The 230,686-nt window shown below is 36.3% G+C and carries 191 protein-coding genes, 9 tRNA genes and 1 other RNA gene; 107 read left to right on the top strand and 94 right to left on the bottom strand.

Annotation, left to right across the window (positions count from 1 at the left end; genetic code table 11):
• Positions 1-513: 513 nt before the first annotated feature.
• The 10 genes from LKL37_RS10050 to LKL37_RS10095 form a co-directional block, all read right to left on the bottom strand.
• Positions 514-1,083 carry a hypothetical protein gene (locus tag LKL37_RS10050; protein ID WP_431610452.1) on the bottom strand — a complete coding sequence of 190 codons (570 nt, stop codon included), beginning with the start codon at positions 1,081-1,083 and terminating at the stop codon, positions 514-516.
• 9 nt (positions 1,084-1,092) lie between these two features.
• A complete protein-coding gene (locus LKL37_RS10055) occupies positions 1,093-1,626 on the bottom strand; it encodes a hypothetical protein (protein WP_431610453.1) in 534 nt (177 codons plus the stop codon).
• Positions 1,623-4,376 (bottom strand): hypothetical protein, encoded by a 2,754-nt coding sequence (locus LKL37_RS10060; protein ID WP_431610454.1) that lies wholly within the window; start codon positions 4,374-4,376, stop codon positions 1,623-1,625. Before LKL37_RS10060 ends, LKL37_RS10055 begins: the two co-directional genes overlap by 4 nt.
• Positions 4,369-5,172, bottom strand: coding sequence for a WxL protein host-binding domain-containing protein (locus LKL37_RS10065; RefSeq protein WP_431610455.1), 804 nt, complete (start codon positions 5,170-5,172; stop codon positions 4,369-4,371). Before LKL37_RS10065 ends, LKL37_RS10060 begins: the two co-directional genes overlap by 8 nt.
• 101 nt (positions 5,173-5,273) lie before the next feature.
• The gene (locus LKL37_RS10070; RefSeq protein WP_431610456.1) at positions 5,274-5,852 is read right to left on the bottom strand and encodes a hypothetical protein; all 579 of its coding nucleotides are present in this window, start codon (positions 5,850-5,852) and stop codon (positions 5,274-5,276) included.
• 187 nt (positions 5,853-6,039) lie between these two features.
• Positions 6,040-8,385: a phosphocholine-specific phospholipase C gene (locus tag LKL37_RS10075; RefSeq protein WP_431610458.1), complete on the bottom strand. Its 2,346-nt coding sequence runs from the start codon at positions 8,383-8,385 to the stop codon at positions 6,040-6,042.
• Between the two features lie 82 nt (positions 8,386-8,467).
• Positions 8,468-9,988 carry a SusD/RagB family nutrient-binding outer membrane lipoprotein gene (locus LKL37_RS10080; RefSeq protein ID WP_431610459.1) on the bottom strand — a complete coding sequence of 507 codons (1,521 nt, stop codon included), beginning with the start codon at positions 9,986-9,988 and terminating at the stop codon, positions 8,468-8,470.
• A 20-nt stretch (positions 9,989-10,008) separates the two neighbouring features.
• Positions 10,009-13,149, bottom strand: a complete 3,141-nt coding sequence (locus LKL37_RS10085; protein WP_431610461.1) for a SusC/RagA family TonB-linked outer membrane protein — start codon at positions 13,147-13,149, stop codon at positions 10,009-10,011.
• Positions 13,150-13,446: 297 nt separating this feature from the next.
• Positions 13,447-15,051, bottom strand: a complete 1,605-nt coding sequence (locus tag LKL37_RS10090) for a hypothetical protein (RefSeq protein WP_431610462.1) — start codon at positions 15,049-15,051, stop codon at positions 13,447-13,449.
• Positions 15,052-15,150: 99 nt separating this feature from the next.
• Entirely contained in the window at positions 15,151-15,945 is a 795-nt protein-coding gene (locus LKL37_RS10095) for an SDR family oxidoreductase (RefSeq protein ID WP_431610463.1), read from the bottom strand.
• Positions 15,946-16,342: 397 nt separating this feature from the next.
• Between LKL37_RS10095 and LKL37_RS10100 the strand changes: the two genes are divergently transcribed.
• From LKL37_RS10100 to LKL37_RS10110, 3 genes are all read left to right on the top strand, one after another.
• A complete protein-coding gene (locus tag LKL37_RS10100) occupies positions 16,343-19,231 on the top strand; it encodes a SusC/RagA family TonB-linked outer membrane protein (RefSeq protein ID WP_431610464.1) in 2,889 nt (962 codons plus the stop codon).
• A gap of 24 nt (positions 19,232-19,255) precedes the next feature.
• Positions 19,256-20,764 (top strand): RagB/SusD family nutrient uptake outer membrane protein, encoded by a 1,509-nt coding sequence (locus tag LKL37_RS10105; RefSeq protein WP_431610465.1) that lies wholly within the window; start codon positions 19,256-19,258, stop codon positions 20,762-20,764.
• A gap of 122 nt (positions 20,765-20,886) precedes the next feature.
• A complete protein-coding gene (locus tag LKL37_RS10110) occupies positions 20,887-22,713 on the top strand; it encodes an alkaline phosphatase (protein ID WP_431610466.1) in 1,827 nt (608 codons plus the stop codon).
• Positions 22,714-22,912: 199 nt separating this feature from the next.
• On the opposite strand, the gene LKL37_RS10115 is transcribed toward LKL37_RS10110, so the two are convergent.
• From LKL37_RS10115 to LKL37_RS10135, 5 genes are all read right to left on the bottom strand, one after another.
• Complete coding sequence (locus LKL37_RS10115) at positions 22,913-23,911, bottom strand: phosphatidylinositol-specific phospholipase C (RefSeq protein ID WP_431610467.1); 999 nt, start codon at positions 23,909-23,911, stop codon at positions 22,913-22,915.
• Positions 23,912-24,139: 228 nt separating this feature from the next.
• Entirely contained in the window at positions 24,140-24,823 is a 684-nt protein-coding gene (locus LKL37_RS10120; protein WP_431610468.1) for a hypothetical protein, read from the bottom strand.
• A gap of 75 nt (positions 24,824-24,898) precedes the next feature.
• Complete coding sequence (locus tag LKL37_RS10125; protein WP_431610469.1) at positions 24,899-26,119, bottom strand: 3-phosphoshikimate 1-carboxyvinyltransferase; 1,221 nt, start codon at positions 26,117-26,119, stop codon at positions 24,899-24,901.
• Between the two features lie 63 nt (positions 26,120-26,182).
• A complete protein-coding gene (locus LKL37_RS10130; protein WP_034692883.1) occupies positions 26,183-26,509 on the bottom strand; it encodes a nucleotide pyrophosphohydrolase in 327 nt (108 codons plus the stop codon).
• Positions 26,509-27,918: a hypothetical protein gene (locus LKL37_RS10135; protein ID WP_431610470.1), complete on the bottom strand. Its 1,410-nt coding sequence runs from the start codon at positions 27,916-27,918 to the stop codon at positions 26,509-26,511. Before LKL37_RS10135 ends, LKL37_RS10130 begins: the two co-directional genes overlap by 1 nt.
• A 183-nt stretch (positions 27,919-28,101) precedes the next feature.
• On the opposite strand from LKL37_RS10135, the gene LKL37_RS10140 reads away from it, so the two are divergent.
• The 7 genes from LKL37_RS10140 (at position 28,102) to guaB (ending at position 34,381) form a co-directional block, all read left to right on the top strand.
• Complete coding sequence (locus tag LKL37_RS10140; protein ID WP_027375398.1) at positions 28,102-28,353, top strand: type B 50S ribosomal protein L31; 252 nt, start codon at positions 28,102-28,104, stop codon at positions 28,351-28,353.
• Between the two features lie 105 nt (positions 28,354-28,458).
• Positions 28,459-29,619 (top strand): GlmU family protein, encoded by a 1,161-nt coding sequence (locus tag LKL37_RS10145; protein WP_431610471.1) that lies wholly within the window; start codon positions 28,459-28,461, stop codon positions 29,617-29,619.
• Between the two features lie 99 nt (positions 29,620-29,718).
• The gene (locus tag LKL37_RS10150) at positions 29,719-30,228 is read left to right on the top strand and encodes an RNA polymerase sigma factor (RefSeq protein WP_047373602.1); all 510 of its coding nucleotides are present in this window, start codon (positions 29,719-29,721) and stop codon (positions 30,226-30,228) included.
• Positions 30,203-30,889: a hypothetical protein gene (locus LKL37_RS10155; RefSeq protein ID WP_431610472.1), complete on the top strand. Its 687-nt coding sequence runs from the start codon at positions 30,203-30,205 to the stop codon at positions 30,887-30,889. The genes LKL37_RS10150 and LKL37_RS10155 overlap by 26 nt, the downstream gene beginning before the upstream one ends.
• Positions 30,890-30,905: 16 nt before the next feature.
• A complete protein-coding gene (locus LKL37_RS10160; protein ID WP_431610473.1) occupies positions 30,906-32,192 on the top strand; it encodes a DUF4252 domain-containing protein in 1,287 nt (428 codons plus the stop codon).
• Positions 32,193-32,204: 12 nt separating this feature from the next.
• Positions 32,205-32,708 carry a DUF4252 domain-containing protein gene (locus LKL37_RS10165; protein WP_431610474.1) on the top strand — a complete coding sequence of 168 codons (504 nt, stop codon included), beginning with the start codon at positions 32,205-32,207 and terminating at the stop codon, positions 32,706-32,708.
• Between the two features lie 212 nt (positions 32,709-32,920).
• Positions 32,921-34,381 carry an IMP dehydrogenase gene (guaB, locus tag LKL37_RS10170; protein ID WP_431610475.1) on the top strand — a complete coding sequence of 487 codons (1,461 nt, stop codon included), beginning with the start codon at positions 32,921-32,923 and terminating at the stop codon, positions 34,379-34,381.
• A gap of 102 nt (positions 34,382-34,483) precedes the next feature.
• Here the strand turns inward: guaB and LKL37_RS10175 are convergent, their stop codons facing one another.
• From LKL37_RS10175 to ruvC, 4 genes are all read right to left on the bottom strand, one after another.
• Positions 34,484-35,176 carry a T9SS type A sorting domain-containing protein gene (locus tag LKL37_RS10175; protein WP_431610476.1) on the bottom strand — a complete coding sequence of 231 codons (693 nt, stop codon included), beginning with the start codon at positions 35,174-35,176 and terminating at the stop codon, positions 34,484-34,486.
• 5 nt (positions 35,177-35,181) lie between these two features.
• A complete protein-coding gene (locus LKL37_RS10180) occupies positions 35,182-35,775 on the bottom strand; it encodes a phage tail protein (RefSeq protein WP_431610477.1) in 594 nt (197 codons plus the stop codon).
• 160 nt (positions 35,776-35,935) lie between these two features.
• Positions 35,936-37,006, bottom strand: coding sequence for a DUF4407 domain-containing protein (locus LKL37_RS10185; protein ID WP_431610478.1), 1,071 nt, complete (start codon positions 37,004-37,006; stop codon positions 35,936-35,938).
• Between the two features lie 135 nt (positions 37,007-37,141).
• A complete protein-coding gene (gene ruvC, locus LKL37_RS10190; RefSeq protein ID WP_318846282.1) occupies positions 37,142-37,696 on the bottom strand; it encodes a crossover junction endodeoxyribonuclease RuvC in 555 nt (184 codons plus the stop codon).
• A 109-nt stretch (positions 37,697-37,805) separates the two neighbouring features.
• On the opposite strand from ruvC, the gene LKL37_RS10195 reads away from it, so the two are divergent.
• Both LKL37_RS10195 and LKL37_RS10200 read left to right on the top strand, forming a co-directional pair.
• On the top strand, positions 37,806-38,297 hold the full coding sequence (locus tag LKL37_RS10195) for a hypothetical protein (RefSeq protein ID WP_431610479.1): 492 nt from the start codon (positions 37,806-37,808) through the stop codon (positions 38,295-38,297).
• Between the two features lie 2 nt (positions 38,298-38,299).
• Positions 38,300-39,658 (top strand): M64 family metallopeptidase, encoded by a 1,359-nt coding sequence (locus LKL37_RS10200; protein WP_431610480.1) that lies wholly within the window; start codon positions 38,300-38,302, stop codon positions 39,656-39,658.
• 31 nt (positions 39,659-39,689) lie between these two features.
• Here LKL37_RS10200 and LKL37_RS10205 read toward each other — a convergent pair whose 3' ends face one another.
• Positions 39,690-40,214, bottom strand: coding sequence for a 2'-5' RNA ligase family protein (locus LKL37_RS10205; protein ID WP_431610481.1), 525 nt, complete (start codon positions 40,212-40,214; stop codon positions 39,690-39,692).
• A gap of 81 nt (positions 40,215-40,295) precedes the next feature.
• On the opposite strand from LKL37_RS10205, the gene LKL37_RS10210 reads away from it, so the two are divergent.
• Positions 40,296-40,619: a PadR family transcriptional regulator gene (locus LKL37_RS10210; RefSeq protein WP_431610482.1), complete on the top strand. Its 324-nt coding sequence runs from the start codon at positions 40,296-40,298 to the stop codon at positions 40,617-40,619.
• On the top strand, positions 40,616-41,335 hold the full coding sequence (locus LKL37_RS10215) for a hypothetical protein (protein WP_431610483.1): 720 nt from the start codon (positions 40,616-40,618) through the stop codon (positions 41,333-41,335). The genes LKL37_RS10210 and LKL37_RS10215 overlap by 4 nt, the downstream gene beginning before the upstream one ends.
• Positions 41,336-41,352: 17 nt before the next feature.
• Here the strand turns inward: LKL37_RS10215 and LKL37_RS10220 are convergent, their stop codons facing one another.
• On the bottom strand, positions 41,353-42,462 hold the full coding sequence (locus LKL37_RS10220; protein ID WP_431610484.1) for a serine hydrolase domain-containing protein: 1,110 nt from the start codon (positions 42,460-42,462) through the stop codon (positions 41,353-41,355).
• 174 nt (positions 42,463-42,636) lie between these two features.
• Here LKL37_RS10220 and LKL37_RS10225 point away from each other — a divergent pair, with 174 nt between their 5' ends.
• Positions 42,637-44,040 carry a pyridoxal phosphate-dependent decarboxylase family protein gene (locus LKL37_RS10225; protein ID WP_431610485.1) on the top strand — a complete coding sequence of 468 codons (1,404 nt, stop codon included), beginning with the start codon at positions 42,637-42,639 and terminating at the stop codon, positions 44,038-44,040.
• 41 nt (positions 44,041-44,081) lie between these two features.
• Here LKL37_RS10225 and LKL37_RS10230 read toward each other — a convergent pair whose 3' ends face one another.
• The 6 genes from LKL37_RS10230 to LKL37_RS10255 all read right to left on the bottom strand — a co-directional run bounded on the left by LKL37_RS10230 (position 44,082) and on the right by LKL37_RS10255 (position 51,442).
• Positions 44,082-44,792, bottom strand: a complete 711-nt coding sequence (locus tag LKL37_RS10230; protein ID WP_431610486.1) for a diphthine--ammonia ligase — start codon at positions 44,790-44,792, stop codon at positions 44,082-44,084.
• A gap of 58 nt (positions 44,793-44,850) precedes the next feature.
• Complete coding sequence (locus tag LKL37_RS10235; protein ID WP_431610487.1) at positions 44,851-45,741, bottom strand: hypothetical protein; 891 nt, start codon at positions 45,739-45,741, stop codon at positions 44,851-44,853.
• 81 nt (positions 45,742-45,822) lie between these two features.
• Positions 45,823-46,023 carry a hypothetical protein gene (locus tag LKL37_RS10240; protein WP_431610488.1) on the bottom strand — a complete coding sequence of 67 codons (201 nt, stop codon included), beginning with the start codon at positions 46,021-46,023 and terminating at the stop codon, positions 45,823-45,825.
• A gap of 174 nt (positions 46,024-46,197) precedes the next feature.
• Positions 46,198-49,545 carry a methylmalonyl-CoA mutase family protein gene (locus LKL37_RS10245; RefSeq protein WP_431610489.1) on the bottom strand — a complete coding sequence of 1,116 codons (3,348 nt, stop codon included), beginning with the start codon at positions 49,543-49,545 and terminating at the stop codon, positions 46,198-46,200.
• A 263-nt stretch (positions 49,546-49,808) separates the two neighbouring features.
• The gene (locus tag LKL37_RS10250) at positions 49,809-51,047 is read right to left on the bottom strand and encodes a hypothetical protein (RefSeq protein WP_431610491.1); all 1,239 of its coding nucleotides are present in this window, start codon (positions 51,045-51,047) and stop codon (positions 49,809-49,811) included.
• Positions 51,044-51,442, bottom strand: a complete 399-nt coding sequence (locus tag LKL37_RS10255) for a hypothetical protein (RefSeq protein WP_105701154.1) — start codon at positions 51,440-51,442, stop codon at positions 51,044-51,046. Before LKL37_RS10255 ends, LKL37_RS10250 begins: the two co-directional genes overlap by 4 nt.
• Positions 51,443-51,725: 283 nt before the next feature.
• On the opposite strand from LKL37_RS10255, the gene LKL37_RS10260 reads away from it, so the two are divergent.
• Positions 51,726-52,058, top strand: coding sequence for a hypothetical protein (locus LKL37_RS10260; RefSeq protein WP_431610492.1), 333 nt, complete (start codon positions 51,726-51,728; stop codon positions 52,056-52,058).
• On the opposite strand, the gene LKL37_RS10265 is transcribed toward LKL37_RS10260, so the two are convergent.
• Complete coding sequence (locus tag LKL37_RS10265) at positions 52,055-53,149, bottom strand: DUF3667 domain-containing protein (RefSeq protein WP_431610493.1); 1,095 nt, start codon at positions 53,147-53,149, stop codon at positions 52,055-52,057. The genes LKL37_RS10260 and LKL37_RS10265 overlap by 4 nt on opposite strands.
• Positions 53,150-53,498: 349 nt before the next feature.
• On the opposite strand from LKL37_RS10265, the gene rplM reads away from it, so the two are divergent.
• The 3 genes from rplM to rpsB all read left to right on the top strand — a co-directional run bounded on the left by rplM (position 53,499) and on the right by rpsB (position 55,312).
• Entirely contained in the window at positions 53,499-53,954 is a 456-nt protein-coding gene (rplM, locus tag LKL37_RS10270) for a 50S ribosomal protein L13 (protein WP_027375420.1), read from the top strand.
• 6 nt (positions 53,955-53,960) lie between these two features.
• The gene (gene rpsI, locus LKL37_RS10275) at positions 53,961-54,347 is read left to right on the top strand and encodes a 30S ribosomal protein S9 (protein ID WP_045501218.1); all 387 of its coding nucleotides are present in this window, start codon (positions 53,961-53,963) and stop codon (positions 54,345-54,347) included.
• Positions 54,348-54,550: 203 nt separating this feature from the next.
• Positions 54,551-55,312 carry a 30S ribosomal protein S2 gene (gene rpsB, locus LKL37_RS10280; RefSeq protein ID WP_047373581.1) on the top strand — a complete coding sequence of 254 codons (762 nt, stop codon included), beginning with the start codon at positions 54,551-54,553 and terminating at the stop codon, positions 55,310-55,312.
• A gap of 67 nt (positions 55,313-55,379) precedes the next feature.
• Here the strand turns inward: rpsB and LKL37_RS10285 are convergent, their stop codons facing one another.
• The 11 genes from LKL37_RS10285 to tsf all read right to left on the bottom strand — a co-directional run bounded on the left by LKL37_RS10285 (position 55,380) and on the right by tsf (position 73,536).
• Complete coding sequence (locus LKL37_RS10285) at positions 55,380-55,568, bottom strand: bacteriocin-like protein (protein ID WP_431610494.1); 189 nt, start codon at positions 55,566-55,568, stop codon at positions 55,380-55,382.
• Positions 55,569-55,792: 224 nt separating this feature from the next.
• Entirely contained in the window at positions 55,793-56,233 is a 441-nt protein-coding gene (locus LKL37_RS10290; RefSeq protein WP_431610495.1) for a DUF6759 domain-containing protein, read from the bottom strand.
• Positions 56,230-56,928 carry a DUF6759 domain-containing protein gene (locus LKL37_RS10295; RefSeq protein WP_431610496.1) on the bottom strand — a complete coding sequence of 233 codons (699 nt, stop codon included), beginning with the start codon at positions 56,926-56,928 and terminating at the stop codon, positions 56,230-56,232. Before LKL37_RS10295 ends, LKL37_RS10290 begins: the two co-directional genes overlap by 4 nt.
• 17 nt (positions 56,929-56,945) lie before the next feature.
• A complete protein-coding gene (gene trmB / locus LKL37_RS10300) occupies positions 56,946-57,623 on the bottom strand; it encodes a tRNA (guanosine(46)-N7)-methyltransferase TrmB (RefSeq protein ID WP_431610497.1) in 678 nt (225 codons plus the stop codon).
• Between the two features lie 96 nt (positions 57,624-57,719).
• Positions 57,720-58,484 (bottom strand): DUF6759 domain-containing protein, encoded by a 765-nt coding sequence (locus LKL37_RS10305; protein WP_431610499.1) that lies wholly within the window; start codon positions 58,482-58,484, stop codon positions 57,720-57,722.
• A gap of 264 nt (positions 58,485-58,748) precedes the next feature.
• Positions 58,749-59,543 carry a hypothetical protein gene (locus LKL37_RS10310; RefSeq protein WP_431610501.1) on the bottom strand — a complete coding sequence of 265 codons (795 nt, stop codon included), beginning with the start codon at positions 59,541-59,543 and terminating at the stop codon, positions 58,749-58,751.
• Between the two features lie 203 nt (positions 59,544-59,746).
• Entirely contained in the window at positions 59,747-63,145 is a 3,399-nt protein-coding gene (locus LKL37_RS10315) for a T9SS type B sorting domain-containing protein (protein WP_431610502.1), read from the bottom strand.
• Positions 63,146-63,259: 114 nt separating this feature from the next.
• Positions 63,260-66,112, bottom strand: coding sequence for a T9SS type B sorting domain-containing protein (locus LKL37_RS10320; protein WP_431610503.1), 2,853 nt, complete (start codon positions 66,110-66,112; stop codon positions 63,260-63,262).
• Positions 66,113-66,255: 143 nt separating this feature from the next.
• Positions 66,256-69,078 (bottom strand): gliding motility-associated C-terminal domain-containing protein, encoded by a 2,823-nt coding sequence (locus LKL37_RS10325; protein ID WP_431610504.1) that lies wholly within the window; start codon positions 69,076-69,078, stop codon positions 66,256-66,258.
• A 79-nt stretch (positions 69,079-69,157) separates the two neighbouring features.
• The gene (locus LKL37_RS10330) at positions 69,158-72,508 is read right to left on the bottom strand and encodes a T9SS type B sorting domain-containing protein (protein ID WP_431610505.1); all 3,351 of its coding nucleotides are present in this window, start codon (positions 72,506-72,508) and stop codon (positions 69,158-69,160) included.
• 203 nt (positions 72,509-72,711) lie between these two features.
• Complete coding sequence (tsf, locus tag LKL37_RS10335; RefSeq protein ID WP_047385945.1) at positions 72,712-73,536, bottom strand: translation elongation factor Ts; 825 nt, start codon at positions 73,534-73,536, stop codon at positions 72,712-72,714.
• 144 nt (positions 73,537-73,680) lie between these two features.
• Between tsf and LKL37_RS10340 the strand changes: the two genes are divergently transcribed.
• Complete coding sequence (locus LKL37_RS10340; protein ID WP_431610506.1) at positions 73,681-74,454, top strand: DUF6759 domain-containing protein; 774 nt, start codon at positions 73,681-73,683, stop codon at positions 74,452-74,454.
• A 60-nt stretch (positions 74,455-74,514) separates the two neighbouring features.
• On the opposite strand, the gene LKL37_RS10345 is transcribed toward LKL37_RS10340, so the two are convergent.
• A complete protein-coding gene (locus tag LKL37_RS10345) occupies positions 74,515-75,471 on the bottom strand; it encodes an acetyl-CoA carboxylase carboxyltransferase subunit alpha (RefSeq protein WP_426476196.1) in 957 nt (318 codons plus the stop codon).
• A 49-nt stretch (positions 75,472-75,520) separates the two neighbouring features.
• Complete coding sequence (gene gltX, locus LKL37_RS10350) at positions 75,521-77,029, bottom strand: glutamate--tRNA ligase (protein WP_431610507.1); 1,509 nt, start codon at positions 77,027-77,029, stop codon at positions 75,521-75,523.
• 437 nt (positions 77,030-77,466) lie between these two features.
• Here gltX and LKL37_RS10355 point away from each other — a divergent pair, with 437 nt between their 5' ends.
• Together LKL37_RS10355 and LKL37_RS10360 are read left to right on the top strand one after the other, a co-directional pair.
• Positions 77,467-78,897 carry an MAC/perforin domain-containing protein gene (locus LKL37_RS10355; protein WP_431610508.1) on the top strand — a complete coding sequence of 477 codons (1,431 nt, stop codon included), beginning with the start codon at positions 77,467-77,469 and terminating at the stop codon, positions 78,895-78,897.
• A gap of 280 nt (positions 78,898-79,177) precedes the next feature.
• Entirely contained in the window at positions 79,178-80,566 is a 1,389-nt protein-coding gene (locus LKL37_RS10360) for an MAC/perforin domain-containing protein (protein ID WP_431610509.1), read from the top strand.
• A gap of 154 nt (positions 80,567-80,720) precedes the next feature.
• Here the strand turns inward: LKL37_RS10360 and LKL37_RS10365 are convergent, their stop codons facing one another.
• The 12 genes from LKL37_RS10365 to pdxA all read right to left on the bottom strand — a co-directional run bounded on the left by LKL37_RS10365 (position 80,721) and on the right by pdxA (position 91,673).
• Entirely contained in the window at positions 80,721-81,488 is a 768-nt protein-coding gene (locus LKL37_RS10365) for a glycosyltransferase (protein WP_431610510.1), read from the bottom strand.
• Positions 81,489-81,747: 259 nt separating this feature from the next.
• On the bottom strand, positions 81,748-82,713 hold the full coding sequence (locus tag LKL37_RS10370) for a lipopolysaccharide core biosynthesis protein rfaS (protein ID WP_431610511.1): 966 nt from the start codon (positions 82,711-82,713) through the stop codon (positions 81,748-81,750).
• Positions 82,710-83,696 carry a glycosyltransferase family protein gene (locus tag LKL37_RS10375; RefSeq protein WP_431610513.1) on the bottom strand — a complete coding sequence of 329 codons (987 nt, stop codon included), beginning with the start codon at positions 83,694-83,696 and terminating at the stop codon, positions 82,710-82,712. The genes LKL37_RS10370 and LKL37_RS10375 overlap by 4 nt, the downstream gene beginning before the upstream one ends.
• Before the next feature lie 4 nt (positions 83,697-83,700).
• Positions 83,701-84,447 carry a glycosyltransferase family 2 protein gene (locus LKL37_RS10380; protein WP_431610514.1) on the bottom strand — a complete coding sequence of 249 codons (747 nt, stop codon included), beginning with the start codon at positions 84,445-84,447 and terminating at the stop codon, positions 83,701-83,703.
• Positions 84,448-84,501: 54 nt separating this feature from the next.
• The gene (locus tag LKL37_RS10385) at positions 84,502-85,266 is read right to left on the bottom strand and encodes a polysaccharide deacetylase family protein (protein WP_431610515.1); all 765 of its coding nucleotides are present in this window, start codon (positions 85,264-85,266) and stop codon (positions 84,502-84,504) included.
• 1 nt (position 85,267) lies between these two features.
• Positions 85,268-86,053 (bottom strand): glycosyltransferase family 2 protein, encoded by a 786-nt coding sequence (locus LKL37_RS10390; protein WP_431610516.1) that lies wholly within the window; start codon positions 86,051-86,053, stop codon positions 85,268-85,270.
• A gap of 6 nt (positions 86,054-86,059) precedes the next feature.
• A complete protein-coding gene (gene rocD, locus LKL37_RS10395; RefSeq protein WP_431610517.1) occupies positions 86,060-87,304 on the bottom strand; it encodes an ornithine--oxo-acid transaminase in 1,245 nt (414 codons plus the stop codon).
• Between the two features lie 327 nt (positions 87,305-87,631).
• Positions 87,632-88,987 carry an acetyl-CoA carboxylase biotin carboxylase subunit gene (accC, locus tag LKL37_RS10400; RefSeq protein WP_047385963.1) on the bottom strand — a complete coding sequence of 452 codons (1,356 nt, stop codon included), beginning with the start codon at positions 88,985-88,987 and terminating at the stop codon, positions 87,632-87,634.
• Between the two features lie 98 nt (positions 88,988-89,085).
• Complete coding sequence (accB, locus tag LKL37_RS10405; RefSeq protein ID WP_047385964.1) at positions 89,086-89,568, bottom strand: acetyl-CoA carboxylase biotin carboxyl carrier protein; 483 nt, start codon at positions 89,566-89,568, stop codon at positions 89,086-89,088.
• A gap of 127 nt (positions 89,569-89,695) precedes the next feature.
• The gene (gene rpmF / locus LKL37_RS10410) at positions 89,696-89,899 is read right to left on the bottom strand and encodes a 50S ribosomal protein L32 (protein WP_007843326.1); all 204 of its coding nucleotides are present in this window, start codon (positions 89,897-89,899) and stop codon (positions 89,696-89,698) included.
• 67 nt (positions 89,900-89,966) lie between these two features.
• On the bottom strand, positions 89,967-90,497 hold the full coding sequence (locus LKL37_RS10415; RefSeq protein ID WP_431610519.1) for a YceD family protein: 531 nt from the start codon (positions 90,495-90,497) through the stop codon (positions 89,967-89,969).
• A gap of 84 nt (positions 90,498-90,581) precedes the next feature.
• Entirely contained in the window at positions 90,582-91,673 is a 1,092-nt protein-coding gene (pdxA, locus tag LKL37_RS10420; protein WP_129037608.1) for a 4-hydroxythreonine-4-phosphate dehydrogenase PdxA, read from the bottom strand.
• Positions 91,674-91,721: 48 nt separating this feature from the next.
• On the opposite strand from pdxA, the gene LKL37_RS10425 reads away from it, so the two are divergent.
• The 3 genes from LKL37_RS10425 to LKL37_RS10435 are packed head-to-tail and all read left to right on the top strand — an operon-like array spanning position 91,722 to position 94,454.
• Positions 91,722-92,306: a riboflavin synthase gene (locus LKL37_RS10425; RefSeq protein WP_431610520.1), complete on the top strand. Its 585-nt coding sequence runs from the start codon at positions 91,722-91,724 to the stop codon at positions 92,304-92,306.
• Between the two features lies 1 nt (position 92,307).
• Entirely contained in the window at positions 92,308-93,762 is a 1,455-nt protein-coding gene (locus tag LKL37_RS10430) for a sensor histidine kinase (protein ID WP_431610521.1), read from the top strand.
• The gene (locus LKL37_RS10435; protein ID WP_431610522.1) at positions 93,762-94,454 is read left to right on the top strand and encodes a tRNA1(Val) (adenine(37)-N6)-methyltransferase; all 693 of its coding nucleotides are present in this window, start codon (positions 93,762-93,764) and stop codon (positions 94,452-94,454) included. Before LKL37_RS10430 ends, LKL37_RS10435 begins: the two co-directional genes overlap by 1 nt.
• 39 nt (positions 94,455-94,493) lie before the next feature.
• Here the strand turns inward: LKL37_RS10435 and LKL37_RS10440 are convergent, their stop codons facing one another.
• Entirely contained in the window at positions 94,494-95,204 is a 711-nt protein-coding gene (locus tag LKL37_RS10440; RefSeq protein WP_034692990.1) for a cell division ATP-binding protein FtsE, read from the bottom strand.
• Between the two features lie 154 nt (positions 95,205-95,358).
• Positions 95,359-95,517 carry a 50S ribosomal protein L34 gene (gene rpmH, locus LKL37_RS10445; RefSeq protein ID WP_034701860.1) on the bottom strand — a complete coding sequence of 53 codons (159 nt, stop codon included), beginning with the start codon at positions 95,515-95,517 and terminating at the stop codon, positions 95,359-95,361.
• 236 nt (positions 95,518-95,753) lie between these two features.
• Here rpmH and LKL37_RS10450 point away from each other — a divergent pair, with 236 nt between their 5' ends.
• Complete coding sequence (locus tag LKL37_RS10450) at positions 95,754-96,758, top strand: DHH family phosphoesterase (protein WP_431610523.1); 1,005 nt, start codon at positions 95,754-95,756, stop codon at positions 96,756-96,758.
• Between the two features lie 27 nt (positions 96,759-96,785).
• On the opposite strand, the gene LKL37_RS10455 is transcribed toward LKL37_RS10450, so the two are convergent.
• The 5 genes from LKL37_RS10455 to tilS form a co-directional block, all read right to left on the bottom strand.
• Positions 96,786-97,589 carry a patatin-like phospholipase family protein gene (locus tag LKL37_RS10455; protein ID WP_431610524.1) on the bottom strand — a complete coding sequence of 268 codons (804 nt, stop codon included), beginning with the start codon at positions 97,587-97,589 and terminating at the stop codon, positions 96,786-96,788.
• A gap of 72 nt (positions 97,590-97,661) precedes the next feature.
• Complete coding sequence (locus tag LKL37_RS10460) at positions 97,662-98,444, bottom strand: alpha/beta fold hydrolase (protein WP_431610525.1); 783 nt, start codon at positions 98,442-98,444, stop codon at positions 97,662-97,664.
• Between the two features lie 111 nt (positions 98,445-98,555).
• A complete protein-coding gene (locus tag LKL37_RS10465) occupies positions 98,556-99,083 on the bottom strand; it encodes a biopolymer transporter ExbD (RefSeq protein ID WP_431610526.1) in 528 nt (175 codons plus the stop codon).
• A 273-nt stretch (positions 99,084-99,356) separates the two neighbouring features.
• The gene (locus tag LKL37_RS10470) at positions 99,357-101,426 is read right to left on the bottom strand and encodes a cytochrome c biogenesis protein CcdA (RefSeq protein WP_431610527.1); all 2,070 of its coding nucleotides are present in this window, start codon (positions 101,424-101,426) and stop codon (positions 99,357-99,359) included.
• A complete protein-coding gene (tilS, locus tag LKL37_RS10475) occupies positions 101,416-102,765 on the bottom strand; it encodes a tRNA lysidine(34) synthetase TilS (protein WP_431610529.1) in 1,350 nt (449 codons plus the stop codon). Before tilS ends, LKL37_RS10470 begins: the two co-directional genes overlap by 11 nt.
• A gap of 87 nt (positions 102,766-102,852) precedes the next feature.
• On the opposite strand from tilS, the gene LKL37_RS10480 reads away from it, so the two are divergent.
• A complete protein-coding gene (locus LKL37_RS10480; protein ID WP_431610530.1) occupies positions 102,853-103,686 on the top strand; it encodes an OmpA family protein in 834 nt (277 codons plus the stop codon).
• Between the two features lie 53 nt (positions 103,687-103,739).
• Here LKL37_RS10480 and LKL37_RS10485 read toward each other — a convergent pair whose 3' ends face one another.
• From LKL37_RS10485 to LKL37_RS10495, 3 genes are read right to left on the bottom strand one after another with little or no spacing between them, the layout of a single operon-like run.
• On the bottom strand, positions 103,740-104,702 hold the full coding sequence (locus LKL37_RS10485; protein ID WP_431610531.1) for a hypothetical protein: 963 nt from the start codon (positions 104,700-104,702) through the stop codon (positions 103,740-103,742).
• Positions 104,703-104,706: 4 nt separating this feature from the next.
• Positions 104,707-105,279 carry a hypothetical protein gene (locus tag LKL37_RS10490; RefSeq protein ID WP_431610532.1) on the bottom strand — a complete coding sequence of 191 codons (573 nt, stop codon included), beginning with the start codon at positions 105,277-105,279 and terminating at the stop codon, positions 104,707-104,709.
• A 52-nt stretch (positions 105,280-105,331) separates the two neighbouring features.
• Positions 105,332-105,925, bottom strand: a complete 594-nt coding sequence (locus tag LKL37_RS10495) for a hypothetical protein (protein ID WP_431610533.1) — start codon at positions 105,923-105,925, stop codon at positions 105,332-105,334.
• A gap of 275 nt (positions 105,926-106,200) precedes the next feature.
• On the opposite strand from LKL37_RS10495, the gene LKL37_RS10500 reads away from it, so the two are divergent.
• The 7 genes from LKL37_RS10500 (at position 106,201) to LKL37_RS10530 (ending at position 110,500) form a co-directional block, all read left to right on the top strand.
• Complete coding sequence (locus LKL37_RS10500; protein ID WP_431610534.1) at positions 106,201-106,635, top strand: hypothetical protein; 435 nt, start codon at positions 106,201-106,203, stop codon at positions 106,633-106,635.
• A 64-nt stretch (positions 106,636-106,699) separates the two neighbouring features.
• Positions 106,700-106,855 carry a CCPGW family putative bacteriocin gene (locus LKL37_RS10505; protein WP_410493401.1) on the top strand — a complete coding sequence of 52 codons (156 nt, stop codon included), beginning with the start codon at positions 106,700-106,702 and terminating at the stop codon, positions 106,853-106,855.
• Positions 106,856-106,975: 120 nt separating this feature from the next.
• Positions 106,976-107,623, top strand: coding sequence for an O-methyltransferase (locus tag LKL37_RS10510; protein ID WP_431610535.1), 648 nt, complete (start codon positions 106,976-106,978; stop codon positions 107,621-107,623).
• Positions 107,624-107,708: 85 nt separating this feature from the next.
• Positions 107,709-108,425, top strand: a complete 717-nt coding sequence (locus LKL37_RS10515) for an NlpC/P60 family protein (RefSeq protein ID WP_431610536.1) — start codon at positions 107,709-107,711, stop codon at positions 108,423-108,425.
• A gap of 22 nt (positions 108,426-108,447) precedes the next feature.
• Complete coding sequence (locus LKL37_RS10520) at positions 108,448-108,915, top strand: DUF1648 domain-containing protein (protein ID WP_431610537.1); 468 nt, start codon at positions 108,448-108,450, stop codon at positions 108,913-108,915.
• A complete protein-coding gene (locus tag LKL37_RS10525; protein WP_431610538.1) occupies positions 108,912-109,256 on the top strand; it encodes a cupin domain-containing protein in 345 nt (114 codons plus the stop codon). The genes LKL37_RS10520 and LKL37_RS10525 overlap by 4 nt, the downstream gene beginning before the upstream one ends.
• Positions 109,257-109,261: 5 nt before the next feature.
• On the top strand, positions 109,262-110,500 hold the full coding sequence (locus tag LKL37_RS10530; protein ID WP_431610539.1) for a 3-deoxy-D-manno-octulosonic acid transferase: 1,239 nt from the start codon (positions 109,262-109,264) through the stop codon (positions 110,498-110,500).
• Here the strand turns inward: LKL37_RS10530 and LKL37_RS10535 are convergent.
• The 3 genes from LKL37_RS10535 to LKL37_RS10545 are packed head-to-tail and all read right to left on the bottom strand — an operon-like array spanning position 110,492 to position 112,927.
• Positions 110,492-111,118 (bottom strand): deoxyuridine 5'-triphosphate nucleotidohydrolase, encoded by a 627-nt coding sequence (locus tag LKL37_RS10535; protein WP_431610540.1) that lies wholly within the window; start codon positions 111,116-111,118, stop codon positions 110,492-110,494. The two genes, LKL37_RS10530 and LKL37_RS10535, sit on opposite strands and share 9 nt — an antisense overlap.
• Positions 111,118-111,873 carry a glycosyltransferase family 2 protein gene (locus LKL37_RS10540; RefSeq protein ID WP_431610541.1) on the bottom strand — a complete coding sequence of 252 codons (756 nt, stop codon included), beginning with the start codon at positions 111,871-111,873 and terminating at the stop codon, positions 111,118-111,120. The genes LKL37_RS10535 and LKL37_RS10540 overlap by 1 nt, the downstream gene beginning before the upstream one ends.
• A gap of 22 nt (positions 111,874-111,895) precedes the next feature.
• Positions 111,896-112,927 (bottom strand): acyltransferase family protein, encoded by a 1,032-nt coding sequence (locus LKL37_RS10545; RefSeq protein ID WP_431610542.1) that lies wholly within the window; start codon positions 112,925-112,927, stop codon positions 111,896-111,898.
• Positions 112,928-113,072: 145 nt separating this feature from the next.
• Here LKL37_RS10545 and LKL37_RS10550 point away from each other — a divergent pair, with 145 nt between their 5' ends.
• The 13 genes from LKL37_RS10550 (at position 113,073) to LKL37_RS10610 (ending at position 127,916) form a co-directional block, all read left to right on the top strand.
• Positions 113,073-113,546, top strand: coding sequence for a lipocalin family protein (locus LKL37_RS10550; protein WP_431610543.1), 474 nt, complete (start codon positions 113,073-113,075; stop codon positions 113,544-113,546).
• Between the two features lie 171 nt (positions 113,547-113,717).
• The gene (leuS, locus tag LKL37_RS10555; RefSeq protein WP_431610544.1) at positions 113,718-116,531 is read left to right on the top strand and encodes a leucine--tRNA ligase; all 2,814 of its coding nucleotides are present in this window, start codon (positions 113,718-113,720) and stop codon (positions 116,529-116,531) included.
• 240 nt (positions 116,532-116,771) lie between these two features.
• The gene (locus tag LKL37_RS10560) at positions 116,772-117,635 is read left to right on the top strand and encodes a MotA/TolQ/ExbB proton channel family protein (RefSeq protein ID WP_431610545.1); all 864 of its coding nucleotides are present in this window, start codon (positions 116,772-116,774) and stop codon (positions 117,633-117,635) included.
• Positions 117,636-117,696: 61 nt separating this feature from the next.
• Entirely contained in the window at positions 117,697-118,305 is a 609-nt protein-coding gene (locus LKL37_RS10565; RefSeq protein ID WP_121489308.1) for an ExbD/TolR family protein, read from the top strand.
• Positions 118,306-118,316: 11 nt separating this feature from the next.
• Entirely contained in the window at positions 118,317-118,883 is a 567-nt protein-coding gene (locus tag LKL37_RS10570) for a biopolymer transporter ExbD (RefSeq protein WP_105701203.1), read from the top strand.
• A 28-nt stretch (positions 118,884-118,911) separates the two neighbouring features.
• A complete protein-coding gene (locus tag LKL37_RS10575; protein ID WP_105701204.1) occupies positions 118,912-119,751 on the top strand; it encodes an energy transducer TonB in 840 nt (279 codons plus the stop codon).
• 75 nt (positions 119,752-119,826) lie between these two features.
• The gene (locus LKL37_RS10580) at positions 119,827-120,024 is read left to right on the top strand and encodes a DUF308 domain-containing protein (protein WP_431610546.1); all 198 of its coding nucleotides are present in this window, start codon (positions 119,827-119,829) and stop codon (positions 120,022-120,024) included.
• A complete protein-coding gene (locus LKL37_RS10585; RefSeq protein WP_431610548.1) occupies positions 120,014-120,886 on the top strand; it encodes a PstS family phosphate ABC transporter substrate-binding protein in 873 nt (290 codons plus the stop codon). Before LKL37_RS10580 ends, LKL37_RS10585 begins: the two co-directional genes overlap by 11 nt.
• A 91-nt stretch (positions 120,887-120,977) precedes the next feature.
• Positions 120,978-122,630, top strand: coding sequence for a tetratricopeptide repeat protein (locus tag LKL37_RS10590; RefSeq protein ID WP_431610549.1), 1,653 nt, complete (start codon positions 120,978-120,980; stop codon positions 122,628-122,630).
• 81 nt (positions 122,631-122,711) lie between these two features.
• A complete protein-coding gene (bshB1, locus tag LKL37_RS10595) occupies positions 122,712-123,431 on the top strand; it encodes a bacillithiol biosynthesis deacetylase BshB1 (protein WP_431610551.1) in 720 nt (239 codons plus the stop codon).
• 35 nt (positions 123,432-123,466) lie between these two features.
• Positions 123,467-123,542, top strand: a tRNA-His gene (locus tag LKL37_RS10600).
• A 149-nt stretch (positions 123,543-123,691) separates the two neighbouring features.
• Positions 123,692-125,362: a T9SS type A sorting domain-containing protein gene (locus tag LKL37_RS10605; protein ID WP_431610553.1), complete on the top strand. Its 1,671-nt coding sequence runs from the start codon at positions 123,692-123,694 to the stop codon at positions 125,360-125,362.
• 226 nt (positions 125,363-125,588) lie between these two features.
• Complete coding sequence (locus LKL37_RS10610) at positions 125,589-127,916, top strand: FG-GAP repeat domain-containing protein (protein ID WP_431610554.1); 2,328 nt, start codon at positions 125,589-125,591, stop codon at positions 127,914-127,916.
• Positions 127,917-128,026: 110 nt separating this feature from the next.
• Here LKL37_RS10610 and LKL37_RS10615 read toward each other — a convergent pair whose 3' ends face one another.
• Together LKL37_RS10615 and LKL37_RS10620 are read right to left on the bottom strand one after the other, a co-directional pair.
• Positions 128,027-128,362: a DUF3276 family protein gene (locus tag LKL37_RS10615; protein ID WP_034701927.1), complete on the bottom strand. Its 336-nt coding sequence runs from the start codon at positions 128,360-128,362 to the stop codon at positions 128,027-128,029.
• 99 nt (positions 128,363-128,461) lie between these two features.
• Positions 128,462-130,123: an ABC transporter ATP-binding protein gene (locus LKL37_RS10620; RefSeq protein ID WP_431610555.1), complete on the bottom strand. Its 1,662-nt coding sequence runs from the start codon at positions 130,121-130,123 to the stop codon at positions 128,462-128,464.
• 91 nt (positions 130,124-130,214) lie between these two features.
• Here LKL37_RS10620 and LKL37_RS10625 point away from each other — a divergent pair, with 91 nt between their 5' ends.
• The 5 genes from LKL37_RS10625 (at position 130,215) to LKL37_RS10645 (ending at position 134,042) form a co-directional block, all read left to right on the top strand.
• Positions 130,215-131,120, top strand: a complete 906-nt coding sequence (locus LKL37_RS10625; RefSeq protein WP_431610556.1) for a transcription antitermination protein NusB — start codon at positions 130,215-130,217, stop codon at positions 131,118-131,120.
• Between the two features lies 1 nt (position 131,121).
• On the top strand, positions 131,122-131,628 hold the full coding sequence (locus tag LKL37_RS10630; protein ID WP_431610557.1) for a DUF1573 domain-containing protein: 507 nt from the start codon (positions 131,122-131,124) through the stop codon (positions 131,626-131,628).
• A 10-nt stretch (positions 131,629-131,638) separates the two neighbouring features.
• A complete protein-coding gene (gene yajC / locus LKL37_RS10635; protein WP_431610558.1) occupies positions 131,639-131,992 on the top strand; it encodes a preprotein translocase subunit YajC in 354 nt (117 codons plus the stop codon).
• A gap of 145 nt (positions 131,993-132,137) precedes the next feature.
• Positions 132,138-132,872 carry an SDR family NAD(P)-dependent oxidoreductase gene (locus tag LKL37_RS10640; protein WP_431610559.1) on the top strand — a complete coding sequence of 245 codons (735 nt, stop codon included), beginning with the start codon at positions 132,138-132,140 and terminating at the stop codon, positions 132,870-132,872.
• A gap of 324 nt (positions 132,873-133,196) precedes the next feature.
• A complete protein-coding gene (locus LKL37_RS10645; protein ID WP_431610560.1) occupies positions 133,197-134,042 on the top strand; it encodes a mechanosensitive ion channel family protein in 846 nt (281 codons plus the stop codon).
• A 67-nt stretch (positions 134,043-134,109) separates the two neighbouring features.
• Here LKL37_RS10645 and LKL37_RS10650 read toward each other — a convergent pair whose 3' ends face one another.
• The gene (locus LKL37_RS10650) at positions 134,110-134,652 is read right to left on the bottom strand and encodes a hypothetical protein (RefSeq protein WP_431610561.1); all 543 of its coding nucleotides are present in this window, start codon (positions 134,650-134,652) and stop codon (positions 134,110-134,112) included.
• Positions 134,653-134,832: 180 nt separating this feature from the next.
• Between LKL37_RS10650 and LKL37_RS10655 the strand changes: the two genes are divergently transcribed.
• Complete coding sequence (locus LKL37_RS10655) at positions 134,833-135,402, top strand: Crp/Fnr family transcriptional regulator (protein ID WP_431610562.1); 570 nt, start codon at positions 134,833-134,835, stop codon at positions 135,400-135,402.
• 185 nt (positions 135,403-135,587) lie between these two features.
• Positions 135,588-136,856 carry an adenylosuccinate synthase gene (locus LKL37_RS10660; protein WP_431610563.1) on the top strand — a complete coding sequence of 423 codons (1,269 nt, stop codon included), beginning with the start codon at positions 135,588-135,590 and terminating at the stop codon, positions 136,854-136,856.
• Positions 136,857-136,902: 46 nt separating this feature from the next.
• Here LKL37_RS10660 and LKL37_RS10665 read toward each other — a convergent pair whose 3' ends face one another.
• From LKL37_RS10665 to LKL37_RS10680, 4 genes are all read right to left on the bottom strand, one after another.
• Positions 136,903-137,496: a hypothetical protein gene (locus LKL37_RS10665; protein WP_431610564.1), complete on the bottom strand. Its 594-nt coding sequence runs from the start codon at positions 137,494-137,496 to the stop codon at positions 136,903-136,905.
• 189 nt (positions 137,497-137,685) lie between these two features.
• On the bottom strand, positions 137,686-139,017 hold the full coding sequence (locus LKL37_RS10670; RefSeq protein WP_431610565.1) for a M12 family metallopeptidase: 1,332 nt from the start codon (positions 139,015-139,017) through the stop codon (positions 137,686-137,688).
• Between the two features lie 501 nt (positions 139,018-139,518).
• Positions 139,519-141,273, bottom strand: coding sequence for an aspartate--tRNA ligase (gene aspS / locus LKL37_RS10675; RefSeq protein WP_431610566.1), 1,755 nt, complete (start codon positions 141,271-141,273; stop codon positions 139,519-139,521).
• Between the two features lie 138 nt (positions 141,274-141,411).
• Positions 141,412-141,774 (bottom strand): hypothetical protein, encoded by a 363-nt coding sequence (locus tag LKL37_RS10680; RefSeq protein WP_431610567.1) that lies wholly within the window; start codon positions 141,772-141,774, stop codon positions 141,412-141,414.
• 112 nt (positions 141,775-141,886) lie between these two features.
• Between LKL37_RS10680 and LKL37_RS10685 the strand changes: the two genes are divergently transcribed.
• Positions 141,887-143,281: an MATE family efflux transporter gene (locus tag LKL37_RS10685; RefSeq protein ID WP_431610568.1), complete on the top strand. Its 1,395-nt coding sequence runs from the start codon at positions 141,887-141,889 to the stop codon at positions 143,279-143,281.
• 252 nt (positions 143,282-143,533) lie between these two features.
• Complete coding sequence (locus LKL37_RS10690) at positions 143,534-143,653, top strand: 30S ribosomal protein THX (RefSeq protein ID WP_065119703.1); 120 nt, start codon at positions 143,534-143,536, stop codon at positions 143,651-143,653.
• A gap of 59 nt (positions 143,654-143,712) precedes the next feature.
• Here LKL37_RS10690 and LKL37_RS10695 read toward each other — a convergent pair whose 3' ends face one another.
• Positions 143,713-144,369 carry a DUF937 domain-containing protein gene (locus LKL37_RS10695; protein WP_431610569.1) on the bottom strand — a complete coding sequence of 219 codons (657 nt, stop codon included), beginning with the start codon at positions 144,367-144,369 and terminating at the stop codon, positions 143,713-143,715.
• Between the two features lie 111 nt (positions 144,370-144,480).
• Positions 144,481-144,990 (bottom strand): DUF2480 family protein, encoded by a 510-nt coding sequence (locus LKL37_RS10700; RefSeq protein WP_431610570.1) that lies wholly within the window; start codon positions 144,988-144,990, stop codon positions 144,481-144,483.
• Positions 144,991-145,068: 78 nt separating this feature from the next.
• Between LKL37_RS10700 and lpxB the strand changes: the two genes are divergently transcribed.
• Together lpxB and LKL37_RS10710 are read left to right on the top strand one after the other, a co-directional pair.
• On the top strand, positions 145,069-146,172 hold the full coding sequence (lpxB, locus tag LKL37_RS10705; RefSeq protein ID WP_431610571.1) for a lipid-A-disaccharide synthase: 1,104 nt from the start codon (positions 145,069-145,071) through the stop codon (positions 146,170-146,172).
• 40 nt (positions 146,173-146,212) lie between these two features.
• A complete protein-coding gene (locus tag LKL37_RS10710) occupies positions 146,213-147,298 on the top strand; it encodes a glycoside hydrolase family 99 protein (RefSeq protein ID WP_431610572.1) in 1,086 nt (361 codons plus the stop codon).
• A 27-nt stretch (positions 147,299-147,325) separates the two neighbouring features.
• On the opposite strand, the gene LKL37_RS10715 is transcribed toward LKL37_RS10710, so the two are convergent.
• From LKL37_RS10715 to LKL37_RS10725, 3 genes are read right to left on the bottom strand one after another with little or no spacing between them, the layout of a single operon-like run.
• The gene (locus LKL37_RS10715; protein ID WP_431610573.1) at positions 147,326-147,883 is read right to left on the bottom strand and encodes a DUF6705 family protein; all 558 of its coding nucleotides are present in this window, start codon (positions 147,881-147,883) and stop codon (positions 147,326-147,328) included.
• A 60-nt stretch (positions 147,884-147,943) separates the two neighbouring features.
• Entirely contained in the window at positions 147,944-148,495 is a 552-nt protein-coding gene (locus LKL37_RS10720) for a DUF6705 family protein (protein ID WP_431610574.1), read from the bottom strand.
• Positions 148,496-148,507: 12 nt separating this feature from the next.
• A complete protein-coding gene (locus LKL37_RS10725; RefSeq protein WP_431610575.1) occupies positions 148,508-149,830 on the bottom strand; it encodes a hypothetical protein in 1,323 nt (440 codons plus the stop codon).
• Between the two features lie 128 nt (positions 149,831-149,958).
• Here LKL37_RS10725 and LKL37_RS10730 point away from each other — a divergent pair, with 128 nt between their 5' ends.
• The 12 genes from LKL37_RS10730 (at position 149,959) to LKL37_RS10785 (ending at position 173,438) form a co-directional block, all read left to right on the top strand.
• Complete coding sequence (locus tag LKL37_RS10730; RefSeq protein ID WP_431610576.1) at positions 149,959-150,333, top strand: helix-turn-helix domain-containing protein; 375 nt, start codon at positions 149,959-149,961, stop codon at positions 150,331-150,333.
• Between the two features lie 197 nt (positions 150,334-150,530).
• Positions 150,531-152,303, top strand: a complete 1,773-nt coding sequence (locus LKL37_RS10735) for a ComEC/Rec2 family competence protein (protein ID WP_431610578.1) — start codon at positions 150,531-150,533, stop codon at positions 152,301-152,303.
• 145 nt (positions 152,304-152,448) lie between these two features.
• Positions 152,449-153,111, top strand: coding sequence for a succinate dehydrogenase cytochrome b subunit (locus LKL37_RS10740; RefSeq protein ID WP_047373501.1), 663 nt, complete (start codon positions 152,449-152,451; stop codon positions 153,109-153,111).
• A 15-nt stretch (positions 153,112-153,126) separates the two neighbouring features.
• Positions 153,127-155,139, top strand: coding sequence for a fumarate reductase/succinate dehydrogenase flavoprotein subunit (locus LKL37_RS10745; protein WP_431610580.1), 2,013 nt, complete (start codon positions 153,127-153,129; stop codon positions 155,137-155,139).
• A gap of 23 nt (positions 155,140-155,162) precedes the next feature.
• Complete coding sequence (locus tag LKL37_RS10750) at positions 155,163-155,930, top strand: succinate dehydrogenase/fumarate reductase iron-sulfur subunit (RefSeq protein ID WP_062675785.1); 768 nt, start codon at positions 155,163-155,165, stop codon at positions 155,928-155,930.
• A 308-nt stretch (positions 155,931-156,238) separates the two neighbouring features.
• On the top strand, positions 156,239-157,783 hold the full coding sequence (locus LKL37_RS10755; protein ID WP_431610581.1) for a TlpA family protein disulfide reductase: 1,545 nt from the start codon (positions 156,239-156,241) through the stop codon (positions 157,781-157,783).
• A 107-nt stretch (positions 157,784-157,890) separates the two neighbouring features.
• The gene (gene rlmD / locus LKL37_RS10760; RefSeq protein WP_431610582.1) at positions 157,891-159,303 is read left to right on the top strand and encodes a 23S rRNA (uracil(1939)-C(5))-methyltransferase RlmD; all 1,413 of its coding nucleotides are present in this window, start codon (positions 157,891-157,893) and stop codon (positions 159,301-159,303) included.
• Positions 159,304-159,334: 31 nt separating this feature from the next.
• Positions 159,335-159,811: a DUF6452 family protein gene (locus tag LKL37_RS10765; RefSeq protein ID WP_431610583.1), complete on the top strand. Its 477-nt coding sequence runs from the start codon at positions 159,335-159,337 to the stop codon at positions 159,809-159,811.
• Entirely contained in the window at positions 159,777-160,442 is a 666-nt protein-coding gene (locus tag LKL37_RS10770) for a DUF6048 family protein (RefSeq protein ID WP_431610584.1), read from the top strand. Before LKL37_RS10765 ends, LKL37_RS10770 begins: the two co-directional genes overlap by 35 nt.
• Positions 160,443-160,622: 180 nt before the next feature.
• A complete protein-coding gene (locus LKL37_RS10775; protein ID WP_431610585.1) occupies positions 160,623-163,625 on the top strand; it encodes a reprolysin-like metallopeptidase in 3,003 nt (1,000 codons plus the stop codon).
• Positions 163,626-163,793: 168 nt separating this feature from the next.
• Positions 163,794-168,227 carry a GEVED domain-containing protein gene (locus LKL37_RS10780; RefSeq protein ID WP_431610586.1) on the top strand — a complete coding sequence of 1,478 codons (4,434 nt, stop codon included), beginning with the start codon at positions 163,794-163,796 and terminating at the stop codon, positions 168,225-168,227.
• 231 nt (positions 168,228-168,458) lie between these two features.
• Positions 168,459-173,438, top strand: a complete 4,980-nt coding sequence (locus LKL37_RS10785; protein WP_431610587.1) for a GEVED domain-containing protein — start codon at positions 168,459-168,461, stop codon at positions 173,436-173,438.
• A 139-nt stretch (positions 173,439-173,577) separates the two neighbouring features.
• Here the strand turns inward: LKL37_RS10785 and coaE are convergent, their stop codons facing one another.
• The 4 genes from coaE to ruvB are packed head-to-tail and all read right to left on the bottom strand — an operon-like array spanning position 173,578 to position 176,773.
• On the bottom strand, positions 173,578-174,207 hold the full coding sequence (coaE, locus tag LKL37_RS10790; protein WP_431610588.1) for a dephospho-CoA kinase: 630 nt from the start codon (positions 174,205-174,207) through the stop codon (positions 173,578-173,580).
• A gap of 9 nt (positions 174,208-174,216) precedes the next feature.
• Positions 174,217-175,083, bottom strand: coding sequence for an MBL fold metallo-hydrolase (locus tag LKL37_RS10795; RefSeq protein WP_431610589.1), 867 nt, complete (start codon positions 175,081-175,083; stop codon positions 174,217-174,219).
• A 13-nt stretch (positions 175,084-175,096) separates the two neighbouring features.
• Positions 175,097-175,708, bottom strand: a complete 612-nt coding sequence (locus tag LKL37_RS10800) for an FMN-binding negative transcriptional regulator (RefSeq protein WP_431610591.1) — start codon at positions 175,706-175,708, stop codon at positions 175,097-175,099.
• Between the two features lie 42 nt (positions 175,709-175,750).
• Positions 175,751-176,773 (bottom strand): Holliday junction branch migration DNA helicase RuvB, encoded by a 1,023-nt coding sequence (gene ruvB / locus LKL37_RS10805; RefSeq protein ID WP_431610592.1) that lies wholly within the window; start codon positions 176,771-176,773, stop codon positions 175,751-175,753.
• A 260-nt stretch (positions 176,774-177,033) separates the two neighbouring features.
• On the opposite strand from ruvB, the gene hutI reads away from it, so the two are divergent.
• The 3 genes from hutI (at position 177,034) to LKL37_RS10820 (ending at position 180,697) form a co-directional block, all read left to right on the top strand.
• Positions 177,034-178,257: an imidazolonepropionase gene (gene hutI, locus LKL37_RS10810; protein WP_431610593.1), complete on the top strand. Its 1,224-nt coding sequence runs from the start codon at positions 177,034-177,036 to the stop codon at positions 178,255-178,257.
• A gap of 88 nt (positions 178,258-178,345) precedes the next feature.
• Positions 178,346-179,266: a formimidoylglutamase gene (hutG, locus tag LKL37_RS10815; protein ID WP_431610594.1), complete on the top strand. Its 921-nt coding sequence runs from the start codon at positions 178,346-178,348 to the stop codon at positions 179,264-179,266.
• Between the two features lie 138 nt (positions 179,267-179,404).
• A complete protein-coding gene (locus LKL37_RS10820; protein ID WP_431610595.1) occupies positions 179,405-180,697 on the top strand; it encodes an aldehyde dehydrogenase family protein in 1,293 nt (430 codons plus the stop codon).
• A gap of 128 nt (positions 180,698-180,825) precedes the next feature.
• On the opposite strand, the gene pyk is transcribed toward LKL37_RS10820, so the two are convergent.
• The 5 genes from pyk to LKL37_RS10845 are packed head-to-tail and all read right to left on the bottom strand — an operon-like array spanning position 180,826 to position 185,007.
• Positions 180,826-182,271, bottom strand: coding sequence for a pyruvate kinase (gene pyk / locus LKL37_RS10825; protein ID WP_431610596.1), 1,446 nt, complete (start codon positions 182,269-182,271; stop codon positions 180,826-180,828).
• Positions 182,264-182,737: an IPExxxVDY family protein gene (locus LKL37_RS10830; RefSeq protein WP_431610597.1), complete on the bottom strand. Its 474-nt coding sequence runs from the start codon at positions 182,735-182,737 to the stop codon at positions 182,264-182,266. The genes pyk and LKL37_RS10830 overlap by 8 nt, the downstream gene beginning before the upstream one ends.
• Complete coding sequence (gene rnc, locus LKL37_RS10835; RefSeq protein ID WP_431610598.1) at positions 182,715-183,479, bottom strand: ribonuclease III; 765 nt, start codon at positions 183,477-183,479, stop codon at positions 182,715-182,717. Before rnc ends, LKL37_RS10830 begins: the two co-directional genes overlap by 23 nt.
• A gap of 9 nt (positions 183,480-183,488) precedes the next feature.
• A complete protein-coding gene (gene fabF, locus LKL37_RS10840; protein ID WP_431610599.1) occupies positions 183,489-184,733 on the bottom strand; it encodes a beta-ketoacyl-ACP synthase II in 1,245 nt (414 codons plus the stop codon).
• Positions 184,734-184,767: 34 nt separating this feature from the next.
• The gene (locus LKL37_RS10845; protein WP_002976354.1) at positions 184,768-185,007 is read right to left on the bottom strand and encodes an acyl carrier protein; all 240 of its coding nucleotides are present in this window, start codon (positions 185,005-185,007) and stop codon (positions 184,768-184,770) included.
• Between the two features lie 630 nt (positions 185,008-185,637).
• Between LKL37_RS10845 and LKL37_RS10850 the strand changes: the two genes are divergently transcribed.
• Together LKL37_RS10850 and LKL37_RS10855 are read left to right on the top strand one after the other, a co-directional pair.
• A complete protein-coding gene (locus LKL37_RS10850; RefSeq protein WP_431610600.1) occupies positions 185,638-186,990 on the top strand; it encodes a hypothetical protein in 1,353 nt (450 codons plus the stop codon).
• Positions 186,991-187,658: 668 nt separating this feature from the next.
• A complete protein-coding gene (locus LKL37_RS10855) occupies positions 187,659-189,092 on the top strand; it encodes a transcriptional regulator (RefSeq protein ID WP_431610601.1) in 1,434 nt (477 codons plus the stop codon).
• 72 nt (positions 189,093-189,164) lie between these two features.
• Here the strand turns inward: LKL37_RS10855 and ssrA are convergent.
• Positions 189,165-189,566, bottom strand: a transfer-messenger RNA (tmRNA) gene (gene ssrA, locus LKL37_RS10860).
• A gap of 269 nt (positions 189,567-189,835) precedes the next feature.
• On the opposite strand from ssrA, the gene rpsU reads away from it, so the two are divergent.
• From rpsU to LKL37_RS11020, 32 genes are all read left to right on the top strand, one after another.
• Complete coding sequence (rpsU, locus tag LKL37_RS10865; RefSeq protein WP_047379266.1) at positions 189,836-190,033, top strand: 30S ribosomal protein S21; 198 nt, start codon at positions 189,836-189,838, stop codon at positions 190,031-190,033.
• A 78-nt stretch (positions 190,034-190,111) separates the two neighbouring features.
• Positions 190,112-190,999 (top strand): tyrosine-type recombinase/integrase, encoded by an 888-nt coding sequence (locus LKL37_RS10870; protein WP_431611210.1) that lies wholly within the window; start codon positions 190,112-190,114, stop codon positions 190,997-190,999.
• The gene (locus LKL37_RS10875; protein ID WP_431610602.1) at positions 190,996-191,286 is read left to right on the top strand and encodes an HPF/RaiA family ribosome-associated protein; all 291 of its coding nucleotides are present in this window, start codon (positions 190,996-190,998) and stop codon (positions 191,284-191,286) included. Before LKL37_RS10870 ends, LKL37_RS10875 begins: the two co-directional genes overlap by 4 nt.
• Before the next feature lie 109 nt (positions 191,287-191,395).
• Positions 191,396-191,469: transfer RNA gene (locus tag LKL37_RS10880), tRNA-Thr, on the top strand.
• Positions 191,470-191,489: 20 nt separating this feature from the next.
• Positions 191,490-191,570: transfer RNA gene (locus LKL37_RS10885), tRNA-Tyr, on the top strand.
• Between the two features lie 85 nt (positions 191,571-191,655).
• Positions 191,656-191,728, top strand: a tRNA-Gly gene (locus LKL37_RS10890).
• An 89-nt stretch (positions 191,729-191,817) separates the two neighbouring features.
• Positions 191,818-191,891, top strand: a tRNA-Thr gene (locus tag LKL37_RS10895).
• Between the two features lie 20 nt (positions 191,892-191,911).
• Positions 191,912-191,992, top strand: a tRNA-Tyr gene (locus LKL37_RS10900).
• 85 nt (positions 191,993-192,077) lie between these two features.
• Positions 192,078-192,150: transfer RNA gene (locus LKL37_RS10905), tRNA-Gly, on the top strand.
• Positions 192,151-192,192: 42 nt separating this feature from the next.
• Positions 192,193-192,264 (top strand) — tRNA-Thr (locus LKL37_RS10910).
• A 261-nt stretch (positions 192,265-192,525) separates the two neighbouring features.
• Positions 192,526-193,206 carry a response regulator transcription factor gene (locus LKL37_RS10915; RefSeq protein WP_431610603.1) on the top strand — a complete coding sequence of 227 codons (681 nt, stop codon included), beginning with the start codon at positions 192,526-192,528 and terminating at the stop codon, positions 193,204-193,206.
• Entirely contained in the window at positions 193,207-194,571 is a 1,365-nt protein-coding gene (locus LKL37_RS10920) for an ATP-binding protein (RefSeq protein ID WP_431610604.1), read from the top strand.
• Between the two features lie 202 nt (positions 194,572-194,773).
• The gene (locus LKL37_RS10925) at positions 194,774-196,015 is read left to right on the top strand and encodes a TolC family protein (RefSeq protein ID WP_431610606.1); all 1,242 of its coding nucleotides are present in this window, start codon (positions 194,774-194,776) and stop codon (positions 196,013-196,015) included.
• 4 nt (positions 196,016-196,019) lie between these two features.
• Positions 196,020-197,105, top strand: a complete 1,086-nt coding sequence (locus LKL37_RS10930; protein WP_431611211.1) for an efflux RND transporter periplasmic adaptor subunit — start codon at positions 196,020-196,022, stop codon at positions 197,103-197,105.
• A gap of 69 nt (positions 197,106-197,174) precedes the next feature.
• Positions 197,175-200,273, top strand: a complete 3,099-nt coding sequence (locus LKL37_RS10935; RefSeq protein ID WP_431610607.1) for an efflux RND transporter permease subunit — start codon at positions 197,175-197,177, stop codon at positions 200,271-200,273.
• A gap of 423 nt (positions 200,274-200,696) precedes the next feature.
• Positions 200,697-201,908, top strand: coding sequence for an elongation factor Tu (tuf, locus tag LKL37_RS10940; RefSeq protein WP_318846406.1), 1,212 nt, complete (start codon positions 200,697-200,699; stop codon positions 201,906-201,908).
• A 59-nt stretch (positions 201,909-201,967) separates the two neighbouring features.
• Positions 201,968-202,038 (top strand) — tRNA-Trp (locus tag LKL37_RS10945).
• 12 nt (positions 202,039-202,050) lie between these two features.
• Positions 202,051-202,257, top strand: a complete 207-nt coding sequence (gene secE, locus LKL37_RS10950) for a preprotein translocase subunit SecE (RefSeq protein WP_002976410.1) — start codon at positions 202,051-202,053, stop codon at positions 202,255-202,257.
• A 19-nt stretch (positions 202,258-202,276) separates the two neighbouring features.
• Positions 202,277-202,819, top strand: coding sequence for a transcription termination/antitermination protein NusG (nusG, locus tag LKL37_RS10955; protein WP_123943340.1), 543 nt, complete (start codon positions 202,277-202,279; stop codon positions 202,817-202,819).
• Between the two features lie 404 nt (positions 202,820-203,223).
• The gene (locus LKL37_RS10960) at positions 203,224-203,844 is read left to right on the top strand and encodes a hypothetical protein (RefSeq protein ID WP_431610608.1); all 621 of its coding nucleotides are present in this window, start codon (positions 203,224-203,226) and stop codon (positions 203,842-203,844) included.
• 8 nt (positions 203,845-203,852) lie between these two features.
• Positions 203,853-204,500, top strand: a complete 648-nt coding sequence (locus LKL37_RS10965) for a hypothetical protein (protein WP_431610609.1) — start codon at positions 203,853-203,855, stop codon at positions 204,498-204,500.
• A gap of 6 nt (positions 204,501-204,506) precedes the next feature.
• On the top strand, positions 204,507-205,175 hold the full coding sequence (locus LKL37_RS10970) for a hypothetical protein (protein WP_431610610.1): 669 nt from the start codon (positions 204,507-204,509) through the stop codon (positions 205,173-205,175).
• 270 nt (positions 205,176-205,445) lie between these two features.
• Entirely contained in the window at positions 205,446-205,889 is a 444-nt protein-coding gene (gene rplK, locus LKL37_RS10975; protein ID WP_431610611.1) for a 50S ribosomal protein L11, read from the top strand.
• An 11-nt stretch (positions 205,890-205,900) separates the two neighbouring features.
• Positions 205,901-206,593, top strand: coding sequence for a 50S ribosomal protein L1 (gene rplA / locus LKL37_RS10980; protein ID WP_002976422.1), 693 nt, complete (start codon positions 205,901-205,903; stop codon positions 206,591-206,593).
• Positions 206,594-206,610: 17 nt separating this feature from the next.
• Positions 206,611-207,204: a 50S ribosomal protein L10 gene (gene rplJ, locus LKL37_RS10985; protein WP_431610612.1), complete on the top strand. Its 594-nt coding sequence runs from the start codon at positions 206,611-206,613 to the stop codon at positions 207,202-207,204.
• Positions 207,205-207,250: 46 nt separating this feature from the next.
• Positions 207,251-207,619 (top strand): 50S ribosomal protein L7/L12, encoded by a 369-nt coding sequence (rplL, locus tag LKL37_RS10990; RefSeq protein ID WP_076781873.1) that lies wholly within the window; start codon positions 207,251-207,253, stop codon positions 207,617-207,619.
• 273 nt (positions 207,620-207,892) lie between these two features.
• A complete protein-coding gene (locus tag LKL37_RS10995) occupies positions 207,893-208,390 on the top strand; it encodes a hypothetical protein (RefSeq protein ID WP_431610614.1) in 498 nt (165 codons plus the stop codon).
• A 119-nt stretch (positions 208,391-208,509) separates the two neighbouring features.
• Positions 208,510-209,643, top strand: coding sequence for a hypothetical protein (locus LKL37_RS11000; protein WP_431610615.1), 1,134 nt, complete (start codon positions 208,510-208,512; stop codon positions 209,641-209,643).
• A gap of 37 nt (positions 209,644-209,680) precedes the next feature.
• Complete coding sequence (locus LKL37_RS11005) at positions 209,681-212,275, top strand: T9SS type A sorting domain-containing protein (RefSeq protein WP_431610616.1); 2,595 nt, start codon at positions 209,681-209,683, stop codon at positions 212,273-212,275.
• 441 nt (positions 212,276-212,716) lie between these two features.
• Positions 212,717-216,538 carry a DNA-directed RNA polymerase subunit beta gene (gene rpoB, locus LKL37_RS11010; RefSeq protein ID WP_431610617.1) on the top strand — a complete coding sequence of 1,274 codons (3,822 nt, stop codon included), beginning with the start codon at positions 212,717-212,719 and terminating at the stop codon, positions 216,536-216,538.
• A gap of 106 nt (positions 216,539-216,644) precedes the next feature.
• On the top strand, positions 216,645-220,910 hold the full coding sequence (gene rpoC / locus LKL37_RS11015) for a DNA-directed RNA polymerase subunit beta' (protein ID WP_431610618.1): 4,266 nt from the start codon (positions 216,645-216,647) through the stop codon (positions 220,908-220,910).
• Positions 220,911-220,997: 87 nt separating this feature from the next.
• Positions 220,998-221,303: a DUF3467 domain-containing protein gene (locus LKL37_RS11020; RefSeq protein ID WP_002976436.1), complete on the top strand. Its 306-nt coding sequence runs from the start codon at positions 220,998-221,000 to the stop codon at positions 221,301-221,303.
• 53 nt (positions 221,304-221,356) lie between these two features.
• Here LKL37_RS11020 and LKL37_RS11025 read toward each other — a convergent pair whose 3' ends face one another.
• The 6 genes from LKL37_RS11025 to LKL37_RS11050 form a co-directional block, all read right to left on the bottom strand.
• Positions 221,357-222,523 carry a LuxR C-terminal-related transcriptional regulator gene (locus tag LKL37_RS11025; protein WP_431610619.1) on the bottom strand — a complete coding sequence of 389 codons (1,167 nt, stop codon included), beginning with the start codon at positions 222,521-222,523 and terminating at the stop codon, positions 221,357-221,359.
• 666 nt (positions 222,524-223,189) lie between these two features.
• On the bottom strand, positions 223,190-223,780 hold the full coding sequence (locus LKL37_RS11030) for a hypothetical protein (RefSeq protein WP_431610620.1): 591 nt from the start codon (positions 223,778-223,780) through the stop codon (positions 223,190-223,192).
• 31 nt (positions 223,781-223,811) lie between these two features.
• Positions 223,812-228,311 (bottom strand): thrombospondin type 3 repeat-containing protein, encoded by a 4,500-nt coding sequence (locus tag LKL37_RS11035; protein WP_431610621.1) that lies wholly within the window; start codon positions 228,309-228,311, stop codon positions 223,812-223,814.
• 97 nt (positions 228,312-228,408) lie between these two features.
• Entirely contained in the window at positions 228,409-229,065 is a 657-nt protein-coding gene (locus LKL37_RS11040; RefSeq protein ID WP_431610622.1) for a hypothetical protein, read from the bottom strand.
• Positions 229,066-229,098: 33 nt separating this feature from the next.
• Positions 229,099-229,437: a helix-turn-helix domain-containing protein gene (locus LKL37_RS11045; RefSeq protein WP_431610623.1), complete on the bottom strand. Its 339-nt coding sequence runs from the start codon at positions 229,435-229,437 to the stop codon at positions 229,099-229,101.
• A complete protein-coding gene (locus LKL37_RS11050; protein ID WP_431610624.1) occupies positions 229,413-229,835 on the bottom strand; it encodes a transposase in 423 nt (140 codons plus the stop codon). The genes LKL37_RS11045 and LKL37_RS11050 overlap by 25 nt, the downstream gene beginning before the upstream one ends.
• Between the last annotated feature and the right edge of the window lie 851 nt (positions 229,836-230,686).

Below are 230,686 nucleotides of genomic sequence, written 5' to 3' on the forward strand. Positions count from 1 at the left end.
GCCGCCGCCAGTTTTTATTTTATTTTTAAAAAATCCTTTATCTGATGATAAAGGATTTTTTTTGTTTTATACCTATATCTATATGGTAGGCAGCAGGGATTAGGTGATAGGAAATATTTAATCAATAATCTTTGCTAACAACAAACAAACTTTTATTTTTCTCTCCTCCTTACTTCCGGACTCCATCCTCTATTCTCTATCCCACATCATTGTCACTCCGAAGGAGTCTAAACAAAGCTCTTTCATAAATTAGAATAGCAGAAAAATGATTCTTCTTAATTAAAATGCTTCAACTCAGCTCAACATAACACTGCTAATACTAACAGCTTTATTCTGTCATTTTAAGCCCATAAATCGCTTATCATCTCAAAAACTGACTTAGGTCTGGTAATTAATATCTAATAAGTTATAATCCACTTTATTTTAATCCAAAAAAAAGAAAAAAACCGCTTCTGTATAGAAACGGTTCAAATTTTATGACATTGTGATTGTAAAGCTTATCTAAAGAAAGCTTTAGTTTGCTCCTATGGTAAATACGATCTGTGCACTATAAGTTGTTGCAGGAATCGTTACAGAAACGCCGCCTATCTCCAGTTGCACATTAATTCCCGAATAGTTTACACTGTTTCCAAGACCTAATACCCCAGTAAATGTTATTGTTGATAATGTTGCAGCCGATGCCTGCGGTATTTCTATAAAAGCAGCGTTTCCACCGTTAATTGTAGCAGTACATAGAACACATAGTCCATTAATAGTGGTACTTCCTCCGCTTCTTTTTGCATAGAGATGCAGATTGCTGTTCCAGGTAGTAGGGACATAATGCATACTGATTCTGGCACCGGAACTTGAAAGAAGGTTCAGGAAAGATCCTGGTAAATTACCAGATAGTGTTAGCTGGCTGGGGTTATCATAAGTTCCTGTATAGTTAGTTCCAGCTTCAGTAATAGTAGGTACACTTACAGTCCAATTACTTCCTGCAATATTTATTGTTTGCCCATCAAGAATGCTTCCCATTATTAAAGCAATAATGTATAGATATTTTTTGAAGAGCACTTCTTTTTGAAAGTAGCTGTTGATTTTCATTTTTCAATTTTATTCTGTGATGGTATAGGTAATGACAATAGCAGTATTGGCTTGCGCCTGTAAATTAGCATAGGTGTTTGTAGCCAGTGAAAGCGTAAGTGCATGGCCATTATTAGCGCCATTCCCGGTGTATGCCCCTCCGATACCACTAATAATCGTAGCAGGAGTCGTGGTAAGAATAACCTGTCCAGATGAAGTCCCCAGCGTTCCTCCTCCTGCTCCAGAAGCCGCTGCAGCCTGAACTCTTATATTTACTCCTGCTATAAGTTTATTAACCGAAGCTGTAATTCTTCTGGTAAGTCCTCCGGAAGCAATAGCAGAAGTATAATTGATCCACTTAGATGTATTGGGAGCAGGAGCTGTTAAAGCATTTCCTGCTTCAGTAGGAGCTGTGAAATTGAGCGTAATACTTCCTGCAGGTTCAATATCCATAAGAGTTACTACTGGTAACGTCATCGTAACAGTAGTACTGGCTGTCTGAGAATAAAGAGAACCGGATACAATAAATGCTGCTGCTGATAATATGGAACGGATCAAAATCATTTCTTCTTTTTTATTTCATTATATCCTACTTTTAAGGATTCCTGTTGGTATTTGATTTCTATCTGCTGTTTGACAACATTGATGCTTAATTTCTTTGTTTCTGATGGTTTTAAACTAAACTGAAACTTATCTGTTGAAATTTTATACCTTTTATCAAGTCCATTACGGTAAACTTTCACTATCCAGTCACCAGGACGAAGATAAGTGAAGTCAAAATCTTCTCCTATGAAGCAGATCTTACGATAGGTCTGATCATTATTTGTAGCTTCTATAATAATACTTTCTCTTTTCTTCTTTCCCTTGATAGTTTGCAGCTGTTCAATATCCGTCTGATCCTTTTCTCCAGTTTCAAGAAATTGGATATGCCCTTTAACATTGGATGCTGTTGTTAATCCGAAATTTAAAATATTTTCTTTATTAATAAGAGAAAGTGCCGCTGGAAAAGTCTGTGTGGGAATATCATTGATTTCCGTTGTTGAACGGTCTATTTCCAGGAAATAATTACCGGGAATTACGTTCTTAAATAAATAATTGCCTTCCTTATCTGTTGCTGACAAATAGCTTCCAAGCATCAATCTTATTCCTTCCGTATTTTTTATTCCCAGATTACTGATATTCCCGGCTAAAGTAACATATTCCGCCGTTTTCTGTACCGGAATATTAGAACGCCACGTATATCGCATAGAAAATATAAAATCCTTATCTCCAATTGCTCCTCTTTGTAATGAATACCTGCCGGAAAGATCAAGGTCATTTCCGGGAAATAACTGCTGGTGGAATAGAAGTTCAAATAAATTTCTGTCTTTAAAATACTCCTCAGGCATATAATTATTCTGATAGAAAAGGCTTAGGCTGGTCTTATCAGAAAATCGACTGAAGATTCTTGCTCCGTAATAAAAATTTTTCTGATTTTCGAGCTGATATCTTGAACTGACTGCATAACTTCCAAATAGATTAAATGAGGTTCTGAATTTTTGAAATGAAAGATTAGCAGAATAGAAACTTGAATTACCACTAAACCCCGTCAGATAATTATCTGTTTTACCAAACTGCCCGTCAATGTTTACCTGAAATACTCCGATCTGCTGATTAATACTGATTTTAAAGAACCGCTCATAATAATCAAACTGTTTGGGTTCTAAACGATCTTTATAGGTTTGATAGCCATTATTAAGTATAATAAAGCCGCTTGGCATATATTTGTACTGTACACCGTACTGGAAGTATTTTCTATAAGGCGCTGCCAGCAATAAAGTATCACGCTGGAAGTTTTTGGCATCCTGCATGTAATTGGCAAAAACACTTAGTTTTTTGGAGATATTGTAATAAATATTTCCGTTAAAAGTATTCGTATTGGTAAAATATCCTGCAAAATCTGGGCTTGCTTTCACATACATTAAACTTGCATTAAACTTTTCAAAAATAGCATCAGCCTGGAGCATATAAGCTGTTCCATCAGTTTTTTTTGTTGTGCTGTAAGCAAATTCTCCGGATACATTAATGTTTCTTGAGATCTTAAATTTCCCCTTAGCATACGGAAGATGTGCGTCAGAATCAAGCCTTGCATCACCATATCTGATTTCTTCCTTTCTTGGAGTTTTATAAAGATATCCAACAGAAAGTTCTGATTGTTTCCGTATTTTGAATGTGGAATAAAAATTAAATTCATCTTTAATATCCCGGAAAAACCTTGGATGATTATAAAAACCACCCACACTTACTTTATTGAAATCATACCGGATTTCTGCTCCCCGGCCATATCTTGCAAACTCTGTTAAGTAAGATGAAGAGTAAGTTTTATCACCAAGATGAATGAAAAGCTTATCCCGTTTGTAATTCAGAAAATATTCTTCATATTGGGTAAATGTATTTAATTCTACAGGATTGTGGGTGACAGCCCGAAATTCGATCTGGTTTTTATGGTCTTTATCAAGGGTCCCTTTACCATAAATTTCTCCCTGAAAACCATCATGGTAAACACCCATATTCTGCATTCCGATGAAAGACATTGAAACGGCAACAGGAAGCCTGTGATAGATATCTTCTTCGGAGGGTTTTACCGATATCACCTGAGTGCTTGCATAGAAACTCTGGTTTTCTTCAGGATTGCCATTCGAATATACTGAAAGGTTAATGTTTTGGAATTCATTTTGTCTGAGATCCGGATTGGTAACTTTATGTATCGGAATTATTTTCGACTCACCTGGTTCCAATACTAATAAGGACTGAGAATCAAGAATCGCATTTTTACTTTCCAGAGTAAGATGCTCTGTTATATTACCATTGTTTTTTAAAAGAAAAGTTGCACGGATGGTTTCTCCGGCTCTTATAAACTCTTGTGAATCCAGAGCTGTTACAGAAAGATTCCGGTTTCCTGAAACCGTTATTTTTGAAACTTTTTTAAAGGTTATACCATTATTACGATCCGTAATATTCAGTGTTACAGAATAATTGCCCTGGCTTGTTTCTGCTGCAATACGCAAAGGAGCCAGATAAACCGATGTTTCATAAGGAGCAATCTGAAATTCTCCTTTTGCTAAAATAGGTGTAATAGACGGACTTGATGTGGTAACTGAAATGTTATAGCTTTTGCTTTCAGCCGAATTATTTTCTAATGTAAAAGGAATAGAAGTAGACATTCCCGGCATTAAACTATCTTTTTTACTGGCCAATCGGTTAGATTGCTGTTGTGAAAAAATAAGTACCGGGAATAATAATATAATAATAAATAAAGTCCAAGTTCTAATCATTTTTTACTTCTAATTCCACATTGAGTGCAAATGCATTCTCTTCTTCATCCGTAGCGATAATGGTAGCTCTGTATTTGTCCTGAGGTATTTTACTGATGTCAATGTAAAATGTTTTGGAGGTATCAGGCAGCAGTCCCATTGTTAAACTTGAGTAAGATCCTACTTTTTCACCTGTTTTGCGGTTATAGATTTCAATAGTTGCTGTCGGTTTACAATATAGATTCCCGTTGTTGGCTATTGCAATCATTGCCGTTTGTTTTCCTTCCTGTTTTTCTACTTTTACACTTTCAAACTTAAGGTCTGGTTTAGCCTTTTCTGTTTCAAAATCTGTAATTACCTGAATGGCATATCGTATCACAGAAGTGATGCTCACCCCCGTTTTACTGTCACTAGGTTTTATATCCTCTACCGGCTCTACAATGATGACACTCCAATAGCTTCCGGGATCTGCTACCTGATTAGGAACGGTAATTTCATAAAATACCTCTGTTTTTTCTTTACCTTTCAGAAAAACCAGATTGGTATTGAGTTTTATCCACTCTCCGTTCGTGCGTTTATTGTTACGTACTGCAGTGTAATTGATGGTTCCGTCAGCATGATAACCAAAATCCTGTAAAAATAATTTTACACTCTGAGGATTATTGCTCGTGTTTTCAATGGAAACCTTTCCTTTGTAAACCTTCCCGTTTTCTATTTTGTAAGAATGCGTAAGCCCGTTGAGAATCACAATGCCGGCATGTAAAAAGCTGAACTGCAAAATCAGGGTGATCAAAAGAAGAATACGCTTTATCATCATGTAAAGTTGGGTGTTAAATCATTAATAATACAAAACCAGGAAGAAACTGAATAACAATTTCTTCTTGTTTTTGAAACACAGATTAGAATATTATTTAAATCCTAATTGTCTGATATCGTATAAGTAACGGTAGCTACTACAGTGGCTGTTGCCTGTAAATCTGCGTATGCTGCTACCCCTCCAGGGCCACTTCCTGCAGCAAGTGCATAAGTAAGGTTGTGCCCGTTGTTGGCACCATTACCCGTATAAGCACTTCCTATACCTGAAATGATAGTCTGGTCAGCAGCACTTAAAGTCAATAGACCTGCGGATGTTCCCAATGTTCCTGCGCCGGATCCGGTAGCTGCAGCTGCCGTTACGTGAAGATCAACTCCTGGAATAATAGCGTTCATTTTTACACTTACATTACGTGTTGGATCTGCAACAGATTTGATGGAAGAATAATTAAGCCACAAAGTAGTATTAGAAGCACTTGGTGTAACTGGATTTCCCGCTTCTGTAGGAGCAGTGAACCCAAGTGTAATATTTTTCGTAGCGGCTGGTTCAATATCTACCAAAGCAACTTCGGGAATAGAAATTGTGACTGTATGGTTGTCTGTATTGGTGTCCTGTGCGCTAAGATTCCCGGACAGAGCAAACGCAAATAAAGACATTGCAATAGTTAAATTTAATTTTTTCATGATGCTGATAATTAGTTGAGTGAATATAACAAAATTCAATATAATTTGGAAAAAATATATCATAATTTTTATATTAATGATTATTTCAACTATGTAATACATTATATTTAAAATATACTTTAACAGAATAAGTCAAAAAAATCCTGCACATTTTTGTACAGGATTTTATCAATATTATAAGCGTTTTCTATGCCCAGTGCGGATCAGAAACAGAAACTTTTCCGGTCTCTATTCTTCCTGCAAAATGCCATAGATGATCATTAAGCGTTAATTTCAAATCATACCAACCTTTATTTTTATCAAGATCAATGATGATTTTTTCTTCAGGCTTTTGTACTGCAATTGTCTTTTTAATCTTTCCGTAAAGATCTTCCAGCTGTAGGGAAACAGTATTCTTTTTATGGTTTCTGACAGTCAGCTCAATCTGACTTTTTAAAGCCAAATTCACCAAAATCACCTCCAATTCCGGTATATTCTGGCCTTTAAATTTCCTGAAAAAGCCGTTGGGACCGAAAATTTCATAATCATAAGCTCCGGAATGTACAGCATGGGATAGTTCCTGCTTTGAATATAAAGCATAGGAGAAATGATAATTATTACTGTCAAATTGAGTTCTGTCATACACTAAAAGCGGAACCCCATTTTCTTTTAAATTGGTCATTTTGATCTGTTCACCTTCCAAATTGACATGGAAATTATAGGGAAGCGGATTGGATGGTTTCAAACCTCTTTCCTGAATTTCAAGTAAATTTTCCTGAATTTCATTTTCAGAATACCATTTCAGATTGGGAACAGGTTTATTTTTAGCTGCATTAATAGTTTTAGCATAATCTTTCTGATCCAGATAATCCATCTGTGGAGCTTTTACACTGGAAGAATTAAAGGCAGACGTAAGATCTCCGCATACCGCTCTTCTCCAGTCGCTGATATTATCTACATGCACATTCTTTTTGAATTTCTTCATAATGAATTTCTCCAGAAACTGCAGCACAGAAGTATGATCCGATACTTCGGAATTTACAAAACCTCCTTTTGTCCATGGTGAAGCAATGATCATTGGTACTCTATAGCCTAATCCAACAGTTCCTTCTACTTTTTCATAACTTTTTAAAGAAGGATTGCTCATGTATTCCTGAGATTTATCCACATATTCTACCCCTTCTTTTCCGTTCATATCTACAGGTTGGCTTGGATTCACCGGTGGGGCGAAAGGAAGTACATGATCGAAATATCCGTCGTTTTCATCGTAATTGATGATGAAGATTGTCTTTTTCCATGTTTCAGGATCTTTGGTAAGAATATTTAAGACCTCAGAAATATACCATGCTCCATACCAAGGTGATCCCGGATGATCAGAAAAATGTTCGGGAGCTACGAGCCAGGAAACCAGCGGCAATTTTTTCTCTTCTACATCTTTACGGAACTGGAACAATACATCACCTTCCGGAACAACCAGTCTTTCTCCGTTTTCATCTTTTCCGATTTCCAGTTTCCAATAATCAGGATCATCGGAATTGGTAGTAAAAGCTTTTTCATGAAGGTTTTTTTCTTCTTTTGAAAGTTTGGAATAATTATCCGGATGATACTTTATCTGGTCTTCCTGAACTTCAGCCAGCATAGCTTCCAGCCTTTCTTTCTGATTAGGGTTCTTTTCAATTTCCTGTTTCAGGTAAGCAATGATATTGGGAATATTCTGATAATATCCTTTTGAAAACTTAACGTTGAATTTTGAAAACCATTCAATCGGGTTATCGGTGAAATTACTTAGCCAGGCTTCCTGTTCTCCGGACATTCCTTTTGGAAGACTGATTTCATTCTGATAAATTTTCCACGAAACATTCTGCTGTTCTAAAATTTCCGGGAAACTTTTCCATTTTGCCTGTCTTGCTTTGTCATAATCAATATTTTCATTCACGACATTGGCTTTTACTTTTCCGTTTTGCTGTTCTCTTAATGTTCCAGACCAAAGAAACAGTCTGTTCGGAGTAGTTCCGGTAAGTGAAGAGCAGAAATACTGATCAAATATGGTAAAAGCGTCTGCCAGCTGATAATAGAACGGTAGGTCTTCACGATTATAATAACCAAGTGTAAGCGGAATATTTTTGTAATCTTTATTTCCTGAAGCTTTCGCCTGAAGCCATTGGTCAAATTTCCCTTTGTTCAGTGCTTTCTGTTGATCAGCCCATGAATGCGGCAGTGAGCTCATCCATGTTGATTTGGTATTTCTCAGATCCAGACGGGCAGGAGATGCATATTTTCCCTCATCATTCTTTTGAAAGAAAACAGAATGGCCATCCTGTTTTACAAAGGCTCTTTTATCCAAAAAACCTCTTACTCCTTTAAGAGCACCAAAAGCGTGGTCAAATGAACGATTCTCCTGCATCAGGATTACCACATGTTCTGCATCATAAAATGTAGACTGTGCAGCCGGATCAATGGCTAAAGCTTTTAAAATGGATGGATGAAGAACACTTGAAGTTCCTAATCCAGCTAGTAATAGACTTGATTTTTCTAAAAATTCTCTTCTGTTCATATTCAATCGTAATAAGAAAGAAACCGCAAGTTAATAGGATTTTCCTGCGATTTCTTTGTTTTATATAAAAATAATCAGATTTCTATTGTAACCACCAAGGTTTGGAGTTGATATTGTCATTTCCTCCATACTGAGCAGCCAAAGCAGCTTTTAAATTGTTGCTGTTATAGCTGTATTCCGATTGCGGATATCTGAACCTGAAAGGTGCTGCGACTCCTGCTTTTAGAGGATAGTTTGGATATCCTGTTCTCAGATAATCATAATAAGAGGTCCATTGTGCCTGGTGAAACATCGTCATGTACTTTTGAGTCATGATTTTCTCAAGCTGTGTCTGAAGGGGATCTGCATTATTGTAAACTACCAAAGGAGTTGACAGATATTGGTTCACATCAAAGCCTGAGAAATATTGTCCCGGATTTTTTACATACGTTTGATAAAAACTGAAACTGGCTTTGATGGCATTATCATAATGGGTTTTTGCAGATCCGGAAATCCAGCCCCTTGCTGTAGCTTCAGCCAGAATAAACTCAAGTTCCGAATAACTTAATACAGAAGCAGGTTCATTGGTGGGATCTTTATAAAAACGATCGTTTACTTTAGAGATATTTTTTGCTGTAATCAATGCTGCATTGTCAGAATAAGGAGAGGTCGGGTTTCCTCCGTTGTATCCTGTGTAATCTGTGATGGCTTTTCCCGCTTCCTTAGCTCCTGTAGTCTGTGCTGCAAAGGTGAACAAACGAGGGTCATGCCTGTCTTTGAATAGATTAATGAAATAATCTGCCATATACAAGCTGGAACCATATCCACTGTTGTTAAACATCGTATATCTGCTGTCCGCAGCATCAGCAAATTTTAGCTCACCATTGTCCGCAATAGAAGTCATAAGAGACTGGCTTCCTGCAATAGAAGCAAATTCTGTAGCGATATTATAATTTCCTACAGTTGTTTTTTTGGAAAGCGTGATTAAAATCTTTAAACGGAAAGAATTAATCAGTTTTTTCCATTTCATAGCATCTCCGTTGTACACAATGTCGCCTTCAATTTTATCATTGGTATTAATAAGATCATTGGCTTCTTTTAATTCGGATAAAATTCCGGACATGATGGCTTCCTGGGCATCATATTTAGGCTGTGTAATTCCGGATTCTCCTTTTGCTGCCTCAGAATAAGGAGCGCTTCCCACTTTTAGGCTTATATTGAAAAAATGATAGGCTCTCAGAAATTTACCAATGGCAGCATAGTTTTTATTGTTGATTTTTTCCGCTTCCTGCATCATTTTTCCGGTGTTCAGAAGTCCTTTTGTATAGACTTCAAAAGAGGCATCGTTCCATTTCATATACTGGTATGAATTTTCACCATCAGTACCAATCATCATTCTTGAAGCGTACATATTATCACCGTTTACCTGAAACGTATATTTTTCCACATAGGTCAGAAGAAATTTAGGATCAATGCTTGCCTGATCATTAGGATTTTCATTGATTTTATCAAGGTTGGATTCGCATGAAGCCAATGTCAGAAGTCCGGCAGCAAACATACTCTTCATTAATCCTTTCGTTGTTTTGCCTCTTTGCCCTTTCACTTTGTTTATATTATTTTTCATTGTCTTGACGTACTTTTTAGTTAAAACTTAAGATTAAAACCGATTCCGAACCATCTGCTCGAAGGATCCTGAATATCATTCTCTGTTTTTGCCTGGAAATCAGGGTCAGAATAAAGATTCTTTGATTTCTTCCACATCGCCAGGTTATAAGCAGAAATATTGGCAGTGAAACCTTTTACCATTCCTTTCGGATTCAATAATGAAGAGAAATCGTATTCCAGAACTACAGATCTAAGTTTCACGAAAGTTCTGTCGAAAACGTTGGCAAACTCTTCACTTTCATCCTGTGTTACCCTTGCCTGGTATGGATAATTCTGTGCCCAATCCTGGAAGCTGATTGCTTTTGTGTGTGGAGTATACTGACCTGTTGTCGGATTGTAATTAACCCCATCCGGTACAAAATAGTATGTTCCCGGGTTTGCATACTCAAGATCCCTGTAAGCTACAGAATTAGGATGTTTTCCTCCCCACCACATTTTTTCCACTACCTGCGATCTCATTACCCCACCGATGCTTCCGTCAATTCCGATATTTAAAGTAAATTTCTTGTATTTGAAAGTGTTGTTGAAACCGAAAGTCCAGTCCGGATTGAAATGTCCCAGATTGCTTGGTGCATTGGCTCTTGTCGGCATTCCTGTGTTGGCATCCAGAATAACTTTTCCGTCCGGAGATTTTTGCCATGTATAATCATAATAACTGTCCATTCTTTCGCCTAACTTAATGTTTTTGTAGTTTGGCATATTATCATAAATGGAAGTCAGCTTTTGTTCATAAGTACTCCAGTTGATTAAAGTTTTCCAACTGAAATCAGCGGTTTTTACCGGAACTAAACCAAGGGAAACCTCAAATCCTTTGGTGGTATATTCATTTCCGTTTACATATTGTGAAGTGAAGCCTGATGATTCTGCAGCCGGGAACTGAAGGATATTATTATAATCTAATGTTCTGAAATAAGTGGCATCCAAGGTGATTCTGTTATTCAGAAAACCTGCACTTAATCCTAATTCATAAGATTTTGTCTGCTCCGGTTTTAAAGAGTTTTCTACATTCAGAGTCGTTGGATAATAATAGGTAGGATTTCCGTTGAATGTGATTCCCTGATTATTCAGATAATAATTTCTGATGGAATAAGGCTGGAAGTCATAGGCTACTTTTGCCCATGAAGCAGACAATTTCAGCATATTGATAGACTCCGGTAATTTTACCAGATTTGAAATAACGGCACTGATGGATGCAGAAGGGTAGAAGTAAGATCTATTCGCCTTAGGTAGTGTGGAAGACCAGTCGTTACGTCCTGAAATATTGATGAAGAAAGCATTGTACAACCCGATATCAATCGTAGAATAAGCACTGTAAATCAGCTTTTCCTTCAGATAGGAATAATTTTTCAGCGCTCCGATCGAGTTTTCAAAGGTGTATACTTCAGGAATTTTCAATCCGTCTGTAGATCTTTCATTATTATTGTTTTTATAATAGAAAGCTGAACCTCCGGCATTGATGGTGAAATCAAAATTTTCAGATATTTTTTTCTTGTAAGTGGCAAGGACATCGTAGTTAAGGTTCCACGTTTTGTTATCTTTTAAAATATAACCTCCACTTCTTGGTGCACTATAATTGAAGTAAGAATAAGGACTCAGTACTTCTGTTTTGCTGTGGTTTTCTACAAGGGATATTTTCCCTTTTACCGAAAGATCCTGTGTAGCTTTATACTCTAAACCTGTTTGTGCATTGATGATATTCGTTCTGTTCTGATTCTTATAATATTCAGCTCCGAACCATGGATTATTGTACCATGCATAGTTCCAGTTGGCTTGTGCTCTTCCTTCTCTTCCAGGAATCCACATATGATTTTTAAGGGCTTTTCCATCTACATCGCCTCCCATCCAGATTAGGATTGTGTACATATGCCCGCTTGGGTTATAATCGTAGTTGGGAATATTGGGCGTAAAAGCCTGGTTGAAATTAAATTTTGTATCAAAGATTAATTTATCTCCAAGATGATTTTCAGAAGAGAAGTTGATTCCATATTTCTGAAGATAGGAATTTGGAACCCTGTCATCATAATTCATGAAGTTTCCGGAGAATCTGTATATATCTTTATTATCTCTGTAGCTGATCGCAAAATTATTGTTGTTAATAACAGCGGGCTTTAAGAAAGTACTTAAGTTATCATGATATTTCCAGTCGATCGGAACTCTTTCGTACCTTGCTTTATCATCATACTGAGTTCCTGTCACAGCTCCATACCACGGAACTACCTGTCCGGTTACCTTATCTCTGATAGGGCTGTTCCATTGGGCAATCTGCAAACCGGGAACAAATTTGGGTCCCCAGATCATATCTCCGTCATTCACTCCGCCATCGGCTCCGTCCCAGAATTCATATTTTCCATGTGAACCGTTTCCGTATTCAGTCTGGGTTTTCGGAAGATTGGTAAACCCTCCGGTGATCATGGTATTCTGAGAAAATTCTACAGAAAATCCTTTTTTCTTAGCATTTTTTGTTGTGATTAAAACAGCTCCATAGCGCCCTCTCGAACCATATAAAGCGGAAGCGGTAGCCCCTTTCAATACGTTGATATTTTCAATATTGTTAGGATCTAAATTCTGGAAAACCTCTCTTTCCACAATCACACCATCAATGACAAAAACCAGATTGGAGTTTCCTCTCAGTGTAAACTGTGGAGCCTGCTGCATTCCCGTTGGATTGGAAACATTCAGACCTGCTACCTGTCCGGAGAATAAATTCCCAATACTTGGAGTGGTGATGGTTTCAAACTGTTTTGTTCCCACTTCCTGAGTAGAATATCCAATTTTTTCTTTCTTCTTGGCAATACCTAATGCGGTGATAACAACGCCTTCAATCTGCTTTTCGTTTGGTTTTTTTAAAACAACGGAATACTGTTTTTTTGAAGAGACCTCAACGGTATAAACAGAAAAATCAGGAGCAAAAAACTCAAGAATGTCTTTGGGGTTTGCAGAAATGGTGAAATTACCATTTTGGTCTGTAGTAGCAGTCTTTCCTGTGTTTTTGTCGGTGATGTTCACACCGGAAACACTAGAACCGTTTTCAGATTTTACATTTCCTGTAATGTTGATTTCCTGAGCAGAAAAATAAAGGGGAAGTAAAAAAACGGTAAAAGTGGCTAGAGTCTTCTTCATTTTTTTGAAGGCAAATTTAGCGGAGCACTGTTACCAGTATTTTAATGAAGTATTAAAATAAAAATACGATTTTAATATTTTTTAACAAGAAGAATTAATAGAAAGGTAAAATGGAAAATATCCTTTGTATAGGGACTTTTGCTTTATTATATAGATATTAATATAAGGTAGGAAGCTGGGAGAGGGAGGTTGGAGGTGGCATCGTACTATCAATAAATCCTTATCTATAAAAATACTAGGATAGTAAAACTGGGGTGTCAATAACTTCGGTCTTCCAGCTTCCCTCTTCTTTTCTTTTTAAAACCTACTCAGAATTCCCCAGTGGATTTTGATATCATTAAACTTAAATGGATTTCCAAATTCGTTACCATTAGACAGCTGGAAACTCATCAGGCCGATAGGAATGAAGAAATTGAAACCGAGCCCGACACTATAAAGCTTAGGCTTCACCTGCAAAGATTTATTATTGAGCTGTCCGTATTGTCCGAAGAAATCGAAAAATGCCTGATTACCGATCAGATAACGGTATTCTAAGCTTCCATAATAATAAAAGTCAGCGAGAAGCGAGTTTTCATTGAATCCCCGCATGGAGTTCCAACCTCCGAAACGGTATAACTCATTGGTAGAGAATGCTATTTTAGAATCCATCATAGCCCCTTCTCCTTTAATATTCAAAAAGTGGTTTCCTGAAATATGGTAATTGTGTTCTGCGAAGAAATAGAACTGATTTTGATTAGCTTTGATATTATCTTTGGAATAAGTGGTTGTTAAAAAGTCATATCCGGCATTGATCCTTGTTTTATAAAGGAAAAGATCAATATCTGTAGGTTCTACCATTTCAAACCATACCCCGATTCCTTTCTTGTTATAGTCCTTTCCCTGGGTGTAGAGCTCATCTATAATTGTTGACGTTTCCAAAGTTCCTCTGATACCTATTTTGTTTCGGTTGTTGATATGGTAATAAAAAGCAGGCAGGAATTTTACATTGGCAAACGTAGAATCCTGTCGGTAGATATTAACTTTGGTATCCATCCCGACGTTCGATTTGAACAGGTACGGAATATCCACACGAAGATCAAAAGTCTGTCCCTTATCGGGGTTTCTCTGCCAGTATAAATTGACGGTTTCAAAACCATTGAACATATTCCTGAAATTGACATTCATCGTTCCGTTTAATGTAAACTTGGAGGTTTTATCATTTCCGAAACCGATTACCCCGTCAAAAGTATTCGTCTTTTTCTTTTCCAGAAATAGGTAGATACTCGTGGAGTCTTTTGTGAATAAAGATTGTGGCTGCCGTTCGAGGGTCAGAAAAGGATGACTTTGAAAGGTTTTATTGATGGCTAAAAGGTTTTTATCATCATAGTTTTTGCCTTTAAATTCCTTTTCAAGGTTTTTGATGAATCTCCTTGGAACTTTTTCGTATCCTTTGACTACGAAGCCGTCGATCGTTCTTTTATCATTCTTGTTGATGTCCAGTTCTACAATAGGATAACCGTTTTTCTGTCCTTTATATTTTGATTTGATTCTGCTGAAAGAATAACCTTCATCAATATAAGTCTTGTTGATACTTTTCTTGGTGGAATCTAAATTTTTAGTGAAAAAATCTTTCTGAATCTTCAGTTTCTGAACCAGAGAATCCGTAAGGTTAACATAGGTTTCATTGAAATTTTTCCCTTTATCATAGAAAATTTCAGTGCTGTCCCCTTTTATTTTTACATCTTTCAGTTTGGTAAAGAAATAATTATTCTGGGCCAATGAGTCCAAAAACTTTACGGCAGAAGTGGAATCTTTTACCTTTTTCCTGATTTTGGTTTCCGAATCAATCAGCCAATACTGCTTCTTCTGCGCTTGGGTAAAAACGCAGAACAGTACAAAAAATATTTTTAAAAGTAATTTCAATTTATTCTTCTGAATATGAAGAGGAATCTCTATAAAAATACAAAAGATTCTTCACTGCATTTCATTCCGTTCAGAATGACAATGCGCCTTATCAATCAACTAATTTTTATCCAGTTTATTATACTTCTTCATCAAATTTTCATAAGTTCCCTGTGGAAGAATCCATTTCAAAGGAACTCCAATTTTCTGCCCGAATTTACCAAAATAATAATGAGCTTTCCATTTATTTTTTGCTAAAAGTTTTTCAATGTATTCTGCTACTTCCAATGGCTCAGTTCCGTCATTCACATGAGAATTCATCAGCGCATATACTTTGTTAAAAACATTTTTATAAGGCTGGGAAACCTGTGCTATCATTCTGTTGTCTGCAATATTGGTTTTGATATCTCCCAAATGCAGAGAGCATACGTCAATATTCCATGGGTATACTTCATACCTCATCGCTTCCGTTACTTTATCCAATGCCGATTTTGATGCGGAGTAAAATCCGCGGAAAGGCAGCCCCATTTCACTTCCGATACTGGAAACATTAATGATTTTTCCGAATTTATGTTCACGCATATTCGGAAGCACAGCACTCATCATTTGTACAGGTCCGGCAAGATTCAGGCTGAAAAGTTTCAGAATATCTTCTTTGGTAGAATCTTCTACAGCGCCTACCATTCCCATTCCGGCATTATTGATCAACACATCAATTTTAGTTTCCGTTTTTAAAACCTCAGCTACAGCATTCTGAACAGCGGTGTTATCGGTTACATCAGTGGGTATAGATTTGAAGTACTGGCTTTCTGTATGCTTTCTGCTTAATCCGTATACTTTATGTCCTTTTTTACCAAAATATTCGGCCAATGCAAACCCAATTCCTGATGAGGTTCCTGTAATAATAATGGTCATTGAATTCGTATGATTTTTAATGTTTTTATTTTTCTTCTGATGCAAATCCAAATGTTTTTAAAGGTCTGTATTCAAAAGTAAAATCTATTTTCAGCAAATGTAAAAAAAGAAAAATGAACTCAGTTATTTATTATTCCTGAAATAATTTTTAATGATTTATAATCTTTTGTCCCCAGTTGATGATAAACTTAAAACAAAGTTAATCTCAATTCTGCATGCAGTATCAGGGGAATGATTACTTTTAATTGTTTATGTTCCTGAAAAACAGATGTTTAATTATATTGTGTGGTAAGCGGTGTCTTAAAAAAGCTAAAATTTCTTAATAAAAACATAAGAAAACCTTAATGAGGCATGGGAGCAGACTGATCTAATTTTGCACCTAATCAAAAAGGATATCATGAATGTATTTAAAATCCCTGTCTCCGTAACGTATTTAACGGGAAGGGTATTACTTATTGGTGCAATATCAGCTTCACCGATGTTCCTCGCTCAGAAAAAAGACAGCTTAAAAGAAAAATCCATCGACGAGATTGTTGTTGTAGGATACGGAACACAGAAAAAAAGTAAAGTTTCCGGGGCTGTTTCGGAGGCTTCACTGGATAAGCTTACTTCCAGATCTTTGTCTGGTGTAGGAGAAGTGCTTCAGGGTAAAGCTCCCGGAGTAACTGTAGTGAACGAAGGTGGAGATCCCAACGGAGCACCTAAGGTAAATATTCGTGGTCTGGGAGGAATTAACGGAGAAACTCCCCTTTATGTAGTAGATGGGGTGGTTTTCAATGGAACGCCTTCTATTAATCCCAACGATATTCAGGATATCTCTGTGCTTAAAGACGCTTCTGCTGCTATTTATGGAGCAAGATCTTCCGGAGGAGTTATTCTTATTACCACTAAAAAAGGGAAAAAAGGAAATCTTACTGTAGATTTTGATGTTAAGTATGGTTTAAATGAGGCTTGGAGGCTGAAAGAATCTCTGAATGCAGCCGAATTTCAGGATGTGATGTATAAGGCCTATGAAAATGCCGGAAAACTGGGAAGCTTACCTATAGCTTTTAATCCTACTCAATATCCGGATGGTAGAATCACCAGAACAGACTGGATGAAAGAAATCTTCAGAACCGGAACTATTCAGGAATATAATATTAACCTAAGCGGAGGAAGTGAGAAATCCAGATATTTTGTGGGAATGAACCATAGAAGTTTGGAAGGAATCTTACTGAATACTCAGGCAAAACGGTACAATTTCAGAGTCAATTCTGAACATAAAGTAAAAGATTGGCTGACGATCGGAGAAAATATGTATTATAATTACTCTGATGGAAACACAGCCGATACCAAGAGTGGATATACAGGAGCTTTGGTAGCAGCCATGTATTATCCGCCCAATGTTCCGGTATATACTCCTAACGGTGCATTTTCAGGACTGCCGATTGATGTGGCAGGAGGTTATGGAGATATGATCAACCCGGTTGCTTATCTTAAAAGAATCAGTATCAGAAATCCTACCCACGAAATTTTAATCAATCCTTATGCTGAAATTACGCTGGCAAAAGATTTAAAATTCCGTTCCAACTTCTCGCAGACTTTTAAACTCGGGGATGTGAAGAACTTTACCTACAGAGTTTTGGAAGTAGGGAAAATTTTTGATACCAATAATTTGGAATATCAATCTAATAATTCTTCTACAGCACTTGCTGAGCAGTTGCTGACTTATAAAATTTCAGCAGGACAGCATAATTTTGATTTCCTTGGAGGGTTTACTTTCCAGAAAACAATTGACGATGGGTTTGTAGCAAAATCGTATGACTTCAGAAGTGAAGCTGAGGTTTTCCAACATCTTCAGAATGCTGCTGATACCAATAAAGATGTTTCCAGTTACAGATTCAAACAATCTTTGGTTTCTTATCTGGCAAGAGTAAACTATGATTATGCCGGGAAATATATCGTTAGCTTATTGGGAAGACGTGATGGTTCTTCACTCGTAGCAAAACAGAACAGATTTGCCAATTACTATGCAGTTTCCGGTGCTTGGGTAGTTTCGAAAGAAAATTTCATGCAGGATATTTCATGGTTGTCAAGCTTAAAATTAAGAGGAAGTTATGGTATTCTGGGTAACCTTGGAGGAATTTCACCACAAGCTGTAAATCCACTAATGACCAGAGACAATAATGTTATTTTCGGTCAGGATCCTTCACAGAATATTGCGTATTATGCAACCACACGTCCGAATCCGGATCTGAAATGGGGAAAATCTGAGCAGACCAACTTCGGGGTGGATGCTTCATTTCTTCACAATAGCCTTTCCTTACAGTTCGATTACTTTGTAAAGAATTCCAAAGACCAGATTTTCAATGTAAGCTTACCAAGTACGGCAACGTATAATAATCAGTATGTAAATGCCGGATTATTTCAAGATAAAGGATTTGAATTAGGAATCAATTACAACAAAGTCGTTTCAGGTGATTTTACTTTCTCAGTAGGAGCTACAATGAGTCAACTAAAAAATACGGTGAAGCAGCTTGCCAATGTAGATGAGATCTTTATCAATGATAATGGAGTAAGAGGAGTATTGAAACCAACACGAGTGAAGGTGGGTGATCCTTTATACTCTTTCTATGGCTATAAGACTGGCGGAATTTTCCAGACTCAGGAAGAAATCAATAATTATAAGGATGCCAACGGAAATCTTATCCAGCCGAATGCTAAGCCGGGAGATATCAAATTCCTGAAAAAAGAAGGAAATACAGGAGTGCTTAATAATAATGACTTCGTTAATCTTGGAAGTCCGTACCCTAAGTTCTCTTATGGATTCTCTTACAACATGACCTGGAAAAATTTTGATCTGAATTTATTCTTCCAGGGAGTATACGGAAACAAAATATTCAACGGGATGAAGTTTATTTCTTTGAACCCGGGCGGAACAGGGCAGAACTATAATATGGACAGAGATATCCTGAATGCATGGACTCCTCAAAATACCAATACTGATATTCCAAGACTGGTACATGGCGATCCAAGTGGTAATTATTCCAAAGTGTCAGATTTCTATGTGGAAGACGGATCTTATTTAAGACTGAAGAACCTTACCATCGGTTATTCATTACCGAAAGAATTGTACAGAAAGTTGGATGTAAACAAAGTGAGAATCTATATGACTTCCAACAATCTGTTTACGATTACGAAATATACAGGATTTGATCCTGAAGTAGGAATGAATTCTTACGGAGTAGACACCGGAAGATATCCTCAGGCACGCTCATTCATCTTTGGGGTGGAGATCGGATTATAATTTTAACCAACAAAAAGTAAAAAAATGAAATTTTTCAATAAAATATTTTTAATATCAGGGATATCCGCGATGCTTCTTTCATGTACAGGAGAACTGGATGTTCAGCCGGAAGGAACACCTACTGAAGCCAGTTTCTGGAAAACAGAAAATGATCTTATTACCGGAGCAAATGCCATGTATAAGCCTTTATTCGATGGAGAGTTTTATGGAAGAGGTCTGTTCTGGTTTATCAATGCCAGTGATGATATGGTAACCGGAAGAGCTAAAAGTGAAGCGGATAATGCTAAAAACTTCAGCAGCAATTACATCGCGGCAGGAGATCTTGAAACCCAGTGGAACAAAAGATATAACGTAATCGGGGTTGCCAACCGTGTTATCCGTAATGTTGATAATATTCAGACTTCATCGGCGATTAAAAATAAATATCTTGGAGAAGCTTTGTTCATGAGCAGCAGAATGTATTTTGAACTGGCTTACTCTTACGGAAATGAAAAGGCCGGAGTTCCGATTATTGACCGGGCAAAAGATCCGGATCCCAATCCAATCCCAAGAGCAGCCAACGTAATGGAAAATTACACTTACATCGTGAACGACCTGAAAAGAGCTGCAGAATTATTACCTACACAGGCAGAGCTTCCCGCAAAAGATTACGGAAGACCTCATAAAGCAGCAGCTTGGGCATTGTTAGCAAAAGTATATCTGTTTATGAAAGACTGGAAGAATGCAGAATTCTGGGCTAATGAAGTAATGACCAAAGGAAACAGAGCTTTGTTGGGTAACTTCGCTGATGTTTTCAAAGCGGACAATAATTACAGTTCAGAATACATCTGGTCAATCCCGGGAACGCCTAAGTTTACGGCTTGGGGAAGTATTCTTCCCGGCGTAATGCTTGAAAATAAAGGATGGGGAGAATATAACGGATGGGGGTATTTCCAACCGACTAAGGAATTGTTTGATGAATATGAAACAGGAGACCTTAGAAGAAGTGCTACCATTCTGAAAACCGGAGATCAATTTACATTTAATGGAAAGGTAAGAACATATGCTTCTACCAATTCTCTTACCGGATATCAGTTCAATAAATATATGGATGCCTTTAAATATCAGCTAAACAGCGGCCACGTAAGTGCCAACGGAGATTATCCATGTACAGATCTTGCCGTTCCTATTATGCGTTATGCTGAGGTTATTTTGATCAAAGCAGAAGCTTTACTGATGCAGGGGAAATCTGCAGATCAGGAAATCAATATGATCAGAGTACGTGCAGGATTAACCGCGAAAAATGGATGTACAATGGCCGATCTGAAACACGAAAGACGCTGTGAACTGGCAGGTGAATGGGCAGACAGACACAGAGACCTTGTACGTTGGGGTGATGCACAGGCTGCTTATGCTAAACCTCTGCACGGGATCAATGGACAGGTAGTCTGGGCAGCAAGAAACTTTAATCCAGCTGTACATAATGTTTGGGCAGTTCCTCAGGCTGAAATCGTAAACAGTCATGGAATCATTAAACAAAATGAAGGCTGGTAAAATTTTAATCTTTTATATATAAGTCACTATATCATTGCAGAACCTTCTGTGGTGATATAGTTTTTTCAAAGGTATGGAGATAGGTCGTTTCATTTGACCTATAAAATAATAACGATATACGAATGAAACTATCAAAAATATTAGCGGTATTGGCTCTGGCTGTTTTTTCCAAAAATCAGGCTCAGAATTATTTACATTACAATGTAGGAAATGCGCATTCGCATAATGACTATATGCAGGAGATCCCTTTCTGGCAGGCTTATTATGCCAACTTCGGTTCTATTGAGGCAGATGTTTTTCTGGTAAAAGGAAATCTTTGGGTAGCGCATACCGAAAAAGAACTTTCGTCAGACAGAACACTGGAAAATCTTTATCTCGATAATATTTCAAAACAGATTAAGCTGAACAAGGGAAATATTTATCCTGATGCAGGTAAGAAACTTCAGTTGCTGATTGATATTAAGCAGGATTATAAAACATCACTGGAAGCTTTGGTCAATACTTTAAAGAAATATCCCGAGATCACAGGAAATCCAGGAATTAAAATTGTCATTACCGGGGGAAGACCTCAACCGTCAGATTTTAAGAATTATCCGAACTATCTTTACTTCGATGGAGACCTTGATAAAAACTATTCTCCAGAAGAATTAAAAAGAGTAGGAATGTTCAGTGCAGACCTTCCGGGATTGGTAAAATGGAATGGAAAAGGTATTCCAAGGGATGAAGAAACTCAAAAGATTAAAAGTGCAGTGGACAAAGCTCATGCTCAGCAGAAGCCGGTTCGTTTTTATGGAGCACCTGATTTTCCTAATGCATGGGTAAATCTGATGGATTTGGGAGTGGATTATATCAATACCGATCATATTCCGGATCTTAAAAAATTCATGAACACGATTCCGAAAAACTTTTATAAGAATACAAAAGAATACGCCACTTATACTCCAACTTACCAGTCAGATGGTGTGGAGAAAAAAGTAAAGAACGTTATTCTTCTTATTCCGGACGGAACTTCTTTACCCCAATATTATGCTGCTTTTACCGCAAACAAAGGAAAGCTGAATGTTTTCAACATGAAATCCACAGGGCTTTCCAAAACCAATTCATCCAATGCTTACATTACAGATTCTGCACCGGGCTCTACAGCATTTGCGACTGGTGTGAAAACCAAAAATACATTTGTGGGAGTTGACAATATGGGAAAAGCATTAGCACAAATTCCTGATATTATTGCTGAAAAAGGAATGACTTCCGGGCTTATTTCCACAGGAGATGTTACAGATGCTACTCCTGCAGATTTTTATGCCCATTCGGATAACAGAAACAGCTCAGAACCTATTCTGAAAGATTTTGCTGCTTCGAAAACTAAAATACTGATCGGCGGTCCTACAAGCGGATTGTCTCAGGATAATCTGCAGAAATTCAAAGAAGCAAAAATAGATCTTTACCAGAATTTGAAATCAGTAACTAAAATAAACAACCGTACTCTGATTATTGATCCTCTGGCTTCACAAAGAATAACCAATGGAAGAGGAAACTGGCTGGCTGATGCATTTGATCTTACTTTAAATGATCTAAAAAACAATAAAAAAGGATTCTTCATGATGATTGAAGCTTCCCAGACAGATGGCGGAGGCCATAGCAATAATATAGAACAGCTTGTTACAGAATTACTGGATTTCGATCATGTTGTAGGAAAGGCAATGAAATTTGCTGACGAGAATAAAGAAACCCTGGTAATTGTAGTGGGAGACCATGAAACAGGAGGTTTGACGCTTTTGGATGGAAGTTTAAAGGATGGCTGGATTTTCGGAAATTTCAGTACGAATGATCATACCTCTATTCCGTCAAGTGTTTTTGCTTACGGACCAAATTCAAAAGAATTCACAGGATTGTTTGAAAATACGGAGATCTTCAACAAAATACTGGCCGCTTACGGAATTCAGAAATAGCTTTTTAATTTATACTTTTACTTTTACAAAGAGGGACTGTTTCGTTTTTGAAACAGTCTTTTTTTGTGTATTAATTTAAAGCTCCCACAGATTAAGCAGATGTTTGTGGATAATCCGGGTGAAATAAAAATAAAATAAAATTCAAAAAGGCTGCCTCAACAAGAGAGACAGCCTTTGAGTATATCTAACAAATAATAATTTAGAAGTTGGTCTTAACGATTAATTCAGAAAGTTCAGCATTCACAAAGTCAATCGGCATTACCCCAAATGAACCCTGAGTATTGGTTTGGAAAAATGTTTTAAGTTTTGGATTAATAGCATTGGATACCGTAGGAATGCTAGGAATTCCGAAGATTCCAGGCTTATAACCGCTGGTGAAATTCACGAAAAGTTTCCCATTCGTATCATTTTTAGCTTCATTAAGAAGGCTGGAAATTCCATTCCACTTATCATCATTGTTGGTTACCTTATAATAATCCTGTACTTTCAATTGCACACCGGAATTGTTGATGTCAAAAGTAGTATTGTCTGCCCATGGTGAAGCATTGATTCCCTTAGTTGTTCCTGAAGAGAATCTTCTTAACAACTTGATCTTTCCTCTTACAGATCCCAGCGTAGGAATATTTGCTCCAAGATCCCATTTTGAAGGATTTTTCTGTACATAAGAATCAAATGTCTGTTCAAAGCTTCTGGTGGTATTGGAAGCATCGTATTCTTCTTTTACAGACATAATGATTGTTTCAGATGGATGGCTGCTAAGGAAGGTATAACATGCATTCAATACATCATCAAAATTCAGATTTTGGTAAATCGCTCCGTGATGAATGGCGAAAGAATTGTCAATATGTCTGCAACGGATATCCAGGAAACGAACTCCTGCATTCAGTTGTTCCGCAATGCTGAGGTTTTGAGTTTTAGCTGTACCTGATACAACAGGGGCATCTACACGTGCTCCGGAATCATGAGTTCCGGGAATTGAGATTTTTGATAGGGAAATATTATCCTGAAGACCAGACATCCAGCTATTCATTTCAATGGGTGCTAAAGAAGCTCTGTTGTTAGTCTTTGCAAAAGAAGCTAAATTGTTTTCACTAGAATCCCTTTCGATAAGACTGTCATTGGAACAGGAAAAAAAGATAGATGCAGTAACAACCCCAAGAGTGATGGCTGTCATACGTTTCATGCTTTGTTTGAACATAGTTTTTTTATTTTTTAAGGTAGCTTAAAAATAAGAATATATCAAAGCATAAGGAGTTAATTTAACTTTAAGAGATGATTAAGTTGATTTAAAGTTGGGAAGTTGGGGATGGATGATGGAACAAGAGAAATCATTAATAATTAAATAGTAGTGTATTTACATTAAAACCGGCTATCATAGATTAACAGCTCAGCAGTAACCTCCAGCACCCAGTTTCAACCTTTCATCTTAAAAAACAAAATCCTCCTTCAAACCGGGAAGCCTAAATTTGTGTTCCCCGATTTTGAAATCATCCATTTTGATAAGGTTCTGAAGTTTGTGAGTAAACTCCTTGTGGAAATCCTGAGGTATTTTGGCATCATCATCACAGGATGAATATTCCCTGTCAATAATTACTTTTCCGGTAGAAAAATTGATTTCATTTGTAAAACTGAAATCACAGGTATCTTCAAAATGATCAAGTGATCCTATCAGATAGAAATCTCCGTTTTGAAACCTGAAAGTATGTTTGTATTGCTGAGTATGCCTGGAATTGGTAAAAAATGATTGTCCAATGTGAAGGCTGTTATTTTTTATGCTGACTTCAAGTGTATTGTCAGAAGGGTAAAATCCGGTACCGCTTGAAAAAAGAATAGTCGAATTCTCTTTCCAGATTTTTAGTCTGCCGTCTTCGTTTTTCAGAATGTAGAAAACTCTTTTGTAGTCTGTAGTGTCTTCCAGATTACGGTCGTCTGATGCTTTTATATTGATGTCAAATACCAATACCACCTCATCTTTTCCATCTTTGTCAAGATCGCCTTTGGCTTCTGCAATTCGGGTGTATCCTTTTGGAACCGAAAAATTTTTCAGATTCTGAGCTGATAAATTGATTACAGACAAAACAATCAAAAAGGAAAAGAAGGTTTTCATCATTATTATATAGAATTAAAATGTGGTAATCTGAAATAAAAAATCATTTTCAAATTACCACACTTTTATATTGTCAAATTAATGAATTATTATACTTTCAAGATCTTCCCAAAACAATGGATAAGACTTTTCTACTACATCCTCATCCTCTATATTAAGTTCTTTAATCAGACAGAACGGAGCAAAGCTCATTGCCATTCTGTGATCCTGATACGTTTTGATCGAAATATCATCTTGTGGCTCTCCGAAACTGGTCGATTGAATAGTCAAATCCGTGATTTCTGTTTCAGTACCCAGTTTTTTAAGCTCATTATATAAGGCAAGAAGTCTGTCGGTTTCCTTTACTCTTAATGTTCCCAATCCGGAAATGTCAAAAGGAATTTTTAAGGCTGCGGCTGTTACACATAGAGTTTGTGCAATATCCGGGCAGTCGTTCATATCCAGAACAATTTTGTCCGGGAAAGAAAAATCAGGCTGAGGTTCCAGAGTGAGTTGATGCTCATCCTCAGAGAATGTAGTTTTGATTCCGAAGAACTTCTCGTAGATATCAGCAATTGCGGAATCTCCTTGCGTTGATTCTTTGTAAAAACTTTTCAGGTGAATGGTTTTTCTTCCCAATGCACAGATAGAGTAGAAGTATGAAGCAGAGCTCCAGTCGCTTTCCACTTCATAATGTACCACCTTGGAATGATCAGGAGTAAAAGGTTCTACTTTGATGGTATTTCCTTCAAAGCTGCTTTGAATACCAAATCTGGTCAGGATATCCAGTGTCATTTCAATATAAGATCTTGAAGTAACATCGCCTACAAGATTAATGACCAAACCGTTTTCTAGCTTTCCCGCAATAAGAAGTAAAGATGTGATAAACTGGCTTGAAATATTGGCCGGAACATTCACAAAAGTTTGAGTGATCTTTCTTCCTGTAATTTTTAAAGGAGGAAATCCTTCGTTTTCCATATATTCAATTTCTACTCCAAGATCTCTCAAAGCAGTTACCAGATTTTTGATAGGTCTTTCCTTCATTCTTCCGGAACCGGTAAGAATCGTTGTCTTTCCTTCCTGAATAGAATAATAAGAAGTCAAAAAACGCATTGCCGTTCCCGCATGATGGATATCTACCACTTCCGTATCCTCAGATAGTGCCTTTTTCAGCAACTGGGTATCCTGAGAATTGGATAGATTTCCGATTTTTATATTGCTAAACAGACTTTCCAGAATCAATAAACGATTCGAAATACTTTTCGAACCGCTGATCTGTACTGTTTTATCATTTAATAATTTTGATTTTTCTAGCTTCATTATGATCTACATTATCTTTAAAAATGATGAGTTAAAAATTCGTTTGTAACTCATCATTCATTATTATTTCAATTTTTCGTTATTCTGATGCCGGTCTTTATCGCGGTCAGTTTTGATTTTCATTTTTCTGTCGAAGGCGTCCTGCAGATTCACTCCGGTCTGATTGGCCAGACATAGTGTTACAAAAAGCACATCTGCCAGTTCTTCACCAAGATCTTTGTTCTTGTCGCTTTCCTTTTCGCTTTGTTCACCATACCTTCTGGCAATGATTCTGGCTACTTCGCCTACTTCCTCTGTCAGCATCGCCATATTGGTAAGTTCATTAAAGTATCTTACCCCAATGGTTTTGATCCATTCATCTACCTGCTGTTGTAACTGGGTAATCTCCATTATTGATAAGCTCCTAAAGTTGGATTGGTCGTTCTGGATACATTCACAATATCAAAAGGTACCGTTGCTGCTACAGCTGTATTTCCTTTTCCAATAGCCGGAGAAGTGGATTTTACTCTTAAATTCATTTTAGCCATAAAATAATTGACAAACTGAGGATCAGTATTTTTAGTGGTTTGCACTACACGCGGATTGTTATCAAAAGTGAAGCCTGCTCCCGTTGCACTGGTATATTTGATTAATGAATTTTGAAGTAAGAATTCAAACTGCTGTCCCGGGGTTTGCTCAAAATGAACAGCATCATCCCTGTCAGAATATACAATACTGTTTTTGATATCAAGTAATTGCAAGGCTCCCTGTTGTGTTTGTCCTGCATCATTTTTCCATTCATTGGCCGCAAAAATTCCGGTTCTGTCGAAAGAACTCATGGTCTTAGAGTAATTCGCAATAGTAGCATGAGTATAGCTGTGTTTTCCTCCAAGGAATACACCGATACATGATAAACCACAATTGTTCATCACAAGATTATTGGCATTCACCGTAGAACCTACTGCATAAATTCCATATTCAAAGAAAGTATGGATGAAAGAATTAGTAATAGTAGCATTGGTTTGTCTCATATCAAGACCCCTTGTTCCTCCGAAAAGTCTGGCATGATTCATATTAAGAGTAGAATTGGCTTCCATTCTGATAGAATTCCAGTTTTTAGGAACCGTATCATAGCTAGGATCATTTCTGTCACCACGAAGAATAACCTGATCAGTCTGAGTTCCGTTGATATTTAAAACCGCTCCGGAAGAAACTTTCATTCCGCTGTTTTTGTGGAAGTAAACTTTAGTTCCTGCATTGATATCAAGAGTTACATTCGGATTGATGGTAAGATTTCCGTAGATGATCTTTGCTTTATTGTTATTCCATGTGGTGGAACTGGTAATTACATTTGGATTGCCAGGCGTCTGGATAAAAAACTCAGCATCCTGTACCACAGAAAATAATGTTACATGCTGCTGTCCTGCAGGGCTGGTGAAAAGAACTTTGTCCTCAGCAATTGCTTCGGGTCCGGTAGCTTGTGGGGCAATTTCAACAAAAATATAAAGACTGTCTTTTTTTCTTAAAGGAACATTCTGAAAGTCATAACCCGGCTTCCCATCCACATTGATTCTATATAATGATGCAGCTCCCTTTTCAAGATTCACTCTTGGGATCAGGATATCTTTATCTTCATTATTATATACCTTTACAACATAGGTTTCTGAGCGTACCTGATGATATACCGTATCACAGAACACCGTGTCTCTTGAAAAACGTAATGATTGTGTAGGACTGTCAAACGTAATATCATCCTTATTACATGATACTGCTACAAGTAACATCCAGAAGGAAAAAGCCAGTAATAATTTGAATTTCATTGAAATTAAAGTTTAAGTAAGTTCCAAATTTAACGAAAATACTTTAAATTTCTTATCTATAAAAAAAATTGAATCGAGTATTTGGAAATTTAAAAAAATGTTGTATTTTTGCAACCTAAAATTTAGCAGAGAAATATCCATTACTATTTCGAAAGCAAACTTAATTTTTTTAAAAATAGTATTATGAAAAACGGAATCCACCCAGAAAATTATAGACTTGTTGTTTTCAAAGATATGAGTAACGACGAGGTGTTTCTTTGCAAGTCTACTGCAGAAACAAAAGACACTATCGAGTTCGAAGGACAAGAGTATCCACTAATCAAAATGGAAATCTCTTCAACTTCTCACCCTTTCTACACTGGTAAAGTAAAATTAGTTGACACTGCAGGTAGAGTTGATAAGTTCATGAACAAATACAAAAAATTCGCTAAGTAATTTTTGTATACTTAAAAATATAGAAGTCTTCCAATTTTTTGGAAGACTTTTTTTATTGTAAATTTGCTAACCTTAGAATTTTAAACTTAAACCAAAAACTGAACGATGCAATTAGTATTTTCAGATGCTCAATATTGGGAAGACTTTCTTCCGCTTACTTTTACCCGTCCGGTTGCTGCGATGCGATGCGGAATTCTGACTTTTGCTGAAAGATGGCAGAAAATTCTTGAAAACACTGAGGTTTCATATTTCACAGAAATGTATCTTCAGGATAAATTTAAAAGCCCGGAGGAAAAAGAAAGTCTTTTTCTAGTGCCAAATTTTCTTCCTACAGAAACTGTAATTCAACAGATTAAAGATCTTAAGCAAGGAGAAGCTCTGGTTTATGAAGACGAATTGATCGCGGCTAAAATCAATATGAAAGGTTTTTCTCTTAATCAGATTGAAAAAATGACTGATATTAAGGAAGATCTTATTTTCTTCAAAAGACCAAAAGATCTGTTTTCTTATAACCATCACGCCATTGATTTCGATTTTGAATTGCTTACCAAAGGAAGAACTTCACAGGAACTATCTTCCACAAACGGTTTTTTAGGAGATAAAAAAGATTTATTTATTGAAGAAGGTGCTGAAATTGAATTTTCTACTCTGAATACTAAAACCGGTAAAATTTATATCGGTAAAAATGCTGAAGTAATGGAAGGCTGCCATCTGCGCGGACCTATCACATTAGGAGAAGCTTCTAAATTTAATCTTGGTGCTAAAATTTATGGAGCTACCACTATCGGACCTTACTGTAAAGTAGGCGGAGAAGTGAATAACATTATCATTTTCGGATACACGAGTAAAGGACATGATGGTTTCATTGGAAACTCAGTGATTGGTGAATGGTGTAATTTTGGAGCTGATACCAATTCTTCAAATATGAAGAACAATTATGGAAATGTAAAACTGTGGAATTACAGAACAAAAGCATTTGAAGATACAGGCTTACAGTTTGCCGGCCTTATCATGGGAGATCATTCCAAAGCAGCCATCAATACCCAGTTTAATACAGGAACGGTAGTTGGAGTTGCTTCCAATATTTTCAAACCTGGCTTTCCTCCTAACCTTATAGAGAGCTTTTCATGGGGCGGACTGAAAGATGATGAAAGATTCAAGCTTGATAAAGTATATGAAGTAGCAGAAAGAGCCATGGCGAGAAGGAAAGTTGCTTTAACAGAAGAAGATAAAGCGATTCTGAAACATATTTTTGATGCGTATTAATTCGATTATAATAAAAAACTTCAATTTTTTTGAAGTTTTTTTATTTTTGATGTAATAGATCTGTAACGGCAATTGTCTTACCTATAAGAAACAAAACTCATGACCCAAGAAACTTTCAAGAATACGGTGTTTATTCTCAAAGACGAGATGTATCGTTTTGCGAAGCGGTTTGTCATGAGCAGTGATGAAGCGGAAGATGTAGTACAGGATCTCATGATGAAGTTTTGGCAGAAGAGGGATGAACTGGGGCAATTCGGGAATTTTAAATCCTATGCGCTGAAGTCTGTCCGGAACGAATGCCTGAACCGCCTGAAGCATCACGATGTAAAGATTGGCTTTGCGGATATGCAGCTTCATCGCTCGGAGCTTTACAGTATGGAAGTTGATAACCTTAAGGAACATATTGTAGGATTTATCAATCAGCTCCCCGAAAAACAAAAGATGGTCATCCACTTGAAAGATGTAGAAGAATACGAAGTTTCCGAAATTTCCGAAATGCTGGAAATGGAGGAAAATGCAGTAAGGGTAAACCTGATGCGTGCGAGACAAAAAGTAAAAGAACAAATCTCACAACTGATGAGCTATGAAAAAAGATCAATTACAAGATAAATACAACGAAGTCTTCCAGAATATCAAGGAAGAAAAAATGGACTGGAGTTTTGAAGATTTTCTTCAAACTGCAGAAGGTGCGGAACCTACGCAGGATATGGCACCTGTTATTCCATTGGAAGAAAAGAAAAAGCCCTCTTTTCCTAAATGGTTCTGGATGGCTGCCAGTGTAATATTGATTTTCGGGATCGGTTTATTTCTCAACTCTAATAATTCCGGTACAGCAGATGTACAAGACAGAGAAAAACTGGTAAAAGACGAAATCTTAAAACAGAAGTCTGGATTCATTGAAGAAAACAGTGATCATCAGGAACAGGTTGCGGTGAATCATACCGATTCTATTTCCGGAGTGAAAAAAGATTCTGTTTTTCAGGATAATCAGGTAGCGGAAAAAGATGTAATGGATGAAATCCTGCCAAAAAGAGGAAGACTTAAAAAGGAAACAAGACCAAGATATGTCAGCAATACCTCAAACAACAAAAATATAAATGATTCTGCATCGGCTTACAATGATTCTTATGTGATTGTAAACGGTAAAAGAATCAGTAGTGAAAAAGAAGCCCTGGATGTTACCAGATATTCCTTTATGAAATTAGGAAGTGAGTTTAAAAAAACAGTAGCATCTTCTCAAAAAAATGAAAATCTTGACAGCGAATACTAAAAATCAGAACAATCCCATGAAAAAAATATTTTTTATAATAGCCATAATGCTAAGCAGCTTTGCAACTTCTTCTGCTCAAACTGAGAAATTAGACAAGCTTTTTCAGGATTTTGAAAAAAATGGAAGAGTAACCTCTATCAACATCAAAAAACCAATGTTCAAGCTATTGAATACCATTGATGTTGATGATGCCTATATCGGAAAAATAAAACCGATTCTGAATGAGGTAGAAGGTCTTAAAATTCTGATTATCCCCAAAATAACGTTTCCGGATCGTCTAAAAGATGAAAATCTTGCCAATATAAAAATGAATGAAGATAAGACGGCCAGAGTAAACAATGCTTTGAAATCCCTTAACTTCAATGAGCTGATGTCTATGAGCAGTGACGGAACCTCCATGAAATTCCTGGCTGAAGATGAAAAAGACAACTACCTGGAAAATCTTGTTTTCAATGTGGATTCCAAAGAAGAAAATATTATTTTTATTCTTAACGGAAAAATGAAATTATCAGATGTGAATAAGATCATTAATTCTGGGGAAACAACCACTTCTTCTGTGACGACTTCTGTGAGAAATGATCTTACCTCTGGTAATACCTCTTCCTATCTGAATGGAGATAACAGAAACGTAGGAGAATTCTCAAAGATAGATGCCAGTGTAGGAGTAAATGTTACTTTCAAACAAGAAAATACAAGAAGTGTAAAAGTAATTGCAGATGCGGATAAACTTCAATATGTCATCACTAAGGTGGAAAACGGAGTTTTAAAGATATATGTAGATAATAAAGGGGTTCGAAATCTGAGATTTAAAAATCTGAACGTAAATGTTTCTGCTCCTAATATCAATGCTATAAAAACATCATCAGGAAGTATCTTTACAGCAGTGAATCCTGTTACAGAAAGCAGTTTGGCAATTGAAGCAGAATCTGGCTCTATTATTAAAGGAACATTCAATGTGAAGCAGACAGCAGCAGTTACTGTGAGTTCAGGTTCGGTACTGGATGTTGATATTAAAACACCCAACCTGGCATTGGATACTTCCAGTGGTGCAAGCGTTAGCTTATCCGGAGAGGCAGCTTCTGCTGTAATTGATATCAGCAGCGGAGCATCTTGTAAAGCAGATGATCTTAAAATCGCTACAGCGGTCGTAGAATCTACTTCAGGAGCAAGTCTTTCCTTACTGGTTACAGATAAGCTGAAAGTAAGCGTTTCATCAGGTGCTGCTGTAAAACTGAGAGGAAATCCTGAACTGGATGCCAAAGTAGACAAAGTATCTGGAGGAAGCTTCAGACAAATCAAATAAAAAAACTAACCTATGAAGACTCTTAAACACATTTTTCTGACCATTCTGACGATCGGTACGCTTCAATCGTGTATCGTTTCAGGAAAACCGAACATAGATTTTTTCCAGAATTCAAAATATGATTTCAAGGGAGCTCAGTTTGCAAGTATTAATGTACCGATGGTTCTGGCAAAATCTTATATTAAGAAGGCATTGAGAGAAGAAGGAGAAAGTGAAGAGACCATTGATCTTGTAAAAAAGGCTTCTAAAATAAAAGTGCTTACCGTAACAAACGGAAGCAGTGAAATGCTAAACGACTATGCCCAGTTTTTAAATAATAACCATTATGAAGAATGGGCTACCATAAAACATGAAGGGGATAATATCAACATTCGGGTAAAGCAGGATGGAGAAATTATAAAAAATATGCTGATAACAGTAGGATCCAAGAAAAATGATATCGTGTTTGTAGATGTGAAGGGAAACTTTACAGCTAATGATATCTCAAAAATGATTAATGCTGTTTCAGATAAATAACCCCGAACCTTCGCAACATAATAACCTTTAATGTTCATTATTTAACATATAACTAAAGTAGTTTCATACTTATTCAATTATTTTGTACCGTAACCGTTCTGACAAAAGGACGGTTTTTTGATTTAAGTTATTGATTATTAAATTTTATTTAAACTATTAAAAAGGATTTTCATATCTCACTAAAATAACCTAATTTTGCAAAGAAAGTAAAGATGTCTATTCATAACAAAATTGTAGAGACAGCCATCACTTTCGATGACGTTCTTCTAGTCCCTTCTTATTCAGAAGTTTTACCTAACCAGGTTTCATTAAAATCAAGACTTACCGACAAAATCACGCTGAATGTTCCGATAGTTTCCGCTGCGATGGACACTGTTACTGAAGCTGATCTGGCTATTGCTCTGGCAAGAGTTGGAGGGTTAGGCTTTATCCACAAAAACATGACGATCGCTGAGCAGGCTGCTCAGGTAAACCGTGTAAAACGTTCCGAAAACGGAATGATCTCAGATCCGGTTACATTATCTAAAGATCATACTTTAGGTGAAGCTAGAGATCTTATGTCACGATATAAGATTTCAGGTCTTCCCGTGGTAGATCCTAATAATGTTCTGATCGGAATTATTACCAACAGAGATGTAAAATATCAGGAAAATCTTGATATGAAAGTTGAAGAGATCATGACCAAAGAAAATCTGATCACTTCCGACAAAAATACCAACCTTGAAAAGGCAAAAGAAATCCTTCTTAAAAACAGAGTTGAAAAACTTCCTATCGTAGATAAAGATAATAAACTTGTAGGTTTAATTACCATCAAGGATATCGATAATCAATTGGAATACCCGAATGCTAATAAAGATGAGGGTGGCCGTCTTATTGTAGGAGCAGGAGTAGGAGTAGGAGAAGATACATTGACGAGAATTGAGGCTTTGGTAAAAGCTGGAGTTGATATCGTTGCCATAGACTCTGCACACGGGCATTCTAAAGGAGTTTTAGATAAAATTTCTGAAATCAGAAAAGCATACCCGAACCTTGATATTGTAGGAGGAAATATTGTAACTGCAGATGCGGCAAAAGACCTTATTGCAGCAGGAGCAAATGTATTAAAAGTAGGAGTAGGACCTGGATCTATCTGTACAACCAGAGTAGTTGCCGGAGTAGGAGTTCCTCAGCTTTCCGCAATCTATAATGTTTACGAATATGCTAAATCTCAAAATGTAGCTGTAATTGGTGATGGAGGTATCAAACTTTCAGGAGATATCGTTAAAGCTATTGCCAGTGGAGCTGGTGCAGTAATGCTTGGTTCACTTTTAGCTGGTACAGACGAAGCTCCGGGAGAAGAAATTATCTTCCAGGGAAGAAAATTCAAATCTTACCAGGGAATGGGAAGCCTTTCAGCTATGAAGAGAGGAGGTAAAGAAAGATATTTCCAGAGTGAAGCTAAAAAATTCGTTCCGGAAGGAATTGAAGGAAGAGTTCCACACAAAGGAAAACTGGAAGATGTGATTTTCCAATTGACCGGAGGTCTGAGAGCTGGTATGGGATACTGTGGAGCGAAAGATATTGAAACGCTTCAGAGAGATTCCAAACTGGTAATGATTACTGGAAGCGGATTGAAAGAATCTCACCCGCACGATGTAATTATCACACAGGAAGCTCCGAATTATTCTTTATAAAAATTAAGAAATATTCAATATAAAATGTCCCCAATCGAATGGGGACATTTTTTTGTATTCTATTCTGAAAGCTTTAATGATTGATTCCTTTTGAGAAAAGATTTATTTTTTAACGAATTTAAACTGATGAGTCTGAAAATTTCTGGTATTTATTTTCAATACATATCCACCGGGAACGAGTTGAGAAACATCAATCTTTGAATCAAACGCTTCAGATTTTACAACACGTCCGTCTATATTATAAATTTGAATAGACAATCCATCGTCAATGCCGGAAATACGGATAAAGTCAGTCACAGGATTAGGAAAAATCTGAATTTTATTTTTAGAAAACTCTGAAGTTCCTAATGTTGAACTTTGCACGTCACCCGTCATGGTAGAATTTACTGCAGTAAGGTTACCACCGCATTGTCCGCTTGTAACTGTTGTATTCTCTGTCCATGTTCCGATAGTGTTACCCGGAGGGATTGGAATTGAGTTATTTCCAGTTGAATTATAATAGATTAAAGCCGGATTGGCAAAAGTTCCATTTCCATCATCTGCAATAAATTCCCATCTCGTAAGAGTGTTGTTCCACTGAATTTTAAATTCGCAGGTTCCTAATCCGCCACAATCCTGCCCGCCGTCAATAGGAGTAGTCATATAGATATTCTTATTAAAGGCATCTACCCCTGTTTTGTTAAATACATAAGTATTAGGAGGGCTGCTAAACAGATTAGGACATCCGGTAAAAGTTATTGTCTGCGCAAAAGCTGAGCTTCCCAGGGCAAGACATACTAAGTAAAGAATTTTCATAACTGTTAGTTTTGTGATGGAAAGATTCCTACTAATGAAATAATACATTTCAGGGTTATAAACGGAGGTCTGTTTTCATGGGGCTGGCTTCCGCCGGTGTTGTTTACCATTGTGCTCTTCATCGTGGTATTGGCTGTTGCATCAGAATACTCTTTGTCAAGAATTTTGGTATCTGCCGGAAGACTGTTGGTGGGAGAATTTTGATTTCCCTCGGCTGTTACGGCATTTACTGTATGGCTATGTGCCGGCATTTGTGTTATCAATAACGTCACGCTCTCAGTTCCTCCGGTTTGTCCCATGGTATAGGTAGTAGGGCCTCCAGGAGCCTGTCCGTTATGAACAAGTACTCTTCCCCTCATATCCGGCAGAGCAAAAGTGGTTGTTCCATTTCCTCCATAAGTAGTTCCAAGAAGAGAAAAAAGGGCTGTGTTTTGTGCAATAGACAGGAGTTGTCCGTCACATGATGCCCAGTTTTTAGGAACAAAATTATAAGGAACAAAAGCAATTTGTCCCAAATAGGGATCCGATGCCTGAGCTTGTAAAGAAGGGGCGAATGCACCGCTGATCAGCAGTGTACATGCAATAAATAAGTTTTTCATGATAATAAAGATTTTGGTAGTATAAATTTAGAAAATATTTTATATAAAATACTTTATTAAAAGAAAAACCTTTTGCTATAATGCAAAAGGTTAGATTTTATTTATTGAAAATTATATTATTATAGATTTTTTCTTTAATGTTTTAGGGTGCTTGCTCCATCTAATTTTTCAAATTATCCTTAAAATCCTCGATCCTGAAATCAGTCAAAGCATTTCCTTTTTCAATTTTCTCTTTAGAGTAAAGCCTGAAATCATTTTCTGTTTTTTCTAAGAGATAGTCATAAGGTCCTATGTGAGAAATCAGTTTTACCAGTACCGGAGAAATTTCAAGACAAATAAATAATCCCATGATAAAAGATGCTGCAAGTCCTATGATCGCAGAATTCTTGCCCAATTCATCCAATGCCTGAAGCCTTGCCGCAAACCCATTGAACTTATCTTCAAAAGTTTCCGTAGACTTCCTTTCTGTTTCCAGATTGGTGTATACCTTAGAAATTTCTTTATCCAGATACTCCAGTCTTGGAGCTGCTTGTTTCTGATAATTTTCCAGATCCACTCTGCGCTGCTCCTTCAATTCCTGTTTACGTTTTGCATTGGGGCCGTATCCTTCTTTTCCACTGGTTAATCCAGATTGTTTTCCCAGAATTTCCTTTTCAAGCTCTACTGAAGCAGAGTCATATGCTTTCTGGTACTGAGCAATTTTTCCTGAGATTTGCTGTTTTTCTGTTTCAAAAGGGCCGCTCTGTTGAAGAATTCTTCCGTTCATTTCACCCTGAAGCTGCTTTTTGTTTCTTTGGATAATGGTATTCAGCTGCTTGTTTACCTCTTTCTCGAAAATTTTAAGCTCTAATGGTTTCGAAATGATAATTCCCAGAAACGTAGCAAGTATAAGACGGGGGATAGCCATCAGAATCTGATTCCACCAGGTCCCTGTTTTTTTGATCGAAGAAACAATATAACGGTCAAGATTAAAAATCATCAACCCCCATAGAATTCCAAATCCTATTGAAGCCCAGATATTATCGAATACCGTATACATGGCATAGCCGGCAGATAAAGTAGCAAATACCGCAGTAAAAAGTACAATTCCTCCAATTCCGGCAAATTTATTCCATTCACTCGGAGTCTTTCTTAAAATATGGATGTTCCCTCCGGAACATACCATCAGAAACTTTTGGAACCAGTTTATTGTATGAGTTCCTTGATTTATAGTTTGTTGGTTTGTTTTCATAACTGAAAATTTATACAAAGGTAATACTAAAAATCATACCAATGTAAAAGATAGTATTATGTTTTACCAAGTAACTATGTGTTTTGTTGTTTTTATTGTGAATCAGTCTTTTAAGAATAAGCGGAGAAGGTAGAATTACTTCAATCTGTCGGGGTTCTGCTTCAGGAAGCTTTCCCAACCGGAATATGATTTAGTATCCGTGATAGTTCCGGAATTAAAATGATGACATACTGCAACAGCAAGACCATCGGAGGCATCCAGATACTTTGTAGGAAATTCTTTTAGATTAAGTAGATTTTGAAGCATTCCTGCAACCTGTTCTTTACTGGCATTTCCGTTTCCGGTGATGGCCATTTTGATTTTTTTGGGAGAATATTCAGTAATAGGAATATTTCTGTAAAGGCTGGCAGCCATAGCAACTCCCTGTGCGCGTCCAAGTTTCAGCATACTTTGTACATTCTTCCCAAAAAAAGGAGCTTCCAGAGCTACTTCATCAGGATGAAACTCGTCGATAAGAGATAATGTTCTTTCAAAAATATATTTGAGTTTCGTTTCGTGGTTGGGGTATTTCTTTAAAATCAGTTCATGGATAGAAACCATCTCCATTTTTCCTTTTTTTACGGAGATAATACCAAAACCCATTATCGCTGTTCCCGGGTCAATACCTAAAATTATTTTCTCTGAAATCATTGCCTCAAAGATAGGGCTTTCTAAGTTTTGAGCATGAAAAAGTATTTGAACAGAATTTTATTTATATTTAATATATTTGAAACTTTAAAACCTTTAAACAAAAATGATTATGAAAAAAGTATTTAATATACTCATTGTCCCTGTTTTTGTGCTTTGTAGCTTTCAGAAAGAGAATGAGCAGCCTCAAAACAAGAAATTGCATTCAGAAGCAATAACAGCTAAAAGTGACAGGATTATTTATTTGTTTTTCAAGGCGGATAAAGATCAGTCAGGAAACGCGAAAGTTACTCTCCAGAGCAGTAAAATTGCAGATGGCAGATTGAAACATACTTCTTCTTTTGAAAGAAATGAAGTTCGTAAGGGAGACCTTATCATTAGTTTGACAGGGGCAGGTGGAAAAGAAGTTGCTCAGCAGCTTGTGAGAGATCCTTTTAATCCTGAACTGGAAGTTTACGAAAAAGAAGGCATTACCAGACATAAAGCTTCCCTTCAAAATACTGAGTTCAGTGCAAGATTTTCCTTTTCTGAAAATGTTCAGATGGTGAAAGTTGAAAAAGCAACTGAGGATGGAGTACAACTATTATTCACACAAAAACTATAAATATGAAAAAAGTTTTATTTTCCCTTCTGATAGGAAGCAGCTGCTTTGCCCAGACATTTGATACAGTTCCGCTTTTGCAGAACGGAGACAACAGTAAACGCGTTATCATTGCTATTTTAGGAGACGGTTTTACGGCTGCAGAGCAAACAGCTTTTACTACATCAGCTCAAAATACGGTCAATTATCTTTTTACAAAAAGTCCTTATACTGAATATAAAAATTACTTTAATGCTTATGCCGTAAAAGTGATTTCCACAGAATCCGGAGTGAAGCATCCCGGGACAGCAACAGATGTTGTGGAGCCCGTAATCCCTGTATCTAATCCTAATAACTATCTGGGGTCTACTTTCGACGTAGGTGTTCACAGATGTTTATACAGTAATACATCTAATACAGTAGGGCAGGTGCTGGCAGCCAATGTTCCTGATTATGATATCACTTATGTGTTGGGCAACTCTACAGAATATGGAGGTTGTGGCGGAACATATGCGTTTGCTTCATTAAATGGTTCATCCAATGAAATTGTAGTACATGAACTCGGGCATTCATTTGGAAAATTAGCTGATGAATATTGGTTTGCAGGATCACTTGAATCACCAAATAAAACACAGAACTCTAATCCTGCTACCATAAAATGGAAAAACTGGGTAGGATTGAATGGAGTAGGAGTATATCCTCATGCCGAAAGTCCTACATGGTTCAGACCGCATCAGAGTTGTGAGATGAGGTATCTTAATCAGCAGTTTTGTTCTGTATGTAAAGAGGCGATCATTGAAAGAATCCACTCTTTGGTATCTCCCGTAGATTCCTATACACCGGCAAACAATACTACAGTAGATGCTACCTCCAGTGTTACTTTCACGGCTACTGAAATTCTTCCTAATCCCAATACATTAGTTAATACCTGGACTTTAAATGGAACGGTTCTGGGGTCTACAGGAAGTTCTATTACAATTACTCCCGGACAGCTTAATGGAGGAAATAATACCTTGACTTTATCTGTAGTAGATAACAATCCACTTTTGAAAGTGGATAATCACAGTACACTTCATGTTACCAATGTAACCTGGACGTTGAGCAAAGCTACTCTTAACCTTTCAGAAGTGAAAGCAGAAGAGAGACGCTTCAGTATCTACCCGAATCCTACAGACGGAGAATTCTTTATTAAAGTAAAACAAGGATTTTCAAAAGACGTAAAAGTAGAAGTGTATGATGCTTCAGGAAAAATGATTCCATCCAGATTTGAATTAAATGATTCCGGAATAAAGGTTGATATTAAAAACTATCCGGCAGGCACTTACCTGTTGAATGTAAAAGACAATAAAAACCTGATTCTTTCTCAGAAAGTCATTAAAGAATAAATATAACGAAACCGGCTACTACAGCCGGTTTTTATTTTGTTAGTTTCTTTTCAGCTATAGGAATCCAATTTTCTTCGTGACGCAAAAGTAAAATCTCATCAACTAAGAATTTAGTTTTGTATTCCTTTGCTTTGTATTTATCCCAGGCTTTGAGGTAATTCTCCCAGGTCAGATTTCTATATCCTACAGTCATGTGAGGATGAAAAGAATATTTACCAAAATTAAACTGCTGCTTTACTCTTTGATAAAGCTCTGTTAAATATAAGTTTTCTGTTGGCTGCACATAAAGCACTGGATTTTTAGGATTAGGAAAGCTTCCAAATCCATTCAGTTCGATCTCAAAAGGAGTCATTTCTGTATTGATTTTCTGAAAAGCAGTATGAATGTCACTTTCCAGTTCCAATTCTCTGGAAAATGGAGGGAAAAGAGTAATGTGGGCTTCATTCTTTAGAGCTTTGGAATTAGCATAATAAATGGCTAAATCTTTTTTAAAGACTTTTACTTCTTCAATAATCTCCTGAGGAGGGTAGATGGCTATGAAGTACATTTTTTTCATAAGGCAAATAAAAGATTTTTATATTAAATTCTTATGCATAAGAAAATTATGCATAAGTTTGTAATGTATATAAAGTATTCTATGAAAAAAAGCAGCCTCTATAAAGGTACCCTGCAGAATATTATTTTGAAGCTCCTTTCAAAAGAAGTTAAAATGTATGGATATCAGATTACCCAAAAAACCAAGGAACTTACTCAGGGTGAGCTTGAAATGACGGAAGGTGCACTTTATCCATTACTCCACAAACTAGAAAGCGATGGAATGTTCATTTCCGAAATTCAAAAGATCAATGGAAGAGACCGGAAATATTATTTGCTGACCGAAAAAGGGAAAAAACAGCAGGCAGAACAAGAAAATGAGATGAAAAGTTATTTACTCAACCTACAGACAATATTCAATATATGATCACAGAGGAACAGGAAAATAAAATTACAGATTATCTGGTAGCTCAGGAGCTTTCACTGGATATTCTGGTGGAAATCAGAGATCATATGATCAGTCAGATTTCTGATATTCAGTTTAATGAAAATATCAATTTTGAGGAAGCTTTTTTAAAGGTAAAAGAATCCTGGAATGGAGAGTTTATAATGGTTAATTACCTGTTTTTTTATCCCACTAAGATTCCTTTGATTGCTAAGGGAATTATACAGGAGAAGTACAGTGTTCTTTTCAAAAAATCTTTGATAGTAGGTGTTTTGGCTTTCGCTGTTAACCTATTGCTGATTTTTATATCAGGAAATCAAAAGCAATATGATCTGTTTTTTAAACTGTTGAATGGCTCATTTGTATTGGCAACGATATTGATCTGGATTTTAAATTATAAAATCTGGAAGTATATCAAAGCTGACTTTAAATATAAGGGCAAATCTCTTTACACCATGTATCAGCAGAATCTTGGATTAATGGTTGTTTGTGCCAGCTCCATGACGCAGGTGGTAATAAGGAGCGGACACTATGCTTACGAGTTTTTCAGGGAACAGAATTATACAGATGTTCCGGGAGTTCTGGTGACTTTGATTCTTCCTTTTGTATTACAGGTAGCTCTTGTTTTTGTTGTATTCAATTTTATCGAACATAAAAAGAACTTAGTGAAAATGCAGGAGTTCCTGAAGTCGGCTTAAGTAAAACTCCACTACAATTAATTTTTTGATCTAAGCTGTGCAACCGTATTTTCAAGGTTATCCGTGATCTTTTTTACTTCAATATGAGGTCTGAAGATCACTCCTTTTCCTTTTTCCTCATCAGCAATATTTGAAAGAATGATGACAGATGTTTTTGTTTCCGGATAATAGATATTTAAAGAAGGAGAGCCTTTTATATAACCACTGTGAAAATAAGAATTAGGCTGCCCGATATTAAGCATGATTCCGTAGGCATAACCCATCTTTCCAAAGGTCGCATGGTGTCTTTCTGAGCTTTTTGCCATAAACAGCTTCAGGGTTTCAGGTTTTAAAATTTTCCCACCGTACAAAGCACTGTTCCACGAATGAAGATCATGAATGGTAGATAATATTCCGCCAGCTGGAGTTCCTATTTCTTTTCCGCCTAATCTTTGCGGCATATTGGGAACCTCTGAGAACTTGGCAGGTGTGCCGACATAGGCACTTGCAAAATTGTTTCCTTTAAAAACATTTCCTGTTGAAGAATGAGCCATTCCCGCTTTTTTAAACAGTTCCAGCGCATTCTGGTCATAGGACTTTCCGGATACTTTTTCTACAATTTTTCCAAGCGTATTAAATCCGTCGTTGGAGTAGAAAAAATCTGAACCACTTTTAAACATCAGCTTTCCACCCATCAGATTCAATCCTGAAGTATGATTGAGTAACTGATGAATTGTAATATTTTCATATTCTTTGGTCTGGAATTCCTTCAGGTATTTTGAAGCTTTGTCGGCTACATTAAGTTTCCCCTGTTCCATCTGTAGAAGGATCATAACAGCTGTGAACTGCTTGCTTACAGATCCTATCGCAAAAATAGTATTGCTGTCAATTTTGGTTTTTCTTTTAAAATCCGAATATCCGTTTTCTCTTCTGTAAAGAGGTATGGAATCTTTAAAAACAGCAATGCTTCCATTAAAATGATATTTTTTGAAAGTGGAATCAATCTGTTGTTCTAAAAGTGTTTTCTGAAAAGCAGCAATAGTAGAATCAACAATAGCTTTCTTGTCAACAGGAGCAATTTTAGGAGCTTCAGTGGTGCAGGAAAACAAAAAACAGAAAAGGGACAGGATAATAAAATTTTTGATCACAGGTGTTGTATTTTTTTAATGATGATTGATACTCTTAAAGATACTAGAATATCCAAAAGAGTAGTAAGGGAAGCAAATTGCGTGCTAGGATGAGGTATCGGAGCAATTTAATAAGGATTTAATCAATCTTTGAAGAGTATTTAATATTTTTGATATAGACTATTGATCACAATTATGAATGAACATTTGAAAAACGATTCAGCAAGCATAAACCATCTGCTGAATATCGTTAAAGAACAGGGGACAGAATATCTGAATTCTATTGAAGAAAGACCTACATCCGTAGTCAGTCAGCAGGTTTCAGAAAAGCAGGAACTTCCCGAATCCGGATATGGAACAGAAGAGGCTCTACAGATTTTCAACAGGAAATTCGAACCCATCATGGTAGGATCCGGAGGACCGAGATATTGGGGATTTGTGACAGGAGGTTCTACTCCGGCGTCGGTAGCCGGTGACTGGCTGGCGACAATTTATGATCAGAATGTACAGTCTGTAAAAGGACAGGGAGATATTTCCGCAAGTATAGAAATAGAAACCATACAGCTTTTGCTGAAGCTTCTTCATCTTCCGGAAAAATTTCTGGGAGGGTTTGTATCGGGAGCTACCATGTCTAATTTTACCTGTTTGGCTGTTGCCCGTCAATGGCTGGGAAAAGAGCAGGGAAGAGATATGGCGAAAGAAGGTGTTTCCGGAATGATAAAGATATTAACCGCTACCCCTCATTCGTCATCCATCAAATCATTGTCATTATTGGGACTGGGAAGCAGTAATATTGTTAAAATTAAAACCGAGGAAGGAAACCGCGAAGCCATCAATATCAAAGATCTGGAAGAACATATTCTGAAACTTGACGGAGAACCGTTTATTCTGATTTCAAGTGGGGGAACAGTAAATACTGTAGATTTTGATGATTTTAAAGCAATCAGAAAATTAAAAGAGAAATACGATTTCTGGTGGCATATTGATGCAGCTTTTGGAGGATTTGCGGCTTGCTCGGAAACGCACCAACACCTTGTTGAAGACTGGGAATATGCAGACAGTATCACTGTAGATTGTCACAAATGGCTGAACGTGCCTTATGAAAGTGCCGTGTTTCTTATTAAAGAACAATATAAAATTTTACAGGTAGAAACTTTTCAGAATTCAAATGCTCCTTATCTGGGAGATCCGCTGGAGAATTTCAGCTATCTAAACTTTCTTCCTGAGAATTCAAGAAGACTGAAGGCTCTTCCGGCATGGTTCTCTCTCATGGCCTATGGGAAAAGCGGGTATCAGGAGATTGTGGATAAAAATATCTCATGGGCAAAACAACTTGGAGAGCTGATTGAAAACAGTAATGATTTCAAACTGCTCGCTCCGGTAAGATTGAATACAGTCTGTTTTACGCTAAAGGACGATGCACGGCAGGATGAGGTAGGATTATTCCTTGAAAAATTGAATGATACCGGAAAAGTCTTTATGACTCCTACTTTTTATAATCAGCATAAAGGAATAAGAGCCGCTTTTGTTAACTGGATGACTGACGAAAAAGATATTCAGCTGGTATTTGATCTCATGAATAAAGTTATTGCTGAATAAAATAATATATGGAAAAAGCCTGTGGATGAATATTCACAGGCTTATTTTAATAACAGATCACTGAACCAGAAAACATATTCTCCGTCCTCTTCTTCAGGAGATGTTTTGGGTTTAGGATACGTTTTCTTTACCGTTTCTCCCATTTCAAACTGAACCGGATTTTTGAAAATAGGTCCGTCAAAAGTAAAGGTATGAAACTCTCCGTTTTCTCCGCAAGGATCTACATTTTCAGGAAGATCATCAATGAATTTCTGATCAATAATTCGTCCGGCAAAGCTTTTGTCAAGGTAAGATCCGTTGACGCAGGTTACAATTGTTTTAAAGCCAAGCTCTAAAAATTCATGGATGAGGTTGGAAGTGTTTTGCTTCCAAAGAGGAAATACAGCTTTCATCCCGATGGCGTTTAATTGATCTTCCCTGTATTTTCGAAGATCTTCCAGGAAGATATCCCCAAAAACAGAATGAGCAATCCCCTGAGCTTTAATTTCTGCCATTGTTTTACTCATAATTTGCTGATATTCTTCCATGGACGGCTCTTTGGGAAGCTCCATCTTAATTAAGGGAATTCCAAGGCTTTCCGCTTGTTTTTCTAAAAGAGAAACAGGGACACCATGCATAGAGATCCTTTGAAACTCATGATTAATGCTGGTAAGCAGGGTCGTAATCTCATATTGATCTTCCTGCAGTATTTTATAAAGAGCAAGAGCAGAATCCTTTCCGCTGCTCCAGTTGAATAAAGCTTTTGGTTTCATTTAAAAATAAAAATCTCTCAAAAATAAGGAGATTTTATGGTTAATGCTATATGAAATGCTATTGCCGATAGGATACAATCACTCCGTTTTCCACATCATATTCTTCAAAGAGTTCTTTGGCATAGGCTTCCGTAAGAAAATAAGACTGGATATTGTTTTTCTTTTTGTTTTCTTCATATTCTTCCTTAGAGATCAACATACCATCAAGAAAATACAGGAAGTCTTTATTCTTAGGATTGGGGTGTAATTCTTTTGCTTTATTCAGATCCAGATTTATAGAGGAATCATCTTTAATTTGCCTGTCTTCAACAAAAAGAAAATATTTGTTTTTGTTCCATTCATCATCCTGATTTTTCGAATTTTCAACTACAAAGATGTTTTTAAATTTGATATTATCGGAAGGAATGTTCAGGTAATTCTCATAACCAGAACTGAACTTTTGGGTGGGAGTAAGAATGGTAATAAAATAATTTTGACTTAAGATTTTTTCATTTCCCAAAAGCTTAATTTTCAGATTTCTGGTAACATTACCTTTAGGATAATATCCTTTTGATCCATAAGGAGGTTCATCTACTGGCTTGACGGCGTAAACAATAAGTCCGTCCAAATTATCATATCTTCGGAGAGTATCCATTTTTGTTTTTTGTGCCTCGATATTAGACATGAATAGTACGGAAAGGAAAATTCCTCCGGCCAATTTATTCAAAGGAATATCAGACAAACTATAACTGATGATTGGCTTTTTATCAGGAGAAGATATTCTGCCAGCCTGAATTCTTCCACAAATGGATTCATTGGATTGCAATAATATTTTGATTTCTTCATCCGTTTTCTGCGTAAGATCATGGACTTTCTTTGAGCAAAAATCACAAAAACTTCCGCCGGGAATATCCTGCATGTTTTCTCTGCCAACGTGGCATGGCTCATTGATTCGAAATTCCTTTTCCATGATATTAGTTTTGTTTAGATTAAAAATACAAAAAAACTCCTGAACATATCAGGAGCTTTTTTTATTACAAAGGAAATTTTCTTATTTTGAAGCTGGCTTTCCGTAATTGTTGATAGGGCTTGTAACATCAACTTTATCTTTCTCTGCCTGCTCTCTTTTTTGTAATTCTTCCACATTTCTAACCATGTCGCTTTTATGAGAGTTGTCTACAGTAGAGGTTTTACACGAGCCTAATGCCACAAAAAGACTCAATACCGAAATAATTTTAATACATGTTTTCATTTGAATTTTTTTTTGGTGGCAAATATATAGGATCGGGTCAGTTTATTTTTAATTTTTAACAAACATTATAAACAAAGCTGCCAAAATTTAGAATTTTTTCACATTAAAAATAGAAAAACCTCAAGGAATTTCTTTGAGGTTTTGTTTATAAAAAATGTCTGTCCAATGATGGGCTTACATATTTCTTCTGTATTTACCACCTACTTCAAATAAAGCATTGGTAATCTGTCCCAGAGAGCAGTATTTCACAGCATTCATCATTACTTCAAATAAGTTTTGCTGATTGATGGCTGCGTGCTGAAGTTCTTTCAGTGCTTCTTCAGATCTGTTGTCGTTCGCTTGCTGGAAGTTGTGTAGGGACACAATCTGTGCCTGTTTCTCCTCTTCTGTAGAACGGATAACTTCTCCCGGTAAAACGGTTGGTGAGCCGTCTTTTCCTAAGAATGTATTTACTCCGATGATCGGATATTCACCTGTGTGTTTCAGCCATTCGTAATGCATAGATTCTTCCTGGATTTTTGAACGCTGGTACATCGTTTCCATCGCTCCAAGAACACCGCCTCTTTCTGTGATTCTGTCGAATTCTGCATATACAGCTTCTTCTACAAGATCCGTTAATTCTTCAATGATGAATGATCCCTGAAGAGGATTCTCATTTTTAGCCAATCCTAATTCTTTATTAATGATCAGCTGAATAGCCATTGCTCTTCTTACAGATTGCTCGGTAGGCGTTGTAATCGCTTCATCGTAAGCATTGGTGTGAAGTGAATTACAGTTATCGTAGATTGCATAAAGTGCCTGAAGAGTGGTTCTGATGTCGTTGAAATCAATTTCCTGAGCATGCAGAGAACGTCCTGAAGTCTGGATGTGGTATTTCAACATCTGGCTTCTTTCGTCTGCTCCATATTTTAATTTCATCGCTTTTGCCCAGATTCTTCTTGCTACACGTCCGATTACTGAATATTCAGGGTCGATACCATTAGAGAAGAAGAAAGATAAGTTCGGTGCAAAATCATTGATGTCCATTCCGCGGCTTAAGTAATATTCCACATAGGTGAAACCGTTTGCCAGTGTGAATGCCAATTGGGAAACGGGATTGGCTCCTGCTTCAGCAATATGGTATCCTGAAATAGAAACAGAGTAGAAGTTTCTCACTTTTTCTGTAATGAAATATTCCTGAACATCACCCATTAATCTCAAGGCAAATTCTGTAGAGAAGATACATGTATTCTGAGCCTGGTCTTCTTTTAAGATGTCAGCCTGAACGGTACCACGAACCGTGGCAATCGTTTTTGCTTTGATTTCTGCATATACATCAGCAGGGATTATTTCATCACCTGTTAATCCCAAAAGCTGTAATCCTAAACCATTGTTGGATGGAGGAAGTTCACCGTTGTATTTTGGTCTTTCTAAACCTTTATTGTCAAATTTCTCTTTAAGTTTAGCTTCTACTTTAGATTCTAAACCGTTTTCTTTGATATATTTTTCAACATTTTGATCGATGGCAGCATTCATGAAGAAAGCTAACAGCATCGGTGCAGGGCCGTTGATTGTCATTGAAACCGAAGTCAATGCATTTACCAGATCAAATCCGGAGTATAATTTCTTAGCATCATCCAATGTTGCAATAGAAACTCCCGCATTTCCGATTTTACCATAAATATCTGGAGGTAAAGCCGGATCCTGACCATACAAAGTTACAGAGTCAAAAGCTGTAGACAGACGTTTTGCAGGCATTTCTGCAGAAACATAATGGAATCTTCTGTTGGTTCTTTCAGGGCCTCCTTCCCCTGCAAACATCCTTGTAGGATCTTCCCCTGTTCTCTTGAACGGATAAATACCTGCAGTATAAGGGAAACTTCCCGGAAGATTTTCCTGCCCTTTCCATTGGATCAGATCACCCCAGTCATTGTATTTTGGTAATGCAATTTTTGGAATTCTCAAGTGGGATAAAGATTCTGTAGAGGTTTCAACCTTGATTTCTTTTCCTCTTACGAAATAAGAATAAAATTCTGCGTGGAAAGCTTTTTTCGTATCATCCCAGGTTTTCAGGAAATCGATATTATCCTGTTGAAGCTCTTTTTCTGCTTTTTGATATTCAGTATCCAAAACTTCATTGGAAATGATATTTTTTACGCCTTCAATATGATACATTTTTCTGGCTAATTCTGCCTGCTTTTCAATATTGATGTCGTATTGTTTGTTGTTTTCGACAATTTCAGAAAGGTAACGAACTCTTTTCGGAGGGATAATGGTTACTTCTTCCGTAACTTCCTGCTCAATAAATGTTTTAAGATTTAATTCAGAGAATTTATCGTTAACTTTTGAAACTAATCTGTTGTATAATTCTGTTGTCCCATGGTCATTAAACTGAGATGCTTTTGTTGCATACACCGGCATATCGTCTAATGGACTTTCCCATAGCAAATGGTTTCTCTGGAACTGTTTTCTTACCGCCTGAAGCGCATCCAATGCGCCACGTTTGTCAGATTTGTTCAATGCTACCAGATCCGCATAGTCTAGCATGTCAATCTTTTCCAACTGTGTAGAAGCTCCATATTCAGGAGTCATTACATACATAGAAACATCTGCAAAATCAGAAACTTCTGAACCAGACTGCCCAATTCCTGAAGTTTCAAGAATGATTACATCCGGATGAGCCAGTTTCAGTACATTCAGTGCAGAGTGAATAAACGGAGAAACAGAAACGTTGTTTTCTCTGGTAGCCATAGAACGCATATAAACTCTTGGATCATTGATCGCGTTCATACGGATTCTGTCTCCCAATAAAGCACCTCCGGTTTTCTTTTTCGAAGGGTCAATGGAAATAATGGCAATTTTTTTATCAGTATTTGAACGTAGGAAACGTCTTACTAATTCATCTGTTAAAGAAGATTTACCTGCTCCTCCGGTACCTGTAATACCAATAATCGGAATGGTTAAATCTTTAGATTTTTCATCGATAGCCTTTACAAGCTCAGGTTTTTCTTCTGAGAAGTTTTCAACGGCAGAGATGATTTGTGCAATGCTTGATGGGTTTTCAAAACTGATATCATCAAGATCTTTGGCTGTAACGTCTTTTCCTGTAGCGAAATCTGATCGGTGTACCAGATCATCAATCATTCCCTGAAGTCCAAGTTCACGGCCGTCATCCGGAGAATAAATTCTGTCGATTCCGTAAGACATTAAATCTTTGATCTCTTCGGGAAGGATTACACCACCACCACCGCCAAAAATTTTGATTTGCGGTGAATTTTTTTCTCTCAAAAGGTCGTAGATATATTTGAAATATTCATTGTGACCTCCCTGATATGAAGTTAATGCAATAGCATTGGCATCTTCCTGGATGGCTGTGTTTACAACTTCCTCTGCTGATTTATCGTGTCCTAAGTGGATCACTTCGCATCCTGTTCCCTGAATAACACGACGCATAATATTGATCGCAGCATCATGCCCATCAAATAATGAGGCAGCAGTTACGATTCTTACCTTGTTGGTTGGAGTATATTTTTGGGTTTCCATAAAAATTCTAGACAGTTTCTAAGTTCTCAAATATAGTAATAAAATGAAAACCCTGACTTGTGTGTTAATTCTTTGATTTTTAAATATTTATAATAATTATTTTTTTAACCTTGCAGACTTTGTTAGAGGCTAGGTCTGTATTTTACAGATTATTACGCTGTTCTGTAAAAATATAAATGTCGGCACATATTTATATGCCGACATTTTTCTATTAATTTAACCAGAAGTTTGGTTTTTAATTTCAGGAAAAAGGTTCTGTTGTACTATTTTTCTGAAAAAAGTGTTTTTCTTTTGCTGTCCAATCCCCAGTTCAGCCCTAAAAATGAAATAAGATTGTCCTTATCACCGTAATTCTTTCCGAAAGCTGCATTAATGTACACACTGTCAGATACTTTATAATTAATGATTCCATTGGAACGGTAAGTGTTATCCAAATCACTGCTTCTGTAAATGAATTCATAGCCAATAGAGAATTTATTGTAAACGAGCTCTATTTTTCCACCAAAATCATAATTGTTGGTTTTGCTGAATCCGTTGGCAACATCATAAACCGTTTTGTCCTGCATATATCTTGCAACGGCATAGAAATTCAATCTTTTTTCTGTTTTTGAAGGGTCTGCAGAGGTTTCTTTGATCATTACCTTTGATTTTTCCTTCTTTTGATCTTCAACTGGCTTTGGGTTCTTCCTTTCCAGATTGATTCCTGAACTCATTGTCATCCAAACTCCGAATTTCCCGAATTGATTATTTTTAAACTGGTTATCTAAAAAGAAAGTACTGTAGGCCGAAGCGACATCTAGTTGGAAAGCAGGTTTTTCGTCAAGATACTTTTTATAATTTTCGGTTTCAGTTTTGTAATAATCTGGGACAAACTTTTCTAATGCTTTTGCCTTCATCTCATTTTTTTCATCTGGGCTGGCATTGGATGCTTCTATATCATTATATTCCTTTGATTTTCTAAACTCTTCCTGGATATCGGTTAATTCCTTTGAAATATTTTTATTTGATGCCGTAATAGCCTCTATATTTTTTTTATTTCTTACTTTAAATACTGTGGTTCGCAAAGAAAAGGATACCGATGGATTTTCTGTGTCAAGATTTTCAATTTTATAATTTCTCAGAAAAGCAAAGGAGAATGAAACGTTTTTGGCTTCACTGAAAATGTTATTCTTATACTCCTCTTTATTATCCGCATTTTTAATAGTTTTAATACCGGCATATTTCAAAGCATCCATGTCCGTCAAAGGAAATAGATGGGTGGGGGTAAGTTCTACTGCATAGGCATTAGGAAGACCTTCATTTTCGCTGAATGAATTGACAATACTGGTCATGAAAGCCTTTTTCGATTTTGGGGTTTCCAAATCAGAACTCGCCAAGCCAAGAAGCATTACACTTGGAGCATTGGAAAGCTCCAGTTTGTTTAACTCTGCACTAATTTCTTTGCCTTGAGAAAATAGTAATGCCGATACAACCGTCATAGTTGTCATTAATATCTTTTTCATAGCTCAATTTTTATGTACTTATAGACTCCGTAGATGAACCTGCCGGCTAAATCTTCAGTTGTTTTGCCTTTAAAGGGGTTGAAATTAAAATTCTTACTAGGGATTTGAGGGAATTCGAATTTTATTTTACATGTATTAATTAAAATCTGCAAATGGTTCACTTGCATATTAATATTGAAAGATGTCGCAAAAAGCAAATTATCAGACTTTAAATCTGCTTTTGGAATGGTAAAAGAAAATCCATCATCTTTTAAATTGTTGTCATCTATCCGCGTTCCATTGATAATAAAATGGGGATCACCAAATTGTGTATTGGCACTAATTATTACATTCACTTCAACATTGTCTTCGTTAAAGTCCGTAATTTCTACTGTTTTTTGGGGAATCTTTTTCATGTCTATTGTTTTTTTTGTTTGTGAATTTTTTCTCAAAACCTGATCTCTCGTTTTCAATACCTTTAAAATAAGTATGATGATTTTCCAGTTTTGATTGTACTTCAAATTTATGATTTGTAATAATAGAGCTCAATTACCTTTTCGGGTGATATTGTATTGTTTTAATCATACGATCAAATTTCTCTGAAATGAAAAAAAACAACCTTTAATTCAATAATTAAATGTTTACAAGGATTCTGCACCCCAATTTAATTCTCTATTTTTGCAGCATATTTTTACAGACATGCAAAAAGCTTTGATGTATTTCGCCTTGGGAACTGTAGTAAGCTTCCTGATCAATTATTTCTTTTTAAGTTCACAAAATCTAGGACTGGATATTTATTATGCCTTTGCCTTCGGTTCTGCCTGGGGAATTGCTTATTATTTGGATACTCCCGATTTTTCATTGCCTAAAAAATTAATTTTTTCATTTGTTGCGATGGGAATTCTGGTGCTTATAGGTGCTTTGATTTTTAAACTTGAGCTGGCGATTCCGTCTATCCTGAAATTTTCAACAGTTTTTGTTGCCTATTATTTGTTTGCAAGCTTCAGAGGGAATAAATCCCTTAGAAATTAATGAAGCATAATAAAGCTCAGATACATCAGTACCAGAAACATCAGAAGCAGTCCGATATAGTTAACAATAAATAATACGGAGCCTTTCAGAATACTGATCCTTTTTTTGGTTTCATACACCCTGTGGTGCGCTACAAAGAAATAGATGGTCATGTAAAGGCCAAGTCCCAAACAGGCCAGAATATACAATAAGGTAAGTAAACTATTGGCCGGCAGAAAGCTTGCAATTTTTTCTCCCACTATAAATACCAGTATTGCTAATAGGAGGAATGAGAAATAGTGAAGGGTAAATATACCATGATCGAAGTACCACCATTTTTTCTTGTTATGGAACAGCCATAGAAAGAATGCAAATATCGGGAGATATACGAAGAGTGCTTTCGGGATTGTGTGAATAAAGTTTTCTTTATACTTTTCCCAAATCTGATTCTTGCTGTATCCGTCTTCTTTCAATTCAAATACTTTTCCTGCAATGGGTCTCATTAAGGTATAAATCCCTGTGTCATCCTTGGCAAGAATAGAGTCATATTGTTTCATAGAGTAAGCATGCATGATGGATGCTTCTTTAGGATCAAACGTACTGTCAAAAAGCTCAGTTTTTTCTTTACCATCTTCTATCTTTAAGGTATCCAGTGCTTTTTGAGTAGCGTTTGCCGTTTCGTTTGACATAACACCTCCTTTTTGTAAGTCTTTTACAATGTCTTTGGAAATATCTTTCTGATTTTTTGCCTTAGTTTCTTTTTTTATGTGGCTGGGTTTTTCAGCTTCTTCTTTGGCGTGAGGAAGGATGTTGGGAAGGAAAAATGTAAGGAAACTTATAAATATATACAGTTTTACAGGAGCCACATATAATTGTCTTTTGCCCGCAAGGTATTCTTTGGTAAGTATTCCGGGGCGGGTAAAGAGATAATGTATAGTTCTCCAGAACTGTCCGTCATAATGGGTAAAATCCTCAATGAAATGCGTAAAGAGAAAATAGAATGGCTGTCTGCTTTCAATATTTTCTTGTCCGCAGTGTGGGCAAAACCTTTCTTCAACGTAATGTCCGCAGTTCAGGCAGGTTTTTTCTTCTCTTAGTTTTCCGTGGCTCATGGATTTTAGAATATGATTGACGCAAATATAATTATTTCATTGAAATTATAATTATATCGATGTGTTTTACGGAAATCTTTAAAGTAAATTTAATAAAAGAAAGAGTTGAGGGAAAAAACTCTTTGCTGTTTCATTGGTGTTTTTAGAATCTTCGAAGTGTTTTTTTTCATCGGCACATTAGTTCGCAAGATTTGTGCCAAATTGTAATTAGTGTTAAAATCTATTGATAGAGGGGTGTAGGATGAAGATTATATAGATAAAATAAAATATGTTTTTGGGTTACAAAAATAATTTGTACCTTTGCACACCCTTTTAGGGGTAAATTATGTTTAATCTTTAACTAAAACGTGTGAATACATTAAGTTACAAAACTGTTTCAGCGAACAAAGCTACTGCTAATAAAGAATGGGTTGTGGTAGACGCTGAAGGACAGCCGTTAGGAAGACTAGCTTCTACGGTTGCAAAGATTTTGAGAGGTAAGCACAAAACGAACTTTACACCTCACGTAGATTGTGGTGATAACGTGATCGTTTTGAATGCTGGGAAAATTACGCTTTCCGGAAATAAGTGGGCTGATAAGACTTACATCTGGCATACAGGTTATCCTGGTGGACAGAAGTCTATGACTGCGGCTGAACTTCAAAAGAAAGATTCTTTAAAGGTATTAGAGAAGTCTGTAAAAGGTATGTTGCCTAAAAACAGACTAGGAGCTGCTATCCTTAAGAACCTTTATTTATATGAAGGAACTGAGCACAAACATGAAGCTCAACAGCCTAAAACAATTAATGTTAACGAATTTAAATAATTAATTATGTCTATAGTTCACAAAATCGGAAGAAGAAAAACTTCTGTAGCAAGAGTTTATGTAAGACCAGGTTCTGGTGTTATTACAGTAAACGGTAAAGATGCTGCAACTTATTTCTCTACAGACGTGATGGTTTACAAATTAAACCAACCGTTTATCCTTTCTGAGACTGTTGGTCAGTATGACGTTACCGTAAATGTTTTCGGTGGTGGAAATACAGGTCAGGCAGAAGCTATCAGATTAGGTATTTCAAGAGCTTTATGCGAGATCAACGCTGAGTTCAGATTAGCATTAAAGCCTGCTGGTTTACTTACAAGAGACGCAAGAATGGTGGAAAGAAAGAAGCCAGGTCAGAAAAAAGCAAGAAAGAGATTCCAATTCTCAAAACGTTAAGAATTGCGGTAAGCTTAAAGCAATATGCAATAAGCTTTTTGAAAAACTTATTAAAATTTTTAATTCGCTTCAAAGCCTACGGCTTACTGCCTGAAGCTTAAAGCAAAAATTGCCCGTTACGTTTAGCATCCAAACGCTTCTCCCATCTAAAGAAGTTGTTGATTGTTTAAAAGACGGAAAGTAAACTAACAAAAACAGAAAACATGGCAAAAGCAAATGTAAAAGACCTTTTAGAGGCTGGCGTACACTTCGGTCACATGACTAGAAAGTGGAATCCAAATATGGCTCCATACATTTTTATGGAGAAAAACGGTATTCACATTGTAGACTTACATAAAACAGCAGTTAAATTGGATGAAGCGTGCAGCGCTTTAGAAAAATTAACTTCTGCAGGTAAAAAAGTTCTTTTCGTAGCTACTAAGAAGCAAGCGAAAGAAGTTGTTGCAAAACACGCTTCAGAACTTAATATGCCTTATATTACAGAAAGATGGCCAGGAGGTATGTTAACGAACTTCGTTACTATCAGAAAGGCTGTAAAGAAGATGAATGCTATCGACAAAATGAAAAAAGACGGTACGTTCGAAACTTTATCTAAAAAAGAAAGATTACAAGTTGACAGACAAAGAGCTAACTTAGAAAAGAACTTAGGTTCTATCTCTGACATGGTTCGTCTTCCTTCTGCAATCTTCGTTGTAGATATCTTGAGAGAACACATCGCTGTAACTGAAGCTAAGAAATTAGGTATTCCAGTTTTCGGTATTGTTGATACAAACTCTGACCCTAGAAAAGTTGACTTCGTTATCCCAGGAAACGATGATGCTTCTAAATCTATCGATATGATCTTGAGCATTGTTTCAGAATCTATCAAAGAAGGTCAGTCTCAAAGAAAAGCTGATAAGGAAAAATCTAAAGAAGAAGGAGAAGTAGTATCTGCTGATAAAGATGCTGACTTCGATGCAGAATAATTAAAGATTTTCTTTACTATAGGAAAAACGCTGGATTTAGGTCCAGCGTTTTTTCATTATATATATACTAAGGCTTCTTAGGGCATACTGTAAATTCCGGGAAATCAGGATCTGTAGTTGGAACAACTACACCGATTCTGCATACTCCGCTGCAGCACATTTCTCCAATTTCGAAATTACAGCCGTCTATGCAGCTTCTGTATCCTCCTTTGATTGTTCTTAGCTCACTTCTTGAGACTTTTTTTAAATTTTTCATGGTTTTAGTTTTAGTTTTTTTCCTACTCTATGTGCTTTTCGGAATCCGCAATTATATTTCTAAATATATGGAAATATTTGTTATATGTATGATTTTCAGAATAATATTTTGATTTTACATTGTTTAAGCTTTTATTAGGAGATTTTTGTACAGTTGTTTATGATTATAATATAGTAGATTTATTCCTTAAAAATAAAAACCCACAGAGTTCTGCGGGTTATATTTTAATTTGAAAGTTTTATAGAATAAGAGGTTGTGATAAACTTGGTAGATTGATACATTGAGTTACAAACGGCTCCGGATAATCTGTAATTCTGATTTTTTGGAACCATCGTATATCCTATCTTTCCGGCACCAATTGGAATTTTTTTGAAGAAACTGCCTCCGCTTACCGTAAGTACCATATTGCATGGAGATTTATTTTCTACCGAAACAGAGGTCTTAGGATTCTTAGGATCATCGCTGTTAAGAAGATCATTGAGAACATCAGCTGTTTCCGGTTTATAGGTCTTTATAAGCTCATTATATTCACTTTCTGTATTTGCTCTGTTACCGGCATTGCTTGTAGGGTAAGGGTAGGAGGTTCTTCCGGGATAGCTGCCATAATTTACATTACAGCTGGCAAGAATCAATGAAATTCCGGTAAAAACTATTAGTTTTTTCATCCTATTTTACTTTTTGATTTTTGTTTTTTCGAAGGTTTTTCCGGAACCGGTTCTTTTTGGGCAGATTTCAGTTCAGTCCCGGCTTGTTTCGGATTGTCTATCGTTACAAATATACTTTTTTTAATGTTTTTCTGTGAGGAATATTTCATATCACAAATATTGCTGCTGAGTGCATATGAATCCTTTTTGAGGACAATAAAGTTTTCAGCATGCGCAGGAACAGCAAGGTTGTAAAAGTCCTTTCCTTCAATCCGTAATACGATATTGCAGTCCGAATTATTTTTGAATAATAGGATAGCTTCATTGCGATTGATATCCTCATTAAACATCGCATTCAGAAGCTTTACTGTTTTCTCCTTATGTTCAGCTGATGTTTCTGCAATGAGTTTTTTAAATTCTTCCGCATCGTCAGAATTAGGATTTCTCATAGCGCTTTTCGGGATATCCGCAATCACCGGCCTTGCTTCCATAGGTTTGGCTGTACGGGCACCTTTAGTCCATTCAGAGTTTTTTAGAGCAATAAGCTTTGGTTTGAGCACACTTTTTTTGGGATCGTCAGGGTGTGCGTTCTTCAGGTATTCTTCAATTTCTTTGATATTTGTGCTTTTTAGAATGTCTTTACTGCTTTTTTGGGCGTTTGTAAAGGTTGGAATAAGAAATGTGAAGAATAGAATCGTTAAAAATTTTTTTTTCATCAAGTTTTTCTATTTCATCAGCTGATCCGGAATTTAATGTAAGTAATTGTTTTTCCTTTCGCCGAGAATAGCTCTTCGTAATACGTTTTAATATCTCTCAAATGTTCCGTATTAGGATCGTATTCAGGAGCACCATAGATATCGTGGTGGGCAGAAATGATTTCATAGCCTGCTCCCTGCAAATACCCAAGTGTATATCCATGCAGAAATTCTGAATCGGTTTTCAGGTGGATAATACCTCCTGGCTTCAGGAATTTTTTATAACGGTCTAAAAAGTCCGGATGTGTTAATCTGTGTTTTGTTCTTTTATATTTTATTTGTGGATCCGGGAAAGTAATCCATATTTCATCTACCTCATTTTCAGCAAAGAAATAATCTACAAGTTCAATCTGTGTTCTCAGAAAAGCTACATTAGTCATATTACTATCTACAGCTTCTTTAGCACCAAACCAAAATCTTGCGCCTTTAATATCAACTCCGATAAAGTTTTTTTCAGGAAATGTTTTGGCAAGTCCTACAGAATATTCTCCTTTTCCACAACCTAATTCCAATACAATTGGATTGTCATTTTTAAAGAAGTTTTCTCTCCATTTTCCCTTAAGTTCGAAACCGTTTAAAGTATCTTCTCTTGTTGGTTGGATTACATTTGGTAATATTTTGTTTTCTGCGAATCTTGCTAATTTATTCTTGCCCATTGAGTTATAAAATGAGTGCAAAAATAGTGAAAATTTATGGAGTATCTTTGTCTTTTTGGGGTAAAAGACATAGAGATAATTCGTTTTTGATCGAAATTATTGGCCTCCTAAAGCGACCATAATTGCCCTTTCAATTGTTTTTTGTGAAGCATATTGAGCTCCGCAAACAAGGCTGGTGAAAAGATACTGTCCTTTTTCTATAACAATTGAACCTTCACCATGAGCAGGAACGGCCAGCCTATATTTCGTAGTGCCTACGCCTTCCATTCTTACAATGATATTACAGTCTGACTTATTTTGAATCAATATAATAGCTTCTTTAGCATTAGGGTCATTATCAAATAAAGAGTTAAGGATTTTTACCGTTTTGTTTTTATGCTCTACAGGGGAGACAGCCATAAGCATGTTGAATTCCTCAGCTTCAGCATTAGGAATTGCTGTATTAGCAGTAGTATTTACAACATAAGTATTCTGGGCGTTACTTGGTGTATAAACATCGGTAGGTTGTTTGGCAGCCAATTCGGCCTTATATTTTGCAATCTGCTTTTGTTTGATGATGGCATTCATTTCATCGAAGGTGATCTTCGTAGAAGGTCTTCTCCTCAGCATAGCCAGCATTTCCTGCATATCTTTTACTTTCTGGTCAGCAGGATGTGCATTTTTGATGTATTCTTTCATCATTTCCATTACCCTTGGCTTCAGAACAGATCTTTTGGGGTCATCAGGATGGGCGTCTCTTAAAAAGGCATTGATTTCGTATATATTCTTACTTTTTAAAATATTACTGTAGTCCTTCCCCTTTTTTTGAGAAGATATCGTAACAAAAAACATACAACAAAGAAGTAAAAGTACTTTTTTCATTAATTAATATTAAATTAAAAATTCGGCGCATCTCTTTTAATTTGCTTTCTGGGTTAGTTTTTATCTGAATAACGAAATATGAGTGTTTTTATTTTTAAACACTTGTTTGGGAGATAAAATTAAACATATTTTTGAATATCAAAGAAGAATATGCTGTTAAAATTGAATAATTTATAGTAAACACATAAAATGATAGTGCAGTTTATATAGTCACAAAAAAAATCCATGTAGAAGCACATGGATTTATATATAGGAATTATTTTTCTAGTTACTGCTTACAACCTCCTGAAGGTGAGAACTTTTAAGTCTTTTCTGATAGATAGGCATATATTTTTCAATAGGAACCTTTATCGCTTCAAAATTTCCGGCCAAAACATAAGCTTGAATATTTTCAGAACTGTAAACAAATTGAAGGAAATTATCAATCAGATTCTCAGGAATTTTAAACTTCGTAAAATAATCTTTCCCCAAATAATTCTTGATCTGGGCAACGGAGGTGTTCATCCTTTCATAAGCCTGATAACGCTGTTTTTTCTTTCTCTCACCAGAAAGAATATCATAGATGCTTTCAAGGCTGAAAGTAAGCCCGCCATCCCGTAAACCGGCAACAGGAAGTTCCGGAGGAGTTCCGTCACCTTTTGGCTCCGGAAGACCAATTACTTTCTTAAGAGCATAGGCTTTATCTTCTTTTCTTAAAGAATTTACATCATACCGAAGGTTTCCGGTAGGCTTGAACCTGCTGAGTACAATTTCCTGAATTTCATAATAAGCAATTTTCAGCTCAACCAGATTTTTTTGAACCATGGATTGAGGAGTTAGCTTGATATCTTTTCTTTCGGTAACAATAGAGGTAAACCGGATTACATCTCCAGGATTGGCCGGGATATTATAATTACCATTGTAGTCCGTAAGAACGGTCTTTTGAGTATTCAGGTTCGTAACATATACCTGATTGAGATATAAAATAGAGTTGTCTCTCAGAAATACCTCTCCGGAATATATTTGTGCATTAATTTTTGCCAGAAAAACCAATAGCAGCAGAGTAAACAGTTTCTTCATATAATGCGCAAAATTACGTAGAAATAAAGCAATTTTGCCTAATTAGATGATGAATAGTGGTTAAAGTTATATTAAACTTTAAGATTTAATTGTTAAGGAGTGTTAGAAATTTATCAACAACCTAAAAAAGAGTGAATATAAGTAAAGAAGCCGGAAGAAAGAGATACTGAACTTTAAGTATCCTTTCTTCCGGCTTTATTTGTTTATCTATGTTTTACAAGCAGCCAGCTGGAATATTTTACAGTGAGTGTAGAGCCGTATTCTGTCCAGGTGATAAAATACCAGTACGTTGCTGTGGGAACATATCTTCCACCGATTCTTCCGTCCCATGTGAATCTGTTTTCCGGGGTTCCTCTGAAGACTTCAGCACCATATCTGTCAAAGATTCTGAATACAAGATTATCATTGGCCATTAATGCGGAATAATCTATTCCTTCATTATAACCATCTCCATTTGGAGTAATAGTATTTATCAGATTGATAATGGCAAACGGTTTTTTAACTTCTTCACACATTTTAGAGTCTCTTACAAATACATTATGTGCTCCTCTTGGTACATTTGTGAAGACGTTTGAACTCTGCCACAGCACTCCGTCTAAAGAATATTCATAAGGAGGTGTGCCGCCACTTACGCCAACTTTTACCGTTGTTCCATCTATTTCAATAGAAGTAATTATAGGAAGTGGCAATTCTGTAACGTTTACATATTGTTTGTAAACGCAGCCGTTGAAGGTAAGTTCTACCCAATAACTTCCCGGCGCAACATTAGTGATGGAAGGGGTAGTAGCTCCAGTGCTCCATAAATATCTTTCAAAGCCCGGCCCTGCATCCAATGTGGTGGTAGTTTTCGGACAAATAGCTTTGTCTACTAATACATCAGATTTTTTTGGAACTTTAATATTGATTTTAAGGGTACCTACTTCCGGACATACGCCATTTTTTTGAAAACGGATATAATAAGTCTGGGAAGTGGTAATATTAATAGGGGATGAAACTATATTGACATTGTTCTGCGCATCTGCTAAAGTTGCATGGAAGGTATATGTCACATTCGGATCCAGTGTAAACTGAGGAATAAACTGGGTTAAGTTGACGCTTTTTGTTCCATCCAGATCATCATCACAAACGCTTTCTGTAACGGTTTTGGTAATCAAAGTTACTTTAGCCCCGATACTGAACTGTAAAGGTTTGATGACACTGGCACAGCCATCCGGAGAATCTACTCTGATGTAAATAGTGGTTGTAGCGGTATAGCTCCAGTTGTTCGGAAGAGTATTGGTGTTTCCCGCGTTCGCATCTGAAAGGCTTGCATAATACCTTACGTTGGTAAAATAATTTGGGTTATTCAAGACAATAGGAGTGATATTGGAAAGGACTACAGTGACTGTCCCGTCCAGATTATCATCACAGAAAACCCCATTGTAGTTATCCAGAACGATTGCTTTATTGAAAAGAGATAATGTTATTTGTGCAATACTTTTACAGCCGATATTGTTTTTTACAACGGCGTATACAATGGTAGCATTCGGTGCGGTATAAGCTGTTGTATTGGTTATCAGGGCTGCTGCATTTTCATTCTGAGCATCCAAAAGGGTTGGATAATAAGTAATGGTGACAGGTGAATTACTTGTAATGTTGGCTGTAGTAAGGTTGAATGTCCCTTGCCCATTGGTATCACAGGCGAATAATGTGGCGTTCATTACCGTAAGCGCCTGAATATTGATGGTAACCGTTACTGTTTCACAATCCGGAAAGTCCGGATCATTTCCACAAAACGTATAAGTGAATGTATCCGTTCCTGATGTACCGGGAGTATTTACAGTATAAGTAATCACTCCGGTTGCAGCGTTTATCGTTGCTGTACCCAATGTAGGTGCTGTTGTAATCGCTACAGTATTAGGAGCGGTTGTTTGTGTAGAACTGCTTAGTGCAGGAGTTATGATCTGCGAAGTACAGACATTGTAGGTTTTTGTACTAAGTTTTGTACAGTTCAGTACTTTAATTTGTTCGGTGACTAAAGGAGCACAGCTTCCCATTGTTACAGAACACGTATAATATCCGGGTAGGGTAGGTGTGATTGTGGAGGTTGTAGCTCCAGGAACAATTGTTCCGTTTCTGTACCATTGATAGGTATCATAGATAAGAGGGTCTACTGTAAGAACAATCCCCGGAATACATCCGGTACCTGATTTTAAAATAACAGGCTGTGTAGGAAAACCGGCGAAAAATCCTCCGTATCCTACAGCATCACTTCCTGCCGTAATTCCTGCCATAATAGCTTTATCTGAAACCACCGTAATGGTTCCCGTCACATTGGGAATTCCATAAGTAACCCAATTAGTGGTTCCCGTCATGTTATAAGGTCCTGTTATAGCGAGAGGAGTTGCACTGTTCACTGTAACGTTGGCTCCTCTTTCTGTAATAAGATTCAATTTTGTTGGAATGTTCAGAACTCCTCCGACATTCCCATTGGAATGAACAAAGTTTTCGTTAATCAATCCCAATTCATTAATCTGCTTTGGAAGGTAGCAGTTCAATGCAGGAATAAAGTTGAATCCTCCGGTAGCCGTTTCATTCCCTGAGTTGGAATCTCCGGCCAATATCTGATAGACATAAGCATTTTTTGATGTTTTGACATATAAATTATAATGTCCGTTTCCCTGAAGGATGTATTTTGAATCAGGAATCACATAATATTTTCCTGCATTAATGGTTGCGATTGGAGGAATTTCATTGTTGACAAAGATCTGGGTATTATCCTCAGTAGCAATGACAACAGCTCCTTCCATATTAGAACCGATAGGTCCGTTGCCTTTTACCAGAGCAAATTCATTCCCAAGTCTGTTGACCGGCACTGCCTGATCCATTAAAATATCTGAACTTGAAGGAAAGTTCCCGGCATATTGTCCGTTGAAATTTCCGTTGGTAACATTGACGGGTTTATTGGCGATAATTTTTGAACCAATGAATCCGTCAAAATTTCCTGTAATATCTCCAATTCCGTCAAGAATGTAAGATTGTCCTTTGTTTAAAGTGAAAGTCATTGTCGGGTTGGTAGCTCCCGTCATTCCGTTAGAAAACTGAACGGTAGGGCTGTATCCGGAAATGGTAACAGTGGTATTGTCTTCAGTGGCAAGAACACTGGTCATGAAGTTCAGGATATTATTGCTCACAGTAATGGGAGCAGAGGCAGCGTAAAATGTATTTCCTGTGGAAGGAATTCCTTTGGAAGTAATAATTTCCGCATGGTTGAATACCGAAAATCTTAGGTTGGCATAAAAAGGAAATTCTGCTTTAAGATATAGTCCTTTGGTAGTAGGGGTAAACAGATCTGTCTGTTGCGTGGTAATAATATAATTTCTTAAAACGTCGAATTTCTGTGGATTATTTTTGCTGATGTTCACCGTTCCGATCAGAACATTATTGTTATAAATATTTACCGGAAAAGGAGTTGTTCTGCTGGTAGATAAATACAATTTCTGGTAGGGATTGGGAGCGCCTGTCCTGTCTACCATCGGAGCAAACCAGTGCTCTCTGTCCAATTGGGCAAAAGCAGAGGTGAAAATATAAAATATAAATAGAAAAGATAGAATTTTCTTCATTCAGTATTAGTATTTATCACAAATTTAATAATAAAAAGTATTAAATACTTGAAAACATAATAAAAAAGCCTCGATTTCAAAATCGGGGCTTTTAAAAACTTTATGTCTGTATAATTACTCTCTGTTCTTCACCATAATCCAACCTGTGAATTTTATCGGTGTTTGCTTGCCATTAGGCTCATTCCAGCTTACTTCATACCAATAATTTCCTGTAGGAACTCTCTTACTTCCATCAGCAGTTCCGTTCCATTTGTATCCGTTGGTTTTGTCAGCCTGGAAAATCTTGCTTCCATAACGATCAAAAATATTGAATACAAGATTGTTTTTAACGGCCAGTGAGGAATAATCTATGGCATCATTTATTCCGTCATTATTAGGTGTGATCACATTAATCAGATTAGGAATAGTGATATTCACCTGGATTGGTTCACAATTATAATCATCTTTTACATAGATGATGGCATTTCCTCTGCTGATATTGGTGAATACATTAGAATCCTGCCAGTTGATATTATCCATTGAGTATTTGTAGGGTGGAGTGCCTCCTACAACATGTACTGTTACGGTATTAGTTAAGATATCAATATGGGAAATAACCGGCTGCTCTGATGCATAAACTTTCACTGCCTGCATTGTAACACAATCTCCTGTTTTTAGTTTTACCCAATATACGCCAACTCCTACATTTTTGATGGTTTGAGTGGTTGCTCCCGTGCTCCATTCATAGCTTTTGAATCCTGGTCCTGCATCCAATGTAGTTTTTCCTTCCATACAGATGATTTTATCTGTCAATACATCTGATTTTACCGGAGCTAAAACTACAAGAGTTACCACGGCTACTCTGTAACATCCGTTCGCATTGATCACTTTTATGTATACAACACCATTCGGGGCAATGTAATTATTAGGAGTCAAAATTTCATTCGTTCCTGCATGGGCGTCTGCAAGAGAAGGGTAGTATTTCTTGGTGATTCCGGTAGCTAATGTTACGCTGACATTGGTAAGATTAAATAATCCGGTAGCTGGATTGGCTTCCAGGAAACATGTTCTTATTAAAGCGTCATTTACTACGGGACTTTCAGAAACAGTGAGGTTTAAAGTGACTTCTTCACAGTCTGTAAAATCAGGATTGTTTCCGCAGAATTTATAAACGATTTTATCCGGACCAATATAGGCATAAGCTGGTGCATAGCTTATAACACCTGTAACCGGATCAATAACTGCATTTCCTTTAGTCGGAGCTGTAATGATTGTTACAGTTCCTGGCACTACGGTCTGTGTAGAGCTTGAGAATGTAGGTACAATCTGTTTTACTCCATCACATACAGTGTCATTTATAATGGTTTTTTTAAGACAGGTATACACTTTATACACAGGGGTGATCACTGGCGGACATGAGCCTACCGTAATTTTTACGGTATAATTTCCTGATTGTGTAGGAGTATAAGAATGACTTGTTGCTCCGGGTATAGGATTGTTTTCTTTGTACCATTGGTAAGTGTCAAAGCTGTCGTCTACTTCAAGAACAATTCCCGGAATACATTCACCATTTTGTTTTGCAATAACGGGAATGGAAGAGAATCCTGCAAAATAGCCACCATATCCTACCACACCACTTCCTCCGGAAATACCTGCTGTAACAGCTTTTGTAGAGTTAATGGTGACATTTCCTGTAATATCCGGTATAGAATAAGATACCCAATTGGGAGTTCCTGTTACCGGATAAGGCCCTTGAGCAGCAGTCAATGGTCCTCCGTTTACCGTAACTACTGCGCCTGCTTCTGTCAGGATGTTCAATTTCACAATATGTCCTGAAAGGGCTGTGGAATAAGGAAGGTCTTTAATTTTTCCAATCTCATCAATTTTTCTTGGAAGATAACAGTTCAATGGAGGTATATAATTAAACCCAAGTGTTGCATTACTGGCTCCAACGCCTGCCATAAGTTGATACACGTATACATTTTTTGTAGTTCTGATGTACATGTTATAGTGATTATTTCCCTGATTGATATAGTTGGTATTATTGATTTTGTTTACTCTGTAGCTTTCACCCTCAGCTAATGTTGCAGCGGGTGTTGTTGCATTGTTGATATATATTTGAGTTCCGCCTTCTGTTGCAACAATTAGGGCATCTTCCATATTCCTGCTGATATCTCCATTTCCTTTTACTACTACAAATTCATTTCCTAGCCTGTCTACAGGTACAGATTGATCCATGATAATATCAGAACCCTGATAGGATCCGCCCGCTGCCATGGCAAACTGGCCGTTAAAATTTCCGTTGGTTACTGAAATAGGTTTATCAGCTTCTATTTTAGCACCAATGAATGCTTCTTTATTTACGGTTTTATCACCTATTCCTTCGATGATATAAGATTGCCCTTTGTTTAAGGTAAAAGTAAGGGTGGGATTAGTAACTCCCGTCCATCCATTGGTAAATACAATGTTGGGAGAATAGTTTGAAACCGTAACGGTAGTATTATCTTCTGTTGCCAGAATTCCGGTGGTGAAATTATATTCACTATTCAGTTCCTCAATGGGAGCAGTAACAGCATAGAATTTTGTGCCTATTCCGGCTTTTCCTTTTGACGTTAATATTTCTCCATGCTGGCTTACCGAGAATCTGTAAGTTACAAAATAGGGTTTTGAACCTTTTGTGTAAAGACCTTTATTTCCTACAGTGAATAGCTCTCCATTGATGGTGGCAACCATTCTGTTCAATGGAATATCAAATGTCTGTGGTGATCCTTTGCTTATAGTGACTGTTCCCAATACTGTATTATTACTATAGATATCTACAGTAAATGGAGTGGCAGAATCTGTAGAAAAATACAGTGCCTGCATGGGGGTGACTACTTTTGGAGATCTGGCTGCCATGGGAGCAAACCAATGTTCTGTATCTCTTTGGGCAAAAAGCAGGTGAATGGGCACCAGTAAGAACAGGAAAATTAATAGAATCTTCTTCATGTATTATAGTTAATTAGGTTTTTTACAAAAATAGAAGAATAATTCATTGATTATGAAAATATTTCACTATATCATTATTTAATTAACAAAATAAGCCACGATAATACAATCGTGGCTTATAAAATATAGTTTTAAACTAATTATTACTCTCTGTTTTTAACAAGAATCCAACCTGTATATTTTATTGGAGTCTTTTCTTTATTGGATTCATTCCAGGTGATATGGTACCAATAAGTTCCTGTTCCCAGTTTCTTATCAAAGTGTTTTCCGTCCCATCTGTAGTTGTTGAATTTATTTCCGGTAAATACCATATTTCCATATCTGTCATATACTACGAAGCTTAGGTTTTCTTTGTAAGCAAGTTCACTGTAATCTATATAATCATTTACATTATCTCCGTTAGGCGTAATAGCATTTAATAGATTCGGAATTGTAATTTCTACAGAAGTAGGGGTACAATTATAGAAATCTTTAACATAGAAAGTATGCTGTCCTCTGCTTAAACCTGTGAAGACATTTGAATCCTGCCAGTTAGCTGTTCCGTCAACCGCATATTTGAAAGGTGCTTTACCACCGCTTACAATTACTGTCGCTGTATTGTTGTTGATCTCAATCGTTTGGATTACCGGATCCTCAACTTTTTTCACTTTTACGGTCTGAGTAAGGAAACATCCGTTTTTACCTAGTATTACAGTGTATTCTCCAACGCCTACATCTCTGATACCTGAAGTAGTAGCCCCTGTGCTCCATTGGTATGAATCATATCCGGAACCTGCATCCAGATTTGTTTTTGCATCCATACAGATATACTGATCTACAAGGATCGGAGATTTTTTGATTGGAAGTACAATTAATTCAATTTTTGCATTGGCTGTACATCCTTCAGCAGTTGTTACTTTCACATATACAAACCCTCCTGTTGAAGGGAAGTTTTCTGGTGTTGTAATTTCATTGATGCCTGCAGTAAGATCATTCAGAGTACGGTAGTATTTTTTTGTAACGGCATTATAGTCTGTTACTTTTGCTTTCGTAAGGTCAAAATAAGCATAAGGTGCTACATCATACCAACATGCTTTGATAGAAGTATCAGTTACAATGAACGGTACTACAGTAAGATTTAATGTCACCTGCTCACAATCTGTAAACTCCACTGAGTTTCCACAGAATTTATAAACAATTTTATCAGCTCCTAAATATCCGGGATTTGGAGTATAAGTAATTGTTCCGTTTGGATTTACTACTGCTGTTCCTTTTGTAGGAGGCGTTAAAATTACTACTGTACTTGGAACCACAGTCTGAGTGGAAGAAGTAAATGTAGGCGTAATAATTTTAGTAGAACAAGCATTAAGAGCCTGTGTTGTTTCCTTTAAACACATTTGTACTTTATAGATAGGTGTTGTAACAGGAGGGCATGTTCCCATTGTTACTTTTACCGTATAATTTCCAGATTGTGTAGGAGTATAAGTAAAAGAGGTTGCCCCTGCAATAGCTACTCCATCACGATACCACTGGTAGGTTTCGTATCCGTCATCTAATTCAAGAATAATTCCCGGTACACATTCACCTGTTTTTTTAGCAATTACAGGGATAGAAGAGAATCCTGCAAAATAACCTCCGTATCCTGCAGAACTAAATCCTCCGTTGATACCAGCCGTTACAGCTTTTGTAGAAGTAATATTAATATTTCCAGTTACCCCGGTAATTCCATAGGTAACCCAGTTAGAATTTCCTGCCACCGGATATGGTCCGTCTGTTGCAGCTATAGGCATGCCATTTAGCAATACAGTAGATCCTGTTTCTGTTAAGATATTTAGTTTTACAATGATATCCTGAACTGCACTCGCTCCTCCGGTACCAATAGGCATCTCATTGATTTTTCCGATTTCGTCAATTTTTCTTGGAAGGAAACAGTTCAATGGCGGAATATAGTTGAATCCATTGGTTGCATCACTTCCCAAAATTCCAATAAATTGGTATAAGTATACATTTTTAGTTGTAGAAATGAACATATTTGAATGTCCTGAAGTCCCTTGAGCCACATAGCTGGTTTCATTAATTCTGTACCATTCTCCGGCAGCAAGTGTTGCAACAGAAGTACCGCCGCCATTTAAAAATACCTGAGTGTTATCTTCAGTAGCAACAATAAGACCTCCCTCCATATTCAAGTTAGGAGCAGTAGATCTTGTTTTTACCATTGCAAAAGTATTTCCAAGTCTGTCAACCGGTACAGATTGATCCAGAACCGGATCACTTCCTGATGGTGCAGTAGAGAAGTTGGCATTACAGCTTCCGTTGGTAAGTGTTATAGGTTTATCAGCAACTATTTTTGCGCCAATAAAACCAGTCTTGTTTCCAGACTGACTTCCTGATCCCGCAAGAATGAAAGATTGGCCTTTCTGTAATGTAAAAGATTGAGTATTACCTGTAGGTGTTCCGTTAATAAAAACTACTCCGGCAGCTGCATTCCAAGATACTGTTACATTCGTGTTGTCTTCAGTAGCCAGTACACCTGCTGTAAAGTTTTGAATACTGCTGGTATTGGTATTGGGAGCAGTAGCAACGAAAAATGTTTTTCCAATCCCAGCTTTTCCCTTACTGGTAATTACTTCCCCGTGAACACTTTGGGCAAGTCTTAAACTACAGTAAAAAGGTTTGGCTGCTTTTAAATACAGTCCTTTATTACCAACATTGAACGCTTCAGTAGTGGTACCTGTAGAAATAAGGCTATTGGTAACCTTGTAAGTTTGCGGGCTACCTTTACTGATGGTAACCGTAGTAACTACAGCATTATTGTTATAAATGGTTACATCAATGGGAGTTAATGAATCAGTGGAAAGGTATAACATATTGGTATACCCTCCAACACTGTCGTAATAAGGAGCAATCCAATGCTCGGTATCCCTTTGTGCAAAGAGTGGATTAATTGTCAAAAAAATTAATACCAAACTGAGTAGAAATCTTTTCATGTGTATGGAATTAGGATTTCTACAAAATTAAAATAAAAAATGAAATACTTTTAATAAAATTTAAATAAATGTTAAAAAATTATTCCCGATTTTTAATTAAAAGCCATCCTGAATACGAAACTGGTAATTGAGTATCGGGCTCAGTCCATCTGATAATATACCAATATGTTCCCGTAGGAAGATTTCTTCCATTGGCTTTTCCGTCCCAGGTATAATTCTTATCGGATGACTTATAAACAGAGGCTCCGTAGCGATCTGCCACCTCAATAGTGACATTTTTCTTGATTCTTAATTCTGAATAATTCAGGACATCATTGATCCCGTCTCCATTTGGAGTAATCGTATTGATTAAATTGAGTACCAAAAACTCTTTGGTTACATGGCTGCATCTGTCAGAACCTAATACGTATACTGTATGAAGGCCTCTTGATAATCCTGTGAAGACATTAGAGGTCTGATAATCGAAACCATTTAATGAATACTTATAAGGAGCGGTTCCTCCGGTTACAAAGACTGTAGCTGTAGATCCTGTTACCTCTATTTTAGTAATAGCAGGTGCCTGTGATGTTGTAACATTTACATACTGACGGTATATACATCCGTTGAATCCAAGATCTACATAATAAGTTCCGGGTCCTACAGAGATACTTGAAGAATTAGCACCGGTATTCCATAAGTATGAAGTGAATCCGGGGCCTGCATCCAGCATTATTTTTTCATCAGAACAGATTACCTGATCATGCAGTTTGTCTGATTTTTTAGGCGTTTTCAGATTAAGAGTTAAAACAGCTGTATTCGGGCATGCCGTACTGCTTTGGAGTCTTACATAGAAAACAGTGGTAAACGAAGTAAGTGTCTGTGATGCAGAAACTGGGTTCAATCCCGCTTGTGCATTTGCCAGTGAAGTGTAGAATGATAGGGTAACTCCTGGATCTGTAGTGAATAAAGCTTTATAATCATTAAGATTTACAGCTTCGGAACCGCTAAGATCATTGTCACAGATATCTGTCTGACCATTATTGGTGATCAAAGGAATTTTATTTCCAATGGTGAAGTTGATTTGACCTAAAGCCGGAGGACATTCTCCAAGAACACCGGATACTCTTACATACACAGTTGTATTGGCTGTGAAAGTCCAGTTGGCTGGAAGAGTATTGTTGTTTCCTGCATTGGCATCAGCCTGGCTAAGGTAATATTTTACGGTGAAGCTGGCAGGGTTGTTTACAATTTGTGGAGTAACATTCGTAAAGTTAACACTTACAACTCCGTCAAAATTATCATCACAAATATTGGCATTAAAGTTACTTGTGTTAATATTCGGGGTTGGGTATGTATTTAATGTAATGGTTGCTAGTTTAGAACATCCATATATCGAAGTTACATTGGCATATATTGTTCCTGCCTGCCCCGAATACGTTGCGGGATTAGTAATCTGCCCTGTCAAATTGGCATTGGTAAAGTAAGTGACTGTTGCGCCAGGTTCCGAAGTTACATTAGCTGTAGTAAGGTTGAATGTTCCGTTTCCGTTAGATGCTGCACAAGAAGTAAGAGAGGCGTTATTCACCTGAAAAACATGGGTGTTGATTACAATTTTAAAATATTCAAAAGCAGCCGGATTTCCGTTCCCCTGAATATAATAAGTGAATGTATCGGTAGTATTGGCTGTAATACCAGCATTAGGAGTATATATGAGTTGTCCTGTTGTCGGATTTATGCTTACGTTTCCGTTCGTGGGTGGCACAATAATATTTGTATAAGAAGGATCAATAATTTGGGTTGAATTACTAAATACCGGATTGATGATTTTGGTATTACAAGATCCAATATCATAAGTCGTTGTAGTGATAGGCGGACATGCAGTATAATCAAATTCTGCAGTAAGTCTGGATTCGCAGTTTGTTCTGGTGATATAGCAGGTATATATTCCTGTACCATATAAATCAGGATTAATGGATGGGGTAGTAGCTCCGGTAATAGGATTTCCATTCAGATACCATTGGTAAGCATCATAACCTGTTTCTACAGAAAGCTGAACTCCATTGTAGCAGTCTCCCGTTTTTGTAATCACCGGAACAGAAGAGAATCCTGCGAAATACCCTCCATATCCTACGGCTCCATTTCCTGCAGCGATACCTGCAGTAACAGGTTTTGTAGAACCTACGGTAATATTTCCTGTCACACTCGGAATAGAATAAGTTACCCAGTTTGGATTTCCAGTCACTGGTGCCGGACCTGTACCTGCTGCAATAGGGCTTCCATTGATGGTAACTGCAGCACCAGCCTGAGTAATAATATTAAGTCTTGTATTAAAGGTGTCATTGCCTATTTTATTAATAAATCCGATTTCGTTAATTTCTTTAGGTAAAAAACAGCTTAAAGGTGGGATGAAATTCATTCCTCCCGTAGCATAAACTGTACCTGTAGAAGTTCCTGCCAAAAGCTGATATACATATACATTATTATTGGCGGAAATACTCATATTGTAATTTCCGTTCACCTGGTTGATATAGTTTGTTCCCTGAACAACATAATATTGTCCTGCATTCAGCGTGACACTGTTCAAAAGATTTCCGTTTACAGTAAGCTTTGTATTATTTACTGTTGCAATCACTACGGCTACTTCCATTCCAGAATTAGCTGGGCCATTTCCTTTCATCATCACAAAATCTTTTCCCAATCTTTCTACAGGAACAGCCTGATCCATCAGAACGTCTACATTGGTATTGTTTTGAGTGGTATAAATACTGTTGAAATTTCCATTGGTTACAGAGATTGGTTTATTGGCAACAATTTTTGCTCCTACCAGTCCCGTTAAATTATTAGGATTAAGATTGCTCTGTGCTTCAATGATATATGATTTTCCTTTATTGATTGTAAAAGTTCTCGAAGGAGCTGAAATACCATCAGAGAAAACAACAGCAGGATTATATCCGGATAAAGTTACAGTGGTATTGTCTTCCGTTGCAGTTACCCCAATAGTAGAATTAACATAAGGTTTGGCAGTCGTGTTGGGAGCCATTCCTACGAAGAACGTTTTTCCGAGTCCGGCTAATCCTTTTGATGTAATAAATTCAGCCTGATCCTGAACAGTAAATCTATAACTGGCAAAGAATTTTTTGCTTCCTTTTACATACAGTCCCATTGAAGTGGAAGTGAACAGTCCGGATGGAGCAGAAGAAATCATCATATTGTTCGGGATGGTTACCTGAACCGGGTTTCCTTTGCTTACCTGAACAGTGGAAATAACATTGTTATTGTTAAATACCTGTACAGAGAAAGGATTTGTTTCATTGGTTGAAAGATAAAGATAACCTTTCGGAGTTCCGAGGAGACTGCTTGCAGACATAGGAGCAATCCAATGCTCAGAATCCAATTGTGCATTCACAAATAAACAAAGAAAAGTGCAAAAAGCTAGTAGAAGTTTTTTCATGCGTTATTATAAGGGGCCGCAAATTTAAACATTAATAATCAATTTTTTATGCAAAAAAAGTTTTAAAATAACGTTTATTCTGTATTTGTCGAATATTTAAAATTCCCGTCATATTGTGTTAATAATCGCATGCTTTTCCGGGATAAAAAAAATCCCGGTGAAATTATTTCACCGGGATTCTATATTTTTTTTGAAAGATCAGCTTATAGGCTTACTCTTACAAATCCTGTTACTTTTAGATCTGCGTTTACAGATTTTACATAGTCAGCAACTGAGATACTTCCGTCTTTAATGAAATCCTGGTGTACCAAAGTGTTGTCTTTGTAGAATCTCTGCATTTTACCTTTAAGAATGTTATCGATAATGTTTGCAGGCTTACCTTCTTCAGTAAGTTTGTGTCTTTCGATCTCTAATTCTTTATCAATAGTTTCCTGAGAAACTCTGGTTTCGTCCAAAGCGATTGGGTTCATAGCAGCAACCTGCATAGAAACAGCTTTAGCAGCTTCGTCAGCTCCGTCTACTTTAGCAGAAAGAGAAGAGATTGCAGCAATTTTGTTTCCAGCGTGGATGTAAGCTCCTAAGAAATCTCCCTGGATTCTTTCGAAAGATCCGATTTCGATTTTCTCACCGATAACTCCTGTTTGCTCAACTAATTTTTCAGCAACAGTCATTCCGTGGAAGTCAGTAGCTAAAAGCTCTTCTTTAGTAGCAGCAAAAATTGCCATTTCAGCTAATTCGTAAGCTAGTTCGATGAATGCTTCATTTTTAGCAACGAAGTCAGTTTCGCAGTTTAGAGAGATTACTACACCTAAAGTGTTGTCCTCGTTTACTCTTGCGATTACTGCACCTTCAGCAGATTCTCTGTCAGCTCTGTTAGCAGCAACTTTCTGTCCTTTTTTTCTAAGGATGTCTACCGCTTTTTCGAAGTCTCCTTCAGCTTCAACTAGAGCTTTCTTGCAGTCCATCATACCTGCACCTGTTTGGTTTCTTAATTTTGCTACGTCTGCAGCAGCTGGTGTATAAGACATAATATGTATTATTTTTTTATTTAAGATTAGTATTAATTTTTAGCTTAATTTTAGAGCAGTGCAAAGATAATGATTTTAATGATAAACTAAAAAATGACTTTTCACGTTATTAATATATTTAATACTATTTTAAAGATTTGATTAATGAAAAAAATCTTCTTTCTCCTATTTATATGCATTTTCTCCCTTGGATTTTCCCAAAAAAAGAAAAAAACAAAATCTAAAGCTGTTGTTGAAAAAGAAACTGTAATCATCTATACAGAGCAGGAAGCTGAAATTTCAAAAGAAGCGAGAGTGATTGCCGGTTTCCTGAAGCAGAATCCCGGACATGCGAAAACAGACTATTTTAAAAGAAAATTGATTGATATTATCATGGCAGGTAATTCTCCCGAAGCAAAGCCAACCATTAAGCCAATCAGTAAAGAAAAAATTGAAAATATTGTAAAAAATAATGAACTTAATAGCGGCAAAACAATTGCAACGAATGCAGTAAAGACAGTTAATGGTAAACCTGTCTCTGATAATGCAGCAGCAGCTATTGAAGCTTTAAAAGAAGAAAGAAGAACAACAACGTATGCATCGGTAGGTTCTGCAGGCTCAGCAAAAAGTGCAGGAAGTTCTAAATCTGGACCGAGTGAGGAAAATAAAAGAACAGCAGCTATGCTTACCCATCTTTTTAATAATGATTTGAATAAGAATGAAGCGTACGTGAATATTAAAAACAGATCTGCCTGTAATCTTATCGTAAAGATAAGTGGTAAAAAATATTATAATCTAACGGTTCCTGCAAAAGGAGAAAATTTTATTCTTGTTGATAAAGGAGAATATGTAATGACAACCTCAGTATGTGATGCAAAATATTCTGCTTTAAAGAAAATTACTCAGGATATTGAAATTGCACTTAATGTTGCAGAATAGATAAATAGAAGAAAGCTAAATAAAAAAGGTTAAGAAGAAATTCTTAACCTTTTTTATTTTTTATCCTTTAAACTGACCCATTGCAATGAATTTGTCCTGTCTTTGGGTTTCAAGCTCCTGTCCCGTAAATTTGGAGAAAGCTTTGATATTTTGTAAAATTGAATTTTTCAGGTTCAAATAAGTTGTCTCCTGATCATAGTGAGCACCTCCAAGTGGTTCCTCAATAATTCCGTCTATGAACTTTTCTCTTAAAGCATCTGCCGGGGTAAGATTCAATGCATTGGCTGCATCTTCTTTGTGATCCCAGTTTCTCCATAAGATAGAAGAACAGCTTTCCGGAGCAATTACTGTATACCATGTGTTTTCCAACATATATACTTTGTTTCCTACACCGATTCCTAATGCTCCACCACTGGCTCCTTCTCCGATGATGTAAGTGAAGATTGGAGTTTTTAGCTGAACCATTTCAAAAATATTTCTTGCAATAGCTTCACCTTGTCCTCTTTCTTCAGCTTCCAATCCTGGATAAGCTCCCGGTGTATCTACTAAAGTTACTACAGGAATGTTGAATTTTTCAGCAAGCTTCATTAATCTTAAAGCTTTTCTGTATCCCTCAGGATTTGGCATTCCAAATCTTCTGTGCTGTCTTTCTTTGGTCGTTCTTCCTTTTTGAGTCCCTATGATCATAACTTTTTGACCATCCAGGGTAATCAATCCTCCAATCATTGCCGGATCATCAGCGAAATTTCTGTCTCCATGAAGTTCTAAGAAACTGCCTTTGTCTGCCATTCCGTGGATATAATCCAATGTATAAGGACGATCCGGGTGGCGGGACAGTTGTACTCTTTGCCAAGGTGTAAGATTTGAATAGATTTCTTTTTTCTTTTCTAAGATCTTATCCTCAATCTGGCTGCATGCTAATTTTACATCAACACCACTTTCTTCTCCTACTAAAGAACACGTCTGGTATTGATCCATCAATTCTTTGATAGGAAGTTCGAAACTTAAATATTCCATTTCTTGAAGTAAATTAAATCTTTCAAATGTATGAAAAATTATGGTTATTTTAGTTAAAATTATTTATAGCATTCTTTATTCTGGCGATACTTTCTTCTTTACCAAGCGTTTCCAGAATGTCCGGTACGTCTGGTCCTTTCAGTTCTCCTACTAAAGACAAACGTAAAGGCATCATTACTTTACCCATGCCTAATCCCTTGCTTTCCGCGAAATCATGCATCTTTTGCTTTAATGTTTCAGCAATGAAGTCTGTAGATTCAAAAGCATTCGCCAATTCTCCTAAAATTGCGGATGTTTCATCATTCCATGCCTTTTTCGATGCTTTTTCGTCATAAGAAATAGGAGCTTCGAAGAAAAATTTTCCGTTTTCATAGATGTCTTTCGGAAAAGTAGCTCTTTCTTTCATCAGCTGAATTACTTTCAACAGCTTTTCATCAGAAGCACCGGAAAGATCAAGATCTGTATTTTTTAGGATCTGAAGAAGCTCTTCATCCGATTTCATCTGGATATACTGATGGTTGAACCACTCAGATTTTTCTTTACTGAATCTTGCCCCCGCTTTGTGTACTTTATGAAGATCAAATTCTTTAATCATTTCTTCTAAAGGAAGGATTTCTTTATCATCAGCAGGAGACCAACCCAGTAATGCTACCATATTGATGAAAGCATCAGGAAGATAACCGTTTTCTCTATATCCTTTAGACACTATTCCTGTAGCAGGATCTTTGAAATCTAGCGGGAATACAGGGAATCCAAATTTATCTCCGTCTCTTTTGCTTAATTTTCCTTTTCCTTCAGGTTTTAAAATTAAAGAAAGGTGTGCAAACTGTGGCGCTTCCCACTGCATGGCTTCGTATAATAAAGTATGAAGTCCTAAAGATGGCAGCCACTCTTCTCCACGGATTACGTGAGAAATTTCCATTTCATGATCATCAATGATGTTGGCAAAATGATAAGTTGGCATTCCGTCATTCTTTACCAGAACTTTATCATCTAAAGTATTGGTATTCACTGAGAATTTTCCACGAATGATATCTTCAAGATTTAATACTCTGTCAACAGGCATTTTAAAGCGTACTACATAAGGAGTCTTTTCATCCAATAATCTTTGAACTTCCTCTTCTGAAAGGGTAAGGCTGTTTCTAAGGCCGTTTCTTGTTTTGTTGTCGTATGAGAAAACATCACCTTTGGCTTCGTACTGTGCACGAATTGCATCTAATTCTACTGCAGTATCAAAAGCGATATAAGCATAATCTGTTTTTAAGATCTGTTCTGTATATCTATCGTAAATGTCTCTTCTTTCAGATTGTCTGTAAGGAGCAAATTTGCCTCCTTTTTTAGGACTTTCATCTGGGATGATTCCGCACCATTCCAAAGCTTCTTCGATATATTCTTCAGCTCCTTCCACATATCTCGCAGTATCTGTATCTTCAATTCTTAATACAAATTCTCCTCCCTGGTTTTTAGCAAAAAGATAATCATATAATGCGGTTCTTACGCCTCCCAAATGTAAAGGTCCTGTAGGACTTGGAGCAAAACGTACTCTTACTTTCTCCATTTCAATTTTAATTTTTGCAAATTTACTTAAAATTATGCGTTTACGGGATGATTTCTGACCAGGTATTCGCTTTTTGATTCTAACTTTTGTATTTATTTATTTAAATTTTCTTCAATTGCTGTTTTATTCTATCTCATATTCTATTTTCTGATCATGTTTTTAATGTGATCGTTGTAATTCGTGAAAATTATGTTGTGAAAATTGAGTCCATAAATAAAAATTATTGAATTGATTTTAATATTCTTTTTTTAATCTGTTCAAATTTATTTCAGAGACTATTTTTATTTATTAAATCACTTATTTATGATTGCTTGTTCCTTTATTAATGGTTGTTTAATTTACTATTAAATTCACTGATAAATGATATATGTCATTTGTAATATTGTATTTCACTCATTGATGAAGTTTATATTTGCTGTGAATTTTAAAACAATACTATGAAAAAACAAATTTTATTTTGCTTCAGTACAGCACTGATGCTTTTCATGGGGTCTTGTTCTACCGAGGAACTGAACAATGAAACTACGACCCCTGACAACCCTGCAAAAGCTAATCGTTTATCTGCAGCAAGATTTGCAGGAGATGGGGTTTATGATGTCTTAGGGCACGGTTTTGATGCGGCAGGAGAATATGCCAATGCTAATTCTGCCGGTTTTAAAGTAATTGATATCGATAGATTCAAAACAGAGCAAGCGGCGAGATTGATTTCAGAAAATGCAAATACGCAGCAATATGTTGAAGAATACGGTGAGAATGCACAGACGTATTCCAAAATGGTATCCACAAAGGTAGATGCTACTGCCGGAATTCCTTTATTCAAAAAAACATTATCAGTAGGATTCAATTCTGCGGTTACTACCAATCATAAATTTGACGCAAAATACATCTATGGCAGCTACAATCTTTTAATTAAACAGAAAAGGCTGAGATTTAATGCTACGACAGATATGCTGGCTGATTATGTCACTCCTGAATTCACACAGGATCTGCAAACTAAATCACCGCAGCAGATTGTACAGGATTATGGTACCCACGTAATGGTTGATATCTATACAGGAGCTAAAATGGATATCATGTTCCAGTCTGAAACTTCTAACGAGAGTCGTGAACGTGCTGCAAGAATCGGAGTAAAGATCGGGATGCTTAAAGCTTTTGATGTTGATGTACAGAATGATGTGAATACTTCAGAATCTTCAATGAATTATTCTAAAAAATTATCATATAGAACGAGAGGAGGAGATCCTTCAAAAGGTTTGGTAGGAGAGTTGAACCTGGATCAGGCTACTCCGAAAGTGAATATAGCAAACTGGCAAAACAGTTCTACAGTGAACAATTCTGTTTTGGTAGAATTTGGAAATAACGGATTGATTCTTATTTACAACCTGGTAAAAGATCCTGCTAAAAAAGCTCAGCTTAAAGCTTATGTAGATCAATATCTGATTGATAATCAGATTTCTTTGGAGTATAATACAACGATGTTATATGGTTACCAAAATCAAGCCGACAGTAACCATTATTTTACTTTTAATACCAACCTTCAACCATCTTCTTACTGGACTAATGAAGGGCCTACTTTTAAAGTTTTCCAGTACAAAGCACCGAATACAGTTCCTATTTACTGTTTTAAAAGCAATTCAGGGGCTCATCATTATTATACACAGTCAAGTACATTACAACCGTCTTCTTATTGGGACGTGTATATGGGAGTAGCATTTTACGCGTATAAAGATCCGGCAGGTGACAGAGTTCCGGTTTACAATTATAAAGCAAGAAATCAGTCAGATCATTATCTGACAGTGAATCCTAACCTTGGACCAACAAGTTATTGGGTAAAAGAAGGAATTGCTTTCTATATTCCTGCTAACTAAATTTCAGAAATATAATTCGATTTGTGGTCATTATAAAGTGGAGTCAGTAATTCTGGCTTCACTTTTTATTTGAAATCATGCAAAGGTTATAAAATGGAGTGAAAAATCTATTAAAATCTGTTTATGGTTATTTTAATTGCTTTAATATGGCTGTTTAAATAGTTTGTTAATAGGGTTTTAATTGATCATTAAATTCACCAAATAATGATATATATCATTATACAATTGCTTTTGTCACTCATTGTTGAATATTATATTTGCACAAACTTTTAAATAATCTATGAAAAAACAAATTTTATTTTGCTTCAGCTCTCTGCTGATGCTTTTGATGAGTTCTTGTTCTACAGAAGAACTAAACAGTGAGGTAGCGCCTGAAAGCCCAGCGGCAAAGGCTAATAATCGATTGTCAGCTGCCAAATTTGCTGGAGATGGGATTTATGATGTCTTAGGACATGGCTATAATGTTGCCGGTGAATATGCCAATGCAACTGCAGCCGGTTTTAAAGTGATTGATATTGACCGTTTTAAAGCGGAGCAGACAAACAGATTAATCAGCGAAAACACATTCTCACAGGAATATACTGAAGAATATGGTGAAAATGCTGAATCTTACTCCAAAATGGTTTCTACCAAAGTAAATGCTACTGCCGGTATTCCTCTGTTTAAGAAAACACTTTCAGTAGGATTTAATTCTGCCGTAACTACCAACAATAAGTTTGAAGGAAAATATATCTACGGAAGCTATAATCTTACCATTAAGCAAAAAAGAGTAAGATTCAATGCAACTACAGATATGCTTGGAGATTATCTTACTCCGGAATTTGTTCAGGATTTGCAGACAAAAACTCCGCAGCAAATTGTACAGGACTATGGAACTCACGTAACGCTTGACATCTATACAGGAGCAAAGCTTGATGTTTTATTCCAGGCGGAAACAAGAAGCCAAAGCCGTGACCGTGCAGCAAGAATTGGAGTGAAAGTAGGGATGAAAGACATCTTTGATGTAGATGTAACCAATGATGTGAATATTTCAGAATCATCGATGAACTACTCTAAAAAATTAGCTTTTAAAACAAGAGGAGGGGATCCTTCAAAAGGTTTAATAGGAGAATTGAATCTTGATCAGACGAACCCTAAAGTGAACTTTTCAAACTGGCAGAATAGCTCAAATACAAGCAATTCAGTTTTGGTAGATTTTGGAAACAACGGATTGGTTATTATCTATGATCTAGTGAAAGATGCAGCTAAAAAAGCGCAGCTTAAAGCATATGTAGATCAATATCTGATCGATAACAAAGTGTATATGGAGTTCAATACAATCCCTGTTTACAGATATTATAACGGAGTAGATCATTATTACACAAAAACTCCGGGAAGCTACAGCGGATATTCTTATGAAGGAACAGAATTCAATGCATTCTTATATAAAGCACCGAACACAGTTCCAATCTACAGATATTATAATGGTAAAGATCATTATTATACAAAAACTCCGGGATATTATCAGGGATATGTAGACGAAGGAATAGAGTTTAATGCTTTTGCAACTCAGCAGCCTAATACAGTTCCTATCTACAGATATTGGAATGGTAAAGATCACTATTATTCAAGATCCAGCGTAAGACCATCAGGTTATGTGGCTGAAGGAATTGAATTCTATGCCTATTAATTAAAAAATATTGATATTTTACAGCAAGGAAGCCGTCTCAATTTTGAGGCGGTTTTTTTCATAAAGAAGTATATCTTTCAGATTTTGTTTTTGAACAGGTGATTTTAGAAAAGGAAATTAAAAAAAGGATAATCGTTAAATTATCCTTTTGTATTTATTGTATGATATTATTCCAAATATTTACAGTGTCGTTGATTTCATTTTTTAAACTATAGTTTTCTAAAATAAAATGAGAAGAAAGTTTTCCTTTACTGAGTATTTCCTGAGGTTTCTCTTCGTAAATTTTTATCGTCTCTTCTATTTTTTGAACAAACTCTATAATATTTCCATCTTCTATTGGCATAGAAAACTCCGGCTTTAGATATTCTTTTCCACCTTGCCCCGAATATCCTATTACATAGCAGCCACACGCCATGGCTTCTGCAGGGGGAAGTCCAAAACCTTCTTTATGATTAAAGCTTAGAAAAACAGCACTTTCCTTCATTATTTCTGCCACTTCCTGCTCTGTTTTATTATCTATGGCAGCAAGATTCCAGTCTTTTAGTGTGCCTCTTTGTTTAAGTATAGAAATGACCTGGGTTACATCATCACCAAGTTTCCTTGGCATAAAAGAGATTTGCTTTTTTTTATTTTCACCATAATTGAATACCTGATTGTCAATTCCTAAACGCATTTTGAAAACCTTCGAACCGGTGAAAGTATATTTTAAATATTTTTCAGCATCATCAGAAGCAACAATTGTAGCTAGCGTTTTTGGGTGATTGTAAGGATTTACCTCATAGTTTTCATAGATTGAAAAGTAACCAAATGTATAATAACAGTTTTGATTAAAAATCACTTTAGGATTTTCCGGCGCCAGTTTATAAATATTGGGACCATAAATTTCAGGAAAAACCAGAACAGCATCTTTCTCAATCTCCATACTTTGAGTTTTTAAAAAACTTAAGACTAATTTTTTAGAGAAATTGATTTTTTTTCCTTTATAGAGATATTTTAATTCCTTGAATAGATATGGACTGTACTTTATAGGAACATTACTATTAAACCAATTTTCCTTTTTCCCCTTTTTTTTAAGCAGCAAATAAGCTTCGAACCCATTTTTATTTAATGTTTCGACCTGTCGATAGATTTGTTTTACACCTCCGCTCGCAAATTTATTAGTGGGGCATACAAAATAAATTTTAGTTTTCATGAAATGAGAGTATTGTTTTTATCCAGTTCTTAATATAGTACTTTTCTTTGATCCAGTTTTCAGGCTGTTCATATTCCTCCGTTAAAAAACTCTTGGGAATGGTGAAATTTGAAATATCTTTAATCACAAAAATATTGTTTGGATTGTAAAAATCATAGTTAATGATTTCCTGATTAGTTGTGATCAGTTTTTTGTTTAATCCAATAGCTTCATAAGGTCTGAATGATAACCCTTTTTGATGAGGATGTGCAATATCAAGAATAATCTTACTGTCCAGGTAATATTTATATGAACTGGAAAAAGGAATGATTTCGTGAACTACCTCAATCGTCTTAGGAAGCTTTTCTTTAATAGGAATTGATTTGTAAGTGAATAATTTTCCTTTTGCTGAGATATTATTGTTGTTAAAATATTCAAACAAAATTTGTGTTTCTGTGATTCTCTTGTCATAGGTTGCCAAATAAGAAATGTCAAAATTGGCAGTCGTTTTTTGCTCTTTGATAAAGTAAAAATTGGTTACATAATTTAAATTATAATTTTTACAGTCATCCGTATCAAAGCTGCAGCAGATATCAAATTTTTTAATATACTCTTTTTGAGAAGGTATTTTCTGAATGCTGTCCCAAAAGAGAACAATAGATTTTTTGGATTTATTAAGAGCAGAATTCATATCCTCCTCACTCAAAACATCAGGTCTGTTTACGAGCACAATATCATAATCATGAAGATTAATGATACGTTGGATGTGTTCGCCTCTTTTTATATTTTTGAGATTTTTTTTAAGGAAGGTTTTTAAAAAAAAATTATATATTTTTTCTAAAATATTTTTGTATTGGTAGTTTAAAGTTGAATTTATATGTACTACATCATAACCACTATATTTTTTTAAACCATCAAAAACTACTTCATTAAACCCATAATAACCAGGAGCTATAAATAAAAGTTTTTTTTTCATAAATTATTATCTATTTCAAAAACCTTGTTCACCCAACTGTCCAGAGTGTATCTGGAATAGATTTCCTCCGGAATTTTTTCATAGGGTTTTTCAAAGAAAGATTTGTCAAGATTACTAATATTTTTGTTTAAAATCAAAATATTATTAGGGTTGTAAAAATCATAGGTTTTAATGGCTTCATTATCAGTAATGATTTTCTTTTCCAGAGACATGGCTTCAAATACTCTGAAACTAAGCCCATACTGCCCTTCGCGCATTAAATCCAATAAAACTCTTGAATTCTTATAATATTTAGGAAGATCATCATGAGGAATCTTTTTGATACTGAAAACCAGAAACAGATTTTTAGGTACCGTTATGAACATATTCGTCAGCTGATGTTTCCATGATTTCTTTCCGATGATCATAATCTGAAATTTCAGTCCCTGTTCAATCAGTTTTTTGGCAAGTAATTTTATCAGAGTAACTCTTCTGTTATCATATGATGTGATATAGAAAAGATCCATTTCCGGATGCTGGGTCTCTTTTGTGCAGTGAGGCAGATAAATATAATTCGTTAATTTTTCAAATCCGTGCTTTTTGACATCTATATAATCAAAAGAAAATACCTTGTCAAAAAGATACAGCTTATCTTCTACAGGCACTCTTTCAAGATTATCATAAAGATAAGTAACTAGGCGGTCTGTATTTTTTCGGATTTTTTTTAGCGTGGAAAGATCAAATGTATCCGGATTCATCACCAGAATCTGATCCTGATGACCTAGTGTTTCCAGTGAATCCAGAACGTATTTCTGTCTTTTTTCAGTCTTAAGATTTTTATTTAAAAAAGTTTTGCTTAAGGCATTTACAGCTCTTTCATTGAAATTGGAATGAGTAACAGTACTGATCTTTATATGATGGGCATCAATACCTCTTTTGCATAATGTTTCAACAATATACTTATCATAATCCCAAAAATCATAACTAATGATACAAATCTTCATTCAACTAATTTTGCTCTTTTTTTAATGATTCATAGGTTTCATAAACGCTTAAAGATTGCAGGTAAGATAATTGATACCCTTCTTTTCCGTCTAAAACACCTAATCTCATTATGTAGGCTTTAAAGAATTTAAAAGCTGTTTTAAGATATTGAACTAAAACACTGTACTTTTTCCCTTTTGCAGCCAGTTCTTTCCCCTTTAAAACTCCGTAATGAATCATTTTTTTTCTATAAGATTCATAATCTGAAACGGAGTAATGTAGTAATTTATTTTTTAAACTCCCAATGGTTCCGTTAACTTCCAGAGTTTCGTGTACTTTTTTTTCTGCCATGTATCTGGCCTTCGATTTTCTGAACAACCTGAAGTTTTTATCTCCTTGTGTTCCTGAAAAGTGAAGCGGTTTCTGAGCAAAAAAGAACTTCCTGTAAAAATAGTAGGCATCCTTTTGCCCGGGTTTATTAAGCTCATCAATGATTTCCTGCTTCAGGGCGGGGGTAATTCTTTCGTCACCGTCCAGGAATAAAACCCAGTCATTTTTCGCAGCATCCAGAGCCAAATTTCTTTGCTTTGTAAAATCTTCAAATTTATTCTGAATCACCTTTACATTAGGGAATTCTTTTGCAATTTCTACAGTTTTATCCGTACTAAAAGAGTCTACTACTATTATTTCATCACAGAAATCAAAAGACTCCAGTACTTCCTGTATATTTTTTTCTTCGTTATATGTTATGATTAAACCACTTATATTCATCACAACGGGTTATTAGATAAGGAAGTACGTAAAATGCCTCCTTAAAATTGTTTTTTAAAATAGTTTTAATCTGCCAAAGATAAGTTTTAATTTGAACTTTATTATCGAATCTTTGCCTTTTATATCAACTCTGCACAGTTCGTATGGATGCTGGGTTGGGTAGTAATTAACTCTATTTCCGATTCTTACTGCAAAATCAATTCCTATTTTTTTTAAAACAGAAAAAAAAGCAGATTTTTCCTCTTCTTTATTGGGATATTTACCATATGGATATGCTAAAACCTTTGAATAGGTTATGTGATGGGCATCGAGAATCTGCATATTCTTTTCTAGATCTTTTTCTATAAGATCAAAAGATATGGTTTTCAGGTTTTCATGAGCGTGGGTATGAAGAGCAATCTCAAAATAATTTTTATCCAGACTTCTGATTTCATCAAAGGTCATCATCTGATAATTTTTATATCCTTTTTCTATGAATCCTGTGGGAATAAAAATAGTTGCCTTCAGATTGTATTTTTTCAGTAGAGATGGCAGGTATTCCAGATTGTTTCTATAACCATCATCAAAGGTGATGATAATATTTCTTTTAGTTGAAACGGTAAGTTCTGAAAAAAAATGAGGGGTATATTTTTTTCGGCTTAGATATGAAAACTGTTGTTCAAGGTTTTTTAAACTGACCGTAAGATCTTCACAGCTTTCCTTTTCAATCTGATGATACATGAGAATAACCAGTCTGTTGTGCGGAAAAGCAAAAAGATACAGACGGAAATATAGGGCAGTAAATACCGCCAGTATAAGAAGAATTATATACAGAATCATACTATTTTACTGTATTTTTTCCAATTTCAATTTCTAATAGTCTTATTTTTTCACGCAATTTTATATATTTCAAGAAAGTATAATAAGACATGGTTTTGGCAATATAAAATCCGGGAAATCCATCCAGAAAGCCCAGTTTGAAAATAAATACTTTGATAAATTCAAAAATAGGACTTACAATGATTTTAAATCTGTTGATTTTTTGCCCTCTCTCAAGCATTTTTTCAGCCATCATATCAGAATACTTATTGATTTTCGAGACATGATGGTGAATACTTTTATAAGTATAGTGGTTCAGCTTTCCTTCCAAAAGACCGGATTTCTGATCGGTGATCAGAAATTCATGAACTTTATCATTGGAATACCGGGCACATTCTTTTCTGAAAAACCTTTCACGGCACACATCTCCCCATCCTCCGTGTCTGATCAGGTGGGTCCCAAGATGATTGTTGAATTTTGCTTTATATACATTGAATTCCGTATTTCCCGAAGAAATAATCTTCTTTATGGATTTTTTCATTTCCTCATCGGGAACTTCATCGGCATCCAGAAACAGAACCCATTCATGGGAGCATAAATTAAGGGCATGGTTTTTTTGTTCACCATACCCATTAAATTTTTTCTCAAAGAATTTTATCTGAGGATATTGAGCGCAAATCTCTTTAGTCTTATCTGTAGAAAAGCTATCAACAATAATAATCTCATCAGCAGTATCTGCTAATGAACTTAAAAGTCTTACGATATTCTCTTCTTCATTATAAGTAATGACTGCAAGGGAAAGTGGCATTTATATTTAAAATTCTAATATTGTTTTCTCAATAATTCTGACGCAATCTAACAATTGCTCTTCAGTAATTATCAAAGGTGGTGCCAACCTGATAATATTACCATGAGTAGGCTTTGCCAGCAATCCGTTTTCTTTTAGCTGTAGGCAAAGATTCCATGCAGTAGAACTGTCTGGAGTATCGTTGATCAGAATAGCATTTAAAAGTCCTTTTCCTCTTACTTTGGTAATAAGGTCTGTCTTTTCGATTAACTTGTCAATTTCAGCTCTAAAAAGCTGTCCTAGTTCTTCAGCTCTTTCAGATAATTTTTCATCTGCTACTACGTCCAATGCTGCTATGGCTACTGCACACGCAATCGGGTTTCCTCCGAATGTAGAACCATGCTGCCCCGGTTTGATAACATTCATGATGCTGTCATTTGCTAAAACAGCTGATACCGGGTACATCCCTCCGGAAAGCGCTTTACCTAAAATTAAGATATCAGGCTGCACATCTTCATGATGACATGCAATCAGTTTTCCTGTTCTTGCAATACCAGTTTGAACTTCATCAGCTATAAAAAGAACGTTGTATTTTTTACACAACTCAGAAGCATTTTTAAGGAAATTTTCATCCGGAACATATACTCCTGCTTCTCCCTGAATGGGTTCTACAAGGAATGCTGCAATATTGGCAGCTTCTCTGCTAAGAACTTCTTCTAAAGCAGCAATATCGTTATAAGGAATTTTGATAAATCCTGGGGTAAAAGGTCCGTAGTTTTGGTTGGCATCCGGATCATTAGAGAAAGAAACAATGGTTGTTGTTCTTCCGTGGAAATTGTTTTCGCAAACGATAATTTTTGCTGCGTTTTCCGAAATTCCTTTTACTTCATAACTCCACTTTCTGGCTAATTTTACGGCAGTTTCCACAGCTTCAGCTCCGGAGTTCATCGGTAAAACTTTATCAAATCCGAAAAGAGTAGTTATTTTCTGTTCGTATTCTCCTAATTTAGAATTGTAGAAGGCTCTTGAAGTTAAGGCCAGCTTTTGAGCCTGCTCTACCAATGCTGCAACAATCTTAGGGTGAGAGTGTCCCTGGTTCACAGCAGAATATGCTGAAAGAAAATCATAGTATCTTTTGCCCTCTACATCCCAAACAAAAACTCCTTCTCCACGATCCAGAACTACTGGAAGAGGGTGATAATTGTGTGCTCCGTGTTTGTCTTCAAGGTCAATAAAATACTGTGAGTTTTTTGTTTGTTCTGCTGTTGACATATTTTTGATTTTCAACAAAATTACGCAATATTAATGATATGGATGAACAAATGTACAGTATGGTTTGGTGATATAATTGAAGTAGATTTTAAGGTGGAACAATGTCGTATTAGAAAATATTTTCTTTGTTGGCAGATAGTTTTAGGTATTATATCTTTCTTATGGAGGAATTTTAATTTTTCGCTTCTCTATTAATTTTTATTAATGAAAGGTGAAATAATCCTCCGGTTGTTTTTATAATATTTAATTTGAAAGGTTCTGAATCAATGGTTTAAAATAAAAACTGCCTCAAAAAGAGGCAGTTTTATTGTATATTTTTAAATAATCTTAGTGATTATCATATTTTCTATCCATTACAAAATCTTCCATGAATTTTGTAGTATAGTTTCCTGCAAGATAATCTTCATTATCCATCAATTGTCTGTGGAAAGGAATGGTAGTTTTTACTCCTTCAATATAGAATTCCTCAAGAGCACGTCTCATTTTTGCAATAGCTTCCTCACGGGTTTGAGCCGTAGTGATAAGCTTAGCAATCATAGAGTCATAGTTAGAAGGGATGCTGTATCCTGAGTATACGTGAGTATCTACTCTGATTCCGTGTCCGCCAGGGATGTTTAATCCTGTGATTTTTCCCGGAGATGGTCTGAAGTCTGCGTAAGGATCTTCTGCGTTGATTCTACATTCAATTGAATGTAATTTTGGGTAATAGTTGATTCCTGAGATAGGAGTTCCCGCAGCAAGAAGAATTTGTTCTCTGATCAGGTCATAATCAATTACCTGCTCAGTAATAGGGTGCTCTACCTGGATTCTTGTATTCATTTCCATGAAATAGAAATTTCTGTGTTTGTCTACAAGGAATTCGATAGTTCCCACACCTTCGTATCCAATAAATTCAGCAGCTTTTACAGCAGCGTCACCCATTTTCTCACGAAGTTCATCTGTCATGAACGGAGAAGGCGTTTCTTCAGTTAATTTCTGATTTCTTCTCTGTACAGAACAGTCTCTTTCTGAAAGGTGGCAAGCTTTACCGAATTGGTCACCAGCAACCTGGATTTCAATGTGTCTAGGCTCTTCAATCAATTTTTCCATATACATACCTCCGTTTCCAAAGGCAGCTACAGCTTCCTGAATTGCGGATTCCCAGTGGTCTTTAAGGTCTTCAGCTTTCCAAACAGCTCTCATCCCTTTTCCACCACCACCGGCAGTAGCCTTGATCATTACGGGATAACCTGTTTCTTCAGCTACTTTTACAGCGTGCTCGTAAGATTCGATCAATCCGTCAGAACCTGGTACACATGGTACACCTGCTGCTTTCATGGTAGCTTTGGCGTTCGCTTTATCTCCCATTTTCTCAATCTGTTCAGGAGAAGCACCAATAAATTTGATACCGTTCTTCTGGCAAATTCTTGAAAAGTTAGCGTTTTCAGATAAGAATCCGTAACCTGGGTGAATTGCATCAGCATTGGTAATTTCTGCAGCAGCAATAATGTTAGGGATTTTAAGATAGGAGTCTTTACTCATTGCAGGGCCAATACATACCGCTTCATCAGCAAATCTTACGTGAAGACTGTCTTTATCAGCAGTAGAGTATACTGCAACGGTTTTGATCCCCATTTCTTTACAAGTACGTAAAATACGCATTGCAATTTCGCCACGATTGGCTATTAATATTTTTTTGAACATCTTCTTCAATTTGAAAATTAGATAATTTGAAAATTAGATAATGTTATTTTAATGTAGAATTTAATCTAACATCTAATGTCTAACATCTAACTTCGAAATTAAGATGGATCTACTAAGAATAAAGGTTGGTCATACTCTACAGGAGTAGCATCATCAACTAAAATTTTAACAATTTTTCCGCTGATTTCAGATTCAATCTGGTTGAATAGTTTCATTGCTTCAATAACGCAAACTACTTTACCAACAGAAACTTCGTCACCTACATTTACAAATACATCTTTATCAGGAGATGGCTTTCTATAGAAAGTACCGATCATTGGAGACTTGATTGTTACATATTTGCTGTCATCAGATGCAGCTTCAGCTTTCTCTGCAGCAGGAGCAGCAGGAGTAGCAACAGGTGCCGGAGCCGCTACTGCTTGTGGTGCAGTGTGGTATACTGCAGGTTGTGCGTAAACAGCATCGCTTCCAGCTAATGGAGTTTTAATAGTGATTTCGAAATCTTTAGTTTTGTATTTCACTTCTGAAACTTCAGCTTTAGATACAAACTTAATAAGATTTTGTATGTCTTTAATGTCCATAAATTTGATATTTGATTTTGGTTCAAAGATACCAAAAAAACGTAAAAAACAACAAAAAACCGCCAAATTTTATCAAAATTGGGCGGTTTTTGTATTAAAATGAGGCTTTTTCAATGAAAAGCGACTCTTAGTTTTCTTCAGTAGTAGCTACTTCTTTTTCCAATACTACTTTACCTCTGTAGTAAAGTTTCCCTTCATGCCAGTGAGCTCTGTGGTATAGGTGAAGCTCTCCTGTTGTTGCATCTTTAGCTAATTGAGGAACTACAGCTTTATAATGAGTTCTTCTCTTATCTCTTCTTGTGGACGATTGTCTTCTCTTTGGATGTGCCATTTTCTAATAACTTTTTTAATTGATGAGCGATGAGATTCATCATCTCATCATATTTAAATTATTCTATTTAATTATTGTCTTTTAACTTTCTTAAAGCATCCCACCGGGGATCACTTTCATGTTCTTCCTCTTCATTTTCCTCAATATCTTTAGGACTGAACTGATCAAGAATCTGAAGATCTTCATCATTTACATTCGGTGAAATCTTTTTCATCGGGATAGAAAGCATTACGTTTTCGTAGATCAAATGGGCTACGTTGAAAGCGTGCTCTGTGCTGGGAATGGTAATGACATCTTCATTGCTGTCATCATATTCTTCCCCGAAATTCACCAAAATTTTGATTTCATTCTCAATAGGATAGTCGAAATCTTCGTTTGTGATATCACAAACCAACTCTACCAATCCATTAATTTTTATCTCAAATTCTAAAAAAGTAGTATGCTTATCAAGTGATACATGTACTTCTATTCTAGGATTTGTAAATTCCTGTTCAGTGTCAAATAATTGAAAGAACGTTTTATCTATCTCAAACCTGAACTCGTGTTTCCCGTTTTTCAGTCCGGAAAAGCTTACATCATAGTTTCTTAACTTGTCCATAAAATGAGTGTGCAAAAATATGCATTTTTTTTATAATAACAAATAAAATCTGAAACAAATTAATTTAAAATTTGTTTTAAAGATTTATGCTTCAGTTTCCTCCGGTAGATCCTCATCTATTCCGTTGTCTACAACCATTTTTCTTGGCTGAAGGCGGTCGTTCATCAGTTCACTGTATTCACTTCTGTTCTTGAAAACCTTGATCGCTGTGAAGATAGCTTCTGTAAAACTCTGCTCATCGGCCACATTTTTTCCCGCAATATCATATGCTACTCCGTGATCCGGAGAGGTTCTGATAAAAGGAAGTCCTGCTGTGTAATTTACTCCTTCTTCATAAGCCAGTGTTTTGAAAGGAGCTAATCCCTGATCATGATACATTGCTAAAACTGCATCGAAATTTTTGTATTTGCTGGGTTGGAAGAAGCTGTCTGCCGGGAAAGGGCCAAATGCCAGTATCCCATTATCAGAAAGTTCTTTGATAGCCGGGGAGATAATTTCAATTTCTTCGTTTCCGATCACGCCGCCATCTCCTGCATGAGGATTTAATCCCAACACCGCAATTTTAGGTTTTTGAATACAAAAATCTTCTATCAATGTTTGGTTTAATACTCTGATCTGTTTCTTGATTTTTTCCTTGGAAATATTTTCAGCGATCTGTGCAATAGGAATATGATGCGTAGAAACGGCTACTTTAAGATCTTCAGTAACAAGGAACATCAGCCCCTTTTTGTTGAATTTCTCTTCAAAATACCCTGTGTGTCCGGCATGCTTAAAGCCCATTTTTACCATTTCATCTTTGTTGATGGGAGCAGTTACCAGAACGTCAATATCTCCTTTCATCAAAGCTTCAGTAGCTGCTTCCAGAGAATCTATCGCCATTTTCGTGGATTCTTCCGTAGGAACTCCCAATTCTACATTAACGTTTTCCTTGGTTAGGTTAACCATATTAAGCTTCCCGGCTTGAGCCTGCGAAGCTTCATTAACATAGTTGAAATTAAGATTCAGCTTAAAAATATTTTTCTGATAAGTGAATAATTTTCCCGAACCAAAAATCACAGGCGTGAAAAAATCCGTAATGGTTTTGTCTTTCAGAGACTTCATGATGATCTCCGGGCCGATGCCGTTGAAATCACCGATTGAAATTCCTACTCGTACTTTATGGTTTTTTGGGCTCATTTTGATTATCTTTGAAGATTATAATTTACAAATTTAGCAAAAAATAATATGTTCACAGGAATTATTGAAGCAGTTGGTGTTATTGAGAAGATTGAAGAAAAAGGAAGCAATATAGATTTTACCCTGACATGCCCTTTTACAAACGAACTGAAAATTGATCAGAGCCTTGCGCATAATGGCTGTTGTCTTACAGTTGTTGAAATAAAAGGTGATCAATATGTGGTAACCGCTATCAACGAAACACTGGAAAAAACAAATCTTGGAAAATGGGAATTGGGTACCGTTGTAAATCTTGAGCGTTGCATGAAGATGGATGGAAGACTGGATGGACACATCGTTCAGGGACACGTTGATAAAACCGGTGAAGTAGTGGGGATTGAAAATAAAGACGGAAGTTATTTTATTACGATGAAGTATGAAAATGACGGAACTTTTGTAACCGTACCTCAGGGATCAATCACGGTAAACGGAATCAGTCTTACAGTTGCTAAAAGTGAGGATGCACAGTTCTCAGTAGCTATTATTCCTTATACATGGGAATTTACCAATATGCAGCATTTGAAAATTGGTGATAAAGTAAACCTGGAATTTGATATCATTGGTAAGTATATTGCTAGGTTAATTAAAAAGTAGAATGTCAATTAATAAATATAAAGGATATAGCTTAAGGAACCGTGTGTTTTTTGGTTTCCTCCTGGTATGTTTTTTAAGTGTTGTAGCTACTTCACTTGTTCCGTACTTTGTGCTGAGGAATAACTCTATGCAGCAAAGTACTATTGACATGCAGGAGAAAACCAATGCTGTCATGCGGTATCTGGACTATGCAGTAAGCCAGACTCTTGTAGAAACACAGGATCTTCCGAAAGTTTTAGGAAACAAAATTTTTGAAATTGCGGATATCAATCAGCATGATATTGTTATTTATGATTTGAAAGGGGGATATCTGCTTTCCAGCAAGGATGAAGCTTTGGTAGATCAGAAAACGATTCCCATAGAAATTGTAAATAGAATTCTGGCAACTGATGCAAGAGTAGATATGGTGAGATATGATGCAACCAAAGACGCTAAGCTGACCTCTTCCTATCTTTTGCTGAAAAATAATGAACTGGAACCGATAGGTATTGTTTATATTCCTTTATATCATAATGAATCTGCCTATCTGGAGGTTCTTCACCAGTATGTAAAATATATTCTTTTAGTCGATATATTTCTTATTTTGTTTAGTGTGTGGATAAGCTGGGTGACCTCTAACAGTCTTGCAAAAACCATTACAAAATTCTCTGATATGATTACCCGTATTACATTGTTTGAAAATGAAATGCGCCCTATCAGATATTATAAAAATGATGAGCTTAATGCTTTGGCGAGAGCTTATAACAGGATGATTCTGCAGATCCAGGATCAGAAAGAAAGACTTAGGTTTAAAGCCTCTGAAGAAGCATGGCGAGAAATGGCCAAGCAGGTTGCGCATGAGGTAAAAAATCCGCTGACACCGATGAAGCTTACGATTCAGAATTTTGAAAGAAAATTTGATCCCGAAGATCCGAATATCAAAGAACGAGTAAAACAGATGAGCAAAACTATTGTTGATCAAATTGATCTGATTGCGACAGTGGCCTCAGCTTTCTCAGAATTTGCAAAGCTTCCTGAAAAAAATAATGAAGTGATCAATCTGAATACAGAGGTTGAGGATATTCTCCGTGTATTCAATGATGACAGTATCTTTATGCATGCCAATAAGAATAATATTATGATTAATATGGACAGGATTTATCTTTCCAGGATTATAACAAACCTTGTGACCAATGCAAAACAGGCAGAAAGTGATGAAAGAAAACTGATCATCAATGTAGACGTGGAACAGCATCAGAGAAGAGTGATTATCTCTGTTCAGGACAACGGAGTCGGGATTCCTGAAAATATGTATGAAAGAATCTTTGAACCGAATTTCACTTCTAAAAGCAGTGGAATGGGGCTTGGTTTGTCTATGGTGAGAAAGATGATCGAGGATTATAAAGGTGAGATCTCTGTGAAATCAGAAGTAGGGAAGGGATCCACATTCATAATTACACTGCCTACCAATTTATAGTGAAACCCTTTACATTTAAGCAATTTCAAATTCAGCAGTCTAAAGACGTCTTTCGTGTAGGAACAGACGGTGTTCTGCTTGGTGCTTTGGCTGATGTTGAACATGCTGCCAAGGTTTTAGAGGTGGGAACGGGCACCGGGCTGATTTCTTTAATGCTTGCACAAAGAAATGCAGAGGCTCATTTTTTAGGATTGGATATTAATGAAGAGGCTGCTGCAATTACTCAACTTAATTTTGAAAATTCACCTTTCTATACAAGGCTGAAAAATAAATTTCAGGATTTTAAAACTTTCGAAACCGAAGAGCGTTTTGACTTGATTGTTTCCAATCCTCCTTATTTTGAGGAATCAGGATCCGGAAAAGATAAAATTGCCCGCCAGACTGTGGAATTAAACTTTATGCAGTTAATATCCAAGGCTTCTAAACTTTTGTCTGAATGTGGAATTTTTTCAGTCATTATTCCTATAGAGGCGGGGGAAGTTTTTATTTCAATTGCAAAAGAAAACGAATTGTTTCTGAGCCGTAGAGTCAATATCAAAGGAATTGAAAATTCGAAGACTAAAAGACTGGTTCTTGAATTTTCATCAGAACAAAAGAAAACCTACGAATCAGACTTTATAATAGAGAAAAGTCCGAGACAATACTCGGACCAATATCTTGAACTCACCAAAGAGTTTCATGTTTTTAAATAGGGAAGTTAGAAATTTCTGACTCCTGAATCATTCAAATCCTTATTCAAATAATTCTGAAGTATCCAATACAGAAACTTTTCCGTCTTCACATCTGATGGCTTCACCAGGGAAATTTTGGATCATGTGGTAATCGTGTGTAGCCATTACTACGGCAGCGCCATTTTCAAGGGCAACCTGCTTTAATAAAGTCATGATTTCGTTGGACGTTTCAGGGTCAAGGTTTCCTGTCGGTTCATCCGCTAGAATAAGATCCGGGTGGTTAAGAAGGGCTCTTGCAATGGCAATACGCTGCTGCTCACCTCCGGAAAGTTCGTGAGGCATTTTGTGCTTTTTGCTTTTCATGTTCACGCTTCCTAGAACCTCGTTGATACGGTCTTCTATTTTTACTTTATCATTCCAGCCTGTTGCTTCAAGAACAAATTTTAAGTTTTTCTCAACCGTCCTGTCAGAAAGTAATTGGAAATCCTGGAATACGATTCCTAGTTTTCTTCTTAAGTTAGGAATATCAGATGGTTTTAGTTTTGCCAGATCAAATCCTACAACAGCTCCATGTCCTGATGCTAATGGAATGTGTCCGTAAAGCGTTTTCAGAAGGGAACTTTTTCCGGAACCTGTTTTTCCGATAAGATAGCAGAATCTACCTTTCTTTATATTAAGATTTACATCAGAAAGTACAGTAAAGTTTTTTTGCGCAATCTTTGCGTTTTGTAAACTTATGATATTGTCTCCGGCGATATTTGTATGTGGCATAATTTAATTTTAAAGACTGTTTCTAACAAAAATATTTGAACTTTTAAAAATAGAAAAAAGATGTTGATATAGCCTAAATTTTAGTAAATTTTAACAACAAAAAATGCCTGAAAAGAGACTTCTCAAGCATGATTTGTATATGATAATAAAAAGATTATCTCTTAGCGCGTGCAGCACTTACAGTTAAACTCTTTCTGCCTTTAGCTCTTCTCGCAGCCAAAACTCTTCTTCCATTTGGCGTAGACATTCTTTCTCTGAAACCGTGTTTGTTTCTCTTTTTTCTTTCTGATGGCTGGAATGTTCTTTTACTCATTACTATATGTTTAAATCGTAATTAATCTATTAATTTTCAGGTTGCAAAGATATATAAAATTTTATAAGTTGCAAACTTTAATTATCTTTTTTTAAAATTAAATTGAATGTTTTTCGGCCGGGTATTTTATAAACCCTCATGGGAAAACCATTTTCCGGTGCAAAAATAATATTTAAATGATTTATATAAAAGCTCTATCTTTGAAAACTTTAATTTTAACGAAAAATAAACACCGGATGTTTACACCAGCAGAACTTTTAGATATTAATACATTACTTACGCAAGATAGCAAAATAGTTATCCTTACCCACTATAATCCGGATGGAGATGCTATTGGTTCAAGCCTGGGATTGAAACATTATCTGAAAGCAAAAGGAATTTTGGCAGAGGTAATCGTACCTAATGATTTTCCGAAATTTCTGAAATGGATGCCGGAGGCTAAAAAAGTGATTATTGCTGAATATAAAAGAAAGCTGGCTTCTGATATGATTGCAGGAGCAGATGTTATTTTCTGCCTGGATTTTAATTCTCCGTCGAGAATCGGTTTATTAGGAGAATGGTTGGTAAAAGCTCCGGGAAAGAAAATTCTTATTGACCATCACCAGCAGCCGGAACAATTTGATTTTGTTTATTCTGATACGGTAATTCCCGCAACTTCACAGATGATTTATCATTTCATTGAAGCAATGAATGATGAAAAACTGGTCAACCAGGATATGGCAGAATGTCTTTATACAGGAATTATGACTGATACGGGTGGTTTCCGTTTTCGTTCCACCAGTGCCACTACGCACAGAATTATTGCAAATCTTATCGAACATGGTGCAGATCCTGCGATGATCACATCCAATACATGGGATACCAACACCGTTTCCCGCCTGCATTTGCTTGCTTTGGTTCTGGGAAGAATAGAAGTGGTAAACGATGGGACAGTGGCTGTTTTGAGCCTTACAAGAAATGAATTAAAAGAATTTGGTTTCCAGAAAGGAGATACAGAAGGTTTTGTAAATTATGGTTTAAGCATTGCCGGAGTGAAAATGTCTGCATTCTTTATGGAAGATTTGTATGAAGACTTCGTTAAAATTTCTTTCAGAAGTAAAGATGATGTAGATGTGAATCAATTCTCAAGAAAGTATTTCAACGGTGGAGGGCACATTAATGCAGCCGGAGGAAAATCTTTAGATTCTTTAGCCGGAACGATAGTCAACTTTAAAGAGAAAGTAAAAGAGGAAGGCTTTTAAAAGATTAATGACTGAGTTTCAAAATCATCAGTTTTTACGAAATCCTTTTTCTTCAAGTTCCTGACAGGTATAGTCATAGACTTGCTGAAACATTTCATCCATATATCGTTTGTTGAAAAGACTGTATTTCGTCATTTTGGGCGGATCTAAAAATATATTACAGTATTTCGCTTTAGAATACACCGACTTTGCGATGGCTAAGTGAAGGATTCTGTCAAATTCTTTCATCAGACTCATTTTCTTTAACTCATCATAACTGATCGAGTTCACATGAGATGCAATAAGGAAGTTGCATTTATCCATAATGGGTTCAATCGGAAGATTGTCCAGAACACCCCCGTCTACATAGATTTTTTCACCTATTCTTACCGGAGGAAGGATGAAAGGAACACTGGAAGAAGCCAGTAACGGACCGAAAAGTTCTCCCTCGGAAAAAAAGTCTACAATGCCATGAGTCATTTCTGTGGCAGCAACGCACATAGGAATTTCCAGAATACTGAAATTGTCTTCCGGGAAATAATCTTTGAACAGTTTTAAAATAAAATTGGAACTGAAAATCCCGTTTTTTGATAATTTTAAAGAAGATCTTGAGAAAAAAGAGGTTTGCCTTACAATTTCCATCATCTCATCCGGCGTTTTTCCAAAAGAATAGAATGCACCAATAATAGAACCAGCGCTTGTTCCGGAGATAATGTGCGGTTTCAGGTTGTATTCTTCCAAAGCTTTCAATACGGCAATATGGGCAATCCCACGCATTCCTCCGCCTGAAAGTGTAAGCCCGATAACCGGTAGTGCCGGTGATTTCTTTTTTTTGAATGAGAATAAAGCCATTGCAAAAATTATCCTCTACTAATATACAGGATTTTTTATTAAACACAGCTTTAATCTGTTATGAAAGCGAGGTTATAAAACCAGCTTTTTAGGAAGATTGTGAAGAAGTTCCGTATTGAGGATTTCTGCACAGATACCAGGTTTTTCCCAGTGACCGTTGTGGCCGCAATCCAGGATATAAGATTTGATATTCGTTCTGTCCGGAAGATGCTTTATCATCATATCGGTTTTTACAGCATTATCGTGTTTTCCGGCCAATACTAAAATTTTAGCTTCCAGACTTTCCAGAATATGTTTTTTATCGGTTCTTTCTACCATACCTTTTACGCAGGCTAGTGCGCCCATATTGTTGGTGGAAAGTGCAGTCTCAAGAGCGATTTCTATTTTGCCTTCAAGGATGTCTCTTTCATTCGGATTGAATAAATTGGGAACTCCGGCTCTTGCATAATGGGCAAATGCATCTTTTATGATTCTATAGCTTTTGATTCTCTGTTGTTTTTTCTCTTCGTCATCCGGAAAATAAGTAGAGAAAAATAAAGTCAGACTTTTTAAAGAGTTGGGGTATTTTTCAGCAAAGGCGAGCGAAGTATATCCTCCCATCGAATGTCCCAGAAGGTGAACTTTTTCTAATTTTTGTTGATCTAAAACTTTTTTTACCTCTTCAGCCATCAGTTCCATGGTGTGAACTTCTGCAAGAATTTCAGACTGTCCGTGGCCGGGAAGGTCAATTTTGAGCAGTGAAAAATCTTTGGAAAGATGAGATTCCATATCGCTCCAGATGGATAGATTTTCCATAAATCCGTGAAGAAGTACCAACGTTTCTTTTCCGTTTCCTTTTCTCTCAAAGTTCAGCATGATTCCAAAATTATAAAAGATTAAAAATAATGCAGCCGTCTATATGCTGCAGGCTCATTTCTTCTTTCAAATGTAAACAAAAAAGAGCATTTTTAAAATGCTCTTCGTGTTTTATTGAGTTAATTCCTTGTAAATCTTTGTTTCCCAAGGTTTGATATCTGTTACTCCATATCTTTCCTTTTTAGAGATAGCAAGGTTGTCCAGCATGTCTACAAAATTCTTGTAATTGGCGTCATCCGTAGGTTTTACAATTACAGTGAATTTTTTCTGATCAGGAGCTTTTTGATAAGCTTCCGCAATGATTTTTGAGATCTTTATTCCACTGAAATCTGTTTCATTAAAGTTTCCTGTATTCAAATCTTTTGCATTGCTCTGATGATAAAATACACGGTTGTCTTTTCCTAAAATAAAGGTAATCTGGTTTTGATCTCCGATTACATTATCAGTTGGGAGCGGGTTTGGATTATGATCTTTTGCCGGCAGCCCCAGATCCATTACATTAGGTTTTGTAAAATTAGTGGTGAACATAAAGAATGTGATGAGTAAAAATCCCAGATCTACCATTGGAGTCATGTCTACTCTGATCATTTTTTTCTTTTGTCTGCCGCCTTGTTTCTCTTGTGCGATTACTTCTGCCATGATTAAAAATTTTTAAATGTTAAACGGTGTTTGTTGATTAATTCTTACAAAACACATGCCTTGTTTGCGAAGTAGTCAATAGATTCATGAATCTATTGATGGTTTTTGTAATAAGTTTTAATTTTCCCGTTTCTTTTAATCTGTTTTAAAAAAATATATAATTATGACATTGTTGGTTTGTGGATTGTTGAATTTTCAGGATCACCTTTGTCAGGATCAGCACAAAAAAACTCACACGATAAAGTGTGAGTTTTTAAACGATATATAAATGATTTATTTGTTCTTTTTATAGAAATTAACGCCACATTCCAGGAATTTTTTGAAATCCTCTTTTGGCATATATCCTGAAACGGGAGTGTTGATTACTTTCCCGTCTGGAGTAATTAAAACATAGTGAGGCTGAGAGTTATTGTTGAAGTTAACCTGTTGGAATAAGCTCCATCTGTCACCAATTGTTTTTACTTTTTTGATCTGTCCGTCACCAAGATCGATTTTTGTTTTTTGATCCTCAGGAAGCTCTTCTTTGTCATCTACGTATAGAGAAGCTAATACTACGTCATTCTGTAAGATAGGTAAAATGTCTGGTTCGCTCCATACAAATTCTTCCATTTTTCTACAGTTTTCACATCCGTACCCGGTAAAGTCAATCAGGATGGGTTTATCTTCTTTTTTAGCCAGTTCTATTGCTTTGAAGAAGTCGTGTTCCGGATGCATACCAAGAATGCCGTCTTTTTCATCATGGAAATAACTTACGTTCAGTGGAGGTAATATTCCGCTTAATAACTGAAGTTTCGGACGGTCGGATGGGATTAATCCCTGAATTAAGTAAATCACGAAACCGATTCCCAATGCCCCTAATATTTTTCTTGTGATAGATATTTTAGGTTTTTTATCATCATGCGGGAATCTGATAAATCCTAATAAATATAATGCTAATCCTAATGCAACAATGATCCAGATCGCGATGAAAAGTTCTCTTTTTAAGAAAAATGTTTTAGATACAAGATCTGCTTTAGATAAGAATTTCAGTGCTAAAGCCAATTCTACGAAACCTAAAACTACTTTTACCGTATTCATCCATCCTCCGGATTTCGGAAGACTTTGTAATGCCTGCGGGAATAAAGCCAGTAATCCGAAAATAATAGCCCATGCCAGTCCGAATCCTGCCAATGCAAATGTCAGCAGCATAGGAACGTTTGTAGAACCCGTTACTGCACTTCCTAATAAACTTCCCAAAATAGGTCCTGTACAAGAGAAAGAAACAATCACCAATGTCAATGCCATGAAGAAGATTCCGATAATACCTCCCGCTTCTTCAGCTTTAGAAGATTTGTTGGCGATAGAACTTGGTAACGTGATATCATAATACCCGAAGAAACTTCCGGCAAAGAAGATGAATATGATAAAGAAGGCTATATTCAGGCACACACTGGTAGAAATCTCATTGAAGATATTTCCTGCAATTCCGTCGATAATATGGAAAGGAATACTCAATAAAACAAAGATAAGAAGGATGAAAAATCCATAGATAAGAGCATCTCTTTTCCCTTTTGCTTTGTTTTTACTTCCTTTCGTAAAGAATGAAACCGTCAGCGGGATCATTGGGAAAACGCAAGGAGTAAGTAATGCGATTAATCCTCCGATAAATCCTAGGAATAGGTAAGTCCAATAGTTTTCATCTACCTTGGTAGATGCTGTACCGCAATCCGTCAATGGCTTTTTGAAATCAATCGTTTCAATTTTCAGCTGTTTAGGATCCAGTTTTGAAGTTTCTGTTATCGTAGCTTCAGTTTTTGCAGGATTTTCAGTAACAGTCTCAATTGTTTTCGCCGAATCTTTTACAGGGTCTGCTGTTTCCTCAGTTACAGCCTCTTCCGTTGCACCTTTTGGTGTAACTTTCTGGTTGAATTCTAATGTATTGGGAGCCAGACAAACTCTGTCGTCACAGGTCTGATACGTAATCTCAGAAGTGACATCCGCAGGTTTTGTCGGATCTTTTAATTTAAATTTTTGTTTAAATCCAGCTGAATTGGAGTAGAAAACAATAGTTCCTCCAAATGCTTCAGAAAATTCTTCATGTTTTTTACCCACTTCGGTAAACTTCCCGATCAGTTCGATATTCTTTCCTGTCACTTTATACTCAGTAGGAATTCCGGTGTCTTCCGGTAAATCTTTTGAGTAAATATGCCATCCGCTCTCCATTGTAGCATTCAATACCGCTTCGTACTGATTGTTCCCAAGATCGTTGATGGTAAATTTAAATTTTACAGGATTTTTGATCTGCGCATTAATTCCTGTCGCTAAAAATAGTAGAATTAATAAAAACCAATTTCTAAATTTCATTGTTCCTTTCATTAAAAATTTTGAGACTCCACTTTGTCTTCTCATTCTTTGTATATCTTCTATCCTGCCTGAAAGGGATGATCCCAAGTACAGAATCATTACTGTCAGTCAGTATCCAGATTTTTTGCCTCGCTAAAATAGATAATTTTTCGTCCCTAAAAAACTTAGAAACTTTCTTTTTCCCCGAAAAATCGGTCGGATAAAACTCGTCTCCCTCTTTTTGTTTTCTCAAACACAGCGGAAAATGGAGTTTTTCAGCATCAAAATGCCATTCAAATCCTTTATTGATTTCATCAATGCTTTCAATGTAATCTACGATATTAATGTGAATTTGGTTTTCGGAAAAATCAAAATGATCGATCAGCAGTATTTCTTCTTTAGTTTCCTTTTCTTCACCTTTCTTCATGAAAATCAACTCATCACGGTTGATAATCAACTGATATTCTTTTGAGAAAAAAGAACGGTTGTTTTCGGCTTTGAAAATTTTGGGAATTTCTTCTTCCTGATTGAAACCGTATTTTTTTAAGATTTCAAATTTCACGAAATCACTTTCCTGATCAAGCTTTTTCTTTGATAAAACTTTATGGTCTTTGTTAAATATCGTAAGATAATTTTCTATTTCCTGAATCTTTTTCTGAACAAAATCTTTGGTTTGATTCAGAAGCAAAGAACTTTTTCTGAAGTTTTCCAGAAAGTGGTCATTGGTCTCCATAAGCATTGGAACAATCTCATTTCTAATCTTATTCCTCAGATAATCATTCTTTTTATTAGAGAGGTCTTCCCGGAATTCAATAGTATTCTGCTCGGCAAACTCATATATTTCTTTTTTTGAAAAGTCTAAGAGAGGACGAAGTATATGATTATCATTCGATGGGATTCCGCTCAGCCCATTGATGCCGGCAGCTTTGGAAAGATTGATAATGAAAGTTTCCAGCTGATCATTCAAATGATGAGCTGTAACCAGAAATTCCAGACTTTCTTTTTCCTGAATTTCTTTGAAAAAAGCATACCGGAGTTCTCTCGCCCATAGTTGAATAGAGTTTTCAGGTTTCTGATCTTTCTCCGAAACTTGATACAGATGAAATTTTATATGATTTTTCTCACAAAAATCCTGCACCGTTTTCTGATCCAGATCCGAATCATTTCCACGAAGTTTATAATTGATATGTGCTACCTGAAACCGGAACTTTGAATTCTGAATTTCATGCCCGAAATCCCTGAACAAAGAGGCTAAGACCATAGAGTCGGCACCTCCGCTTACCGCCAGAAGATACGTGCGGTTTTCCGGTTCGTGAACGAGATTTTTTAATTGATTGGTAAAGGTTAATTTTTTCAACATATATGTTGATAATTTCTTTTATGCAAAGATAACCGATATAATTCAATTGAATTTCCCTAACTTTGAGTTGTCTAAAAATGATTATTTATGAAGATTTTAAAAGTTTTAGCAGTTTCTGCAATGGCGCTGGGAATGACATCTTGTGTCAGCAAAAAGCAGTATGATGCTTTGAGCACCAACTATAAGCAGTGTATTGAAAACATTGGAGAAAGACAGAGAGAAATTCAGGATTTGAAATCTCAAAACTCTGCATTGACAGGTGAAAACAACTTGCTGAAAAGCCAGCATGATGCTTTAAAATCATCACTTGATGCATGTCTTTCCAATACAGGAAAAAGTTCTGCTAATATTGATAAACTGGTAGGAGAAATCAATGCTTCCAATTCTTATATCAAGCAATTGATCTCCAATAATGCTAAGAATGACAGCTTGAACCTTGCATTGTCTAACAAACTGAAGAGATCTTTGGATAATGTATCTGATGAAGATGTACAGGTGAAAGTATTGAAAGGAGTAGTGATGATCTCTCTTTCTGATAAAATGTTATACAAAACAGGAGATTATAATATTCTTCCTGCAGCTCAGGAGGTGTTAGGTAAAGTAGCAAAAGTGATCAATGATTACGATAAATATTCAGTATTAATTGAAGGTAATACAGATAATGCTCCGTTGAATTCTCCAAATTTACCAAGAGATAACTGGGATCTTTCTGCATTAAGAGGTACCTCTGTTGCTAAAGTTCTTCAGACTCAGTTTGGAGTAGATCCGGCAAGAATGACAGCTGGCGGACGTTCTGAATACAACCCGAAAGCAACAAACATGAGCGTTTCAGGAAGAGGAGAAAACAGAAGAACGGAAATCATCATTATGCCTAAACTGGACGAGTTTATGAAACTGATGGATATCGCTCCTAAGAAATAATCACTAAAAACATATATCATAATAAATCCCGAAGCAATTCGGGATTTGTTTTTTTATGAGCCGACCTGTTTCGGTATATATTGTGTGGATAGTTTTTTCTTTGATGAGATAACAGCTTTTTTAACAGGTTGTTCAAAATAGAAATTAGTGATATTCCATACAATCATAATGGCTGAAAAGTAATATAAATTCAGAACGAGTGCAATTCCTATATGCATGGAAACCGTTAAGAAAAGCCATGTCTTCTGTGTTGGTTTGTACCAGATGAAAAACGGATAGCACATTTCGATGATAATTGTACTCCATCCGATGAAGCTTAAGAGATAAGAATGTTCTATCAGCCAGCTGAAATCGATGTTCAAATCTCTGTTAGAGTAAGGAAGGTGAATTGCTTTCCATATGGATTCCCCGTTCCACCAGTTAAAACCTAGTGCTTTATCCAGTCCGGAAAAGAAATACGCAATGGAAATGTGAATCTGAAATAATCTTTTAACCGGAATACTATTAGTTTGCCCGGGTTTTCTGCTGAAAATAAAATTTCTCAGTGAAAAATGCTGGTCTGCTGGAAAAAGAATCAGATAAAATAAAGACATACTCGTAAAGAAATCTGCACCATAAGCAAAGAAAGAACTTCCCTTAAGCAGTGCTATCTGCAGGATAAGCAAAAAAACAGCAGAAATTCTGGAATAAAATCCGGTGATAATACTAATACACAGCGTGATGAATGATACTTTGGTTATCAAAATCGTGGTACCTTCTTCAATACCGAAGTTTTGCAAAAAGCTGACTATTTTTGAGAACGTTATCAGCCAGTCAGGAGTGAAAACACTCATAATATCCTGTGGAATAATACTGCTGCTCGAAAATAGTTTGTCAAAGTCCGGCAATACTGCTGTGAACTGTAATAGGATAACGATTCCTATAGCAACCCGGAAGAAGCTTAAAAATTCCGTTTGATGATCCTGTTTGAAAAAAAAGTTTTCAATTTTGGTGTAAAGTACATTCAGTTTTTTCATCGCTTTAGTGTTTGAATTCATCAATTAAGATAAGATTTTCATTCGTTTTTCCCTGTTTGAAATTGTTAATCGTAGGGTAATCGTACAGATAAAGTTTGGTGGTAACACTCGCTGCTTTTGGATTCTCTTTCATGACATGGGCTGCGATCTGTCTGATAATAATATCCAGATATTGATAATATTTTTTATCGTATTTATTTTTGTCAGAAAGTTTATCAAGAAACATATTAAAGACAGTGGTATATCTTACTCTACTTTCTTTGTTTTTAAAGTATGGCAGATTTTTCTGTTCCAGGATATTTCCATTTTTATCTTTTAATTCAAAGCTCATAACAAAGTCGCTGGCAACATTCGGTGCGTAGAAACCGTATCCTGTATCAAAACCAGTGTAAGAAGTAAATATATTGATGGGTTTTGACTCTGCGATATTTTCTGAAATCCTATAAAGCAGTGGTTTTTTATAGTCTTTGTTTTCATAATAAAAACCGTAGTAGCCGTCAAATGTCCCTTTCAGACCAATGGTGAATACCACCAGCAGGATTATGAAAATTCCGGATAACTGAAGCTTTCTTTTCATGGCAGAATATTTAAGAAAAGGCTGTCTTCGGACTAAAAACAGCCTTTTTAGGTTATTTGTAATTCACCAATACATTGTTTAGTTTTACATTGATTTTTGGATCGATAGCTGTATTGACTTTATACGATTTTATGATCACGTTGGTAAGGTTCTTTCTTCCCATAGTTGGCGGGCAGATGGTGTATTCTTCAGCTCCTCTTATCGTTAATTTGCTTAAAGAGGCAATGTCCTTCTGGCTCAATAATGCTGCATTAGTAGCAACCTGATTGTTTTGAATAGCATAATAATCTGTTCCCAATTCTTTAGCTCCGTATTTTTTCAGTATTTCATCAACTTTTAGTCTCAGATCTCCGTATTTTTTCCAATCAATATTAGCTTTCATAAGACATCCGCGGATTATATACTGTCTGTTAATTTTGTAAATAATAAAATTCGTACCCAAACTGTTCTGATGAAGTTTCTGTAAGCTTAATAAATTCTTTATGTCTTCATCAGAAATTTTTTTCACATCTTTAAGAATGTAATTATTGTCTACAATGTAATTGCCTTTCTCTTTAAAAAAAGACATTTCCTGAGGTTTTAGCTGGGAAAAAATCATAACAAGTCCCACTATTGCTCCAATTAATAATAAAGTCTTTGTTTTCATGTGGTTGTTTTTAAAATATCCCTACTCTATTTTAGGATTTTCGGGTTTCTCCTTTATTTGAATGTTTCATGGTTGAAAAACTTATATCAAAGGTAGGAGCACATGAATGGATATACATAAGTGTTTTTCCTGTTTTTTGTGAGGATTTTGACTTTTGGAAATGAGGTTGAAGTAAAGATTTTCCGGATAGAATGCCTGTTCATAGTAATTTTAAGCGATGGTGAATTGCTTAAATCATGAATTTAGATAAAGGCTTGTAGAATGAATGTTTTAAAATGACAATTCCGGAACAGAATGTAGTGATTGGGTTTAAAGCAAAAATAAATCCCGAAGGTGGCCGGGATTTATTTTTTAATCAAATTAATTCTTCCTTTTTCAGGAGCGAAATAATTCGTTGCAAAAATGAAGTGGATATTTCTTTCTTAGTTTTTGCTGCAGAAGCATCAGCTCTACCTCTCGGTATAACTGTTTTGCGATTCTCATGGTTAGTTTGTGTCTCTCCTGCAATCATCTTGTTTCTCTTAGTGTTTTTACCCCTTATTCTTATTGCAAACTTATCATTAATACCATTACAATACCACCCGTATTTTCACGGTATTTCATATGGGGTTTTCACTGGTGTAAATAAGATTTTGAATTTCATAAATAAATTATATGATTGCAATATGTTGATTAATAAAAGAATATGTATATTTAAATCTCCATTATAGGAAATAATAAAAGAGGTGTCCGAAAATCTAAAGAGTAGGAAATTAATACTAAACTAAAATTATTATGAAAAATTTAAAAAAACTTTCAAGAGAAGCAATGAAAACTGTACAAGGTGCTATAAATGGGTGTAATCCACAGATATTTTGTACTAGCCCACAAACAAAGTGTTGCCCAGGATGGGTTTGTGCTGGTATAAGACAATATTGTATAGCCGTATAATAATTTTTTTAGAGCCAATACACACATATGGAAGAGAGATTAATTTCTCTCTTTTTTGTATCTTCTTTTGAATTTAAAAAGTAGCTTTAAAATCCTTAAATTTGCTTAAATTAAAATGGTATGAGTTTTTTTGAAGAAAAGAATCCTGAAATGGACAGATATTTGGAAGCACACGCTTCTTCGGAATCCGAAATTCTGAAAAAACTGAGAAGAGAGACTTACCAGAAGACGACGCAGCCTCACATGATTTCAGGTTATCAACAGGGAAGGTTATTAACTATTATTTCCCAGATGATGCAGCCGAAAAGTATTCTTGAAATAGGAACATTCACCGGATATGCAACCTTATGTCTTGCGTCAGGATTGGCAAAAGACGGTAAAATTACGACTCTTGATGTGAATGAAGATCTTGCCTATCTCCCCAAAAAATATTTTGAGTCAAGTGAATATGCTGACCAGATTGATTTTAAACTTCAAGATGCTAAAGAATATTTAAAAGAAACAGATGAGTTTTTCGATCTTATTTTTGTAGACGCCGATAAAGAAAATTATGCCGAATATTTCAGGCTGATTAAACCGCATACAAAATCGGGTACAGTAATCCTGTTTGATAATGTTTTATGGTACGGAAAGGTGTTGGAAGAAAATCCAAAGCTGAAATCTACACAGTCTATCCAGGAACTAAATGATTTAGCAGCAAAAGACGAAGATTTTGAAAATCTTATTTTACCTTTGCGCGATGGAGTCAACTTTCTTCGCAGAAAGTAATTAAAATATCCAAAGATTATAAGATTTAAAGGGTGTACAATTCGTATTTTTTCTTTAAATTATTCAATCTTTAAATTGAGAGTTAATGAATAAAGGAATTTGTATTGTTACAGTAGCGCCGGTTCGTGCAGAAAATTCTGACAGAGCTGAAATTGTTACGGAAATATTGTTTGGAGAAAGTGCCGATATTTTGGAAGTAGATAAAAACTGGACCAAAATAAAAATGCACTATGATGGTTATGAAGGATGGATGGATACCAAACAGTTGAGGCCGGTAACAGAAGAAGAGCTGGTCAAAAGAAAAGTTACTGTTGTTACTGAAGACTTCTCTTCCGTATTAATGAACGATGGAAAGACTTTACTTTCTATGGGTTCCGAAGTGGAGTTTCCGGTGGTAGCTTCCAGACGAAGTCATGATGTACGAGAAAGTATCGCACTGACAGCAAAAGAATTCCTTAACGTACCTTATCTGTGGGGTGGTAAAAGCTTTTTTGCGGTAGACTGCTCCGGATTTACCCAATTGGTCTATAAAATCCACAATATTAAAATACCAAGAGATGCTTCACAGCAGGCTGAGGTAGGAGAAGCTCTTACTTTTGTAGAAGAGACACGGCCGGGAGATCTTGCTTTCTTCGAAAATGCGGAAGGAAAAATTATCCACGTAGGAATTATGCTGGACAATCAAAAGATCATCCATGCTTCCGGAAAAGTAAGAATAGATACGCTGGATTCCACTGGAATTTTCAATAAAGAAATGAATAAACACACTCATAAACTGAGAGTGCTGAAAAGTGTAATTTAATTCTCATTAAATCTCCTCTGAAATGGAAAATATTCTCTTTACAATTTTTGATATTTTTAATTTTGGATGGGTGGTTTTTCTGTGGTGGTTTACCTTAAAAAACTATAACACCCTGCCAGAGAGAATTCCTGTGCATTTTGATATGGAAGGAAAAGCTGATGGATTTGGTGGAAGAATGTATGCCTTTCTGATGCCTGTATTGGCTTTGGGGTTATATGCTCTATTCGTTTATGGTATGAGACATCCTGAAGATACTAATTTCCCCGTAGAAATTACAGAACAGAATATGAATGCTCAGTTTTTAGTTATGAAAATCGGATTGAGAATTCTTTTTGTGGTACTGGCAGTCATTTTTACCAATATCCAGGACTATATGTTTAGATATGCTGTAGATGATAAGGCTAAACCAAGGATTTCATTCGCTACTATCTTTTTATCAGTTGTGTTATTTACTCCTGCATTACTTTTTATTGCCTATCTATTTAAATGATACATTCTAAAGAAAATTCAGAACATTATATGTGGGGAAACCAGTGTGAAAGCTGGATCCTTAAAAATACACATAACCTATCCATAAAGCAGGAAAAGATGCCTTCGGGAACTTCAGAAAAATTACACTATCATAATGTGGCAGAACAGTTTTTTTATATGCTGAAAGGAGTTGCAGTATTCTACATGAATGAAAAGAAATTTTTTGTTAACCAGGGAGAATCTATTTCTATAGAGCCCGGATCAAAACATTTTATCTCTAATGAATCTACTGAAGAAATCGAGTTTTTAGTCATATCCAATCCTTCTACGGATGATGACAGAATTGAAATTAAAGAATAATTAAAATGGCTTTTCTCTACAATATATTTATCAGTCTTCTTACTTTCGGAATGAAAGTTTTTGCATTGATTCATGATAAAACTAAAAAAGGCGTTGAAGGAAGAGCGCAGTCTTTAGATAAAGTAAAAACTGCTTTTTCAAAAACAGACAAAATAATCTGGATGCACGCAGCCAGCCTTGGTGAATATGAGCAGGGCTTACCTGTTCTGGAAAAGCTTAAAGAGAAATTTCCTCAACATAAAATACTTGTAACATTCTTTTCCCCGTCAGGATATGAAAATGTGGTTAAAAAGAAACATATTGCAGATGTTATCTGTTACTTACCCTTCGATAAAAAAAGCACTGTAAAAGAATTTATAGCTCAATTCAATACTGAACTATTTTTTACGGTTAAATACGATTATTGGTATAATCTTCTTATCGAATTAAAAAATCAAGGAACAAAAATCTATGTGATTTCTGCGCTTTTTTATGAAAGACAATCTTTCTTTACCTCCTATGGGAAATGGTTTGTAAAACAGCTTCAGAAAAATGTAGATTGGTTCTTTCATCAGACTCAGTTTTCATTGGCTTTGGCGAAAAGCGTTGGGTTAACAAAGTCTTCCGTAACAGGAGATACAAGATTTGACAGAGTAAAACAGCTTCGCGAACGAGATAATCACGTAGACTTCATTGCAGAATTCATCGGAGAAAATAAAGCACTTGTTTTCGGAAGTTCCTGGCAGGCTGAAGAGAAAATAGCAGAAGTAGTTTCCCGCAAAAACAATACGGTGAAACTCATCATAGCACCTCATGATCTGAAAAGAGTAGGGCATTTGAAAAACATATTTCCGGACGCGTTATTATACAGCGAAATACAAAATACTCAACCTTCAATTTTCAATTCTCAAATTCTGATCATAGACAGTATCGGATTACTGTCAAAACTATATTCTTATGCAGATATAGCTGTTATAGGTGGTGGGTTTCATGATGCCGGGCTTCACAATATTCTGGAAGCTGCAACTTTTGGTGTTCCTGTAATCTTTGGAAATCACTACAAAAAGAATCCGGAAGCAGACGATCTGATTGCTGCCAATGGTGGAAAATCTTTCCCCGACGAATATACAGCCTCAGAATTCGTTTTATTTCTCCTGAATGAAGAGAATAGAGAAGAACTTGCTGAAATGTCTCAAAATGCCGGAAAATTTGTAGATGAGAAACCGGATTCTACCAATATGATTCTTCAGAAAATTTTATCTTAAGAATCCCTGGCTTTTAACCTCTTTCATGATCTGGTCAATGTTTTCAGGAATCCTGTCACATTCCAGCCAGCTAATATCAAGACCATTGTTGGTGCATAGTTTTTGAAGATAATGATTCTCTGAGATTTTCTTTTGAGTATCACGAAGATATTCATCGATCTCCATCCAGTAATCTTCATCCAGCTTTTTAATCAGAACCAAAGATTTGAAGACTTTATTGATGATGTAAATATAAAGTTTGTAAACATTGTCAAACCTTTGTCTGCTGAGATCGCTATTGTTTTCCAAAACCTTGTTCACGAGAAGAAGATTCAGTGAAACTTCTCCAAATTTATCAGTGGTGATTTTGACGTGCTCTGTGATTTCAGCACTTATTTTTCGGACAACGGTCAGAAAGTATTTGGCATTTCCCACATATTTTGAGGCCAGAAGAACCTGTTCCTCCACATGTTCTTCCATGGAATTTCTTTTGTCATCTGTGGTTTCCGGATCAATCAGTTCAAAGTAAAGTTTTTTAGATAATAATTTATCCTTTCTCAGAAGTCTGAAAATAAGTTTGTCTTTATCGGAACCGGAAAAAGCACTCAGAGCAGCTTTGAACTCTTTAGAATATTCCATTAATTAAAAATTTTCGAGTATTTCAGGAATCCGTTTAGCGCCCAGTTAGCCGTATAATACAACGATTTTACTGTGGAGAATCCCATGAAATCTTTATAGACAAGGTATTGATCTTTGATGATATTTTTTTTATTTCTTGAAACACTGTTTTCACGCATTCTGTATTTGGCCATCGTCTTTTTTACGGGAATCCCTTCAGGAATTACTTTTAAAAGATTCAGCCACATCACATGATCTTCACGTTTACTTTTTACAGGAAACAGAAATTTTCCTACTCTTTTGGTATCATACATTGTAGAAACCGGTGCAAGACGGCATGTCTTCAGCAGATTGGAGAATGTAACCACCTTATCCGCCAGAAAATCTTTCAGGATAGGCTGAAGCTGTTCATTACATCTTGAATAGTTACAATATACCAGTTCCACATTATGTTCCTGCATATAATCCGTCATCGTTTCCAGATATTCAGGATACCAATAGTCATCAGAATCAAGAAAGGCAATATATCTTCCCTGAGCTCTTTCCAGGCTGTTGTTCCTTGCATTTCCGGCACCGCCGTTTTTTTCCAGTACCTGCAGTTTTATTCTTGGATCATTATATTTTCTAATGATTTCAACAGTATTGTCTTTGGAAAGGTCATCAGTGATCAGCCATTCCCAGTTTTCATAGGTTTGGTTCAGGACAGACTGTATGGTTTCCTCGATAAATTCCGCTGAATTGTAGCAAGGTGTTATAATAGAGACAAGATCTTTCATTTATGTTTTGTAAACTGCAAAATTATAAAAATCTTTTTTCATAAAGATGCCAGGAGCTTACGCCTACCGCAATAACCACCAGCATACATACCAAAGCCATTACAAATGGATTGTAATCTTCGAATAATCCTAAAGTCTGGAAAGTTCTGATAATAGGAAAATGGAAAATGTAGATTCCATAGGTGAAATCACCATATTTTCCGAAATTATTTAAGAATTTGAATGAATAGGCAATATACATGACGATAACACCAATCATCATTGGAGAAAAAAGCTGAATGTTTAAAAATAAATCTATCCACACAGTGGCAATAGCAATGATGAAAATGATATTTTTATGTTGGATGAATTTATCAAAATTAAAGTAAATCAGCATTCCTGGGATAAAATAGGATAGTGTTCCGGGAAGCTGTTTGGCGACTGAAATTTTATTTAAAGATTCAAAATAATTGAGATAAATAAGCGATAAAAAATATAAGATAACTAAACTTATATTCCTGTATTTATTATTCTTTCCGAAAAGCAAAAACAACAAAGGAACTGCAAAATAGTAGCACATTTCTATTTTGAGCGTCCATAAAGCGCCATTCACAGCTTGATTCCCAAAAACTCCCGGAAGCCAGGGTGCTTTAAAATTTAAAAATAATGAATTCCAAAAAAGGTATTTGTAAACCTGTGTATTACTGAAATATTCTGTGAAAGAATATGTACTTACCAAGCTTAATAAAATTGCACATAAAAAAATAACCAATAAGTAAGCGGGAACAATTCTTTTGATTCTCTTTTTTAAATAACTTTTCAGGCTTGAAGATCTGTCATAGCTCCTTGCAATAAGAAATCCGCTCACTGCAAAGAAACCGAAAACAGCAATTTCTATAGGGCTGTGCTCAAAAATTTTGAGATCAGGAGATGCGCTGAGGGTGCCAAGATGTCCAAGAAAGACAATAAAGGCGAGGAGAACACGTATAAAATCAAAATTGTTTTTCGTTATATCCTGCATTTGTATTTTGTTTCCTGCAAAAATAACCTTTTTAATAAAATGAATGATGCTCATGTATTCATTATTTGTTAAATAAAGGGAAAATGAGGTCTGAGTATTTAAAAATATATATAAATAAAGGTTGATGAAATAATTTTTCATAAAAAATAGTAATATAAATCAAAAAAATTATAATTTTAGCGCTTGAAAAAATTGATCTATGAAGAAATTAGCATTACTATTTGCAGGTTTGTCATTGTTTGCTGCTACAGGATGTAGTGATAGCAATGATACTGTTTTGGAAGCTCCTCTAGTTGGGACCTGGCAACCATTGAAAGAAGTGGTTACTACTGTTAAGACTGGTGAAGATCCGGTTTCTAACACGATTACTTATACGGACTGCCAGAAACAGACCAGATGGTGGTTCAGTGTTGATTCCAAAGGAGGAAAAACAAACTGGGGAGATACCGCTACACCAGGTCAGTGTGCTATTCTTTCAGATATAAAATTCAACTATACCTATAATAAGGAAGGGAAAGACGTTCAGATGAAAATTCAGGGAGTAGTAGAGCCTCAGAATGCAAAGATTATTACGTTGGATAATACAACACTCAATCTTGCTGTAAGAGAAGAGACTCAGGATCCTAAGATATTTCAGACCAGAACTTATACTTTCAAAAGAGTTCCACAATAATAATATACTTCAGGACATAAAAATAGATCTCATCCCCGGATGGGATTTTTTTGTTGAGCAGAGAATGGCAATTCATTATAAATTAAATTTCTATTTACTTTAAAATCATTATTTTTGTGAATCTTGTCAAAAAGATAAATAATTCAGTCTAACATATAACATATATATAAAGTGTTTTACGATCATCAGCAGATAGAAAAAAAGTGGCAGAAATACTGGGAGGAAAATCAAACCTATAAAACCTCTAATAACACAGACAAACCTAAGTTTTATGTACTCGATATGTTTCCGTACCCATCAGGAGCAGGACTTCACGTAGGTCACCCGCTGGGATATATTGCATCGGATATCTATGCGAGATATAAAAGACATCAAGGGTTTAATGTACTCCACCCGGTAGGATATGACAGCTTTGGATTGCCTGCTGAACAATATGCTATTCAGACTGGACAGCATCCTGCTATTACTACAGAAGAGAATATCAACAGATACGAAGAGCAGCTGAAAAAAATCGGATTTTCATTCGACTGGAGCAGAGAAGTAAGAACTTCAGACGCTTCTTATTATAAATGGACGCAATGGATTTTCATCCAGTTGTACCACTCCTGGTATAATAAAAATACCGACAAGGCTGAATCTATTGATTCATTAATTCAGTATTTTGAAGAAAAAGGAACAGAAGGATTAAGTGCCAATCAGAATGACGAATTAAACTTTACTGCAGAAGAGTGGAAGAACGCTTCCGATATTGATAAAGAAGATATTCTTTTAAACTATCGTCTTTCTTACAGAGCAGAAACAACTGTAAACTGGTGTCCTGCATTAGGAACCGTATTGGCAAACGATGAGGTGAAGGATGGAAAATCCGAAAGAGGAGGATTTCCTGTATTCCAAAAGAAAATGATGCAGTGGAGTATGAGAATTTCTGCCTACTCTGAAAGATTATTGCAGGGATTAAATACATTAGACTGGCCACAGCCTTTGAAAGACTCTCAGGAATACTGGATCGGAAAATCTCAGGGAGCACAGGTTCAGTTCAAAGTAGAAGGTCATGACGAAACCGTTGAGGTATTCACCACAAGACCTGATACCATCTTTGGAGCTACCTTTATGGTGTTGGCTCCAGAAAATCCATTAGTGGAAACCATTACTACAGATGCTCAAAAAGTAGAAGTAGATACTTATATTGAAGAGACTTCCAAAAAAACAGAAAGAGACAGAATGTCTGACGTGAAAAACGTGAGCGGTGCTTTCACCGGAAGTTATGCAGTCAACCCGTTCAGCAACGAAAAAATGGAGATCTATATTTCAGACTATGTATTGATGGGATATGGAACAGGAGCTGTGATGGCAGTTCCGGCACATGATGAACGTGACCACAGATTTGCAAAGAAATTTAATCTTGAAATCAAGAAAGTGGTAGAAACAGAAGAAGACGTTCAGGAAAAATCTTTTGATTCTAAAGATTCGGTTTGTGTAAATTCTGATTTCTTAAACGGATTACATTATAATGAAGCGAAAGTAAAAATGATTTCCGAAATCGAAACGAAAGGAATTGGTCATGGAACAACAAACTACAGACAGCGTGACGCTATTTTCTCAAGACAACGTTATTGGGGAGAACCGGTTCCTATATATTATAAGGATGGAATGCCTTACACGTTGCCTACTTCTGCTTTACCATTGGAACTTCCTGAAGTTGAAAAATATTTACCTACAGAAGACGGAGATCCGCCACTAGGAAACGCAAAAGACTTTGCATGGGATGAAGCCAACCAAAAAGTAGTGGCTACAGATCTTATTGATGATAAAACAATTTTCCCGTTAGAATTATCTACAATGCCAGGTTGGGCAGGAAGCTCATGGTATTTCCTTAGATATATGGATCCTAACGATGAAGAAGCTTTTGTTAAAAAAGAACTGGCAGATTACTGGGGACAGGTAGATTTATATATAGGAGGAAGCGAGCACGCAACAGGCCACTTATTGTATTCCCGTTTCTGGAACATGTTCTTAAAAGACAGAGGATATATCAGTCATGATGAGCCATTCCAAAAACTGATCAACCAGGGGATGATCTTAGGGATGAGTGCATTTGTATACAGAATTGATGGTACTAATCAATATGTATCTAAAAATTTAGCTAAAGATTACCAGACTCAGCAGATCCACGTAGACGTATCCTTATTAAAAGGAACCTCTGACGAATTGGATACTGAAGCCTTCAAAGCATGGAGGCCGGATTATGCAGAGGCAGAATTTATTTTGGAAGACGGAAAATACATCACAGACCGTGAAGTAGAAAAAATGTCTAAGTCAAAATATAACGTAGTAAATCCTGATGACATCTGTGAAGAGTATGGAGCAGACGGATTAAGATTATATGAAATGTTCCTGGGGCCGCTAGAACAATCCAAACCTTGGAATACTCAAGGACTAAGCGGAGTATATGGTTTCCTTAAAAAATTCTGGAACCTGTATTTCAATGGGGAAGTATTTGAAGTTTCTGACGAAGAACCTACAAAAGCAGAATATAAAGTTTTACATACCTTAATAAAGAAGGTAGTATATGATATTGAAAACTTCTCATTCAATACATCCGTATCATCATTTATGATTGCTGTGAATGAGCTGCAGAAAATAAAATGCAACAAGCGCAATATTTTAGAACCGCTTGCCGTTATCATTTCTCCGTATGCGCCTCATATCTGTGAAGAACTGTGGAGTTTACTGGGACACGGTACATCTATTGAGTTTGAAAAATTCCCGGCATTGAATGAGGATTATCTGGTTGAAGACGAAATTGAGTATCCGGTAAGTGTAAACGGTAAAATGAAGTTCAAAATTTCACTTTCTGCTCAATTATCTGCTAAGGAAGTAGAAGATTTGGTGATTTCGAACGAGAAAATGCAACAGATTTTGGAGGGTAAAACCCCTAAAAAAATCATTGTAGTCCATCACCGTATTGTGAATATCGTAATTTAAAAAAAAATTAACATTGGGAAATTAAAAAAAATGGGTGTCTTATTTTTTTGATTTTTTAACTGAAATGTTAAATTTGGAAAAAATAAATAAAATAATTTAAAATAATTATTATTTCGAAATCGTATTAAAATTTCTTTATCAAAAAAAAGCAAAATGTTTAATTAAGACTCTTGCATTTTAATTAATTTTGCCTTTAATTTACACCCTGTAAAATTTTAAAACAATATAATTTAGTTAAATATGGAAATGAATGTTTCAAAAAATGATGAGCAAGTAGTTGCTAGAAAGGCAGGAGGTTTAAATCCAGCTGTTATTATTCCTATTCTATTTGTTATAGGGGTATGTATTTATTTATTCGTTCTTGGGAGCCCAGGAAACTTTAAAGATGCAGAAAAACTAGGAAGTGGTTCTGTAGCTTTTTCAAGTGTTGAAGGAAAAGACATTCACCCAGAATCGTTCTTAGGTATTATCTACAAAGGAGGGGTTATCGTACCAATCTTGATTACTTTCATGATTACTGTAATCGTTTTCTCTTTTGAAAGATATTTCGTTCTTGGTAAAGCTGCTGGAAAAGGAAACTTAGACAACTTCGTTGTACAAGTAAGAAGCTTACTTAACCAAAACAAAATTGACGAAGCTATCGAAGAGTGTGACAGACAACAAGGTTCTGTAGGTAACGTAGTGAAAGAAGGTCTTACTACTTACAAAGCACTTTCTCACGATAACACATTAAATAAGGAGCAGAAAATGGTAGCACTTAACAAAGCTATCGAAGAAGCTACAACTCTTGAGATGCCAATGCTTGAGAAAAACATGATGATCCTTTCTACTCTAGGTACAGTTGCAACCCTAATCGCACTACTTGGAACTGTAATCGGGATGATCAAGGCGTTCTTTGCATTAGGTTCAGGAGGTGGTACTCCAGATGCTGCTGCTCTATCTACAGGTATCTCTGAAGCATTGATCAACACAGCTTTAGGTATTGGTACTTCAGCAATCGCTATTATCCTTTATAACTTCTTTACATCTAAAATTGATGGATTAACTTACAAGATCGACGAGATCTCTATGAGTATCCAACAATCTTTTGCTGAATTCAACTAAGAATTAGCAAGATATTTGCATTAGCAATTAAAAGAAGTTTAATTAAAAATATTTTATAATAATGGCGAGAGTCAAACCTAAAAGACATGGAGTCGTAACGGACATGACCGCAATGTGTGACGTTGCGTTCCTACTTCTTACGTTCTTTATCTTGACCACTCAGTTTAAAAAACCTGACGTGGAGCAGATTAAACCGCCATCTTCAATTTCGGAAAAATTACTTCCTGATGCTAGTTTAATGACTATCAACGCTACTCCGGACGGAAAATTCTATTTCCAGCCGGTAGAAAATGCATCAGAAAGAATAGCTCTTTTGGATAAAATGGGACAAAAGTATGGGATTACTTTTGACAACAACCAAAAAGCTGCTTTCCAGAAAGTTCAGGCAATTGGAGTTCCAATGAACCAGCTTAAAGGTTATTTGGATATGCCTGCAGATGAGCAGAAAAATTATAAGAGTCCTACAGGAATTCCTATGGACAGTACAAATAAGCAATTAATTGACTGGGTAAAAGAAAGTTTGAGCGTTAACCCTGACTACAAGTTAGCTATTAAAGGTGACGTTACAACGCAATACCCTAAAGTGAAAAGCCTATTTGAAGGTTTAAGAGATATTGATTTTCTTAAATTTTGGTTGATTACATCACAAGAAGGTAAACCTAACGAATAATATCGATAGAAATGGCAGAAGTACAAGTACAGGAAAAAGGCGGCAAGGGCGGCAAGGTCCGTTCCAAGAAGCAAAACACCAGAGTCGATATGACTCCGATGGTGGACTTGGGTTTTCTATTGATTACCTTCTTTATGTTCACAACTACGTTCAGTAAACCGAACGTTATGGATTTGGGTCTTCCGGCTAAACCGAAAGATGAAACAAAAAAACCACCTCCAACAGAAATTAAACTTTCAAACTCAATTTCTATCTTATTAGGAAAAAACAATAGAGTTTTTTGGCACCAGCAGGATGCTACATCCTTGAATGACCAAACTCTTATGGAAACTACCCTTGATAGAGAAGGAATTAGAAAAGTAATTCAGCAGGCAAAATCTAGAGCTGCAGATCAAACGAAATTTACCGTGATCATTAAGCCAACTGACGATGCTATATATAAGAACTTTGTTGATATTCTTGATGAAATGGCAATTACCAAAAGTGAGCAGTACGGAGTTACTGATATCAAACCTTGGGAAAAAGCCATTTATGAGAAGAAAGTAGGAGGTGCTGCTGCACCGGCTGCTACAAAGTAATTTAACCATAAAATTGTATATCTAATCTATGGCAGATGAAAATGTATACGGTCAGAATCTTACTTTAGACGAAATCGTATTTGAAAATAGAAACAAGGAATATGGTGCCTATGATCTTAGACATCAGTATCCGAGACTTTTAACTAAGTCTTTTATCATCGGAACAGCATTATTCCTTTTGGCAGCTTTGTCTCCGTTCATCTATCTTACGATTAAAAATCTTACAGCTCCGCCTAAGCAAGAAGTAAAGGCAGATCTAGTAGATATTATCGAGGAAGAACCGATTATCGAGCAGCCTAAAGAAGAAGAACCACCACCACCACCGCCTCCAAAAGAGGAAGAGAAAATTGAGGTGATTCAGAACGTGGTTCCAGAGCCTGTAAAAGCTCCGAAAATTGAAACACCACCGCCGCCGATTTCTAAGCAGTTGGAAACTACAACTGGTTTACAGAATCAGGAGGGGGTAAAGGCTCCGGCTTATACGCCACCGCCACCACCACCATCTACAGGTACTAAAGCTAGTACTGTGGAAGTAAAAGCGAATAACCCGAACGAGATCTATAAAGATGTTGACCAGTCTGCAGAATATCCTGGAGGTATGGGAGCATTAAGAAAGTTCTTGGGAGATAACTTCGATACTTCTCTAATGGAAGGAGGTGAAGGAACGCTTAAAGCTAAGCTTAAGTTCGTTGTAGAAAAAGACGGAACAGTTTCTGCAGTTACTATTGAAGAGAAATCTCCAAATGGCGACTTCAACAATGAAGCTATACGTGTAGTTAAGAAACTTAAAAAATGGACTCCTGCGAAGAGAAACGGGGAGAGCGTTAGATCTTACTATAGTGTTCCATTTACTATGAACTTTGAATAAGACTTATTTATTCGAAATATAAATAAAAAGAGAAGCTTATGCTTCTCTTTTTATTTTTTTTGGTATTTTTGTTACATGATGTTCAATTGGTTATCCCTGGTTACGGGATTGTTTTATATCGTTTTAGGAATTGTAGTGATTGTCTACAAATTCTTCTTTACCACCTTAGAACCTGCCATTGCCTATGCATTAGGTGTGGTATTGGTTATTTATGGTATTTTCAGAATTTACAGGGCGATCTCAAGAATTAAAAAATCGAGAAATGAAGAATAGTTTTAAGCTTGTAATAATTTTTGCTTTGAGCATGATGCTTGCAAGCTGCAAAAAGGAGAGAAACGCTCCTTCATATCACAAAGGTGATCTTACAATTTTTACTGACGAATCCTTTCAAAGCGTCACAGAAGCATTAGCTGAAGGCTATATGATCAATTACCCCGACACCCATATCAAAGTAGAAACTAAAAAAGAAGACTTAGGACTTCTTGATCTTTTGAAGGGGAGTGCTAAGGTGGTAGTAATGTCCAGAAATCTTACTCCTGAAGAAATAAAAACATACGAAGAAAGAACAGATTTAAAGTTTCTTCCTGCTAAATTTGCTGCAGATGCAGTCGTATTCGTAGTCCCTAAAGACTCGCCGAAAGAAAGTATCTCTATGGAGGAAATCAACACCGGGCTGATGTCTGATAAAAAAGAATTTATCTTTGATGGAACGAACTCAAGTAATCTGAATTTTGTTGCTGAAAAATTTAAAAAACAGCCAAAAGACCTCCAATTTTCCATTATTCCGGGAAATCAGAAGATTATTGAGGAATTAGGAAAATATCCTAATAAAATAGGGGTTGTAGGGCTCAATACTTTTAGCCGTCCTTATGATAAAGCTTCAGAGAAATTGAGAGAAATGGTTAAAGTTCTTCCTGTTGTAAATAAAGGGAAACTTTACAATGCAGATTTTGAAGGACTTCGTACCATGGAATATCCATTTACAAGGGTGCTTTATTTTCTTATTAATGAAGGTAATTTTAATATTGCCAATGGATTTATAAGATTTTCATGTACCCATTTAGGTCAGAAAGTAGTACAGAAAGAAGGGCTGCAACCTTATAACATTTATAAGAGAGAGGTGCAGATGCGTTAAAAAATATTAAATTCACAATTTATCCTTATTAAAAATTTTGATTTGGTCTGAAAATTGTGTAGAATAAAACTCAATTATTAGAAAATATAAAATGAAAGATATAATGAATATGAATGTAAAGAAGATTGCTTTTGGAGCAGCCGTGGTATTTTTTACCGGTTTTGCCTCTGCACAAACACTGCAGGATGGTATCAACAGTATAGACAGTGATAAATTTGCTCAGGCAAAAACAAATTTCACTGAAATGATCGCTAAAGAGCCTACAGCTGACAACTACTTCTATTTGGGAAATACTTTCTTAAGACAAGGAGAGCCTGATTATGCTAAAGCAACTGAAAGTTTCAACAAAGGATTAGCTGCTGATGCAAAAAGCTATCTTAACAAAATCGGTTTAGCTGCTGTTAAATTAGGTAAAGGCGATAAAAATGCTGTATCCGAAATTCAGAAAGTAGTAACTGATTCAAGAGAAAAAGATGCTGAAGTTCTGTTCAGAGCTGCAGAAGCTTTAACTTTATTTGAAAAGAACAGTTCACCTGATCTTGCGATCCAGTTTTTGACCAAAGCTATTGAAAAAGCTGAGAAAAAAGGTGTTCCTGCACATTACTATTATACATTAGGAGATGCTTACAGATTAAAAAGAATGCCGGGAGAGGCTATGTCTGCTTATGATAAAGCACTACCTACTGCTAAGAATAAAGCTTCCGTTTATACAAGAATGGCAACTTTATGGATGGCAGCACAACAATGGCAGCAAGCTAAACAAAACATTGATAAAGCTATCGGTGTAGATGCTACTTATGCTCCGGCATATAAAGCATTGGCTGGTTATGATATCAGATATCAGCAGAATGCAAAAGCAACTCAAGACCTTATCAACTATACAAAATATGCTGATGAGGATCCTTATACTCAATTAGAAATTGCAAAATTATACTTCACAAACGAAGATTATGCAAACTCTAAAACTGTTTTAGATAAAATCTTTGACAAAATAGATGACCCTATCAAGTTCAAATTAAGAGCTTACCAGTCATATGCAGATAAAAATTATGCAGATGCAAAGCAAAATATGGATACGTTTGTTTCTCAAGCTGAGAAAACAAGAGTACAGCCAGCTGACCAGGGATTACAAGGACTTATCGCAGCTGGTTTAGCAAAAGATGAAAAGGATGCTGCTAAAAAAACAGCTTTAATGACAGAAGCTCAGCAAAAAGTAGGTATTGCAAAAGCGGCTAAAGATGAAACCATGAAGTGGGATCTTGAATTAGCTAACATCGCTGGAGGTGGTGGTGTGTCTCAGTCAGAAGTTGACAAAGGGCCTACTAACCCTGCTATTGAAGCATTGAAACAGAAGGTTGCTGCTAATAATCAGGATTCTGATTCACTATTTAAGTTAGCTACAGCTTACCAGGATGTTAAAAACTGGAACGGAGCAATTGCAACATGGCAAAAAATGTCAGCTCTACTTCCTGATTGGGCTCCGGCTTATTACAGCCAAGGATATTCTTACCAACAGGCAGGAAATAATGATGCAGCAAAAATGGCTTATGAGAAATTCATCAGTACAGTAAAACCTGCTGATCAGGAAGCAAACAAACAGACTCTTGCTTATGCTTACTTCGCAGTAGCTTATATGAACAAAGACTCTGATGTTGCTAAAGCAAAAGATTATGTTGCTAAATCTTTACAGTTGGATCCTACTTACCAGGACGCTGTAAAATTAAATGCAGAGATCAATAAATAATTTAAAATTTGAATTATAGATATTAAAACTTCCCATTCGTAATGTTTGGGAAGTTTTTATTTTAAACTTATCTTTGATTATATGAAAATTGATATACTTGCTTTTGGAGCACATCCTGATGATGTAGAATTAGGGTGTGGGGGAACTATTGCCAAAATGGTTTCAGAAGGGAAAAAATGTGCAGTTGTAGATCTTACCAGAGGAGAACTGGGAACAAGAGGAACTGACGAAACAAGAAAGGCTGAAGCTGCAGATGCCGCTAAAATTTTAGGACTGTCTGCAAGAGAGAATCTGGGAATGAAAGATGGCTTTCTTACCAATTCTGAAGAATATCAAATGAGGATCGTAAAAATGATTCGCAAATACCGTCCTGAAATCGTCTTGGCTAATGCAATTGATGATAGACATCCGGATCATGCAAAAGGAGCGAAATTAGTGTCGGATGCGTGCTTCTTGTCAGGATTGAGAAAAATCGAGACTGTACTGGAGGGAGAGACTCAGGAAGTGTGGAGACCAAAGCATGTTTTTCATTATATTCAGTGGAAAGATATCAAGCCGGAATTTGTCATTGATATCTCGGAACATCTTAATATAAAATTGGAAGCTTGTATGGCTTATAAAACCCAGTTTTATGATCCAACTTCTAAGGAACCCGAGACTCCGATTACCACAAAAGACTTTTATGAGAGTTTGACGTACCGTGCACAGGATTTAGGGCGATTATCGGGAGTTGCTTACGCTGAGGGTTTTACCTCTGAAAAGTTAATTTCTTTGAAAAATTTTGATGGAATTGTTTGGTAGTTGAGGAAAATGTCCTATATTTGCACTCACAAAACGGTGATTGTAGCTCAGTTGGTTAGAGCGTCGGATTGTGGTTCCGAAGGTCGGGGGTTCGAGACCCCTCATTCACCCTAAATCAGCACATTTTCTTATGAAAATGTGCTTTTTTATTTGATATCAAAATAGACAAATAAGAATGTTATCCCACTTTTTAGTGTGTTAATTTTTTTATAATGTCTTTTAAAAGTATATTTGCACGCTAATAATCAACATAATCGGGGATGAAAAATATATACTTTTTACTTTTTTTACTTAATTCTATACTCATTTCTTCAACGGTAAGGTATGTGAATGCTAATTCTAATGCGGGCATTGCTCCTTATACTTCATGGTCTACAGCAAGCAATGATTTACAGACAGTAATAAACAGCAGCCAGATTGGAGATGAAATCTGGGTGGCCAGTGGAACTTATTTTCCTACCAGAGATCCTTTGGGAAATACTTCTCCTTCAGATAGTCGGGATAAAACATTTTATCTGAAAGATGGCATCTCTGTATATGGTGGTTTCAGTGGAACAGAAACATCACTAACTGACCGAAACATAAGCAGTAATATAACACTCCTGAGTGGTGATTTAGGTGTTTTAGGAACAGTCAATGATAATTGCTATCATGTTGTGCTGTTTTCCGGAAACAGTACCAGTGCAATTGGTGTAAAATTAGATGGATTTTCTATTGCCAGTGGTTTTGCAATGGGTACTGTTAATAATAATGTAAACGGAAATGTTGCTTCGAGACTGGCAGGCCCGGCCATCTATTTTATTAATGGAAATAATATTATTTCCAATAATAAAATTTATATGAACACTGGTTATTCAGGCGGAGGGATCTATACTTCAACCGGCAATAATATTATTTCTAACAATGAAATCTATAATAATAAAGCGCATTATGATGGAGGAGGCGTGAGTGTCTTTAAGGGAACAAATACCATTACCAATAACTATATTCATGATAACACTGCTACTGGCGATGGAGGAGGTATATATGCCGTTTTGGGAGTAGACAATATTATCAGTAAAAATGTGATCGGCAAAAATAAAGGGGGTATCAATCAGATTGATACTTATTACTACGGTGGTGGTGGAATTTATACTGAAAAAGGTTCAAATCTTATTACAAACAATGTACTTTACGAAAATATTTCAAACTACATGGGAGGAGGGATTTTTCTGTACTATGGAAATAATAAAGTCATCAACAATACCATTTACAAAAATACAGGAACAAGAGGTGGAGGATTTTTTACTTATTTGGGAAATAATTTTGTGAAAAATAATATATTCTGGGGTAATATTAATGGGACGGATAGCCAGCCTGGAGCAGATTATAAAAATCATAACGATTGGCCGGCAGAAAATTATTTCTATAATAACCTATTTCAGCTGCCACAAGGCTTTTATACTTCGGCAAACCAAAATTCTTTATACGGCTATCCTAATAATACATTCCAGATTAATCCAAATTTTAAAGATGAGACAAATATTTTTGGAGCAGATGGTATTTTAAAAACTTCAGATGATGGGTTGTCATTACAGCCCAATAGTGTTGCTATCAATTATGGTCAGCTGACAGATGCCCCAACAGATGATATTACGGGACTGGTTCGTATGGGGAATCCAGATGTTGGAGCTTATGAATTGATGGGAAATCTTAGCATAGCAGAACTGAAAATTAATGATTTTAGAATTTACCCTAATCCGGCTAAAGATATTTTAAATATAAAAACCAATGATAAAATTTTAAAGGTTGAAATCTTTAATACATCAGGACAACTCATAAAAATAACAAAAGAGTCAAAAATAGATATTTCAACATTTCCATCAGGAATCTATATTTTAAATGTAATGACGGAATATAAAGTAATTACGGAGAAATTTATTAAGAAATAATTTACGTATAAATCTTACCATATTTTAGCCTTTCAAATTTTGAAAGGCTTTATTTTTTTTCAAAAATTTTTCCTCCTAGTACTTGTCATTTTTTTTTCAACAGACAGAATGTTATTTAAAAGTTCGTTAAAAAAATTCTATGATTGGTGATTAAAACTTTTATATTTGTTCAACCAGAATCGTGAGAAAGAATCTCATTGAAATTACCTTAATTAAAGCTATTAACATGAAAAAACTCTTTACAATTCTTATTGCACTTTTTGCAATAAAATCTTATTCTCAATCAAGTTCCCAATCTTATTATAAGCGTCTTTTTGATACCAGAGGTCTTGACCAGTGGGATGGCAATTCAACAAGCCAGGATCAACTTGAGTTTGCCTGGGGGGTGCCTGCTCATATGGAAGCATTGGTTTTAATGTATGAAAAAACACTTGAAAAAAAATATGCAGAAACCTTAATTAAATGCATCGGAAATACTATTGACAGAAGAGATGACCTGAGAAATCCGACACTGGGATATCCAATAATTTATGATTATCGCCATATTTCTGGTGCTGCCTGGTCTACTAATCATTACAATGCAACAACAGATACAGGATTGCCTTATTCTCATCTGGTACATAGTGCTAATATTACCTATCCTATGGCTAAGTTTGCTGCAATAGTTAAAAATAACAGTGCTATTCAAAATTTAACATATGATTCACCAACAGGTCGTTATGCGGGGCAAAACTATATCACAATTGCTAATGATCTTATCCAAAAAATAAAAGAAACACTTAATTACCATGCAGATCAATGGTATACAGAACCAGGATCTACTACTATAGGTTATTATAAAGAGCGAAGTGATAATAATCCGCCAATAGGATTTCCCGGGGTAATTTTACCTTATAATATGCAAAGTTCTGTTGGGAGGGTGTTGGTGCAGATGTACAGAGCAACGAGTGAAAACAATTATCTTATCCAGATTAATCAAATCGCTAATTTTATTAAATCAAATACCCAACTTAATTCTACTTTGGGATCAAATGTCTGGACCTATTGGAAACATGATGATCTGCGTGAAGATATTTCCCATGCTGATTTAACAGCTGCTTTTCCTTATGAATGCAACAAGTATGGTATTTCAATCAATGGAAGCCTTATTTATACCACTGCAGATATCAATGCTTATACTAAAACGTTGACAAAAGATATTTATATCTCTCCTTTACATATAAAAAATGGGGTTAATTATAATGGTGAGAATTGGAATATCAAGTATAATATTAATACCTCTGATCCTGCTGTAACTCCTCGATACGGTACTTATACTGCATATTTGTGGCTATATTTATCGCAATATGATGATAAAACGTTATATCAGATAGTTTCAGATTTACAGGCTGCCAAGAATTATTATAGTAACATAACGGTATTTGATTCTTCTATAACATGGGCACTTTTATCAAATTTTGAAAACTTAGTTGTACCTGTCAATACAGATCATGAGTATGGAGAAGATTCTGATTGGAGAGGAATTGCAAGCGGTAATTTTGATGGAGATAACGACGATGAATTTGTTGTTATTAGAAATTTTGATGGGTTGATGCAGGCTTTGGAACCACATGACAGAGGTTTTCGCCAGGTGGCTACCAGTAAAGTATATGGTGGTTCCAATAACTGGAAAGGATTGGCTGCAGGTGATTTTTTTGGAGATAATAAAAGTGAGATCATAGCTTTAAATGATCATGCAGATGCCAACGAAAATGGTATTTATGTATTGAAAATTGAAAATGGCAGCATCGTGGAACATGCAAGATATACCGGATGGGGAGCTCAATCAGAGTGGGTAGGTGTTGCTGCAGGAAACTTTATCAGCGGTGGAAAAGATGATGTTATCACAGTAAGAAATTTTAATAAAGAAGCTAGAGTGAGCAAATTTGTTGGAACAGATATGCAATCAGTGTATGTAAATACACTTAATCTACCTGCAAGTTCTAAAATCAAAGCAGTGGCATCAGGCGATCTTGATAAAGATGGTAAGGATGAATTGGTACTGCTTGTGGATGCGGATGATAATAATGCCATCTATAATGGTATCCATGTTTATCGTGTAAGTGATAGTGGAGTTCTTACAAAAATTACTGAATTTACAAACTGGGGTTCAGCCTCAGACTGGAAGGGTCTTGCTGTTGGTGATATTGATGCTGATGGTGCTGCTGAAATTATCGCTCACAGAAACTTTGACGGAGATTATAAATTATTTAAACTGAACGGAAATGTGTTATCAGGGATTACTGCTGAAAAGTTTCCGGTTTTGCAAACCCGAAATAATGTAATGTGTTTCGGAAATTTTGATCCAAGCACTAAGAATGAAGAATTGGCTACGCTTAGAAAAGATGGAGGTATTGTAATGTTTTCTTCGGCCAATGTTACCAATAATGTAATTAACATGAATAACAGAAATGCTGATCCTTGTAAAAATGAGCTGCCGGAAGTATTATTCAGTTTCCTGAAATCACCTTCTTTACATAAAGAGGAATCTAAAGAAATAGTATCTGTAAAATAAGAAATTATAATATTCAATAGAAACGGGCTTTAGCCCGTTTTTTTATGTTTTGATTGTAAGGCATAAAAAAAGCATCTTTTTCAGATGCTTGTGTTTTTAGATATTCTTTTTTAAACTTCGTCGTCAGAATCAATTGTGAAAGATTTGCTTTTGAAGTCTTTGTCATGTTTTTCTGAAATTACATCCTCACCCTTTTCATTAATGATGAAATCTGTGGACTCATTAAACATCTCCTGGAAACTCTTAAAATCTTCCTTGTAAAGGTAAATTTTATGCTTCTCGAATGTAGCTTCCCCATTCTCTCCGAAATTCTTCTTACTCTCAGTGATTGTAAGATAATAATCTCCTGCTTTCGTCTCGCGCACATCAAAGAAATAAGTTCTTCTCCCTGCTTTTAACACCTTAGTGAAAATTTCATTTTCATGGCGTTCCTTGTATTCACTCATTGTTAGATATTTTTTAATCTTGTTAAGAACAAATATAAAAGAATTCTTTTAATCACAAAATTTTTTTTATGATTTATTTAACAATTGAGAACGAAATGGCTAAGCAGTTACAGAATTGGTAATTTCCGTAAGGTTGAGAATTTGATCCGCTTTTTGAGCGCTAGACTCTCTGTGTGTGATAATTATGGACGTTGCGTTACTTATTTTTTTATCAATATTTTCCAGAATATTCTGCTCTGTTTCGGTATCTAAAGCAGATAGAGAATCGTCAAAAATGATGATATTAGGGTCTTTAATTAAGGCTCTTGCAATACATATTCTTTGTTTTTGGCCTCCCGAAAGCATTACTCCGCGTTCACCAACAAGTGTTTTATATTGCTCTTTAAACTCAACAATATTTTTATGAACATCTGCTATATTTGCATATTCTACTACTTTCTCATGAGATGGATGATCAATGGCAAAACCAATGTTATTTTCTATAGAATCAGAGAATAAATAACTCTCCTGAGGAATATACCCGATAAAGTTTCTGTAGTTGTTCAGATTATGTTCTTTAAGGTTTTTACCGTCTATTAAAATTTCCCCTTCGGTAGGATCTATTAATCGGCACAACAGTAAGGCAATTGTGGATTTTCCACTTCCGGTTTTCCCCATAATAGCTAACGATTCTCCGGCTTTTACTTTAAAGCTTAAATTATCCAGCGCTTTGATTCCCGTATTAGGATACACATAAGAAACATTCCTGAACTCGATGTCACCTTTGATAGGGTAATTTTCAAAATGAGTATTAATGATCTCTGATTTTTTATCCATGAATTCATTGATCCTTTGCATTGATGCTTCAGCTCTCTGGTTCACAGAAGTTACCCATCCTACCATAGAGAAAGGGAAAATCAAAGTGTTGATGTACATGAAGAAATCTGCAATTTTACCAATACTCAATTCTCCGGCAATATATTTGGTACCTCCGATCCAGATGATCGCTACATTCAATAATCCGATAACAAAAAGAATAATCGTAAAGAAATAAGCCTCTGTTTTGGCCAGATCCAAAGCCTTGTTCTGATAATCCGTTACCTTAATTCCGTAGTTTTTTTCAATATATTTCTCCCTGGCGAAGAATTTTACCACACGAATTCCCGAAAAGCTGTCCTGAACGAAAGTTGAAATCGCAGACTGGCTTTTCTGCATAATCTTCGATTTTTTATTGATAATTGAACTTACCTTATAAATAGCAAAAGATAAAATGGGAAGCGGAAGTAAAGTCCATAACGTCATCGAAGCATCCGTTTTCACCATATAAATAGCCGTGATCACTACAAGAACAATCAAGTTGGCCACATACATAACTCCCGGACCAAGATACATTCTTACTGCCACAACATCTTCACTTAATCTGTTCATTAAATCTCCGATGGTTGTCTGCTTATAGTCCGTTAAAGATAAATCCTGATAATGTCTGTAGATTTTATTTTTAAGCTCGTATTCTATCCTTCTGGAAGCAACAATAATCGTTTGTCTCATCATAAAGGTGAAAATTCCGGTGAGAAGTGAACATCCTACAATAATTCCAACATAAATCAGAACCTGATTATTAAAACCAAGGTTTCCACTTTTTGTAAGTTCATCCACAGATTTTCCTACAAACTGGACCTTATATATATTGAAGAAATTACTGGCAATGATAAATAGTACCCCCCAAAACAACAGCATTTTGTGTTTCCAAAAATAGGGGTTTAAGGTTTTTAGCGCTTTCATATAGTTTCACAAAATTACAAAAATGTCATCACACTACGAATTTCATCAATTTTAAATTTTGTATCTTTGCACCCATAAAAAAGCTCTTTGAATGTTAGGAAGACGACAAATCCGTGAAAAAGTAGTACAGACAGTGTATTCTTACTACCAAAATCCTGTAAAATTTGATGTTTTAGAGAAAAACATGTTTGCCGGGATAGAGAAAATCTATTATCTATACATCTATCAGCTCAACTTTTTGGTGGGTCTGAAAGATTTGGCAGAGAACCAGATCGAAATTGGTAAGAATAAGTTTCTTAAAACTGATGCTGACATTAATCCTAACCAAAAATTCATCAACAACCAGGTATTGCTTAAACTTGAAGAAAATCCTGAAAGATTATTCTTTACAGGCCAGCACAAGCAATTGAAATGGGATATGCATGATGATTTATTGGTGAAGACTTTCCAGAGAATAACGGCTGGAAAACGTTATCAGGATTTCATGAAAGAAGAAGGATACTCTTTTGAAGAAGATCAGAAATTTATTGGTAAGCTATTCTTAAGATATATTGCTGAAAATGAAGATTTTCATGACTACTTAGGAGATAAGGAACTTTCATGGTATGATGATATCCATATCGCCAATTCAATGGTACAAAAAACAATCGGTTTCCTGAGAGAAGATGAAGAAAGCAGAACTTTGATCAAAATGATTAAAGATGAAGAAGACAAAACATTCGCTGCAAAATTGTTGAGAGATACCCTGAATAACTGGGAAAACAATGAAAAAAAACTGGAAGAAAGATTAGAAAACTGGGATCTGGAAAGAGTTTCTCTAATGGACAAAGTAATTTTGTCTACATCAATTGCAGAGCTTGATAACTTTGCTTTCACCCCTTCAAGAGTAATCATTAATGAATATATTGAAATTGCAAAAGTATTTGCTACAGACCGTTCCAATATCTTCATCAATGGTATTTTAGATAAATATTGTAAAGATCAAAATAGAATATAAAATGAAAAAGACGTTATCAATTATCGCCTTGTCTATTATAGGCTTTGGGTTAGTTTCATGTAAAAAAGAAAACAAAGAAACTCAAAGTACTGAAACTGCAACTACAGATTCAGCATCTGTTGCAGCTCCGGTAACCACTGATTCTGCAGCAGCACCTGTAACTGGTGAAGCAGCTGCTCCGGTTTCTAACGAACCATCTACTTCTGTTGCTTTATCTGAAAACAGCTTCGATTTTGGAAAAATCAAAAAAGGAGATAAAGTACAGCATGTATACGAAATTACCAACACGGGTAAAAATCCATTGATCATTTCTGAAGTGAAGCCAGGGTGCGGATGTACAGCTCCTGATTTTACAAAAGAGCCAATTATGCCTGGTAAAAAAGGAAAAGTTACATTGCATTTTGATTCTTCAAGCTTTGACGGAAACGTGCAGAAGTATGCAGACGTTTTTGCAAACGTAGAAAAAGCTCCAATCAGATTAACGTTCACGGCGAACATTCAACCATAATATTTAAAATATGTTGACACTATTTTTACAGGCAGCAGGTGGATCTTCACCTATGATGCTGATCATGATGGGAGTAATGTTTGTTGGGTTTTATTTCCTGATGATCAGACCTCAGATGAGAAAACAAAAGCAGGAGAAAACCTTTCAGGAAAACCTTAAAGTAGGAACTAGAGTAGTTCTTACATCTGGTCTTCACGGAAGAATTGCTCAGGTTCAGGATGACGGTTTTGTGATCGAAACATTATCCGGAAAACTGAAATTCGAAAAAGCAGCGGTTTCCAGAGAAATGACAGAATCCCGTTTTGGAGATAAAGCAAAATCTACTGATGACAAAAAAGAAACAGCAACTGAAGAAAAGAAATAATTCAGTCTGAAGATATTGAGATGCGGCGGGTGAACAAAGTTCACCCGCCGCAATTTTTTATATAGAATAAGTTGAGAAGTCTTTGTTTCCACTTGTCAAAACAATTAGTGAAAAGAGTGTTTAATAAAAAAATTATCTTTGCTATATGAATCAAAACACAAATAAAACAGTTCTTATTCTGGGTGCCAATTCGGATGTGGCAAAACAATGTATTAAGCAATATGTAGAAAAGGGGTTTGCAGTAATTGCAGCCTCCAGAAATACGGCCTCTCTGGAAGATTTCATTCATTCAAATCATCTTGACCGTTCAAAAATTACTGTTTTATATTTTGATGCAGCAGATTTTGATTCTCATCATAAATTTTATTCTGATCTTTCCATAAAACCTCATATCGTGGTATATGCTGCAGGGTTCTTAGTAGATAATCAAAAAGCTTTGACTGATTTCAGAGGAGCAAAGCAAATGATGGAAGTCAATTATATGGGAGGAGTTTCTATCTTAAGCATTATTGCTATGGATACAAACAATAAAAACCTTGAAAGAATTATAGGTCTCTCTTCCTTGTCCGGAGTGAGAGGACGAAAAAGTAATTTTGTCTATGGAAGTACTAAGGCTGCGTTTACACAGTTTCTTGCCGGGTTGAGACAAGAGTTGGCTTCCCGTAATATTATTGTAAATGCTTTAGTCATCGGTTATATCAGAACAAAGATCAATGAAGGGCTTGAGTTGAACGAATCGTTGATTATGGAGCCTGATTATGTGGCAAAATTCATTGTAAATGCCGGAAATTCTTTTACCATTGTTCCGAATTTTAAGTGGAAAATCATTTATTGTATTTTAAAAATGCTTCCGGAAAGTCTGGCCGCAAAACTTCCTTAATGGGATAGTAAATAATTAATCAATAAAAAGTTTACACAATATTAATTTCCGAATAATGGACTTCGGTATCGTTTTTGTAATTCTATGACCGAAAAATTATTTCTTCCTGTAAGATTCAATTTCTGAATGATTATTGAGTAAAGCTGAAACAATCTGTTCTGCTTTCAATCTATTTTAATCTATAATATTATTTACTTTCACTCAAACAGTGTAAGGTGAATTTCTTTTTTGAAGCGGATTATACTTTTGTTCAATTTCATTTTAAATCTGGCAGGAGATATCAATACATCATTGATATTAAGAGTAAAAAAATACAATACAAAAATGGACGATTTAGAACTGAACAAGATTCAACAGCACTGGGACACATTAATTTCTTCAGCAATTTCATGGGCACCAAGAATTTTTACTGCAATTATTTCTGCATTATTAATTTACCTGATTGGGTCCTGGATGATAGGAATGATCAAAAAACTGGTGGAAAAGGCATTCAAAAAACGTAATATGGATGCTTCCCTTCAGCATTTTCTTTTAAATATTGTCAGCTGGGGACTTAATATTCTATTGTTTATTGTTGTGGTAACTCAGCTGGGAGTTCAGACTTCAGCATTTGTTGCAATGATTGGTGCCGCCAGTTTAGCATTAGGTTTAGCTTTGCAGGGATCACTGACCAATTTTGCAGGTGGAATATTGATTTTATTATTAAAACCTTTTAAAATAGGCGATTTTATTTCCACCAATTCAGGAGTTTCCGGGACTGTAGATGCAATAGATATCTTTCAGACAAAACTGATCACGCCGCAAAATCAATTGATCGTTATTCCAAACGGAGTGGTTTCAAACAATAGTATTACCAATTTTACCCAATTAGGAACAAGAAGAACATCATTGGATATTGGAGTTGCTTATGATGCAGATCTTAGGAGGACAAAAGAGATTTTGATGAACGTTATCAGGAATAATCAATATGCTCTTGCAACACCTGCTCCACAGGTAGTGGTGACGGAATTGGGTGAAAGTGCCGTGAATGTATCGGTAAGAGTAAGTGCTTCTACTGAAAACTTCTGGGCCATGAATGAAGAACTAATCATCGGTTGTAAAGAAGCTCTCGATAAAGCGGGAATAGGAATTCCTTTTCCACAACGGGATATTCATGTTTATAATCAATAATTATATTTAATTTTTTAATAAACTCCTGCATTGCAATAATGTGGGAGTTTTTTTAATCCAATCATCCTTAATTTTCTTTTTTAGAATACTGCTGAAGAAAATCTAATAAAATGGTATAATCTTGCCCCTTAAATTCAGACTCTGTAAAAACGAAATTGATTTTATCATTGAGCATACTCAAAATAAGATATTGATCAACAATTTTATACGTGACTTTACTCCAGACACAATTTATAGTGGTAAATGGATTTTTAATGGTAATGCTATTCTGATAAAGTGTTATAAAGCTGACTTCATCTTCTCTTCTAAGATTTTCAATGAGCTCTTCTATCAGGCTAAATGTTTTGATTTTAGCGTTGAAATACTGATAAATAAGTAAAATAATGTAGCCGATAAATAGAAAACTGCCATATTTAAAAATGATAGAAACTGGTCCCAGTGCAATAGCCTTTAAAGGTAAAAAGCCCAATACAAGACATACTACGGTATAAATAATAGCCTTTTTAAGTTCAGTAAGATGCTTCTTCCATGTGTATCGAAAGAAAAATTTTTGATTTTCCCATTCTATATTTTCTTTAAAATAGAGCTGTAGCTTGACTGATTCGTCCATGATAATAGTTTTGCGTGCAAAAATATTGAAATTATTCAGTGTTTAAAGCCGTTTTAACCATATACTTTTTATTAAAAAAACTTCCGGTTCCTTTTTTAATGCTTTTTGCCAAATGACAATTGTTTTTATCAGTTAGTTTTATACCTTTATCTTACTGCAATCCGTGGTTACAACATAAATATGGAAGAGCTTTTTACTTATATCAAAAAATTTGGAACACTGAATCCTCAGGATGAGCTTCTGATTGCTGAAGGCATTCAGGAAATCACTGTAAAGAAAGGAGAACCTTTTGTAGAAGCAGGAAAGGTGAGCCAAAGAATTGCTTTTGTAAAAAAAGGTGTTTTCCGATCTTTGTATTATAACAAGCTGGGTGATGATTTTACCCGGTATTTCATCTATGAAGGGAGATTTATCGGAGATTTTCAGGGGTTTAGAGATCAGCTTCCTGCACATGAAGATATTGAAGCTATTACCGATGCTGTTTTGTTGGTGATAGATCTTAAACATTTTAAAATTCTGGAAGAGAAAATTGCTGTATGGCCGGTTTTATTTGCCAGAATCCATGCTTTTGTTGTGGAGAATAAACTGAAGGTAGCCAGTATCATGCTGAATCAGGATGCGAAAGCACGCTATATTCATTTTTTAAATCATTATCCGGGTCTTGCCAATAGAGTTCCACAATCTATGCTGGCTTCTTATCTTGGCGTTACACCCTCTTCTTTAAGTAGGATCAGAAGAAATATAGTTTAGAATTATCAGTGATAAATGATAATTGATAGATGATATTATTTTGAGTGGGAGAGTAATAGAGTTTGTAAGTTTACTAACTTCTAAAATCTGGCTTCTAGTTTCTCAATAAATCTCTTTTTGTCAAATGGCAATGGTCTTTCTATCTGACTGTCATAGCTTTGCTTCATAAAATTTAAAGTACGAATATGGATATTGTATTAGGATTACAATGGGGTGATGAAGGAAAAGGAAAGTTCATTGATCTGATCAGTGAAAATTATGACATTACAGCACGTTTTAATGGCGGATCTAACGCTGGGCACAGCATAGAAAGAAATGGGCGCAGAATTACGCTTAAAATGATTCCTTCGGGGATCTTTATGAAAGGAGTGCAGAATGTGATTGGTACGGGAACGGTTCTGGATCCTGTAAGTTTTAAAAAAGAAATTCTGAATCTCCAGACCTTTGATGAAACGGTTCAACCGGAAAACAATATTATTATTTCGCTGAAAGCTCATTTTGTATTACCTACTCATAAACTTTTGGATGTTTTTATGGAAGAGAGTTCTGATTATACCACAATCGGAACCACCAAAAATGGGATTGCACAGGCCTATTCCAATAAAATTTTAAGACAGAATGTAAGAGTAGGAGATATGTTTGCTCCGGACTTTAAAAACAGGGTACAGCATATTTTGGAAAGAGATTATAAAATGTTGACCGCAGGAGGAATGACGCTTCCTTCTCTGGAGGAAATAAGCGATGAATTTTTTGCAGCGGTAGATTTCCTGAAGAGATTCAGATGTACTGAAACCGAAATATATCTGAACAATGCTTTGGCAGAAGGGAAAACAATATTAGCCGAAGGTTCTCAGGCTGCGATGCTGGATATTGACCATGGAACCTATCCTTATGTAACTTCTTCTTCAACCACTGCTTCAGGAGCAAGCAGCGGATTAGGTGTTTCACCGAAAAAGATCGGTGAAATCTTTGGGATTGCTAAAGCTTACTGTACAAGAGTAGGAAACGGAGTTTTCCCTACGGAACTGTTTGATGAATTAGGGGAGGAAATCAGAACAAAAGGAAATGAGTTTGGTTCTAATACAGGACGTCCGAGAAGAACAGGCTGGCTGGATTTACCTGCTTTAAAATATGCAGTAATGATCAACGGTGTAACTCAGCTGGTTTTAACTAAAGCTGATGTGTTAAGTGGCTTGAAATCCGTAGCAGTTTGTACCCATTATGAGCTGGAAAATGGAGAGATCGTAAATGTTTCAGGTTTGCTTCCGGAAAACGGAAAGCCAATATTGAAATGGATGAACGGATGGGATGCCGATTTTTCTAGCATGAAAAGCCCTTCAGAACTGCCAAAAGAAGTCATGGAATTTCTGACATTCTTAGAAGCAGAATTGAGAATTCCGGTGGTCTATCTTTCGACCGGGCCAGGAAGAGAGCAGATGATAAAAATGAAATGATTTTTACAAATAAAGAAAGCGGGATTGAGTTCCGCTTTTATTTTTTTCAGTTTTGAATAAACTCAAGATCAAGATAGTAATTTCCGGGAATATATTTATCAAAGTAGACCGTTGTTGAAAGGTACTGATTCTTAAAAATTTCTTTTAAAGTTAGCTTATCAACATTGGTAAATGCTGTAAGCAAGCGGGTAGAGTTCTCTTCCGTATATTCTACGGTGATTTTGGTTTTTACAAATTCAATACCTGTTTTGTTGTAAAAAATATTAACATAATCATTTTGGTCTTTTCCTACACCAAAAACAAAATTTTCTATCATAGCATTTCTCAAATCTACATGGCCACATATTTTGTACCTTTTTATATCCTGAATGATAAGGTCTTTATTGAAATTTTCTAGTGGAAATCCTTTTTCACTTTCAATAATCGAATGAATATAATAATAAACAGGAGCAAGAATAAGAATTCCGATTACAAAATAACCCCCTTTAAAATCTAAACTATCATTATATTTTGAATAGCCGATTCCGTGAAATAAGAAAAAAAGACCAACCAAACAGATGATGGCGATGGCGATGTTCCACGGTGTCCATTTTTTGTTTTTCAGGAGTGGGTTACTTGTCTTTTCCTCTGATTTATTCATCTGTAATTTTCTATTGAGATATAAAAAACGGGGCAAATACCCCGCTTTAAATTTATGCTTTTAAATTTAATTGTAATTACAGTTCGTCAAGCTGTGCATCTGGAATAGAAACAGGTGCGTCGATCATTACATTTCGTCCCGAATTATTCCGAAATTTATTTCTAACCTCTTTATTGGTATGAAAAAAGTTTAGTTAACTTTTGTAAGTATAAAACGCTGCTTTGTAGAAGGCTGAACTGTCTGGTCCGTAGTGCCGATTACAATAGGAGTAAGATTGGTTGTAGTACCATTTTTTACCTCTAATCTCAATGCCGGTGCATTCTTGGGAGCGAATCCAAAACCATTATTTCCTAAATTGAATAATAACCATTTCTGAGCATCTGTATTGGAATTGGTTCTTAATTCAACAGCGGTTCCATTTGTTGTTCCGTTACTTTTTACGGTTAATACTTTTGTAGGATCCAATATGGATTTGATGATATAATATCCATGATCAGACTTACTGAAAGTAAATTTCTGGTTATTCCCTGTAGACGCTGAATACAGAATGATGCTGGTACCATCTGTAGTGGAACTTCCGGAAATATCTAAATTTTTATCATTCGCTAAAGCTGTTGTCATGGTATAAGTTCCATTGATTGCAGAAGTGGCATTAACTGGTCCATACAAATAATTGATTCCGGCATAATCACCAGCAGACAATCCTGTTCGTTGCTTGGTAAATGTTGATCCGTCCAGCTTAGTCATTACCGGTTGGCTTGCGTTTATAGCAAAGTCTGTAGACTGGTACATCATGACTGATCCGAAATCAAACGCACCATGTCCTGCATAATCATTGTAAAGATTGAAGTTGTGACGACTTCCTTCTACGGCTTTGTTAACATCTACAATAATGTACTGATCTCTGTCCGGGCGGCACTGCTCATGCATGATTCCCATTGAGTGCATTATTTCGTGAGCAATAATTGCGGGATACGTGGTATTATAAATTTTAATACCGTTAACTCTGTTTTTCTGCCATCCAAGTGGAGAACTGTTGGTGGTTGTATAAGTAAAGGTGATATATTCTGTCTGATTGGTACGTTCAACAAACTGCATACTGGTTTGAGAAGAAATCATATCAAACGCCTTGTTGATATTGGTGAGGAACGTATTGTAATTCTGTGTGCTCAGACTTCCCTGGCTGGGTAATGTATAATAGACGGTTGCATTCGGCCATGTCTTTATAAAAGAGCTTACAATGGTGCTTTTCTCTGCTGTAGATGTTTCAGGATTGGCCTGCTTTTGTAATGTATTAAACTGTTCTGGGCTAATCGTAATATCTTCTGCATAAAAATATTCTCCATTGATTTCATTGACATAGGTGTATTTTCCGTCAATTAATAACTTGTGAATTTTTGTGTTGGCTAAGTTCTCTGTTGTTGGCTCCATTGAATCTGTCTGTGCATTTTCAATATCCGACCTGCATGAATTCAGTGCCAAAACAAGGCATCCTGATAATAGTAATAGTTTGCTTTTCATATTATTTAATTTTGGTTTGGTGATCAGGTTGTAAAATATGAACAGCTATAGTATTACCCTACGCAAAAGATTACAAAATAAGTTAAGTCCTAATTTTGATTAAATCATCATTATAACCCAGCTGTATGTTGTAAATATATTGATAATATATTATACTTGAATACAACATAATATATTGATTGTTTTATTGTGTTTTTATTCTATTTGTGTATTAATTTCGTTTATTGTCTTGTAACGTTTTATTTTTTACTATTAAATTTAAAATTAAGTTATTTCACGAATATTTGATATAGAATGTAAAATTGCATATTATACTAATATTACGTCTGTTTTGTTGATAAATTAATAAATTTTGCTGAATTTTATAATAATATGAACCTTGAATAATGTTATTTCATGAATATTGTTTGGAGAATAATGTTGTCAGTGTAAAGCTTTGACACATTAAAGGTTACTGAAATTTGAATATAAAAAAAGCGGGGCAAATACCCCGCTTTACATTTATGCTTTTAAATTTAATTGTAATTCTAATTCGTCGAGCTGTGCATCAGCAATCGAAGCAGGTGCATCAATCATTACATCTCGTCCTGAATTGTTCTTAGGGAAAGCGATATAATCTCTGATCACTTCGTTACCGTCAAGAATAGCTACCAAACGGTCAAATCCGAATGCCAAACCACCGTGTGGCGGAGCTCCGTATTTGAATGCATTCATCAGGAATCCAAACTGAGCTTCTGCTTCTTCTCTGGTAAATCCTAATAAATCGAACATTTTAGACTGAAGATCTCTGTCAAAAATTCTGATAGATCCACCTCCGATTTCGTTTCCGTTCAAAACCATATCATAAGCGTTGGCTCTTGCTTTTCCTGGATCGGTTTCCAGCAGGTGGATATCTTCCGGCTTTGGAGATGTGAAAGGGTGGTGCATTGCATGGTAACGTCCACTTTCTTCATCAAATTCCAATAGAGGGAAATCAACTACCCAAAGTGGCGCAAATTCGTTTCCTTTTCTTAGTCCCAAACGGTTTCCAAGTTCCATTCTCAACGCTGAAAGCTGAGCTCTTACTTTATTTTCGTTTCCGGAAAGAATCAACATTAAGTCTCCTTCTTTTGCTCCGAATTTTTCAATAATTTTTGCTAAATCTTCTTCGTTATAGAATTTGTTTACCGATGAGGTTTTCACTCCGTCATTCTGGAATTTTGCCCAAACCATTCCTGAAGCCCCGATCTGAGGACGTTTTACCCAATCAACAAGCTCGTCGATTTGTTTTCTCGTATATTCTGCACATCCTTCTACATTGATTCCGACAACCAATTCTGCATCATCAAATATCTTAAAGTCTTTTCCTTTTACCAGTTCATTCAATTCTACGAACTCCATTCCGAAACGGATATCCGGTTTGTCATTTCCGTATTTTTGCATCGCATCTGCGAAAGTCATTCTTGGGAAAGCTCCGAATTCCTGACCAGTAATATCTTTTATCAGCGTTTTAGTCATTCCTTCGAATACGTTCATGACATCTTCCTGCTCTACAAAAGCCATCTCACAGTCGATCTGTGTAAATTCCGGCTGTCTGTCGGCTCTTAAATCCTCGTCACGGAAACATTTTACAATCTGGAAATATTTATCCATTCCACCTACCATCAAAAGCTGTTTGAAAGTCTGTGGAGACTGTGGTAATGCATAAAACTGTCCCGGATTCATTCTGCTTGGTACTACGAAGTCTCTTGCGCCTTCCGGAGTAGACTTGATCAAAACAGGAGTTTCTACTTCAATGAAACCTTCCTCAGATAAGTAATTTCTTACTTTCTGTGCCATCTTGTGACGGAAAATCAGTTTATCTTTTACCGGATTTCTTCTGATGTCCAGGTAACGGTATTTCATTCTTAATTCTTCACCGCCGTCTGTTTCATCCTCAATAGTGAAAGGAGGAAGCTGAGAGTCGTTCAGAATAGTCAGTTTTTCTACCAGAATTTCAATTTCCCCTGTTGGGATATTAGGGTTCTTGCTTACTCTTTCAATAACTTTTCCGGTAGCCTGAATCACAAATTCACGGCCCAGTTTTTTTGCTTCTTCCATCAATTGTGCAGAAGAGCGGTCCTGGTCAAAAACCAGCTGGGTAATTCCGTAACGATCTCGAAGATCTACCCAAATCATAAATCCTTTATCACGGATAGTCTGTACCCATCCTGATAGTGTAACTTCTTCATTCAGATTTTTCAGAGATAGCTCTCCGTTGGTGTGTGATCGAAACATAATTATTTGTTTAAAGTTCAATGTTTAAGGTTCAATTCCGAACCTTGAATTTTTCGTTGGCAAAGATAAGATTTTTGCAGGTTTTATAAATAAAAAAAACTTCCTTTCGGAAGTTTCATATATTGTTTTTAGGTTTTTTTAATTTCTATTGCCTCCTTTTGCAATCAGAATTTTCTTTACTTCTTCGCTGCCCTTAGTTTCATCAGCTACTTCAAGAGGGGTTCTGTTCTGACATTTTTTGTTTACACTCGCCTTGTTGTCCAGAAGAAAATTAATAATGTTCTTTCTGTCGGACATTACACTAAAACCAAGAGGTGAATAAAGGATATCTCCCACGAGGAAGCATTTGTTGTAATCTCCCGGTGTAAACTGTTTTTTAAATGTTGCTACATCATCAGAATAAATGGCTTTCATCTTTTCCTGACTCATCTTCTGAGCAGATAGCATGCTGCCAGACAGTAACATTCCCAATAGAAAAGTAGTAGAGATTATTTTTTTCATAAGGATAATTTTTAAGAATATACAAATCTAAATTAAATTTTATTACCAATTGCTAAGTTTTTCTAATAATTGGATTTGTAATTTTGGGATTATCTAAATTATTAATTACGAAATGACAAAATATATTGAATTTTTGAAAAAAGCATTCAGTGGTGAGGAAACTGATTTTACGAAAGTGAATATCAGAAGTGCTGTGCTGCTCTTAGCTATTCCTATGATGCTGGAAATGGCTATGGAATCCGTATTTGCCCTTGTTGATCTCTATTTTGTCGGTCATCTGAAAGAAAGTGGTTTTGCTATTCAGACGGTGGGACTTACAGAATCTGTACTGTCGGTGATGTATTCTATTGCGATTGGGATGAGTATGGCGGCAACAGCTTTGGTAGCAAGACGAATTGGTGAGAAAAATCCGGAACAGGCTTCCAGAAGTGCTGCACAGGTATTGCTCGTTTCCTTTGTTATAACTTTTATTTTAAGCTTACTGGGAGTAATATTTGCTGAAGAAATTCTTATTCTGATGGGCTCAAAGCCGGAAGCAGCAGCCTATGGAAAGGATTTTATCAGAATTATGATGGGGAGCAGTACGATTATCATGCTTTTATTTTTAATTAATGGTATTTTCAGGGGAGCCGGAAATGCGATGATTGCTATGAAAAGTTTATGGATAGCGAATATTGCCAATATCATTCTCTGTCCGATTCTGATAAAAGGGTTAGGCCCTGTTCCTGCTTTGGGATTAACAGGAGCTGCTTTGGCAACAACAATAGGGCGCAGCATAGGAGTTATTTATCAGTTGTATCATCTTTTAGTTACCGATACACAAATTCGTATAAGGATTCCTTATTTTAAACCTAATTATGGATTAATCAAATCCATAATAAAAATTGCAACTCCCGGAATTTTTCAGTTTGTCATCGCTTCATGCAGCTGGATTTTTCTTGCAGAATTGGTAGCGACAACCGGGGGAGAAAACGCATCGGCAGGTTATCAGACAGCCTTAAGACTGATGATGTTTTTTATGCTTCCGGCATGGGGACTGAGTAATGCTGCATCTACGCTGGTAGGACAAAACATGGGAGCCAATGAAATGCTGAGAGCAGAACAGTCGGTGATGAAAACCGTGAAATATAACGTCATCTTTATGTTGACTGTAAGCTTGATCTTTCTTTTTATGGGGAATTTTTTAGTAGGCTTTTTCACTCAGGAAGCCGCCATTAAAGATTTTGCTAAAAATGCCCTTCAGATTATGAGTGTAGGTTTTATTTTCTATGGAATCGGGATGGTGATGATCAATGCATTCAATGGAGCGGGGGATACCTGGACGCCTACATGGGTTAATCTTTTTGGATTCTGGCTGTTTCAGATTCCTCTGGCTTATTTTTTATCCAAATACCTTGACATGGGTCCAAAAGGAGTTTTTATTTCAATACCTGCTGCAGAAACCCTGATCACCATTGTTGCCTTTATTTTGTTTAAAAAAGGAAAATGGAAGACGATAAAAGTTTAGGAGAGATGGAGGATGGAAGCTGGAAGAAGGGAATACCAGCAGTCTGAAGTATTTAAGCTAGTCTTTATTTAACAAGCATTAAAGTAAAGATAATTGATATGATAATAGAGAATTGAAAATGGTAACCTAATAGTAACTTCCAACATCCCTCCTCCAGCTTCCCTTGTTAATTTATAAAACTTTAACAGCTTCATTAATTGGATTTTACATCTGTTTTTTTTAAATTCGTAATACCAACAAATACATGTTACTATGGGAAAAGGAGACAAAAAATCAAGAAGAGGGAAAATTAATTCCGGAAGTTACGGGAAAAGAAGGCCTAAGAAGGCATCAAAATCTTTTGCAGCTTCTGAAGAAAAATCTAAAAAGTAATCCAAATAAAAAAGACCGAAGATCATATCTCCGGTCTTTTTTTATGAAAATTAAATTAATTATTTACCTCCAAGAATGTTTCCAAGGATGCTGCCTAATCCGCCGCCGCCTTGTTGTTGGTTTCCACCACCGCCCAATACACTTCCCAGTATATCGTTCAGAGGATTTCCTGATGATTGAGATTGGCCTCCTCCTAAAACACTTCCAAGAATGTCATTCAAAGGATTAGACTGTTGTGCTTGTGCCTGATTAGAAGCATTCCCAAGGATTCCTCCTAAAAGATCTCCTAAGCCGCCAGCTCCTACATTACTCTGCTGTTTCTGCTGCCCGATATAACCCATTACTACAGGTGCAAGCATTGCAAGGATAGGTCCTATTTTGTCTATTGAAATCCCGGTATTCTGTGATAACTGATTTTCAACATTGCTTTTCTGATCACCAAAAATATGACCAAGAATAGATCCGCCTTCAGCTTGTCTTGATTCGATTTGAGAAGCGTCATCTAAAATACTTCCGTTGTGGTCTTTATCTAAAGCACTATTTAAAGCTTCTGCTTCTTTAGCATCCTGGGATTTATTTCTAAGATAAGAAATAATAAGGGGAGTAGCTACAGCTAATAAAGCGATAACCTGATTTTTGCTGATCCCGAATTTGTTTTCAGCCTGCTCAGCAACCTGGTTGCTGGTGTTCCCTGTAAGTAGGTCAATTAAACTCATTGTTTGTGTTTATTAAGTATTAAGTGAACCAAAGTTATCAAAAAATATGCCTCACAAAATGACCGCCTCTCATAATTATTGTTAAAGTTTCTGAAGGAGTTTCAGAAGGACTTAGTTTTTAATGATAGGAACGTTGGAACATGCTTCTCCAAACATCAGAGATTTTACAATAGGTTTTAGCTGTTCAACCAGTTCTATGTAAGCATTTTCCGGAATGTCTTTATCAGAGCAGCCTTTTACCAGAACTCTTTTTCCTCTCATTTCTTCAAAATCGTGAGTTTGAATAGCATTATGCATTAAAATAACATCAAGATCCTCACGACTTCCGAAGACTATTTTTTTAGCCACATCTGTAAGTTTTGCTGTCAATACAAAATAAGCCCAAAGTGGGATAATCGTATCAACAGAGTTATAGATGTATATGTATGAATCTTTATATTGTTCAGTGTCTATAGCCTCTACCTTTTCGCGGAAATCTTTTTCTTTCAGGATCATTTCCTGGAAAAGAAAATCTTTCAGGTCAATTCCCTTTCTTTCCCCTTTTGGAAGTAAAGTGGCAAGGTCAAAATTGATAAGGCCGCTTTCTGCAACTTTATTCCGTATTTCAAATTCTTCTGACATTTTTTATCATTATCTTTGAACAAATTTACGAATTAAGATCATATCTATTTTAATTTGTTCTCTATCCTTACTATAGAAATGAAGTATTACATTATTGCAGGAGAAGCTTCAGGCGATCTGCACGGAAGCAACTTGATGAAAGCCTTAAAACAAAAAGATCCGAATGCAGAGTTCAGATTTTGGGGCGGTGATCTGATGAAAGCTCAGGGCGGAACACTAGTAAAACATTACCGTGATCTGGCTTTTATGGGTTTTCTGGAAGTGGTGATGAATCTAAGAACTATTCTGAATAATATCAAATTCTGCAAAGAGGATATTCAGAAGAACAGACCTGATGTTTTAATTTTGGTAGATTATCCGGGGTTCAACCTGAGGATTGCAAGATTTGCCAAAGAACTTGGGATCAAAGTCGTTTATTATATTTCTCCACAGCTTTGGGCATGGAAAGAAGGCAGGGTAGAGACTATCAAAAAATATGTGGATGAAATGATGGTCATTCTTCCTTTTGAAGAAGATTTTTACAGAAAACACGGAGTTCATTCCCATTTTGTAGGCCATCCTTTGCTGGATGCTATTTCGGATCTTCAGGAAATCAGTATTGAAAATTTCAAATCGGAGCATGGACTGAACGAAAAAGAAATCATTGCACTGCTGCCGGGTTCCAGAGAACAGGAAGTAGAAAAGATGCTTGAAATAATGCTCTCCGTAAGACCGCATTTTAAAAACTACCAGTTTGTGATTGCCGGAGCACCAAGTCTTCCTAAAGAGTTTTATCAAAAATATGTAGATGATAACGTTCATTTTGTATCCAATAAAACTTATGATTTGCTGAGATGTTCCAAAGCCGCTCTGGTTACCTCAGGAACAGCTACCCTGGAAACCGCTTTACTGAATATTCCTGAAGTGGTTTGCTATCGCGGAAGCAAAATTTCTTATGCTATTGCTAAAAGATTAGTGAAAAATATCAATTATATTTCTCTGGTTAACCTGATTATGGATAGAGAAGTGGTAAAAGAACTTATTCAGAATGATCTGAATACTAAAAACCTTGTAGAAGAGCTCAATAAGATTTTAGCAGGAGAAAAGAGAGAACAGGTTCTGAATGATTACAATCTTCTGAGAGAAAAATTAGGTGGCAAAGGCGCCAGTGATCATGCTGCTGAGGTGATCTTGAAAGTGTAGTTTCTTACAAAGCATCCGAGATTTAATCTACTATTTAACTATGAATTACTATACCCGTTTCTTATTATTACTGACATTCACATTGTTTTTCTCAAATAGTTCTGCCCAGCAAGGCAATTCAAGAGAGAAAGTTCAGATATTCTATTATGGCTGGTATGGAAATCCGGCAACCGACGGAAGTTATCAACATTGGAACCATGAAATCCTTCCTCACTGGAGTAATCCGAAATGGAACAATCTGGGACATCACCAAGGAGGAGATGATATTGGAGCTAATTTTTATCCGTCACTTGGAAATTATAGTTCCAATGATGCAGAGATCATTGAAAAACATATGAAAATGATCAAAGACTCTGGAGTAGGAGTAGTGGTTGTGAGCTGGTTGGGAAAAGATTCATTTACAGATAAAAGTCTTATCAAATATTTGGATATTGCAGATCGTTTTGATTTAAAAATTGCATTTCACATTGAGCCGTTTTATAAAAATACTACAGAATTAAAGGAACAGCTTTCTTATCTTATAAAAACATATTCTCATCACCATGCTTTCTACAAAAAAGAAGGAAAGCCTCTGTTTTATGTATATGACAGCTATAAAATTCCTAAAGAAGAATGGGCTAAAATACTATCCAAAAATGGAGAAAAAACAGTTAGAAATACAAATCTAGATGCGCTTTATATCGGGCTTTGGGTTGAAAAAGATGATGCGAAATTCTTTGATTCAGCAGGTTTTGACGGTTTCTATACTTATTTTGCCAGCGAAGGTTTTGTATATGGAAGTACAACTGCTAACTGGGATTTCATGGCCAGCTATGCTAAAGATCATCATCTGATTTTTATTCCTTGTGTAGGGCCGGGGTATTCCGATACAAGAATACGCCCATGGAACGAAGCAAATTTCAAAAGCAGAGATAATGGAAAATATTATGAAAAGATGTTTGATGCTGCCATTAAAGTAAATCCGGATTTCATCGGAATCACATCATTCAATGAATGGCATGAAGGAACCCAGATAGAGCCTGCGATCCCTAAAAGATCAGGTGATTTCAAATATGAAGATTATGGGAAAGATCCTTTATTTTATATCAAAGAAACGAAGCGTTTGACGGATAAATTTCTGAAATAAATAAACCACTGAAAAGCGGTTTATTTATTATTGCCTTGTTAAATGTATAATCTTATTGTCTGGAAGAGTAGTTTTAAAATTATTACAGTCCTGAGTTACGATGTCATTATCTGGATGAAAATTAACTCCCATTTGATTTGGAGTTTCTGGCTTTATCCACATATAAAGATATCCATAGTCAATACATCCCGATTTATCACCAAAGAAGTTCATTAAATAAACTTTTAAATCTTTCTGAAAATTAAAACCAGTAAACTTGGTTTCAGTATCAGGTTTATTAAAATTATCATATTCTACGACACCATTTGTATTGGTTATTTTTACCCTTCCAATAAGCATGTCCCATTTTTGATTTTGGCCCACATTTTCTTTTTTGATAAAATTAAATTCATAATTTTTACCATCCCTGTTTCCTTTCCATGTTCCAACATATTTATTCAGGGAATTATTAATATCCTTTACATAAGAGGCATTTGGACATGTTTGGGATGATAAGGTGCATTGTGCCATTGTTTCAAGAGAGACAGTTTGACCTATACAGCCTGTAAAAACGGTAAGACAAATAATACTTAAAATATTTTTCATAATTTTATATGAATTTTAGCAATATAAGTAACTCCACAAGATGTTTAATTGTCCATTGTTTTATTGTTTTGTGAGAACAATTTCTTTTGGAAGAGCTTGTGGAATACTTGTATTGTAATATTGGCAACTTGAGCTAATTATTTCATTACGGTAAAAATATTGCCAATTTAATTTTGTTTTACTTGCGTCAGTAAAGTTTATTCTAATACTTCCGGTAGCTCCACACAGGTCTTTATCAATATAGAATAATGAATATCTATCATCTTCTTTTCTAAACCTTGTTCCTTGAATTTTAGCTTGTTCATCAGGTAAAGTTGTATTATCAAACAAGACATTACCATTATTACTATCAATAACTTTAAATTTCCCAATTAAATAGTCTCTATTACGTTTCAATATATTGTCATACTTATTATTGATTTTTTTGAATGTAATCAGAATAGTTTTATTTTCCCATATTCCCTTCCATATTCCTTCATAGTTTGGAAGTTCATTATTAGTATCTTTTAAATATGAGTTTTCGGGAATATCTGTAAATGTTCTTAATGGATATACTTGGGCTGAGCAAGATATTGTGATACTTAATAGTATAAATAAAAAAAAATTTTTCATAATTAATAAATTTTATGGGCATGATTGTGTTACAACAGCACTTTTGTCACTATTAAGTGTAAGTTGTGCAGCTGCACCAGTTGTTTTTTCTGTTTTATATATTTCTAAACCATTGATATTTACTATTTCCAGTAAAAATTTGGCAAATATTTTTTCTACATTAGGTTGAGTTAATTTTTTTGTTTCTTCCAATTCTGAATATTCTCTTATATACCATTCATTCCAGTTGTCTATTTTATCTTGAGTTAATCCAATGCTTCCGTTCCCCGTGTACTTCAGTATATAATTTCCTTCAGAAGTAATGACCATAGCATACGCTTGAGAAACATCTCCTTTTTGTATAGCATTAGGAACACAACTAGTTAAAAAAGTGGAAATATCATAAGGTGAAAATATTTTTACAATCCCTTCCAAGTCTAAATGATTATGAATATAGCCAAAATATTTATTTCCAATAGGGAGTTTTACGTTTCCATTAGGAGTGTTTTGTAATTGTTCATAAGAGGTTTGAGGCCCATATGCAGCTGCATATCCTGTTTCCTTTTGCATTTTGAACATTTCAGGTTTGTCAATATTTGCAACTTTTTGTTGAAAATTTGTATTCTGGGCTTGTTCCTTTAAGGTAGTGCAGTTTTTAATAAAATCAGTGTATTGATTGTCTACAGGGTAAGAATAGCCACCGCCACCACTTCCTCCTCCGCCGCCGCCACTGTCGCCGCCGCTTCCGCCACCACATTGTGAATCGGGAGACATATCCATACATTCTAAATAAGGCCCGGCTGGTGAGCAATGCATTTCTACAAAATGATCAACCTGTAGGATTGCTCCTGATACAGTATCTGTCCAGGTTACTGTTTTATAAATAGTTACACAGCTGTTCTTACTTTGTGCATTTCCTGAGTTTTCTTTAAACGTTCCGGAAAGATTTTCCCTATTTTTAAAAACCAATAGGTCAAAAAACTTTTTAGACTTTTCATTTGGATCCATTTTGAAAAAGACTCTGTCTCCTTCTCTTTTTACTACGAGAGTAAAATTAATTTTTCCATCTTTTAAAACGGGAACTTCAAGGAAGCTTTCGTCCCCCGCTGTTGTTGCATAATTCCAGGCAACTTCACCATGTTTGATTTTGACATAATTGGGATCTGAATAGGTCTCAAATATTTTCTTTACATTTTTAATGTATTTTTCGTCTTCTTTCCAAAGACTTTTTGAGGTGTATTCTTTTGATAGAATAGAGGCCTCAGAAGCAGATGAGGTTTCTTCATGAATACAGGAGGAAAGAGAAGAGGTTATGATTGCCAGTAGCAGCAACCAATGGGTTGTTTTTTTCATCATACGATTTCTGTTTTTTGGATTTTAAATATACAAATTTTATCACATCGGTGTGATTTCGTACAAAAATATATTTTTCCATCTTCCTACATCATAAGAATTTTTATATTTTTGATAAAAATTCTTTTAAAATGAGTATAGGTACAAGAGTAAAACAATACAGGGAAGCCAGAAACTGGTCTCAGGAAGATCTGGCAGTACGTTTAGATACTACACAGACTACTATTTCCAATATAGAGTCTGATAAAAATATTCCCAACTCTTTACTGCTGAACAAAATAGCAAAAGAACTAGAGGTTGATATTAATGACTTACTTAATGATCATACAACTATTATTCATGATAATGAATTTAGTGATCAATCAATTGCAAATGTCAATCAATATAACCCTGTTTTCAATATGCAGTCACCAGAATTATTAGAGAGTATTCTGAAAAATCAGGAACAGCTTGCTAAGCTTATGGAAATACAAAGTAAGCTGATAGAAAGCCTTCTTAAGAAATAAAATAGCTTAAATAGAAATACAAGAAAGTCTGGAACTATTGTTTCAGACTTTTACTTTTTAATATAAATAGATTTTTAGTAGTAAAAAATCAGGTTCTCTATTAATTCCTTTGATGGTTTTTTAATTTGTTATTTGGTTGTTGAAGAGAAGGTTAGTTAAGTAATAATTATCTATTTTCCCTTGATAATTAATTGAAATTGAAAAAGCAGCCTCTTCTTATTCTGGTCGTATTTTTTATTCTTGGAATTCTTTTTCAGGATAAAATGGTGTTGGCTGGTGTTGCATTTTATTCAGTAATTGCAACGTGCTTGGTCATACTTACTGTAATTTGTTTTCATTCTTATTTTCTGCACAAAACGAAAGTTGTTTTGCTTGCACTTTTGTTCTTTGGCACAGGAATTATTCTTCATCGTTATAACACTTCTGCAGAGGATGTTTATTCATCTTCATCTAAAAAAGAAACCGTCACTTTCAAAATTTCTCAGAAATTAAATTCTACCGAAAAGTATAAAAAATACGAAGGAATTGTGCAGGTGGGAAATGCAAATTTAAATTCAATTCTGTATGTTCCAAAAGATGTCAAAGAGCTGGATTTTATTCATTATTATAAAGGGGAAGCTTATATTACAAAACCTAAAGCTCCTGAGCATGATTTTCAATTCAACTATGTTCAATATCTGAAAAGAAAGCATATTGATGAGCAGATCTACTTTTCAAAAGAAATTGTATCTGCAGAACGAAACGACTTAACGTTGGCGGATCAACTCCGGCAATATAGATTTACGGCTCTTAACAGAATTGATAAAACCCCTATTTCTGAAAAAACCAAAGAGTTTCTGAAAGGTATTATTCTGGCAGACCGTACGGAGATTGATGCAGGAACAGTTCAGGATTTCAATAAGTCCGGACTGGTTCATTTTCTGGCCATTTCGGGAACACACATTGTGGTTATTTTTGGGATGTTTTATTTTCTATTGATTCGGTTTATTCCTTTACAATTCAGAAAATATGCAGTTATTCTAAGTTTGGTTTTTATTTGGTTGTTTGCTGCTTTTATTGGTTTTGGGAATTCTGTTTTGAGATCCTGTATCATGCTGAATGTGTATTTTGTTTTCGTATTGCTTCAGCGGAAACCTGATCTGCTTCATTCGTTAGCTTTATCCGCTTTTTTTATCTTAATTGGAGACACACAGCAGCTTTTTGATGTAGGATTTCAGCTTAGCTTTTTAGCGGTTTTAGGAATCTATTGGCTGAATCAGCCTCTGTTGAAGCATTTTCCGAAACAGGATCATTATCTTAAAAAGCTTCTGTTTAATACCATTACAATATCTTTATCCGCACAGCTGGCAACACTTCCTTTGGTGCTGTATTATTTTCATCAGTTTTCATTCATATCCATCATTGCGAATTTTGTTATTGTTCCTTTTTCCGAAATAATTATTGTTTTCTCATTTATAATGACAGCTTTTGTCGCCTGCGGAATTGATTTTGGCTTGTTGAATAATATATATGACTTTGTGATACAGATTCTGTTGAAGATGATTCATTGGTTTGCTGATGTAGACCTGTTATTCTTTGAAAATATTCCTATGAATGGGATTGAAGTGCTGTCGGTTTCAGTGGCAGTCTATTTATTAAGATCGGTCATCGTAACATTTAATTTCAAAAATTCGATGAGGTTCGCGATGGCTGTAATTATATTTTTGATCTTAAGAACTGGAATCAATGTCTTTGAAAATCAGAAAGAAGAGGTATTAGTTCATACTTTGGATAAAAGCAAAATTTTTTCTGTCAAAAGAGGGGATAAAGCCTGTTTTTGGATCTCTGATATGGAAGATAAAGCTAAAATTCTACGGTATATTATAAATCCCTATTGTTCCTCAAGAAGAGTGGATTATTTTGAAATAAAATCCCTCCCATCATCTTCTCAAAAAGTAGTTTTCCGAGATCAGGTTTATGATCTTAAATAATGCTTTATAATTTATGTGTTTTCCTGTATCTATAATGTATGGAATTCTTATTTAGAAAGATTACAAACTGCCTAATTGTGAGATTTCTCACTTTTCGATATTGTTAAACTTTCTTAATTTTGTAGAAATTCAAATTTAAACTTATATGGCAGGTTTAACGAGTTCTACGATAGGTAGAAAATATGCTATGGCATTATCAGCTCTATTTTTGCTGATTTTTCTTATACTGCATTTGACGACCAATTTGTTATCAGTTCTGAACAAGGATGCATTCAACACCGCATCAGACTTCATGGGCTATAATCCTTTTGTGCAGTTCTTAATGCAGCCTATTCTTGGTTTTGCAGTAATTTTCCATTTCATTATGGGATTTGTGCTTGAAATCAAGAATAATAAAGCGCGTCCGGTAAAGTATGCAGCTAACAACGCATCAGTGAATTCTTCATGGATGTCCAGAAATATGATTATTTCCGGAGCTGTTATCTTAGCGTTTCTGGCGCTTCACTTATATGATTTCTGGTTGCATGAAATTAATTACAAGTATGTAGAAGGATTGACTCCTGATGCAGAACGTTTCTGGCCGGAACTTCATGAGAAGTTTGCTGATCTTTGGAGAGTGGCTTTATATGTGATCTCTTTTGTTTTACTAGGATTACACTTAGCACACGGATTCCAGTCTTCGTTCCAGTCTATCGGAGCAAGACATCCAAAATATACGCCGGTGATCAAAGCTTTCGGAACATGGTATTCAATCCTTATTCCTGCAGGATTCATCATCGTAGCAGTTTTCCATTTTATAACTCAATAATATCAATATACTAGTATGAGTAAATTAGATTCAAGAATTCCAGCGGGTCCTCTTAAAGACAAGTGGAAAAATCATAAAGACCATATGAACCTTGTTGCACCAAACAACAGAGATAAGATTGATATTATTGTTGTAGGTACAGGTTTGGCAGGAGGTTCTGCAGCAGCTACATTAGCTGAGCAGGGATATAACGTAAAAGCATTCTGCTACCAGGATTCTCCAAGAAGAGCGCACTCTATTGCAGCTCAGGGAGGGATCAACGCAGCTAAGAATTACCAGGGAGACGGTGACTCTACTTACAGATTATTCTATGATACCATCAAAGGTGGTGACTACAGAGCAAGAGAAGCCAACGTTTACAGATTAGCTGAAGTTTCTGCAAATATTATTGACCAGTGTGTTTCCCAGGGGGTTCCTTTCGGGAGAGATTACGGCGGTCAGCTGGATAACCGTTCATTTGGTGGGGTTCAGGTAAAAAGAACTTTCTACGCAAAAGGGCAAACAGGACAGCAGTTATTATTAGGAGCATATTCTTCAATGAGCCGCCAGATCGGTAAAGGAAGAATCAAGATGTACAACCGTCATGAAATGCTTGACCTTGTAATTGTAGATGGTAAAGCAAGAGGGATCATCGCAAGAAACCTTGTTACAGGTGAGATCGAAAGACATTCTGCTCACGCAGTAGTAATTGCTTCAGGTGGATACGGAAACGTATATTTTCTTTCTACTAACGCAATGGGATCCAACGTTTCTGCAGCATGGAAAATTCACAAGAAAGGAGCTTACTTCGCAAACCCTTGCTATGTACAGATTCACCCGACCTGTATTCCTGTTCACGGAACACAGCAGTCTAAACTGACTTTGATGTCTGAATCATTAAGAAACTCAGGAAGAATCTGGGTTCCTAAAAAACATGAAGATTCAGTAGCCATCAGAGAAGGTAAATTAAGACCTGAAAATATTAAAGAAGAAGATAGAGACTATTATTTAGAAAGAAGATACCCTGCGTTTGGTAACCTTGTACCTAGAGACGTTGCTTCAAGAGCAGCTAAGGAAAGATGCGACGCTGGATTCGGAATCGAAAATAATGATACTCAGGAAGGAGTTTACCTTGATTTCTCTACAGAGATCATGAAAAAAGGTAAAGAATCCGCTATCGAAAAACATATTCATAATCCAACAGATCAGCAGATCTACGATTTAGGTAAGAGCTGGGTAGAGGAGAAATACGGTAACTTATTCGTAATGTACGAAAAAATTACAGCAGATGATCCTTACAAAACTCCAATGAAGATCTATCCTGCAGTTCACTATACAATGGGAGGTGTATGGGTTGATTATAACCTTCAGTCTACAATCCCTGGATGTTTCGTAATTGGTGAAGCCAACTTCTCTGATCACGGTGCAAACAGATTGGGTGCTTCTGCATTGATGCAGGGTCTTGCTGACGGTTATTTCGTACTTCCTTACACGATTGCAGATTACCTTTCTGCAGATATCAGAACAGGAGCAATTCCTACTAATTCAGGTGCGTTTGACGAAGCTGAAAAAGGAATTAAAGAAAAAATTGACTTCTTCTTAAATAATAAAGGAACTCATTCTGTAGACCACTTCCACAAGCAATTAGGAAACATTATGTGGAACAAAGTAGGAATGGGAAGAACTCCTGAAGGATTGAGAGAAGCAATCAAAGAAATTGAAGAAGTAAGAAGCGATTTCTGGAAAAATGTAAAAGTACCGGGAGAAGGAGAAGGGATGAACACTGAACTTGAAAAAGCATTCAGAGTGGCAGACTTCCTTGAACTTGGACAATTAATGGCTATCGATGCACTACACAGAAACGAATCTTGTGGTGGACATTTCCGTGAAGACCACTCAACTCCGGATGGAGAAGCGGAAAGAGATGACGTAAACTACAAATACGTCGGAGCTTGGGAATATCAGGGTGACAATATCAACGCGGAAGTGTTGCATAAAGAAGAACTGATATACGACAACATCGAGGTTAAAACTAGAAGTTATAAATAATCTCCAACCTAAAATATAACATTATGAGTGCAAAAAAAGGCTTACATCTTACGCTGAAAATTTGGAGACAAAAAAATAGTAAAACTAAAGGTCAGTTTGAGACCTATAAAATATCAGATGTATCTACAGATTCTTCATTTTTGGAGATGTTAGATATCCTGAACGAAAATTTAATTAACGAAGGTAAAGAACCTATCGCTTTCGACCACGACTGTCGTGAAGGAATCTGCGGTATGTGTTCACTTTACATCAATGGTAGAGCTCACGGGCCGGATACAGGTATCACAACCTGCCAGCTTCACATGAGAATGTTCAAAGATGGAGAGACTATCGTTATTGAACCTTGGAGAAGTGCTGCTTTCCCTGTTATCAAAGACTTGATGGTAGACAGAAGCGCTTTCGACAGAGTAATGGCAGCAGGAGGTTTTATTTCTGTGAATACTTCAGGTAATACATTGGATGCTAACGCAATTCCGGTTCCGAAAGAAGATGCAGATAAAGCAATGGATGCTGCAGCTTGTATCGGATGTGGAGCTTGTGTAGCTACGTGTAAAAACGGATCTGCAATGCTATTCGTAGGAGCTAAAGTTTCTCAATATGCATTACTTCCACAAGGTAGAGTAGAAGCTAAGAGAAGAGTTCTGAACATGGTGAAAGCTATGGATGAAGAAGGATTCGGAAACTGTTCAAACACCGGTGCGTGTGAAGTGGAATGTCCAAAAGGAATTTCTCTTGAAAACATTGCAAGAATGAACAGAGAGTACATGGCTGCTCTAGTAGATCAAGGATAGAATTGATTCAAATACATAAAAAATCGCCTTCATTTTTGGAGGCGATTTTTTTATGAAATGCTAAGCCCTGTTAAAGTTTGTTAACTTATTGATAGGTTTTAGTCATTCTTTATTTAATAAGTATATATTTGAAGGGTAGTTGAAACGTTTTTTAAAAACTTTCAAATACAACATGCCATTCAAAAAGAGACAATTAAAATAATTAAAATGTCTCTCCTGAATGCTCATAATAAAATTTTTAAAAAAAATAATTAGTGTGAATTAACAAGCCCTAAAAAGCTTATTTTTGTGTAATATTAAAAATTGAAATGAAAAAATATCTTTTATTGTTTATCATCACAGTTTTTGTGATGTCTTGTTCAAAAAAAGTAGAAGTAAAAGGAAAAATTACTGGAAGCTCATCATTAGAAAGAATAGAATTTGTAGAAGCTTCAGGAGTAGGAACCCTGCCTTTGATTAATATTGGTTTAGATAAAGACGGAAATTTCTCAGGAAGCTTTGAAGCTCCTAAAGACGGAATGTACGTAATCAACTATGCGGGCAGACAAAACCTGATCTATCTTGAAGGAGGACAAAAAGTAAATATTTCAGGAAACGGAGCTACTTTCCCAAATGAATATGTAATTACAGGTGATGCTAAAAAGAATAATGATTTCCTTACAGCAAGTATGAAGTTCCTGGCAGAGTATGGCAGCAAAGTTAACTTAGCTGGATTAATGGGTGGAGACGAAGCTGCATTTTTAAAAGGAATGCACAAAGTAGAAGCTGATATTAATAAAAATGTAGACGACTTAGCAAAGAAAAATAACCCAAGCAAAGGACTTCTTGAGTGGAAGAAAAACGACATTAAAGTGACTATTCTTAATTTGCTTGCCAACTATGAGATGTCTCACGGACCAATGTCTGGTAATCCTTCTTACAAAGCTTCTAAAGCTTTCAAGGATTATGAAACTCAGCTGGAAACTGATAAAGAAGCGATGGTGAAATCAATCCCTCTTTACAGACAATATCTTCTTGTAAAAATGACTCCGGATTTCCAGAAGTATGCAGAAGCAAACAGCAAAGGAAAAACAGGAATTACAACTTCTGAGATGTTCGCTCAATACTTAAAAACAAAGAAAGATTTATCTCAGACTGCAAAAGACTATCTTTTGGCATTTGTAATGGCTCAGGCTGATATTCACCCTACGACTACACCTGCAAACATTGATAAAATCAAAAAAATCATTGATTCGGATATTAAAGATGCTACAATTAAAAGTGACCTTTTAAAAATGCAGGTAGCAATTACAGGACTTAAAATCGGAGATGCGGCTCCTGACGCAGCTTTAGCAAAACAGGACGGAAAAGCTTATAACCTTTCCGAAAACAAAGGAAAACCTTATATGCTGTTCTTCTACGCTTCATGGAATCCTTACATCAGTGAAGCTACAGTGCCTGTATTAAAAGAAGTGGTAAACTTCTATAAATCAAAAATGAATTTTGTATTCGTAAATGTAGACGACACAAAAGATCAGTTCATTAAAACAAGTAACTCTCTTTTAAAAGGAATTCAGGGAGTAAACGTTTACGGAGAAGGAGGTCTGAACTCTGATATTGCTAAGAAATATGGCGTATACGGATTCAAGTTACCTTGCTTTGTAATCATTGATAAAGATGGTAAAATTGCCAGCAGATCATTCGTAAACCTTGGTGAGCAGGAGTTGGTAACAATTCTGGATAAGCAGACAGGGCTTGCAGCTCCAAAAGTAGCTCCAAATGTACAGATGCAGCCACAGCTTCAGATTGATCCTTCTGCAGCTCAGCAGCAAGCTCCACAGCCGGCAAATCCACAGCCGGCTCCAACAAAATAATAAACTTTAACACAGTATAGAAACCTTATCTTCGGATAAGGTTTTTTTTATTGTATTTTTGCAAACTGAAACGTAAAGTTTCAATTAGGAAAATAGAAAATTTTAGAATGAGTAGGAAGAAAAAAAGAGATCTAATTCTTGAAAATATAAAGCTGTTGACTGCCGGAGCAAAAGGTGTGGCAATAGGAAAGACCGAAGAAGGAAAAGCAGTGATGGTTACAGGTGCAATTCCGGGTGATATTGTAAATGTAAGAGTGAAGAAAGCAAAGTCTAAATACTTTGAAGGCGAAGCGATAGAGGTTCTTGAAAAATCACCTTATAGAGTTGAACCAAAATGTGTTCATTTCGGAACTTGTGGTGGCTGCAAATGGCAGAATATGAGCTACGAAAAACAGCTTGATTTCAAACAGGAAGAAGTCTATAACAATATCAAAAGAATCGGAGGAATTGATAACTTCGAGACCGTATCAATCTTAGGAGCTGAAGAACAATATTTTTATAGAAATAAAATGGAGTTTTCTTTCTCAAATGCGAGATGGCTTACTCAATATGAAATCAGTTCTGAAGAAAATTTCGGAAGTAAAGATGCTTTAGGGTTTCATATTCCGGGAATGTGGAGCAAAATTCTTGACCTTAAAGAATGTTTTCTTCAGGAAGATCCTTCCAACGCAATCAGACTAGCTGTAAAAGAATATGGTGTCAATACTGGTCTGGACTTCTTTGATGTAAGAAATCAGGAAGGTTTTTTAAGAACCTTAATGATGAGACAAAACTCCAAAGGAGAGTGGATGGTTCTTTTCCAGCTTTACAGAGAAGAAAAAGAAAACAGAGAAAAACTTTTTGAATTTCTATTAGAAAAATTCCCGCAGATTAAAACATTGGTATATGCTATTAATCCTAAGCAGAATGATTCTATTTATGATTTAAATATCAATATCTATTTCGGAGAAGGTTATCTTATGGAAGAAATGGACGGGCTGAAGTTTAAGATTGGACCGAAATCATTCTTCCAGACCAACTACAAGCAGGCACTGGAATTATACAGAAAAACCCTTGAATTTGCAGATTTGAAAGGAGACGAAGTTGTGTATGACCTTTATACAGGAACAGGGACAATTGCACAATATGTAGCAAGAAATGCAAAGCAGGTTATCGGGATAGAATCTGTACAGGAAGCAATAGATGCCGCTATCGAGCATGCTGCATTGAACGGACTTACAAACACAACGTTCTACTGTGGAGATATGAAAGATATTTTCAATGATGAATTCATGGCAAACCATCCAAAAGCAGATGTTTTGATTACGGATCCACCAAGAGATGGAATGCACCAGAAGGTGGTAGAGCAGATCTTAAAGCTTTCACCTGAAAAAGTAGTTTATGTAAGCTGTAACTCTGCAACGCAGGCAAGAGATCTTGCTTTAATGAAAGATCATTATACTTTAGTAAAGATCTTGCCGGTAGATATGTTCCCGCAGACACACCATGTTGAGAACATTGCATTGCTGATTAAAAAATAAATTTATTTAAATTTGAATTTCAAATCTTAATATGAAGTACTTTAAATTTCTCATAGCAATCTGCTTTTTAGGAATGCTTTTTTCCTGTGGAGGAGATGATGATATTTGCGAAAGTGGAGAAGGAACTCCCAGAATGAAGGTAGCTTTCAAATCACTGTCAACTGGAAAAGAAATGACAGTGGATACACTATATGTAGCAGTAGATTATGGTGCCGGGAAAGTGGATCTGGGTAAACTTGCACAAGTTGATTCCAGACTAATTCCTTTACGTGTGGATAACTCGCCTTATACAGATATTTATTTCAAAGTTAGACTTAAAGGAGTAGAATCTAAAGTAAGAGTTAATTATACTACGAAATCAACGTACGTTTCTCCCGGATGCGGAATCAAAAAGTATTACGAGAATTTAACTTCAGAATTAGTAACTCCGAATCCTGTTCAGAAAGTGGAAATCGGGCAAAATCAGATAGAGAATGAAGACAAGACTAATCTTTACCTTTCTTTTTAGTTTATTTGGAATAATAAGCTGGGCACAAGATAAAAAAAAGGAAGCAGAGAAGAAGGTTCATGAAAAATATGAGCCCAATTTCATGGTCGGCCTTGATGTATTGAATACCGGAGCTGGTTTCTTTTCAGACAGAAAACTGTATCAGGGATTTATTTCTTCAAAAATCAGAGGAAATGTTCATGCTATTGCAGAAGCTGGTTTTGAAAAAAATGTATACCAGAAGAATGGTTATGATGCTAAAGCAAGTGGTCCGTTCGTTAAGTTAGGAGCATTCTATATGCTGGCAAAAGATGCGGAAAATGAATTCAACGGATTTTATGCCGGTGGAAAAGTTGCCGGATCATTCTATAATCAGGAATATATGGCTGTTCCCGTCCGTGGATTTGGTGGAAGTAATTCTTCTGAAGCCTTCCCCTCATCATCACAGTCTTCTTTTTGGCTGGAAGGAACCATAGGAGGTAGAGTACAGTTGTTCAGCTCTAACTTTTATATTGATGTAAATCTTCAGCCGAGATATATGGTATATACTTCTAAGCAGGATGATATCTCTCCAATGATCGTTCCGGGATTTGGAAGAAGTTCTTCAAAATTCAATATGGGATTTGCATGGAATATTGCATATAAGTTTTAGGAATAGATATTATTTACTTTTACGATATACAAAACACAAACTTTATAGTATTATGAAGTTTGTGTTTTTTTTAATAAATAAGTTTATTGTATAGTTAATGTTGAAAAATATTAACTTATTTTATTTGTGTAAGTTGTAAAATGGCTATATTTGGCGGAAATTATAATTGTTATTTAATTTATGAAAAGAGTATTTACTGCCTTGGTGTGTACTTTAATAGGTGGAGCAGCGTTCGGACAATGGACTCCTACTTCATTTAATAAAGTAGACAGCAAAAAAAGAGGAACTTTTACAGTAGAGAAATCTGGTGTAAGAGAGAACGGGTATTATAAATTAGACTTAGCTTCACTAAGATCTCAATTGAAGAATGCTCAAGAGATGGGGCCAAATGCAGCTCCAGTAATTATTTCTCTTCCAACTGTTGATGGGAGAATAGAAAGATTCAAAGTATTTAGCTTTCCTGTTCTAGCAAAAGAAATTGCTGATAAGTATGAGCTAGGTTCTTACGTGGGAACAAGTGTTGAAGATCCCGGTAAATATTTAAGATTCAGTGTTTCTCCTAATGAGCTTCAGTCTATGATTATAGATGGAGACAAATATGAGTTCATTGAACCTTTAACTACTGATAAGAGTGTATACGCAGTGCATCCTAAAACGATGAAGAATCCAAATGGATTTATATGCTCAACAGAAGAAAGTCCTGCTTCTAAAAAGCAAATAGATGCTTTATTGAAAAAAGGTAAATCTATTGCCAACCAACCAACCAGCTTTGCTAAAAATTCTGATAAGAAATACAGAACAATGAGATTGGCAATGTCTGTTACGGGAGAATATACTCAGTTTTTTGGAGGAGTTGCTGGTGCATGGGCTCAGGTAAACAACACTATGTCAAGAGTAAATGGAGTATTTGAAAAAGACTTTGCATTACACTTAAATGTATTAAACTACCCAGCTCTTATTTTTGATAACCCTGCTACTGATCCATATGCTTCTGTTACCAGTGCAACAGCGCCTCCAGGTACATGGAATACTGAATTGCAAAACCAATTGACAACAGTTGTTGGTGAGACAAATTATGATATTGGTCACTTATTTGGTGCTTCAGGAGGAGGTGGAAATGCAGGTTGTATTGGTTGCTTTTGTGTGAGCCCTACTACTGATGAACCGGAAGGAAAAGGATCTGGTATTACATCTCCTGCTACAGGAAGTGTAAATCCATCTGCAACGTATCCCCCATCCGGAGATAATTTTGATATCGACTATGTAGCTCACGAAATGGGACACCAGTTGGGAGCGAATCATACATTCTCTCATAGCCTTGAAGGATCCGGAGTAAACATGGAGCCTGGTTCAGGATCTACAATTATGGGGTATGCAGGTATTACAGGAGCTACTTATGATGTGCAGCCGCATTCGGACCCATATTTCCATATTGCAAGTATTGATCAGGTTCAGGATAAACTGAATGAAAGAACGTGTGATGTAGAAACTCCAATTACTAATAACCCACCAGTAATTACAGCTTTACCAACATACAATATTCCTAAAGGTACAGCATTTGTGCTTACAGCTTCAGCTACAGATGCTGAAAACGACCCGCTTACTTATGTATGGGAAGAAATAGATAATGCTTCTGTTGTTATTAATAAGAATAATATAGGTAATACAACTACTGGTGCAACATTCAGATCCAAGTCTACAGGAACAAATCCAACAAGATATTTCCCAAGCTTTACATCTGTAATGAATGGTGTATTAAATAATGCAAACAATACTTGGGAGTCAGTTTCTGCATTCGCAAGAACTACAAATTTTGCAGTTACAGTAAGAGATAACAACCCGAACGTTGCGCAGCAGCAGACTAACTTTGCAACTCAAACAATTGTTGTAGGAGATACAGGACCATTCAAATTAGCAAATCAATATGCTGATGTGAATACACCTACACCTATTCAATGGCTTGTGGCTAACACAAACGCTGCTCCATATAACGTAGCAAATGTTAAGATTGATTATACTACAGATAATGGGACAACTTGGACTGTATTAGCTGCTTCAACTCCAAATGACGGAACTGAAAACTTTACATTCCCTTCTTCTTTAAACGGACAGATCATTAAAGTAAGAGTTGCTGCGATAGGAAACGTTTTCTATGCAGTAGGACCTGTTACTATAGGACCACTTTCTGCTTGTAGCTCTGCTGCACCTACAAACGTGGCAGTAAGCAATATCGGTAATACTTCGGCGAACGTTTCATGGATGGCTTATACCGGAGCTACATATAAAGTACGTTACAGAAAAGTAGGTACAACTACATGGAGCGAAGTTGATTCTGCAGTTCCTTCTATTAACTTAACTGGTTTAGCAGAGGGTACAAACTTTGAAGTACAGGTTGCTTTAGTTTGTGGTACAACAGTAGGAACTTATTCTACATCTGTTAATTTTACAACACTTGCTATTACCTATTGTGCAGCATCAACTTTACTGAATACAGATGAATATATCTCAAATGTAACGGTTGCTAACCTTAACAATACTACAGGAGCATCAACGTATTCCAATTATACAACCAATTCTGCACTTCAGATTAACCTGACTAAAGGATCAACATATCCTATTTCTGTTTCAGTAGGAAATGCATATGTTAATGATGTGGCAGCTATATATATAGACTATAATAAAAATGGAGTTTTCGAAAGTAACGAAGCTGTATTAAATGTTCCTACTACAAGTACTGCAGTAAGTTCATTTTCAGGATCATTTACAGTTCCTAATAGTGCTGTAGAAAATCAGACACTAAGAATGAGAGTTCTTGTATTCTATGCAGGAGCAGACAATGAAGGATTCCCAATCCCGGCTTCATTTGCTTGTGGAACTAATTTCTACTATGGAGAGGTTGAAGATTATAACGTAGTTGTTACAAGCAACCTTGCTACTTCTGAAACTTCTGTTAAAAATGATGGAATTCAGATTTATCCAAATCCGGCAGTTGATATTTTAAATATTACTAAAGTTTCAAATAAAGCAACATATAAAATCTATAGTGCTGCTGGACAATTAGTAGATAGAGGAAGTATCAATGATGGAAAAGTAAATATTTCAGCATTAGTTAAAGGTGCTTATGTAATTACAATAGAAGATAAAGGAATTGAGCAATTCAAATCTAAATTCATCAAAAAATAAAGACAACCTTTAAATATTAGTAAATCCCCGGGAATCCCCGGGGATTTCTTTATTTAAAGCATAAGTGATTAAAATATATTTTTTTTTCAAAAAAAACCTGAATGTACCTATAAATTAATAATAAAAAATGATTAGATTTGTCTGATTAATATTATAATGAAAAACATTATGAAGAAACTCTTTACCTCTTTAATTCTGTTTCTCTGTTTGATTTGCACAGGCTTTGTATCCAAAGTCTCGGCTCAGGCAGGCCAGATCGGGACAGGAACGGGTACCTCAGTGTATCTCCCAATACGTTCCTATTATGGGTATAGCTATTCCCAGCAGATTTATACTGCTTCGGAAGTTTCGACTGCCATTGGTACGTCGACCTATATCACGGCAATAAAGTTTTATTCTACCACCGTTGCAACCTCTCAGGATGTGTATAAGGATTGGGTAGTATACATGGGAAACACCACCCAGAATAACTTTGCCTCCCTTACAAACTGGGTTCCTTTAAGTGCCCTCACTCAGGTATATGCCGGAGTTTTACCCACTTTAACAAATGGAAACTGGGTAACTCTTCAGTTGGCAACACCATTTTTATGGAATGGAACAGACAATCTTGTGGTTGCTGTAAATGAAAAAACTCCAGGCTATGCATCTTCACCAGGTACGGCTTGGGGATCTTATAATGCAGGGGCAAACAGAGGGATGATTTATTATGAAGATTCTGCAAATCCAGATCCGGCTGCACCACCTGCAGCAAAGGACAGACTTGCAGATATTCCTAGAGTGCAGTTTGAAAGTCATGCGCTGCCGGCCTGTTCAGCAGCACCTCCTACTAACATTACGGTTTCAAACCTTACAACAACTTCAGCTAATGTAGGCTGGTATTTATCTGCTGGTGCTACTTATGTTGTAAGATACAGACTTTTATCCGGAGGACCGTGGACTACAATTAATGTCACAACTCCTTTGGTAGGGAACCAGATTATTACCGGATTAACGGAACAGACGGCATACGAAGTTCAGGTAGCTACTGTTTGTGGAGGTTCTACAGGAACCTTCTCTCCAAGTGTAAACTTTACGACCCCGGCATTAAGTTATTGTGCTTCTGCTGCTACAAGTACTTATATAGATGGATATATTGGCCAGGTTGCAGTGAATGCACAGGGAGCGCCTTCCATGATGAGTAACTCCGGTCAAAGTGGTTATACAGACTATAGTACAGATCCTACAAGATTGGTTACTTTGGTAAGAGGAGGTACAGGTACTGTTTCTGTATCGAAAGTATGGCCAGATTATCAGTATAGCTTCTTAACAGGAGTTTGGATTGACTATAACCGTAATGGTGTTTTTGAGGCTTCCGAAAGAGTATTAACTTCACCAAGTAATACAACAACTCCGGTTACGGCAACATTTACTGTACCTACCACTGCAAGTGGAAATGTATATACTGGAAACCTGACTACCAAAATGCGTGTTGTAATGAATGAGTATAGCCCTATTAATGCTTGTGGTACTTATTCTTATGGTGAAACTGAAGATTATGCTGTTAAGCTTATTGACTTATCAGCATGTACTACAGCTCCACCTTCAAATATTACTGTAAATAACGTAACTCCTTCTTCGGCTAACGTTACTTGGACATCAACTACAGGTGCTACTTATATTGTAAGATACAGAGTTTCACCTTCTGGTACTTGGCAGCAGATTACTGTAAATACTCCTTTAATAAGTAATCAATTACTTACAGGATTATTAGAACAGACTGCATATGAAGTTCAGATAGCTACTGTCTGCGGTGGTACTACAGGAGCATTTTCACCAAGTGTGAACTTTACCACTCCGCCTCTTACTTATTGTACGGCAGGTCCTTCAAGCAATACGGCTACGAGTGGATATATTAATAATGTAACTGTTACTCCTACGAATACTCCTATTATGTTGAGTAATTCCGGATCAGACAATTATAAAGATTATACACCAGACCCTACAAGAGTAGTTATCTTTGAAAGAGGTTCTGCAAATAATAAAATTTCTGTAAACAAATACTGGCCAGGTACTCCTGTATCTTATGGAGTTTCAGCATGGGTAGATTTTAACAGAAACGGAACATTTGAAACAAGTGAGAAAATTCTTAATAGTACTTATAGTACAACTACTCCTGTAACAGCTACCTTCCCTGTACCTACAGTGGCAAGTGGAAATGTATATACAGGAACTCTTCCTACCCGTATGCGTGTAGTAATGAGATACTATGATAATGCTAACGCTTGTGGAACATTTACTCAGGGAGAAGTTGAAGATTATGCAGTTAAATTTGTAGATTCTCAACCTTGTACAACAGCTCCTCCAACAAATATTGTAGTAAATAACGTTGCAGCAACTACCGCTACCGTATCATGGGTTGCTACTGTTGGAGCTACTTACAATGTAAGATGGAGAGTGGCACCAAGTGGAGCCTGGCAGACTGCTACCGTTCCTGCAGGTCAGAACTTCTACGGAATTACAGGTCTTACAGAACAGACGAATTATGAAGTTCAGGTTTCAACAACGTGTGGAGGTTCTACAGGAGCTTACTCAGCTTCAGTAGCATTTACGACTCCGCCTTTGTCTTACTGTACAATGACAGGAACCGGAACTAACGATCATATTTCGAATGTAACGGTTACCTCTTCGAACCTTGGAGTTCCACCAATGAATAATACTTCAGTACAGACCAACTATATCAGTTATACTACACCTGAGACCCTTATTACTTTAGATGTAAATTCTCAAAATAATAAAATCTCTGTAGCGAAAGGCTGGACTGGAGCAACAGGAAATGATGCTGTAACGGCATGGATCGACTTTGACAGAAATGGGCAGTTTACGGATGCTGAGAGAATCTTAATTTCTCCTGCCAACACAACTACACCGGTTACTGCTACTTTTGCAGTTCCTTCAACAGCTTATACGGGACCATTAACAACAACAATGAGAGTTGTGGTAAAACGTACAAGTGCTCCTGTTATGTGCCAGAATGCAGTAGATGGAGAAGTAGAAGATTACAGGGTAAAAATAAGACCTTGCAGCAATGCAACACCAAATGCACCTACCTTTACCACTACCCATACATCAGCTACTGTTACCATTACTGGATCAGGAGTAAGTTATGTGGTAAGATACAGAGTTCAGGGAACAACTGCCTGGACGCAAGTATATGCTTCAACACAATTGGGTAATCTTCCATTAGTGATCAATGGATTGACACCAGCTACCACTTATGAAGTAGAAGTGGCAGCTATTTGTGGAGATATTGTAGGAACAGCAACACCAATTAAGACTTTCACGACAAGATGTGATCCTACGCCTCCTAATGTAACAGTAAGTAATATTACTCCAACCACAGCGTTGATTACATGGGCTCCGCTTGCAGCAAGCTCTACGTATACGATGAGATGGAGAAAAGTAGGAACTACAACATGGAATATTGTAAGCTTACCGGCAGCTCCTGCTAACACTTATGTATTAGGAAGTGCCACTCCACTGGAACCATATACTACGTATGAAGTACAGATTGCTAACCAGTGTAACGGAGAAACTACATTGAATCCATATTCTAACCCTAAAGTATTTACGACAGAAAGAATATGCCAGATTCCTCCTCCGGGATTAACAATTACACAATTGCTTCCTACATCAGCAGCGATCCAGTGGGATCCGTTCCCGGGAGCAACATATGTTCTTAGATATAGAAAAGTAGGTATTCCAAGCTGGACAGAAGTACCATCAATAGTTAATAACCTGGTATTAACAGGTCTTACAGAATTAACGAAATATGAAATGCAGGTAGTGAATATCTGTAGTGGTACTCCAGGGAATTACACTCCTCCATACTACTTTACAACCCCTACAGTAATCTACTGTAAGATGAAGTCAGGAAGTTCTACAGGAGAACATATTTCTAAAGTAACCGTGAAGCCTACGGGTAAGAAAACGATGGAGAATGAATCAGGAGCATCTACGTATACCGATTACACAGGAGTTCCTAAAACATTCATCGAAATGATTCAGGGATCTACAGATAATGAGATCATCATTGAGAAGAAATGGACGGGAACAACTTATAACGAAGGCATTGCAGTTTGGATTGACTTCAACAGAAACGGAGAGTTTGATATCAACGAAAGAGTATTCACTTCTTCACCAAATTCAAACAGTCCAGTATCAGGTAAGTTCAATGTGCCGGCAGATGCATTCGTAAGTATGACAGACTACAAGTATGTTGTCATGAGAGTAGCGATGTCAAGAGATGGTATTCCGGTAAACTGTACAGACTTCAAAAATGGAGAAGTAGAGGATTACACGGTAAGAATCTCTAAACCAATTGCAGCTAATCCAATTGATCAGACGAGTATCATGATTTATCCGAACCCTGTAAGTTCAGTATTGTTTGTGAAGAATATCAGCAAGAGAGCTAAATATACGATCTACAATGCAACAGGACAGGTAATCGCCAATGGTATCTTACTGAACAACCAGATCAATGTAAGCAAATTAATTAACGGTGTTTATGTGATCGATATCGAAGACAATGGTAACACTGTTCAGAAGAAATTTATCAAAGAATAAATACATTTAAATTTCAGATAAAATAAGCCTCCAGCAATGGAGGCTTATTTTTTTATAAAAATTACTGATTTTCTTTGTGAATTTCGATTAAATCACTGTTTTAAAGTATGAAAGAATAATTAGAGTTATTCTTTTATTGGTATATGTTAATGATTTACTTAATCTAATTGGTTATTGATAAAAATATAATTAATTTTGTAAAGATTAACATATATATCTAACCAAAACATTATGAAGAAACTCTTTACCTCTTTAATTCTGTTTCTAGGTTTGATCTTTGGGCTCTCATTGCATGCCCAGGTCGTAACCATTGGGACAGGAACCAGTACGCAGCGATATCCTTTGACGCCCTACTATGGGTATCAGAGATCTGCATCGCTATATACTGCTGCAGAAATAAACACTCCGGGTGGAGGAAGTATCTTATCCGTAGGATGGGAGGCTACTGCAACCATGAATATTACCTTCCCGGTAAAAGTTTATTTAAAATCCGTACCATCCACTACGACAGCCATTACAGCTCAAAACTGGAATACGGTAACTACTGGAGCTACATTAGTATATAGCGCAAACGTAACCAGCCTTGCGGTTGGATGGAACACACTCCAATTACAGCTTCCATACACTTACAATGGAACAGATAATCTTATGGTTTTAGTTGAAACCAATTATGGAGGTTCCGGAGGAGGCTCAGGAACTGCCGGAGCGGGCTTTAAATATAGCACTGCCACGGCAAGTCACATGTATTTCGAAGCGGATACTACTGCACCTGCAGGGAATGGTACGGTAACTGCGAACAGACCAAATGTTCAATTAACTTTTGGTACACCGCCTACATGTTTACCTATGCCTCCGGGTGGAACTTTATCTACGGGAACAATAACGGCTACCAGCGCAGTACTAAACTGGACCGCTTATTCATCTGCACCTGCAGGAGGATATGATATTTATTACAGTACCACAAACACTGCTCCTACAGCGGCGACACTTCCAACACAAAACGTTCCTTCCGGAACCACTGCAACACTTTCACCATTAGTACCTAATACAACGTATTATGCATGGGTAAGAGCAAAATGTAGTGCTACAGATCAAAGTGCATGGTCAGGACCAATAACATTCAGTACACCTCCTACATGTCCACCTATGCCTGCAACCGGGTCATTATCCATGGGTACGATAACAACTACAACTGCAGTACTAAACTGGACTGCTTTTGGATATGTGCCGGCAGCAGGGTATGATATTTATTACAGTACAAGTAATACGGCTCCAACAGGGGCAACTGTACCATCACAAAACGTTCCTTCCGGAACCACTGCAACACTTTCTCCACTTACTCCTAACACAACGTATTATGCATGGGTAAGAGCAAGATGTAGTGCAACAGATCAAAGTACATGGAAAGGATCAATAACATTTACTACCCCTGCTACATGTCCGCCTATGCCTGCAACCGGATCATTATCTATTGGTACGGTGACCCCTACAAGTGCAGTATTGAACTGGACTGGTTTTGGATATGTGCCAGCAGGAGGGTATGATATTTATTACAGTACAAGTAATACGGCTCCAACAGGGGCAACTGTACCATCACAAAACGTTCCTTCCGGAACCACTGCAACACTTTCTCCACTTACTCCTAACACAACGTATTATGCATGGGTAAGAGCAAGATGTAGTGCAACGGATCAAAGTACATGGAAAGGACCTCTTTCTTTCTATACAGGATATTGTGTACCTACAGGTGGTACTTCAAGTACATTGTATTATCTGAATAATATTACAACAACAGGAGGTATTGCAAACTTGAATTATACTGCAAACAGCTATACAGCGTATGTAAATAATTCTGCGACTGTTGTTTCTGCAATTCCTAGTACATCTGTAACAGTGAATCTTGCAGCAGCAGGAAATAATACGTATTACTATTATGTCTGGGTTGACTGGAATAATGATATGAATTTCAATGGTCCTGGTGAAACTATTCTTGCCACTACCAGCTATGTAGCAACAGCAACGGCTACTATTCCAATTACAGCGGGACAGGCTCCCGGTAACTACAGAGTAAGAATGGCAACATCGGAATTAAGTACTATTACTTCTTGTGGGCCTGCTCCTTATGGTAACTATGTGGACTTTACATTAAGTGTTATTGCCCTACAGCCATGTTCTGCAGCTCCACCTAGTAATATTGCCGTTTCAAACCTTACTGCAAGTTCAGCTGTTGTAAGTTGGATTCCTGCAATAGGAGCAACTTATACATTGAGATATAAAAAGGTTACAGACGTAGCTTGGACGACAATCAACATTACAACTCCGCTTACAAGCAGCCAGTTATTAAGTAACTTAGTAGATCAGACTCAATACGAAGTTCAGATGGCTACTATTTGTGGTGGTACTACAGGAGCATTTTCACCAAGTGTGAACTTTACTACTCCGCCTCTTACTTATTGTACGGCTAATCCAACAGGGAATACAGGAACAAGCGGATATATTAATAATGTAACTGTTACTCCTACCAATGCGCCTATTATGTTTAATAATTCAGGTTCGGATGGTTACAAAGATTATACAACAGACCCTACAAAAGTAATTATCCTGGAAAGAGGTTCAGGAAATACAAATAAAATTTCTGTGAACAAATACTGGCCAGGTTCCAGCAGTTCTTACGGAATTTCAGCATGGATCGATTTTAACAGAAACGGAACATTTGAAACAAGCGAGCGGGTACTGAATACTACAGCGAGTACAACCACTCCTGTAACAGCTACTTTCCCTGTACCTACTATCGCAAGTGGAAATGTATATACAGGAACTCAGCCAACCCGTATGCGTGTTGTAATGAGTACAAGTAGTACAAACACCCCTTGTGGAACATTTACTCAGGGAGAAGTAGAGGATTATCCGGTAAGATTTGTAGATTCTCAAACCTGTACAACAGCTCCTCCAACTGGTATTACAGTCAATAATATTTCTGCAACGAATGCAACTGTATCATGGATTTCTACTGTTGGAGCTACTTATACTGTAAGATGGAGAGTGGCACCAAGTGGAGCTTGGCAGACTGCTACCATTCCTGCAGGTCAGAACTTCTACGGAATCGCTGGTCTTACGGAACAGACGAATTATGAAGTTCAGGTTTCAACAACATGTGGAGGTTCTACAGGAGCTTACTCAGCTTCAGTAGCATTTACGACTCCGCCATTGGCTTATTGTCAGATGACAGGTTCCGGAACTAACGACCATATTTCGAATGTAACGGTTACCTCTTCGAACCTTGGAGTTCCACCAATGAATAATACTTCAGTACAGACCAACTATATCAGTTATACTACACCTGAGACCCTTATTACTTTAGATGTAAATTCTCAAAATAATAAAATCTCTGTAGCGAAAGGCTGGACTGGAGCAACAGGAAATGATGCTGTAACGGCATGGATCGACTTTGACAGAAATGGGCAGTTTACGGATGCTGAGAGAATCTTAATTTCTCCTGCCAACACAACTACACCGGTTACTGCTACTTTTGCAGTTCCTTCAACAGCTTATACGGGACCATTAACAACAACAATGAGAGTTGTGGTAAAACGTACAAGTGCTCCTGTTATGTGCCAGAATGCAGTAGATGGAGAAGTAGAAGATTACAGGGTAAAAATAAGACCTTGCAGCAATGCAACACCAAATGCACCTACCTTTACCACTACCCATACATCAGCTACTGTTACCATTACTGGATCAGGAGTAAGTTATGTGGTAAGATACAGAGTTCAGGGAACAACTGCCTGGACGCAAGTATATGCTTCAACACAATTGGGTAATCTTCCATTAGTGATCAATGGATTGACACCAGCTACCACTTATGAAGTAGAAGTGGCAGCTATTTGTGGAGATATTGTAGGAACAGCAACACCAATTAAGACTTTCACGACAAGATGTGATCCTACGCCTCCTAATGTAACAGTAAGTAATATTACTCCAACCACAGCGTTGATTACATGGGCTCCGCTTGCAGCAAGCTCTACGTATACGATGAGATGGAGAAAAGTAGGAACTACAACATGGAATATTGTAAGCTTACCGGCAGCTCCTGCTAACACTTATGTATTAGGAAGTGCCACTCCACTGGAACCATATACTACGTATGAAGTACAGATTGCTAACCAGTGTAACGGAGAAACTACATTGAATCCATATTCTAACCCTAAAGTATTTACGACAGAAAGAATATGCCAGATTCCTCCTCCGGGATTAACAATTACACAATTGCTTCCTACATCAGCAGCGATCCAGTGGGATCCGTTCCCGGGAGCAACATATGTTCTTAGATATAGAAAAGTAGGTATTCCAAGCTGGACAGAAGTACCATCAATAGTTAATAACCTGGTATTAACAGGTCTTACAGAATTAACGAAATATGAAATGCAGGTAGTGAATATCTGTAGTGGTACTCCAGGGAATTACACTCCTCCATACTACTTTACAACCCCTACAGTAATCTACTGTAAGATGAAGTCAGGAAGTTCTACAGGAGAACATATTTCTAAAGTAACCGTGAAGCCTACGGGTAAGAAAACGATGGAGAATGAATCAGGAGCATCTACGTATACCGATTACACAGGAGTTCCTAAAACATTCATCGAAATGATTCAGGGATCTACAGATAATGAGATCATCATTGAGAAGAAATGGACGGGAACAACTTATAACGAAGGCATTGCAGTTTGGATTGACTTCAACAGAAACGGAGAGTTTGATATCAACGAAAGAGTATTCACTTCTTCACCAAATTCAAACAGTCCAGTATCAGGTAAGTTCAATGTGCCGGCAGATGCATTCGTAAGTATGACAGACTACAAGTATGTTGTCATGAGAGTAGCGATGTCAAGAGATGGTATTCCGGTAAACTGTACAGACTTCAAAAATGGAGAAGTAGAGGATTACACGGTAAGAATCTCTAAACCAATTGCAGCTAATCCAATTGATCAGACGAGTATCATGATTTATCCGAACCCTGTAAGTTCAGTATTGTTTGTGAAGAATATCAGCAAGAGAGCTAAATATACGATCTACAATGCAACAGGACAGGTAATCGCCAATGGTATCTTACTGAACAACCAGATCAATGTAAGCAAATTAATTAACGGTGTTTATGTGATCGATATCGAAGACAATGGTAACACTGTTCAGAAGAAATTTATCAAAGAATAAATACATTTAAATTTCAGATAAAATAAGCCTCCAGCAATGGAGGTTTATTTTTTGTAAAATCATATCAATGGAATAATATCCTCAGAAATATTTTTTGCATAAAAAAACTCGTTAGAAAAGTTCCTAACGAGTTCTTATTTTATTCAATACTGAAAATCACTTTTTCAGTCTGTTCTTTCAATTCTTCCAGATTGGTGTTGTTATAGACGATACAATCTGCCATTTTAATTTTATCCCTTTCAGGCATTTGTTTTTCCATGACAGCTTCTACCTCGCGATAGGTTTTATTATCCCTGTCCATTACTCTTTTAATTCTGATATTATCCTCAGCAGTTACCAAAAGAGATTTATAACACTGCCTGTTAAGTTTTAGTTCAAACAAAAGAGCTGTTTCTTTAAAAACTAAATACTTACTTTGTTTCTTGACCCAGTTTTCAAAATCAATCTTTACCGCAGGATGTATGATTTCGTTTAAATGCTGAAGCAGATCTCTATTACTGAAAACCTTATCGGCAACAAATTTTCTGTCATACAATCCGTTTTCATCATAAGAATCTTCACCAAGAAGTTCTTTGATTTTTATTTTCAGCTCCTCGCTTTCATTAACGATCGCTTTAGCTCTGTCATCGGAATAGTAAACCGGAAAACCGAATTCCTCTATAAAATGGGCTACTGTAGTTTTTCCTGAGCCTATTCCGCCTGTTAAACCTATGATCTTGGGTGCTGGTTCCGGTTCAGCCTGTTGTGTTTCTGAATGTAATTCTTCCATGATTTATAATTAATATCCAAAAACATCATTAAAGCTAAACGTCTCATCAAGTCTTACCCCTTTGTCAGTCATTTTAAGACTTGCCAGTTCATGATGAGCATCATGTTCAAAGAACAGTAAATATTCATTATCTACACACTGCTTCAGGAACTTTCCTTTCTCTTCCATTGTTAAAAGAGGTCTGGTATCATATCCCATCACATATACCGGGTTGATATGCCCTGCCGTAGGAATAAGGTCTGCAGCAAAAACAACTGTTTTTTCCTGGTATTGGATCACGGGAAGCATCTGCTTTTCAGTATGGCCGTCTACAAAGATGACATCCATCTTCAGATCCGGAGCGAAACCGTAGTTTCCGGTAGTAGGAAGTGGCAAAAAGTTAAGTTGTCCGCTTTCCTGCATCGGCATAATATTTTCCTTCAGGAAGCTTGCTTTTTCTCTTGCATTAGGCTCTGTTGCCCACTGCCAGTGATTTTCATTCGTCCAGAAGTTGGCATTTTTGAAGGCAGGTCTGTATCCGGTTCTGTCGTCATTCCATTCAATAGCACCACCACAGTGATCGAAATGAAGGTGAGTAAGGAATACATCCGTAATATCCTCCTTTATAAAGCCATATTTTTTAAGATTCTTATCAAGAGTATCATCTCCCCAAAGAGAATAGTGTCCGAAAAATTTATCATCCTGTTTGTTACCAAGACCGCAGTCTACCAGGATCAGTTTTTTTCCGTCTTCAATAAGCAGAGAACGGGTTCCCAGCTCGATTAGGTTTTTTTCGTCTGCCGGGTTTGTTTTTTCCCACAGACTCTTCGGGACGACTCCGAACATAGCACCGCCGTCCAGTTTAAATTTTCCACATTGTATAGGATATAACTTCATATGTATATTTTGATTATTTCTTTATTGCTTTCATTTTCTCCGCAATTTTTCTTGCGTTATCATCAGATTGTTCAAGCTGAGTAATGATGTTGTTAAAATCATTCTCTTTTCTGTTCTGAGAAAGTTTTTGTTTGATGAATATTTCGGTTGGAATTATTTTAATCCCAAAAGCACCCTTCATTTCCTTTTCTACAAATTCCCTTCCCATATCTTTCACCATCATTGGACATTGCTGGAAGTTTTCATATTTGGATGTTAATTTATCCAAATGGGCATACAGCTCATCGTGGTTCATTAATTCAACCTTTCCATGAATCTGTACGGCTTCATAATTCCAGGTGGAGACATTAATATGATCATACCAGCTGCTTGAAATATAAGTATGGGCACCTAAAAAATCACAAAGAACTTCATCACCGTTTTTTAAGGTTTTAGCCTGCGGATTTGCTCTTGAAATATGCGTTTCAATATAAATATTTTCAGGATCATCTTCATTGAGCATCATCATGGAATGAGTGGCTCTTATCTTATCAACAGAAGAAATAAGTAATGCGAAAGAATTTTCTTTGATGATCTCTCTCATCACATTCAAATCTTCACTTCTGTATAATTTAGGTATAAACATAAACTAATAAATTCTTATTAACCTTAAACCAAAAACTTTGAATTAAAAAAGTTCTCCCGGATTTTTAGGTCTTGTAATATTCAAATGTTTGTAAGCCTTGTCAGTCACTTCTCTTCCTCTTGGAGTTCTGATAATAAACCCTTCCTGGATCAAAAATGGTTCATAAACTTCCTCAAGTGTTTCAGGATTTTCAGCAATAGACGTAGCCAGAGCAGAAATACCAACCGGCTTTCCTTTAAAGTTCTCAATCATGACACGCATGATCTTATTATCCATCTCATCCAGACCAAACTCATCCACATTCAGAGAGTTCAGGGCATATTTGGTGATATTGATTTCAATTTCACCATTTCCTTTAATCTCTGCAAAATCACGTACTCTTCTCAATAATGCATTCGCAATCCTTGGTGTTCCACGGCTTCTTCTTGCAATTTCTAAGGCAGCATCTTCATAAATGACTACACCCAAAACTCTTGCACTTCTCTGAATAATCATTGATAAAAGTTCAATAGAGTAATATTCCAGTCTGCTTTGAATCCCGAATCGGGCAAGCATTGGTTTCGTAAGCATACCGCTTCTTGTAGTGGCACCTACGAGAGTAAAAGGATTCAGACTGATCTGTACACTTCTGGCATTAGGGCCTGTTTCGAGCATGATATCAATCTTGTAATCTTCCATTGCAGAATATAAATATTCCTCTACAATAGGAGAAAGACGGTGAATCTCATCAATGAAAAGGACATCATTTTCTTCAAGATTGGTCAATAAGCCTGCTAAACTTCCAGGTTTGTCTAATACTGGACCGGAAGTAATCTTACAGTTTACACCAAGTTCATTGGCGATAATATTGGCCAGAGTGGTTTTACCCAGACCCGGCGGACCGTGCAATAAAACATGATCTAATGCTCCGCCGCGTCTTTTCGCAGCAGTAACAAATACTTCAAGGTTCTCCAGCGTTTTTCTCTGTCCCGCAAAATCTTTAAAGCTCTGGGGACGGATCTGTTCTTCCTGCATCAGCTCCTCGTTTGAGTAGTTTTCCTTATCCGGATGTAAAAAATCTGGCATTAATTCATTTCATTTACTTCAAAGATAGCAAATTTAGACTAAGGTTGAAGGGCAGATTGAGAAAACGTTAAGATTGACACAGAGGTTTAAGCCAAGGCTGAAAATGAGAACGGCTAAGATTTAAATAATTGGGATATTTTAAGTATTTTTGAGAGGAGAAATTATTAATAAAAATTAATAAAATTTTGACTGTTTAGCAGACAAGTACTGATTTGATGAATTAATCAACTGACTCTAAACATCGCACTAACTTTAAAATAATGAAATTAATAGGACCATTTAAGCAGGTGGTAACGCTTGCTAACTTACCATTAAGAGGAAAACTTTCCGACGAGCAGCTGGAAATTATTGTAGACGGAGGAATTGTAGTAGATCAGAATACCATTCAGAAAGTTGGAAATTTTGAAACATTAAAAACAGAAAATCCCAGCATAGAAATTGAACAGATTGAAGGAGAACAGGTTGTTCTTCCTGCCTTTGTAGATTCACACACTCATATTTGTTTCGGAGGAAACCGCGCTAATGATTTTGCCATGCGTAATGCAGGGAAAACCTATCTGGAAATTGCAGAAAGCGGCGGCGGAATCTGGAGTTCTGTACAACACACAAGAAATGCTTCAGAAGAAGAATTACTGAAAACTTTGATAGAAAGAATCAACTTTTTGGTTGATTTGGGAATTACTACTATTGAAGTGAAGAGCGGTTACGGTCTGGATGTGGAAAATGAGCTGAAAATGCTTAGAATTATTAAAAAAGCCCAGGAGGCAACTAACGCAACTTTAGTTCCTACCTGTCTTTCTGCCCATTTAAAACCAAGAGATTTTGAAGGAAGCAATCCGGAATATCTTGAATATATCATCACAGAAATTTTGCCGAAAGTAAAAGGAGAAGGATTGGCAAGCAGAGTAGATATCTTTATCGAGAAGTCGGCTTTTCAGCCTGAAGAAAGTAAAGAATTCTTGCTTAAAGCAAAAACATTAGGTTTTGAAATTACCGTACATGCAGATCAGTTTACCCCCGGAAGCTCAAGAATTGCAGTAGAAGTGGGAGCGAAGTCTGCAGACCATCTGGAAGCAACAATAGATGAAGATATTCAATTTCTGGCAGAATCCAATACCGTGGCAACAGCTCTTCCGGGAGCAAGCTTAGGACTGGGAGAGAAATTTACTCCCGCAAGAAAATTATTAGATGCAGGAGCTATTGTAGCGATTGCAAGTGACTGGAATCCCGGTTCAGCTCCGATGGGAAATTTAATTACCCAGGCATCTATTTTGGCTGCTTTCCAGAAGCTTACTACTGCTGAAGTGTTGGCAGGAATGACTTTCCGTGCTGCATATGCTTTGAATCTTGAAGACAGAGGACAATTGGAAGCAGGGAAAAAAGCAGATTTTGTCACATTCAAAACCAATAATTTCCAAAATGTACTTTATAATCAGGGAAGCTTAAAAGCTGAACATGTGTACATTGATGGGAATCTGATTTAAAATTATACATTAACCATATTTGCTCTTTAATCAGCAGGTTCCAAATTGCTGCTGATTGAAGGACAGACAATAGGCACATGACTGAATAATGAGTAACATTTGGCAAGGCAGATTGGACGGAGAAGAACTTCTCTATCACAGATTATTTCAAAGAGTAAAAGAAGAGCGTAATTACGACAACATCTCTATAGGAGATTTTGCATTGCATGGTTTTGCTGTAGATGAAGGAGTAAGAAGAAACAAAGGCCGTCAGGGAGCCAAAGATGCTCCGGATGTGATCAGGAAAAATATGTCTAATTTTCCGGTGATTCTTCCTGACTTTTCAATGCTGGATTTTGGGAATGTTACCTGTGAAGACGGCAATCTGGAAAATACGCAGAATAATCTTGCCAAAAATGTCTCAAAAGTACTTTTAAAAGGAGGAAAATCTCTTGTGCTTGGTGGTGGCCACGAAGTTACGTATGCTCATTATTTAGGCGTAAAAACAGCCTTTCCGGAACAGAAAATAGGCATTATTAATATCGATGCTCATTTTGATAACAGACAGCCTGAAAAAGGAGTAGGACCAAGCTCAGGAACCGGATTCTGGCAGATTGCTCAGGAAGGCCCAATCAATTCTCTGCATATTGGAATTCAGAGAAATTCCAATACGTTGAAGCTTTTTGATACAGCCCATCAGTATGGAATGAAATACATCCTGGCAGACGAATTATTTTTTGAAAATCTTACATCCATCTATCAGCGTATTGATGAATTGCTGGACAGTGTAGATTATGCCTATCTTACTATTTGTATGGACGTCTTTAATGCATCAATTGCTCCCGGAGTGTCGGCAGCAGCATATAATGGTATCTTTGCAGATACAGCTTTTATGCATTTTTACAGACATATCTTAAAAAATAAAAAATTGCTGGCATTGGATGTTGCAGAAGTTAATCCTTCTTTCGATATCCAGGACAGAACAGCAAGACTGGCAGCATGTCTTGTGAATGAATGGCTAATGATTTAAGATAAAGTTATATTCTTCCGATAGAGAAAATCATTATTTTATTGACCCTTAAGGAATGGAATTTGCTGATTTCACCGTGCTTTTAAAATAAAAGCGCTCATAAATTCATTAGCTGAATTTAAAACAGAAATTTATATTATGGAACAATTAATTGAAAGCAAGCTTATTAAAGCAGATAAAGCGTTTTCAGTGTGGAGAAAAGTGCCGTTTGAGGAAAGGCAGAAGTTAATTGCAAAAGCAGCAGAAATTTTAAAGAATAATTCGGAGAAATTTGGTAGAATAATTACAACAGAAATGAATAAACCCATTTCAGAATCGATTGCTGAAGTGGAAAAGTGCGCTTTAATGATGAATTATTATGCCGCGGCTGAAAATATTTTAAAACCCGAAAAAGTAGAGTCAGAATTTGCTTATTCTGAAGTTCACTATGCTCCGAAAGGAGTAATCTTAGGCGTAATGCCGTGGAACTTTCCTTTTTGGCAGGTACTGAGATTTGCAACTCCTGCAATTTTAGCTGGAAATACAATCGTTTTAAAACATGCTTCAATTTGTTTCGGAAGTGGAAACGCCATTGAAGAAGTTCTTCTGGAGGCAGGTTTTCCGGAAGGGATTTTTCAGAATCTTGAAGTAGGACATCAAGCTGTAAAGGAAATCCTTGAACATGATGCTGTAAAAGGAGTAAGCCTTACAGGTAGCGGAAAAGCTGGAGGAGAAGTAGCTTCAATCGCTGGTTTAAATATCAAAAAATCTTTGCTTGAATTAGGTGGAAGTGATGCTTTTATCATTTTCGAAGATGCCAATTTTGAGGAAGCAGCAAAAGCTGGAGCAAAATCCAGACTTCAAAATTGCGGACAAACCTGTACTGCGGCAAAAAGATTTATTATTGATGAAAAAATCGAAGATAAGTTTTTACCTATATTCATTGAAGAATATAAAAAATATGAGATTGGAGATCCTTTAGATAAAGAAACAAAACTGGCAGGAATGGCAAGACCGGATCTTGCTGATGAACTGGAAGCTCAGTTCAACAGAGCATTGGAAAGTGGTGCGGAAATTATCATTCCTTTGGAAAGAGTTTCTGAAAATGAATTTAAACCAGGTTTAATCAGAGTTCAGGAAGGAAACCCAATTTTAAAAGAAGAACTTTTCGGACCTCTGGGTATGGTTATGATTGCAAAAACTGATGCAGAAGCTTTACAGATGGCGAATGATATTCCTTTTGGACTTTCCAATTCTGTATGGACTAAAAATACGGATCGTCAGTTATTCTTTATTGAAAACCTTGAATCTGGAACCGTTAATATCAACAGAATGACAAGTTCTGATCCACGTTTTCCATTTGGAGGATCAAAAGCTTCAGGATATGGAACAGAGCTGTCTCTATTAGCTTTAAAAGAATTTGTAACCGCTAAGACGATTGTAGGTAATTAAGATCTGCGAATAGATTATAAATAAAAAACTCCCGAAAATTGATTTCCGGGAGTTTTTTTATCTGTTTGGGCAAAAAGTAATTTTGCTTATTGCTTATTGCTTATTGCTTATTGCTTATTGCTTATTGCTTATACTGTAGTCAATCTCAATGTATTTGTCTTTCCTCCTTCATATGATGGAGTAGCATTGATGTTGATTACAAAGTCTCCGGATTCAATATAACCGTAGTTATGCGTTAACATATTTACCTGGATGATTGTTTCGTCAGTAGACTTTTTCATATCGTAATAATAGGCGTGAACACCCCAAAGAAGATTCAGCATAGCGATTACTCTTCTGTTGCCACTGTATACAATGATATGAGAATTTGGTCTGTGTGCCGCAAGCTGGAAAGCTGTATAACCGGAATGAGTAAGTGTTACGATAGCAGAAACATTTGTTGTTTTTGCAATTCTTACTGCTGCAAGACAAACCCTGTTTGTAATGAATCTCTCATCAATACAGTTATAATCTTTCTCGATTGGCTCATTTTTGTGCTGGTAAAAATGAGTAGTTTCGATATTCTTTACAATTTTAGCCATGTTTTCCACAACCTGTACCGGATATCTACCTACGGAAGTTTCCCCGGAAAGCATTACCGCATCAGCTCCGTCCAATACAGAGTTGGCAACGTCATTTACCTCTGCTCTTGTTGGCGTTAAGCTATTGATCATAGTTTCCATCATCTGGGTAGCGATGATCACCGGCTTAGAATAGAATCTTGCTTTTTCTACAAGGTTTTTCTGGATAGCAGGAACTTCTTCCATTGGAACTTCCACTCCAAGGTCTCCACGAGCTACCATTAATCCATCACATTCAAGAAGGATTTCCTCGATATTTTTAACACCTTCAGGCTTTTCAATCTTCGCAATGATCGGCGTTTTGAATTTACCGTTTGGATGGTTTGCAATTAATTCTTTTAGGTCAATGATGTCCTGGGCATGACGTACGAAAGAAAGAGCAATCCAGTCAACTTCCATGTCAAGCATGAAATTAGCATCCTGAACATCCTTTTCTGTCAAAGCGGGAAGAGAAACATTCGTATTAGGTAGATTCACTCCTTTTTTAGAACTTAAAGGACCTCCTTGAATGGTTTTTGCTTTTACAGTATCTTTTTCATTGGTTTCGATAACTTCCAACATTAGTTTCCCATCATCAATAAGGATTCTTTCCCCTACTTTTACATCTTGTGGAAACTGTTGGTACGTCATGTACACCTTAGTGGAATCTCCCTCCATCTTTTCATTGGTGAAGGTAAGAATATCACCTGGATTCAGGTAAGACCCTTCCTTTACAACTCCCACTCTCAGCTTAGGGCCCTGAAGATCTCCCAGAATTCCTACTGAATAACCATACTCGCTGTTGAGCTCTCTAATTATTTCAATATTTGTTCGAACTAAGTCGTAATCTGCATGGGAAAAATTTATTCTGAAAATATCAACACCCGCTTTCATTAAATCTAACATTACCTCCTTCGACGATGAAGCAGGCCCTAGTGTTGCGATAATTTTTGTCTTCTTTAAATACTTATTCATAATACTGGATAATTTGATAAAGTTCCTCTTCAGAACTCAGTGTATAATCTTGAATTGGAAACACAAGATTTTCAGGGAGCAAAATTACGGAAAAATCAGGAAACTGTTCCGAACTATGCAGAATATATTCCACATCTACCTGATTATTTAATAAAAATTTAATGTTTTCTTCTTCTGTAAAGAGTTCTGTCTGAATTTTTTTTTGCTTACTTTCAGAAGATTTATTTGAAATGAAGGTAAAACCGGTCTTTGAAAACTTGTGGTAGGCCTCATATCTTGGGAAAAAATAATCATAATACCCTCCATGAAAGACAAGATCTTTCTTTCTTGAAAAACAGAGGTTGTTTGTTTGATTTATTTTGTAGAAAAACTCATGAGCAGGTATATCTTTGGCTAATCTTACCAATCCTATGGCAATATCTTCAAATTCTATATCATCAAGATCATAAAGTTTTTGAATTTCCAAGTATATTTTCTTTTTTATTTAAAATATAAAATGCCCTCTGTGCTGCCTTTTCCTCTGCTTTCTTTTTGGAAGTCTCCGCTGCATTAGCAATTTTTTCGTCTCCCAGCCATACATGGCACCTAAATACGACAGATTTATTAGCTTGTATTTCCTCGCAGGTTTCGTATTTTATATTCACCTTCTTCTTCTGGCTCCATTCGAGCAGGAGACCTTTATAGCTTACAATTTTGTTTTCAAGCTTATTGATTTCGGAAGGGGTCAGCAATTTTTCCAAAATAATCCTTTTGCAGGTATCATAATGGAAGTCTAAATAAACGGCACCGATTAAGGCTTCAAATAAATTTCCAGAGATATTCTCGCCCAAAGCCGAAGAACTGTTTTGCTTTTGCAAAAGGGTGGTAAGCTTGAGGTCTTCTCCTAATTTATTGAGGTTTTTCCTATTAACAATCTTAGATTTCATCTGTGTCAGATATCCCTCATTAGCCTGAGGATAGGTCTGGAACAAATGACAAGAAATAATTGTACCCAAAACAGAATCTCCCAAAAATTCAAGTCTTTCGTAGTTGCTGTCTTGATTTTTAGAAGAATTTTTCAAAGAAAAAGCCTCGCGGTAAAGAGCGATATTTTGTACCTCTGTACCCAATACTTTTTTAAGCTCGGTACTGAGAAAATACTCTCTCTCCGTTAGTTGTCTTTTTCTTTTTTTGAGAAGGAATTTAGAAAAGTATTTCTGTAACTCCATTCATTGAATTTAGATTTTCTTAAATAGAACGCAAGCGTTATGCCCGCCAAATCCAAAAGTATTGCTCATGGCTACTTTTACATCTTTCTTCACAGCTGTGTTAAACGTAAAGTTTAGTCTGCTGTCAATATTTTCATCATCAGTAAAATGGTTGATGGTAGGAGGAACAGTACCATGAATAATAGTTCCTAATGCAGCAATAGCTTCAATGACACCTGCAGCTCCTAAAAGGTGACCAGTCATTGATTTTGTAGAATTAATCTGAATGTCATAAGCATGCTCGCCTAATAATTTTGAGATTGCATTGGATTCTGCGATGTCTCCTAATGGAGTAGAAGTACCATGCATATTGATATGATCTACTTCATCAGCAGTTAAGCCTGCGTCTTCCAGACAACTCTTCATTACCAGATAAGCACCAAGGCCTTCAGGATGTGGGGCGGTCATGTGATGTGCATCAGCACTTAAACCTCCTCCTAATAATTCTGCATAAATTGTAGCACCACGTTTTACAGCGTGCTCATATTCTTCAAGAATAATAGTTCCCGCTCCTTCACCTAACACAAATCCATCTCTGTCTTTGTCAAAAGGTCTTGAAGCTGTTTGGGGATCATCATTTCTTGTAGAAAGTGCCATCATTGCATTAAATCCACCGACACCACTTGCTGTAACGGCTGCTTCAGAGCCTCCGCACACAATAACGTCTGCTTTTCCCAACTGGATCAGCATTTTGGAATCAATTATAGCGTTTGCTGAAGATGCACATGCAGATACAGTAGTGTAATTAGGTCCGTGGAAACCATACTCAATAGAGATATGTCCTGGAGTGATATCCGCAATCATTTTCGGAATAAAGAACGGGTTGAATCTCGGAATTTCCGTATTGGCCCATCCTAACACTTCAGTTTCAAAAGTCTCTAATCCTCCGATTCCGGAACCCCAGATTACTCCAACTCTGTTTTTATCTACATTATCTTCAATAATTCCAGAATGTGCTACTGCTTCTCTGGCAGCAACAAGCCCCAATTGAGTGTTTCGGTCCATTTTTTTAGCTTCTTTCTTATCGAAATGCTGTAACGGATCGAAATTTTTCACTTCGCAAGCGAACTTTGTTTTAAAGTTTGTGGCATCAAAAAGAGTAATCGGAGCGGCACCGCTCTCACCTTTTACAAGATTTTCCCAGTATTCTTTTGCATTATTTCCTATTGGTGTTATTGCTCCAAATCCGGTTACAACTACTCTTTTTAATTCCATAAACTTTGTTTAATTTCTTTTTTGTTGAAGAATATTATTTATTTACTACTTCTTCGATGTAAGCGATAGCGTGTCCTACAGTAGTAATTTTTTCAGCTTGGTCATCAGGGATCTGAATATTAAATTCTTTTTCAAATTCCATGATTAACTCAACTGTATCTAGTGAATCAGCTCCTAAATCGTTAGTGAAGCTAGCTTCAGGAGTTACTTCTGTTTCTTCAACGTCAAGCTTATCAGCGATGATAGCTTTTACTCTTGATGCAATGTCTGACATAGTAAATTATTTTTTTAATTGTTAGATGGTGCAAATATATAAAATTCTTTACGATAAAACATTTTTTTAGTCTTTTTTGTGGACTAGAAGCTTTCATTTTAGATTGTTTGGTTTTAGTCTTTTAGTTTTCAGATGGTTATGTTAAGATGTCTGTTGGTGCGAAATTGAAAAGTCAATGATTAAAATAATACCATCTGTTTTTTAAGCTCCTATTTTCTTTATTTATCATCATTTTATTAATTTGAAATGATTTCAGTATTCCAAAACCTGAATTGTTTCTCATAAAATCTATACACTATTGTAAGATGATATTCTGTTCTTGTGCAGTAGTGGTTAATCTGTCTTTTAATTTGAAAAATTCATTTTTAATGAGAATATCAGCTTCTAAAATGATCTTATATTCTAGATTTTTAAAGTTCAATTTTAATAATTAAAAGAAAGGCTTATCATTTTGACTGAGTTGGTTAATGTTATGTGTTGTTGAATAATTGTTTTGATTTTCAATAAGTTGTGAAACTGGCGTAGATTTGAAGTAGTGCTTTTTTTGCATGTTGTCTGTATTTGAAATTTACTTTGCCAAAAATTATTCAAACAAAAAAGTTTAGTAAACAACTTTTAATTTCAAACACTATGACGAAAAAATTATTACTAGCAGCAACTATTGCTGTCTCCTCTATTGCGTATGGACAGGTCGGAATCAATACTACAACTCCTAAAGCAACGCTGGACGTAACATCCGCTCCTGCAGATCTTACAAAAACTGATGGTTTTATTGCTCCAAGATTAACAGGAGCTGAACTTAAAGCAAAAGATGCCAATTATGATGTTCCACAAACCGGAACTATTATTTATGTTACTCAGGCATTACTCCCCGTTGATACAACAACCAAAACAGCCAATGTAACTGCTGTTGGTTACTATTATTTTGATGGTAGTTTATGGAAAACCTTAACAAGCGGAGGGCAAGAACCCTGGAATGTTTCAGGAACCAGTACCCAGGCTTCTGCCAATACCCAAAATATTTATCAGATGGGTAAAATAGGAATAGGAATTGATCCCGGAGCTTCACCAACTGCTAATCTTCAGGTTATGGAATTTATAAACTCAGGAGATCCGGGAAATTCAATGGGTGTTGACAATAATTTGATTAGTAATAGGTTAGGGTCTAAGATTGGATTCAATAATCAAATTTATGACAGTTCTACATCTGGATCATTTTCAACCTATGGATTGAATAACTCTATTACTGCATCATCGGCATCTTCAGGGTCTTCTTCTTATTATGGGGTGAATAACTCAATTAGCCTTAGCGATAGAAATATATCTCAAATGTATGCTTTTAATACCTCGCCAAATATTATTGCAAACACTAATGATATTACAGCATCGTATATCAGATCTTATAATACTATTTTATCTGCCAATACAGCTGCTGGAAAATCACTTACTGTAAGCGGTGATATAAAAGGAGCACAAATGCGGGTAACTCTTGCAGGAGCGGGTAATATAACCTCTTTTGAAGCTATGGGTATTGATGCTGCTTTGTATACTCAGGGTACGGGGGTTAGAAATATTACTTATGGAGCAGGATTGAGAAGCCAGATTAATTTGACAGGAACCGCGGCCAATAATAAATTTACCAATCTTTATGGGCTTCACATTAATAGAGCTGCAAGGAATGCTACTCCTGCTAATGCATATGGTATTTATATTGACGACTTTACTTTTACCGGAGGAACAGCAGCGACTAGTTATAACTTATATTCTAAAGGGGTGGATACCAAAAACTATTTCGAAGGAAGAGTGGGTATTGGGGTTAATGCTCCTGCTGCGCCACTTCATGTAGTAAAGCAGGCAGCAGATCTTACGCCTGCATTGATTGAGGGATGTAGTGATCTTCCAGATAATGCAGCCGCCATAGCAGCGGGGTTACCTATTGGGGCGTTGTACAGAACAGGTGATTTTATAAAAGTGGTACACTAATTCTGGATTTTTTTTTCATTTTTTACATATGTGTATTTGAATAGTGGCTGCTATGGCAGCCACTATTTTAAATTCTAAACAAAACTATGATCAGAATAAATAATAAAAAAAAGGTGGATCGTTGGATGTATTTTTATTTTTTCAGTATTGTATTAGGATTCTTTATATTGATAATATTCAATTTACTTTTTGTAAGTTTCTTATATTTATATTGTATTCAGGTTATTGTCTGTGTAATAATCATTTTTTTTCTGTTTCTGCTGCTTAATCTGAGATATATTGAAATAGAAAATTCTGAAGCAGTATTCAGTATAAAAGAATTTCATCCAATACGTATAGGATCCCTGTTGATGTTTTACAGGCAGGTAGAAATTCCTTTAACTGAAATTCATTCTGCCAAAGTGGATTTTGCTGCAAAAAAACTTTTGATTTTTATTAAAAGTAAAACTGCCGGAAAAGTAGTAATCCAAATTTTTGTATTACAGTATATGAAAGAGGAGCATTTACGTAAAATCAATAAATCTCTGGAAGATTCATTGCGGTGATTCATCATAAAATATTTCCTTTTATTCATTTGCTGTTTTAGGTTGCAAATTAAATTATAGAGGTTTATTTAAAGTGAAGTCTTTTTTTTAACTTTACTTATATCATAAATATGCATTAATACTATGCTAAAGAAAATACTTTTTCTGCTTTTCACAGTTTCTGTTTCTGTACATCTTTTAGGACAAAAATATACTCCAAAAGAAATAGATAGTCTTAGTAAAATAGCGGCTTTTAGTATGACCAATAAAAAGGAAGCTTTACAACTGCTTCTTAAATATGTTGATATTGCTGGTGAAGGTGGGTATGAGAAAGAAGAAATGTATGCAATGTATCGTGCTTTAACTGTTTATTATGATCTGGCAGAATACGAAAAACTGATAGAATATTCTCTAAAACTGGAAGATTATGCTCATAAACTTGGTTATCCGTTTTTTGAAATGCTGGCTATTCGTATGAGGGCAATATCTTATATGAAGTTGGGAGTTTATAATAAATCGGAAAGTTTGTTTAAGCAAGCCCTTGAAAAAGCATCAAAACTAAAAGGAGATGAGATGTTTGCTGGAAAAGGATCATTGTTTAGTGATCTGGTTATTCTCAAAAGTGAAATGAGGCTACCTTATGATAAAAGTACATTAGTTTATCTTAAAGAAAGTTTGAAGTGGTATAACAAAATGCAGGATAAAGATAAAAAAGAAATATCCTTAATTTCAATGTATTCTAATATAGGGATGTATTTTTCCGAAGTTCATCAACTTGATTCTGCACGTTACTATAGCCGCAAAGCATTGAGGCTTTCCATCTCAAGAAAAGATACGGTAAATGTGGGTTTTATTTTTAGTAATATGGGTTCTTATTATTATAAGAGTGATAAACAGGATAGTGCTCTTTTCTATTTAAAGAAAGCTTTACCTATTACAAAATTGAGTGCAAGACCTTATCAATTGAAGGATGTTTATGATAACCTGGCTCTTGTTTATGAAAAACGAAAAGATTATAAAAATTCTTTGTTTTACAGAGATAAATATAAAAAACTTGATGACAGCTTGCGTAATGTTGAAAAAATGGCTGTAAATAAAGAATCAATACGGGATAATGAAAAAAGCAAAAAGCAATCCGGTAGATTTTATCTTATTTTAGGCTTTACTTTAAGCGTCTTATTGATCATGGTCTATTATGCCGTAAGATACTTTAAAAGATACCGAAAAGAAAGAAAGGAGAAGAAACAAAAGGAAGTGGTGATTTCTGATTTGGAAGATAAAATGAATGATGCTTTTGAAGAAGTAGTTCAATTAGCAAAATCAGATGATCCTGCTTTTCTTCCAAGATTTAAAGAGATTTATCCGGAGTTTTATAAAAAACTATCAGAAACGTATCCTTTTCTCACTTCAGGACAGCTTAAATTTTGTGCATTGCTCCGGCTCAATTTTTCTACAAAAGAAATTGCTCATTATAATCACCTGACTATTCGGGGAATTGAAACCAAAAAAAACAGATTAAGAAAACAACTGGATATTCCTTCGAATGAAGACCTCAATAACTGGATGATGAAATTTTGAAAATTTCGTTTTAATATCTATATGGTATAATAAAATAAAAAAAGGACCTTGAAAAAGGACCTTTTTTATTAAAAGTGGAGTTGGAGGGATTCGAACCCTCGTCCAAACAAGCAATACATAAGCTTTCTACATGCTTATTCTACCATTAATTTTCGACTGAAAGCAGAGGATAGACACCCAACTTCCGGCTTATCTTCTGAAGTTTTCGAGCTTTAGCCAAAGCTTCTAAAGCCTTATTTCCGCATTCCTATATCCCAGGATCAAACGCCGCAGAACAGAGCATTTGTGGAATATCTTGCTTCCCTACTGAAATCTTCGGGAAAACGCTTGATCTACTATACTTCGATATTAAGCTGCAAGAGCGAACTCTTCGTTGCCAGTTAAAATTTTGTAGCAAGGGATTATAGAGATCGCGCTACGGTTCTCTGCATGCTTACTTACCCATTGGTCTTGCTGTCGAAACCAGTCAACCCCATGAATAAAGTGAATGCAAAGGTAATGCTTTTTGTTTACATTTCATTAATATGGATGATTTTAATGATAATGGTATGTAGAGTAACAGGTTGAAGATGTCAGGACCTGAATATTTTAATGATTGTGGATAAAAATATTATTATACGTTAACTACCTTTAATACTGGGTTTATTGAAATATTTGAGGTAGAGTAGCGGTTCTTTATGGCAATATATTTTGTGTTGTAAAAAAAAATGTCTAGTTTTGCAATCCAAAATGAGATGTAAAATATGTTAATAATTCCAGTTAAAGATGGTGAATCCATCGACAGAGCTTTAAAGAAATACAAGAGAAAATTTGATAAAACAGGTACTGTTCGTCAATTAAGATCTAGACAGGCTTTTATCAAGCCTTCTGTAACTTTGAGACAATCTAGGCTGAAAGCTGCTTATAAGCAAAGAGCACTTAGCAAAGAAGAGCAGGCTTAAGATTTTTTCTTAACCATATATTAATTCACTTCTTAAATTCTTATATTTGAGGAGTGAATTTTTATTTTTATACCTATGATGCTGGAAAAGTTTTTAGAATACTTACAATTCGAAAAAAGATATTCTCCCCACACTGTTACAAGCTACAAAAAAGACCTTGAAGACTTTTCCCATTTCTTTCTCCGAACAGAATCTTCCAATGATTTAGCCAAAGCAGACAAGAAAATTATACGAAATTTTATTGTTGAACTAAGCGAAAACAGTATTTCCAAAAGAAGTATCAATAGAAAATTATCCTCGCTCCGTAGTTTTTATCTTTTTCTTTTAAAAATAGGTGAAATTAAAGTGTCTCCCACCGAAGGGATCTCTTCCCTGAAGTTTTACGCTGAAAAACAGATACCTATCTCTAAGGAGGAAATGGCGGATCTTAATGACAGGATCTTCGAACAGGTGCATGATGTGCTTGAAAAATGCATTATGGAAGTGCTTTATCAAACAGGGATGCGTAAAGCTGAGCTTTGTGGCCTGATATTTGAGAATGTTGACTTATACGGAAATGAATTAAAAGTAATAGGAAAAGGGAATAAAGAAAGGGTAATCCCTATTTCCAATGAATTGTCTGAACTTCTTGAAAGTTACCTGGAAATAAGAAATCCACAGACAGAATTTAAATCCTGTTTTTTTGTAAATAAGAAAGGGAAAAAACTCAACGAAAAATTTGTTTATGTGGTAGTTAATAAGTACCTTAGTCTTATAACAACGAAAGAAAAAAAAAGTCCTCACATCCTTCGCCATAGCTTTGCTACACACGTGTTGGATAATGGGGCGGAGATCTCCAAAGTGAAAAAAATATTAGGGCATTCCAGTCTTGCCAGTACTCAAGTCTATACGAATGCTAATATTGAACAATTGAAAAAAGTGTTTAATCAGGCTCACCCTCGAGCATCAAAAAAAGAAGAATTATGAAGATTTCAGTTCAATCAATTGGTTTAACACCACACGAACCACTAGAGTCACACATTGACAAAAAAGTAAGCAAATTAGAAACCTTTTACGACAAAATTCAGGAGTGTAAGGTATTTTTAAAAGTGGAAAATAACGCTGATAGAGCTAATAAAACAGCTGAGATTATTTTGGCGGTTCCGGGAGACGATATCGTAGTAAAGAAGACATCCTCGAGTTTTGAAGAAAGTTTGGATCTTTGTGTTGATACAGCTAAAAAGCTACTAATCAAGAAAAAAGAAATGGCTTAGGAAAAAAAGTTAAAAAAAGTTTATAAAATATTTGAGAATTCAAAAAATCCGTTCTATATTTGCACTCGCAAAAAAGGAACAGCGATCTTTTGAATTCTTTTTTATATTTGCCTCCATAGCTCAGTTGGCCAGAGCACGTGATTTGTAATCTCGGGGTCGTGGGTTCGAATCCCTCTGGAGGCTCATTTTAATATAAAATATCTGGGGAGATTCCAGAGTGGCTAAATGGGACTGACTGTAACTCAGTTGCTTCGGCTTCGTAGGTTCGAATCCTGCTCTCCCCACATTTTATATTATAAAAAACTTGCAAAATTAAATAAGTTTTTTTAGTTTTGCACAGCGTTTACCAATAGTTTTGGAAACAAAATTGCGGAAGTAGCTCAGTTGGTAGAGCGTCAGCCTTCCAAGCTGAATGTCGCGGGTTCGACCCCCGTCTTCCGCTCAAAAAAATCACCTAATAAAAGTGATTTTTTTTAACACTGAAATCTGTAGAGTAGAGTTTCTCAATCAATTTCAGTCTTTTATTAAAATGCCTCCATAGCTCAGTTGGCCAGAGCACGTGATTTGTAATCTCGGGGTCGTGGGTTCGAATCCCTCTGGAGGCTCATTTTAATATAAAATATCTGGGGAGATTCCAGAGTGGCTAAATGGGACTGACTGTAACTCAGTTGCTTCGGCTTCGTAGGTTCGAATCCTGCTCTCCCCACATTTTATATTATAAAAAACTTGCAAAATTAAATAAGTTTTTTTAGTTTTGCACAGCGTTTACCAATAGTTTTGGAAACAAAATTGCGGAAGTAGCTCAGTTGGTAGAGCGTCAGCCTTCCAAGCTGAATGTCGCGGGTTCGACCCCCGTCTTCCGCTCAACGAGAAATCACGCTACTTAGTGTGATTTTTTTAGTTAGTGCCGACTTAGCTCAGCGGTAGAGTGCTTCCTTGGTAAGGAAGAGGTCACGGGTTCAAGTCCCGTAGTTGGCTCTCAATTTTCCCGAATCTTTTCGGGAATTTTTTTTGCCCTCATTTTATTTTTTGAAAGAAAAAGATAATTTTTGTCACCGGATAATTTTATAGTTAAACATCCGCTTAGATAAAATCAGAAAATAAATTCTATCTTACTTCTTTACTCAATCTGTTTTTTGTGTATAGCAAAAAGCTGCAGAGGTGTCCTGGAAACTTTAACTTCATCTTTAGAATCACAATCGTAAAATTTTCGTTAAATTCGTGTAAAATAAAATTTTGATGAATATTCTTTTATTAGAAGATGATCTCATTCTATCTGCAGAACTTTGCAGATTTTTAGAATCCAATAATTTTAATTGTGATAAGATTTATGACGGGGAAACTTTTCTCCGCCAGATAAAAAATAATACTTACGATCTGTATCTGCTGGATATCAATGTTCCAAAAATAAATGGCCTTGATGTCTGTCAGACGATTCGTTCTTTTGACAAAAATACACCCATCATTATCATTTCTGCCTATGGAGATATCTCTGATAAAAAAGATGCCTTCACCAGACTGGCAGATGATTATCTGGTAAAGCCTTTTCAGTTTGAAGAACTTCTTTTAAGAATGAACTCCTTGTTGAGAAGAAAAGCCCCTTCTGATAATTCGGATCAGGATATTCTCAGAATTGATGATCTTATTATTAACAAAACAGAACAAAAGGTCTATCGTGGAGGAAATGAAATTACCCTTACATTAAAAGAATTTCAACTGTTGGTATACCTTGCAGAAGCCCAGGGGAGAACAGTCTCCAAACAGCAGATTACAGAACATGTGTGGGAGCACAATTTTAATACAAATACCAATACTGTAGAAGTTTATATCAATTTCCTGAGGAAAAAGATTGATAAAGATTTTAAAATAAAACTGATCCATACCCGTTCTGGATTTGGATACTACCTAAGCCCATTATAAATGTCTTTAAAAAGAAAGATAGCTTTAACGATCAGTATCGCCTTTTCATTGCTTTTTGGAATGGTGATGGCGGTCATTTATTTATCTTTTAATGATTTCCGAAGAGATGAGTTTAAAGAACGATTCAGGCAGAGGCTGGAATTCACCTCTCATTTTATCTCAAAATCCAAAGACTTTGAAGAAGAAGCACCGGTTTTCTTCAATGAAAATTCAGATAACATTCTTTTGAATGAAAAGATTTTAATTTTCAACGAAAAAAAAGAATTGATCTACAGTACAATCAAGGACCGGAATGTTACCTGGGACAGTGCAATGCTTAAAGAACTTGATAAAAAGAAGATCATCTATACGGAAAAGACGATTCCGGAGATCTATGCTGCACTCAGAACAATCAACGGTGAAAACTATTATATCCTTACAAGTGCTTTTGATACCAATGGAAAATCAAAACTGGGATATCTTAAATATCTTTTGGTTACAGCGTATGTGATGAGTACAATGCTTATTGGCTTTTTTAGTTATTATTTTGTTGAAAAGTTCCTTCGGCCGCTGGAAGACCTGAACAAAGAAATATCTGAAGTTACGGCGCATAAACTAACCACACAGATTCCTGTAGAGCAGTCCAATGATGAAGTAAGTGTTCTTGCGAAATCTTTTAATACGATGATCGGGAGGCTGGATGATGTATTTCAGTCACAAAAGGATTTTACGGCCAGTGCTTCCCATGAGATCAGAACACCTATTACGAGGATGGCGTTTCAGCTGGAGAACTTAATTAAGTTTGAAGAACATTCTCCAGAAACCTTGTCATCTTTACAACAGATTCAAAGAGATGTATATCAATTGTCAGATCTGACAAATTCACTTTTATTGCTTACAAAATTTGATAAAGAAAATATCCAGAGTATTTATGAAGAAGTGAGGGTTGATGAAGCCATCTTTGAAGCTTTTGAAGCCGTAGAGAAAAGTTATCCACAGCTGAAGCTGGATTTCATGATCAATGAAGACAGTTCAGAGAATGCTTTTCTTACGATAAAAGGAATTCAGTCACTGCTAGTGATTGTCTTTATTAATTTGTTTAAAAATGCAGCAGTATATTCAGACAATACAGAAGTGAAGGTCCTGATTACCGAAACCAATGAGAATCTTTCCGTTGAAGTGATTTCTCACGGCAATACTATTTCTGAAGAAGAGCAGACAAAACTGTTTGAAGCTTTCACAAGAGGAAATAATGCTCAGAATATATCAGGGTCAGGTTTGGGTCTTAGAATCGTTAAAAGAATTCTGGAATATCACGATGCCGATATCATCTATTCTTCTCCTGAAGACTATATGAATAAGTTTACCCTTTTTTTTAAAAAATAGATACAAAAGCCCCTAGCCTTTTGTTAAACTCCAGATTAAATTTTTATCGAAAAATTCAATAGTTGGAGAAAAATATACTTTTTTTTGTTCAATAAATTTTCGTTGAAACGGCCTGTTTAAGGCTATTTTAATATTTTTTTAATCGTCATTTAAGTTTCTTTTAATCGCATCAAAGCAATTTTGTAATTTAAAAAGAAAAATAATGAACAGAATTGCAGTGCTGTGCCTCGCCGTTTCCTCATTCGCGGCAGCACAACAGCAGATGTCTCTTTTGGATTGCGAAGAAGCTTTTCAAAAGAACAACCTCCAGCTGCTCGCCGAACAATACAATATCAATATGGCTGATGCAGATATTCTGCAGGCTAAAATATGGGAATTACCCCAACTGAGCGGACAATTCAATGCTTATAATCCCAAAGACAAAAAGTTTTTTGATGTTGGACATTCTAAAGGAGCAGGAATTACCCAGTTGATCTATATGGGTGGCAAAAAGAAAAACGAAATTGCTTTTGCCAAATCCAATAAAGAATTGGCCCAGCTTCAGTTTTCCCAACTGCTGGTGGATTTAAGATCTCAGCTCCGATCTGCCTATTACAATCTTTACTACGAAAAACTGAAACTGGAAAATACAAACAGACAGTTAGGCTATATGAATGATCTTTTAAATGCCTATCGTGTACAGTCTGCAAAAGGAAACGTTTCCCTTAAAGATGCTGTCAGATTACAGAGTATTGTGATCCAGCTGAATCATGATAAACTTGAGATCAATAAAAATATTCTGGATTTTGAACAAAGCCTAAAAGTTTTAACGGGAATTTCAGAAGAAATAGAACCTACGATATCTGAAGCTGAAGCCAAAGAAGCTCTGGCAGCGCAGCCTTTCGGGGATGAAAATGAACTGAAAAGCAAAGCGCTGGAAAATAATGCCGATTATCGTTACAACCTGAAACTTATTGATAATAGTAAACTCTATGCACAGTGGCAGAAATCATTGAATGTGCCGGATGTTACCGTAGGTGCCGCATGGGATCAGGCAGGAGGAACCTTTAATAATGAAGCGAATCTGACATTGGGAATTCCTTTGCCTTTATGGAAATCAAATCAGGGTAATGTAGTAAAAGCAAACTATGCCATTCAGCAGAACCAGAAAAATGCAGATTTTCAGAAACTGACCCTTGAAACAAAAGTTCAATCTGCCTATAAAACCTGGAAAGTACAATATGATCAGCTTCAGGATGTGAAAACTACAGATCTTCAGAATATGGAGCTTGTTTACAACGGAATGCTCACCAATTTCAGAAAAGGAAATGTCAATCTGATTGAATTCACAGATTTTATGGACAGCTATAGGGAGACAGCCCTTCAGATCTATGATATGAAAAATGAAATCATGCAGTCGGCAGAACAGCTTAATCAACTAATACAAACGAAAATCTTCTATTAAAATGATGAAAACATATATTATCCCCGCATTGATGGTCCTTTCATTAATGGCCTGTTCTAAAAAAGAGGAAGAGAAAAATATTCACGCCAAAAAAGGATTTGAGCTAAGCAATACTATGCTGAATTCTATTTCCCTGGCAAAAGTTGAAAAAAAGAATATAGAAGATGAATACAGTTTTTATGGGAAGATCTCCGCAGATAAAAACAGTTATATAGATGTTTACCCGCTGGTAGGAGGAAATGTGATGAGTGTAAATGTAGAATTGGGTGACTATGTGAAAAAAGGGCAGGTACTGGCAACCATCAGGAGTACTGAGCTTGCAGAAATTCAAAAGGATGTAAGCGATGCAAAAACAGATCTGGTAGTGGCAAAAAATAACCTTCGTGTTTCGAAAGAGCTCTATGAAGGAAAACTAAATACAGAAAGAGATGTTCTGGAAGCCAAAAGCCAGCTGCAAAAAGCCGAAGACCAGTTGCAGAGAGCGGCGGCTGTAAGTACCGTTTATAATGTGAAAACCGGAAATATATACAGTGTAGTAGCACCTATCAACGGCTATATTGTTCAGAAAAGTATCAATAAAGATATGCAGCTGAGAAGTGACAGAAGCGATAATATTTTTGATGTTGCCAATACTACCAATGTTTGGGCGATTATGAACGTTAACGAATCTGATATTGATAAGATCAGTCTTGGAATGAAAGCGCAGGTATCCACTCTTTCATATCCGGACAAAATTTTTGATGGGAAAATTGATAAAATATTTAAAATTATTGATCCGCAGACCAATGCTATGCAGGCCAGAGTTGTATTGGATAATGCCAACGGGCTCCTGATTCCGGACAGTAAAGCTACTATAAAAGTTTCCAGCCTGGAAAGCAATACAATGCTGACTGTTCCATCCAAAGCCGTGATCTTTGACGATAATAAAAGTTTTGTGGTGGTATTTAAATCCAGAACAGATGTGAAAATCAGAGAAATTAAGGTATTAAAACAGGTAGGTGATGTCACTTATATTGCAGAAGGCCTGAAAGAAGGGGAAGAAGTGATTACCAACAACCAGCTGCTGGTTTACCGTTCACTGAACAGCTAGTCTTATTAAACCATTAAGAATATGTATTTTTTTCTTTAACGGCTTTTTTAGGTCATCAATTTATCTATCATGAATAAATTCATAAAAAATATAATCGCTTTTTCATTAAAAAATAAAGCATTTACCTTTATCTGGGTAGCGATTTTAGCCATCTCCGGTTTTATAAGTTTCAAAAATATGCCTATTGAAGCTTTTCCGGATGTAACCAATACCCAGATTGTAATCATCACTCAATGGAATGGACGTAGTGCGGAAGAAGTAGAACGTTTTGTCACTACACCCATCGAATTGGCGATGAGCCCGGTTCAGAAGAAAACAAGTGTAAGAAGTACCACCATGTTTGGGCTTTCCATTGTTAAAATTCTGTTTGACGACGGGGTGGACGATACTTTTGCCAGAAATCAGGTCAATAACCAGTTAAGAACCATTAGCCTTCCTGATGAGGTAGATCCCGAAGTACAGCCACCCTACGGGCCAACCGGTGAGATTTTCAGATACACGCTGGAAAGTAAGACAAAAGATTCCCGAACACTGCTTACTTTACAAAACTGGGTGATAGACCGAGCTTTAAGAGGAGTACCCGGAGTAGCGGATATCAATGTCTTTGGAGGACAGGATAAAGTTTTCGAATTAAGTATCGACCCAAGAGCATTGGATAAATACAATCTGACACCTCTTCAGGTATATGACGCAGTCACCAAGAGCAACCTGAATGTAGGAGGAGATGTTATTGAAAAAAATGGGCAGGCCTATGTGGTAAGGGGAATAGGTCTCGTAAAATCAGTGGCGGATATCGGAAATATTACCATTCAGAATGATAGCGGAAACCCTGTTTTGGTGAAAAATGTAGCTGAAGTTCATGAAAGCTCTATGCCTAGAGTAGGGCAGGCAGCCCTGAATCATCATGACGATACGGTAGAAGGAATCGTTGTGATGAGAAAAGGAGAGAATCCAAGGGAAGTTTTAATAGGAGTAAAAGCTAAAATTAAAGAGCTTAACGAAAAAGTGCTTCCAAAAGATGTCAAAATGGTCACTTTCTATGACCGCGACAATCTGATGGATTTTACAACCCATACCGTAATGCATAACCTTATTGAAGGTATTGTGCTGGTTACAGTAATTGTTTTAATCTTCATGGCCGACTGGAGAACAACTCTGATTGTTTCCATCATCATTCCTCTGTCCCTGCTATTTGCATTTTTATGTTTAAAACTGGCCGGGATGAGTGCCAACCTGCTTTCATTAGGAGCGGTAGACTTCGGGATTATCATTGACGGAGCCGTCGTCATGGTGGAAGGGCTCTTCGTAATGCTGGACCATAAAGCGAAGCGGTACGGAATGGAGAAATTTAATAAACTCGCAAAAGGAGGCTGGATCAAGCAGACCGGAACCGGATTAGGAAAAGCAATCTTCTTTTCAAAATTAATCATCATCACCTCTCTGATTCCTATCTTCTCATTCCAGAAAGTAGAAGGGAAAATGTTTTCTCCTCTGGCATTTACACTTGGATTTGCATTAATGGGAGCTTTGATATTCACATTAACATTGGTTCCTGTTCTTTCGCATATCCTTTTAAATAAAAATGTAAGAGAAAAAAATAATCCGTTTGTTAATTTTTGGGACAGAATCGTTTTGAAAGGCTTTAATTTAACATTCAAGCACAAAAAAATGAGTATGATCGTGGCAATTTCCTTTTTGGCTGTCACTTTATTTTCCGGAAAATTCCTTGGAACAGAATTCCTTCCTCAGCTGAATGAAGGTTCATTGTGGATTACTGCCGAAATGCCGATGAGTTCTTCATTAAAAGAATCTCTGAAAACAGCAGATCTTTTAAAGAAAGACATAATGAGTTTCTCTGAAGTGACAGATGTTCTCGCGCAGACAGGAAGAAGTAATGACGGAACCGACCCCAATGGATTTGGATTCGTACAGTTTGCAGTCAATCTTAAGCCAAGGGAAGAGTGGAAACGTAAGATCACTTATGATGAACTGATCAATGAAATAGATAAAAAACTCAGAAGTTATCAGGGAATTACTTTCAACTATTCCCAGCCGATTTCCGATAACGTAGCAGAAGCCGTAGCAGGTTTTAAAGCTGAGAACGGAATCAAAATTTATGGGGACAATCTGGAAACCCTTGACAAATTAGCTCATGAAGTTTTATTGAAGATTAAAGACGTACAAGGCGTAAAAGACCCGGGGATTATTAAAAATATCGGCCAGCCGGAAGTAAGTGTTGTGCTGGACAGAGATAAAATGGCGGCTTACGGAGTAATGCCTGCGGATGCACAAGCTGTACTGGAAATGGCATTTGGTGGGAAAACCGCTTCAGAAATGTTTGATGGTGAAAGAAAATTTCCGATCCGTCTGCGTTATTCTCAGGAATACAGAACCAATGAAAATGACATTGCTGCTTTGATGGTTCCTACACAAGGTGGAGCAAAGATTCCTTTAAAAGAAATAAGTACTATTGTTAAAGATAACGGTGCTGCATTTATCTATAGAGACAATATCAAACGATATATCGGAGTTAAATTTTCCATTCGTGACCGGGATTTGGGAAGTACGATTGCTGATGCCCAGAAAAAAGTGGAAACGATTGAACTTCCGGACGGATATTCTGTAGGATGGACAGGACAGTTTGAAAACCAACAGCGTGCCTCGCACAGGTTGGCACAGGTAGTACCGGTGAGTATCCTGATGATTTTCTTCCTGTTGTTTATTCTGTTTGGGAATATGAAAGATTCTCTTCTGGTATTAGCGAATGTACCATTTGCATTAATAGGTGGAATTATCGCCCTGCATGTTACCGGAATCAATTTTGGAATCTCTGCAGGAGTAGGAATGATTGCTCTTCTGGGAATTTGTATCCAGAATGGAGTAATTCTTATCACGGAGTTCCATCAGAATGTTAAAGATGGAATGGATATAGACACCGCCATATTCAGTGGAGTGAAATCCCGAACAAGACCTGTAATTATGACAGCATTGATGGCCTCCATCGGATTGATGCCGGCAGCCTTATCTACAGGGATCGGATCAGAATCTCAGAAACCTCTGGCAATTGTCATTATCGGAGGACTGATTACTGCTACAGTGCTTACTCTGCTTATTTTCCCGATTATTTTCTGGATCTTCAACAGAACGAAAAAGCTCAGTCACATTTAAATTATCTTTCATTTATATTAGTCAGAAGCGCGGAAAACAAAGTTTTCCGCGCTTCTCCATTATTGAAATAAAATAGGATGAGTTTAAAACACTAATCGCACGGCAAAAAGCTTTTACTGCATTTGTATTTACGGGGAAAAAATAAAATTGGATTTAGAGATGGAGATCACTACCCAGATTTTTTGTCGGTATATTGTATTCATAATTAATGAGATAGTTTATATTTTTAATAAAACGTTTCCAAGGATTTTTTCTATTCGGAAAAATTTGTAAATTTGCAGTCTCAATACGTTAAATATAAGGTTTGTCCTTCACTGGATGAGAATATTGAAAGTTTTTTTAATAAAAAGTTTTTGGTATTTAAAAATTCATTATATTTGCACACCGAAAATTTGAAAAACAATAAATAAATAATTTTAAATCATGGCAAAGGAAACGTTTAATCGTAACAAACCACACTTGAACATTGGTACTATTGGTCACGTTGACCATGGTAAAACTACTCTTACAGCTGCTATTTCTGCTGTATTAGCTAGCAAAGGTCTTGCTGAGAAAAAAGACTTCTCTGCAATTGACTCTGCTCCAGAAGAAAAAGAAAGAGGTATTACTATCAATACTGCTCACATCGAATACGAGACTGAAAAAAGACACTATGCTCACGTTGACTGTCCAGGTCACGCCGACTATGTTAAGAACATGGTAACAGGTGCTGCTCAGATGGATGGAGCTATCGTAGTATGTGCTGCAACTGATGGTCCTATGCCTCAAACTAGAGAACATATCCTACTTTGCCGTCAGGTAAACGTACCTAGAATCGTTGTTTTCATGAACAAAGTTGACATGGTAGACGATCCAGAATTATTAGAGCTTGTTGAAATGGAATTAAGAGACCTATTGTCTACTTATGATTTCGACGGAGACAACTCTCCAGTAATTCAAGGTTCTGCATTAGGAGCTCTTACAGCAGCTACTGCATCTCCTGCTAACACAGAAGATAAGTGGTTCAAGAGCGTTGAAGAATTGATGGATGCTGTTGATACTTGGATCGAGCAACCACCAAGAGATACTGAAAAGCCATTCTTGATGCCAATCGAAGACGTATTCTCTATTACAGGTAGAGGTACTGTAGCAACTGGTAGAATCGAGGCTGGTGTTATCAACACTGGAGATCCAGTTGATATCGTAGGTATGGGTGACGAAAAATTAACTTCTACTATTACAGGAGTTGAGATGTTCAGAAAAATCCTAGATAGAGGTGAAGCTGGAGATAACGTAGGTCTATTGTTGAGAGGTATTGAAAAAACTGACATCAAGAGAGGTATGGTTATCGCTAAGAAAGACTCAGTTAAGCCACACAAAAAATTCAAAGCTTCTGTTTATATCCTTTCTAAGGAAGAAGGTGGACGTCACACTCCATTCCACAACAAGTACCGTCCTCAGTTCTATGTTAGAACTACTGACGTTACAGGTGAGATCTTCTTACCAGAAGGTGTAGAAATGGTAATGCCTGGTGATAACTTAGAGATCACTGTAGAATTGTTACAACCAATCGCTCTTAACGTAGGTCTTAGATTTGCGATCAGAGAAGGAGGTAGAACAGTTGGTTCAGGTCAGGTTACTGAAATCATAGACTAATCATCTTAAAAATATAAAAAGCTTCCGTAAGGAATTTCTTTACGGAGCTTTTTTTAACTACGGGCATCGTCCAATGGTAGGATACCGGTCTCCAAAACCGTTGATCAGGGTTCGAATCCTTGTGCCCGTGCAAATATAAATTATGAGTTCATTTGTCGATTTTTTAAAAGGTTCTTATAACGAATTCAGACATAAGGTTGAATGGCCGAAATGGGCTGACCTTCAGTCTTCTACAATTGTAGTGACTATTGCGACAGTGATTCTGGCATTATTTACCTTTGGAGTTGATGAATTGTTTTCAAAAGCAATCAGCAACATAATAGGAATGCTAATCAACTTGTTCAATTAATAATTAAGTATTTTCCATAATGAGCGAATTGAAATGGTATGTGCTGAAAGCTATCAGCGGACAGGAAAATAAAGTGAAAAACTATATTGAGACAGAAATCAAACGTCTAGGGTTTGAGCAGTACGTTACTCAAGTGGTTATTCCTATGGAAAAGGTGATCCAGATTAGAAACGGTAAAAAAGTTCCTAAAGAGAAACCTTACTATCCTGGCTACTTGATGATCGAAGCTGACCTGATGGGAGAAATTCCTCACGCTATCAAGAATATTCCTGGTGTTATTTCTTTCTTAAGTTTAACAAAAGGAGGTGATCCTGTTCCAATGAGAAAATCTGAGGTTAACAGAATGCTTGGAAGAATGGATGAACTTTCAGAATTTGCAAGCGATGTTGAAATTCCTTATGTAGTTGGTGAAAACGTTAAAGTGATCGATGGACCTTTCAACGGATTCAATGGTACAGTTGAGAAGATTCTTGAAGATAAAAAGAAAATTGAAGTTTCTGTATTGATCTTCGGTAGAAAAACTCCAATGGAACTAAGCTACATGCAAGTAGAAAAAGTATAATAATTACTATAAAATATAAAAAAGACTGCTATTAAGCGGTCTTTTTGCTTTTTATACCATACCATAAAGCATTGCTGAATAACCTTGTAGATATATTTTTATAAATTTTCTGTCTTTTGTTTAATTTATAAATTTCTGTTGATTACTACTGTAAAGTACTTTACTCCAGTTCAATTATCACACTCTAGGGAATAGATTTGTTTTTCTATATCAATGTTTTTATCTGGTGTTTAATTCACCTGTAGATGGCATACTTATTGCACACCCTGTTAACTAATCCAAATAATTTTATATTTTTTTATTTAATGCACTGTCTACTGGTGTATGGTAGTTTTATGCTTTTAATTAAAAATATAAGAACTGAATTAGTATCTGAAACACAAGCTTTAAATAACACAACCCTAATGACAAAAATTATTTCGATGATCATTTTGGTGGGTACATCTATACTCACAAGTGCTCAGGTTGGTATCAATACTGTTGCACCTGAAAAAGAACTTACCGTGAACGGTACAATGAAGACATCAGGAATTGTTTTCAAACAACCTATGGAAAAACTGAAAGCGGATGAGAATTACACTTTCATTATCAAATCTCCGGCACCGGAAAACAAAATTACAGCGTACAATGATTCTTTTGTACCCAACTCACCGGCGCCTATTAATCTTATTCAGTTCAAAATTACCTGTGACCCTTCAGATAAGGATTGGGTAAATGAATTTGACACAAAAATCAATTCAAACAAGTTTTTGGTAGTAATCTCTTCTTTTGGATTTACACAGCCTACAAGAACTTTCTCTGCAGATTGGCTTACACCAATGCCTCAGATTTTTGCTTATTCTTCAGCAGGAACATGGAAACTTAAGGCAGATTACCAGGGATTCGCACCTGATAACTCTTTTCCTACAGGAGTCTGGACACTGAATTTATTGGTATTTGACAGATCATATGCCAAAGATTTTAGTCCTACACAAAATTTGAACGCTTCAACTACAGGTGCTGCTGCAGCCCCACTAATTCAATAAAATACGCTATGAAAAAAATTATTGTAATACTCTTTACTGGTTTTGCTGCTTTAAATTTAAATGCACAAGTAGGAATTAATACTAAAACACCTAAAGGAACTCTGGATGTTGAGGGAGAAACATTAGTAGAGTCTTATTTAATAGATACAGAAAATACGAAAGCAAATGGAAACTATCTTTTGCTTACCCGTTCTAAAGATACTTCACCGGTAGGTAAGGTTAAGCTGTTGGATATATCGCTCCGTAATGTAGCCCCTGTAAATATGTATAATGTGGTATTGACCAATGTGAGACAAGATGAAGTTGTGAATCTCAATACGGGATTAGATGTTAATAAATATGTAGTGGCAATTACAGGTGCTGTTTTTACAGGAGCAGTGTCAGCGGCAAATACAACCACCACTCCGAAGTCATATGGCTCTTATGCAACTGAAGTTACGCAGGTAACCAGTGCCGGCAAAAATTATCATGCTATTAATTTAGCTTTTAAAGGGGCCGGAACGGTTTCTTCCCAAAATGGAACATGGACGCTAACTTTGAATGTCTTTGAAAAATCATTAGTAAAGGATTGGGGAACATTTAATGGCTCTGTTTCAGCATCAGCTTCACCTGGTTACTCAGGAGTATCAACCAACACGCCTCTAGGGCTTCAATAAAAAAATATGAAAAAGAAAATTTATATCACAATAATCATGTGCCTTGGGTTATTTTTGAATGCCCAGAAAGGAAAAGTGGGGATCAATACAGCAAACCCTGCAGAAACACTTGACGTTAACGGAAAAACCTATACGAATTCTCTATATCTTAGAAATCCGGGAGAACCTACCATGACGGGAGGTAGCTTTTTAGCAACTTCACAAAATGGCTTGCAGCTTTATGATCCGTCTTTGGAAAGCAGTGGATTATTTAATTACATTAAACTTACTCTTACCGGGGTATCTGGTGCTGGAATCGCAGATTATGATACAAAGATAGATGCCAATAATTTTCTGGTTATTCTTCATAATTATTCATTTAAACTGAATGATGGAACTACAAATGTAATGCTTGACTACGGAGATAATGGAGTGAATGATAATAAACAAGGTTCCCCTGAAGTAGTAGCGTTCAAAAGTAATGGGACATGGCATATCAAGGCACGGTTTACAGACAGCAGAATTATTGCTGTCACTTCAGCCAATCCGGGAAGAACTTACAACAATTTTACGGTTGATCTTTATCTGATGGCTTATAGAAGATTGATTGAAAAACAAAATATCAGCGATATCAATGCAAACCTTGGTGGGACTGATGGTTCTACCCAGACGATAAATAAACCATCAGGTTTTTAACTAATCTTTCATTTCAAAATATAAAAAATGGCTGTTTAATGTAAATAGCCATTTTTTTTGTTTTCCTGATGGCGTTTAAAAAAATAGATTGGACTGTCTTATGATTTATTTTCTTAAACTTTTTAAAAATCAGCAATTTCCGTTTGCTATTTCAAAAATATTTTATACTTTTGCAGTCCAAAAAGTAGGTTTATTGTTATGTGAGTGCATAACCTACTGAATAATAAATGCTTCCAAACTCATTAATTATTCAAATTTAAAAAACAAACAATGGCTAAGAAAGTCTTTAAAATGGTAAAGCTTCAGGTGAAAGGTGGCGCAGCTAACCCTTCTCCACCAGTAGGTCCAGCATTGGGTTCTGCAGGTGTGAACATCATGGAGTTTTGTAAGCAATTTAACGGAAGAACCCAAGATAAGCCAGGGCAAGTTTTACCTGTAGTAATTACAGTATACGAAGACAAATCTTTTGAATTCGTTATTAAAACTCCACCTGCAGCGATCCAGTTAATGGATGCAGCTAAGATCAAGGGAGGTTCTGGTGAACCAAACAGAAACAAAGTAGGTGCTGTAACTTGGGAACAAGTAAAGAAAATCGCTGAAGATAAAATGGCGGATCTTAACTGTTTTACAATGGACTCTGCTCTTTCTATGGTTGCAGGTACTGCTAGATCTATGGGATTAAGAGTAACAGGAACTAAACCAACTAACGCTTAAAACTTAAAGAAATGGCAAAATTAACTAAAAAGCAAAAGGAAGCTTTAAGCAAAGTAGAAAAAGGAAGAATCTATAACCTTGAAGAAGGTTCAGCTCTTGTAAAAGAAGTGAACACTACAAAGTTTGATGCTTCTGTAGATATCGCTGTAAGATTAGGTGTAGACCCAAGAAAAGCAAACCAAATGGTAAGAGGTGTTGTATCTCTTCCTCACGGTACTGGTAAAGATGTTAAGGTATTAGCTCTTGTAACTCCAGATAAAGAAGCAGAAGCTAAAGCTGCTGGTGCTGATTATGTAGGTCTTGACGAATATTTGCAAAAAATCAAAGAAGGTTGGACAGATGTTGACGTTATCGTTACTATGCCAGCTGTAATGGGTAAATTAGGTCCATTAGGTAGAGTATTAGGTCCAAGAGGTTTAATGCCTAACCCTAAATCAGGAACTGTAACAATGGAAATTGGTAAAGCAGTAACTGAAGTAAAAGCAGGTAAAATTGATTTCAAAGTAGATAAGTATGGTATTATCCATGCTGGTATTGGTAAAGTATCTTTCGATGCTGCTAAGATCAAAGAAAATGCTCAGGAGCTTATCCAGACATTGATCAAAATGAAACCAACTGCTGCTAAAGGAACTTATGTGAAGAGCATCTATTTGTCTTCTACAATGAGCCCTGGTATTGCAATTGATACTAAATCTGTTAACTAATATTTAATCCTAAGACAATGACAAAAGACCAAAAAGTTGTAGCAATACAAGAGATCAAAGACTTGCTTCAGGATGCAAAAGTAGTATACGTAGCAGATCTAGAAGGTTTGAACGCTGCTAAATCTTCAGATTTCAGAAGACAAGCTTTCAAGCAAAATATCAAAGTGAAAGTAGTAAAAAATACACTTTTACAAAAAGCAATGGAGCAAATTGATGGAGTAGATTTCTCTGAAATGTTTGACACTTTCAAAGGAAATTCTGCTTTAATGATTGCTGAGACAGCTAATGCTCCTGCAAAATTAATCAAAGACTTCAGAAAGAAAGACGAAAAGCCGGCTTTAAAATCAGCTTTCGTTCAAGAAACTTTCTATGTTGGTGACAACAACCTTGATACTTTAGTAAGCATCAAGTCTAGAGAAGAAATGATCGGTGAAATCATCGGATTACTTCAGTCTCCAATTCAAAGAGTTGTTTCTGCTCTTCAAAACAAATCTGAAACTGTAGAAGCTCAAGCTGAAGAAGCTGCTCCTGTAGTGGAAGAAACTCCTGCTGCTGAAGCTCCGGAAGCTCCTGCTGCAGAAAGCACTGACGAAACGCCAGCTGCTGAATAATTACTCTCAAAAAATTAAATAAATAATCAACAAAAACATTACAACAATGTCAGATTTAAAAAATTTAGCTGAAACGCTAGTAAACCTAACTGTAAAAGACGTAAACGAATTAGCTGCTATCCTTAAGGATGAGTACGGAATTGAGCCAGCTGCTGCTGCTGTAGTTGTTGCTGCAGGTGGTGCAGGTGAAGCTGCTGAAGAAAAGACTGAATTCGATGTAATTCTTAAGTCTGCAGGTGCTTCTAAATTAGCTATCGTTAAATTAGTAAAAGATTTAACTGGTGCTGGTCTTAAAGAAGCTAAAGATATCGTAGACGGTGCTCCTGCTCCAATCAAGCAAGGTGTATCTAAAGACGAAGCTGAAGCTCTTAAGAAGCAATTAGAAGAAGCTGGTGCTGAAGTAGAATTGAAATAATTTCAATTTTATTATAAATATAGAAGCCTGAACAATTTGTTCAGGCTTTTTTGTATGTAAGTCTTTGCAAATCTGTAGTTTATTCAATAATAGTATTCCAATATTATTAATTTATGTTTTGATATATTTTATTATTATTGATTATTTGATAGAAATTAACATAATATTTTATCTATGTTTTATTATTTCTTTATTTTGTGTAAATTTTTATTAACAAAGTGTTGTTTTGGTTGAAAAAATATTATATTTGTATCGAAAAAAAACACAACATAATTGGATAGAAATTACTTTCTTTCCTACGGCCATAAAATTGCGCTTCTATTGCTTTTGGCTGCTGTAGGAAAACTAAACGCTAAGTTTATATCTGTAACAATGAATAAAACTGAATTATCACATTGTACAGATAGTGACAATCATCTGCAAGGGTGCTTAGCTGATGTTTCTGTTCATCTTTGGCCTGAAGCAGGAAATAATCTGGTATTTGTAAATGCAAAGGCCGGTGATCAAAACGGAATCCATTTATTCTATTGTAAGGGTTCCGGATACAATCTTGACTTTTTTAACAAAACCAATACTCAGTTATTCTTACATAGAGATATAAAATTGGTGGCTGTATGGAATAAATGGAGCTACACAACTTTAAACTATAGAGAGCATATTTTTCTGGCATTTGGAAAGGCTAAAAAGTTCTATACCAATTCTATTAAACTGATTGACGGTTTTAAGTTTATCATTAAAATCCCTGATAAACTGGTCCATTCCTCTATCTGATATTTCTTACAATTTTACGGTGCAGTGTGTTATTTCATTTATTATTTAAATGAGAATACCCGAGAATTGTCCTTTCAAAAAAAACACATATACATAAAAAACAGCAAACATCATTACAAATGAAAAACAAATTATTAACCATCACTCTTTTATCAATTGGTTTATCCGCATCCGCTCAGGTAGGGATTAATATAGCACAGCCTCAGGCTACTTTTGATATCGTAGGATCACCTTCCAATACAAGTAAATTTGACGGTGTGATAGCTCCAAGAATTACGGGAATACAATTGAAAGCTAAAAATTATACTACGGCTCAAACCGGAGCAATCGTATACGTTACATCAGTTGAAGCTGCGCCTACAGGGCAAACTGTGGATGTAGTCTCTCCCGGTTACTATTATTTTGACGGTACTAAATGGGGGAGTTTAAGCGGAAGCTGGCGTACAGTAGGAAATGCGGGTACAACTGCAACATCCGCTGCTTTAGGAACTGATATTGGTACCGGGAATTACTTAGGAACAAATGATGGTCAGAATTTAGTACTGGCTACTCAAAAAAATGTAAAAGGAGTATTAGATATCAATGGAACACTGCAGGGTGGAAATTCTAATTCTGCTGCAGGTCCTTATGCTTCACTTACGTGGGGATCAAACAATACCCTTACAAATAGTACTTCTTCCAATGTTGCATTGGGAAAAGATAATACTGTCTCTGCACAGGGGAATTTTCCGGCTGTAGCTATCGGATTAAACAATACAGCCAATAATGGGGCTAAAGTAATAGGGAATAATAATAGTGCTACAGGTGCCAATAACCTGGTTTTTGGAAACCTCAATACAGTAACAGGTCTTACAGGCCTTACAGTTGGAAATAATCATACAAATAGCGGAGGAATAGCTATAGGAAGTGGAAATACAACATCCTTAAACAATGTAGCTGTTGGTTCTGCAAATACAGCTACTGGTACAGAAGCTTTTGCAATAGGATTTTCCGGTCAGGCAGCTGCAGGGCAAATGGTGTATGCCAACAAAGAACATGTTTTCTTCAATAAGGGTAATGGAACAGATACCATATTAGGAATTAATATGGCTCCCACTGCAGCTACATCTACTGGTGCCGCGATTCAGATGAAAGGAGTTGCTTCTGGTGCTAATGCATCATGCACAACAGCTGAAGAAGGCGCAATCCGATATAATACATCTACTAGAGTGCATGAAGGCTGTAATGGAACGAACTGGAAGGCACTTTACTAATTAAATAAAAATAAACACAAACCTTAAAAAATAAAAAATGACCAGAAAATTATTCGAAAAATTAGCTGCAATGCTTATGACATTCTTGATGTCTGCGGTATTATTTGCGCAGCAGGGCTATGAACCGATCCGTGGGATGGGTGTAGAAGCAAAACCTGTCAACAATTCAGGGATTTGTCTTGCATGTTATAACGGAAGCATGAATCCTGTAGTGGATGCCAGCCTTGATAATAGCGTAAGTATGGGGAATTTCGCTTCTCTTTTAAGTGGAAACGGAATATCTGTAAAAAATAAAAATACAACCTATCCTGCGGGATATATTACCGGATTCAATGTAGATCTTGGTACGAGCTTTATCACAGTAGACCTATTAAGCTCTTTGAGAATTAGTACCTATAAGAATGGGGTTCTTCAGGAGACTACTACCAGCAGTACACTTTTGTCAGTACCTGCATTTGGGGGAAGCAAAAACAGGATATTCCTGCATTTCAAAACTTCAAAAGAATTTGATGAAGTAAGATTGTATCAGACCAATGTTCTTTCCGTATTCAGTGCAATGAATGTATATTATGCATTCGCATTTGATCCTGCAAAAGTACCTACAGATAACAACGGTATTTGTGATGATATCATTGCTGGAAGTGGTGTTGACGGGAATGTATCCGGGAGCAGCAGTTTCTTAGCTCCGCTTTCTTACGTTCAGAATAAAGAAAGAATCGGAGATGGAAATAAAAACTCTTATGGATCGATAGTGCTGCCAGTTGGATTATTGGGGTCTTATTCGGTAGGAGTTCTTGATAAAAACCAGACGTACCCAGCGGGTAACAGAACAGGTTTTGTTATAGAGCCGGATGATCAGGGGAAATTGTTAAGTGCAGAATTCTTAAAAAATATTACCATAGAAACTTATCTTTTCGGTCAGCTTCAGGATTCAAAACAACTGTCTGACGGAGGAGGTTTAATCAATATTAAAGTATTAGGATACGGTTCGGGAAGACAAAAGGTTACATTGACAACCACTAAACCTTTCAACGAAGTAAGATTAAAAATTACCCAAACAGTAGGATTTAATTTAGGAGCACTGAAAGTATACTATGCTTTTGAAGAGCCTGTTTCTTGTGATTGTGATGATAAAATCCAGACAAGCGGATCTGCCGTACCAGGTAATTTGGTTACAGGAGCTACATGGACTTCGGGTCCTGGATTCCTTGGCCTTATTTTAGCAAAAATGACCAATCCGGAAGCTATTGTGGATAACAATCCATCCAACTATGCAACGGCAACGGTTCCGGCAGCATCTATTCTTAGTCTTTTCTCAGCATTTGCAACGGTAGGTACTAACGCTGTACTTCCTGCCAATACAATGGCTGGATTCACTGTAGAAAAAGCAGGAAATCTTCTTGGGGTAAGTGTTCTGGAAAATATTACCGTAACATTATACAACGGAAATATTTTGACGGATACCTTTACAAGTTCTGGAAGTCTTATCAGTGGAAACTTCTTCACTACGAATTCAAATAAATTCTATGTTGGAGGAAAGGCTACAAAACCGTTTAACCGTATTAAGATTACATTCAATAGCGGAACAGCCATTCGTTTTCCTCAAAACTACTATATCTATAATGCTTTTGCAAGCAGAGATGATGATAACGATGGTGTTCCAAACTGCTTCGACCAATGCCAGGGAGGAGATGACAGTATAGATAATAACGGAAACGGAATTCCTGACTGTGCAGAAGGATGTACAGCAGTAAATGACAAGTCTCCTTCACTGGATACTGATGGTGACGGAATTGTAGATGCTTGTGATTTGGATTCTGATAATGATGGTATTCCTGATTCAGTAGAAGATTTTGATAAAAACGGTAAGTTTCAGGATGACGATAATGAAGGAGATATCCTGATAACACCAGTATTGGGAGATTCTGTTCCTAATTATCTTGACCTTGATTCTGATAATGACGGTATCTTAGATTTATTTGAATCTGGAATTCCAACCTCAGTAATCAATCAGATTGATGCAGATCATAATGGAATTATCGATGCAAATGTTCCGGTCGGTAAAAACGGAATTGCAGATATTCTGGAAACTTCACCAGATTCGGGAGTTTTGAAATATCCAATCAAAAATACAGACGGTGATGATAAACCAGACTTCCTGGATATTACTTCCAATGGAATGGACTTTGACCTTTATAAGATAGGAAAAGGAAATCTTGATACTTTAGGAGGCGGGTTCATCTCTACAATTAATGATAAAGATAAAGATGGTATTCAGGCTGTGGTAGATACAGATCTTGTGAAAAGAGGATCTCCGGATTCACCACTTTCACCTTATGCTTCATTGCTGAAAAGTGTATCCGGTGCTGCAAAAATTGCTGCAACAGATATTGCAGATGCGGTCAATGATGTAAAAGTATATCCAAACCCTGTAAAAGCTGGAGAAGATCTTAAAATTACATCAGCAGAAGAAGGAGTATATACTTTGTTCTCAGCACAGGGGCAGGTTATTAAGACTGATAAGTTTAATGCCCATACAGGTATTAATACATCTTCACTTCCAACTGGGGGGTATATGATTAAAATAGAAACCAAATCGAAAATAAAATCTTATAAGATTATTGTGAAATAATCATAAGATTAGCTTGTGTTGTGGAGGGACTGCTCATTTTTGGGCAGTCTCTCTTATTTTTAAGAGCCTCAAAATGAGATGATTTATTTGTAATTGTGGATAACTTTTTATATCTTTGCCCCTCTTTTGGCGCGAAAAATTGTTTGTAAATTTATAAAATACTGAAAATCAACTCTTTCATTGTGTAAAACATGAAGGGGATTTCGTGTATATAGATGTTGCGGTAATATAGCCTCAAAAGTAATAAAAATATTTTGCATTACGCTGTGAAAAGATATACCAGCGTTGCAGTTAGAGAGAACTCAGTACAAAGTTTAAAAGAACTTAAGGTCCTTTGTGAGCGCCAAAAACACTTTTACCTTTACTTTTATCTTGTTATTTGTTCTTTTCTGATATTTTTTAATGAATCAAAATATTTTTTAACCCTTTCTTAAAAGTTTTATGAGTAAAACAAAATCAACAACTCAAGGAAATCCGAGAATTAATTTCTCATCAGCGAAAGGAAAAATTATCACTCCAGACTTTTTGGATATCCAAATTGAGTCTTTCAGAGAATTTTTCCAGCTTGATACACTTCCTGAAGCCAGAAAGACAGAAGCTCTTTACAAGACTTTCCAAGAGAATTTCCCAATTACGGATTCAAGAAACCAATTCGTATTAGAATTCTTAGACTATCTGGTAGATTCTCCACGTTATTCAATTGATGAGTGTGTGGAAAGAGGACTTACTTATTCAGTTCCTCTAAAAGCTAGACTTAAATTGTATTGTACTGACCCGGAACACGAAGATTTCCAAACTGTGGTTCAGGACGTATACTTAGGTCCGGTTCCTTATATGACGCCAAGTGGTTCTTTCATCATCAATGGTGCTGAGAGAGTTATCGTTACGCAGCTTCACCGTTCACCTGGTGTATTCTTCGGACAGACTTACCACGCGAACGGGACCAAATTATATTATTCAAGAATTATCCCTTTCAAAGGATCTTGGATGGAATTTACAACAGATATCAACAGCGTAATGTACGCGTATATCGACCGTAAGAAAAAATTACCATTAACAACTTTATTAAGAGCTATCGGGTACGAATCTGACAAGGACATCCTTCAGATCTTCGACCTTGCTGAAGAAGTGAAAGTTTCTAAAGCTGCCCTTAAAAAAGTAGAAGGGAGAACATTGGCTGCGAGAGTATTGAACACTTGGTTCGAAGATTTCGTAGACGAAGATACAGGTGAAGTAGTTTCTATCGAAAGAAACGAGATCATCTTGGATAGAGAAACAATCCTTGAAAAAGAACATTTAGATCTTATCCTGGATGCTGGTGTGAAATCAATCCTGATTCACAAAGAAAACAGCAATGAATTCTCTATCATCCAGAATACATTACAAAAAGACCCTACTAACTCTGAAAAAGAAGCAGTAGAGTATATTTATCGTCAGCTAAGAAATGCAGATCCGCCAGATGAGGAAACTGCAAGAGGAATCATTGAAAAATTATTCTTCTCTGAGCAGAGATACTCTTTAGGTGAAGTAGGACGTTACAGACTAAACAAAAAGTTAAGCCTAAACATCCCAACTACAACTGAAGTTCTTACAAAAGAAGATATCATTGCGATTGTAAGACACTTAATTGAGCTGGTAAACTCAAAAACTGATGTAGATGATATTGACCACTTATCAAACAGAAGAATTAAAACTGTTGGTGAGCAATTAGCAGGACAGTTCGGTGTAGGTCTTTCAAGAATTGCAAGAACAATCAAGGAAAGAATGAACGTTAGAGATAACGAAATCTTTACTCCGCTTGACCTTGTAAATGCTAAGACATTAACATCGGTAATCAACTCATTCTTTGGTACCAACCAGCTTTCTCAGTTCATGGACCAAACCAACCCTCTATCAGAGATCACTCACAAGAGAAGATTATCTGCACTAGGGCCTGGTGGTTTATCAAGAGAAAGAGCAGGTTTCGAGGTTCGTGACGTTCACCATACTCACTACGGAAGAATTTGTCCGATTGAAACTCCGGAAGGACCAAACATCGGTTTGATTTCATCTCTAGGTATTTATGCTAAAATCAACAGACTAGGTTTCATCGAAACTCCGTATAGAAAAGTAGAAGGTGGTAAGATTGAGCTTAATGCAGATCCTATTTACCTTAATGCAGAGGACGAAGAAGACAAAGTAATTGCTCAGGCAAACGTTGAATTGAGTGATAACGGTGACTTCTTAACAGACAGAATTATTGCAAGATTAGATGGTGACTACCCGGTAGTTGAGCCATCTCAGGTTAACCTTATTGATGTTGCACCTAACCAGATCTCTGGTATTTCTGCTTCATTAATTCCGTTCCTGGAGCATGATGATGCGAACCGTGCATTGATGGGATCTAACATGATGCGTCAGGCCGTTCCTCTATTGAAGCCACAGGCTCCAATCGTTGGTACAGGGCTTGAGCAACAAGTTGCAAGAGATTCAAGAATCTTAATCAATGCTGAAGGTACTGGTACTGTAGAGTATGTAGATGCTGACAAGATTACCATCAAATATGAAAGAAGTGAAGACGAAGATTTAGTACAATTCGAGTCTGCTACTAAAACATACAAACTTACTAAGTTTAGAAAAACTAACCAGAGTACAACAATCACACTAAGACCAAACGTAAGAGTAGGTGATGTAGTGGAGAAAGGACAAGTACTTTGCGACGGTTATGCTACTGAAAAAGGAGAATTGGCTCTTGGTAGAAACTTAGTGGTAGCGTTCATGCCTTGGAAAGGATACAACTTCGAGGATGCAATCGTAATCAACGAAAAAGTTGTACGTGAAGACTGGTTTACTTCAATCCACGTGGATGAGTATTCTCTTGAAGTTCGTGATACCAAATTAGGTATGGAAGAGCTTACAGCAGATATTCCAAACGTATCTGAAGAAGCTACTAAAGATCTTGACGAGAATGGTATGATCAGAATCGGTGCTGAAGTGAAGCCTGGAGATATCATGATTGGTAAAATTACTCCAAAAGGTGAATCTGACCCGACTCCTGAAGAAAAACTTCTTAGAGCAATCTTCGGTGATAAAGCTGGTGATGTGAAGGATGCTTCATTGAAAGCGGACTCTTCATTAAGAGGAGTTGTTATCAACAAGAAATTGTTCTCTAGAAACATTAAAGACAAAAAGAAAAGAACTGAAGAAAAACTTAGACTAGAAGAAATTGAAAACACTTATAAGGCTAAGTTTGATGAGTTAAGAAATACTTTAATTGAAAAATTAAATACACTGGTAAGCGGTAAAACTTCTCAAGGGGTACAAAATGACCTTGACGAAGAGATCATCGGTAAAGGTGTGAAATTCACTCACAAATTATTGACTTCAGTTGAAGATTATGTAAACGTTAGTGGTGCAGACTGGACAGTAGACGCTGACAAGAATGAATTGATCAAACAATTGATTCACAATTACAAAATCAAATATAACGATATCCAAGGGGTTAAAAACCGTGAGAAATTTGCAATTTCAATCGGAGATGAACTTCCTGCAGGTATCATGAAGCTGGCTAAAGTTTACATCGCTAAGAAACGTAAACTGAATGTAGGAGATAAAATGGCAGGACGTCACGGTAACAAAGGTATCGTTTCAAGAATCGTTCGTGAAGAAGATATGCCGTTCTTAGAAGATGGAACACCAGTAGATATCGTATTGAATCCACTAGGGGTACCTTCTCGTATGAACATCGGTCAGATTTATGAAACAGTTCTTGGATGGGCTGGTCAGAAACTGGGAATGAAGTTCGCTACACCGATCTTTGACGGAGCTACTCTTGATCAGATTACTGAATATACTGAGAAAGCAGGTCTTCCTAAATTCGGTCACACTCACCTTTATGATGGTGGTACCGGAGAAAGATTTACTCAGGCTGCAACAGTAGGTATCATTTACATGTTGAAACTAGGACACATGGTAGATGATAAGATGCACGCACGTTCTATCGGTCCTTACTCATTGATTACTCAACAGCCGTTAGGAGGTAAAGCTCAGTTCGGAGGTCAGAGATTCGGAGAGATGGAGGTTTGGGCACTTGAAGCATTCGGTGCATCTAACATCCTTAGAGAGATCCTTACTGTGAAGTCGGATGACGTGATTGGTAGAGCAAAAACTTATGAAGCAATTGCAAAAGGTGAATCTATGCCTGAACCAGGTATTCCAGAATCATTCAACGTATTACTTCACGAGTTACAAGGTCTTGGATTAGACGTAAGATTGGAGGAGTAAATTAAAGATTTAATTACTAAAAATTAAAGAATTAATCAACTCCGAGATGATAAGAGCGAAAGTGTAAAGCTTTCAATCTTTAATCTTTATAATCAAAAATAAAATTATGTCAAATAAAAATAAATCAAGTAGATTTAATAAAATAACCATCGGTTTAGCTTCACCGGAGTCTATTTTACAAGACTCAAGAGGGGAGGTTTTAAAACCGGAAACTATTAACTACAGAACTCACAAGCCTGAAAGAGACGGGCTGTTCTGTGAGAAAATCTTTGGTCCTGTAAAGGATTACGAATGTGCTTGTGGTAAATACAAGAGAATTCGTTACAAAGGGATCGTTTGTGACCGTTGTGGAGTAGAAGTTACTGAGAAAAAAGTAAGAAGAGAGAGAATCGGGCACATCAACCTTGTAGTTCCAATTGCACATATCTGGTATTTCCGTTCATTACCAAACAAAATCGGATACCTTTTAGGAATTCCTTCTAAGAAATTAGACATGATCATCTACTACGAAAGATATGTAGTGATCCAGCAGGGTATTGCTAAAAAATTAGACGGTTCTGATTTTGAAAATATGGAATTCCTTACAGAAGAAGAGTACCTTGACATCATGGAAACTCTTCCTGTAGAAAACCAGTATCTTGATGATTCTGATCCAAACAAATTCATCGCCAGAATGGGTGCTGAAGCGGTAGAAGATCTATTAAAAAGAATTGATCTTGATGCATTGTCTTTCGACTTGAGACACAAAGCTCACAACGAAGGTTCAAAACAAAGAAGAACTGAAGCTCTTAAAAGATTGAACGTTGTAGAAGCATTGAGAGGTGCTAATACAAGAATGATCAACAGACCAGAGTGGATGATCATGCGTGTACTTCCTGTTATCCCACCAGAACTAAGACCATTGGTTCCATTGGATGGAGGACGTTTCGCAACTTCTGACTTGAATGACCTTTATAGAAGAGTTATTATCAGAAATAACCGTTTGAAGAGATTATTGGAGATTAAAGCTCCTGAAGTAATCTTGAGAAACGAGAAGCGTATGCTTCAGGAATCAGTAGATTCATTATTCGATAACACAAGAAAATCTTCTGCAGTAAAATCTGAATCAAACAGACCATTGAAATCACTTTCTGATTCATTGAAAGGTAAGCAAGGTCGTTTCCGTCAGAACCTACTAGGAAAAAGGGTAGACTACTCTGCGCGTTCGGTAATTGTTGTAGGTCCAAACTTACAGCTTCACGAATGTGGTATTCCTAAAGATATGGCAGCTGAACTTTACAAACCATTCATCATTAGAAAACTAATTGAAAGAGGTATTGTAAAAACAGTGAAATCTGCAAAGAGAATTATCGACAGAAAAGAACCGGTAGTTTATGATATCCTTGAAAACGTGATGAAAGGTCACCCTGTTCTACTGAACAGAGCACCTACGCTTCACAGATTGGGTATTCAGGCTTTCCAACCTAAGATGATCGAAGGTAAAGCGATCCAGCTACACCCGTTAGTAACTACGGCCTTCAACGCCGATTTCGATGGTGACCAGATGGCGGTACACTTGCCGCTAGGACCAGAAGCGATCCTTGAAGCTCAGTTATTGATGTTAGGTTCTCAAAACATCTTGAACCCTGCAAACGGTTCTCCAATTACAGTACCATCTCAGGACATGGTTCTTGGTCTTTATTTCATGACTAAAGAATTAAGCTCTACTGAGACAATGAAAGTAAAAGGAGAAGGTCTTGCATTCTATTCTCCTGAAGAAGCAGAAATTGCTTACGCTGAAGGAAGAGTATCTTTAAATGCTAAAGTAAGATGTAGACTACCTATCAAAGAAGATGGTGAAATTGTTACAAGATTGATCGAAACTTCTGTTGGTAGAATTCTATTCAACCAAATCGTACCTAAGCAGTCAGGATATATCAATGAGCTTCTTACGAAGAAATCATTAAGAAATGTTATCGGTAAGATCCTTGCTGATACAGATTTCCCTACCACTGTGAAGTTCCTGGATGCAATGAAAGACTTAGGGTATTCAAACGCATTTAAAGGAGGTCTTTCATTCTCATTAGGGGATATTGTAGTTCCTGTTGAGAAAAAGCAAATGATTGCTTCATCTATTGAAACAGTAGACGAAATTAGAGCCAACTATAACATGGGTCTAATTACAGATACGGAACGTTATAACCAGGTAATCGACGTTTGGACAAATACCAACGCCGGATTAACTGAAATGATCATGAGCAGAATGAAAACTGACCAAGGTGGTTTCAACTCTGTATACATGATGCTTGACTCTGGAGCGAGGGGTTCTAAAGAACAGATCCGTCAGTTATCAGGGATGAGAGGTTTGATGGCAAAACCGCAGAAAGCTGGTTCTACCGGAGCGGAGATCATCGAAAACCCGATCCTTGCCAACTTTAAGGAAGGTCTTTCGATTCTAGAGTACTTTATCTCTACCCACGGTGCTCGTAAGGGTCTTGCGGATACCGCTCTTAAGACAGCCGATGCTGGTTACTTAACGAGAAGATTGGTAGACGTTGCACAGGACGTTATCGTTACAGAAGCAGACTGTGGAACGCTGAGAGGTACAGAAGTTACTGCACTTAAGAAAAATGACGAGATTGTTGAAAGAATCTCTGAAAGAATCTTAGGTAGAGTATCTCTTCATAATATTTACGATCCTGAAACTGACGAGCTTATTGCAAGTGCAGATCAGGTGATCATTGAAGCATTGGCGAAAAGAATCGAAGAAGCAGGATTAGAATCTGTGGAGGTTCGTTCACCATTAACTTGTGAGGCTAAGAAAGGTATCTGTGCAAAATGTTACGGTAGAAACTTAGCAACAGGTAAAGTGATCCACATGGGTGAAGCGGTAGGTGTAATTGCAGCACAGTCAATTGGGGAACCAGGTACTCAGCTTACGTTGAGAACTTTCCACCAAGGGGGTACTGCAGGAAACGTATCAGAAAACCCATCTATCGTTGCAAGAAGAGATGGTATCGTTGAAATGGATGAAGTAAGAACTATTACTTCTGAAGATGAAAACGGTAATACAGCTGAGGTTGTAGTTTCCCGTTCAACAGAATTCAGATTAGTTGCTGATAATGAGTCAAGAACTCCATTAATGGTAGCTAACGTACCTTACGGATCTATATTATCTGTGAAACCAGGTGATAAAGTGAAGAAAGGAGATACAATCTGTAGATGGGATCCGTATAACGCGGTTATCATTGCTGAAACTTCAGGTAAGGTAGAATACGAGGATATCATCCAGGGTATTTCATTCCAGCTTGAAATTGACGAACAAACAGGATTCGAAGAGAAAGTAATCTCTGAATCTAGAAATAAGAAAGCCGTACCTACCTTGAAGGTGGTAGACTCTAAAGGAGTTGAGCAAAAAGCTTACAACTTACCGGTAGGAGCCCACTTAATGGTTAACGATGGTGAAAAAATTAAGGCTGGTAAAGTCTTAATCAAGATCCCAAGAAAATCTGCAAAAGCAGGGGATATCACCGGAGGTCTTCCGAGAGTTACCGAATTATTCGAAGCTAGAAACCCTTCAAACCCAGCGGTTGTTACTGAAATCGACGGGGTAGTTTCTTACGGAAAAATCAAGAGAGGTAACCGTGAACTTATTGTTGAGGCTAAAACTGGAGAAAGAAAAATTTACTTAGTAAAACTTTCTAACCAGATTCTTGTTCAGGAGAATGACTTCGTAAGAGCAGGTTCTCCACTTTCTGACGGTTCTATTACACCGGAAGATATCTTAAGAATTAAAGGTCCAACAGCAGTTCAGGAATACTTAGTAAACGAAATTCAGGAAGTTTACCGTCTACAGGGGGTAAAAATCGACGACAAGCACTTCGAAATTATCGTAAGACAGATGATGACGAAAGTATCTATCGTAGATGGAGGTGATACTCAATTCCTTGAAGGAGCTCTTGAACACAAGTTTGACTTCTTAGAAGAAAATAACAGAGTATTCGGTCTTAAAGTAGTAGTAGAAGCTGGTGATTCTAAAGAATTTATGCCAGGTCAGATGATTACTGCAAGAGAATTAAGAGACGAAAACTCTAAGTTGAAGCGTGAAGACTTAAGCTTAGTAGAAGTAAGAGAAGCTCTTCCTGCTACTGCAACTCCTGTACTACAAGGTATTACAAGAGCAGCACTTCAGACGAAGTCATTCATGTCTGCAGCATCGTTCCAGGAAACTACTAAAGTTCTTAACGAAGCAGCAGTTGCTGGTAAGATAGACGATCTTAACGGTCTTAAAGAAAATGTAATTGTAGGTCACAGAATTCCTGCAGGTACAGGTCTTAAAGAGTATCAGAACGTTATTGTAGGTTCTAAGAAGGAATTCGAAGACCTTAACTAAAATTAATGATTTGAAATTTGGGGTTTGGAATTATTTTTATATTTTCACAATCTCAAATTTCGAATTTTAAAAACATAATTTATAACAATGGACAACAATCAAAATCCACAAGACGGAAACATCAACATCGAATTAAACGAAATGGTAGCTGCTGGTATCTATGCTAATTTAGCACTAGTAAACCACTCTCCATCTGAATTTGTAGTAGACTTTATTCAGTTGATGCCAGGTGTTCAGCAAGCTAAAGTAAGATCAAGAGTAATTCTTGCTCCACTTCACGCTAAAAGAGTATTAAATGCTCTTCAGCAGAACATCGCTAACTACGAGCAGCAGTTCGGAGAAATCAAAGAAGTTGAGCCTTTCGTATTAGGAGGAAACAACGTTCAAGCATAAGATTTTTCTTACAATATAAATCCCGTTTCGTTTTATTACGAGACGGGATTTTTTTATAGATTTTTGAACCAGAGATAAAGATCAGTGTCTGAAGGAATATTAAGCTTTTTCCGTATGCCATTTTTCCGGTTTTGAACCGTTTTTGGTGATGTGAAAGTATATTCCGCAATGTCTTTTGTAGAAAAATTAAGAAATAGTAAAGCGCAAAATTTTAATTCACTGCTTATTAGCTGCGGATTAATTTTCAGGATTGCAGAACAAACTTGTGGATACACCTCCTGAAATCTTATTAAAAACTCTGGACTGTTATCTTTGGCGAGCTGTACAACCTCGTCAAAAGATTCATTTATTTTAAGCTTTAATTCGTTGGCTTCTATTTCTTTCTGCTGAATAATGTCTCTTTCTTTCTGAAGTGTTAAAAATGAGGAATCTTTTTTCCTTTTATGAGAGTAAACAGAAAATATGATGACAAGCAGAGTGATCAATAATATAATGGTGATAATCCAGTATAATCTGACCTCTTTTTTTCTAAAAACTTCATTTTTCTCTTTTATAACATTGTCTAATGTTGCTGCCCTCGCAGATCCTTGTATAGCATTGATTTTCTTTTCTATAGTAAGTAATAAATCTTTGTATTCTGTCTGTTTTTTCTCATTTCCTAATATTTTATTTAATTTAATTAATGAGGTATAGGATTCGGATAGTTTATAAATATCCTCTTTTTCTTCGAATACTGTTTTAGCTTTTTCCAGATGATATTCAGCTGTTTTATAGTCATGAGAATGATAATATAAAACTCCAATTTTCTGCTCCAATACGGCACCTAATGTTATATCTTTTGCTTTATTATTATATAGAGCTGCTTTATTAAAATAATATTTGCTTGAGTCTATCCGATTATTCGTACTCCATACTTCTCCGAGATTAGTACAAATAGTAGCTCCGATAGTATTCTTTTTTTGTGTTTGCGTATTCTTGTAATCATTTTTGAAATAGTAATAGGCCTTACAATAGTAATAATAAGCAGAGTCTTTTGGCGTTTTTACAGTTTCGTATAAATTTCCGATATTATTATAATTTTTTGCCTTTATATAATTAATTTCTTCAGATAGCTCTCCAAGTCTGATTGCTTCCCGATATTTTTCTAATGCATCATTGTATAAACTTTGCTGATGGTAACAATTCCCAATATTGGTAATGATTTCAGATTTTAAGTCCATGTCTAATTGGGCATATTTTTCATTTAAAGCATTATTGAAAAAAAATAAAGCCTTGCCACAATCCCCAAGCTTCATATAGCATTTGCCACTAAATAAGTATGACCTCGCGATGCCTTTAGAATAGTTTTTCTTTTTAGATTCTTTTAATATGATGTTTTGCTTAGCAAGAACTCTTTTTAATTCACCACTTCGAAGATCGCTTTGAGAGGCTTCTAGCAAAGAGTCTATTGTGTGGTTCTGAGATATTAAATTTTTGAAAGTAAATGTGATCAGAACTATAAAAACACATTTAAGTGCAAATGTGTTTCTTATTGAATAAAATTGATGCATATAATGAAATTTTATTGACCCGTTATTAGCAATTACCCACCGTTAAGATAGAGTAATATTAACTAATTTTTGTTATATGTATAATAATATATGTTTATTGTAATATTAAATGCAAATTACATACAGCAAAATGGTGCTTCACAAATGATATGAGATATACGCATAGAAACGAGCTTAAAAACAAAATAGCAGGTTTTATTTGGATCAATGCAGATTTGCTACAAACATTTTTTCACACCAAAGTGGCTATAAATAGATGGCAAATAATTTAGTCTTATAATAAATAACCACTTCATATAGAAGTGGTTATTTGTTTAACCGTTTAATAAAAAAAACTTAGGGCTTCCAAAATGACCAAACTTTGCCATTGAAAATTGCAAGCTGCTTTTTGACGGTATCATATGCCATAGTTCCTGGTTCAGGATTTACAATATTCAGATGTGGACTTGCCACTTTAGGAAGAATCATTGCTTTATTATTCTCCTCCAACACTAATATTCCGGGAACAGCTGGGGTTGCTGGAGTTCCTATACTCACTTTAGCATTAGGATTATCTGTGTAAGAGTCCTGAAGGGTTGTGACCACTACTCCGGTTGTATCTCCAATTACCGGAACTGTTTCGTTTTTTGAAAGCGAAAACCAGTTTCCAGCGCCTGCACCATTTTTATACTTAACAATTTTATCAACCGTATCAAAAATAATCGTTCCCGGAACCGCAGCGGCTTTGTCCATATCCGCAGTAATCCAAGGTAAAATAATTCCTCTACCCAATAAGGCTCCGCCATAATCACCAAACTCTAAGGAGATAGAGGGGTTTGTAGTTGTATTTGCGGGTGGGATGGTACTAATAGATGCCTTTCCTATTGCTACTTGTGCTGTAGCCAAATTAACAACCAACAGGCAAAATATTTTTATAATGTTTTTCATTTTTAAAATTTTTAAAATTCTACATTAATAATTAGTCAGGACAAGTTTGAGTTGAATAGCAACTCCACACTGTTCCGTTATAGATTTTCAGGCAGTTCGCTACTGTATCATAGACCATCATTCCTTCAACATAATTTGCAGCAGGAATACTAGCTAAAGGCGGAGTTGTAGGAGTGGCAGGATTACTATCTGCATCCACAAATGCCATACGATTAACCACAAAACCTTTTGATTTGGATTCCAGCGCCGCCCATGCGCTGCGCCTTACTCCCGGCCATTCTGAAGAACCTGAACCCGCTCTGTTCAGCGCAGTGATACCATATTTTACTGGATTAGGATTTCCTCCACCTGGAGATACAGGGGTTTTGTAACAAAAGCAAAGATTAACTAATGCATTGGTAGAATTACCAACAGATTGCCCGGCCCCTGCAATTGTAGGAACACCATTACTTCCTACATTATTTCCAAGATTCTGATTAGGATTTTGGGTAGCAAGTGATCCTGTAGCTGTCACCAGATTGGCACTGGTAAAACCGCCACCACCTTCAACAGCATCAGGACAACTGTCACCGTCAGAATCCAGATCCAGATAATCAGGAATACCATCACCATCTGTATCTTTATAAGAAGTACACACAGATTGCTCAGCTACAAATGCCCAGATGTTCATAAAAAGTTTATCATTATTAGATGTAACTCCGCTTCCTGCTGTAACACCACCAAGTGCAGTTAGGATATCAACATCTGCAATCATTAAGTCATTATAAATTCCATCTACATACATTACAGGCCCATTGCTTCCATTGACTGCAAGCGCATTGGTTCCAAACGAGGAATTTACGGCGGAGAAATAACCTTGATAGCCTCCCGCCTGATTGAATGATGCAACCGTTCCAAAAGGCCCTTTGAAAATAGAAGTCTGGCTTCCGTATGATGTAGGTACATTTGGATTTGAAACTTGTGACACTACAGAGGTATCCCAGAATTGTGTCTGAATCTGGGTTGATACTACATAGTTATTTTGGGAATCATCTGACCAGTCTTTAATGGCTTTAAATTCGCCAGCTGACAAATATGAAGTGGTAAGATTATCAATACCGCCAAGGAAGATCGCATTCAGATTGAGTGAGTTAATAATTGCTTTGGTAATAGGAGCAGTTCCCATATCGACCAATACTATATTGGCTTTTACTGTGCCACTTGGACCAAAATTAGCAGGATTAGTTAATTTTAATGCTCCGGAACCACTCATTTGACTTCCGTTAAAGGTATATCCGTTATTTCCTGATCTGGAATCAGGAATATATCCAATTCTTATGGTTTGTCCTGTCAGTGGACAAGTTTTTTCGTTGACATCCAGGATACCATCGTTATCGTTATCAAGATCATAAACATTTGTTATCCCATCACCATCACTATCAGTACATGCATTTACATTACTGTTTTGTGAAACACCAATGTTTTGCCCGGCTCCTGCAATTGTAGGAACACCATTACTTCCTACATTATTTCCGAGATTCTGATTAGGATTTTGGGTGGCAAGTGATCCAGTAGCTGTCACCAGATTGGCATTGGTAAAACCGCCGCCACCTTCAACGGCGTCAGGACAACTGTCTCCGTCAGAATCCAGATCCAGATAATCAGGAATGCCATCACCATCTGTATCTTTATAAGAAGTACATGCAGATTGCTCAGCTACAAATGCCCAGATATTCATAAAAAGTACATCATTATTGGATGTCACACTGCTTCCTGCTGTAATACCACCAACTGTAGTCAGGATATCAACATCTGCAATCATTAAGTCGTTATAAATCCCATCGACATACATTACAGGTCCATTGTTTCCATTGACTGCAAGTGCATTTGCTCCAAACAAGGCATTTATAGCGGAGAAATATCCTTGATATCCTCCCCCTTGAGTGAATGATGCAACCGTTCCAAAAGGGCCTTTGAAAATAGAAGTCTGGCTTCCGTATGATGTAGGTACATTCGGATTTGAAATTTGTGATACCACACTGGTACCCCAAGGTTGTGTCTGAGCCTGGGTTGATACTACATAGTTATTTTGAGAATCATCCGACCAGTCTTTAATAGCATTGAATTCAGCTGCTGATAAATATGAATTGGGGGTAGCAGCAGCATCATTAATACCGCCAAGGAAGATGGCATTCAGATTGAGTGAGTTAATAATCGCTTTGGTAATAGGAGCAGTTCCCATGTTAACCAATACTATATTGGCATTCACAGCACCATTCGGACCAAAATTAGCAGGATTAGTTAATTTTAATGCTCCGGAACCACTCATTAATGATCCATCAAAAGTGTAACCAGTGTCACCATCTAAATCTCTGCTATTAGGAATATATCCAATTCTTATGGTTTGTCCTGTCAGTGGGCAAGTTTTTTCGTTGAGATCCAGGATACCATCGTTATCGTTATCAAGATCATAAACATTTGTGATCCCATCACCATCACTATCAGTACATGCGTTTACATTACTGTTTTGTGAAACACCAATGTTTTGCCCGGCTCCTGCAATTGTAGGAACACCATTACTTCCTACATTATTTCCGAGATTCTGATTAGGATTTTGGGTGGCAAGTGATCCAGTAGCTGTCACCAGATTGGCATTGGTAAAACCGCCGCCACCTTCAACGGCGTCAGGACAACTGTCTCCGTCAGAATCCAGATCCAGATAATCAGGAATGCCATCACCATCTGTATCTTTATAAGAAGTACATGCAGATTGCTCAGCTACAAATGCCCAGATATTCATAAAAAGTACATCATTATTGGATGTCACACTGCTTCCTGCTGTAATACCACCAACTGTAGTCAGGATATCAACATCTGCAATCATTAAGTCGTTATAAATCCCATCGACATACATTACAGGTCCATTGTTTCCATTGACTGCAAGTGCATTTGCTCCAAACAAGGCATTTATAGCGGAGAAATATCCTTGATATCCTCCCCCTTGAGTGAATGATGCAACCGTTCCAAAAGGGCCTTTGAAAATAGAAGTCTGGCTTCCGTATGATGTAGGTACATTCGGATTTGAAATTTGTGATACCACACTGGTACCCCAAGGTTGTGTCTGAGCCTGGGTTGATACTACATAGTTATTTTGAGAATCATCCGACCAGTCTTTAATAGCATTGAATTCAGCTGCTGATAAATATGAATTGGGGGTAGCAGCAGCATCATTAATACCGCCAAGGAAGATGGCATTCAGATTGAGTGAGTTAATAATCGCTTTGGTAATAGGAGCAGTTCCCATGTTAACCAATACTATATTGGCATTCACAGCACCATTCGGACCAAAATTAGCAGGATTAGTTAATTTTAATGCTCCGGAACCACTCATTAATGATCCATCAAAAGTGTAACCAGTGTCACCATCTAAATCTCTGCTATTAGGAATATATCCAATTCTTATGGTTTGTCCTGTCAGTGGGCAAACTTTTTCGTTGACATCCAGGATACCATCGTTATCGTTATCAAGATCATAAACATTTGTGATCCCATCACCATCACTATCAGTACATGCATTTACATTACTGTTTTGTGAAACACCGATACTTTGCCCGGCTCCTGCAATTGTAGGAACACCATTACTTCCTACTGCATTACCAAGATTTTTGTTTGGGGATTGGGTAGCAAGTGCTCCTGTAGCTGTTACCAGATTAGCATTGGTGAAACCACCCCCTCCTTCAACAGCATCAGGACAACCGTCACCGTCAGAATCCAGATCCAGATAATTTGGAATTCCATCACCATCAATATCACAAATCAATGCAGAAATTGAAACATCATCTACAGACCAGTCATCTCCGCCAGAATTCATTCTGAAAGCCAAAGTTGCACTACTTGGTCCACTATAAGGGATATTAACTGTAAAAGTTGAAGTCGTAAAGCCAGTTATACTTGAAGTACCAAATGTAACAAAATTACTGGTTACTCCCGGAGCAAGACTTATGGTTACGTTACTGGTGTTTCTTAGCACACTGTTTGATATAGTTGCATACACAACACCTCCCAGCATTATATCTAAGCTTGAAGTATTTCCTGCACTATTACCAGCATCCTGTGCTCCGATTTTTACAGTAAGAGAAACTGTATTATTGGGAACTTTATCAAGATTGGTAAGAGACTGTGAAAGCGAACTAGTGGTAAAATCACTTGTATTTGTTGCAGTTCCACTACTAAATGCCCAGCCGGTTCCTGCTGTCCAGCCAGTTAAGTTGGTAGTAAAAGTACCGTTGGTTACAATATCTGTGGCTGGACATTCAACCGTATCCAATATTCCATCATTATCATCATCAAGATCAAGATCATCTGTAACACCATCTAAATCTGTATCCGTAGCATATGCCACAGAAGACTTTGCGGGTTTAGGAGTTTTGGATTTAGTCCCTGCTGTTAGACTATTTACTATACTTTTTGCAAACTTACTATTTGCCAGTATAGTTTTAGAAAAAGCGATAGACGTACATAGCAGAAGCACCAGTACCCAATGCGTTTTCATATTTTTAAAAAAACATTTTAGTTTCATATTTTGAAATGTATTAGGTTTCCTTACAAAAGATTGTAAGAGTTTTTATAAAATTTAAAAATTCATTATTTTATAAAACCAATACAGGTGGAGGCCTTATAGAAAAGACATCAGAAAAACAAAAATCTAAAGATTTATTGTTATAAAATGTGTATTTCGGAGTGTGCAGATTATCTAAATCCCGATTTAAGAAATACTTTTTAGGATCTGTATATATTTTAGAAAAGTCATGCGGAGTGTTACTTGGTGCAATGCAATTTTGTGAGGTAGAATGTGAAGATAAAAACTGAAATGGTGAAGGAAAACTATGATAATCTTCTTTTTCGAAAGACTTTCTTTGTGTTTCGTAGTGATCTATCTTATTTTTGATCTTTCTAAGCAATTCCTTTTTTTTCTTTTCCTCAGATGATTTCACTTGTCGTGAAAAACTTGGAATTTTAGAATTAGGAGTCGAAACAATCAAAACTCTTTGAGAATCATCATTTTGTTCAAAAGAAACATCTCCCTTCTCTATAATAACTTTTCCTTGATCAATCTGATTATTAAAACTTTGATCGGCTGAATAAACCTTAGCTCCTTGAGTAACAAAGACAACTTCCACCTTATCATCTGTAGCTTTTTTGTCCTGGGCATACAAAGAATTAAAGAAAATCTGAATACCTAAAAATATAGCACGACAGAAAAAAGAACTTCTATGTATTTCTTTTTTTATTAATAATAATGTCATGATTTCCAGTATTTTATTTAGGTTAAAGCAGGCTTATACAACAAACATTTTTTTCCACTTTGTTACGGTATTTCTACTCAGATTGAAATGTGCAGCCAATTGGATGTTACTGAGCTTATGTTTTTTCTGGTAATCCAGTATATGAAAGATGTCAGATCTATTATAAGAGCGTTGGCTTTGGTTGAACTTCTTACTTTGTTGGTTTCCTGCCCCGAAAATCTTTTTGTTAAGTTCTATAACATCCAGAGCAGATAAGCTTTTTTTTTCAAGCAAGTTTTCACATTCATCTTTTTTATGAGGATATTTTTTGGAGAGAATATCCATATAGATTTGCTTATAATTGGGTCTTAACTTTTGTATTTGTCTATCCATTTATAAAGTGTGGTTTTAGGGATACTATATTCTTGAATAACTTGAGCTTTTGTTTTTTCTCCAGTTTCTATTAACTCCAAAATAAAATCTATTACTTCTTTAGTATAAATGTTTTTTCTAAACGCTGGAAGCTCAGATTTTGTAGTCGTAAGTGCTTTATGAGTAGCTAATTGGGGAGCATATAAGATCAAATGTTGGGTATATAACCTGAAAAAATCGTATTCTAGAAGTTTGCTCCATTTTAATATTATTTCAACATCCAGGCTTTTAGACTGGTACATTTCTAATATTTCTTTTTCGTTACATTTCAGAAAATTGCAGATTCTTATTGTTTTCAGCCCGCTTTCCGCAACCCGTTGGGCAATGAGAATCCCGATGTGAATATCCTTAAAGTTCATCTTGTGTAAGTATTATTGAATTTATCAGTCCTTATTTGTGAAATTTACTTTCTTGACTTTTCAGACAAGTGTGGTGTTCGAATTGATTTTATATTGGTTGATGCAACCTTAAAGGCTCCATCTTCTCTAAGGTTTCCAGAAGCTCCATTTGAAACCATTATACACTGCTAATCGTTTATTAGTGCCTTTTACGTAAACTATTATTTAAGGGAAGGATTGGTAATATTTTGCACATCTGAAACTATAGGCAATACCGTCGCTTTTGGAGTAGATTATAAAACCAATATTTCTTCTTTTAAGGAGGTATTGGCGTCAATTATGGAACCTCCTTTTTCTGTGATAAAGGTTGACTAATGCAATATTAACATTTGGTTATTAGCCAATTAAATTCTGACAATTTCCATTTAATACTTTGCAAGGCATCACTTGCTGCGCTAAGGATATCAACATCAAATCGACCCACCATATTAGGTGTAGCTTCTAGATTCGTAAATGGATCGTTAAAAGTTGTAGAATTGGCACATACTGGTGTGACAAAATCGAATTTGAAAGTGTTTGTCAAATTACCACTACGATTTAAAGGTATAATGGATGTTTGCCCAAATACTGAAGTGCTGATAAAACAAACTATTAATGGGAACAGTCTGTATAAATCATAAATAGGAAAAGAGTGTATTTGTAAACTCTTCATCAATGTTAGGGAACTTTGTTTTTTCATGTTGTGTCTTGTAGAATCAGTTATGTCTGTAATTATTAATCCCTACTTGGTATTGCTATGCATTACGTAAATGTAGAAATGTGCGCAGTTACAATTGATTTTGTGTATTTTTTTTCTTATGTATCGAATGCAA

The sequence above is a fragment of the Chryseobacterium sp. 'Rf worker isolate 10' genome (assembly GCF_050753305.1).
In the GTDB taxonomy this organism is placed as follows: Bacteria; Bacteroidota; Bacteroidia; order Flavobacteriales; family Weeksellaceae; genus Chryseobacterium.

Bases quoted from the DNA above. Each gene is read 5' to 3' on its own strand.
- LKL37_RS10050 (WP_431610452.1), bottom strand. From the start codon at position 1,083: ATGAAAATCAACAGCTACTTTCAAAAAGAAGTGCTCTTCAAAAAATAT.
- LKL37_RS10055 (WP_431610453.1), bottom strand. From the start codon at position 1,626: ATGATTTTGATCCGTTCCATATTATCAGCAGCAGCATTTATTGTATCC.
- LKL37_RS10060 (WP_431610454.1), bottom strand. From the start codon at position 4,376: ATGATTAGAACTTGGACTTTATTTATTATTATATTATTATTCCCGGTA.
- LKL37_RS10065 (WP_431610455.1), bottom strand. From the start codon at position 5,172: ATGATGATAAAGCGTATTCTTCTTTTGATCACCCTGATTTTGCAGTTC.
- LKL37_RS10070 (WP_431610456.1), bottom strand. From the start codon at position 5,852: ATGAAAAAATTAAATTTAACTATTGCAATGTCTTTATTTGCGTTTGCT.
- LKL37_RS10075 (WP_431610458.1), bottom strand. From the start codon at position 8,385: ATGAACAGAAGAGAATTTTTAGAAAAATCAAGTCTATTACTAGCTGGA.
- LKL37_RS10080 (WP_431610459.1), bottom strand. From the start codon at position 9,988: ATGAAAAATAATATAAACAAAGTGAAAGGGCAAAGAGGCAAAACAACG.
- LKL37_RS10085 (WP_431610461.1), bottom strand. From the start codon at position 13,149: ATGAAGAAGACTCTAGCCACTTTTACCGTTTTTTTACTTCCCCTTTAT.
- LKL37_RS10095 (WP_431610463.1), bottom strand. From the start codon at position 15,945: ATGACCATTATTATTACAGGAACCTCATCAGGAATTGGGTTTGCATTG.
- LKL37_RS10100 (WP_431610464.1), top strand. From the start codon at position 16,343: ATGAATGTATTTAAAATCCCTGTCTCCGTAACGTATTTAACGGGAAGG.
- LKL37_RS10105 (WP_431610465.1), top strand. From the start codon at position 19,256: ATGAAATTTTTCAATAAAATATTTTTAATATCAGGGATATCCGCGATG.
- LKL37_RS10110 (WP_431610466.1), top strand. From the start codon at position 20,887: ATGAAACTATCAAAAATATTAGCGGTATTGGCTCTGGCTGTTTTTTCC.
- LKL37_RS10115 (WP_431610467.1), bottom strand. From the start codon at position 23,911: ATGTTCAAACAAAGCATGAAACGTATGACAGCCATCACTCTTGGGGTT.
- LKL37_RS10120 (WP_431610468.1), bottom strand. From the start codon at position 24,823: ATGATGAAAACCTTCTTTTCCTTTTTGATTGTTTTGTCTGTAATCAAT.
- LKL37_RS10125 (WP_431610469.1), bottom strand. From the start codon at position 26,119: ATGAAGCTAGAAAAATCAAAATTATTAAATGATAAAACAGTACAGATC.
- LKL37_RS10130 (WP_034692883.1), bottom strand. From the start codon at position 26,509: ATGGAGATTACCCAGTTACAACAGCAGGTAGATGAATGGATCAAAACC.
- LKL37_RS10135 (WP_431610470.1), bottom strand. From the start codon at position 27,918: ATGAAATTCAAATTATTACTGGCTTTTTCCTTCTGGATGTTACTTGTA.
- LKL37_RS10140 (WP_027375398.1), top strand. From the start codon at position 28,102: ATGAAAAACGGAATCCACCCAGAAAATTATAGACTTGTTGTTTTCAAA.
- LKL37_RS10145 (WP_431610471.1), top strand. From the start codon at position 28,459: ATGCAATTAGTATTTTCAGATGCTCAATATTGGGAAGACTTTCTTCCG.
- LKL37_RS10150 (WP_047373602.1), top strand. From the start codon at position 29,719: ATGACCCAAGAAACTTTCAAGAATACGGTGTTTATTCTCAAAGACGAG.
- LKL37_RS10155 (WP_431610472.1), top strand. From the start codon at position 30,203: ATGAAAAAAGATCAATTACAAGATAAATACAACGAAGTCTTCCAGAAT.
- LKL37_RS10160 (WP_431610473.1), top strand. From the start codon at position 30,906: ATGAAAAAAATATTTTTTATAATAGCCATAATGCTAAGCAGCTTTGCA.
- LKL37_RS10165 (WP_431610474.1), top strand. From the start codon at position 32,205: ATGAAGACTCTTAAACACATTTTTCTGACCATTCTGACGATCGGTACG.
- guaB (WP_431610475.1), top strand. From the start codon at position 32,921: ATGTCTATTCATAACAAAATTGTAGAGACAGCCATCACTTTCGATGAC.
- LKL37_RS10175 (WP_431610476.1), bottom strand. From the start codon at position 35,176: ATGAAAATTCTTTACTTAGTATGTCTTGCCCTGGGAAGCTCAGCTTTT.
- LKL37_RS10180 (WP_431610477.1), bottom strand. From the start codon at position 35,775: ATGAAAAACTTATTTATTGCATGTACACTGCTGATCAGCGGTGCATTC.
- LKL37_RS10185 (WP_431610478.1), bottom strand. From the start codon at position 37,006: ATGAAAACAAACCAACAAACTATAAATCAAGGAACTCATACAATAAAC.
- ruvC (WP_318846282.1), bottom strand. From the start codon at position 37,696: ATGATTTCAGAGAAAATAATTTTAGGTATTGACCCGGGAACAGCGATA.
- LKL37_RS10195 (WP_431610479.1), top strand. From the start codon at position 37,806: ATGAAAAAAGTATTTAATATACTCATTGTCCCTGTTTTTGTGCTTTGT.
- LKL37_RS10200 (WP_431610480.1), top strand. From the start codon at position 38,300: ATGAAAAAAGTTTTATTTTCCCTTCTGATAGGAAGCAGCTGCTTTGCC.
- LKL37_RS10205 (WP_431610481.1), bottom strand. From the start codon at position 40,214: ATGAAAAAAATGTACTTCATAGCCATCTACCCTCCTCAGGAGATTATT.
- LKL37_RS10210 (WP_431610482.1), top strand. From the start codon at position 40,296: ATGAAAAAAAGCAGCCTCTATAAAGGTACCCTGCAGAATATTATTTTG.
- LKL37_RS10215 (WP_431610483.1), top strand. From the start codon at position 40,616: ATGATCACAGAGGAACAGGAAAATAAAATTACAGATTATCTGGTAGCT.
- LKL37_RS10225 (WP_431610485.1), top strand. From the start codon at position 42,637: ATGAATGAACATTTGAAAAACGATTCAGCAAGCATAAACCATCTGCTG.
- LKL37_RS10230 (WP_431610486.1), bottom strand. From the start codon at position 44,792: ATGAAACCAAAAGCTTTATTCAACTGGAGCAGCGGAAAGGATTCTGCT.
- LKL37_RS10235 (WP_431610487.1), bottom strand. From the start codon at position 45,741: ATGGAAAAGGAATTTCGAATCAATGAGCCATGCCACGTTGGCAGAGAA.
- LKL37_RS10240 (WP_431610488.1), bottom strand. From the start codon at position 46,023: ATGAAAACATGTATTAAAATTATTTCGGTATTGAGTCTTTTTGTGGCA.
- LKL37_RS10245 (WP_431610489.1), bottom strand. From the start codon at position 49,545: ATGGAAACCCAAAAATATACTCCAACCAACAAGGTAAGAATCGTAACT.
- LKL37_RS10250 (WP_431610491.1), bottom strand. From the start codon at position 51,047: ATGAAAAAGATATTAATGACAACTATGACGGTTGTATCGGCATTACTA.
- LKL37_RS10255 (WP_105701154.1), bottom strand. From the start codon at position 51,442: ATGAAAAAGATTCCCCAAAAAACAGTAGAAATTACGGACTTTAACGAA.
- LKL37_RS10260 (WP_431610492.1), top strand. From the start codon at position 51,726: ATGCAAAAAGCTTTGATGTATTTCGCCTTGGGAACTGTAGTAAGCTTC.
- LKL37_RS10265 (WP_431610493.1), bottom strand. From the start codon at position 53,149: ATGAGCCACGGAAAACTAAGAGAAGAAAAAACCTGCCTGAACTGCGGA.
- rpsI (WP_045501218.1), top strand. From the start codon at position 53,961: ATGTCTATAGTTCACAAAATCGGAAGAAGAAAAACTTCTGTAGCAAGA.
- rpsB (WP_047373581.1), top strand. From the start codon at position 54,551: ATGGCAAAAGCAAATGTAAAAGACCTTTTAGAGGCTGGCGTACACTTC.
- LKL37_RS10285 (WP_431610494.1), bottom strand. From the start codon at position 55,568: ATGAAAAATTTAAAAAAAGTCTCAAGAAGTGAGCTAAGAACAATCAAA.
- LKL37_RS10290 (WP_431610495.1), bottom strand. From the start codon at position 56,233: ATGAAAAAACTAATAGTTTTTACCGGAATTTCATTGATTCTTGCCAGC.
- LKL37_RS10295 (WP_431610496.1), bottom strand. From the start codon at position 56,928: ATGAAAAAAAAATTTTTAACGATTCTATTCTTCACATTTCTTATTCCA.
- trmB (WP_431610497.1), bottom strand. From the start codon at position 57,623: ATGGGCAAGAATAAATTAGCAAGATTCGCAGAAAACAAAATATTACCA.
- LKL37_RS10305 (WP_431610499.1), bottom strand. From the start codon at position 58,484: ATGAAAAAAGTACTTTTACTTCTTTGTTGTATGTTTTTTGTTACGATA.
- LKL37_RS10310 (WP_431610501.1), bottom strand. From the start codon at position 59,543: ATGAAGAAACTGTTTACTCTGCTGCTATTGGTTTTTCTGGCAAAAATT.
- LKL37_RS10315 (WP_431610502.1), bottom strand. From the start codon at position 63,145: ATGAAGAAAATTCTATCTTTTCTATTTATATTTTATATTTTCACCTCT.
- LKL37_RS10320 (WP_431610503.1), bottom strand. From the start codon at position 66,112: ATGAAGAAGATTCTATTAATTTTCCTGTTCTTACTGGTGCCCATTCAC.
- LKL37_RS10325 (WP_431610504.1), bottom strand. From the start codon at position 69,078: ATGAAAAGATTTCTACTCAGTTTGGTATTAATTTTTTTGACAATTAAT.
- LKL37_RS10330 (WP_431610505.1), bottom strand. From the start codon at position 72,508: ATGAAAAAACTTCTACTAGCTTTTTGCACTTTTCTTTGTTTATTTGTG.
- tsf (WP_047385945.1), bottom strand. From the start codon at position 73,536: ATGTCTTATACACCAGCTGCTGCAGACGTAGCAAAATTAAGAAACCAA.
- LKL37_RS10340 (WP_431610506.1), top strand. From the start codon at position 73,681: ATGAAAAAAATCTTCTTTCTCCTATTTATATGCATTTTCTCCCTTGGA.
- LKL37_RS10345 (WP_426476196.1), bottom strand. From the start codon at position 75,471: ATGGAATATTTAAGTTTCGAACTTCCTATCAAAGAATTGATGGATCAA.
- gltX (WP_431610507.1), bottom strand. From the start codon at position 77,029: ATGGAGAAAGTAAGAGTACGTTTTGCTCCAAGTCCTACAGGACCTTTA.
- LKL37_RS10355 (WP_431610508.1), top strand. From the start codon at position 77,467: ATGAAAAAACAAATTTTATTTTGCTTCAGTACAGCACTGATGCTTTTC.
- LKL37_RS10360 (WP_431610509.1), top strand. From the start codon at position 79,178: ATGAAAAAACAAATTTTATTTTGCTTCAGCTCTCTGCTGATGCTTTTG.
- LKL37_RS10365 (WP_431610510.1), bottom strand. From the start codon at position 81,488: ATGGAGATTGAGAAAGATGCTGTTCTGGTTTTTCCTGAAATTTATGGT.
- LKL37_RS10370 (WP_431610511.1), bottom strand. From the start codon at position 82,713: ATGAAAAAAAAACTTTTATTTATAGCTCCTGGTTATTATGGGTTTAAT.
- LKL37_RS10375 (WP_431610513.1), bottom strand. From the start codon at position 83,696: ATGAAGATTTGTATCATTAGTTATGATTTTTGGGATTATGATAAGTAT.
- LKL37_RS10380 (WP_431610514.1), bottom strand. From the start codon at position 84,447: ATGAATATAAGTGGTTTAATCATAACATATAACGAAGAAAAAAATATA.
- LKL37_RS10385 (WP_431610515.1), bottom strand. From the start codon at position 85,266: ATGATTCTGTATATAATTCTTCTTATACTGGCGGTATTTACTGCCCTA.
- LKL37_RS10390 (WP_431610516.1), bottom strand. From the start codon at position 86,053: ATGCCACTTTCCCTTGCAGTCATTACTTATAATGAAGAAGAGAATATC.
- rocD (WP_431610517.1), bottom strand. From the start codon at position 87,304: ATGTCAACAGCAGAACAAACAAAAAACTCACAGTATTTTATTGACCTT.
- accC (WP_047385963.1), bottom strand. From the start codon at position 88,987: ATGTTCAAAAAAATATTAATAGCCAATCGTGGCGAAATTGCAATGCGT.
- accB (WP_047385964.1), bottom strand. From the start codon at position 89,568: ATGGACATTAAAGACATACAAAATCTTATTAAGTTTGTATCTAAAGCT.
- rpmF (WP_007843326.1), bottom strand. From the start codon at position 89,899: ATGGCACATCCAAAGAGAAGACAATCGTCCACAAGAAGAGATAAGAGA.
- LKL37_RS10415 (WP_431610519.1), bottom strand. From the start codon at position 90,497: ATGGACAAGTTAAGAAACTATGATGTAAGCTTTTCCGGACTGAAAAAC.
- pdxA (WP_129037608.1), bottom strand. From the start codon at position 91,673: ATGAGCCCAAAAAACCATAAAGTACGAGTAGGAATTTCAATCGGTGAT.
- LKL37_RS10425 (WP_431610520.1), top strand. From the start codon at position 91,722: ATGTTCACAGGAATTATTGAAGCAGTTGGTGTTATTGAGAAGATTGAA.
- LKL37_RS10430 (WP_431610521.1), top strand. From the start codon at position 92,308: ATGTCAATTAATAAATATAAAGGATATAGCTTAAGGAACCGTGTGTTT.
- LKL37_RS10440 (WP_034692990.1), bottom strand. From the start codon at position 95,204: ATGCCACATACAAATATCGCCGGAGACAATATCATAAGTTTACAAAAC.
- rpmH (WP_034701860.1), bottom strand. From the start codon at position 95,517: ATGAGTAAAAGAACATTCCAGCCATCAGAAAGAAAAAAGAGAAACAAA.
- LKL37_RS10450 (WP_431610523.1), top strand. From the start codon at position 95,754: ATGTTTACACCAGCAGAACTTTTAGATATTAATACATTACTTACGCAA.
- LKL37_RS10455 (WP_431610524.1), bottom strand. From the start codon at position 97,589: ATGGCTTTATTCTCATTCAAAAAAAAGAAATCACCGGCACTACCGGTT.
- LKL37_RS10460 (WP_431610525.1), bottom strand. From the start codon at position 98,444: ATGCTGAACTTTGAGAGAAAAGGAAACGGAAAAGAAACGTTGGTACTT.
- LKL37_RS10465 (WP_431610526.1), bottom strand. From the start codon at position 99,083: ATGGCAGAAGTAATCGCACAAGAGAAACAAGGCGGCAGACAAAAGAAA.
- LKL37_RS10470 (WP_431610527.1), bottom strand. From the start codon at position 101,426: ATGAAATTTAGAAATTGGTTTTTATTAATTCTACTATTTTTAGCGACA.
- tilS (WP_431610529.1), bottom strand. From the start codon at position 102,765: ATGTTGAAAAAATTAACCTTTACCAATCAATTAAAAAATCTCGTTCAC.
- LKL37_RS10480 (WP_431610530.1), top strand. From the start codon at position 102,853: ATGAAGATTTTAAAAGTTTTAGCAGTTTCTGCAATGGCGCTGGGAATG.
- LKL37_RS10485 (WP_431610531.1), bottom strand. From the start codon at position 104,702: ATGAAAAAACTGAATGTACTTTACACCAAAATTGAAAACTTTTTTTTC.
- LKL37_RS10490 (WP_431610532.1), bottom strand. From the start codon at position 105,279: ATGAAAAGAAAGCTTCAGTTATCCGGAATTTTCATAATCCTGCTGGTG.
- LKL37_RS10495 (WP_431610533.1), bottom strand. From the start codon at position 105,925: ATGAAAACAAAGACTTTATTATTAATTGGAGCAATAGTGGGACTTGTT.
- LKL37_RS10500 (WP_431610534.1), top strand. From the start codon at position 106,201: ATGACAATTCCGGAACAGAATGTAGTGATTGGGTTTAAAGCAAAAATA.
- LKL37_RS10505 (WP_410493401.1), top strand. From the start codon at position 106,700: ATGAAAAATTTAAAAAAACTTTCAAGAGAAGCAATGAAAACTGTACAA.
- LKL37_RS10510 (WP_431610535.1), top strand. From the start codon at position 106,976: ATGAGTTTTTTTGAAGAAAAGAATCCTGAAATGGACAGATATTTGGAA.
- LKL37_RS10515 (WP_431610536.1), top strand. From the start codon at position 107,709: ATGAATAAAGGAATTTGTATTGTTACAGTAGCGCCGGTTCGTGCAGAA.
- LKL37_RS10520 (WP_431610537.1), top strand. From the start codon at position 108,448: ATGGAAAATATTCTCTTTACAATTTTTGATATTTTTAATTTTGGATGG.
- LKL37_RS10525 (WP_431610538.1), top strand. From the start codon at position 108,912: ATGATACATTCTAAAGAAAATTCAGAACATTATATGTGGGGAAACCAG.
- LKL37_RS10530 (WP_431610539.1), top strand. From the start codon at position 109,262: ATGGCTTTTCTCTACAATATATTTATCAGTCTTCTTACTTTCGGAATG.
- LKL37_RS10535 (WP_431610540.1), bottom strand. From the start codon at position 111,118: ATGGAATATTCTAAAGAGTTCAAAGCTGCTCTGAGTGCTTTTTCCGGT.
- LKL37_RS10540 (WP_431610541.1), bottom strand. From the start codon at position 111,873: ATGAAAGATCTTGTCTCTATTATAACACCTTGCTACAATTCAGCGGAA.
- LKL37_RS10545 (WP_431610542.1), bottom strand. From the start codon at position 112,927: ATGAGCATCATTCATTTTATTAAAAAGGTTATTTTTGCAGGAAACAAA.
- LKL37_RS10550 (WP_431610543.1), top strand. From the start codon at position 113,073: ATGAAGAAATTAGCATTACTATTTGCAGGTTTGTCATTGTTTGCTGCT.
- LKL37_RS10560 (WP_431610545.1), top strand. From the start codon at position 116,772: ATGGAAATGAATGTTTCAAAAAATGATGAGCAAGTAGTTGCTAGAAAG.
- LKL37_RS10565 (WP_121489308.1), top strand. From the start codon at position 117,697: ATGGCGAGAGTCAAACCTAAAAGACATGGAGTCGTAACGGACATGACC.
- LKL37_RS10570 (WP_105701203.1), top strand. From the start codon at position 118,317: ATGGCAGAAGTACAAGTACAGGAAAAAGGCGGCAAGGGCGGCAAGGTC.
- LKL37_RS10575 (WP_105701204.1), top strand. From the start codon at position 118,912: ATGGCAGATGAAAATGTATACGGTCAGAATCTTACTTTAGACGAAATC.
- LKL37_RS10580 (WP_431610546.1), top strand. From the start codon at position 119,827: ATGATGTTCAATTGGTTATCCCTGGTTACGGGATTGTTTTATATCGTT.
- LKL37_RS10585 (WP_431610548.1), top strand. From the start codon at position 120,014: ATGAAGAATAGTTTTAAGCTTGTAATAATTTTTGCTTTGAGCATGATG.
- LKL37_RS10590 (WP_431610549.1), top strand. From the start codon at position 120,978: ATGAAAGATATAATGAATATGAATGTAAAGAAGATTGCTTTTGGAGCA.
- bshB1 (WP_431610551.1), top strand. From the start codon at position 122,712: ATGAAAATTGATATACTTGCTTTTGGAGCACATCCTGATGATGTAGAA.
- LKL37_RS10605 (WP_431610553.1), top strand. From the start codon at position 123,692: ATGAAAAATATATACTTTTTACTTTTTTTACTTAATTCTATACTCATT.
- LKL37_RS10610 (WP_431610554.1), top strand. From the start codon at position 125,589: ATGAAAAAACTCTTTACAATTCTTATTGCACTTTTTGCAATAAAATCT.
- LKL37_RS10615 (WP_034701927.1), bottom strand. From the start codon at position 128,362: ATGAGTGAATACAAGGAACGCCATGAAAATGAAATTTTCACTAAGGTG.
- LKL37_RS10620 (WP_431610555.1), bottom strand. From the start codon at position 130,123: ATGAAAGCGCTAAAAACCTTAAACCCCTATTTTTGGAAACACAAAATG.
- LKL37_RS10625 (WP_431610556.1), top strand. From the start codon at position 130,215: ATGTTAGGAAGACGACAAATCCGTGAAAAAGTAGTACAGACAGTGTAT.
- LKL37_RS10630 (WP_431610557.1), top strand. From the start codon at position 131,122: ATGAAAAAGACGTTATCAATTATCGCCTTGTCTATTATAGGCTTTGGG.
- yajC (WP_431610558.1), top strand. From the start codon at position 131,639: ATGTTGACACTATTTTTACAGGCAGCAGGTGGATCTTCACCTATGATG.
- LKL37_RS10640 (WP_431610559.1), top strand. From the start codon at position 132,138: ATGAATCAAAACACAAATAAAACAGTTCTTATTCTGGGTGCCAATTCG.
- LKL37_RS10645 (WP_431610560.1), top strand. From the start codon at position 133,197: ATGGACGATTTAGAACTGAACAAGATTCAACAGCACTGGGACACATTA.
- LKL37_RS10650 (WP_431610561.1), bottom strand. From the start codon at position 134,652: ATGGACGAATCAGTCAAGCTACAGCTCTATTTTAAAGAAAATATAGAA.
- LKL37_RS10655 (WP_431610562.1), top strand. From the start codon at position 134,833: ATGGAAGAGCTTTTTACTTATATCAAAAAATTTGGAACACTGAATCCT.
- LKL37_RS10660 (WP_431610563.1), top strand. From the start codon at position 135,588: ATGGATATTGTATTAGGATTACAATGGGGTGATGAAGGAAAAGGAAAG.
- LKL37_RS10665 (WP_431610564.1), bottom strand. From the start codon at position 137,496: ATGAATAAATCAGAGGAAAAGACAAGTAACCCACTCCTGAAAAACAAA.
- LKL37_RS10670 (WP_431610565.1), bottom strand. From the start codon at position 139,017: ATGAAAAGCAAACTATTACTATTATCAGGATGCCTTGTTTTGGCACTG.
- aspS (WP_431610566.1), bottom strand. From the start codon at position 141,273: ATGTTTCGATCACACACCAACGGAGAGCTATCTCTGAAAAATCTGAAT.
- LKL37_RS10680 (WP_431610567.1), bottom strand. From the start codon at position 141,774: ATGAAAAAAATAATCTCTACTACTTTTCTATTGGGAATGTTACTGTCT.
- LKL37_RS10685 (WP_431610568.1), top strand. From the start codon at position 141,887: ATGACAAAATATATTGAATTTTTGAAAAAAGCATTCAGTGGTGAGGAA.
- LKL37_RS10690 (WP_065119703.1), top strand. From the start codon at position 143,534: ATGGGAAAAGGAGACAAAAAATCAAGAAGAGGGAAAATTAATTCCGGA.
- LKL37_RS10695 (WP_431610569.1), bottom strand. From the start codon at position 144,369: ATGAGTTTAATTGACCTACTTACAGGGAACACCAGCAACCAGGTTGCT.
- LKL37_RS10700 (WP_431610570.1), bottom strand. From the start codon at position 144,990: ATGTCAGAAGAATTTGAAATACGGAATAAAGTTGCAGAAAGCGGCCTT.
- lpxB (WP_431610571.1), top strand. From the start codon at position 145,069: ATGAAGTATTACATTATTGCAGGAGAAGCTTCAGGCGATCTGCACGGA.
- LKL37_RS10710 (WP_431610572.1), top strand. From the start codon at position 146,213: ATGAATTACTATACCCGTTTCTTATTATTACTGACATTCACATTGTTT.
- LKL37_RS10715 (WP_431610573.1), bottom strand. From the start codon at position 147,883: ATGAAAAATATTTTAAGTATTATTTGTCTTACCGTTTTTACAGGCTGT.
- LKL37_RS10720 (WP_431610574.1), bottom strand. From the start codon at position 148,495: ATGAAAAATTTTTTTTTATTTATACTATTAAGTATCACAATATCTTGC.
- LKL37_RS10725 (WP_431610575.1), bottom strand. From the start codon at position 149,830: ATGATGAAAAAAACAACCCATTGGTTGCTGCTACTGGCAATCATAACC.
- LKL37_RS10730 (WP_431610576.1), top strand. From the start codon at position 149,959: ATGAGTATAGGTACAAGAGTAAAACAATACAGGGAAGCCAGAAACTGG.
- LKL37_RS10740 (WP_047373501.1), top strand. From the start codon at position 152,449: ATGGCAGGTTTAACGAGTTCTACGATAGGTAGAAAATATGCTATGGCA.
- LKL37_RS10745 (WP_431610580.1), top strand. From the start codon at position 153,127: ATGAGTAAATTAGATTCAAGAATTCCAGCGGGTCCTCTTAAAGACAAG.
- LKL37_RS10750 (WP_062675785.1), top strand. From the start codon at position 155,163: ATGAGTGCAAAAAAAGGCTTACATCTTACGCTGAAAATTTGGAGACAA.
- LKL37_RS10755 (WP_431610581.1), top strand. From the start codon at position 156,239: ATGAAAAAATATCTTTTATTGTTTATCATCACAGTTTTTGTGATGTCT.
- rlmD (WP_431610582.1), top strand. From the start codon at position 157,891: ATGAGTAGGAAGAAAAAAAGAGATCTAATTCTTGAAAATATAAAGCTG.
- LKL37_RS10765 (WP_431610583.1), top strand. From the start codon at position 159,335: ATGAAGTACTTTAAATTTCTCATAGCAATCTGCTTTTTAGGAATGCTT.
- LKL37_RS10770 (WP_431610584.1), top strand. From the start codon at position 159,777: ATGAAGACAAGACTAATCTTTACCTTTCTTTTTAGTTTATTTGGAATA.
- LKL37_RS10775 (WP_431610585.1), top strand. From the start codon at position 160,623: ATGAAAAGAGTATTTACTGCCTTGGTGTGTACTTTAATAGGTGGAGCA.
- LKL37_RS10780 (WP_431610586.1), top strand. From the start codon at position 163,794: ATGAAGAAACTCTTTACCTCTTTAATTCTGTTTCTCTGTTTGATTTGC.
- LKL37_RS10785 (WP_431610587.1), top strand. From the start codon at position 168,459: ATGAAGAAACTCTTTACCTCTTTAATTCTGTTTCTAGGTTTGATCTTT.
- coaE (WP_431610588.1), bottom strand. From the start codon at position 174,207: ATGGAAGAATTACATTCAGAAACACAACAGGCTGAACCGGAACCAGCA.
- LKL37_RS10795 (WP_431610589.1), bottom strand. From the start codon at position 175,083: ATGAAGTTATATCCTATACAATGTGGAAAATTTAAACTGGACGGCGGT.
- LKL37_RS10800 (WP_431610591.1), bottom strand. From the start codon at position 175,708: ATGTTTATACCTAAATTATACAGAAGTGAAGATTTGAATGTGATGAGA.
- ruvB (WP_431610592.1), bottom strand. From the start codon at position 176,773: ATGCCAGATTTTTTACATCCGGATAAGGAAAACTACTCAAACGAGGAG.
- hutI (WP_431610593.1), top strand. From the start codon at position 177,034: ATGAAATTAATAGGACCATTTAAGCAGGTGGTAACGCTTGCTAACTTA.
- hutG (WP_431610594.1), top strand. From the start codon at position 178,346: ATGAGTAACATTTGGCAAGGCAGATTGGACGGAGAAGAACTTCTCTAT.
- LKL37_RS10820 (WP_431610595.1), top strand. From the start codon at position 179,405: ATGGAACAATTAATTGAAAGCAAGCTTATTAAAGCAGATAAAGCGTTT.
- pyk (WP_431610596.1), bottom strand. From the start codon at position 182,271: ATGAATAAGTATTTAAAGAAGACAAAAATTATCGCAACACTAGGGCCT.
- rnc (WP_431610598.1), bottom strand. From the start codon at position 183,479: ATGGAGTTACAGAAATACTTTTCTAAATTCCTTCTCAAAAAAAGAAAA.
- fabF (WP_431610599.1), bottom strand. From the start codon at position 184,733: ATGGAATTAAAAAGAGTAGTTGTAACCGGATTTGGAGCAATAACACCA.
- LKL37_RS10845 (WP_002976354.1), bottom strand. From the start codon at position 185,007: ATGTCAGACATTGCATCAAGAGTAAAAGCTATCATCGCTGATAAGCTT.
- LKL37_RS10850 (WP_431610600.1), top strand. From the start codon at position 185,638: ATGACGAAAAAATTATTACTAGCAGCAACTATTGCTGTCTCCTCTATT.
- LKL37_RS10855 (WP_431610601.1), top strand. From the start codon at position 187,659: ATGCTAAAGAAAATACTTTTTCTGCTTTTCACAGTTTCTGTTTCTGTA.
- rpsU (WP_047379266.1), top strand. From the start codon at position 189,836: ATGTTAATAATTCCAGTTAAAGATGGTGAATCCATCGACAGAGCTTTA.
- LKL37_RS10870 (WP_431611210.1), top strand. From the start codon at position 190,112: ATGCTGGAAAAGTTTTTAGAATACTTACAATTCGAAAAAAGATATTCT.
- LKL37_RS10875 (WP_431610602.1), top strand. From the start codon at position 190,996: ATGAAGATTTCAGTTCAATCAATTGGTTTAACACCACACGAACCACTA.
- LKL37_RS10915 (WP_431610603.1), top strand. From the start codon at position 192,526: ATGAATATTCTTTTATTAGAAGATGATCTCATTCTATCTGCAGAACTT.
- LKL37_RS10920 (WP_431610604.1), top strand. From the start codon at position 193,207: ATGTCTTTAAAAAGAAAGATAGCTTTAACGATCAGTATCGCCTTTTCA.
- LKL37_RS10925 (WP_431610606.1), top strand. From the start codon at position 194,774: ATGAACAGAATTGCAGTGCTGTGCCTCGCCGTTTCCTCATTCGCGGCA.
- LKL37_RS10930 (WP_431611211.1), top strand. From the start codon at position 196,020: ATGAAAACATATATTATCCCCGCATTGATGGTCCTTTCATTAATGGCC.
- LKL37_RS10935 (WP_431610607.1), top strand. From the start codon at position 197,175: ATGAATAAATTCATAAAAAATATAATCGCTTTTTCATTAAAAAATAAA.
- tuf (WP_318846406.1), top strand. From the start codon at position 200,697: ATGGCAAAGGAAACGTTTAATCGTAACAAACCACACTTGAACATTGGT.
- secE (WP_002976410.1), top strand. From the start codon at position 202,051: ATGAGTTCATTTGTCGATTTTTTAAAAGGTTCTTATAACGAATTCAGA.
- nusG (WP_123943340.1), top strand. From the start codon at position 202,277: ATGAGCGAATTGAAATGGTATGTGCTGAAAGCTATCAGCGGACAGGAA.
- LKL37_RS10960 (WP_431610608.1), top strand. From the start codon at position 203,224: ATGACAAAAATTATTTCGATGATCATTTTGGTGGGTACATCTATACTC.
- LKL37_RS10965 (WP_431610609.1), top strand. From the start codon at position 203,853: ATGAAAAAAATTATTGTAATACTCTTTACTGGTTTTGCTGCTTTAAAT.
- LKL37_RS10970 (WP_431610610.1), top strand. From the start codon at position 204,507: ATGAAAAAGAAAATTTATATCACAATAATCATGTGCCTTGGGTTATTT.
- rplK (WP_431610611.1), top strand. From the start codon at position 205,446: ATGGCTAAGAAAGTCTTTAAAATGGTAAAGCTTCAGGTGAAAGGTGGC.
- rplA (WP_002976422.1), top strand. From the start codon at position 205,901: ATGGCAAAATTAACTAAAAAGCAAAAGGAAGCTTTAAGCAAAGTAGAA.
- rplJ (WP_431610612.1), top strand. From the start codon at position 206,611: ATGACAAAAGACCAAAAAGTTGTAGCAATACAAGAGATCAAAGACTTG.
- rplL (WP_076781873.1), top strand. From the start codon at position 207,251: ATGTCAGATTTAAAAAATTTAGCTGAAACGCTAGTAAACCTAACTGTA.
- LKL37_RS11000 (WP_431610615.1), top strand. From the start codon at position 208,510: ATGAAAAACAAATTATTAACCATCACTCTTTTATCAATTGGTTTATCC.
- LKL37_RS11005 (WP_431610616.1), top strand. From the start codon at position 209,681: ATGACCAGAAAATTATTCGAAAAATTAGCTGCAATGCTTATGACATTC.
- rpoB (WP_431610617.1), top strand. From the start codon at position 212,717: ATGAGTAAAACAAAATCAACAACTCAAGGAAATCCGAGAATTAATTTC.
- rpoC (WP_431610618.1), top strand. From the start codon at position 216,645: ATGTCAAATAAAAATAAATCAAGTAGATTTAATAAAATAACCATCGGT.
- LKL37_RS11020 (WP_002976436.1), top strand. From the start codon at position 220,998: ATGGACAACAATCAAAATCCACAAGACGGAAACATCAACATCGAATTA.
- LKL37_RS11025 (WP_431610619.1), bottom strand. From the start codon at position 222,523: ATGGACTTAAAATCTGAAATCATTACCAATATTGGGAATTGTTACCAT.
- LKL37_RS11030 (WP_431610620.1), bottom strand. From the start codon at position 223,780: ATGAAAAACATTATAAAAATATTTTGCCTGTTGGTTGTTAATTTGGCT.
- LKL37_RS11035 (WP_431610621.1), bottom strand. From the start codon at position 228,311: ATGAAAACGCATTGGGTACTGGTGCTTCTGCTATGTACGTCTATCGCT.
- LKL37_RS11040 (WP_431610622.1), bottom strand. From the start codon at position 229,065: ATGACATTATTATTAATAAAAAAAGAAATACATAGAAGTTCTTTTTTC.
- LKL37_RS11045 (WP_431610623.1), bottom strand. From the start codon at position 229,437: ATGGATAGACAAATACAAAAGTTAAGACCCAATTATAAGCAAATCTAT.
- LKL37_RS11050 (WP_431610624.1), bottom strand. From the start codon at position 229,835: ATGAACTTTAAGGATATTCACATCGGGATTCTCATTGCCCAACGGGTT.